At 67.0% G+C, this 221724-nt stretch carries 225 protein-coding genes and 3 pseudogenes (2 of these 228 only partly in view); 103 read left to right on the top strand and 125 right to left on the bottom strand.

All coding sequences use genetic code 11. The features are described from left to right. On the bottom strand, nt 1-530 hold the 5' portion of the coding sequence (locus ACWPV3_RS09580) for a polysaccharide biosynthesis/export family protein (RefSeq protein ID WP_453977728.1). Its footprint begins 172 nt before the window's first position; the window shows 530 of its 702 coding nt (coding positions 1-530); it begins with the start codon at nt 528-530; its stop codon lies off the left edge, out of view. Nucleotides 531-702: 172 nt separating this feature from the next. Here ACWPV3_RS09580 and ACWPV3_RS09575 point away from each other — a divergent pair, with 172 nt between their 5' ends. After that, nucleotides 703-2817: an exopolysaccharide transport family protein gene (locus ACWPV3_RS09575; RefSeq protein ID WP_453977727.1), complete on the top strand. Its 2115-nt coding sequence runs from the start codon at nt 703-705 to the stop codon at nt 2815-2817. A gap of 51 nt (nt 2818-2868) precedes the next feature. Here ACWPV3_RS09575 and rodA read toward each other — a convergent pair whose 3' ends face one another. The 7 genes from rodA to ACWPV3_RS09540 form a co-directional block, all read right to left on the bottom strand. Beyond that, complete coding sequence (gene rodA / locus ACWPV3_RS09570) at nt 2869-4023, bottom strand: rod shape-determining protein RodA (RefSeq protein ID WP_453977726.1); 1155 nt, start codon at nt 4021-4023, stop codon at nt 2869-2871. Further along, nucleotides 4020-6050: a penicillin-binding protein 2 gene (gene mrdA / locus ACWPV3_RS09565; RefSeq protein ID WP_453977725.1), complete on the bottom strand. Its 2031-nt coding sequence runs from the start codon at nt 6048-6050 to the stop codon at nt 4020-4022. The genes rodA and mrdA overlap by 4 nt, the downstream gene beginning before the upstream one ends. Next, the gene (locus ACWPV3_RS09560) at nt 6047-6565 is read right to left on the bottom strand and encodes a hypothetical protein (protein ID WP_453977724.1); all 519 of its coding nucleotides are present in this window, start codon (nt 6563-6565) and stop codon (nt 6047-6049) included. Before ACWPV3_RS09560 ends, mrdA begins: the two co-directional genes overlap by 4 nt. Further along, complete coding sequence (gene mreC, locus ACWPV3_RS09555; protein ID WP_453977723.1) at nt 6562-7770, bottom strand: rod shape-determining protein MreC; 1209 nt, start codon at nt 7768-7770, stop codon at nt 6562-6564. Before mreC ends, ACWPV3_RS09560 begins: the two co-directional genes overlap by 4 nt. A 146-nt stretch (nt 7771-7916) precedes the next feature. Continuing rightward, on the bottom strand, nt 7917-8957 hold the full coding sequence (locus ACWPV3_RS09550) for a rod shape-determining protein (RefSeq protein ID WP_054765854.1): 1041 nt from the start codon (nt 8955-8957) through the stop codon (nt 7917-7919). Between the two features lie 272 nt (nt 8958-9229). Beyond that, complete coding sequence (locus tag ACWPV3_RS09545) at nt 9230-9847, bottom strand: glutathione S-transferase family protein (protein ID WP_312734433.1); 618 nt, start codon at nt 9845-9847, stop codon at nt 9230-9232. A gap of 1 nt (nt 9848) precedes the next feature. Beyond that, nucleotides 9849-10562: a TVP38/TMEM64 family protein gene (locus ACWPV3_RS09540; protein ID WP_292085922.1), complete on the bottom strand. Its 714-nt coding sequence runs from the start codon at nt 10560-10562 to the stop codon at nt 9849-9851. A 122-nt stretch (nt 10563-10684) separates the two neighbouring features. On the opposite strand from ACWPV3_RS09540, the gene ACWPV3_RS09535 reads away from it, so the two are divergent. Beyond that, nucleotides 10685-11890, top strand: coding sequence for a pyridoxal phosphate-dependent aminotransferase (locus ACWPV3_RS09535; RefSeq protein WP_453978520.1), 1206 nt, complete (start codon nt 10685-10687; stop codon nt 11888-11890). A 75-nt stretch (nt 11891-11965) separates the two neighbouring features. Here ACWPV3_RS09535 and secF read toward each other — a convergent pair whose 3' ends face one another. The 7 genes from secF to serS form a co-directional block, all read right to left on the bottom strand. After that, entirely contained in the window at nt 11966-12958 is a 993-nt protein-coding gene (gene secF, locus ACWPV3_RS09530) for a protein translocase subunit SecF (RefSeq protein WP_292085924.1), read from the bottom strand. Next, nucleotides 12958-14550, bottom strand: a complete 1593-nt coding sequence (gene secD / locus ACWPV3_RS09525) for a protein translocase subunit SecD (RefSeq protein ID WP_312734439.1) — start codon at nt 14548-14550, stop codon at nt 12958-12960. The genes secF and secD overlap by 1 nt, the downstream gene beginning before the upstream one ends. A 31-nt stretch (nt 14551-14581) precedes the next feature. After that, on the bottom strand, nt 14582-14899 hold the full coding sequence (gene yajC, locus ACWPV3_RS09520) for a preprotein translocase subunit YajC (RefSeq protein WP_292085926.1): 318 nt from the start codon (nt 14897-14899) through the stop codon (nt 14582-14584). Nucleotides 14900-15069: 170 nt separating this feature from the next. After that, the gene (locus ACWPV3_RS09515; RefSeq protein WP_453977722.1) at nt 15070-15747 is read right to left on the bottom strand and encodes a murein hydrolase activator EnvC family protein; all 678 of its coding nucleotides are present in this window, start codon (nt 15745-15747) and stop codon (nt 15070-15072) included. A 562-nt stretch (nt 15748-16309) separates the two neighbouring features. Then, the gene (locus ACWPV3_RS09510) at nt 16310-16954 is read right to left on the bottom strand and encodes a protein-L-isoaspartate(D-aspartate) O-methyltransferase (protein ID WP_453977721.1); all 645 of its coding nucleotides are present in this window, start codon (nt 16952-16954) and stop codon (nt 16310-16312) included. Next, on the bottom strand, nt 16951-17745 hold the full coding sequence (gene surE, locus ACWPV3_RS09505; RefSeq protein ID WP_453977720.1) for a 5'/3'-nucleotidase SurE: 795 nt from the start codon (nt 17743-17745) through the stop codon (nt 16951-16953). The genes ACWPV3_RS09510 and surE overlap by 4 nt, the downstream gene beginning before the upstream one ends. Further along, on the bottom strand, nt 17746-19173 hold the full coding sequence (serS, locus tag ACWPV3_RS09500; RefSeq protein WP_453977719.1) for a serine--tRNA ligase: 1428 nt from the start codon (nt 19171-19173) through the stop codon (nt 17746-17748). 132 nt (nt 19174-19305) lie between these two features. Between serS and ACWPV3_RS09495 the strand changes: the two genes are divergently transcribed. Then, nucleotides 19306-21081: a patatin-like phospholipase family protein gene (locus ACWPV3_RS09495; RefSeq protein WP_453977718.1), complete on the top strand. Its 1776-nt coding sequence runs from the start codon at nt 19306-19308 to the stop codon at nt 21079-21081. On the opposite strand, the gene ACWPV3_RS09490 is transcribed toward ACWPV3_RS09495, so the two are convergent. The 4 genes from ACWPV3_RS09490 to ACWPV3_RS09475 are packed head-to-tail and all read right to left on the bottom strand — an operon-like array spanning nt 21029 to nt 24804. Continuing rightward, a complete protein-coding gene (locus ACWPV3_RS09490) occupies nt 21029-21721 on the bottom strand; it encodes an LrgB family protein (RefSeq protein WP_453977717.1) in 693 nt (230 codons plus the stop codon). The genes ACWPV3_RS09495 and ACWPV3_RS09490 overlap by 53 nt on opposite strands. Then, nucleotides 21718-22107: a CidA/LrgA family protein gene (locus tag ACWPV3_RS09485; RefSeq protein ID WP_292085932.1), complete on the bottom strand. Its 390-nt coding sequence runs from the start codon at nt 22105-22107 to the stop codon at nt 21718-21720. Before ACWPV3_RS09485 ends, ACWPV3_RS09490 begins: the two co-directional genes overlap by 4 nt. A gap of 15 nt (nt 22108-22122) precedes the next feature. Beyond that, nucleotides 22123-23928: an aminopeptidase P family protein gene (locus tag ACWPV3_RS09480; RefSeq protein ID WP_453977716.1), complete on the bottom strand. Its 1806-nt coding sequence runs from the start codon at nt 23926-23928 to the stop codon at nt 22123-22125. A 9-nt stretch (nt 23929-23937) separates the two neighbouring features. Further along, nucleotides 23938-24804: a 50S ribosomal protein L11 methyltransferase gene (locus ACWPV3_RS09475; RefSeq protein ID WP_453977715.1), complete on the bottom strand. Its 867-nt coding sequence runs from the start codon at nt 24802-24804 to the stop codon at nt 23938-23940. Between the two features lie 251 nt (nt 24805-25055). Here ACWPV3_RS09475 and ACWPV3_RS09470 point away from each other — a divergent pair, with 251 nt between their 5' ends. Continuing rightward, a complete protein-coding gene (locus tag ACWPV3_RS09470; RefSeq protein ID WP_453977714.1) occupies nt 25056-25550 on the top strand; it encodes a hypothetical protein in 495 nt (164 codons plus the stop codon). 69 nt (nt 25551-25619) lie between these two features. On the opposite strand, the gene ACWPV3_RS09465 is transcribed toward ACWPV3_RS09470, so the two are convergent. After that, complete coding sequence (locus tag ACWPV3_RS09465) at nt 25620-26528, bottom strand: LysR family transcriptional regulator (RefSeq protein WP_453977713.1); 909 nt, start codon at nt 26526-26528, stop codon at nt 25620-25622. Nucleotides 26529-26617: 89 nt separating this feature from the next. Here ACWPV3_RS09465 and ACWPV3_RS09460 point away from each other — a divergent pair, with 89 nt between their 5' ends. The 5 genes from ACWPV3_RS09460 (at nt 26618) to ACWPV3_RS09440 (ending at nt 32502) form a co-directional block, all read left to right on the top strand. Beyond that, nucleotides 26618-27652, top strand: a complete 1035-nt coding sequence (locus ACWPV3_RS09460; RefSeq protein ID WP_313454432.1) for an aldo/keto reductase — start codon at nt 26618-26620, stop codon at nt 27650-27652. A gap of 16 nt (nt 27653-27668) precedes the next feature. Beyond that, entirely contained in the window at nt 27669-28838 is a 1170-nt protein-coding gene (locus ACWPV3_RS09455) for an MFS transporter (protein WP_313454431.1), read from the top strand. 198 nt (nt 28839-29036) lie between these two features. Next, the gene (locus tag ACWPV3_RS09450) at nt 29037-30575 is read left to right on the top strand and encodes a DEAD/DEAH box helicase (RefSeq protein WP_453977712.1); all 1539 of its coding nucleotides are present in this window, start codon (nt 29037-29039) and stop codon (nt 30573-30575) included. An 83-nt stretch (nt 30576-30658) separates the two neighbouring features. Then, a complete protein-coding gene (locus ACWPV3_RS09445) occupies nt 30659-31708 on the top strand; it encodes a GGDEF domain-containing protein (protein ID WP_312734469.1) in 1050 nt (349 codons plus the stop codon). 41 nt (nt 31709-31749) lie between these two features. Further along, nucleotides 31750-32502, top strand: coding sequence for a lysophospholipid acyltransferase family protein (locus tag ACWPV3_RS09440; RefSeq protein WP_453977711.1), 753 nt, complete (start codon nt 31750-31752; stop codon nt 32500-32502). 3 nt (nt 32503-32505) lie between these two features. Here ACWPV3_RS09440 and ACWPV3_RS09435 read toward each other — a convergent pair whose 3' ends face one another. The 9 genes from ACWPV3_RS09435 to ACWPV3_RS09395 form a co-directional block, all read right to left on the bottom strand. Then, nucleotides 32506-35715, bottom strand: coding sequence for a discoidin domain-containing protein (locus tag ACWPV3_RS09435; protein ID WP_453977710.1), 3210 nt, complete (start codon nt 35713-35715; stop codon nt 32506-32508). 45 nt (nt 35716-35760) lie between these two features. Next, nucleotides 35761-36576 (bottom strand): carbohydrate ABC transporter permease, encoded by an 816-nt coding sequence (locus tag ACWPV3_RS09430; RefSeq protein ID WP_453977709.1) that lies wholly within the window; start codon nt 36574-36576, stop codon nt 35761-35763. Beyond that, a complete protein-coding gene (locus ACWPV3_RS09425; protein ID WP_453977708.1) occupies nt 36573-37517 on the bottom strand; it encodes a carbohydrate ABC transporter permease in 945 nt (314 codons plus the stop codon). The genes ACWPV3_RS09430 and ACWPV3_RS09425 overlap by 4 nt, the downstream gene beginning before the upstream one ends. Continuing rightward, nucleotides 37514-38782: a sugar ABC transporter substrate-binding protein gene (locus ACWPV3_RS09420; protein WP_453977707.1), complete on the bottom strand. Its 1269-nt coding sequence runs from the start codon at nt 38780-38782 to the stop codon at nt 37514-37516. Before ACWPV3_RS09420 ends, ACWPV3_RS09425 begins: the two co-directional genes overlap by 4 nt. After that, nucleotides 38779-40233: a glucoamylase family protein gene (locus ACWPV3_RS09415; RefSeq protein WP_453977706.1), complete on the bottom strand. Its 1455-nt coding sequence runs from the start codon at nt 40231-40233 to the stop codon at nt 38779-38781. Before ACWPV3_RS09415 ends, ACWPV3_RS09420 begins: the two co-directional genes overlap by 4 nt. Before the next feature lie 87 nt (nt 40234-40320). Next, a complete protein-coding gene (locus ACWPV3_RS09410) occupies nt 40321-43383 on the bottom strand; it encodes a TonB-dependent receptor (protein WP_453977705.1) in 3063 nt (1020 codons plus the stop codon). Nucleotides 43384-43433: 50 nt separating this feature from the next. Next, nucleotides 43434-44501, bottom strand: coding sequence for a LacI family DNA-binding transcriptional regulator (locus ACWPV3_RS09405; protein WP_453977704.1), 1068 nt, complete (start codon nt 44499-44501; stop codon nt 43434-43436). Between the two features lie 277 nt (nt 44502-44778). Beyond that, complete coding sequence (locus tag ACWPV3_RS09400) at nt 44779-45468, bottom strand: response regulator (RefSeq protein WP_453977703.1); 690 nt, start codon at nt 45466-45468, stop codon at nt 44779-44781. A 163-nt stretch (nt 45469-45631) separates the two neighbouring features. Further along, the gene (locus ACWPV3_RS09395) at nt 45632-47989 is read right to left on the bottom strand and encodes a TonB-dependent receptor (protein WP_313453854.1); all 2358 of its coding nucleotides are present in this window, start codon (nt 47987-47989) and stop codon (nt 45632-45634) included. 306 nt (nt 47990-48295) lie between these two features. On the opposite strand from ACWPV3_RS09395, the gene ACWPV3_RS09390 reads away from it, so the two are divergent. After that, on the top strand, nt 48296-48922 hold the full coding sequence (locus ACWPV3_RS09390; RefSeq protein WP_292176789.1) for a TetR/AcrR family transcriptional regulator: 627 nt from the start codon (nt 48296-48298) through the stop codon (nt 48920-48922). On the opposite strand, the gene ACWPV3_RS09385 is transcribed toward ACWPV3_RS09390, so the two are convergent. The 3 genes from ACWPV3_RS09385 to ACWPV3_RS09375 are packed head-to-tail and all read right to left on the bottom strand — an operon-like array spanning nt 48919 to nt 51851. Further along, a complete protein-coding gene (locus ACWPV3_RS09385) occupies nt 48919-49683 on the bottom strand; it encodes a prepilin peptidase (RefSeq protein WP_313453856.1) in 765 nt (254 codons plus the stop codon). The genes ACWPV3_RS09390 and ACWPV3_RS09385 overlap by 4 nt on opposite strands. A 33-nt stretch (nt 49684-49716) precedes the next feature. Beyond that, nucleotides 49717-51585 (bottom strand): ferrous iron transporter B, encoded by a 1869-nt coding sequence (feoB, locus tag ACWPV3_RS09380; protein WP_453977702.1) that lies wholly within the window; start codon nt 51583-51585, stop codon nt 49717-49719. Then, the gene (locus ACWPV3_RS09375; RefSeq protein WP_453977701.1) at nt 51585-51851 is read right to left on the bottom strand and encodes a FeoA family protein; all 267 of its coding nucleotides are present in this window, start codon (nt 51849-51851) and stop codon (nt 51585-51587) included. Before ACWPV3_RS09375 ends, feoB begins: the two co-directional genes overlap by 1 nt. A 152-nt stretch (nt 51852-52003) precedes the next feature. Here ACWPV3_RS09375 and ACWPV3_RS09370 point away from each other — a divergent pair, with 152 nt between their 5' ends. Continuing rightward, nucleotides 52004-52504: a c-type cytochrome gene (locus ACWPV3_RS09370; RefSeq protein WP_453977700.1), complete on the top strand. Its 501-nt coding sequence runs from the start codon at nt 52004-52006 to the stop codon at nt 52502-52504. A 7-nt stretch (nt 52505-52511) separates the two neighbouring features. Here the strand turns inward: ACWPV3_RS09370 and ACWPV3_RS09365 are convergent, their stop codons facing one another. The 4 genes from ACWPV3_RS09365 to ACWPV3_RS09350 form a co-directional block, all read right to left on the bottom strand. Next, nucleotides 52512-55718 (bottom strand): efflux RND transporter permease subunit, encoded by a 3207-nt coding sequence (locus tag ACWPV3_RS09365; RefSeq protein WP_453978519.1) that lies wholly within the window; start codon nt 55716-55718, stop codon nt 52512-52514. Then, entirely contained in the window at nt 55718-56830 is a 1113-nt protein-coding gene (locus tag ACWPV3_RS09360; RefSeq protein WP_453977699.1) for an efflux RND transporter periplasmic adaptor subunit, read from the bottom strand. Before ACWPV3_RS09360 ends, ACWPV3_RS09365 begins: the two co-directional genes overlap by 1 nt. Nucleotides 56831-56940: 110 nt before the next feature. Continuing rightward, a complete protein-coding gene (locus ACWPV3_RS09355; protein ID WP_453977698.1) occupies nt 56941-57687 on the bottom strand; it encodes a hypothetical protein in 747 nt (248 codons plus the stop codon). 23 nt (nt 57688-57710) lie between these two features. Beyond that, nucleotides 57711-58475, bottom strand: a complete 765-nt coding sequence (locus tag ACWPV3_RS09350; protein WP_292085964.1) for a class II aldolase/adducin family protein — start codon at nt 58473-58475, stop codon at nt 57711-57713. Nucleotides 58476-58654: 179 nt separating this feature from the next. Between ACWPV3_RS09350 and ACWPV3_RS09345 the strand changes: the two genes are divergently transcribed. The 3 genes from ACWPV3_RS09345 (at nt 58655) to ACWPV3_RS09335 (ending at nt 61135) form a co-directional block, all read left to right on the top strand. Further along, complete coding sequence (locus tag ACWPV3_RS09345; protein ID WP_312734503.1) at nt 58655-59785, top strand: DUF2336 domain-containing protein; 1131 nt, start codon at nt 58655-58657, stop codon at nt 59783-59785. A 31-nt stretch (nt 59786-59816) separates the two neighbouring features. Then, entirely contained in the window at nt 59817-60596 is a 780-nt protein-coding gene (locus ACWPV3_RS09340; protein ID WP_292085966.1) for an NAD kinase, read from the top strand. Nucleotides 60597-60658: 62 nt separating this feature from the next. Continuing rightward, a complete protein-coding gene (locus ACWPV3_RS09335; RefSeq protein ID WP_292085967.1) occupies nt 60659-61135 on the top strand; it encodes an Hpt domain-containing protein in 477 nt (158 codons plus the stop codon). A 52-nt stretch (nt 61136-61187) separates the two neighbouring features. On the opposite strand, the gene ACWPV3_RS09330 is transcribed toward ACWPV3_RS09335, so the two are convergent. Further along, the gene (locus ACWPV3_RS09330; RefSeq protein WP_453977697.1) at nt 61188-62324 is read right to left on the bottom strand and encodes a DUF2336 domain-containing protein; all 1137 of its coding nucleotides are present in this window, start codon (nt 62322-62324) and stop codon (nt 61188-61190) included. An 85-nt stretch (nt 62325-62409) separates the two neighbouring features. Beyond that, the gene (locus ACWPV3_RS09325; RefSeq protein ID WP_292085969.1) at nt 62410-63207 is read right to left on the bottom strand and encodes a transglycosylase SLT domain-containing protein; all 798 of its coding nucleotides are present in this window, start codon (nt 63205-63207) and stop codon (nt 62410-62412) included. 169 nt (nt 63208-63376) lie between these two features. On the opposite strand from ACWPV3_RS09325, the gene ACWPV3_RS09320 reads away from it, so the two are divergent. Continuing rightward, entirely contained in the window at nt 63377-64111 is a 735-nt protein-coding gene (locus tag ACWPV3_RS09320; RefSeq protein WP_453977696.1) for a TonB family protein, read from the top strand. Here ACWPV3_RS09320 and ACWPV3_RS09315 read toward each other — a convergent pair. Both ACWPV3_RS09315 and ACWPV3_RS09310 read right to left on the bottom strand, forming a co-directional pair. Further along, on the bottom strand, nt 64108-65121 hold the full coding sequence (locus ACWPV3_RS09315; protein WP_453977695.1) for an NAD(P)/FAD-dependent oxidoreductase: 1014 nt from the start codon (nt 65119-65121) through the stop codon (nt 64108-64110). The two genes, ACWPV3_RS09320 and ACWPV3_RS09315, sit on opposite strands and share 4 nt — an antisense overlap. A 60-nt stretch (nt 65122-65181) precedes the next feature. Further along, entirely contained in the window at nt 65182-67029 is a 1848-nt protein-coding gene (locus ACWPV3_RS09310) for a phosphoenolpyruvate carboxykinase (GTP) (RefSeq protein WP_453977694.1), read from the bottom strand. Nucleotides 67030-67226: 197 nt separating this feature from the next. On the opposite strand from ACWPV3_RS09310, the gene ACWPV3_RS09305 reads away from it, so the two are divergent. Continuing rightward, complete coding sequence (locus ACWPV3_RS09305; protein ID WP_453977693.1) at nt 67227-67865, top strand: DUF938 domain-containing protein; 639 nt, start codon at nt 67227-67229, stop codon at nt 67863-67865. Nucleotides 67866-67908: 43 nt separating this feature from the next. Next, entirely contained in the window at nt 67909-68676 is a 768-nt protein-coding gene (locus tag ACWPV3_RS09300; RefSeq protein WP_453977692.1) for a pseudouridine synthase, read from the top strand. On the opposite strand, the gene ACWPV3_RS09295 is transcribed toward ACWPV3_RS09300, so the two are convergent. From ACWPV3_RS09295 to ACWPV3_RS09255, 9 genes are all read right to left on the bottom strand, one after another. Further along, nucleotides 68660-69412: an ATP12 family chaperone protein gene (locus tag ACWPV3_RS09295; protein ID WP_453977691.1), complete on the bottom strand. Its 753-nt coding sequence runs from the start codon at nt 69410-69412 to the stop codon at nt 68660-68662. The two genes, ACWPV3_RS09300 and ACWPV3_RS09295, sit on opposite strands and share 17 nt — an antisense overlap. 18 nt (nt 69413-69430) lie before the next feature. Next, nucleotides 69431-70909: a putative 2OG-Fe(II) oxygenase gene (locus ACWPV3_RS09290; protein ID WP_453977690.1), complete on the bottom strand. Its 1479-nt coding sequence runs from the start codon at nt 70907-70909 to the stop codon at nt 69431-69433. Beyond that, a complete protein-coding gene (locus ACWPV3_RS09285; protein ID WP_453977689.1) occupies nt 70906-71931 on the bottom strand; it encodes an RluA family pseudouridine synthase in 1026 nt (341 codons plus the stop codon). The genes ACWPV3_RS09290 and ACWPV3_RS09285 overlap by 4 nt, the downstream gene beginning before the upstream one ends. Further along, nucleotides 71928-72323 (bottom strand): fluoride efflux transporter CrcB, encoded by a 396-nt coding sequence (gene crcB / locus ACWPV3_RS09280; RefSeq protein WP_453977688.1) that lies wholly within the window; start codon nt 72321-72323, stop codon nt 71928-71930. Before crcB ends, ACWPV3_RS09285 begins: the two co-directional genes overlap by 4 nt. 40 nt (nt 72324-72363) lie before the next feature. Continuing rightward, complete coding sequence (locus tag ACWPV3_RS09275; protein WP_453977687.1) at nt 72364-72852, bottom strand: CC0125/CC1285 family lipoprotein; 489 nt, start codon at nt 72850-72852, stop codon at nt 72364-72366. A 49-nt stretch (nt 72853-72901) separates the two neighbouring features. Further along, nucleotides 72902-73255 (bottom strand): DUF1304 domain-containing protein, encoded by a 354-nt coding sequence (locus ACWPV3_RS09270; protein ID WP_453977686.1) that lies wholly within the window; start codon nt 73253-73255, stop codon nt 72902-72904. A gap of 27 nt (nt 73256-73282) precedes the next feature. Further along, nucleotides 73283-74005 (bottom strand): RluA family pseudouridine synthase, encoded by a 723-nt coding sequence (locus ACWPV3_RS09265; protein ID WP_453977685.1) that lies wholly within the window; start codon nt 74003-74005, stop codon nt 73283-73285. 39 nt (nt 74006-74044) lie between these two features. After that, a complete protein-coding gene (locus tag ACWPV3_RS09260; protein WP_453977684.1) occupies nt 74045-74488 on the bottom strand; it encodes a hypothetical protein in 444 nt (147 codons plus the stop codon). A 71-nt stretch (nt 74489-74559) separates the two neighbouring features. Next, nucleotides 74560-75876, bottom strand: coding sequence for a replication-associated recombination protein A (locus ACWPV3_RS09255; protein WP_453977683.1), 1317 nt, complete (start codon nt 75874-75876; stop codon nt 74560-74562). 75 nt (nt 75877-75951) lie between these two features. Between ACWPV3_RS09255 and ACWPV3_RS09250 the strand changes: the two genes are divergently transcribed. After that, nucleotides 75952-76374 carry a VOC family protein gene (locus ACWPV3_RS09250; RefSeq protein ID WP_453977682.1) on the top strand — a complete coding sequence of 141 codons (423 nt, stop codon included), beginning with the start codon at nt 75952-75954 and terminating at the stop codon, nt 76372-76374. A gap of 10 nt (nt 76375-76384) precedes the next feature. On the opposite strand, the gene ACWPV3_RS09245 is transcribed toward ACWPV3_RS09250, so the two are convergent. From ACWPV3_RS09245 to ACWPV3_RS09235, 3 genes are all read right to left on the bottom strand, one after another. Beyond that, nucleotides 76385-77785 (bottom strand): Do family serine endopeptidase, encoded by a 1401-nt coding sequence (locus ACWPV3_RS09245; protein WP_453977681.1) that lies wholly within the window; start codon nt 77783-77785, stop codon nt 76385-76387. Nucleotides 77786-77844: 59 nt separating this feature from the next. Then, a complete protein-coding gene (locus tag ACWPV3_RS09240; protein ID WP_453977680.1) occupies nt 77845-79155 on the bottom strand; it encodes a TCR/Tet family MFS transporter in 1311 nt (436 codons plus the stop codon). A gap of 66 nt (nt 79156-79221) precedes the next feature. After that, the gene (locus ACWPV3_RS09235) at nt 79222-80004 is read right to left on the bottom strand and encodes a thiazole synthase (RefSeq protein WP_453977679.1); all 783 of its coding nucleotides are present in this window, start codon (nt 80002-80004) and stop codon (nt 79222-79224) included. 115 nt (nt 80005-80119) lie between these two features. Here ACWPV3_RS09235 and ACWPV3_RS09230 point away from each other — a divergent pair, with 115 nt between their 5' ends. Both ACWPV3_RS09230 and ACWPV3_RS09225 read left to right on the top strand, forming a co-directional pair. Then, a complete protein-coding gene (locus ACWPV3_RS09230) occupies nt 80120-80365 on the top strand; it encodes a type II toxin-antitoxin system Phd/YefM family antitoxin (RefSeq protein WP_453977678.1) in 246 nt (81 codons plus the stop codon). Further along, a complete protein-coding gene (locus ACWPV3_RS09225; RefSeq protein ID WP_453977677.1) occupies nt 80362-80748 on the top strand; it encodes a type II toxin-antitoxin system VapC family toxin in 387 nt (128 codons plus the stop codon). The genes ACWPV3_RS09230 and ACWPV3_RS09225 overlap by 4 nt, the downstream gene beginning before the upstream one ends. Here ACWPV3_RS09225 and thiS read toward each other — a convergent pair whose 3' ends face one another. After that, nucleotides 80749-80949 (bottom strand): sulfur carrier protein ThiS, encoded by a 201-nt coding sequence (thiS, locus tag ACWPV3_RS09220; protein WP_292085990.1) that lies wholly within the window; start codon nt 80947-80949, stop codon nt 80749-80751. 340 nt (nt 80950-81289) lie between these two features. On the opposite strand from thiS, the gene aroQ reads away from it, so the two are divergent. The 5 genes from aroQ to lepB all read left to right on the top strand — a co-directional run bounded on the left by aroQ (nt 81290) and on the right by lepB (nt 85161). Beyond that, the gene (gene aroQ, locus ACWPV3_RS09215; protein WP_453977676.1) at nt 81290-81736 is read left to right on the top strand and encodes a type II 3-dehydroquinate dehydratase; all 447 of its coding nucleotides are present in this window, start codon (nt 81290-81292) and stop codon (nt 81734-81736) included. Nucleotides 81737-81781: 45 nt separating this feature from the next. Continuing rightward, nucleotides 81782-82270 (top strand): acetyl-CoA carboxylase biotin carboxyl carrier protein, encoded by a 489-nt coding sequence (accB, locus tag ACWPV3_RS09210; protein ID WP_453977675.1) that lies wholly within the window; start codon nt 81782-81784, stop codon nt 82268-82270. A 9-nt stretch (nt 82271-82279) separates the two neighbouring features. After that, nucleotides 82280-83632, top strand: coding sequence for an acetyl-CoA carboxylase biotin carboxylase subunit (gene accC, locus ACWPV3_RS09205; RefSeq protein WP_292085993.1), 1353 nt, complete (start codon nt 82280-82282; stop codon nt 83630-83632). Continuing rightward, nucleotides 83629-84315 carry a leucyl/phenylalanyl-tRNA--protein transferase gene (gene aat, locus ACWPV3_RS09200; RefSeq protein ID WP_453978518.1) on the top strand — a complete coding sequence of 229 codons (687 nt, stop codon included), beginning with the start codon at nt 83629-83631 and terminating at the stop codon, nt 84313-84315. Before accC ends, aat begins: the two co-directional genes overlap by 4 nt. 81 nt (nt 84316-84396) lie before the next feature. Next, entirely contained in the window at nt 84397-85161 is a 765-nt protein-coding gene (gene lepB, locus ACWPV3_RS09195; protein ID WP_453977674.1) for a signal peptidase I, read from the top strand. Here lepB and ACWPV3_RS09190 read toward each other — a convergent pair. From ACWPV3_RS09190 to ACWPV3_RS09180, 3 genes are read right to left on the bottom strand one after another with little or no spacing between them, the layout of a single operon-like run. Further along, nucleotides 85158-85499, bottom strand: coding sequence for a hypothetical protein (locus ACWPV3_RS09190; protein ID WP_453977673.1), 342 nt, complete (start codon nt 85497-85499; stop codon nt 85158-85160). The two genes, lepB and ACWPV3_RS09190, sit on opposite strands and share 4 nt — an antisense overlap. A 24-nt stretch (nt 85500-85523) precedes the next feature. After that, on the bottom strand, nt 85524-86198 hold the full coding sequence (locus ACWPV3_RS09185) for a DUF2155 domain-containing protein (protein ID WP_292085997.1): 675 nt from the start codon (nt 86196-86198) through the stop codon (nt 85524-85526). Continuing rightward, nucleotides 86195-86587, bottom strand: coding sequence for an NADH:ubiquinone oxidoreductase subunit NDUFA12 (locus ACWPV3_RS09180; protein ID WP_292085998.1), 393 nt, complete (start codon nt 86585-86587; stop codon nt 86195-86197). The genes ACWPV3_RS09185 and ACWPV3_RS09180 overlap by 4 nt, the downstream gene beginning before the upstream one ends. A gap of 203 nt (nt 86588-86790) precedes the next feature. Between ACWPV3_RS09180 and ACWPV3_RS09175 the strand changes: the two genes are divergently transcribed. The 3 genes from ACWPV3_RS09175 (at nt 86791) to ACWPV3_RS09165 (ending at nt 90938) form a co-directional block, all read left to right on the top strand. Beyond that, nucleotides 86791-89403 (top strand): TSCPD domain-containing protein, encoded by a 2613-nt coding sequence (locus tag ACWPV3_RS09175; protein WP_453977672.1) that lies wholly within the window; start codon nt 86791-86793, stop codon nt 89401-89403. Nucleotides 89404-89459: 56 nt separating this feature from the next. Then, a complete protein-coding gene (locus tag ACWPV3_RS09170) occupies nt 89460-89954 on the top strand; it encodes a pentapeptide repeat-containing protein (protein ID WP_292176822.1) in 495 nt (164 codons plus the stop codon). Between the two features lie 81 nt (nt 89955-90035). After that, entirely contained in the window at nt 90036-90938 is a 903-nt protein-coding gene (locus ACWPV3_RS09165; RefSeq protein ID WP_453977671.1) for a pentapeptide repeat-containing protein, read from the top strand. Between the two features lie 58 nt (nt 90939-90996). On the opposite strand, the gene aspS is transcribed toward ACWPV3_RS09165, so the two are convergent. Continuing rightward, nucleotides 90997-92829 (bottom strand): aspartate--tRNA ligase, encoded by a 1833-nt coding sequence (gene aspS / locus ACWPV3_RS09160; protein WP_453977670.1) that lies wholly within the window; start codon nt 92827-92829, stop codon nt 90997-90999. A gap of 148 nt (nt 92830-92977) precedes the next feature. On the opposite strand from aspS, the gene ACWPV3_RS09155 reads away from it, so the two are divergent. The 5 genes from ACWPV3_RS09155 to ACWPV3_RS09135 all read left to right on the top strand — a co-directional run bounded on the left by ACWPV3_RS09155 (nt 92978) and on the right by ACWPV3_RS09135 (nt 98454). Beyond that, the gene (locus ACWPV3_RS09155; protein WP_312734563.1) at nt 92978-93265 is read left to right on the top strand and encodes a YciI family protein; all 288 of its coding nucleotides are present in this window, start codon (nt 92978-92980) and stop codon (nt 93263-93265) included. A gap of 86 nt (nt 93266-93351) precedes the next feature. Further along, nucleotides 93352-94044 carry a P-loop NTPase family protein gene (locus tag ACWPV3_RS09150; protein WP_292086004.1) on the top strand — a complete coding sequence of 231 codons (693 nt, stop codon included), beginning with the start codon at nt 93352-93354 and terminating at the stop codon, nt 94042-94044. Nucleotides 94045-94111: 67 nt separating this feature from the next. Further along, nucleotides 94112-94627, top strand: a complete 516-nt coding sequence (locus ACWPV3_RS09145) for a DUF3617 domain-containing protein (protein WP_453977669.1) — start codon at nt 94112-94114, stop codon at nt 94625-94627. A gap of 123 nt (nt 94628-94750) precedes the next feature. Next, on the top strand, nt 94751-96967 hold the full coding sequence (locus ACWPV3_RS09140) for an RNA degradosome polyphosphate kinase (RefSeq protein WP_453977668.1): 2217 nt from the start codon (nt 94751-94753) through the stop codon (nt 96965-96967). Then, nucleotides 96967-98454: a Ppx/GppA phosphatase family protein gene (locus tag ACWPV3_RS09135; protein ID WP_453977667.1), complete on the top strand. Its 1488-nt coding sequence runs from the start codon at nt 96967-96969 to the stop codon at nt 98452-98454. Before ACWPV3_RS09140 ends, ACWPV3_RS09135 begins: the two co-directional genes overlap by 1 nt. Here the strand turns inward: ACWPV3_RS09135 and rnd are convergent. Next, complete coding sequence (gene rnd / locus ACWPV3_RS09130; protein ID WP_453977666.1) at nt 98451-99602, bottom strand: ribonuclease D; 1152 nt, start codon at nt 99600-99602, stop codon at nt 98451-98453. The two genes, ACWPV3_RS09135 and rnd, sit on opposite strands and share 4 nt — an antisense overlap. A 79-nt stretch (nt 99603-99681) precedes the next feature. Here rnd and purM point away from each other — a divergent pair, with 79 nt between their 5' ends. Then, a complete protein-coding gene (purM, locus tag ACWPV3_RS09125; protein ID WP_313453670.1) occupies nt 99682-100719 on the top strand; it encodes a phosphoribosylformylglycinamidine cyclo-ligase in 1038 nt (345 codons plus the stop codon). 21 nt (nt 100720-100740) lie between these two features. Here purM and ACWPV3_RS09120 read toward each other — a convergent pair whose 3' ends face one another. Continuing rightward, complete coding sequence (locus ACWPV3_RS09120; protein ID WP_453977665.1) at nt 100741-102351, bottom strand: S10 family peptidase; 1611 nt, start codon at nt 102349-102351, stop codon at nt 100741-100743. 141 nt (nt 102352-102492) lie between these two features. Here ACWPV3_RS09120 and purN point away from each other — a divergent pair, with 141 nt between their 5' ends. Next, nucleotides 102493-103095 carry a phosphoribosylglycinamide formyltransferase gene (gene purN / locus ACWPV3_RS09115; RefSeq protein ID WP_453977664.1) on the top strand — a complete coding sequence of 201 codons (603 nt, stop codon included), beginning with the start codon at nt 102493-102495 and terminating at the stop codon, nt 103093-103095. Between the two features lie 87 nt (nt 103096-103182). Continuing rightward, nucleotides 103183-105234: a M13 family metallopeptidase gene (locus tag ACWPV3_RS09110; protein WP_453977663.1), complete on the top strand. Its 2052-nt coding sequence runs from the start codon at nt 103183-103185 to the stop codon at nt 105232-105234. 74 nt (nt 105235-105308) lie between these two features. Here the strand turns inward: ACWPV3_RS09110 and ACWPV3_RS09105 are convergent, their stop codons facing one another. Together ACWPV3_RS09105 and ndk are read right to left on the bottom strand one after the other, a co-directional pair. Further along, nucleotides 105309-105509: a glycine zipper 2TM domain-containing protein gene (locus ACWPV3_RS09105; protein WP_292086013.1), complete on the bottom strand. Its 201-nt coding sequence runs from the start codon at nt 105507-105509 to the stop codon at nt 105309-105311. 129 nt (nt 105510-105638) lie between these two features. After that, the gene (ndk, locus tag ACWPV3_RS09100) at nt 105639-106058 is read right to left on the bottom strand and encodes a nucleoside-diphosphate kinase (protein ID WP_313454183.1); all 420 of its coding nucleotides are present in this window, start codon (nt 106056-106058) and stop codon (nt 105639-105641) included. Nucleotides 106059-106204: 146 nt separating this feature from the next. Between ndk and ACWPV3_RS09095 the strand changes: the two genes are divergently transcribed. Together ACWPV3_RS09095 and ACWPV3_RS09090 are read left to right on the top strand one after the other, a co-directional pair. Then, nucleotides 106205-108118, top strand: a complete 1914-nt coding sequence (locus ACWPV3_RS09095) for an ABC-F family ATP-binding cassette domain-containing protein (protein WP_453977662.1) — start codon at nt 106205-106207, stop codon at nt 108116-108118. Continuing rightward, nucleotides 108115-108363: a DUF2164 domain-containing protein gene (locus ACWPV3_RS09090; RefSeq protein WP_292086016.1), complete on the top strand. Its 249-nt coding sequence runs from the start codon at nt 108115-108117 to the stop codon at nt 108361-108363. Before ACWPV3_RS09095 ends, ACWPV3_RS09090 begins: the two co-directional genes overlap by 4 nt. A gap of 60 nt (nt 108364-108423) precedes the next feature. On the opposite strand, the gene ACWPV3_RS09085 is transcribed toward ACWPV3_RS09090, so the two are convergent. Then, on the bottom strand, nt 108424-108645 hold the full coding sequence (locus tag ACWPV3_RS09085) for a DUF3126 family protein (RefSeq protein WP_039243756.1): 222 nt from the start codon (nt 108643-108645) through the stop codon (nt 108424-108426). Between the two features lie 133 nt (nt 108646-108778). On the opposite strand from ACWPV3_RS09085, the gene ACWPV3_RS09080 reads away from it, so the two are divergent. Next, nucleotides 108779-109339: a hypothetical protein gene (locus ACWPV3_RS09080; protein ID WP_453977661.1), complete on the top strand. Its 561-nt coding sequence runs from the start codon at nt 108779-108781 to the stop codon at nt 109337-109339. A gap of 4 nt (nt 109340-109343) precedes the next feature. On the opposite strand, the gene cysE is transcribed toward ACWPV3_RS09080, so the two are convergent. Together cysE and ACWPV3_RS09070 are read right to left on the bottom strand one after the other, a co-directional pair. Further along, entirely contained in the window at nt 109344-110171 is an 828-nt protein-coding gene (gene cysE, locus ACWPV3_RS09075; RefSeq protein WP_453977660.1) for a serine O-acetyltransferase, read from the bottom strand. Between the two features lie 20 nt (nt 110172-110191). Then, nucleotides 110192-110821, bottom strand: a complete 630-nt coding sequence (locus ACWPV3_RS09070; protein WP_453977659.1) for an NUDIX domain-containing protein — start codon at nt 110819-110821, stop codon at nt 110192-110194. A gap of 45 nt (nt 110822-110866) precedes the next feature. Between ACWPV3_RS09070 and ACWPV3_RS09065 the strand changes: the two genes are divergently transcribed. Both ACWPV3_RS09065 and ACWPV3_RS09060 read left to right on the top strand, forming a co-directional pair. Then, the gene (locus tag ACWPV3_RS09065; RefSeq protein ID WP_453977658.1) at nt 110867-111460 is read left to right on the top strand and encodes a nitroreductase family protein; all 594 of its coding nucleotides are present in this window, start codon (nt 110867-110869) and stop codon (nt 111458-111460) included. 72 nt (nt 111461-111532) lie between these two features. Next, nucleotides 111533-112195, top strand: a complete 663-nt coding sequence (locus tag ACWPV3_RS09060) for a DedA family protein (RefSeq protein WP_453977657.1) — start codon at nt 111533-111535, stop codon at nt 112193-112195. Here ACWPV3_RS09060 and ACWPV3_RS09055 read toward each other — a convergent pair. Further along, nucleotides 112167-112996 (bottom strand): annotated as a pseudogene (locus ACWPV3_RS09055) (DUF817 domain-containing protein). The gene ACWPV3_RS09060 and the pseudogene ACWPV3_RS09055 sit on opposite strands and share 29 nt — an antisense overlap. Before the next feature lie 79 nt (nt 112997-113075). Here ACWPV3_RS09055 and ACWPV3_RS09050 point away from each other — a divergent pair. Continuing rightward, nucleotides 113076-113591: a type II toxin-antitoxin system PemK/MazF family toxin gene (locus ACWPV3_RS09050; protein ID WP_453977656.1), complete on the top strand. Its 516-nt coding sequence runs from the start codon at nt 113076-113078 to the stop codon at nt 113589-113591. Nucleotides 113592-113731: 140 nt separating this feature from the next. On the opposite strand, the gene queF is transcribed toward ACWPV3_RS09050, so the two are convergent. Further along, the gene (gene queF / locus ACWPV3_RS09045) at nt 113732-114193 is read right to left on the bottom strand and encodes a preQ(1) synthase (RefSeq protein ID WP_312734603.1); all 462 of its coding nucleotides are present in this window, start codon (nt 114191-114193) and stop codon (nt 113732-113734) included. A gap of 317 nt (nt 114194-114510) precedes the next feature. On the opposite strand from queF, the gene ACWPV3_RS09040 reads away from it, so the two are divergent. Then, complete coding sequence (locus ACWPV3_RS09040) at nt 114511-115437, top strand: NAD(P)H-dependent flavin oxidoreductase (RefSeq protein WP_292086026.1); 927 nt, start codon at nt 114511-114513, stop codon at nt 115435-115437. A gap of 28 nt (nt 115438-115465) precedes the next feature. Continuing rightward, nucleotides 115466-116149, top strand: coding sequence for a porin (locus ACWPV3_RS09035; RefSeq protein ID WP_453977655.1), 684 nt, complete (start codon nt 115466-115468; stop codon nt 116147-116149). Nucleotides 116150-116161: 12 nt separating this feature from the next. Here ACWPV3_RS09035 and ACWPV3_RS09030 read toward each other — a convergent pair whose 3' ends face one another. Together ACWPV3_RS09030 and ACWPV3_RS09025 are read right to left on the bottom strand one after the other, a co-directional pair. Beyond that, on the bottom strand, nt 116162-117325 hold the full coding sequence (locus tag ACWPV3_RS09030; protein ID WP_453977654.1) for a cystathionine gamma-synthase: 1164 nt from the start codon (nt 117323-117325) through the stop codon (nt 116162-116164). A 4-nt stretch (nt 117326-117329) separates the two neighbouring features. Then, complete coding sequence (locus tag ACWPV3_RS09025) at nt 117330-118730, bottom strand: pyridoxal-phosphate dependent enzyme (RefSeq protein WP_453977653.1); 1401 nt, start codon at nt 118728-118730, stop codon at nt 117330-117332. A gap of 105 nt (nt 118731-118835) precedes the next feature. Between ACWPV3_RS09025 and rnr the strand changes: the two genes are divergently transcribed. The 4 genes and pseudogenes from rnr to ACWPV3_RS09005 all read left to right on the top strand — a co-directional run bounded on the left by rnr (nt 118836) and on the right by ACWPV3_RS09005 (nt 123300). Continuing rightward, the gene (gene rnr, locus ACWPV3_RS09020) at nt 118836-121151 is read left to right on the top strand and encodes a ribonuclease R (protein WP_453977652.1); all 2316 of its coding nucleotides are present in this window, start codon (nt 118836-118838) and stop codon (nt 121149-121151) included. Continuing rightward, on the top strand, nt 121148-121888 hold the full coding sequence (locus ACWPV3_RS09015; RefSeq protein ID WP_453977651.1) for an NUDIX hydrolase: 741 nt from the start codon (nt 121148-121150) through the stop codon (nt 121886-121888). Before rnr ends, ACWPV3_RS09015 begins: the two co-directional genes overlap by 4 nt. A gap of 4 nt (nt 121889-121892) precedes the next feature. After that, complete coding sequence (locus ACWPV3_RS09010; RefSeq protein ID WP_453977650.1) at nt 121893-122306, top strand: DUF5990 family protein; 414 nt, start codon at nt 121893-121895, stop codon at nt 122304-122306. Nucleotides 122307-122543: 237 nt separating this feature from the next. Then, nucleotides 122544-123300, top strand: a pseudogene (locus ACWPV3_RS09005) (IS5 family transposase). On the opposite strand, the gene ACWPV3_RS09000 reads toward ACWPV3_RS09005, so the two are convergent. The 3 genes from ACWPV3_RS09000 to ACWPV3_RS08990 form a co-directional block, all read right to left on the bottom strand. Next, nucleotides 123188-123496 (bottom strand): Arm DNA-binding domain-containing protein, encoded by a 309-nt coding sequence (locus tag ACWPV3_RS09000; protein WP_453977649.1) that lies wholly within the window; start codon nt 123494-123496, stop codon nt 123188-123190. The pseudogene ACWPV3_RS09005 and the gene ACWPV3_RS09000 sit on opposite strands and share 113 nt — an antisense overlap. Nucleotides 123497-124237: 741 nt before the next feature. Next, nucleotides 124238-124708, bottom strand: a complete 471-nt coding sequence (locus ACWPV3_RS08995; protein ID WP_453977648.1) for a DUF305 domain-containing protein — start codon at nt 124706-124708, stop codon at nt 124238-124240. A 58-nt stretch (nt 124709-124766) separates the two neighbouring features. Continuing rightward, the gene (locus ACWPV3_RS08990) at nt 124767-125042 is read right to left on the bottom strand and encodes a metal-sensitive transcriptional regulator (protein WP_453977647.1); all 276 of its coding nucleotides are present in this window, start codon (nt 125040-125042) and stop codon (nt 124767-124769) included. Between the two features lie 102 nt (nt 125043-125144). Here ACWPV3_RS08990 and ACWPV3_RS08985 point away from each other — a divergent pair, with 102 nt between their 5' ends. The 6 genes from ACWPV3_RS08985 to ACWPV3_RS08960 all read left to right on the top strand — a co-directional run bounded on the left by ACWPV3_RS08985 (nt 125145) and on the right by ACWPV3_RS08960 (nt 130130). Further along, nucleotides 125145-127499 carry a heavy metal translocating P-type ATPase gene (locus ACWPV3_RS08985; RefSeq protein ID WP_453977646.1) on the top strand — a complete coding sequence of 785 codons (2355 nt, stop codon included), beginning with the start codon at nt 125145-125147 and terminating at the stop codon, nt 127497-127499. 147 nt (nt 127500-127646) lie between these two features. Next, the gene (locus ACWPV3_RS08980; protein WP_244093364.1) at nt 127647-128141 is read left to right on the top strand and encodes a DUF305 domain-containing protein; all 495 of its coding nucleotides are present in this window, start codon (nt 127647-127649) and stop codon (nt 128139-128141) included. Nucleotides 128142-128258: 117 nt separating this feature from the next. Further along, nucleotides 128259-128621, top strand: a complete 363-nt coding sequence (gene copC / locus ACWPV3_RS08975) for a copper homeostasis periplasmic binding protein CopC (protein ID WP_066628235.1) — start codon at nt 128259-128261, stop codon at nt 128619-128621. Nucleotides 128622-128625: 4 nt separating this feature from the next. Beyond that, the gene (copD, locus tag ACWPV3_RS08970) at nt 128626-129540 is read left to right on the top strand and encodes a copper homeostasis membrane protein CopD (protein ID WP_453977645.1); all 915 of its coding nucleotides are present in this window, start codon (nt 128626-128628) and stop codon (nt 129538-129540) included. Between the two features lie 62 nt (nt 129541-129602). Beyond that, a complete protein-coding gene (locus tag ACWPV3_RS08965) occupies nt 129603-129935 on the top strand; it encodes a hypothetical protein (protein WP_453977644.1) in 333 nt (110 codons plus the stop codon). 48 nt (nt 129936-129983) lie between these two features. Then, the gene (locus tag ACWPV3_RS08960) at nt 129984-130130 is read left to right on the top strand and encodes a hypothetical protein (protein ID WP_313633041.1); all 147 of its coding nucleotides are present in this window, start codon (nt 129984-129986) and stop codon (nt 130128-130130) included. A gap of 98 nt (nt 130131-130228) precedes the next feature. Here ACWPV3_RS08960 and ACWPV3_RS08955 read toward each other — a convergent pair whose 3' ends face one another. Genes ACWPV3_RS08955 through ACWPV3_RS08945 form a run of 3 tightly spaced genes read right to left on the bottom strand, consistent with a single transcriptional unit; the run spans nt 130229 to nt 132397 of the window. After that, a complete protein-coding gene (locus ACWPV3_RS08955; protein WP_313633042.1) occupies nt 130229-130720 on the bottom strand; it encodes a nuclear transport factor 2 family protein in 492 nt (163 codons plus the stop codon). A 49-nt stretch (nt 130721-130769) separates the two neighbouring features. Continuing rightward, on the bottom strand, nt 130770-131246 hold the full coding sequence (locus tag ACWPV3_RS08950) for a DUF411 domain-containing protein (protein ID WP_312571641.1): 477 nt from the start codon (nt 131244-131246) through the stop codon (nt 130770-130772). After that, nucleotides 131243-132397, bottom strand: coding sequence for an acyltransferase family protein (locus ACWPV3_RS08945; protein ID WP_453977643.1), 1155 nt, complete (start codon nt 132395-132397; stop codon nt 131243-131245). Before ACWPV3_RS08945 ends, ACWPV3_RS08950 begins: the two co-directional genes overlap by 4 nt. A 140-nt stretch (nt 132398-132537) precedes the next feature. Between ACWPV3_RS08945 and ACWPV3_RS08940 the strand changes: the two genes are divergently transcribed. From ACWPV3_RS08940 to ACWPV3_RS08910, 7 genes are all read left to right on the top strand, one after another. After that, nucleotides 132538-132804, top strand: coding sequence for a hypothetical protein (locus tag ACWPV3_RS08940; RefSeq protein ID WP_453977642.1), 267 nt, complete (start codon nt 132538-132540; stop codon nt 132802-132804). Continuing rightward, nucleotides 132801-133241, top strand: coding sequence for a Spy/CpxP family protein refolding chaperone (locus ACWPV3_RS08935; protein ID WP_312571638.1), 441 nt, complete (start codon nt 132801-132803; stop codon nt 133239-133241). Before ACWPV3_RS08940 ends, ACWPV3_RS08935 begins: the two co-directional genes overlap by 4 nt. Nucleotides 133242-133250: 9 nt before the next feature. Next, complete coding sequence (locus ACWPV3_RS08930; RefSeq protein WP_008260971.1) at nt 133251-133820, top strand: RNA polymerase sigma factor; 570 nt, start codon at nt 133251-133253, stop codon at nt 133818-133820. 128 nt (nt 133821-133948) lie between these two features. Then, nucleotides 133949-135760, top strand: coding sequence for a copper resistance system multicopper oxidase (locus ACWPV3_RS08925; RefSeq protein WP_453977641.1), 1812 nt, complete (start codon nt 133949-133951; stop codon nt 135758-135760). After that, complete coding sequence (locus tag ACWPV3_RS08920; RefSeq protein WP_453977640.1) at nt 135757-136908, top strand: copper resistance protein B; 1152 nt, start codon at nt 135757-135759, stop codon at nt 136906-136908. The genes ACWPV3_RS08925 and ACWPV3_RS08920 overlap by 4 nt, the downstream gene beginning before the upstream one ends. Before the next feature lie 20 nt (nt 136909-136928). Beyond that, nucleotides 136929-137312: a copper resistance protein CopC gene (locus ACWPV3_RS08915; protein WP_183204883.1), complete on the top strand. Its 384-nt coding sequence runs from the start codon at nt 136929-136931 to the stop codon at nt 137310-137312. A gap of 10 nt (nt 137313-137322) precedes the next feature. Next, nucleotides 137323-137547 (top strand): ammonium transporter family protein, encoded by a 225-nt coding sequence (locus ACWPV3_RS08910; RefSeq protein WP_426017577.1) that lies wholly within the window; start codon nt 137323-137325, stop codon nt 137545-137547. Between the two features lie 201 nt (nt 137548-137748). On the opposite strand, the gene ACWPV3_RS08905 is transcribed toward ACWPV3_RS08910, so the two are convergent. From ACWPV3_RS08905 to ACWPV3_RS08885, 5 genes are all read right to left on the bottom strand, one after another. Beyond that, the gene (locus ACWPV3_RS08905; protein WP_453977639.1) at nt 137749-138066 is read right to left on the bottom strand and encodes a hypothetical protein; all 318 of its coding nucleotides are present in this window, start codon (nt 138064-138066) and stop codon (nt 137749-137751) included. Then, a complete protein-coding gene (locus ACWPV3_RS08900; protein WP_453977638.1) occupies nt 137994-138833 on the bottom strand; it encodes an acyltransferase family protein in 840 nt (279 codons plus the stop codon). The genes ACWPV3_RS08905 and ACWPV3_RS08900 overlap by 73 nt, the downstream gene beginning before the upstream one ends. Next, complete coding sequence (locus ACWPV3_RS08895; protein WP_453977637.1) at nt 138834-139121, bottom strand: hypothetical protein; 288 nt, start codon at nt 139119-139121, stop codon at nt 138834-138836. Between the two features lie 327 nt (nt 139122-139448). Further along, complete coding sequence (locus tag ACWPV3_RS08890; protein ID WP_453977636.1) at nt 139449-139847, bottom strand: nuclear transport factor 2 family protein; 399 nt, start codon at nt 139845-139847, stop codon at nt 139449-139451. Nucleotides 139848-139926: 79 nt separating this feature from the next. Further along, nucleotides 139927-140148: a helix-turn-helix transcriptional regulator gene (locus tag ACWPV3_RS08885; protein WP_135195822.1), complete on the bottom strand. Its 222-nt coding sequence runs from the start codon at nt 140146-140148 to the stop codon at nt 139927-139929. 538 nt (nt 140149-140686) lie between these two features. Between ACWPV3_RS08885 and ACWPV3_RS08880 the strand changes: the two genes are divergently transcribed. From ACWPV3_RS08880 to ACWPV3_RS08850, 7 genes are all read left to right on the top strand, one after another. Continuing rightward, entirely contained in the window at nt 140687-141169 is a 483-nt protein-coding gene (locus tag ACWPV3_RS08880) for an RNA polymerase sigma factor (RefSeq protein WP_453978517.1), read from the top strand. A 10-nt stretch (nt 141170-141179) separates the two neighbouring features. Further along, nucleotides 141180-142175 (top strand): FecR family protein, encoded by a 996-nt coding sequence (locus ACWPV3_RS08875; RefSeq protein WP_453977635.1) that lies wholly within the window; start codon nt 141180-141182, stop codon nt 142173-142175. 110 nt (nt 142176-142285) lie between these two features. Next, nucleotides 142286-145201: a TonB-dependent receptor gene (locus ACWPV3_RS08870; protein ID WP_453977634.1), complete on the top strand. Its 2916-nt coding sequence runs from the start codon at nt 142286-142288 to the stop codon at nt 145199-145201. A gap of 444 nt (nt 145202-145645) precedes the next feature. Continuing rightward, nucleotides 145646-145999 (top strand): ATPase, T2SS/T4P/T4SS family, encoded by a 354-nt coding sequence (locus tag ACWPV3_RS08865; RefSeq protein WP_453977633.1) that lies wholly within the window; start codon nt 145646-145648, stop codon nt 145997-145999. Beyond that, nucleotides 145965-147821, top strand: coding sequence for a type IV secretory system conjugative DNA transfer family protein (locus ACWPV3_RS08860; RefSeq protein ID WP_453977632.1), 1857 nt, complete (start codon nt 145965-145967; stop codon nt 147819-147821). Before ACWPV3_RS08865 ends, ACWPV3_RS08860 begins: the two co-directional genes overlap by 35 nt. Beyond that, nucleotides 147818-148438, top strand: a complete 621-nt coding sequence (locus ACWPV3_RS08855) for an LPD7 domain-containing protein (protein WP_316628701.1) — start codon at nt 147818-147820, stop codon at nt 148436-148438. Before ACWPV3_RS08860 ends, ACWPV3_RS08855 begins: the two co-directional genes overlap by 4 nt. Before the next feature lie 233 nt (nt 148439-148671). Continuing rightward, nucleotides 148672-149835 (top strand): hypothetical protein, encoded by a 1164-nt coding sequence (locus ACWPV3_RS08850; RefSeq protein WP_453977631.1) that lies wholly within the window; start codon nt 148672-148674, stop codon nt 149833-149835. On the opposite strand, the gene ACWPV3_RS08845 is transcribed toward ACWPV3_RS08850, so the two are convergent. From ACWPV3_RS08845 to ACWPV3_RS08825, 5 genes are all read right to left on the bottom strand, one after another. Continuing rightward, the gene (locus ACWPV3_RS08845; protein ID WP_453977630.1) at nt 149825-150280 is read right to left on the bottom strand and encodes an ASCH domain-containing protein; all 456 of its coding nucleotides are present in this window, start codon (nt 150278-150280) and stop codon (nt 149825-149827) included. The genes ACWPV3_RS08850 and ACWPV3_RS08845 overlap by 11 nt on opposite strands. Further along, a complete protein-coding gene (locus tag ACWPV3_RS08840; protein ID WP_453977629.1) occupies nt 150258-151277 on the bottom strand; it encodes a GNAT family N-acetyltransferase in 1020 nt (339 codons plus the stop codon). The genes ACWPV3_RS08845 and ACWPV3_RS08840 overlap by 23 nt, the downstream gene beginning before the upstream one ends. Before the next feature lie 239 nt (nt 151278-151516). Next, nucleotides 151517-152242: a hypothetical protein gene (locus tag ACWPV3_RS08835; protein WP_453977628.1), complete on the bottom strand. Its 726-nt coding sequence runs from the start codon at nt 152240-152242 to the stop codon at nt 151517-151519. After that, the gene (locus tag ACWPV3_RS08830; RefSeq protein ID WP_453977627.1) at nt 152239-154785 is read right to left on the bottom strand and encodes an HsdM family class I SAM-dependent methyltransferase; all 2547 of its coding nucleotides are present in this window, start codon (nt 154783-154785) and stop codon (nt 152239-152241) included. The genes ACWPV3_RS08835 and ACWPV3_RS08830 overlap by 4 nt, the downstream gene beginning before the upstream one ends. Nucleotides 154786-154904: 119 nt before the next feature. Then, nucleotides 154905-155555, bottom strand: coding sequence for a cation transporter (locus ACWPV3_RS08825; protein ID WP_453977626.1), 651 nt, complete (start codon nt 155553-155555; stop codon nt 154905-154907). Between the two features lie 180 nt (nt 155556-155735). Between ACWPV3_RS08825 and ACWPV3_RS08820 the strand changes: the two genes are divergently transcribed. From ACWPV3_RS08820 to ACWPV3_RS08810, 3 genes are all read left to right on the top strand, one after another. Then, nucleotides 155736-156170, top strand: coding sequence for a MerR family transcriptional regulator (locus ACWPV3_RS08820; RefSeq protein WP_453977625.1), 435 nt, complete (start codon nt 155736-155738; stop codon nt 156168-156170). A 56-nt stretch (nt 156171-156226) separates the two neighbouring features. Then, entirely contained in the window at nt 156227-158158 is a 1932-nt protein-coding gene (locus tag ACWPV3_RS08815) for an FTR1 family protein (RefSeq protein ID WP_453977624.1), read from the top strand. A 241-nt stretch (nt 158159-158399) separates the two neighbouring features. Further along, nucleotides 158400-159509: a Fic family protein gene (locus tag ACWPV3_RS08810; RefSeq protein WP_453977623.1), complete on the top strand. Its 1110-nt coding sequence runs from the start codon at nt 158400-158402 to the stop codon at nt 159507-159509. 187 nt (nt 159510-159696) lie between these two features. On the opposite strand, the gene arsH is transcribed toward ACWPV3_RS08810, so the two are convergent. Genes arsH through ACWPV3_RS08765 form a run of 9 tightly spaced genes read right to left on the bottom strand, consistent with a single transcriptional unit; the run spans nt 159697 to nt 164821 of the window. Further along, nucleotides 159697-160452 carry an arsenical resistance protein ArsH gene (gene arsH / locus ACWPV3_RS08805; protein ID WP_453977622.1) on the bottom strand — a complete coding sequence of 252 codons (756 nt, stop codon included), beginning with the start codon at nt 160450-160452 and terminating at the stop codon, nt 159697-159699. After that, entirely contained in the window at nt 160449-160868 is a 420-nt protein-coding gene (gene arsN2 / locus ACWPV3_RS08800) for an arsenic resistance N-acetyltransferase ArsN2 (RefSeq protein WP_453977621.1), read from the bottom strand. The genes arsH and arsN2 overlap by 4 nt, the downstream gene beginning before the upstream one ends. Next, a complete protein-coding gene (arsB, locus tag ACWPV3_RS08795) occupies nt 160868-161956 on the bottom strand; it encodes an ACR3 family arsenite efflux transporter (protein WP_453977620.1) in 1089 nt (362 codons plus the stop codon). The genes arsN2 and arsB overlap by 1 nt, the downstream gene beginning before the upstream one ends. After that, nucleotides 161953-162378, bottom strand: a complete 426-nt coding sequence (arsC, locus tag ACWPV3_RS08790) for an arsenate reductase (glutaredoxin) (RefSeq protein WP_453977619.1) — start codon at nt 162376-162378, stop codon at nt 161953-161955. The genes arsB and arsC overlap by 4 nt, the downstream gene beginning before the upstream one ends. A 7-nt stretch (nt 162379-162385) precedes the next feature. Beyond that, on the bottom strand, nt 162386-162721 hold the full coding sequence (locus tag ACWPV3_RS08785) for an ArsR/SmtB family transcription factor (RefSeq protein ID WP_453977618.1): 336 nt from the start codon (nt 162719-162721) through the stop codon (nt 162386-162388). Between the two features lie 53 nt (nt 162722-162774). After that, nucleotides 162775-163743 carry an arsenic resistance protein gene (locus tag ACWPV3_RS08780; protein WP_453977617.1) on the bottom strand — a complete coding sequence of 323 codons (969 nt, stop codon included), beginning with the start codon at nt 163741-163743 and terminating at the stop codon, nt 162775-162777. Between the two features lie 54 nt (nt 163744-163797). Continuing rightward, entirely contained in the window at nt 163798-164082 is a 285-nt protein-coding gene (locus ACWPV3_RS08775; RefSeq protein WP_453977616.1) for a hypothetical protein, read from the bottom strand. Beyond that, nucleotides 164079-164471, bottom strand: a complete 393-nt coding sequence (locus ACWPV3_RS08770) for a hypothetical protein (RefSeq protein ID WP_453977615.1) — start codon at nt 164469-164471, stop codon at nt 164079-164081. Before ACWPV3_RS08770 ends, ACWPV3_RS08775 begins: the two co-directional genes overlap by 4 nt. Before the next feature lie 2 nt (nt 164472-164473). After that, nucleotides 164474-164821: a hypothetical protein gene (locus ACWPV3_RS08765; RefSeq protein ID WP_453977614.1), complete on the bottom strand. Its 348-nt coding sequence runs from the start codon at nt 164819-164821 to the stop codon at nt 164474-164476. A 97-nt stretch (nt 164822-164918) separates the two neighbouring features. Between ACWPV3_RS08765 and ACWPV3_RS08760 the strand changes: the two genes are divergently transcribed. Next, entirely contained in the window at nt 164919-165365 is a 447-nt protein-coding gene (locus tag ACWPV3_RS08760) for a MerR family transcriptional regulator (protein WP_453977613.1), read from the top strand. A gap of 110 nt (nt 165366-165475) precedes the next feature. Beyond that, entirely contained in the window at nt 165476-165766 is a 291-nt protein-coding gene (locus ACWPV3_RS08755) for a helix-turn-helix transcriptional regulator (RefSeq protein ID WP_066550954.1), read from the top strand. On the opposite strand, the gene ACWPV3_RS08750 is transcribed toward ACWPV3_RS08755, so the two are convergent. From ACWPV3_RS08750 to guaB, 6 genes are all read right to left on the bottom strand, one after another. Continuing rightward, nucleotides 165723-166976: a tyrosine-type recombinase/integrase gene (locus tag ACWPV3_RS08750; protein ID WP_453977612.1), complete on the bottom strand. Its 1254-nt coding sequence runs from the start codon at nt 166974-166976 to the stop codon at nt 165723-165725. The two genes, ACWPV3_RS08755 and ACWPV3_RS08750, sit on opposite strands and share 44 nt — an antisense overlap. 289 nt (nt 166977-167265) lie before the next feature. Then, the gene (gene guaA, locus ACWPV3_RS08745; protein ID WP_453977611.1) at nt 167266-168822 is read right to left on the bottom strand and encodes a glutamine-hydrolyzing GMP synthase; all 1557 of its coding nucleotides are present in this window, start codon (nt 168820-168822) and stop codon (nt 167266-167268) included. Continuing rightward, complete coding sequence (locus tag ACWPV3_RS08740; RefSeq protein WP_453977610.1) at nt 168819-169523, bottom strand: 5'-methylthioadenosine/S-adenosylhomocysteine nucleosidase; 705 nt, start codon at nt 169521-169523, stop codon at nt 168819-168821. Before ACWPV3_RS08740 ends, guaA begins: the two co-directional genes overlap by 4 nt. Beyond that, entirely contained in the window at nt 169520-170830 is a 1311-nt protein-coding gene (locus ACWPV3_RS08735; RefSeq protein WP_453977609.1) for an RsmB/NOP family class I SAM-dependent RNA methyltransferase, read from the bottom strand. The genes ACWPV3_RS08740 and ACWPV3_RS08735 overlap by 4 nt, the downstream gene beginning before the upstream one ends. A gap of 9 nt (nt 170831-170839) precedes the next feature. After that, nucleotides 170840-171235, bottom strand: a complete 396-nt coding sequence (locus ACWPV3_RS08730) for an MAPEG family protein (protein WP_292089401.1) — start codon at nt 171233-171235, stop codon at nt 170840-170842. 4 nt (nt 171236-171239) lie between these two features. Then, nucleotides 171240-172697 (bottom strand): IMP dehydrogenase, encoded by a 1458-nt coding sequence (gene guaB, locus ACWPV3_RS08725; protein WP_292089399.1) that lies wholly within the window; start codon nt 172695-172697, stop codon nt 171240-171242. A 248-nt stretch (nt 172698-172945) separates the two neighbouring features. Here guaB and ACWPV3_RS08720 point away from each other — a divergent pair, with 248 nt between their 5' ends. Together ACWPV3_RS08720 and ACWPV3_RS08715 are read left to right on the top strand one after the other, a co-directional pair. Continuing rightward, on the top strand, nt 172946-173197 hold the full coding sequence (locus tag ACWPV3_RS08720; protein WP_453977608.1) for a hypothetical protein: 252 nt from the start codon (nt 172946-172948) through the stop codon (nt 173195-173197). A gap of 76 nt (nt 173198-173273) precedes the next feature. Beyond that, nucleotides 173274-173813: a DUF2061 domain-containing protein gene (locus ACWPV3_RS08715; protein WP_453977607.1), complete on the top strand. Its 540-nt coding sequence runs from the start codon at nt 173274-173276 to the stop codon at nt 173811-173813. Here the strand turns inward: ACWPV3_RS08715 and ACWPV3_RS08710 are convergent. Together ACWPV3_RS08710 and ACWPV3_RS08705 are read right to left on the bottom strand one after the other, a co-directional pair. After that, a pseudogene (locus ACWPV3_RS08710) lies at nt 173810-174865 on the bottom strand (DUF2332 domain-containing protein). The gene ACWPV3_RS08715 and the pseudogene ACWPV3_RS08710 overlap by 4 nt on opposite strands. Next, complete coding sequence (locus ACWPV3_RS08705) at nt 174862-175572, bottom strand: RlmE family RNA methyltransferase (RefSeq protein WP_292089397.1); 711 nt, start codon at nt 175570-175572, stop codon at nt 174862-174864. The pseudogene ACWPV3_RS08710 and the gene ACWPV3_RS08705 overlap by 4 nt, the downstream one beginning before the upstream one ends. Before the next feature lie 73 nt (nt 175573-175645). Here ACWPV3_RS08705 and ACWPV3_RS08700 point away from each other — a divergent pair, with 73 nt between their 5' ends. The 3 genes from ACWPV3_RS08700 (at nt 175646) to ACWPV3_RS08690 (ending at nt 177737) form a co-directional block, all read left to right on the top strand. After that, nucleotides 175646-176107, top strand: coding sequence for a peptidylprolyl isomerase (locus ACWPV3_RS08700; protein WP_409411725.1), 462 nt, complete (start codon nt 175646-175648; stop codon nt 176105-176107). Between the two features lie 254 nt (nt 176108-176361). After that, nucleotides 176362-177087 carry a CoA transferase subunit A gene (locus ACWPV3_RS08695; RefSeq protein WP_292178105.1) on the top strand — a complete coding sequence of 242 codons (726 nt, stop codon included), beginning with the start codon at nt 176362-176364 and terminating at the stop codon, nt 177085-177087. A gap of 2 nt (nt 177088-177089) precedes the next feature. Next, nucleotides 177090-177737 (top strand): 3-oxoacid CoA-transferase subunit B, encoded by a 648-nt coding sequence (locus tag ACWPV3_RS08690; protein WP_292089392.1) that lies wholly within the window; start codon nt 177090-177092, stop codon nt 177735-177737. 33 nt (nt 177738-177770) lie between these two features. Here ACWPV3_RS08690 and ACWPV3_RS08685 read toward each other — a convergent pair whose 3' ends face one another. The 7 genes from ACWPV3_RS08685 to flgK form a co-directional block, all read right to left on the bottom strand. Continuing rightward, the gene (locus tag ACWPV3_RS08685; RefSeq protein WP_453977606.1) at nt 177771-178250 is read right to left on the bottom strand and encodes a hypothetical protein; all 480 of its coding nucleotides are present in this window, start codon (nt 178248-178250) and stop codon (nt 177771-177773) included. 23 nt (nt 178251-178273) lie between these two features. Next, on the bottom strand, nt 178274-178924 hold the full coding sequence (locus ACWPV3_RS08680; protein ID WP_292089388.1) for an ABC-type transport auxiliary lipoprotein family protein: 651 nt from the start codon (nt 178922-178924) through the stop codon (nt 178274-178276). Further along, complete coding sequence (locus tag ACWPV3_RS08675) at nt 178921-179859, bottom strand: MlaD family protein (protein ID WP_292178121.1); 939 nt, start codon at nt 179857-179859, stop codon at nt 178921-178923. The genes ACWPV3_RS08680 and ACWPV3_RS08675 overlap by 4 nt, the downstream gene beginning before the upstream one ends. A gap of 12 nt (nt 179860-179871) precedes the next feature. Then, on the bottom strand, nt 179872-180654 hold the full coding sequence (locus ACWPV3_RS08670) for an ABC transporter ATP-binding protein (RefSeq protein ID WP_453978516.1): 783 nt from the start codon (nt 180652-180654) through the stop codon (nt 179872-179874). Nucleotides 180655-180689: 35 nt separating this feature from the next. Continuing rightward, the gene (locus ACWPV3_RS08665; protein ID WP_312735226.1) at nt 180690-181808 is read right to left on the bottom strand and encodes an MlaE family ABC transporter permease; all 1119 of its coding nucleotides are present in this window, start codon (nt 181806-181808) and stop codon (nt 180690-180692) included. A gap of 261 nt (nt 181809-182069) precedes the next feature. After that, nucleotides 182070-183035 carry a flagellin gene (locus ACWPV3_RS08660; RefSeq protein ID WP_453977605.1) on the bottom strand — a complete coding sequence of 322 codons (966 nt, stop codon included), beginning with the start codon at nt 183033-183035 and terminating at the stop codon, nt 182070-182072. Beyond that, nucleotides 183032-185131 carry a flagellar hook-associated protein FlgK gene (gene flgK, locus ACWPV3_RS08655; protein ID WP_453977604.1) on the bottom strand — a complete coding sequence of 700 codons (2100 nt, stop codon included), beginning with the start codon at nt 185129-185131 and terminating at the stop codon, nt 183032-183034. Before flgK ends, ACWPV3_RS08660 begins: the two co-directional genes overlap by 4 nt. Before the next feature lie 390 nt (nt 185132-185521). Between flgK and ACWPV3_RS08650 the strand changes: the two genes are divergently transcribed. The 5 genes from ACWPV3_RS08650 (at nt 185522) to mnmA (ending at nt 191512) form a co-directional block, all read left to right on the top strand. Further along, complete coding sequence (locus tag ACWPV3_RS08650) at nt 185522-187213, top strand: flagellar hook-length control protein FliK (RefSeq protein WP_453977603.1); 1692 nt, start codon at nt 185522-185524, stop codon at nt 187211-187213. A 4-nt stretch (nt 187214-187217) separates the two neighbouring features. Beyond that, complete coding sequence (locus tag ACWPV3_RS08645) at nt 187218-187946, top strand: flagellar hook assembly protein FlgD (protein WP_312735220.1); 729 nt, start codon at nt 187218-187220, stop codon at nt 187944-187946. A 50-nt stretch (nt 187947-187996) separates the two neighbouring features. After that, complete coding sequence (gene flgE, locus ACWPV3_RS08640; protein ID WP_292178137.1) at nt 187997-189751, top strand: flagellar hook protein FlgE; 1755 nt, start codon at nt 187997-187999, stop codon at nt 189749-189751. A gap of 172 nt (nt 189752-189923) precedes the next feature. Next, entirely contained in the window at nt 189924-190208 is a 285-nt protein-coding gene (gene sciP, locus ACWPV3_RS08635; RefSeq protein ID WP_026108337.1) for a CtrA inhibitor SciP, read from the top strand. Between the two features lie 92 nt (nt 190209-190300). Next, complete coding sequence (gene mnmA, locus ACWPV3_RS08630; RefSeq protein WP_453977602.1) at nt 190301-191512, top strand: tRNA 2-thiouridine(34) synthase MnmA; 1212 nt, start codon at nt 190301-190303, stop codon at nt 191510-191512. Nucleotides 191513-191516: 4 nt separating this feature from the next. On the opposite strand, the gene ACWPV3_RS08625 is transcribed toward mnmA, so the two are convergent. The 3 genes from ACWPV3_RS08625 to ACWPV3_RS08615 all read right to left on the bottom strand — a co-directional run bounded on the left by ACWPV3_RS08625 (nt 191517) and on the right by ACWPV3_RS08615 (nt 193451). Continuing rightward, on the bottom strand, nt 191517-191867 hold the full coding sequence (locus ACWPV3_RS08625; RefSeq protein WP_292089372.1) for a VOC family protein: 351 nt from the start codon (nt 191865-191867) through the stop codon (nt 191517-191519). Between the two features lie 58 nt (nt 191868-191925). Further along, nucleotides 191926-192627 carry a helix-turn-helix transcriptional regulator gene (locus ACWPV3_RS08620; RefSeq protein ID WP_453977601.1) on the bottom strand — a complete coding sequence of 234 codons (702 nt, stop codon included), beginning with the start codon at nt 192625-192627 and terminating at the stop codon, nt 191926-191928. A 335-nt stretch (nt 192628-192962) separates the two neighbouring features. Then, nucleotides 192963-193451: a winged helix-turn-helix transcriptional regulator gene (locus tag ACWPV3_RS08615; RefSeq protein WP_292089370.1), complete on the bottom strand. Its 489-nt coding sequence runs from the start codon at nt 193449-193451 to the stop codon at nt 192963-192965. 188 nt (nt 193452-193639) lie between these two features. Between ACWPV3_RS08615 and ACWPV3_RS08610 the strand changes: the two genes are divergently transcribed. From ACWPV3_RS08610 to ACWPV3_RS08600, 3 genes are all read left to right on the top strand, one after another. After that, complete coding sequence (locus tag ACWPV3_RS08610) at nt 193640-194488, top strand: thioesterase family protein (protein ID WP_453977600.1); 849 nt, start codon at nt 193640-193642, stop codon at nt 194486-194488. Nucleotides 194489-194554: 66 nt separating this feature from the next. Further along, nucleotides 194555-194833, top strand: coding sequence for a hypothetical protein (locus ACWPV3_RS08605; protein ID WP_292089367.1), 279 nt, complete (start codon nt 194555-194557; stop codon nt 194831-194833). A 1-nt stretch (nt 194834) separates the two neighbouring features. Further along, the gene (locus ACWPV3_RS08600) at nt 194835-195527 is read left to right on the top strand and encodes an alpha/beta fold hydrolase (protein ID WP_453977599.1); all 693 of its coding nucleotides are present in this window, start codon (nt 194835-194837) and stop codon (nt 195525-195527) included. On the opposite strand, the gene ACWPV3_RS08595 is transcribed toward ACWPV3_RS08600, so the two are convergent. The 3 genes from ACWPV3_RS08595 to queC are packed head-to-tail and all read right to left on the bottom strand — an operon-like array spanning nt 195524 to nt 197243. Then, nucleotides 195524-195892: a 6-pyruvoyl trahydropterin synthase family protein gene (locus ACWPV3_RS08595; RefSeq protein ID WP_453977598.1), complete on the bottom strand. Its 369-nt coding sequence runs from the start codon at nt 195890-195892 to the stop codon at nt 195524-195526. The two genes, ACWPV3_RS08600 and ACWPV3_RS08595, sit on opposite strands and share 4 nt — an antisense overlap. After that, nucleotides 195892-196527: a 7-carboxy-7-deazaguanine synthase gene (queE, locus tag ACWPV3_RS08590; RefSeq protein ID WP_453977597.1), complete on the bottom strand. Its 636-nt coding sequence runs from the start codon at nt 196525-196527 to the stop codon at nt 195892-195894. Before queE ends, ACWPV3_RS08595 begins: the two co-directional genes overlap by 1 nt. Further along, entirely contained in the window at nt 196524-197243 is a 720-nt protein-coding gene (gene queC, locus ACWPV3_RS08585) for a 7-cyano-7-deazaguanine synthase QueC (RefSeq protein WP_453977596.1), read from the bottom strand. Before queC ends, queE begins: the two co-directional genes overlap by 4 nt. A gap of 198 nt (nt 197244-197441) precedes the next feature. Between queC and ACWPV3_RS08580 the strand changes: the two genes are divergently transcribed. Continuing rightward, the gene (locus ACWPV3_RS08580) at nt 197442-199085 is read left to right on the top strand and encodes a response regulator (protein WP_453977595.1); all 1644 of its coding nucleotides are present in this window, start codon (nt 197442-197444) and stop codon (nt 199083-199085) included. A gap of 3 nt (nt 199086-199088) precedes the next feature. Here ACWPV3_RS08580 and ACWPV3_RS08575 read toward each other — a convergent pair whose 3' ends face one another. After that, complete coding sequence (locus ACWPV3_RS08575) at nt 199089-200120, bottom strand: ligase-associated DNA damage response exonuclease (RefSeq protein ID WP_453977594.1); 1032 nt, start codon at nt 200118-200120, stop codon at nt 199089-199091. 78 nt (nt 200121-200198) lie between these two features. Here ACWPV3_RS08575 and ACWPV3_RS08570 point away from each other — a divergent pair, with 78 nt between their 5' ends. The 5 genes from ACWPV3_RS08570 to ACWPV3_RS08550 all read left to right on the top strand — a co-directional run bounded on the left by ACWPV3_RS08570 (nt 200199) and on the right by ACWPV3_RS08550 (nt 202789). Next, a complete protein-coding gene (locus tag ACWPV3_RS08570) occupies nt 200199-200660 on the top strand; it encodes a PaaI family thioesterase (RefSeq protein WP_312735193.1) in 462 nt (153 codons plus the stop codon). Then, nucleotides 200657-201049, top strand: a complete 393-nt coding sequence (locus ACWPV3_RS08565; protein ID WP_453977593.1) for a PaaI family thioesterase — start codon at nt 200657-200659, stop codon at nt 201047-201049. The genes ACWPV3_RS08570 and ACWPV3_RS08565 overlap by 4 nt, the downstream gene beginning before the upstream one ends. A 165-nt stretch (nt 201050-201214) precedes the next feature. After that, entirely contained in the window at nt 201215-201574 is a 360-nt protein-coding gene (locus ACWPV3_RS08560; RefSeq protein ID WP_453977592.1) for a hypothetical protein, read from the top strand. 100 nt (nt 201575-201674) lie between these two features. Continuing rightward, on the top strand, nt 201675-202097 hold the full coding sequence (locus ACWPV3_RS08555) for a hypothetical protein (RefSeq protein WP_312735187.1): 423 nt from the start codon (nt 201675-201677) through the stop codon (nt 202095-202097). Between the two features lie 56 nt (nt 202098-202153). Continuing rightward, nucleotides 202154-202789, top strand: a complete 636-nt coding sequence (locus ACWPV3_RS08550) for a S24 family peptidase (RefSeq protein WP_292178183.1) — start codon at nt 202154-202156, stop codon at nt 202787-202789. Nucleotides 202790-202934: 145 nt separating this feature from the next. On the opposite strand, the gene ACWPV3_RS08545 is transcribed toward ACWPV3_RS08550, so the two are convergent. From ACWPV3_RS08545 to ACWPV3_RS08530, 4 genes are all read right to left on the bottom strand, one after another. Further along, a complete protein-coding gene (locus tag ACWPV3_RS08545; RefSeq protein ID WP_313454355.1) occupies nt 202935-203414 on the bottom strand; it encodes an SH3 domain-containing protein in 480 nt (159 codons plus the stop codon). Nucleotides 203415-203529: 115 nt separating this feature from the next. Further along, nucleotides 203530-205209 (bottom strand): lysine--tRNA ligase, encoded by a 1680-nt coding sequence (locus tag ACWPV3_RS08540; protein WP_453977591.1) that lies wholly within the window; start codon nt 205207-205209, stop codon nt 203530-203532. Between the two features lie 42 nt (nt 205210-205251). Further along, nucleotides 205252-205596, bottom strand: coding sequence for a RidA family protein (locus ACWPV3_RS08535; protein WP_292087181.1), 345 nt, complete (start codon nt 205594-205596; stop codon nt 205252-205254). A gap of 103 nt (nt 205597-205699) precedes the next feature. Next, on the bottom strand, nt 205700-206146 hold the full coding sequence (locus ACWPV3_RS08530; protein ID WP_292087182.1) for an Lrp/AsnC family transcriptional regulator: 447 nt from the start codon (nt 206144-206146) through the stop codon (nt 205700-205702). 122 nt (nt 206147-206268) lie between these two features. Here ACWPV3_RS08530 and ACWPV3_RS08525 point away from each other — a divergent pair, with 122 nt between their 5' ends. Together ACWPV3_RS08525 and queA are read left to right on the top strand one after the other, a co-directional pair. Further along, nucleotides 206269-207567, top strand: coding sequence for a D-amino acid dehydrogenase (locus ACWPV3_RS08525; protein ID WP_453977590.1), 1299 nt, complete (start codon nt 206269-206271; stop codon nt 207565-207567). 273 nt (nt 207568-207840) lie between these two features. After that, nucleotides 207841-208926 carry a tRNA preQ1(34) S-adenosylmethionine ribosyltransferase-isomerase QueA gene (queA, locus tag ACWPV3_RS08520; RefSeq protein WP_292087183.1) on the top strand — a complete coding sequence of 362 codons (1086 nt, stop codon included), beginning with the start codon at nt 207841-207843 and terminating at the stop codon, nt 208924-208926. 181 nt (nt 208927-209107) lie between these two features. Here queA and pdxH read toward each other — a convergent pair whose 3' ends face one another. After that, nucleotides 209108-209782, bottom strand: coding sequence for a pyridoxamine 5'-phosphate oxidase (pdxH, locus tag ACWPV3_RS08515; RefSeq protein ID WP_292087184.1), 675 nt, complete (start codon nt 209780-209782; stop codon nt 209108-209110). Between the two features lie 148 nt (nt 209783-209930). Between pdxH and ACWPV3_RS08510 the strand changes: the two genes are divergently transcribed. Then, the gene (locus tag ACWPV3_RS08510) at nt 209931-210665 is read left to right on the top strand and encodes a DnaJ C-terminal domain-containing protein (protein WP_453977589.1); all 735 of its coding nucleotides are present in this window, start codon (nt 209931-209933) and stop codon (nt 210663-210665) included. A gap of 73 nt (nt 210666-210738) precedes the next feature. Further along, entirely contained in the window at nt 210739-211824 is a 1086-nt protein-coding gene (gene aroC, locus ACWPV3_RS08505) for a chorismate synthase (RefSeq protein WP_453977588.1), read from the top strand. Here aroC and ACWPV3_RS08500 read toward each other — a convergent pair whose 3' ends face one another. Then, nucleotides 211825-211953, bottom strand: coding sequence for a hypothetical protein (locus ACWPV3_RS08500; protein ID WP_453977587.1), 129 nt, complete (start codon nt 211951-211953; stop codon nt 211825-211827). It lies immediately after the preceding gene. A gap of 99 nt (nt 211954-212052) precedes the next feature. Here ACWPV3_RS08500 and ACWPV3_RS08495 point away from each other — a divergent pair, with 99 nt between their 5' ends. Beyond that, nucleotides 212053-212394, top strand: coding sequence for a VOC family protein (locus ACWPV3_RS08495; RefSeq protein ID WP_453977586.1), 342 nt, complete (start codon nt 212053-212055; stop codon nt 212392-212394). A gap of 7 nt (nt 212395-212401) precedes the next feature. On the opposite strand, the gene ACWPV3_RS08490 is transcribed toward ACWPV3_RS08495, so the two are convergent. The 3 genes from ACWPV3_RS08490 to thiE form a co-directional block, all read right to left on the bottom strand. Further along, nucleotides 212402-213196, bottom strand: a complete 795-nt coding sequence (locus tag ACWPV3_RS08490; protein ID WP_453977585.1) for a hypothetical protein — start codon at nt 213194-213196, stop codon at nt 212402-212404. Between the two features lie 59 nt (nt 213197-213255). Then, nucleotides 213256-214938: an ATP-binding protein gene (locus tag ACWPV3_RS08485; protein ID WP_453977584.1), complete on the bottom strand. Its 1683-nt coding sequence runs from the start codon at nt 214936-214938 to the stop codon at nt 213256-213258. Nucleotides 214939-215001: 63 nt separating this feature from the next. Next, on the bottom strand, nt 215002-215667 hold the full coding sequence (gene thiE, locus ACWPV3_RS08480; RefSeq protein ID WP_453977583.1) for a thiamine phosphate synthase: 666 nt from the start codon (nt 215665-215667) through the stop codon (nt 215002-215004). 130 nt (nt 215668-215797) lie between these two features. Between thiE and ACWPV3_RS08475 the strand changes: the two genes are divergently transcribed. From ACWPV3_RS08475 to ACWPV3_RS08450, 6 genes are all read left to right on the top strand, one after another. Next, a complete protein-coding gene (locus tag ACWPV3_RS08475; RefSeq protein ID WP_292087385.1) occupies nt 215798-215983 on the top strand; it encodes a (2Fe-2S)-binding protein in 186 nt (61 codons plus the stop codon). A gap of 141 nt (nt 215984-216124) precedes the next feature. Further along, complete coding sequence (gene bfr, locus ACWPV3_RS08470; RefSeq protein WP_292087387.1) at nt 216125-216625, top strand: bacterioferritin; 501 nt, start codon at nt 216125-216127, stop codon at nt 216623-216625. 58 nt (nt 216626-216683) lie between these two features. Then, nucleotides 216684-217244 carry a tryptophan-rich sensory protein gene (locus tag ACWPV3_RS08465; protein WP_312735162.1) on the top strand — a complete coding sequence of 187 codons (561 nt, stop codon included), beginning with the start codon at nt 216684-216686 and terminating at the stop codon, nt 217242-217244. A gap of 100 nt (nt 217245-217344) precedes the next feature. Further along, nucleotides 217345-217911: an elongation factor P gene (gene efp / locus ACWPV3_RS08460; protein ID WP_292087193.1), complete on the top strand. Its 567-nt coding sequence runs from the start codon at nt 217345-217347 to the stop codon at nt 217909-217911. A 104-nt stretch (nt 217912-218015) separates the two neighbouring features. Continuing rightward, nucleotides 218016-218822 carry an inositol monophosphatase family protein gene (locus tag ACWPV3_RS08455; RefSeq protein WP_453977582.1) on the top strand — a complete coding sequence of 269 codons (807 nt, stop codon included), beginning with the start codon at nt 218016-218018 and terminating at the stop codon, nt 218820-218822. Between the two features lie 40 nt (nt 218823-218862). Continuing rightward, nucleotides 218863-219894 carry a glycerophosphodiester phosphodiesterase family protein gene (locus tag ACWPV3_RS08450; RefSeq protein WP_453977581.1) on the top strand — a complete coding sequence of 344 codons (1032 nt, stop codon included), beginning with the start codon at nt 218863-218865 and terminating at the stop codon, nt 219892-219894. Nucleotides 219895-219915: 21 nt separating this feature from the next. Here the strand turns inward: ACWPV3_RS08450 and ACWPV3_RS08445 are convergent, their stop codons facing one another. Then, nucleotides 219916-221724, bottom strand: the 3' portion of a protein-coding gene (locus ACWPV3_RS08445) for an ABC transporter transmembrane domain-containing protein (protein WP_313452726.1). 51 nt of this gene lie beyond the right edge of the window; only the last 1809 of its 1860 coding nucleotides appear in the window; the start codon falls outside the window, past its right edge — the gene reads right to left on this strand; it ends in the stop codon at nt 219916-219918.

Genomic DNA, 221724 nt, shown 5'->3' with positions numbered 1-221724 from the left:
GCATCCACCGTCTTGGCGGCTAGGCGTCCGTCGACGGCCCGGCGCAGGACGATCACCTTGCCGGTGCCCGCCGTCTCCGCCAACCCGCCCGCCGCCAGTATGGCCTGGGCGGTGTTCATCTCGCCCCGGATCTGCACCACGCCGGGCGTCTTGACCTCGCCCCCGACATAGATCTGCGAGGCGCCATAGGTGGTGACGGTGATCTGGACCTGCGGATTGCGCAGCACCCGTGCATAGGCCTCGGTCAGGCGCTGGCTGGCGTCACGCACCGTCAGGCCGCCGACCGGAACCGGGCCGATAGTGGGAAAGGCGCCCTGACCGTCAGGGCCCAGGACCACGTCCGCGTCCAGGTCCGTCTCGACCACGAAGCCCAGCCGCAATGCGTCGCCTGCGCTCAGCCGGTATTGATAGTCGTCCTGGCCCCAGGGCGCGAAATCATAGGGTTGCGCAGGCTGGACCGGCCCACCGCCCGAGGCGCAGGCGGCGGTCAGCAGGACCAGGGCGATCAAGCATCGGCGCCAGGCGGACATCGGCTCTCCAAGTCGCGCGCCGACTCGGTTCGGCCGCATGCCGCATCTTTCTGACTTTCCGGCGCAAAGCCAAGGGCGGACTGGCGTTTCGGACGCGACTCAGGGCTTTATGAAGGCTGCTGGGACGCCAGCCGCCCTCCTTGGCGGGATCGCCCTGTTCAGAGCCCGCGTATTGACCGATCGACCGCTGACAGATTTGGACGAACGCCCGCCGCCCCGCCCCGGCCTGGCGGTCACGATCCGCGAACTGGCGACGCCGGTCTTCTACCATTGGCGCAAGGCGTTGATCGCCTTTCTGATCCCGGTCGTTCTTGCATTGGCGGCCGCGTCCCTGGCCAAGCCGATCTACACCGCCCAATCGCGTCTGCTGATCCTGTTGGGCGACGAATATGTGTTCCGCCGCGCCGTCGGCGACGACACGACCGGCAATCCTCAGACCTTCGACCGCGCCCAGATCGTCCATGCCGAAATGGAGATTCTGGGCTCACGCGAACTGCGTGAGAAGACGCTGAACGAAATCGGCCTGGCGCGCGTCTATCCGAAGACGCGCGGCGGCGACGCGGGCATGAGCATGGCGCTGGAGCAGTTGGGCCGCGATCTGAAGATCGAGAACGTGCCCCAGTCCAACACCATCGAGGTTCAGCTGCGGCATCGCGATCCAAAGGTCGCGGCCGACTTCGTCAATCTGCTGGTGCGCAACTACATCGCCACACGCCGCGACATCTTCCAGCGGTCCGACAGCGCCGCCGTCTCGGACCAGCAGCGCGAATTGTCGGACCAGCTGGCCGCGACCGAAGCACAGATCGCTGACCTGTCGAACCGCTACGCCATCGGCGACTTCGACCAGGAGGTCCAGGCGGTCCAGCAGCAGCAGACCACTCTGACCGCCCAACTTGCGGCCCAGGACCAGGCGATCGCCAACGCCGCCGCCCGCGCAGACCGTCTGGCGTCCCAGCTTCGCGCCTCGCCGTCGGTCATTCCGCTGAACACCGACCAGGCCCGGTCCCAACAGGTGTCCACTCTGACCCAGAATTTGATGTTGCTGCGCGAGCGCCAGCGCATCGCCGCCGCGCGCTATACGGACGACTATCCGCTGGTGGTCGAACTGAATCGCCAGATCGCCGACCTCGAAGCCCAGATCGCCGCCGCGCCGCAATCCCAGACCGACCTGATCCGCAGCGGTCCCAATCCGGTCAGTCAGCAGATCGAGACCCAACTGGCCACGACGCGCGGCGAACTGGCGGGCCTGCGTTCCGGCCGAACCGAGGTCGGACAGGCCCTGCAGGCTGCGCGCCGACGACTGGCGCAACTGGTCGAGATCGGTCCCCGGTATCGCGAACTCACCCGCCAGCGCGCCCTGACGGAAACCGCCTATCGCAGCGTCGCCGAGAACGCCGAGGACACGCGCCTGCAGAACACCATCGCCGGCGCGAACGCCAACGTCCGCGTCATCGAAACCGCCCGCCCCCCGACCAAGGCCCGTACCGGACGACTGCTGATCCTGGCGGCCGGGCTGCTGGTCGGCGTCTTGGCTGCTCTGGCTGTCATCATCGTTTCGGCTGCGACGACCCCAGTGATGCTGACCCCGCGCGACGTCGAGACCAGATTGCGTGTCCCGGTCCTGGCCGCCGTTCCGCTGGCCGATCACGACGACCGTCCCATCATTCCCCGCTGGCGTCCCCTGCCCGAACGGCTGACGGCGGACGAGGCGGCCTTGATCCTGCGGCGGCTTCAGGACGCGAACGGCCGATCCGGCGCCTTGGTCGTCATCGGCCCCGAGAACGAGGTCGGCGTCACCAGCATGGCCCTGGACCTGGCCATAGCGGCGGCCTTCCGTTCCGGGGTCCCGACCTTGCTGATCGACGCCGAGCCGGCCGACGCGGGCGGCCTGTTCATGGCGTTACGATCCGCCGGCGCACGCATGGGCGAAACTTCGGACAACCCCTATGTCCAGCGCATTGAGGACAGCAACCTCTATGTCACCACGCCCATGGCCCGCGCCGGCTCCACCATTTCCGAAGCACGCTGGAAGACCTTCATCGACGGAGTGAGGGCCCTGTTCCCGGTCGTCGTCATCGACGCGCCGTCGCTGCAACGCTCATCGGCGGCCCTGTTGCTGGCTCCGCTGGCGGACCTGTCCGTCATCGTGATCGAGGCCGAAGAAACACGCACCGCCGTCGCCGCCAATCTGATCGAGCGCGTCGCGGCCTCGGGGGGCAAGATCGCTGGCGTGATCCTGAACATGCGGCGCTTCCACATTCCGCGCTTCATCTATTCCCGCATCTAGCGGACGACCGGCGCAGGACCTCCGCACCGACGGATGCAAGCGTTTCCCGGCCTAGATCAGGCCATGCCCCTTAGGCAGTTCGGCGTAGCGGTGGACGCGGGTCGCCATGACCAGGCCGAAGCCGATCATCACCGTCAGCATGACCGTGCCGCCGTTCGACAACAGCGGCATGGGCACGCCCACGACCGGCGCCAGACCCATCACCATCGCCCCGTTGATAAGAACATACAGGGCGAAGGTCGCTGTCACGCCAAGTGTGCCCAACCGGCCGAAATGGCTGTGCGACAGGGACGCAATTCTGAGCGAGATCAGGATGATGGCGGCATAGCAGGCCAAAAGGGTGAAGGTTCCGACAAAGCCGAATTCCTCGGCGAAGGCGGCGAAGATGAAGTCGGTCTGGCGTTCGGGCAGGAACTCCAACTGGCTCTGACTGCCCAGTCCGAAGCCGCGCCCCAGAAGGCCGCCCGACCCCATGGCGATCTTGGACTGGACGATCTGATAGCCCTTGTCGGCCATGTCGGCCTCGGGATTCAGGAAGGTCAGCACCCGGTGCCGCTGATAGTCGTGCATGCCGAACATGACATAGGGGGGAACCAGCACCGCCGCCGCGATCACCAGCGGCAGGATGATGCGCCAGCTCAGCCCGGCGGCGAACATCACCGCCGCCCCCGTCAGGCCGATCAGCATGGCCGAACCCAGGTCCGGCTGGTGCGCGACCAACAGGAACGGCAGACCGATGATCGCCACCGGGACGATCAGCTTCCAGTGGAAGCTGGCCTCCTTGGCCGTGACGCCGTGATACCAGCGGGCCAGCGCCAGCACGACGCCGATCTTCATGATCTCGGACGGCTGGATGCGGGTGAAGCCCAGGTCCAGCCAGCGCGTGGCGCCCAGGGCGTGATAGCCCAACGGCGTCTCCACCAGCGCCAGCAGCACCAGAGCCACCCCATAGATCGGATAGGCCAAGGCGAACCAGTAGCGGATGTTGATCATCGACAAGGTCAGCATCAGCGCCAGACAGACGCCGAACCGGATCATGTGTTTGGCCGCCCATGGCGACCACGACCCGCCCGCGACCGAGTAAAGCATCAGGCCGCCTGTACCGGCGACGATGCACAGGAGCGCAGTCAGTCGCCAATCGATCTGGCCCAGCTTGGTCGAGAAACGCTCGCGCTCGCCCGGACGCGACAGAGCGGAGGCCGTCATACGCGCGGCTCGGACAGATAGGGTTGCGGCCCATCGGCGGCCGGCGCGGCAGGACTGGGGGCCGCCGTCGAGGGCGCGACGGCGTCCGGCTCAGGCGCTGCGCCGACCAGGCCCTCGTCGATCTGGGGGCCGGTCGCCTCAGGCGGCGGCGGCCGTTCGATGCGGGCGCGCATGTCCGGGTCTTTCAGCAGAACGGTGCGCATCACCTCGCGTGCACGCGGCGCGCCTGCGGTGGCGCCGCCCTTGCCGCCGTGCTCGATAATCACCGCCACAGCGTAGCGTGGCGCATCGATAGGGGCGAAGGCGACGAACAGGTTGTGATCCTTCAAGGCCCAGACGTTGCTCTTGCGCGAGCCGGATCCATAGTTCCGGACCTGGGCCGTGCCGGTCTTGCCGGCCATCTGGATATCGCCCAGCCCCAGCTGGCTCTGGCGATAGGCGGTGCCGGATCGGTCGTTGGCCACGGCGATCATGCCCTGGCGCACATATTCGATATGGGCCGGATCGAACGGCAGATCCGGCGCCTCGTCGCCGCGGGGCTGCTCGACACCGCCGATCGACTTGATCAGGCGCGGCATCAAAGCCTTCTTGCCGTTCGCCAGGCGCGAGGTCATGACCGCCAGCTGCAGGGCGTTGACCGTGATGGCGCCCTGCCCGATCGCCACCGAGGTCGTCTCGCCCGGATGCCAGACGGGATCACGCGGGAAGGTTCGGGCCTTCCATTCGGTGGACGGCAAAAGACCCTTCTTCTGATTGTCCACGCCGATGTCGAAGATGTGCTCGAACCCCAGCGCAAGGCCGGCCTTGCGGATATTGTCCACGCCGGCGCGGTTGCACATGCTGTAGAAATAGACGTCGCAGGAGTTCTTGATGGCGTCGTGCATGTTCTGCACGCCGTGCCGGCCCCAGCAGCGCTGAATGCGATTGCCGTTGCGGAACGCCCCGGTGCAGACGACCGTCTGGTTCGGATCGACCCCCGCCTCCAGCAAGGCCAGGGCCGTGGTCGGCTTGAACGTCGAACCCGGCGCGAAGGTGCCGTTGATCGTCTTGTCCAGCAGCGGCTTGCGCTCATAATCCGCCAGGGCGCGATAGACCTTGGACGGCACCCCGCCGACGAACAGGTTGGGATCGAAGGACGGGGCCGACATCATGCACAGGATGTCGCCGTTGCGGACGTCCATGACCACGCAGGCGCCGGATTCGTCGCCGAACACCTCCAGCGCCCGGTTCTGCACGTCGGCGTCCAGGGTCAGGACGACTTCCTTGCCCGGCACCGCCGGTCGCGATCCGCCGATGTCCTCGGCCACCACCCGGCCGCGGGCGTCCACCTCGACCCGGTTGCCGCCCGGCACGCCACGCAGCGACGTATCCAGAGCCTTTTCCACGCCCTGGCGGCCGATGCGGAAGCTGGGGTTGAACAGAAGCGGCGGCGGCTGCTCGCCCTTGGCGCGGATCGCCTGGACGTCGCGGTCGTTGACCTTGGCCACATAGCCGATGACGTGGGCGAACGCCCCTCCGAACGGGTAGTAGCGGGCCTCGTTCATATCGACCATCACGCCGGGCAGTTCGTTGGCGTATTGATTGACCTTGGCGAACTCTTCCCAGGTCAGGTCGCTCTTGACCGGCACCGGGTTGAACTTGGGCGAGGCGTTCACGTCGCGGATGATCGCCCGACGGCGCTCCAGGGTGTCGGGCAAGAGCTGGCCCAGCAAGTCCAGCGTCTCGTCCAGATCCTTGGTCTCGTCCCGGACCACCAGCACGCGGAAGCTGGGGCGGTTGCCGGCGATGACGACGCCGTTCCGATCTTTGATCAGGCCGCGCGGCGGGGGCACCAGGCGAAAGTTGAACTGGTTCTGCGACGACAGTGTCGCATATTCCTGGGCTTGGACGACCTGCAGCTGGCCCAGCCGCCCGATCAGAGCCGCGACGCCCAGGGCCGTGGCCCCGCCCAGCACGAACGTTCGCCGCAGGAACGACCCCTGCCGCTCGTTGACGTCCGAGAAGAAGATGGAGGGTTCACCGCTCATCGGAACCGAATATCTCCGTCGTCGAACCGTTCGATCATCCAGTTGGCCAGCGGATACAGCAGCAATGTGGGCGCAATCTGACCAAACACCGCAAACAGGGACGGCGCATTGCCGGCCCGAACCGTGACGATGACATAGGCCAAGCCGAACGCCCCCAGAGTGCAGGCCACATACCACCCCAGCCGGATCAGCCCCTCATGGCCGGCCAGCAGGTTTCTTGACAGCAGCAGCACGCCATAGACCGCCATCAGACACAGTGGCCAAAGTCCCAGCGGCGTGTTCCAAAACAGGTCCAGGAAAAGACCCAGGGCGAACAGTACGACCGCCGCGACCATCGACGGACGGATCAGCGGCCAGGAAAAGGCCAGCACCATCGGAACGACCGGCTCGGGCAATCTCAGACCGAACAGTTGGATCGGCGTGCCCAGGATCACGGTCGCGGCGACGGCGGCCAGAGATGGATAGACGACCCATTGCAGTGGCCCGACGACGCGGACCGCGACCGGGCGTCTCACCGCTGACCCTCCGTCGTCGGCGCGGGCGTCGTGGCCTGGGGAGCGGCCGCCTGTGGCGGCGGGATCTGGCCCGACGGCGCAGCCTGGGCCGACGAAGGTCGCGGCGAAGCGGGCCGCGCCGTCGTCGGTCGCTGGGTTGCGGCGGGCGTAGCGCCCCCCGCAGCCGGGCTGGATGTCGGATTGGGCGCAGCGGTCGCCGCGGCAGCGGCAGCAGCGGCGCGCGCGCGCTCGGCCTGCGCCTGGGCTTGAGCCTGGCGACGCGCGGCGGCGTCGCCGATGGCGGCGGCCTGTTGCGCCGTCGGTTCCGGCGCTGTGTTCAGCCCAGCAAGAGGTGGCGCGTTCAGCGCGTTGGGATCGACCAGTTGGGCGAAGTTCTGGAACAGCAGCACCCGGACATAGTCGACGGCGCCCCGGTCGCTGAACAGCTTGACCCGCCAGGCTCCGTCCATACCCTTGGCCACCACGCCCACCGGCAGGCCGCGCGGCAGGCCGCCGCCGTCGCCCGAGCTCAACACCCGATCACCGGCTTTCAGCGCCCCGACGCCGCGGATGAAGTCCAGACGCGGACTGTTGCTGCCGTCGCCGGTCAACACCGCCCGCGCGTCGGTCCGTTCGATCAACACCGGAGTGCGCGACGCCACGTCCGTCAGCAGCACCATACGGCTGACCCCGCCGGTCACGCCCGTGACACGCCCGACCAGACCGTTCTCGTCCACGACGGGATTGCCGACATGCACCCCCCTGGCCGCACCGACGTCCAGCAGCTTGGATCGGCTGAAGGGGCCGCGCGATTCCAGCACGGCGCGCGCGGCGACGGTCGGCACCGGCGGATCCAGCCGCAGCCCCAACAGGGCCTCGTAGCGCGCATTGACGTTCTTCAGCGCAACGGCCTCGGCCTTCCACGCCCTGAGCTCGGCGACCTCCGCCTTCAACTTGCGATTCTCGGACACGGCGAAGAAATAGCCGCCGATCGCGTCACCGACCGATCCGGCCCAGCGCACGGGCGCAGACAGGACGCCGCCGACCGGACCGGCGACCGCTTCCACACCGCCGCGCACGGCCTGAACGCTGGAGCCGCCTTCGGGCGTCGTACGGTCGGTCGCCAGCAGCACCCCGGCCCCGACCACGCCCACGACGGCGACCACCGCGGCGGTCCACGCCAGCGGCACCTTCAGGTTTTCAAAGGGGCCGTCGCGAAACGCCACGGGCGACCTTCCAGCAAAAGGGTTGGGAATCGGCGGGACGCCGCCCGCCGTTCTGCCTGCCTATCGCAAAATCGGGCGGCGAAAGAAACCCGATCACGACAGACTGATCGTGGTGGCGGCCTGGACGAACACCGGCCGCCGGCGGATCAGAGCGCGGAGTCGAGCACGCCCTTCATCCAGCGCGGATGTTCCAGCACGCGGCCGCAACCGATCGCCACGCACGACAGCGGATCGTCCGCCACCGAGACCGGCAGGCCGGTGTGGTCGCGGATCTCGACGTCCAGGCCACGCAACAGGGCGCCGCCGCCCGTCAGCATGATGCCCTTGTCGGCGATGTCGGCCGCCAGTTCCGGCGGCGTGGCTTCCAGCGCGACCTTCACGGCCTCGATGATCTGCGTCACCGGCTCGGCCAGGGCTTCCGCCGCCTGACGTTCCGAGATGCGGACCTCGCGCGGCACGCCCTGCATCAGGTCGCGGCCCTTGACCTCGATGGACAGGCCTTCGCCGTCGGCCGGGATGCGGGCGGTGCCGATATCCTTCTTGATGCGCTCGGCGGTCGTTTCGCCGATCAGCAGATTATGGTTGCGGCGCATGTAGCTGATGATGCTGTCGTCCATCTTGTCGCCGCCGACGCGGACCGAACGCGAATAGACGATGCCGGACAGCGACAGGACGGCGACTTCCGTCGTGCCGCCGCCGATGTCGACGACCATGGAGCCGGTTGGCTCATGAATCGGCAGGCCGGCGCCGATCGCGGCGGCCATCGGCTCGTCGATCAGGCCCACGCGGCGGGCCGAGGCGTTCAGGCAGCTGTCGTTGATCGCGCGGCGCTCGACCGCCGTTGCGCCGGACGGCACGCAGACGATGATCTTGGGATTCACGAAACCCTTGCGGTTGTGCACCTTGCGGATGAAGTGCTTGATCATCTCCTCGGCGACTTCGAAGTCGGCGATGACGCCGTCGCGCATGGGGCGGATGGCTTCCATGTGACCGGGGGTGCGGCCCAGCATCTGCTTGGCCTCGATCCCGACGGCGTGGACGATCTTGCGCCCGCCGACGTTACGCAGCGCCACCACGGAAGGCTCGTTCAGAACGATGCCCTTTCCCTTCATGTAGATCAGGGTGTTGGCGGTGCCCAGGTCCATCGCGATGTCGTTCGAGATCGCGCCGAAAAGGGAAAAACTCATGGGAATGGATACCGTTGCTTGCTGGCCAAGGGCGTCTTCTGTTCGCAGTCGACCTGGCGACGCCCCGCTGCCCGACATCCCCACGCCGGACAGGTCCTGATCGTCTTCGCCATGCCTACCAGCGGCGGGTTTGCCTGTATGGAAACGGGATTACAAGCCCCGATGACGGTCTCGTCATGTGAGAGGCGCGTCCGCGGGCGTGGGACTGGCGAATGTAGGCTTGCGGACGCTTCGCCGGCCGCCTTGCGACGGCCGGAAACCGCGCCGGACGATCAGACGGCGGACAGACCTTCCGCCGCCAGGACCCTTTGAACCGCCGGCCGCGCCTGGACGCGATCCAGGTGATCGTTCAGCTTCGGAAACCGCGCCGTGTCCAGGAAACCGGCCTGCCGCCCCCAGCGCGTGAAGACGCTCAGATAGCCGTCCGCGACCGTATAGGCCTCGCCCATTGCCCACGGCCCCTTGAACAGATGGTCCTCGACCAGCCGATATTTGGCCAGCGCCGTCTCCAGCGCCGCGTCCTTGGCGTCGCCCTCCAGCGGCGGCTTGGCGAACAGGGCCCGCCCGACCGCCGGGTGCAGCGAGGCGCCCAGGAAGCTGTTGAACGCCAGCAGCCGGGCGACGTCGAAGGCCGAGGCCGCATCGGCCAGCTTCGCCTGCGGATGCGTCTGGGCGACATAGCTCATGATCGCCAGGTTCTCGGTCAGGACGCCCTGGTCCGTGACCAGGGCCGGCGTCACGCCCGCCGGGTTGATCGCCAGATAGTCGGGCGTCTTCTGCTCGCCGGCCCTCAGGTCGATCTTCACGACCTCGTAGTCCGCGCCCGCCTCCTCCAGCGCGATGTGCGAGGCCATGGCGCAAGCGCCGGGCGAATAATACAGTTTCAGCATCTTAATCTCCTCGCGCGGCCTCGCGCCGCTTGACCAATTCGCGCACCAAAAGCATCAGCGCCAGCCACGCCAGCGCCACTCCGGCCAGGATGGCCGACGTCCAGATTCCGTCGCCGCTGACCGCCGTCATGAACGATCCGCCGAAGAAGGCGACCAGGGCGGTCTTGGGCAACACCCCCAGGGCGCAGCCGGCCAGAAAGCCCGGAAACGACGCCCGCGCCGCGCCGAACGCCATGTTGACCACGATGAAGGGCGCGGAGGGCACGTTGCGGATCATGAAACTGGCGTAGAAGGCGTTTTTGCCCACGAACCGCGTCAGCCGCCCGACCGTCTTGCCGCCGTGCCGCTCCAGCAGCCGCGCCGTCGGCCCGCGCCCCAGCCAATAGGTGACGCCCGCCGACACCACGGTCGCGATCCAGCTGTAGAGGAATCCAAACCACGGCCCGAACGCCACGACGCAGGCGGCGATCAGGATGAACTGCGGCGCGCCGAAGAAGGCCGAGAGGGTGAAGACCACGATAGCGGCGACCAGCCCCCACGGTCCATGCCGGAACCCGGCCAGCCACGCTTCGAGCTGATCCTCGGCCTCCAGCCCCAACTGGCTCTTGCCCACCGCGAACAGGGCCGCCATCGCGCCCAGCAGCAAGGCCGTCGCCAGCACCGCCCGCCAGCGACGCGCCTCCATGTTCGACAGAAAATCGACGATCCAGCGCATCAGAGCCGCCGCTTATCACCCGTCGTCGGCATTAGCGAGCGTCAGCGCATTGTCCCGGGCGGCGACGGCGCGTAAACAACCCCGCCTCCCCGGCATGAATCTTTCAAATCGACGGGAATATGATGTCCAGCCTGCAATCTTCCGCCCTCGCCCGCGTCAAGCCTTCGGCCACCATCGCCGTGACCGCCCAGGCCCGGAAGCTGAAAGCGGAAGGTCGCGACGTGATCGGCCTGGGCGCGGGCGAACCGGACTTCGACACCCCAGACAATGTCAAACAGGCAGCCATCGACGCGATCAATCGCGGCGAGACCAAATACACCGACGCCGACGGCATGCCCGAGCTGAAGGCCGCCATCGTCGCCAAGTTCAAGCGCGAGAACGGCCTGGACTATACGACGGCCAACATCCACGTCGCGCCGGGCGGCAAGCCGGTCATTTTCAACGCCCTGATCGCCACCCTGAACCCCGGCGACGAGGTCATCGTGCCCGCCCCTTATTGGGTCAGCTATCCCGACATGGTGCTGCTGGCTGGCGGCGAGCCCGTCACCGTGGTCGGCGAGGAGAAGGACGGCTTCAAGCTGCTGCCCGCCGTGCTTGAGGCGGCGATCACGCCCAAGACCCGCTGGCTGATCCTGAACAGCCCGTCCAACCCCACCGGCGCCGCCTACACCCGCGCCGAACTGGAGGCCCTGGCCGAAGTGCTGCGTCGCCACCCGCACGTCTGGGTGCTGACCGACGACATGTACGAGCATCTGGTTTATGGCGACTTCGAATACACCACCATCGCCCAGGTCGCGCCGGACCTGATCGATCGCACTCTGACAGTCAACGGCGTGTCCAAGGCCTACGCCATGACCGGCTGGCGCATCGGCTACGCCGGCGGCCCCAAGCCGCTGATCGACCTGATGCGCAAGGTCGCCAGCCAAACCACCTCCAACCCCGCCAGCATCAGCCAATGGGCGGCGGTCGAGGCGTTGAACGGCCCGCAGGACTTCATGGCCGAGCGCAAGGCGGCCTTCGAGAAGCGTCGCGATCTGGTCGTGTCGATGCTGAACCAGGCCTCGGGCGTGACCTGCGCCACCCCGGAGGGCGCCTTCTACGTCTATCCGTCCATCGCCGGCCTGATCGGCAAGACGACGGAGGGCGGCGTGGTCATCGACGGCGACTCCACCTTCGCCACGGAACTGCTGAATGCCGAGGGCGTGGCCGTGGTCCAGGGCGAGGCCTTCGGCCTCAGCCCCTATTTCCGCATCAGCTACGCCACCTCGGACGCGGTGCTGGAAGAGGCCTGCACCCGCATCCAGCGTTTCACCGCCTCGCTGCGCTGATCGCTACCGTCACCACGAACAAAAAACGGCGGCTCGTTCGAGCCGCCGTTTTCTTTTTAGCCTTCAGACCAAGCGTCAGGGTCGACTGGCCATGCCCAGCTTGACCGGCTTGGCGTCGTCCGACGCCCCGCCGCCACGCTTCACGCCCCACAGCAGGATGATCGGCGCGCCGACATAGATCGACGAATAGGTGCCGATGATGATGCCGAACATCAGTGCGACCGAGAAGCCGAACAGGGCCTCGCCGCCGAAGATGGCCAGGGCCGCCAGCACCATGACGGCGGTGACGCCGGTGATGATGGTCCGCGACAGGGTCTCGTTCAGCGAAAGGTCGATCACGTCGCGCAGCGGCATGGTCTTGTATTTCCGCAGGTTCTCGCGAAGGCGGTCGAACACGACGACGGTGTCGTTCATCGAATAGCCGATCACGGTCAGTACGGCGGCGACCATGTTCAGGCTGAACTCCAGCTTGAACAGCACGATCAGGCCGAAGGTCAGGATCACGTCGTGCAGCAGGCCGACCACGGCGCCGAAGCCGAACTGCGGCTCGAACCGGAACCAGATGTAGAGGAACATCAGGCCGATCGCGACACCCAGCGCCAGCAGGCCCGAGGTGAACAGTTCGCCCGACACCTTGGAGCCGACGACGCTGACGCCCGAATAGTTGACCTGACCTACGGCCTTGCTGATCGCGCCCTCGACCTGCTGGACCACCTGGGTCTGGTCGCGGCCTTCCGGCACCTGGAAGCGCAGGATGGCGGTCGATCCGTCATCGACGTTGGTGTCGCGCCGGGCGATGCCCTGCACCTGCACGTCGCCCAGGTTCAGGCCGTTCACCGTCTCGCGCACGCGGTCCAGCTGGATTTCCTGGCCGGCGGGCTTGGACACTTCCATCGAGGCGCCGCCCCGGAAGTCGATGCCCATGTTCAGACCCGGCACGAAACAGGCCACGATCGAGGCCACGCACAGGATTACGGACAGGATGCCGGCGCCACGCGAATATTTGACGAAATGAAAGTTCGTCTTCTGCGGCAGCAGCTTGATAAGGGGCCATCCACGCATCGCCATCACTCCGCGATCGGCAGTTTTTTGGGCTTGGCCGTCTTGAGCCAGTAGCCGAGCAGGACCTGGGCGACCAGGACCGAGGAGAAGACCGAGGTGAAGACGCCGATGGTCAGGGTCCAGGCGAAGCCGCGCACCGGCCCCTCCCCGAACACGAACATGATGCCGGCGGCGACCAGGGTGGTCAGGTTGGCGTCGATGATGGTGCCCATGGCCTTGTTGAAGCCGGCGTCCATCGAGGCGATCACGCTGCGGCCCGACCGGGCCTCGTCGCGCATCCGCTCATAGATCAGCACATTGGCGTCCACGGCCACGGCGAAGGTCAGGATCAGACCCGCGATGCCCGGCAGCGTCAGCGTCGCCTGCGTCAGCGACATGGCCGCCACGATCAGCACGCCGTTCAGCACCAGTCCGACCACGGACACGCCGCCGAACAGGAAGCCATAGGCCAGGATCATGAACACCACGATGATGGCGAAACCGACCGCCGTGGACAGGGCGCCGGCGGCGACCGCGTCCGCGCCCAGTTCGGCGGTCACGGTGCGGCGCTCCTCCACGTTCAGCGGCGCCGGCAGGGCGCCCCCGTTCAGCAGGTTCACCAGGGTCGAGGCTTCCTGGATCGAGAAGTTGCCGGTGATCTGGCCCGAACCCGTTGTGATCGCGCTCTGGATCGTCGGGGCCGAGATGACCTTGCCGTCCAGGATGATGGCGAAGGGCTTCTGCAGGTTGGCGGCGGTCGCCTCGCCGAAGCGGCGCGCGCCGGCGCCGTCGAAGCGGAAGTCGATGGCCGGACGGCCGTTCTGGTCGGAGCCGACGCCCGCGCGGGTCAGGTTCTCGCCCGACACCAAGACGCGCTTCTTGACCAGATAGGGGGTGCCGTCCTCGCCTTGCAGCAGTTCGGAATCGGGCGGCACGCGGCCGGCCAGTGCGTCGTTCACCGAGTTCTCGACATCCACCATCTGGAAGGTCAGCTGGGCCGTCTGGCCGATGACCTCCTCCAGCTTGGACGGATCGCTTTCGCCCGGCGCCTGGACCACGATCCGGTCGGCGCCCTGACGGGTGATGGAGGGTTCGCGCGTGCCCAGGCTGTCGATCCGGCGGCGCACCACCTCGATCGACTGATCCACCGCCGTCGCGCCCATGCTGTTCAGCGCGGCGTCTGTATAGGCGAAACGGATACGGTTATCGCCCAGCCGGGTCGCGGTCCGCTCGACCTGCGCGCCCGGACCGGCCGCGCCGCCCAGTTGCTGAAGCGCCTTGAACGCCGCGTCGCTCTGGGCCGGGTTGGCCAGGGTCACGACCACGCCGCCGGCCTCGCGCTGGAAGCCGTTGGTGGCGATGCCCGCCCCGTTCAGCGTGACCCGCACGTCCTCGATCAGGTTGGTGACGCGCTTTTCGCGCATCTTCGGCACGTCGACTTCCAGCAGCAGATACGATCCGCCCTGCAGGTCCAGCCCCAGGTTCAGCGCGTTCTTCGGCAACCAGCCGGGCAGCGCCGCCCGTTGAGCCGGGCTCAGCAGGTTGGGATAGGCCAACAGGCAGCCGATGATCGCCGAAGCGACGACGAGAATGACTTTCCAGCGCGACAGCTGAATCATTTGGGCGGTCCCCGGTCAGCGATACGCGGTGTCAGGCCTTGGAATCGTTGGCGGCGATGGCGGCGCGGTTGCGCACCTCGGCGATCATCGCCTTGACCACGCGCACGTTCACGCTGGGCGCGATCTCGACGTTCACTTCGGCCTCTTCCACGCGCGTGACCTTGCCGATCATGCCGCTGCCCAGCACGACGGTGTCGCCGCGCTTGACCGCATTGATGGCCGCCGCGTGATCCTTGGCGCGCTTCTGCTGCGGACGGATCAGCAAAAAGTAGAACAGGATGAAGATGGCGACGATCGGCAGGAACTGCATGATCACGGCCATCATGCCGCCGTCAGCTGGGGCGCCCATGGGAAGTCTCCGAAACACGAGGGGGACAGCCCTCGTCGGCGTCCCATTAAAACCAGGCGCGGAACCTAGGGCCACGCCTCGCGGATTGCAACGCGGCTGAAGCCTGATCGGATCGGACGAAACCGCGCAGCGGTGCGGCCGATATGTGAATCAGGCTGCGAGACCGGCCGTCAGCGCGGCAATACGCTCAAGGGATCGACCGCGACCGGGTCGTCGCCGCGCATCTGACGGGTTTCGAAATGGATCGAGGGGCGCCCGTCGCCGGCGGTCATGCCGACCGTCCCGATCTGCTGCCCGGCGCGCACGTCGTCGCCGTCGCGCACCGTCGCCGAACCCAGATGGCCATAGACCGTGCGCCAGCCCCCGGCATGGACAACCAGGACCGTCAGCCCCTGCCCCACCAGATCGTCGCCGACATAGGCCACGCGGCCGGCGGCCGAGGCCGTGACGGCGGTTCCGGCCGGCGCGCCGATGTTGATCCCGTTGTTCCGCTCGCCCATTCCGACCGGGCCGAACCGGCGCAGGATGTCGCCGCGCACGGGCCAGGCCAGGCCTGCCGAGGCGCTGGATGCGGCGGGCGCGGCAGCGACAGGAGCCGCTGCGGTCGGTCGGCTCTGAGCCGGCAGGGCCGCATTGCCCGAAGGCGGCGGCGGCGGCGGCGGCGGCACGGCGCCCGTGTTCGGGACATAGACTCCCGTCGGCGACGGGCCGGTCGCATAGGGATCACGCCCGGTGTCAACCGCCGATTCCGGCAGGATGATTCGCTGGCCCGTCGTGATCGCGCCGCGGGGCCCCAGGCCGTTCAGGTCGATCAGAACCTGAACCGGCGTCTGGAACCGACGCCCCACGCCCGAAATCGTGTCGCCCGCCTGAATCACATAGGCGGCGCCCGGCGCCGTCGATCCCGAGCGGGGCGGCGTTGCGTCGTGGCGCTGGGAGGGGGCGTATAGGCGGGCGGGTTGGACGTATAGGGCGCGGCGGTAGCGGCGGCGGCAGGGCGCCGCCGTCGATCTGACCCACGGGCGCGGTCGCCATCGGCGACGGGGGCGAATAGGGCTGGGTTTGCGCCGGAGCGGGATAGCCGCCCTGCATCTGACCTTGGCCCTGCGGCGCGGGATAGGCCCCGCCCATCTGGCCCGGCGCGGGCGTGGCCCGCGTGGAATAGCGCGGCTCGGACGGATAGCTCATGCAGGCCGCCGTGGTCAGCGTCGCCCCCGCGATCAGCACCGCTCTCATCCAGCCCGACATTCTCGCCACCGGCCGCTCCTCCCAAGGTTAATTCTAGCGCGTCCGGTTTGCCCGCTCGCGCCCGTAAATCCAACCCCGCAATCATCGCGGAATTGGGGCGCGAAGGTTAACGGCCCAGACAGCGAGCGCCTGTGTCACGAACGGCTGCCCGCAAATGAGGGGCTATCCCTCCTTCGCCGTCCCCTCGACCAGGGGCACGAAACGAACTTCGGTCAGGCTTTCGCGGCGGAAGGCGCCGTCGGCCTGGCCGACGTAGCGATGCAGCATCTGCACCGAGGTGCGCCCCACCGGCGCGACCAGCACCCCGTTCGGCTTCAGCTGTTTCAGCAGTTCGGTCGGCTCGGTGGGGGAAGCCGCCGTGACCATGATCCGGTCGAACGGCGCCTGTTCGGGCCAGCCCAGGCCGCCGTCGCCGTGCCGGGTGATGACATTGTCCACGCCCAGCAGCTTCAGCCGGCCCTCCGCCTCGGCCAGCAGGCTGCGATAGCGTTCCACCGAATAGACATAGCGCGCCAGCTTCGACAGGACCGCGCACTGGTATCCGCTGCCCGTCCCGATCTCCAGCACCCTGTGGCGCGGCTGCACTTCCAGGGCCTGCGTCATCAGGCCGACGATATAGGGCTGGCTGATCGTCTGGGCGCAGTCGATGGGCAGGGCCTGATCTTCCCAGGCCTGGTCCAGGAATTTCTCGTGCACGAAGACAGAGCGGTCCACGCTCTCCATGGCTCCCAGAACGCGCGCGTCGGTCACGCCCTGCCGCCTCAGCGACAGGATCAAACGGCCGGCGCGGTCGTCGTGCAGGTTCAAGCGGCGCGGTCCGTCTTCTTCGGCGGCGCCCCGCCCAGCACCTTCTTCAGGTCGTGGACGCTGGACATATGGGTCAGGTCTATGTGCAGCGGCGTGACCGAGATACGGCCCTCATCGATGGCCCTCAGGTCCGTGCCCTCGGCGTGCTCCTGCTTCTCGCCCCGGAAGCTCATCCAGTAATAGTCGCGCCCGCGCAGGTCGGTGCGGCGCACGGCGTGCATTTCGCCCACGTCGCGGAACCCTTGCGTCGTCACCTCGACCTGCTCGACCTGTTCGGGGCGTCGGTTGGGGAAGTTCAGGTTCATCACCACGCGCGGCGCCCATTTCTGCTCCAGAAGTCGAGCGATGATGGCGGGGGCGAAGGCCTCGGCCGTCTCCCAATGGGCGACCACCTCGTCGTGGAACCGCTCCAGGCTCTGGCTCAGGGCGATGGAGCGGATGCCGAACGCCATCCCCTGCAACGCGCCCGCCACCGTGCCGGAATAGCTGACGTCCTCGCCGATGTTGTGCCCGCGATTGACGCCCGACAGCACCAGGTCCGGTCGTTCAGGCATCAGGTCGTTGACCGCCAGCACGACGCAGTCGGTCGGTGTCCCCGTCACCGCAAACCGCTTTTCGCCCAGGTTCAGCACGCGCAGAGGCTCGGTCAGGGTGATCCCCCGCCCCTTGCCCGACTGCTCGACGGCGGGCGCACACACCCACACGTCGTCGCTGATCGTCCGCGCGATCCGCTCCAGACAGGCCAGCCCCTCGGCCTCGATCCCGTCGTCGTTGGTCAGAAGAATCCGCATTTAAGCCGCACCCACGAATTCCAGCCCGCCCATATAGGGTCGCAGCACGGCGGGCACGGCGATGCGGCCGTCCTCCTGCTGATAGTTCTCCATGATCGCCACCAGCGTCCGGCCGACCGCCAGGCCCGAGCCGTTCAGGGTGTGGACGAACTCGGTCTTCTTCTCGCCGGCGCGCTTGAACCGGGCGTCCATGCGCCGCGCCTGGAAGTCGCCGCAGTTCGAGCAGCTGCTGATCTCGCGATAGGTCCCCTGGCTGGGCAGCCAGACCTCCAGGTCGAAGGTCTTCTGCGCTGAAAAGCCCATGTCGCCCTTGCACAGCAGCATCCGCCGGAACGGCAGCTCCAGCGCCTTCAGCACCGCCTCTGCACAGCCCGTCATCCGCTCATGCTCGGCGTCTGAGTCCTCCGGCCGCGCGATGGACACCATCTCGACCTTCGAGAACTGGTGCTGGCGGATCAGCCCGCGCGTATCGCGCCCCGCCGACCCCGCCTCGGCCCGGAAGCACGGCGTCAACGCCGTCATCCGCATCGGCGTCGCCAGCTCGTCCTCGGACAGGATGCTCTCGCGCACGAGGTTGGTCAGGGAGACTTCGGCGGTGGGGATAAGGTAGCGAAGCCGTTCGATAAAATTGCCAGATCCGGAGCCAATAGAAAGGCCGCTCCCAGTGTCCTTGATGGACATCCCCGGGACTCCCCGCTGAAGGAATCCTGCTCCGGCCGTATCCTCGGAACTCAGGTCCATCGATAAAAATCGCGTGGCAACAAACAGATCATTTTCAAACTTCGGCAACTGCCCCGTGCCGAACATCGCCTCGTCGCGCACCAGATAGGGCGGATTGACCTCCAGATACCCGTGCCGGTCCGTCTGCATGTCCAGCATGAACTGGCCCACGGCCCGCTCCAGCCGCGCGAGCTGCCCCTTCAGCACCGCGAACCGCGCGCCCGACATCTTCGCCGCCGCCTCGAAGTCCAGCAGGCCCAGGGCCTCGCCCAGGTCGGCGTGGTCCTTGGCCGGACCGGTGCGACGCGGCTCGCCCCAGGTCGAGACCTCGACATTGCCCGCCTCGTCCTCGCCGTCCGGCACGTTCTCGGCCGCCAGGTTCTTCTGCGCCGCCAAGAGGTCGCGCAGCTCCTTGCCGACACGCGCCTCGACCTCGGCCGCCGCCGCGATGTCGCCCTTCAGCGCCTCGACCTCGGCCTTGAGGCGATCCGCCTCGGCCATGTCCTTGCGCCCCATGGCGGCGCCGATCAGCTTGGAGGCCGCATTGCGCTTGGCCAAGGCGTCCTGCCCCGTCGTCTGGGCGTGGCGCAGTTCGGCGTCCAGCTCCAGGATGCGCGCGACCAGACCGTCGGCCTCCTCGACCCCGCGCGACGACCAGCCCGCCACATAGACCTGCGGGTTCTCGCGAATGGCTCTGATGTCGTGCATGGCTCTGGAAACTTCGGTGGGCGGGAGAAGCGAACGCTTTATCCGCAGGAACGGAGTCGGGCAACGCGCGAAGGCCGAACGCCTGTGGTGAAGCCAATTCACCGGCCCGAAAATCTCGCCTACAACCGGGTCATGGCGACGTCTCGACCCGACACCCTGGCCACCGCGTTGGCGCGAATCTTTGAAGGGCGGATGATTGACCGCGCCAGCTGGTTCGCCCTGACCGGCGGCGAGCAACTGTTCGCCGCCGGCGATCCCGCCGACACCCTCTATCTGGTGCGCTCGGGCCGTCTGGGCGTCTTCCGCATCGAGGAGAATCAGCCGGCCCAGTTGCTGGGCGTGATCCGCCCCGGCGAGCCCGTCGGCGAAATGGCCATGCTGGCCGGCACGCCCCACACCGCCGCCGTCGTGGCCCTGCGCGATACCGAAATCCTGGCCCTGCCGCGCGAAGCCTTCTTCGAGGCCGCCCGGACCGAGCCGGACCTGATGGTCGAACTGTCGCGCCTGATGATCCACCGCGCCCGCGAACGCGCCGGCGGGGCGGCGGAACCCAGCGTGTTTGGCTTCGTCTCGGCCCGACCGCGCCCGATCCGCGCCTTCGTCGAACGCATCGCCGCCGCCGTCCAGGCGATGGGCTTCACCTGCCAGGTCATCGACCAGTCCGCTCTCAGTTCCGCCGCCGAATGGTTCAGCCGGGTCGAGGACACTCACGACTACGTCCTCTATGTCGCCGAACAGGACCAGCCCGCCTGGGCCAATCTGTGCGCGCGCCAGGTGGACCGGTTGTTTATCGTCGGCAGCGGCGTCATGGCGCCGCCGTCGAACCTGCCCCGCCGCGCGGGCTTCGGCGACGGCCGCCGGCTGACCGATCTGATCCTGCTTCGCGACCCGCGCATGCGCCATCCGGCCAACACCCGCGTCTGGCTGAACGCCCTTGCCCCCGACCGCTGGTTCCACTGTGTCGAAGGCGTCGCCGCCGACGCGGAACGCATGGCCCGGGTCATCACCGGCACGGCCATTGGCCTGGTGTTGTCGGGCGGCGGCGCGCGCGCCTATTGCCACATCGGCGCGATCAAGGCGTTGGAACAGGCCAAGGTGCCGCTGGACTTCCTGGGCGGCTCGTCCATGGGCGCCGTGATCGCCGCCGGCCCGGCCCTGGGCTGGTCATTCGAGCGGCTGGATTTCGAGATTCGGCGCGCCTTCGTCGAATCCGATCCTTTGTCGGACCTGGCCTTTCCGCTGATCGCCATGTCGCGGGGGCGCAAGGTCGCCGGCCTGATGCAGCGCGCCTATGGCGAAATCGACCTGGCCGACCTGGCCCTGCCCTTCTTCGCCGTCTCGGCCAATCTGACGTCCGGCGACATCGAGGTGCATCGCGCCGGCCTGATGCGACGGGCGCTGCGGGCCTCCATCGCCATTCCCGGCGTCCTGCCGCCCGCCGTCATCGACGGCCAGGTCCTGGTCGATGGGGCGGTGCTGAAGAACTTCCCCACCAGTGTGATGCGTCAGTTGAACGGCGGGCCCATCATCGGCGTCGACATGTCCCAGACGCGCGGCGTCGATCCCGCTTCTCTGGAAAATCCACCATCCTGGTGGCGCTGGATCGCCAGCGGCGCCTGGAAAAACGGCCCGCCCATCGTCTCCATCCTGATGCGCTCGGCGACCATCACCACCGACGCCGAAATGGATCAGTCCCGCGCCGAAGCGGATGTGCTGGTCCTGCCTCGGACCGACCGCACCGACATCCGCGACTGGAAAGCCTACGACGAACCCGTAGCTTCTGGCTATGCGGCCATGACCGAGGCGCTGGAGGCCTTGCCCTGCCCGGTGCAGCACATCCGCCGATGCCCGCCCGCTACAGAAGAAGCGCCAGAACCGACAGCAGCGTCGCCGTCGCCACGGCGTTGAGCGCCATTCCCAGGCTGGCGAAGGCCCCGGCGGTCGAATCGACCTGGAACGCCCGCGCCGCCCCGAACCCGTGCGCCGAGACGCCGACCGCCAGGCCCCGCGCCCGATAGTCGGTCATCTTCATGGCGTTGAACAACGGCGTCGCCGTCATCGCCCCGATCACCCCGGCGATCAGCACGATCACCGCCGCTAGGGCGGGCACCCCGCCCAGCTGCTGGGCCACGGCCATAGCCACCGGCGTCGTCGTAGCCCTCGGCGCGATGGAGGCCAGGATTTCGTGCGGCGCGCCGAACAGGGCCAGCACCCCGACCGCGCTGACCACGGCCGTGACCGCGCCCGCCATCAAAGCCAGGCCGATCGGCAAGGCCAGCCGCCGTATCAGATCGCGCTGCGCCCAGACCGGAACCGCCAGCCCTACCACCGCCGGTCCCAACAGGAAGCTCAGCGCCTGCGTCCCCGACCAATAGGTCGCATAGCTCGTGCGGGTCAGCAGCAGCAGACCGATCAGCACCGGCGTCGCCAGCAGGACCGGGTGGCACAGCGGATGGCGCCCGCTACGGCGCGACATCAGGTCGGCGCCCTCGAACACCACCAGCGTCAGGGCCAGCCAGAACAGCGGCGTGGTCAGCAAATCCTTCACGACGCCGCCTCCTCGACCGCGTCCGGCTGCGGCTCGGGCGGCCCGAACCGCTTGACCGCCCAGCGGAACACCAGGGCCGTCACCACCATGGTCAGCAGCGTTGAAATGGCCGTCGCCGCCAGAATGCCGACGCCGTATCGCGACAGCGGCCCACCCTCGTCGATCAGCCCCACCGCCGCCGGCACGAACATGATCGACAGATGCGCCGTCAGCCAGGCCGTCACCGCCTTCAGCGTCGGCCGCTCCTTCGGAACCAGCGCCAGCCAGGCCAAGAGCAGCATCAGCCCGATCACCGCGCCCGGCAGCGGCAGGCCCGTCAGCCGGTGAATGACCTCCCCGGCCAGCTGGCAGAACAGCAGCAGGGCGATGGCCCCGATCATCGTCATCGCATCAGCCCCGGATCACAGCGGCGCGCAGACCGTCTCCAGCCAGTCCCGCGCCTCTCCGTCCAGCAGAGGACCGACCTTGGCCAGGGTCTCGGCGTGATAGGCGTCGACATAGGCCCGCTCGTCCGGCGTCAGCAGATCGACGGCGATCAGCCTGCGGTCCAGCGGTGCGAAGGTCAGCTGCTCGAACCCGTGCATCGGCCGCTCGCCGCCCTCCGGGACCACCGCCGGCGTCACCACCTGCAGCGTCTCGATGCGGATGCCCCAATGGCCTTCGCGGTAATAGCCCGGCTCGTTGGACAGGATCATGCCTTCCAGCAAGGGCTGGCTGGTGCCCCATTTCGCGATCCGCTGCGGCCCTTCGTGGACGCCCAGATAACTGCCGACGCCGTGTCCCGTGCCGTGATCGTAATCCAGTCCCGCCGCCCACATCGGCGCCCGGGCGATGGCGTCCAGCGCCATGCCGCTGGTCCCGGCGGGGAAGCGGATGGTCGCCATGGCGACGTGCGATTTCAGGACAAGGGTGAACTTGCGCTTCTGGTCCTCGGTCGGCTCGCCGATGGCCATGGTGCGGGTCACGTCGGTCGTGCCGTCCAGATATTGGCCGCCGCCGTCCACCAGCAGCAGCGAGCCCTTCTCGACCTTGCGGATCGTGGCGCCGACCGGCTTGTAATGCGGCAGGGCGCCGTTCGGCCCGGCCCCGGCGATGGTGTCGAAGCTCAGGTCCTTCAGCGCGCCGGTCTCCTCGCGGAACCGCTCCAGCGTCTCGACCACTTCGCGCTCGTCCGGCAGCGTCTCCTGCGCCACCGTGTCGACCCAGTGCAGGAACCGCGTCAGGGCCGCGCCGTCGCGGATATGAGCCTGGCGGCTGCCTTCGATCTCGACTGCGTTCTTGGTCGCGCGCGGCACGGCGCAGGGGTCAGCCCCGCGCACCACTGTCGCCCCGGCCTGTTCCAGACGGTCGAAATACCAGGCCGAAGACAGGGCCGGATCAACCAGAACCTTCTGACCGCTCAGACCATCCAGCGCCTCGGCCAGACGCTCGGTCGCCAATAACTGGACCGCATCGCCCAGCCATTCAGGCAGTTCATTCGTCACCTTGGCCGGATCGAGGAACAGGCGCGCCGTCCCGTCCGTCGCCAGCAAGGCCTGACCGATGGGCAGAGGCGAACGGATCACGTCCCCGCCGCGCACATTGAACAGCCAGGCGATCGAGGACGGCGCCGTCAACAGGACCATATCCGCGCCTGCATCCGCCACAGCCGCGCCGATCCTCGCCCGCTTGGACGCATGGGCCTCGCCGGAATAGACATCCTCATGCGGCACGACAGGCGCAGCGGGCTGGGCCGGACGATCCCCGCCCCAGGCCAGGTCCAGCGGATTGGCGTCCACGGGCTTCAGCGTCGCCCCCGCCTTCTCGGCCGCCGTCTTTAAGCCGATCAGGGCGTCGGGGCTGTGCAGACGCGGATCGTAACCGATCACCGCCCCCTTGGCCGCCGTCTCCAGATAGGCGGCGACATCGTTCAGGTCGCGCCGTTCGAACAGGGCCGGATCAGTCTGGGCCTTCACCTGCACGGTGTAGCGGCCGTCGGTGAACATGCTGGCCCGGTCCTGGCACACCACCGCCGCCCCGGCCGAGCCGGTGAAGCCGGTCGCCCAGGCCAGCCGCTCGTTGGCGTCCGGCAGATACTCGTTCTGATGCTCGTCCTCGTGCGGGATCAGAAAGCCGTCCAGCCCCTGTTTCGCCATTTCGGCGCGCAGCAGCGGCAGATGCTTGGCCCCGAAGGACGGATCGGTGGTTTCGTCGAAGGTCTGGCGCATCGTCTTTCCTCAGGCCTTGCGCAGTTGCAGGGCGCTCCAGGCGTCGTGATGGATGGTCTGTTCGACCGCGAAGCCCAGCGGCAGGTAGGCTTCAAGCACCCGCTCCTCCTGCGTCCGCAGCAGGCCCGACAGGATGGCGACCCCGCCCGACTTCAGCGCCGCGCCGATCTCGGGCGCCAGATGCACCAGCGGCGCGGCCAGGATGTTGGCGAACACCAGATCATAGGGCAGATGCTGCGCGATGCGCGGATCGCTGAGGCCGTCGGCGAAATAGAAGTCGCATTTGGCGTCGTTGATCTCGGCGTTCTCGTTGGCGATCCGGGCCGACGGCTCGTCGATGTCGGTGCCGACGGCGATGGGCGATCCGGTCTTGGCCGCCGCGATGGCCAGGACGCCCGTGCCGCAGCCGACGTCCAGCACCTTCTCGAACGTCTCGGTCTCCAGCAGCCTGTCGAACGCCTCCAGGCATCCGACCGTCGTGCCGTGGTGGCCGGTGCCGAAGGCGGCGCCCGCGTCGATCTTCAGATTCACACGCCCTTCGGGCACCTTGCCCTGATCGTGCGCGCCATAGACGAAGAACCGCCCGGCCTCGACTGGCGGCAGGCCCGACAGCGACATGGCCAGCCAGTCGGCGTCGGCCAGCTTCTCGACCACGACCTCAAGCCCGTCGCGCGCTCGAAGGGTCGCGGCTATGCCCTCGGCTTCTTCATCGGTGGTGGGAAAGGCGTCGATGCGCCACACGCCCTTGTCCTCGTCCTCCTCCAGGATGGAGTAGGTCGCGCCTTCCAGCATCGGATCCGCATCTATGGCGGCGGCGGCGGCCTCGGCCGGGACGCGCAGGCCGCGTGCGATTATCTGAACAGCAGACTCGGACATTTCTCAAACACCGCTAATATGACGAATCGGAGCGATCCGGCGCACCCATTGCCCGTCGCCGCCGCGTTTTTTGATCAAACCGAGGGGTCGGGGAATACATGGCCAAGTCACCAACTACGTCTAAACCTGCGTCGCCGAAGGCGGCGCCTGCCGCTTCCAAGCCTAAAGCCGCGCCGAAGTCGAGCGCCGCGAAGGCCGCGACGGCGAAAACCGTCGAACCCAAAACCGCCAAGGCCGCCGCGCCCAAGACGGTGAAGGCCGCATCCCCGGCCAAGGCTGCACCGGCCAAGACCGCCGCTGCGAAGCCCGCAGCCCCCAAGGCGGCCGCGACCAAGGCTCCCGCCAAGAAGGCCGCGCCTGCCGCCAAGCCGGCGGCTGTGAAGACGCCGGCCGCCAAACCCGCCGGAACCAAGGCGCCGGCCAAGCCGGTCGCGAAGACCGCTGCGCCAAAGACGCCCAAGGCTGCGCCTGCCGCGAAGCCCGCCGCGCCCAAGGCAGCGGCCAAGCCAAAGGCCGCGCCAGTCGCCGCCGCTCCGGTCGAAGCGCCCAAGCCTGCGCCCGCCAAACCGGTCGAGGCGCCGAAGCCCGCCCTGACGACGACGGCGGCTCCGGCTGTTGCGCCCGCGCCTGCCCCCAAGCCCGCCGAGGCGGCCAAGCCGGCGCCAGCAGCGGCCGCCGCGCCCAAGGCCGAGGAAAACAAGGGCTTCTTCGCCAAGCTGGGCGACCTGATCTTCGGCAAGCGCTGATCCGCGCTTCAATCTGAAAACGGAGAGATCGCCGGACGACTTGCGTCCGGCGATTTCTTTTGTGTGCCTTCAGCGCAGACGTTCAGCCAGAAAATCGACGAACACCCGCACCCGCGCCGGCAGATTCGTCCCACCGACGAACACGGCGTGGATCGGCTCGCGATCGCCGGGATTGAACTCTTCAAGCAGCGGAACCAGCCGTCCCTCCACTATGGCGTCCTGGACGCTGAAGCGCCCGACCCGCGTCACTCCAACACCGGCCAGAGCCAGTTGCGTCAGGGTCTCGCCGTTGTTCGCCTCGACCGGCCCCCTCACCATCAGGGAATAGTCTCGCCCATCCTTGCGAAAGGGCCAGACCGGCTCGACGCGGCGGAAATTGAAGTTCAGACAGTCGTGATCGTACAGGTCTTCCGGCGACCGGGGCACGCCCCGACGCGCCAGATAGTCGGGTGAAGCGACGATGGTCCGCCCCGTCTCACCCAGCCGGCGCGCCGTCAGCGGGCTGTCGGTCAGGGGCCCGAACCGGATCGCCACATCCGCCTGCCCCGCCGCCACATCCACCACGGCATCGGTCAGACTTATGTCGATCAGGATATGCGGATACAGGCGCACGAACTCGCCCAGCAGAGGCACCACCTGTTGCCGCCCATGCGCCAGGGACGCGCTGACCCGCAGATGGCCGCGCGGCGCCCCCTGGTCGGCGATCCCCTGCTCGGCCTCGTCCAGATCGGCCAGTATCCGCCGCGCCGCCGACAGATAGGCATGCCCCTCGGCGGTCAGGGTCAGCACGCGCGTCGTCCGCAGCATCAGCCGCACGCCCAGCCGCGCCTCGATCCGGTCCAACGTTCGACTGACCGCCGAGGGCGTCAGGCCCAGCAACCGCCCGGCGGCTGAAAAACTGCCCTCGTCCGCCACCGCCGCGAAGACTTCCATCTCGCGGGCGCGATCCAGACCAGCGACTCGCACCTTTGCGTTCATTTCAAAAATCCTTGGCCTGAATGCGCTCTACCGACAGCAGATACGCCCGTCCATTTGTGCGTTCGTTCGCAGGATCGAAAGGCCAAGTCATGGAATATCGTCAGTTGGGAGACTCCGGCCTCCGGGTTTCCGTTCTCAGCTTCGGCGCCGGAACCTTCGGCGGGTCGGGACCGCTGTTCGGCGCCTGGGGCAACAGCGACGTAGAGGAAGCTCGCCGTCTGGTGGACATCTGCCTGGAGGCCGGCGTCAACCTGTTCGACACGGCCGATGTCTATTCGGACGGGGCCTCGGAAAGGGTTCTCGGTCAGGCGATCAAGGGGCGCCGCGACCAGGTGCTGATTTCGACCAAGACCGGCCTGCCGACCGGCGACGGTCCGGGCGACTGGGGCGTGTCGCGCAGCCGCCTGATCCGCTCGGTCGAGGAGGCGCTGCGCCGCCTCGACACGGACCACATCGACCTTCTGCAACTGCACGCCTACGACGCCACGACCCCGGTCGAGGAGCTTCTGGCCACGCTCGACATGCTCGTGACCTCGGGCAAGGTTCGCTACACGGGCGTCTCCAACTATCCCGGCTGGGCCCTGATGAAGGCGCAAGGCCTGGCTGATCGCGCCTCCCTCCCCCCTTTCGTCGCTCATCAGGTTTATTACTCCCTGATCGGCCGCGCCTATGAGGCCGACCTCATGCCCCTGGCCGCCGACCAGGGCGTCGGCGCGCTTGTCTGGAGCCCGCTGGGCTGGGGCCGGCTGACCGGCAAGATTCGCCGCAACGCGCCTATCCCCGAAGGCAGCCGCCTGCATGAGACGGCCCAGTTCGCCCCTCCGGTCGAAGACGAGCACCTCTATCGCGTCATCGACGCCCTGGACGCCGTCGCGGCCGAGACCGGCAGGACCGTGCCCCAGATCGCCCTGAACTGGCTGTTGCAGCGCCCGACCGTGGCCTCGGTCATCGTCGGGGCCCGCAACGAAGAGCAGTTGCGCCAGAACCTGGGCGCCGTCGGCTGGCGTCTGACGCCGGACCAGATCGCCGCCCTCGATGCGGCCAGCGATGTCATGCCACCCTATCCCCACACTCCCTACCGCCAGCAGGAAGGGTTCGCGCGTCTGAACCCGCCGCTGGTCTGAGCCCAAGTCGTCTCTCATGAAACTCAATCCTCCCCTTCTCGCCCTCGCCGCCGGCGCCTTCGGCATCGGCGTGACCGAGTTCGCCCCCATGGGTCTGCTGCCCGTCATCGCCACCGATCTGGGCGTCACCATTCCCACGGCCGGACTGCTGATCAGCGCCTACGCCCTGGGCGTCATGCTGGGCGCGCCGCTGATGACGCTGACCACGGGGCGCGTCCCGCGACGGGCCTTGCTGATCGGTCTCGTCGCTATTTTCACCATCGGCAATCTGCTGTCGGCCGTGGCGGACAGCTATGGCCTGCTGCTGGCGGCCCGCGTCGTCACCTCGCTGAACCACGGAGCCTTCTTCGGCGTCGGCTCGATTGTCGCCGCAGGCCTTGTGCCGCCGAACCGTCAGGCGGGCGCCGTGGCCGCCATGTTCATGGGCCTGACCATCGCCAATGTCGTCGGCGTGCCCCTGGCCACCTGGGCCGGAGACGTGCTGGGCTGGCGCGCCAGCTTCTGGGGCATAGCCGCCATCGGGGTTCTGGTCATGGCGGCGCTGCGGTTGACCCTGCCGCAACTGCCCGCCCCGGCCGGTGGCGACATGGCCGCCGAACTGCGCGTCCTGGGTCGCGGTCCAGTGCTGGCGGCCCTGGCCCTGACGGTGATCGGCTCCAGCGCCATGTTCACCGTCTTCACCTATATCGCCCCGATTCTGCGGGAACAGACCCACGCCTCCCTGGGCTTCGTCACCGCAATGCTGGTGACATACGGATTGGGGCTGACCGTCGGCAACTGGTTGGGCGGCAAGTTCGCCGACAAGTCCGTGGACCGCACCTTGATCGTCACCCTGGCCGCGCTTTCGGCCCTGCTGATCGCCTTCGCCGTCGCCATGCCGTTCGCCGTTCCGACCTCGATCCTGGTCTTCCTGTGGGGGATCGCCAGCTTCGCCTTGGTGCCGCCGCTGCAGGTCAGGGTGATGACTGCGGCCTCGGACGCGCCCAACCTCGCCTCATCGATGAACATCGGCGCCTTCAACCTGGGTAACGCCATCGGCGCCGCAGTGGGCGGAATGGTCATCGCCGGGGGGCTGGGCTATCCGGCCGTCTCCCTGGCGGGGGCCGTCGCCGCAGGGCTTGGCCTCGTGCTGGTCCTGATCCTGACGCGCCGCGATGCGCCCAGGAGCGCGCCCGCCGCCTGTTGACCGCAAGATCGGGCTTCGGAGACCTTGTTCCGAAGCCCGGTATTCAGGGTCCGAAAACCGGGAATACTTGACTTTGGCGCGGGGGCTTCTATATCGCCCCCAGCCTCGGGACAGGTCTGCGATCCGCGCCGCCCGCTCGCCCAAGAGGGGCGGTTCCGTCGCTTAGACGTACGCAGACGCATTCTTTCCCTAGGATTCATGACCGAATTTTCCCAACTGGGCCTGTCGCCCACGCTTCTTCAGGCCGTCGCCGAGACGGGCTACACCACCGCCACGCCGATCCAGGCCCAGGCCATTCCCGTCGCCCTCGTGGGCCGTGACGTCTTGGGAATCGCCCAGACCGGCACCGGCAAGACCGCCGCCTTCACCCTGCCTCTGATCGAGCGGCTGTCGACCGGCCGCGCCCGCGCCCGGATGCCGCGCGCCATCGTCTTGGCGCCGACCCGCGAACTGGCCGACCAGGTCGCCGAAAGCTTCGCCAAATACGCCAAGGGCGCCAAGCTGAGCTGGGTGCTTCTGATCGGCGGCGTCTCCATGGGCGATCAGGTCGCGGCCCTGAACAAGGGCGTGGACGTGCTGATCGCCACACCCGGCCGCCTGCTGGACCTGTTCGAACGCGGCAAGATGCTGCTGACGGGCGTGGAAATCATGGTCGTGGACGAAGCCGACCGGATGCTGGACATGGGCTTCATCCCCGACATCGAGCGTATCTTCAAACTGACGCCGCCGCGCCGCCAGACCCTGTTCTTCTCGGCCACCATGCCGCCGGAAATCACGCGCCTCACGACCCAGTTCCTAAAGGATCCGACCCGGATCGAGGTCTCGCGTCCGGCCCAGACCGCAGACACCATCACCCAATATCTGGTGCGCATCCCGACCAGCGATCCCAAGGCCAAGCGCACCGCCCTGCGTGCCCTGATCGAACGCGCGGACGTCAAAAACGGCATCGTCTTCTGCAATCGCAAGTCCGAGGTCGATATCGTCGCCAAGTCGCTGCAGAAGCACGGCATCGACGCCGCCGCCATCCACGGCGACCTGGACCAGTCGCACCGGATGAAGACCCTAGCCGACTTCCGCGCCGGCAATCTGAAGATCCTGGTCGCCTCGGACGTCGCCGCCCGCGGCCTGGACATTCCGGACGTCAGCCACGTCTTCAACTACGACGTCTCGCACCACGCCGACGACTATGTGCACCGCATCGGCCGCACGGGTCGCGCCGGTAAACTGGGCCAGGCCTTCATGATCGTGACCCCGGCCGACGACAAGTCGCTGGATAAGGTGCTGAAGCTGATCAAGAAGGACCCGGAAGAACTGGTTCTGGACATCGACTTCGCCGCCATCAAGGACGCGCCGCGTCGCGACGACAAGCGTGGCGGTCGTGATCGCGACCGTTCCGGCGGCCGCGGCCGTTCGCGCGCCGCCGAGGCGGCTGAGCCTGCAGCTCCCGTCGCCGCGACCGAAGCTGAAACCACGGCCGCAGAAGCGCCCGCCCGGTCGCGCAGCCGTCGCAAGGCCAGGCCGGAAGCCGCCGTGGACGCCCCGCTGGAAACGCCGCCGATGGTTGCGGCCGAACCCGCCGAGGCGGCTCGTCCGCCACGCGCCGAACGCGAGCCTCAACCGCGCCAGTCCGAGCGTCGCGGCGAGCGCCGGCCGGAAGAGCGCGAACGGTCGGGCGTGAAGGGTTTTGGCGACGACATCCCCGCCTTCCTGCGTCGGCCGGTCGTCATTCCCGCCTGATCGTTCGGGCGTTTACCGGACATTACGGATCACCCCCTAGTCTCCCCCGCGAGCTTCAGAATCGAAGCTGCGGGGAGATTCGTATGACGGTTAAGGTCGAGGTGGCTGTTCGGGGACCCGAAGCCTATTCCCTTGCGCGCAACGTCATCACCGAGATGGAATCGGTCGGCGTCTGGCCGACTCCGCTCAATTTCGAACTCTGGCTCCACTATCTGGGCGACCCCGATGGGCCGCTGGGGCGCGAGATTCGCCGCCTGCTGAACGACAACGTCGTCATATCGGACGAGACTTCGGAAATGCTGGCGGCGGAATTCCTGCCGCGCGGCCGTCTATCCGAAGAGATCCGCGACGCCGGCGCCGTGCTGGACCGCGAACTGACCAGCATCGCCACCGCCATCGCCAAGGCGCACAAGACCCAGGCGGACTATGGCGTCACCCTGGCCGACGCTTCCGAAACGATGGACGGCGCCCAGGACCCCTCCTCCCTGAAGGACCTCGTGGGCGGCCTGTCCCACGCCACGAGACGCGTTCGCCGCGAGACCGCCATCCTCGAAAAGCGCCTTGAAAGCTCCAACAAGGAAATCGCCCGCCTGCAGACGCACCTGGAACAGGTGCGGCGCGAGGCCATGACCGACGCCCTGACCAACCTGGCCAACCGCAAGGCCTTCGACGAGCGCCTGGAGGAACTGTGCGCCGCCGAGGACGCGTCGCCTCTGACCCTGGCCATCCTCGACATCGACCATTTCAAGCGATTCAACGATACCTGGGGTCATCAGACGGGCGACCAGGTCCTGCGCTACGTCGCCACGGTCATGTCTCGCGTTTGCCCAGGCGACCGGTTCGCCACCCGTTTCGGAGGCGAGGAGTTCGCCATCATCTTCCCCGGCGAAAAGGCCGGGTCGGTGACGGCGGTGTTGGAAACCATCCGACACGAAGTCGCGTCGCGCTCGCTGCGTCGCCGCTCCACCAATGACGACCTCGGCACGGTGACGATTTCCGCCGGCTTCGCCCAGCGCCTGCCGGGCGAAGCCGCCGCCGCTCTTCTGGAACGCGCCGACGCCGCCCTCTATGCCTCCAAGCGCGCGGGCCGAAATCGCGTCACCGGCGCCTCCACGCTCGAAAAGGCGGCCTGACCGGGCCTGACACGGCGACGCTTTCCACCCATAGTCGGCCGATGCGCAGCTTCGCCTTCAACATCGCCTATTGGATACTGTCGGTCGGCTATGGACTGACCGCCGCCTTCGCCGCCCTGGCGCCCGGTCGGGGCCCGGCCAGTTGGGTCATCCGCCGCTATGTGAAGCGGATGGTGCAGGCCATGGCGGTCTTCGCGGGCATCCGGCTTCAGGTGCGCGGCAAGGAACGCCTGCCCGAAGGCGCCTTCATCATCGCCTCCAAGCACCAGAGCTGGGGCGACGGCTTCGTCACCTACGACCAGTTCGACGACCTGGCCTTCGTCACCGGCGACCATCTGGAGAAGTTTCCCCTGTTGGGCGGGGTGCTGAAGAAGCTGGGCGCCATCGTCGTCAACTCCTGCGGCGGGCACGAGGCGCGAAAGGCCCTGGCCATGCGCGCCGCCGAAGCCCGCGCCGAAAATCGCAAGATCCTGATCTATCCGGAAGGCCATCTGGCGCCGGTCGGAAGCAAATACCGTTACCGCACAGGCGTCTGGCATATGTATCGGGACTTCCAGATGCCGGTCGTTCCCCTGGCCACCAACCTGGGCCTGTTCTGGCCCGAGGAGAAGTACGAGAAGCATCCCGGCACGGCGACGCTGGAGTTCCTGGACCCGATCCCGCTAGGCTTGGACAAGGACGCCTTCATGACGCGGCTGGAGGCGGTGATCGAGGCGCGCACGGCCGAATTGATCGCCGAAGCCACGGGCGCGCCCGTCACCCCCGCGATCCTGATCGACACCCCGGCCAAATAGGCCCTAGCGCAGCACCACACGCCGCGCGCCGACGGGAATCTTCAGATCGTCGCCCGTCCAGACGGCGGCGCGACCATCGATCGTCACGCTGCGCGGCCGTCCGTCGCCCGCCGGCCATTGCAGGACGAAACCTCCGGGCGGCGTGGCGCCCGGCTGGATTGTCAGCACATGCTCCCGTCCCTGTTTGCGATAAGCATAGGTCAACGGCCCATACGCCGTCCGCAGGTTTCGCACCCCCACGCCCTGCGGCGTGTCCAGCCACGCCTCGGGCACGCCCGCCGCCAGAACGAGGGCATGATCCCGGTCCCGCTCATAGGCGAACAGGTCCAAGGCCGAACGGATGTAATCCGAGCTGATCCAGGCGTGGGGCATGTCGCCGATGAAACGCGGCTCGCGCTTCTCGCGCCCCACCACCTCGGCCCAACCGTTCCAGGCCTCGGGCCGCCGGTCGGCCATCAGGAAGTCCAGCACCGCCAGCGCACGGTCCTTTTGCCCCAACCGAACGTAGGCCCCGACCAGACGCCATTCATAGGGAGTATAGTCCTTCCACGCCGTGCGATTGGTCAGACGGTTCTGGAAGTTTTCCCAATACCGGTCGAAGGTTCGCGCCAGCAGTTCCGGCGGCAGATCATCCTTTTCGCCCGCCGGCGACAGGGCGATGGTGGTCGAGGTGGCATCGAAATCGCCCCGGTCCGCCGCCCCCGCGATCCAGTCGATGCCGTGATAGGCCGCCGTCGCCGTGATCGAGGCGCGGATGTCGGCGGCGAACTGGTCGCGCGCCGCTGCATAACGGACGGCGGCCTCCGCATCGCCCAGCGTCTCGGCGATGAAGACCGCGTCCTTATATCCCAGCAGCCCCCAGAAATCGTCCCAATAGGAATAGGCCGCCTTGTCCGAATAGCCCTCGTGACTGATCGTCGGCGGCAACAGGCCGAACAGATGCTGTTGATCCGGCGTCTGGAACGCCGCCGTCCGGGTCGAGGCGCGCAGGTCGTCCATATAGGCGACGGCCTTCTGCACTTGGGGCCAGACCTGACGGAGCCGGGCCTCGTCCCGGGTGTAGCGATAGGTTTCGGCGGCCAGGAAGACGAACTCGCCGTGGCTGTCGTTCTCGGGCACCGGATCGGCGCCGCGCGCGTCGACGCAGCACGGAACCTTGCCGTTGTCGAACACATAGGGGGCGTACCAGCGCAGATAGTCGGCCGAATGCTCGGCCATGCCCAGCCGGTTCAGCCCCTCGGCCATCATGGCCCCGTCGCGAATCCAGGAGCGATTGTAGCTGCGGGTGCCGGGCTGCAAGATCGGCCCCTGACGCGACATCAGCATATGGGCCAGAGACGATTTCAGCGCGTCCTCGATCCGCTGGGCGGCGGGCGGCAGGGTCAGATCCACCCGATCCAGTTTCGCGCGCCATTCAGCCGCCAACCGGGCCTCGGCCTTATCCAGAATCGCGGCCGCCTGCCCCACCGGCTCGGGCGCCAGCGCGTCGCCGGATAGCTGTGAGACCCAGCCGACCGTGCGCGTCTCGCCCGGTTGCAGCGTCATCTCGTAGGTCAGGGCGCCGGCGGCCAGACCTGTGGCGTCGGTCGTCGTCATGACCTCGGCGGCCGGTCGCCGGGCAGACGGCAGGATCAGAGACTGCGGATCGCTGCCCGCGTCGAAGGTCGCGAGCCCAACCTGGTCCGGTGCCGCCAGCGGCTGCACCCGCACCTTGTCGTTAAGAGCCAGCCCCGCGCCGTCCCAGGCGAACTTTTCGACCGGACTGACCCCGCCGGGAATGGCCAAGAACTGACGCGGCGCATTCACCTGCATCGGCCGCGCGGCCATGGCCAGGGTCAGGGTGCGCGGCCGGCTGGAGGTGTTGGTCAGGTCGTAACGCCCCCACAGCTGCGCCTGATCGGGCGGGCCGTCGGCGAAGGCGGTGATCTTCAACGTCCAGTCATCGGCGGTCCACGTCACCGACGGGATCGGCAGGTCGCCGTCCTTCAGCCCCTGTTTGATATTGACGTCGGCCCAGGTGATCAGCCGCCCGTTGTCGACCACGAAGGGTTCGATGCTCGGCCCCGCGCGACGCAATTCGATGGCGCCGTCCTCGCCGATCAGGCCGCTCTCCCCGCCCCCGTCGACCCCGACCAGGGTCCAGTAGGATTGCTCGGCCGAGAAGCCGCGCGGATACAGGCCCCGCCGGTTCTCCCTGGCCACCGCCTCGACGAAGGCCGTGGCGTCGGCGCCGAAGGCCAGGGGTTCGACCTCGATCTCGTTTAGCGCATAGGTCGTCGCCTGGGCCGCGCCCAGCCGCTGTCCCGCGCCGGACGAGCCGACCACGTCGGACGCCGCCAGCGGCTTCAAAGGTTCGAGCCGCAACCACCGCGCGGTCGCCTCGGGCGTCCTCAGCCAGTCGACCCCGCCGTTCCCGCCCGTCACCGTCGCCAGCGGCCTCCAGTCGCGTCCGTCCAGCGAGGCCGAGACGCGATAGTCGCTCGCCGCGCCGCGTTCGCCCCAGCGCAGGATCAGGCCGCCGAACTCCCGCTCATACCCCAGGTCCAGCGTCAGGACCGGCGCGCCATCGACCGGCGGGGCCCAGGCGGTCTTGATGTCGCGATCCACGGCGCGCGCGGCGGTGGAAGGCGACCGTCCGTCGCTGGCGATCGGCTGGGGCGGCACGGCCGGATCGACGGGCAGTTCGCGGATCGACAACTGGTCGATGTCGATGAAGCCGCGCCCGCCCTCGGCCGCCACCACCACGAACTCGACCCGCTCGGCGCGACGCAGTTCGGTCTCGGCACTGGGCCCCCAGGCCTTGGACACCTGACGCCGCTTGATGACGAACCGGGTCCAGCCGTCGGGGAAGTCGTAGCGGGTCGTCTGCTTCCACCAAACGTTCTCGGCCGAGACGTCGGTGAACTTGACCTCGAAGGTGTTGGTCGGCCCCTCGCCCCGCACCCAGAAGCTGATCTCGTAATTGTCGGGCAGGTCGAACGGCAGGGCGCGCGCCGCGAAGGCGTAACCCGCCTTGCCGTTGAAATCATAGGTCAGACGCACCGCCCGCCCGTCATGCCCCGCGACCGACGACACGGTCGAGGAAACGTCGGTGGAGGCGTCGGCCTTCCACGCGGCGGCGTCCTCCATCGGGTCCAGCACCCGCGTCGTCTGGGCGAAGGCGGGGTTCGAGATCGCCACGGCGAGGGCGAACAGAGAGGCGGCAAGGCGCATAAGAGGCCTGTTCCTTGTCGTCGTCCCAAAGGGACAGGGAAAAGCTCAGCCCTTCACGCTGCCCGCGAGCATCCCGCGGATGTAGTAGCGTTGCAGGGCCAGGAAGAGGATCAGCACCGGCGCGACCGTGACCACCGCCCCGGCCATCATCAACTCGACGTCCTGCACATGCTCACGCGACAGGGACGCCAGCGCCACTGGCAGGGTGTAGTTCGACTGATCCGTCAGGATGATCAGCGGCCACAGGAAGTCGTTCCAGCTGCCCAGGAAGACGAACAGGCCCAGGGTGACGATGATCGGCTGCAGCGTCGGCAGGACCACGCGGCGGAAGATCTGACCCTCGCTGGCGCCGTCGATCCGGGCGGCCTCCAGCATCTCGTCGGGAATGCTCAGCGCATATTGGCGCACCAGGAACAGGCCGAAGATCGAGGCCAGCCACGGCACCAGCGCCCCGGCATAGGTGTTCACCAGCCCCATCCCCTTCAGCATCAGAAACAGAGGCAGGGTGCCGATCTGGGCCGGCACCACCAAGGCGGCGACCAGGAACTGGAACAGCCGCTCGCGCCCGGCGAACTTCAGCTTGGCGAAGGCGTAACCGGCCGGGACAGTGAATCCCAGCGCCAGTATCGTCGCCAGGGTCGCCAGGGCGAAGCTGTTCCACAGATACCGCTCCATACCCTGGTTCAGGAACAGGTCGCGATAATGCTCCAGCGTCCAGTGCGACGGCAGCAACGGCGGCGGGAAGACGGCGGCCTCGCCGGTCGCCATGAAGCTGACCGACACCATCCAGACCAGCGGGAACAGCACGATCAGGGCGATGAGCCCGACGGCCAGATTGAGCAGGAGCGCGCGAATTTTCATTGATACGCCCCCACCCGCTTGGCGACCGCCAGCTGGACCAGGGTGATGGCCAGGATGCACAGGAACAGGACGAAGGCCACGGCGCTGGCGGACCCCAGATTCCACCATTTGAATCCTTCCTCGTACATGAAATACAGCACCGTGACCGTGCTTTGCGCCGGCCCGCCTTGCGTCATCACATAGGGTTCGGCGAACAGCTGGAAGAAGCTGGCCACCGAGATGATCGAGACCAGCAACATCGTCGGGGCGATGGCCGGCAGGGTGACATGGCGGAACTGCTTCCACGGCCCGGCTCCGTCGATGCGCGCGGCCTCGTACAGGTCGTCCGGCACGGTCTGAAGCACCGCCAGGAAGATCAGCATATTGTAGCCGAAGATCTTCCAGACCACGAACATCAGGATCGCCGGAATGGAGGTCGACGGATCGCCCAGCCAATCCACGACCGGCAGGCCGAGGCTCTCCAGCCCCCAGTTGATGACGCCATATCGGGTGTGCAGCAGATAGCGCCACACCACCGCCGTCGCGACCAGGGTCGTGACATAGGGGGCGAAGAACATCACTCGCCAGATCGGCCGCCACTTCACGACCCGCGCGTTCAGGATCACCGCCGCCGCCAGGGACGCGGCGATGGACAGGGGCACGCCGAGGACGGCGAAGGTCAGGGTGTTCTTCATCGCCCCCCAGAACAGGGGATTGGTCAGCAGCCGCTCGTAGTTCTGCAGGCCGACGAAACGCAGATTGTCCAGGTTCGCCAAGGCGTAGATGTCGAAGTCGGTCAGGCTGAGCAGCAGGGCCGCGATCATCGGAATAGCGAAGAACAGGCCGATGGCGATCAGGGCCGGGGCGACGAAGGCCCATGCGGCCCGTTCACGGGCGCCGCGTCCGCGCGACGGCTTAACGCTGGCCCCTGCCTTGGACAATGTCGGATCGGCGACGGTCATACGGCCCTGCCCTGTTCCATCATCCAGCGGCGCTTCTCCAGCAGCCGGTCGGCGCGGCGGTCGATCTCGGCGGAGGCGGTCTCAGGCGTGTATTCGCCGCGCACCATCCGCTCGGCGACGATCTGCATCTCCGTGACGATCCGTTCCCATTCCGGCACCTTGGGCACAGCCTTGGCGCGCGCCAGTTGGCCACGGAACGGCGCCAGCATCGGGTCGCGCTCCACGCCCGCGATGTCCCAGGCGCTTTGACGCGCGGGCAGGTCGCCGACGATGGTGTTGAACCGGGCCTGCACCGCCGGCTCGGACAGATAGCGGACCAGGGCCCAGGCCGCGGCCTGATGCGGAGAGGATTTGAAGACCGCCAGGCTGGACCCGCCCGGCGCCGAGGCGCCCAGACCGTTCGGCCCCGGCACGCCCGCCGTGGCCCAGTTCGGCTGGAACGACGCAGGCAGTTTGCTGCGGAAGTCGCCGACGCTCCACGGGCCGGAGAAGTAGAAGCTGAAATAGCCGTTGGCGAACTCGGTCCAGACGTTGGAGATCTGCGTTGACGAGGCCAGCGGCGCCAACTGCTCGTCGAACAGGCTGCGATAGAAGGCCAGGGCCGCGACGAAGCCGGGGTTGGAGAAGTTTCCGCGCGTATCCCGATCCCTCAGCAGCGGCTCGTCGATCTGAAGCCCGAAGGTCAAAAGCTGCTCGAACTCGTTCAACGGCAGCAGGATGGCGTAGTTGCCGTCGCCCGCCACGCGCTTGATCGCGTGCATGGCCCGCTTCCATTCGGCCCAGCTCTCGGGCGGCGCGTCGAACCCGGCCCGCGCCAGCAGGTCCTTGCGATAGAACAGCAGGCGGGTGTCGACATACCAGGGCGTGGTCATGGCGCGGCCAGCGATCTCGTTGGTCTCCAAGACCGCCGGGAACTGATCGGTCAGCAGGTTCGCGGCCGCGGGCGGCGTCGGCGACAGGGCGCCGATGGCCGTCAGCTCCGCCACCCAGGTATTGCCGATCTGGCTGACGTCCGGCAGCGAGGCCCCGGCGTAGGCGGTCAGCAGCTTTTCGTGCGCCGCCGTCCACGGCAGGGGCTGGACCGAGACGCGGACGCCCGGGTTGCGGCGCTCGAACTCGGGCATCAACTGCCCGACAGTCCCGCCCTCGTTGCCCATGGCCCAGAAGCGCAGCACGGTCTCGCCCGACCGGCGCGGGGTGCAGGCCGCAGCCGCCCCTCCCGCCATCAGGGCCAATGCGCCGCGTCTGTGGGCCGTCAGACTCATCCTTTCATCCAGCCGCCAGTGAAGCCCGCGATATCGAGCGCCCGGCGGATATTGGGCTCACTGCGCATATACCGCCAGACGAACTCGGACCTGTGGTTCTCGGTCATGATAACGATCGGCCCCTGGTCGATGCCCAGATAGTCGCCGTCCACCCAGCCGACGCCGTCCACGATCTTGCCGTGCTGCAATGGCCCGTCCCGCACCGTCAGGGTCGGGTTGAAGCTGTCGAGGAAGCCCCACTCGGTATAGACGCCCGCGCCGTATTTCTGCTTCATCGCCTTGACGCAGGGCACGACGATCTCGGGTGCGAAGGCGATGGAGCTGGCCGCCGCCGTCGGGGCGATGGTGCCGTCGTCGCGCTCGCCCGGCCCGCGCGCGGAATAGCTGAAGAATTCGCGTTCCTTGCCGGCGATCACCTGTTTGAAGTCGCCCGGCCCGTCGCAGGCCGTCAGCCCCCAGACCTCGGACGAATAGCCGGCCCAGCCGCCCGGATTGTCATGGGCGTATTTCTGCTGGGCGTAGACGGCGCGGCGGCTGTTCTCGAAATAATCCAGCCGCTCGCCCAGCTGGGCCGACTGCCCCCGCATCCAGGCGTCCTGAATGCCGCGAAAATCGATGAACATATGGCTGTACTGGTGCCCGAAGATGGGCGCGAAATTCAGGTGCCAGCTGCCCCACCGGTCGGTCCAGCTCTCGTCATAGCTGGCCGCCCATTCGTGCCAGACATTGACCGACACCGGATGGGTCGGACTGCCGATGGCCAGCAGCAGCACCAGCATCCCCTCGTTATAGACGTGCCAGTCCGACGGGATGAATCCGCTCTCGGGATGCCAGCCCATGGTGATGCGGTTGTCGCGGATCACGGCCCAAGGCCATTCGATCCGTTCATAGATGGCCTGGGCCTTCTGACGGATTTCCACCTCGTCCGGGTGGCGTCCATCGAAGTAGCGCGCGGCGAACAGCATGCCGCCGATCAGCAGGGCAGTATCGACCGTCGACAGTTCGTTGGTTCGATAACGAAGGCCCGTTTCCATATCCAGGAAGTGATAGAAGAACCCCTTGTGACCCGCCGTCTCCGTGGGGTCCGGTCCCTGCGGCAGATCGGAGAAGAAGCGGATGGTGGTCAGCGTCCGCTCGCGCGCCTCCGCCCGGCTCATCCAGCCCCGCTCGACGCCCACGGGCCAGCAGGTCAGGGCGAACCCGACCGCCGCCACCGAACAGAAGGACGGCGTGGGCCAGCGATCCGGCGTCAGACCCGTGCGCCGATCCGTGACCTTCTCGAACCAGCGGAACGTCCGCTCCTGAAGCTCCTCGATCTCAGGGTCCAGCCGCAAGGGCCGCCGCTGCGTCCCATTGACTGCCCCTGTCACCGCCTGTTGCGCCAATGCCGACCCCGCCCAGGACATGGCGCCAAGCAGCGTCGAACCCAACAGAAATCGGCGGCGATGCATGGCGGCTCTTCTCACGCAAAATGAACTGAAGACAAAAAGAAGGCCGCTTCGACGACGAGGCGTCGAAGCGGCCACAGGCTCAGAAGATCACCACTTGTAGCGCAGACCGACCTGGAAGCTGCGCGTCGGCAGGAACTGGGCCGTGGGCTGACCGAAGGTCGGGTTCAACGGCGCCAATCCAGTGTTCGACGTGCGATACGTCTGGTTGAAGCTGGAGTAGTTCTTGAAGTTGAACACGTTGATGGCGTCGGCCGTCAGTTCCACTTGTTGACCGCCAAAGACCTGGAACGCCTTGGTCAGACGCAGGTCGACCTGGCGATAAGCCCATTCCCAGGCCGGGATGATGAAAGCGTGCTTTTCGGGATAGGCCGAGAACCAATCCGGCTTAGCGCCTTCGCCGACATTGTTGCGTGTGAACGGGCGTCCCGAACCCAAGGTGATGATCGACGACAGGCGGAAGTCCCATGGCAGGGCTACGGTGCCCGACGCAACGATGCGGTGACGTTCTGTTCCCGGCGACTTGAACCAAGGCGAGTTGGCGATCGACGAATAGTCGAAGTCGAAGTTTGACAGGCCCTGATCGCGGCTGCCGTTCTGCTTTGCGTCGGCGAAGGTGTAGGCGACATTGAACCCGTAGCGGTCCTGCATGTTGAACGGCTTGTCCAACGTGAAGTAGATCGCATTGTAGCGGCGTTCGCGGTTGTGATCGGAATAGAAGGCGTTCCGATATGGAAATTGTTGGTTGGTCTGCGGATCGATCAGAGCCGCATTGGGCAGACCAATGACGACAGAGTTCGCGTCGTTCACGTTGAGGCGATACCAGCCGAACTCGTTCTTCGTCTTGGCGTAGGAGAAGGTCAGAGCAGCCTGAACGCCGCCGAACTTCTGACGAAGGCCGAGGTTGAACTGATCCGTATGCGGCATTTCTGCGTCGTTCTTTATCAAGAAGACTTCGCCAGTGCCGACGGTTCCTGCCAACAGCGTATCGAGCCCTGCCTGCGTGTTATAGATCGGATTCCAGGCCACCGTCTGCTGGCCGCCGTAGGTCCCGCCATTTTGCGAGAAGTAAACCGTCTTCGTCCGGTTGACGGGTCCGTAACGCTCAGAGAAGGCGAAGTTGAACCCGATCCGGTCGTAGTAACGTCCAGCGCCACCGAACAAGACCGTGCGTTCGTTACCGAAGAAGTCGTAGGAGAAGCCGATGCGTGGTTGGATCGCGCCCTTGAACGCATCGCGATTCCCGTCCGAGATGTACTGAGACAAATCAACGCCTGAGACATAGGCCGGATTTGACGACAGAGCCGTAATGAAGCGACGGATTTCGTCAGGCGTCCGATAATCGTTGTTGACGGCGTTATCCTCGTAATCCCAACGAATCCCCAGGTTCAGTTCCAGCTTATCCGTGACTTGCCAATCGTCCTGGAGATAGATGCCGAAAACATTGTTATCTACCGAAGTCGGCTGAACTGGCAGGGCAAGGCTTACCTGCGTCGGAATTGTGGACGAACCTATGACTTCCGATCGAGCTTGGATGTCATAGGTATAGAATGGATTCCGGTTGAACTCCTTGGTTACATCATATGACTGCATGGAATACTTCACGCCCATTTTGAAGGTATGGAGCCCAGCCAGCTGAACATCGGGAATCGTCAGATCATTTCGGAGCGTGATGCTTTCCTGTTGTATATCTTGGTTGTTAGCACCACCACCCAATGTGAAGATGGTGCTGTCGATATTGGTATAGGAGAATTGGAATCCAGCAGAGGCCGGGTTCGTCGCGACGTCCGGAACATTATCGCGGTAGATCACATAACGCGCGCCGGTCTTGTCGAAATTGAGCGCGCCTGGATTATAGCTCGACTTGAAGTAATCGAGCGAAAATTCGTTCAGGAACCGGTCGCCTTGATACTGGTGCTTCAGCACTACCGAACGTGTGTCGCCGTTGACCGCTACTGCACGATCATAAGCTGTAGGTCCGTTCCCAAAATCGCGAATGTCCTGCTCAGTCCGGTACGTCGCGCTGAGATCGACCCTTTGCCTATCATTCACCTGCCAAGACAGCTTGCCGAACAGCATGTCTTCTTCGAACGGCGCAGTGAAGGTTCCGAGATATTGGTCGAACTGGGAGGCGAACTCGGTCCGATTCAGATAAACCGGACGCTCCCGCGTCTCATCCTTGCGCTCATACGCCAGGAAGTAGTGGAGACGGTCTTCGATGATAGGGCCGCCGATCGAACCCCCGTATTGCAGACGGTCCAGCTTGGGCTTCGCTTCACCACGCGCCTTGGAGAAGACATTCTGCGCCGTCCAGCGGCCATCCTGCCAACTGACGAAGAGGTCGCCACTGAGTTCGTTGGTGCCCGAGCGCGTGACCGAGGTGATGATTGCCGAAGACGCCTGTTCATACTCGGCCTTGAAGTTCTGGGTCAGGACGCGGAACTCCTGCACGGCGGCCTGCGGGAACGGATTACCGCGGCTGTCGTCCTGGCCGGCGACACCGCCGTCGATAATGGTGGCCTTCTGGTTCTGACCGTCGATGAAGACGTTGATGGCCAGAGAGGGCTGGCCGCCCGCCGAAATCGTGCGCTCCGCGTCGTCTTCCTGGACGACTACGCCGGGTGCCAGGGCGGCGAAGTTCAGGAAGTTGCGGCTGATCTGCGGCAGGTCGTTGATCTGCTGCTGGCTGACGTTGGTCGCGACTTCAGATGTGCGCACTTCGAAGATGCGACGGCCGGTGACGACGATGTCGCCTAGGTCGGTCGCGCCTGCGGTCGAGGCCGTCGTCGTCGGAGAGGCGACGTCCAGATTCAACGTGCCGACCTGACCCAGAGCCAGGGTGACGGTGTCCTCGGTCGTCTGGCCGTCGCTAGTCGTGACCTGGATGCGATAAGAGCCGGGGCGCAGGCCCGGAATGACGTATTGGCCGTTGGCCCCGACGCGGCCTCGCGTGACATAGCCCGTCGCCGTCTCGGTCGCCGTCACCGTGCCGCCGGTCTCGGCAGTCGCACCGTCATAGACAACGCCCCTGAGGGTGGAAGTCGCGGTCTGCGCCGACGCGGCGCCGGCGAAGCTCATGCCGATGGCCAGGGCCGAGGCGGCGGCCAAGGCAACCTGGCGTGTCGTGGCCTTGCGTGTGTTGAACGGTTTCATCTTGGTGTTTCCCCTCCTGATGGGATCGGTCTTCCGCGGCATGCGGCGCGTCACCCGTTGTTGAACCTGGCGGACGAAGCCGCCGCGGTGGATTGGCGTTCGACCAGAACCGGCCGAACGGTTTCGCAGGCGGCGTCCGACGGCTCTCCGGCCGCGTCGGCTCTGACCAGGCCGATCAGGCGCTCGACGCCCCGACGGCCGATCTCCGCAATGTTGACGCGCATGGTCGTCAGCGCCGGGCGCATCAGACTGGCGATGGGCACGTCGTCGAAACCGACGACGGCGATATCCTCGGGGCAGCGGACGCCCGCCTCCTGAAAGGCCAGAAGAGCGCCGACCGCCATCATGTCGTTGGCGGCGAAGACGGCGTCGGGGCGCTGCCCCATGGCCAGGAGGGCCGTCGCGGCCCGGTGGCCCGAGGCCTGGGAAAACTCGCCCTCGACCACGATCGGCGCCTGACCGTCCAGGGCCGAGGCGTAGCCGGCGGCCCGTTGATCCGCTTCGATATTGCCTTCGGGGCCGCGAATATGAGCGATGCGGCGCCGGCCGGTCGCGATCAGATGCTGGACCGCCGTCCCCGCCCCGCCCTGGTTGTCGATGACGATGGAGGGACGGCCCGCCTCCTCCATGCCGCCGTTCATCAGCAGGACCGGCATCCGACCCGCGACGTCCGCCGCCAGATTGGCCGCGCGGACATGTGGCGACAGCACGATCATGCCGTCCACCCGGCCGCGCATGGACCGCACCGCTGTCAGCGTGTCCTCGGCGTCGTCGTGCGAACTGGAGACGATCAGATGTTTGCCATGGGCGCGGGCCGCCAGGTCCATGCCCCGGATCAGTTCCGAAAAGAACTCTCCGAACAGGTCCGGCAGGATCACGCCGATGGTGTCGGTGCGGCTGGTCGACAGGCTGCGGGCGCCGACGTGGGGGACGTAGCGAAGCTGGGCGACGGCGTCGAGCACCCGCTGGCGCGTCGATTCGGTGATGGCGTCCGAGCCGTTCAGCACCCGAGATACGGAGGCCACAGAGACCCGCGCATGCTCGGCCACGTCTCGAATCGTCGCGGCCTTCGCGGCGCGCGATCGGTCATTGGCGGCGGACGACGACGCGATGTCCAACGGCTTCCTCTCCTGCAGAGCGTCGTGCCAGCCCTCTTCAGCAAGGGTCCGTCGACGGCTCATGTAATCGGTTACATGACACATCATCAGAAGGGCCCGCAAGCCCCGCCAGGCGGGAATGTCAGAACTGTGTTTGGATTGCGACGCTGGCGCCGATCGCCGTCAAATGATGGGCAAGTCCGCCAAGTGGCTGTTTGCGCGCGATATTATCGCACAAATAGAGACGCCTTATCCGCCTCGACCACGCCGATCGGCGAGACCATTTGGCGCGTTCTGCTTAGAAGGCCGGGTCCAGGCGGTAGCCGACGCCGCGCACGTTGACGACCACCTCCATCGCCCCTGATTCCACCAGCTTGCGGCGCAGGTGGCTGACGTGACTGTCCAGCGTGCGCGTATCCGAGGCGCGGCTCGGCCGACACCCCTCGGACAGTTCGGCGCGGGAGAAGACACGCGAGGGCGCTTGCGCAAGCTGGGCCAGGATGCGGAATTCCGTGAGGGTCAGAGCCAGTTTCCGACGCCCCTCGGGCGTCACCACGGCGGCCTGATATCCAGCCGGATCGACCTCCAGCGCACCGACCTTGAGCAGACCTGCGCCCGACGCGCCTGCCAGGCGCCGCAGGATGGCGTGCACGCGGGTCGCGGCCTCAAGGGCGTCGACGGGACGGGCCAGATAGTCGTCGGCGCCGATCCGCAGAGCCTGCACGCGGCTGACGCCGTCGTCGACTTCGGCGGTCATGACGACGGGGGTCGGGCCGCGACGACGGATTTCGCCCAGCACGTCCCAACCGTCGCGCCCCGGCAGACCCGCGTCGAGCAGAATCAGATCCGGCCGCACCCGGCCATGCAGATCCAGGGCCGCCTGCCCGTCCATGGCGCCGACCGTACGAAACCCCTCTCGGCGCAAATGAACATCGAGCCTTTCGCCGGCCTCGGCGTCGCCGTCCGCGATCAGGATCAACTGGCTCATGTCCGCGCCAATTCCTGCCTCGCACGGCTTAATCCAGCGGAATCCGCCGCCACCGACGAAAATTCACACAAGCTGCACAAGTCCGCCACAAAACCCGGCCGAAACGGCGAACGCCCCTGCCGCCAGAGGCGGAAGGGGCGTCACACGCGACCTCAGGGGGCGGTCAGTAGTTGGCGCGCAATTCGATGCCGAAGGTGCGCGGGGCGTTGAAGTTGCCGTAGTCGCCCAGGGAGTTCCGGTTCGACGGATCACGACGATAGACATAGGCTTCATCGAACAGGTTGCGCGACCACAGAGCCAGTTCCAGTTCAGGACCGCCGGGGGTGGTCTGGATATCGGCGACCGAAAGGCGGGCGTTCACGATGAAGGAGGAGTCGTTCTTCAGCTCGAACTGGTCGAACGCCTGGGTGGCGTCGGCGTAGTTGGCGTCGACGTGCGCCTTGAAGGTCGCGCCCATGAAGGGCGAGTTCCAGTCGGCGGCGACGCTGGCGGCGTTCGGCGGCGTGAAGGCGATGAACACCTTCTGCACCTGGTTGTTGAACGGGTTCACCGTGTCCGGGATCTTGGCGTCCGTATAGGCATAGGAGGCCGACAGGCGCAGGTTCTCGTTGACCTGGAACTGACCTTCCAGCTCAAGGCCGCGGATTTTCGTCGTGCCGGGGGCGTTGATCGTCTCCAGCGTGTTGCGGGTCGACGCGCCCGTGACCGTGACCAGGCTGAAGTCGATCTGGCTGTCGGTGCGATCCATGGCGTAGATCGCGGCGTTCAGGCGGACGCGGTTGTCGAACAGGTCGCTCTTCAGACCCAACTCATAGGCCTTGACCTCTTCCGGCGCGAACGACCGATACGTCAGCGAGCGCGACGAGGCGCCGCCGGCGCGATAGCCGGTCGAATATTTGGCGTAGACATTGACCTTGTCGGTCAGGTCGTAGGCCAGCGTCACCAGCGGGTCGAATCGTTTGACCGAGCTCTTGAACGTGAAGTTCGTCGGCTGATTGTTGACCGTGTAGAGGACGCCGTCCTTGTCGTCCCAGGTGTAGCGGCCGCCCAGCGTCAGGTGCAGGGCGTCCATCGTCGCCGGCGTCCAGGTGCCCTGGCCATAGATGGCCTTCGATTCCGCATGGGCGGTCGAGGCGCGGTCGATCGAACGGAAGCCGCGGATGGTCGGCGTCGGGTCCAGGATGGTGTAGCCCGTGCCGTCGCTGTTCCACTGGTTTGTCGAAGGCGTGGCCGCATCGTCCGACACGGTCTCCTTGAAGTAGAACAGGCCGCCGACGTAGTCGATGCTATCGCCCAGCGAACCCACCGCCTGAACTTCCTGGCTGAACTGATGCTGCCAGAAGCCGGCCAGGGAGTAGCGCGAGAACTTGCCGTTCGGACCCGTGACCGGCGGACGGTGGGCGCCGGCGATGTTGTCGTACTGTTCCACAGCCAGGTCGCGGTAGGCCGTGATCGAACGCAGTTCCAGGCTGTCGGTCGGACGATACGACAGGTGCAGATCGACGCCGCGGGTGTCGTCCACGCTCCACTGTTGCGGCACGCCGATGTCGGCCTGGGTCATCCGGCGCGAGCCCTCGACCTGAACCAGCGGCGACAGCGCGCGGATCGAACCGCTGGGCACCGTGGCCGATGTCCACGGCACGACCGCCAGGCCGTTCGGGTTGAAGTTCAGCAGTTGGCTGTAGAAGGGGGTGTTCTTGTCCTTGCCGACGTCAGCGGCCAGGTCGGCGGTGAAGTTGTCGGTCGGGGTCCAGCGGGTCTGGAAGCGCAGCCCGCGACGGTCATAGGCGCCGAAGCCCTCTTCGCCGGGCAGGATGTTCTGCGTCACCGGCCCCTGAACGGCGATCACGCCGTCGACCTTGAAGGCGAAGTCGCCCAGGGCCGGGAAGTTGACGTGCAGTTCGGAGTTGTAGGAGTCCAGATTGCCGATACCGGCGACGGCGCGCATGCCGAACTCGCCCGTGGGCTTCTTGGTCACAAGCGACAGGGCTCCACCTTCGGTATTGCGGCCGAACAGGGTGCCTTGCGGGCCCTTCAGGACTTCGATGCGTTCGATGTCCAGCAGGGCGGCGGCCAGACCGTGCTGGCGGGCCAGATAGACGCCGTCGACATACACGCCCACGCCCTGCTCACGGGCGGGTTGGTTGGCGTCGTTGGGCACGATGCCGCGGATGCCGATGGTCAGGGCCGACTGGCGGGCTTCGAAGGTCGCGACGCGCAGGGAGGGCACGGCGCCGTCGGCCAGATCCATCAGCGACTGAACGTGGCGGTCTTCCAGGGCCTGGGCGTTCACGACCGAGATCGAGATCGGCGTGTCCTGCAGATTGGTCTCGCGCTTGGTGGCGGTGACGACGATGTCGGCCAGGCCGGTGGGCTGCTGGTCCGCGGTTTCGGCGGCGGGCTGGGCCGCCGGCGCGCCGGCGGAGACGTCCGCGACGGGCTGGGCCATGGCCGACAGCGGCGCAGCGACCAGTGCGGTGCCGAGCAGAAGCTGAAGACGAAGTTTGGTGCGAGAGCGCATTATTATCCCCTGGTTTGAGGTTCCGGGGGATACGGCAGTTATGCGTCCGGCAATTCACAGTCCGACGACGGACAGGTGCAATATTGATGTCGGAGGTCGATGAAAACCTACAGCTGACATACAGGTAAAATCCAAGAAATCTCCACACACCGTCACGAATTGGATAAACACGAGACGAAACGCTCAAGCTTCCCAAGCCGCCGCCGTTTCGCTAGGATTTCCGCCGAGCGATCCGGGCGACCGATCGGTCTGAATGGCGCCGGACATCTGCGTTCACGCCGTCCCGCCAGACGGCGAACGAGGGTCATGGTCGAAAGCACCAACAAGCTGGGACACCGCATCGGCGCACGCGGCGGCCGCACGCGCCAGGCCATCCTGGACGCGACGCGCAATCTGCTGAACGCGCGCCACTATGGCGACATCCGCGTGTCCGACCTGGCGTCGGCGGCCGGCGTCTCGCCCTCGAACTTCTACACCTATTTCAAGACGGTGGAGGAGCCTGTCCTGGCCCTGTGCGAAAGCGCCGCCGAGGATTTCCAGCCCCTGGCCGCCCATTTTCAGGCTGACTGGCCCGGCGACCGGGCCTTTAGCGTCGCGCGCGCCTTCATCCTGGACGTCATGTCCATCTGGCGCGACCACGGGCAGGTCCTGCGGGTCGAGCACATGCTGGCCGACAATGGCGAATCCGCCTTCGTCGAAAGCCGCGTTCGCCGTCTGCGCCGCCTGCACCTGGCCATCGAGCGCCGCGTAGCTCAGGCCCACGCCAGCGGCCTGCACCCCAAGGACTACAATCCGCGCCTGGCCTCCTACCAGATCGCCTCGATCGCCGAATCGACGGCCGCCAGCTTCGAGCTTCTGCGGCGGGCCGACACGCCGGAGGCCATTCTGGATACCGCCGCCCTGATCATCGTGAAGCTGACGACCGGACGCTAGAAGCCCAGCGGGCCGTAAAGCCAGGTCAGCCAGACACCGACGGCCAGAAAGACCCCGAACGGCAGGCTGGTCGTCGCCTGGATCGACCGGCGCGCCACCAGCAGACCGAACACCAATCCAAGCGCCGCCGCACAGGCCCAAAGCATCACGCTGGGCAGGCCGGGCCAGCCGACCCAGGCCCCTGCCCCAGCGAACAGGATCGGATCGCCGCCGCCTAGACCCCGACGCTTGCGCACCGCCTGATAGAGCCGGCCGACCAGCCAAAGCCCGACGAAACCGACCACGGCCCCGATCAGGTTCGATGCGGCGACATGCCAACCCTGGGCGACCGCGACCGCCAGGCCCGTACCGATCAGCGGCAGGGTGAGACGGTCGGGCAGCCAGTAGTTTTCACCGTCGACAAGGGCGATGAGCAACAGTTGCCAGCCCAACAGCGCCGTCGCCGCCGTCACGAACACCGACGCGCCGCTCCAGCCCGCCCACAGCGCCGCCCAGACGCCCAGTGCGGCCGCCCCCAGTTCGATCAACGGATAGCGCGGCGATATCCGACAGCCGCAGCGGACGCATCGCGCCTTCAGCACCAGCCAGCTGACGACTGGGACCCGTTCCCAAGGTCGCAGGCGTTGTCCGCATCCCCGACAATGCGAGGGGGCCGCCACGACGTCCTCTTCCAACGGCAGGCGCACGCTGACCATCGCCAGGAAACTGCCGACGATCAGACCCAGCCCGCCAAGAACGACCGAAGCGATCAGAGAATTCATAAGACGTCCAGCCCGACGGCGAAGACGTCTGGCTTAGCCTCCGCCCATCGCCACGGCTACATGATAGGTCACGAAGGACGCCAGATAGGCCAGGCCGAACATGTAGCCGATCATGGTCCAGGTCCATTTCAGCGAGTTCGTTTCACGCCGCACCACGCCCAGGGTCGCCACGCACTGGGGCGCGAAAATGTACCAGGCTAGGAAGGAGAGAGCCGTCGCCAGCGACCAGTGCTGCGCCAGGGTCGAGGCCAGCAGACCTGTCGCATTCTCCGCATCCGCGATGGCGTAGGTGGTGCCCAGCGCCGCCACCGCGACCTCGCGCGCCGCCATGCCGGGGATCAGGGCGATGACCATCTGCCAGTTGAAGCCGATAGGCGCGAAGATCGGCTCCAGCACGCGGCCGATCATGCCGGCGAACGAATAGTCGATGGCCGGCAGGGTCGCGTTCTCGGGCGGATAGGGGAAGGTCGCCAGAACCCACAGGATGACCACGGCGGGCAAGATGATCCGACCCGCCCGGTTCAGGAAGATCTTGGCCCGGAGCCACAGGTTGAAGCCGACGCTCTTGGGATCGGGAACCTTGTAGGTCGGCAGCTCCATCATGAAGGGCTCGACCGCGCCGCGCCAGAACACCTTGCGGATCACCAGCGACACCAGAAGCGCGCTGAGAATACCGGCGGCGTAGAGGCCGAACATGACCACGCCCTGCAGATTGGCGAAGCCCCACACCTTCTCGTTAGGAATGAAGGCGGCGATGATCAGCGTATAGACCGGGATGCGCGCCGAACAGGTCATCAGCGGCGCGACCAGAATGGTGGTCAGGCGGTCGCGCTTGGAATCGATCACCCGCGCCGCCATCACGCCCGGAATGGCGCAGGCGAAGCTGGACAACAGTGGAATGAAGGCGCGGCCATGCAGCCCGGCACCGCCCATGATCCTGTCCATCAGGAAGGCCGCGCGGGCCATATAGCCGAAGTCCTCCAGCGCAATGATGAACAGGAACAGGATCAGGATCTGCGGCAGGAAGACCAGCACGCTGCCGACGCCGGAGATGACGCCATCGACGATAAGACTTCGCAGCAGACCGTCGGGCAGAACCATGGCGACGAAGGCCCCGAGCCAGGCGATGCTCGCCTCGATACCGTCCATCAGGGGCTTGGCCCAGGTGAAGACGGCCTGGAACATCACGAAAAGCAGGGCGAACAGGATCAGCAAACCGCCGACGGGATGCAGCAGGACGGAATCGATCTTGCCGGTCAGGGTGTCGGGCCGTTCGGGCGGCCGCACACAGGCCTTCATGATGCGCTCGGCCTCGCGCGCGGCGGCGCGCAGTTCGGCGGCGTCGGGCGAACGCCAGCGGTTATCGCCCACCGCAGCGGCGTCGGCCTGGGTCTCGACGGCGGCGATCAGTTCGTCGATCCCGCGCTTGCGCGTCGCGACCGTGGTGATGATCGGCACGCCCAGTTCGGCGCGCAGCTTCTCCAGATCAATCCGCAGGCCCTGACGCTGGGCGATGTCGAACATGTTGAGCGCCAGGACCATCGGCCGGCCCACGGCCTTCAGCTCCAGGATCAGCCGCAGCACCAAGCGCAGGTTGGTGGCGTCCGCGACGCACACCACCACGTCCGGCGGCGTCTCGCCCGCCAGACGCCCCAGCACGGCGTCGCGCGTGACCTCCTCATCCGGGCTGCGCGCACGCAGGGAATAGGTGCCGGGCAGGTCCAGCACCGACATCGTTCGGCCGGACGTCGCCCGAATCAGCCCCTCTTTCCGCTCGACCGTGACCCCGGCGTAGTTGGCGACCTTCTGGTGCGCGCCGGTCAGGGCGTTGAACAGGGCGGTCTTGCCGCTGTTGGGATTGCCGACCAGGGCGACGCGGGCGGCCTTCAGCGCGATGTCCATCAGGCGGCGTCCCGGCGGAAGACCAGGCTTTCGGCCTCGTGCCGACGCAGGGCCACGCGCATGTCGTCCACCTTCAGGGCGATGGGGTCGTGTCCGAACAGGCCTTCGTGCAGCAGTTCGACGCGGGCGCCTTCGACAAAGCCCAGCTCCAGCAGCCGACGCTCCAGTTCGACCGCCTCGGCCTGATGGTGGCAGTGAGCGCCGACCTGGACGATGACTCCGCGATCGCCGCGTCGGGCCTGGCTCAATTTCACGGTGTCGGTCAATTCCACGCTCGCATAGGCGGGACGCCCGCTCCCCGGCGGCCCGCGTTTCTTTGACAGTGATTATCAGGTGCGAGGCCGCTTCGTCCAGCAGGACAGGATGACCAATTGCCGCGATACGCGATTGCGCTATCACGGTCGAAAGAGGATCCGCCATGACCCGCATCGCCCTGCTCGCCGTCGCCGCGCCGCTTGTCCTATTGAGCGCCTGTGGTCCGGAGGGATCGAGCGCGCCGGCCGCCCCGGCCAAGCCGGTCCATGTCCTGACAGATGCGGAAAAGGCCACCCTGCTGGCCGCCCTGCCCCCACCTTACGATCAGGGCGACTTGGAAAATGGTCGTCGCGCCTTCGCCCGCTGCCGCTCGTGCCACACCATCGGCGAGGGCGGGGCCGACATGACCGGTCCGAACCTGCACGGGGTATTCGGCCGCAAGGCAGGCTCGCGGCCGCGCTACGCCTATTCCAACGCCCTGCGCTCCGCCGACTTCACATGGGACGCCGAGCGGCTGGATCACTGGCTCCAGAATCCGCGCACCTTCCTGCCCGGCAACAAGATGACCTTCCCCGGCCTACCGGACGCCAAAGACCGCCGCGACGTCATCGCCTTCCTGAAGGTGGAGACGGGCTATCAGCCGCCGGCGACGCCCGCCTCCTGATCCTCATTCAGCCTTCGGGGATCGGCTTTTCGCCGCCGTCGCGGATTTCCTGGGCTTCCCATTCCTCGATCTTGCGGGCGGTCCATTCCGGCGACTTGGTGAAGCGCGCCAGGACGCCATAGATCACCGGCACGACGAACAGCGTCAGCACCGTGGCGAAGATGGCGCCGGTGAAGATGACTACGCCGATGGTCTGACGGCTGCCCGCCCCCGCCCCATGCCACAGCACCAGCGGCAGGGCGCCGAACGCCGTGGCGATGGAGGTCATGATGATCGGCCGCAGACGCAGCGAAGACGATTCGATGATCGCCTCGCGGATCGAACGGCCCTGGTCGCGCAGCTGGTTGGCGAACTCCACGATCAGAATGCCGTTCTTCGCCGCCACCCCGATCAGGATGATCAGACCGATCTGGCTGTAGATGTTCAGGCTGGACCCCGCCATCAACAGGCCGAACAGACCGCCCGCCGCCGCCAGGGGCACCGTCAACATGATGACCGCCGGCGTGATCCAGCTTTCGAACTGGGCCGCCAGCACCAGGAAGACCAGCAGCAGCGCCAGGCCGAAGGCCGCGAACACCGCCCCGCCCGCCTCCTGCTGATCGCGCGCGGCGCCGCCCCACTGGACGATCACCCCGCCTTGCGGCTGTTTGGCGGCCTCGGCGCGCAGGAACTGCACCGCGTCGTCGATGGTCATGCCGGGGTTCAGGTCGGCCTGCAGCGAGATGGCGCGCTGACGATCCAGACGTCGCCGGTCGGGCGTATCGCCGCTGGTCTTGGTCGTGACGACCGCCGACAGAGGCACCAGCTGGCCCGAGCCGGTGGCGACGTACAACGCCTCCAGATCGGCAACCTCGCGCCGGTTCTGACGATCCGTCTGCAGGATGACATCGTACTCCTGTCCGCCCTTGATATAGGTCGTGGCGCGGCGAGAGCCGAACATGGTCTCCAGCGTGCGGCCGATGGACTGTGACGACACGCCCAGCGCCGCCGCCTTCTGCGGATCGACATCGACCAGCAGGCGCGGCGAGTTCGGTTCATAGTTCAGACGCGGCCGCGAAAAACCCGGATTGGACTGGGCCGCCGCCAGCAAGGGCTGAAGCCAGTTGTAAATCTGCTGATAATCCGTGCCGGTGGCGATCAGCTCGACCGAGTTGGAGTTGCCGCCGCCGCGCTGGAAGGCGCCGGGGGTCGAGGCGTTCACCTGGGCGCCGGTCTGACCGCGCAGCTTGCGGTTCACCTCCTGGGCGATGTCCGCGGCCGAACGCTCTCGCTTGGACCAGTCGGCCAGCACCAGCACCGCGTTTCCGGAATTGTAGCTGCCGCCCCCGAAACCGGGCGACGACACCAGATAGCTGTCGGCCTCGCCGTTCGCCTTGTATTCGGCCAACAGGGGCTCCAGCCCCATCATGATCTTGCGGGTATAGTCGAAGCCCGCGCCCTCGGGCCCCGCGACACGGATCTGGACCCGGCCACGGTCTTCGTCCGGCACCAGTTCGTTGGGCAGGAACAGAAAGATGCCGCCCGCCCCCGCCGCCACCAGGGCGATCAGGGCGCCGACGCCGATCACGGCGATGCGCCGCCCCAGCAGCATGTCCAACGACCGAGCGTAGGAGGTCTTCAACCGGTCCATGGCCCAGTCAACCCGGCGGGCCACCCAGCCGCCGCCCTCGGCCCGGCGCAGGATCTTGGAGGCCAGCATGGGCGACAAGCTCAGCGCCAGAAAGGCCGAGAAGGCCACGGCCGCCGCGATGGCGGCCGCCAGTTCCACGAACAGCCGCCCGACATAGCCGGGCAGGAACAACAGGGGCGCGAACACCGACAACAGAACGATGGTCGTGGCCACGACCGCGAAGAAGACCTGACGCGCACCGCGCTCGGCCGCGACCAGAGGCGGCTCGCCGTGGTCCAGCCGGCGCTGAATGTTCTCGACCACCACGATGGCGTCGTCCACGACCAGACCGATGGCCAGCACCAGGGCCAGCAGGGTCAGAAGGTTCAGCGAGAAGCCCAGCGGGGCCAGGACGATGAAGGTCGCCAGGATGCAGATCGGCGCGACGATCGACGGGATCAGCGCCGCCCGCAGACTGCCCAGGAAGATGAAGTTGACCAGGGCCACCAGCGCCATCGAGATGCCGATGGTGATCCAGACCTCGTCGATGGCGTGGGAGGTGAAGACCGAATTGTCCGATCCGACCTCCAGCGTCACGCCAGGCGGCAGGCTTGGCCGGATTTCCTCGATCATCTTCCGCACGCCGTCGGAGATGGCCAGGTCGTTGGACTGCGCCTGACGCGTCACCGCCAGACCGATCTGGTCCAGCCCATTGCCGCGGAACAGACGGCGCGCCTCCGCCGGCGCCTCTTCCACCCGCGCGATGTCGCCCAGGCGCGTGACGTAGGTCGGCTGCCCCTGGATGATGGCCGACGAACCGCTGCCCGTGCCCGTCGCCACCGTGTTCGATGTCGAGGCCGCGCCGCGTGTGCCGATGGGCAGCTGACGGAAATCCTCGGGCCGCGAATAGGTGCGGGCCACGCGGACGGTGTAGTCCTTGTCGGTCGATTCCAGCGATCCGGCGGGCAATTCGACGTTCTGGTTGGTCAGGGCCGTTTCGACGTCGTTGACGGTCAGGCCCCGCGCGGCCATCGCCGCCGCATCCAGCCAAATCCGCATCGCATATCGTTGCTCGCCGAAAATGTTGACCTGGGCGACGCCGGGAACCGTCGCCAGGCGGTCCACCAGATAACGGTCGGCATAGTCCGTCAGCTGCAACCGGTTCATGGTCGTCGAGCGCAGGAAGACGATCATGATCGGCTGGCTGTCGGAATCGGCCTTGGCCACTTCGGGCGGATCGGCCTGATCCGGCAGACGGCCGACCACGCGGCTGACCCGGTCGCGCACGTCGTTTGCGGCGTCGTCGATGTTCCGATCCAGCGAGAACTCGATGTTCACGTTCGATCGGCCGTCCCGGCTGGTGGAGTTGATCCGTTCGACGCCCTGGATGCCGGCGATCTGCTGCTCGATCGGTTCGGTGATCCGGCTTTCGATCACCTCGGCCGAGGCCCCGGCATAGGAGGTGTTGACCGAGACGATGGGCGGATCAACGTCGGGCAGTTCGCGCACCGGCAAGAAAAAGAAGGCCGCCGCGCCGATCACGCACAGCACGATGGCCGCGACCGCCGCGAAGACCGGCCGCCGGACCGAGACGTCTGACAACATCATTGGGCGGGGCCTGCACGGCCCTGGCGACCGCCCTTGGCGCCCGCCACCGTCACCGGCGCACCCGGCTGGATGCGGTTCAGACCCGAGCCGACGATGTGTTCGCCCACATCAATCCCCGACAGAATCTCGACGAAGCCGTTCTCCACCGCGCCGGTTTCGACCTCGACTCGCTGAGCCGTCGTGCCGTTCTGACCCGGGGCGATACGATAAACGAAGGCGCCGGAGCCTTCATACTGCACCGCGGCCTCGGGCACGGCCGCCGCCTGGCGCTGCCCCTGCTGAACCGCGACACGCAACAGCATGCCGGGACGGATGCGGCCGCCGGGGTTGGGGAATTCGGCGCGGGCTGTGGCCGCGCGCGTCGTCTCGTTCACGCGGGTGTCGATCCGGGCGATCCGCCCCTGGAACGGCTCCTCGCCATAGGCGTCTGCCGTGGCCGTGATGGACGCGCCCGGACGCAGTACGTTGAGATATCGCTCGGGCAACGGGAAATCGACACGCACTGAAGACACGTCGTCCAGCGTCGCGATCACCGCACCCGGGTTGATCAGCGTGCCGGGCGTAATCGTGGTCAGGCCCAGGGTTCCGGTGAAGGGCGCGCGGATCACCCGGTCGCCGCGTCGCGCCTGGGCCGCCAGCAGACCCGCCCGAGCCGTCTCCAGGCTGGTCTCGGCCTGTTCCAGCAGCACGCGCGGCGCCACGCCCCGGTCCGCCAGAGCCTTGTACCGATCATACTCCCGCTGCGCCTGGGCGACGCTGGCGCGCGCCTGGATGATGTCGGCTTCTTCCTCGCGCGCCTGCAGTTCCACCAGGGGCGTGCCCGCCGTCACCGTCTGACCGTCGGAGAACATGACCCGCGTGACCAGCTGGGTCGTCGGCGATGTCAGATTCACCGACTTCAGCCCGCGCGCCACGCCCAGCACTCTGATCTGGTCCGAGAACTGCCGCTGGCCCACCACGACCTGGGACACCTCCTGTCCGCCGCGTCGGCCGCCGCCGGGCGGACCGGCCGTCTTTTCGTCCTTGAACGTGATCTTCAGAACAGCGGCTATCACCATCAGCGCCAGGAGCACGGCCGCAGCGATGATGAAGAAGTGGCGTTTGATCACGCGGAGTCTCTCGTTCAGGGGGACGCCGCACGCATAGCGACTAACGCCGCGCGCGCAACCTTATCTCTTTGTAACGCGTCGGATCGGCGGCTCCGTCGCTCAAGGCGACGCTAAAAACGACGCCAGAGGGCGAAAACCGGTCCCCGCGCGATGGGCGTCTCGCGGCCCGCCACCGTATGTCGCCACCCCACCTGCAAGCTCCAGCGGTCCAGATCGCGCACGACCGACCCTTCCAGCGACAACCATCTCGCCCCGCCGTCCGCCGCTCCGCCGAAGGCCTGGCCCAGAACCAGCCAATCGCGCCCCAACCGCCCGCCGACCGTGGCGTCCAGGCGCGTCTCGTCCGGAAGCCCGTCCCGGAACCGCCGTGCGGCCTGGATTTCGACGAAGAGTTGATCCACGCCCAGACGCGAGCCCGCCCCTCCCAGCGAACGGCCGGCGGACAGGCGCGCCTCCCAATCGTGCTTGCCGACACCGGGCGGGGCGTAGCCGGCGTTTCGCCCCTCCCCGCCGTTCGCATAGCCGCCGTACAGGCTGACGGCGTTACGGTCGTCGCGCCAGACTTGCCAGGTCGCGCCGATCTCGATCGGGCCGCGTCCCTCATAGTCGACGAAGGCGTCCTCTCCATCCTGCCAGTCGGCCCTCAACTGCAGCGTCAGCCCGTCGGTCACGCCGTATTCGGCGAACAGGCCCAGCGCCGAGTCCCGTCGTTCGGCTGGAAGGGGCTGGGTGTCGCCCTGCGGATCGAACCCCTCTTCCGCGACCATATGTTCGTATTTCAGGATCGCCTGTGTCCGCCCCTTGGGCTGGGTCCAGGCTCCGGCCGTCGCGTCCCCGCCTGGAACAGCCGCCGCCATGGCGGCGGCCGCTCCGATTATCGTCAGGCGTCGTAGCCGGGCGACTTGCGATCCAGTTGCCTGAGCGCGCCAGGCCAGGCCAGGGCCGAGATGAAGCCGATGCCGCGTCCCTGCTCCTTGGTCTCGGCCTGGGCTGCGTCCGGCGCGGTCAGGACGTTCTCCAAACCGCCCGACAGGGCCGCCACCTGCTGGGCGCAGGCCCGCTCCAGGAAGAATATCCCGATCCATGCCTGCGCCGCCGTCTCCCCTACCGCCAGCGTGCCGTGATTTCTCAGCAGCATGAGCGGCTTGTCCCCCAGGTCGGCGACCAGACGTTCGCGCTCGTCATGGTTCAAGGCCAACCCCTCGTACCCATGATACGCAACCTGATACTGTAGTAAACACGCGTTCTGGCTGATCGGCAGCAGGCCTTCCCTCTGGGCCGCCACGCCTACGCCGTTCACCGTGTGCAGGTGGATGACGAATTTGGCGTCCTCACGCGCCGCATGGACCGCCGAATGGATGGTGAAGCCCGCCGGATTGATGAAATTCGTCGTCTCCTGGACGATGTTTCCTTCCAGATCGACCTTCACCAGCGAAGACGCTGTGATCTCGTCGAAGTAGAAGCCGTAGGGATTGATCAGGAAGTGATGTTCCGGCCCTGGAACGCGGGCCGAAATGTGGGTGAAGATCATGTCGTCCCACCCGTGCAGCGCCACCAGCCGATAGAGCGCGGCCAGTTCCACACGCACAGCCCATTCGGCTTCCGAGACCCGAGACTTCAGTGACGGGCTTGTTCCATCGGCCATGATTTCCTCCTGCCTCTGACGGGCTTGAGCAGGAACGTCTCCCCTGGCCGAAGCCTCGTCAAGACAGATGATTCGAACCTGACGCTACGTCAATCGCGACGCGGACCGGACTTGGTTAACCGCGCCTTCACCTCCATGGAGCAATATCCAGACGTTGGATCGCCCATCGAGGAGCCGCCGTGTCCGCTGTCGTTCAGATGAGGTCGCCCGCCGCTCCTCGTGACGATTTCGACGCGTCCGCCCTTCTGAATCTCGCCCGCAGCCGCTCGCCCGACGATCGTCAGCGGTTGCTGCTCGGCGTCGCCGCCCTGTGCGAATCGACGCCGACCGCTCGGGCGGCGCCGGTTCTGGGCGACATCTTCCTGGCTCTCACGGCCCAGGCCGAGCGCGAGATCAGGCTGGTTCTGGCCGAACGCCTGGCCGACGCCGACTGGGCGCCGCCCGCCCTGATCAACATGCTGGCGCTGGACGAGATCGAAATCGCCCGCCCCGTCATCACCTCCAGCCCGTTGTTGAAGGACGCAGACCTGATCCGGCTTCTGGTCGAAGCGACCCTGGAACACCAGATCGCCGTCGCCCGGCGTCCGGGCCTGTCGCGCAGCGTCACGGACGTCATCGTCGAACGCGGGGAGGCCGTGACCATGACGGCCCTGGCGTCGAACCGCACAGCCGACATCAGCGAGGCGGCCCTGCATCGCCTGGTCGAAGAATCGCGCCGCCTCGCCGGGCTGCGCGCGCCCCTCAGCCGCCATCCGCGCCTTAACGAGGCGTTGGCCCAGGAACTCTACCAATGGGTCGGACAGGCCCTGCGCCAATCGATCGGCGAGCGTTTCCGCATCGACGACCGACTGTTGAACGGCGCCGTTCAGGACGCCAGCGCCGCCCTGGCCCGCAATGGCGGCTGGCGCGCCGTGCCGATCTCCGGTCGAAAGGAGGACGGCGGCGACCGACACGAGATGGAGCGAAGGCTGGTCGACAAGCTCCAGGCCGCCGGTCAGCTGCGTCCCGGCCTGCTTGTACGCGCCCTGCGCGAACACCGGCTCGTCCTCTTCGAACAGACCCTGGCGGCGCTTGGCGGATTCACCTCTCCCCAGGTTCACGCCGCCATTCGCGCGCCGACGGCCGAACCGCTTTATCTGGCCTGTATTGCGGTCGGCGTCGACCGGGCGGTGTTCCCGTCCCTGCTGGTCGAGGTCCGCAAGCTGACCGGCGGATTTCCCGCCGACGGCGGCTGGACGGCGACCGCCCTGAACGCCGCCTCCGCCTCGCGCGCCTTCCTTCAGATGGTGGAAAAGCCGGGCTCGGTTTGACTTCGGTGCGAACCTCGTTTCACGTCGATCCGTGACCCAGCCAAGCGCGCCCCTTTCCCTGGCCTTCGTCGCCAGCGACCGTCCGGAAGCCCAGGCCGCCCGCCGGGCGCTGATCCAGCGATACGGCGCCGTTTCCGAAGCGGACGCCGATGTCATCGTCGCCTTGGGCGGCGACGGACAGATGCTGGAGACCCTGCACGCCAATCTGCGGCGCCGCACGCCGGTTTACGGCATGAACCGCGGCTCCGTCGGCTTCCTGATGAACGACTATGACGAGGACGACCTGATCGAACGCATCGCGGCAGCCGAGCGCACCATCATCCACCCGCTGCAGATGGACGCCTGGACCGAGAGCGGCGAGGTCCACACCGGTCTGGCCATCAACGAAGTCTCCCTGCTGCGCCAGACGCGACAGAGCGCCAAGCTGCGGATCACGGTCGACGGCCGCGTGCGGCTGGACGAACTGTCCTGCGACGGCTGCCTGTTGGCGACGCCGGCGGGTTCGACCGCCTACAATCTGTCGGCCCATGGCCCGATCATCCCCCTGGACGCCCACATCCTGGCGTTGACGCCGATCAGCGCCTTCCGTCCTCGCCGTTGGCGCGGGGCCTTGCTGTCGCACGAAGCCAAGGTGCGTTTCGACGTGCTGGAAGCGGACAAGCGCCCGGTCTCCGCCACCGCCGACAACTTCGAGGTCCGTCGCGTGGCCTCGGTCGAAGTGCGCGAGCGCCGCGACGTCCATCTGACCATGCTGTTCGACGCCGGCCGCTCGTTCGGGGAACGCGTCATGGCGGAACAATTCGCCAACTGAGCGAGTCACCGCTTCTTAACAGCGACCGGCTACCTTGGCGCCGAATTCCAGTGGAGCCCGCGATGAGCGATCCGGCGCAAGTCTTTCGTCCCCCCAACACCCTTCGCAGCAAGGTCGGCGGCGGATTCGGCATCAACGCCGACGCGATCGCCAAGGCGGAAGAGGCCCTGAAGGCCATGTCGGCCCAGTTCGGCCAGTGGTTGGCCGAGGAGATCGTCAAGCTGGACAAGGCCCAGACTGACATCCGCCAGCAGGGTTACACCCCCGCCACGGCCGAAGCCCTCTATTTCCGCGCGCACGACCTCAAGGGTCTGGGCACCACCTACGAATATCCGCTGGTGACGCGGATCGCCGGCTCCCTGTGCCGAATGCTGGACGACCCCGCCACACGCATGAATGCGCCGGCGGTGATACTGGACGCCCATATCGACGCCATCCGCGCCGTCGTGCGCGACCAGATCAAGACGGACGAACATCCGACCGGCCGCGCCCTGGCCGAAACGTTGGAAGCCCGGGTCTCGGAACACCGGAAGGCCTGACCGCCAGGTTGAGGCGAATGAGGAGGCCCGCCGACGGCGGGCCTTTGCCGTTTCAGGCCGCGTTGACGGCGACCGCAGGCAGCGTCGGCTGATCCAGCCGCTCCATCAGATAGGCCAGGTCGTCGCGCTGCACGTTCGGCCGCTGGGTCAGGAAGCGTTCCAGCATCCGCTGGCGAAATTCCTCGGTCGAAACAGCGCCGCCCTCGGCCGTCAGCGCGCGCCAGGTGTCCACGCCGACCCGGAAGGCTTGGAACAGACGGGGCGGCAAACCCGCGCGATCGTAGATGGCCTTCAGCCCCAGCGGCCCCGCATCGTGCACCATCAGCCAGGCGCGCTGATGCGGCGTCTGGGCCAGTTCCGCCAGTCCATGCTCGAACATCGCCATATGTCCTCGCGCCAGACCGCGCAGCAGCAACGAGGCGTTCAACGCCTTGCGGCTGTTCAACTGGGCCATGAAGACCGACAGGTCGGCGCTGGCGGCGGCCTGGTCGACCAGATCCACCGTGGCGCGCTCGCGTGCATACTGGGCCAGGCGGATCGCCGTTTCCGGCGCGACGGCGTGGCGGCTGACCAGGTGCTCGCGCACCGTCTCGCTGGCCAGGGCGATCAGGCGCTCCGTGACGTGCAACGGCAGGACCTGGCGATAGGCCACCGCCGTCAGCACCTCCTGGGACTGCGCGAAACGATCGACGACGACGCTCAGGGCGGCTTCGGAGATGTCGGCGTTGTCGTTGGCGGCCAGGGCGCGGACGGACTGCTCGCACCCCTCCTCGGCCAGGACGGCGGCGACATCTCTGGGAACCCGCGGACGGGTGGCGACGGCGACCTGACGCACGGCCGATCCCGCGCGCACGATCTCGATCAGGTCTTCGTCGCTGAAGGCGGGCGAGGACGTGATGATCGGCAGGGCGATGCTGTCCAGGTCGGCGGCCAGCTTGCGCGCGATATCGTTGGGGATCAGAGTCGAGGCCTTCAGCGTGACGGCCATGGCGCGGCGAACCAGTTCGGCTGAATCATCGGCCAGCATGCGCAGGATTTTCTGAGCCGCGTCCCGCTCGATGTCGTCCAGTACGATCCGGTCCATGTTGCGGCACAGCTTGTGCGTGGCCTCGGCGCGCTCGTCCTCGTCCGTCGCCTTGACCAGGCGTCGGATATCCATCTCGGTAAGGCGTGCGCGATAGGCGGTCATGGACGGCTCGTCAGGGAATCGGTCGTGCCCCTGACGATGAGCCTGCCATGCTTAATGTCCGGTTTACCATCGACGCAGATGCGTCTCAGGCCGATTCTTTTCCGGCCGGAGAGAAGGCGCCGCCGAAACCGCCGCCGGACGAACCGTCCTGCCCCAGCAGAAGGGCCAGCAGACCCTGGTCCTGCTTCAACCGATCCATCCGCGCCGCCAGCATCTGATCGCGTTCGCTCAGCGACGGCGGCGCCAGACGGTTGTCGATCACGCCGGAAGCGGGCGCGCCCTCGCCCGCCGTGCGCTGCAGATTGGCGTGCACCTCGGCCACCGTGGCGGCGCGTCCGTCGCGATAGAAGATGCTGCGGTTCGCGCGCGCCGCGTCCGGAAACAGGGACGCCGCGCTGGCGCCGGGATAACGATCCATCGCCTCCATCAGGCTGGCCGCGCCCGCAGGCCCCAGGAAATGCGCGGCGTACAGGTCGCCGGCGCCCGGCTCCTTGCCCGTTCGGCCCCGCAGATAGGCCGCGTTCGACGCCGTCAGTTCCGCCGCCATGGTGGAGGCCGCCTGGGGATCGAAACGCAGATCCAGAACCACGTTGCGCGCCGAACCGTCCACGCGCCAGCGCCCGTCAGAGCCACGACGGATCAGGTCGGCGTACTGGCCATAGCCATGCTGGGCGCCATGTTTCTTGACGGTTCCCAGCCAGGTTTGCTCGATGAACTGGAACAGGCCGGCCGCCGAAGAGGTGGGCGCCTTGGCCGAGGGATTCAGCGCGCTTTCACGGCGCGCGGTCTTCATCAGGAAGTCGAAATCGACGCCCACGGCGTTGGAGGCGCGCCGAATGGCCGCCTCAACCCCGCCGGACGATGGAATCGCACCCACGCTCATGACGACTCGAGGGTCGCTGAACGTGGTTAATCAATCCCTAATTCTTAACGCCGCCATTAACGGCTTGCTGTGGAGAATCGCGCAAGCGCTGCCGTAAAGCCGCCACAACCTGCGCGCTCACTTCCCTTACGGGCGCTGCCGGGGGGCGGTGAACGAGGGAAGTGCAGACATGATGATCCGTGCCGCCGGCGGCCCAGGCGCCGTCAATCCCATCGATTTCGGGGAACGCAGGAAGCCGATCCCCCGTTGGCTGTGGGCCGCCATCGGCGTCTCGGCCTTGGCCCATGTGGCGGCGGGCGTGGTGCTCTATAATCAGCGGTTCGAACTGAATGCGCCTGACGCGACGCAGCCGGACACCCCGCCGGTCGATGTGACGATGTTCAAGCTGCCTGAGCCCAAACCGCTTCCGTCGACCGTAACGCCGGCGCCGCCCACGCCCATTCACAAGCCCCTTCTGACCGTGCCGACCACGCTGCCGCCCGTGCCGCTCGCGCCGCCGGACGAGGGCGTCATCACCGCCCCGCCCGGCCAGATCGTGGTCAGCACCGCGCCCGTCGGCGTCGAGGGCGGCAAGGCGACGACAGAGGCTCCGCCCCGCCCCGTCTCGGTCATCAACAACCCGACCTGGGCCAGTCGGCCCTCGGCGGCGCAGATGGCCCGCGCCTATCCGACGCGGGCCGCCGAAAACGGCGTATCGGGTTCGGCCAGCCTGTCGTGCATCGTGCGGGTCGATGGCGGCCTGACCGGCTGCCGCGTCACCGGCGAGACGCCGAACGGCCAGGGCTTCGGCCGCGCGGCGCAAGGTCTGTCGCGCGACTTCCGCATGAACCCGCGCACGGTCGACGGCCGCCCCGTGGACGGGGCGACGGTGAACTTCACCGTCCGCTTCGCGATGGAGAACTAGAAACGTCGCGGATCGAGGGCGCGGGCGTCCGGCGACGGCGCCCGCCCCTCGATCCAGTCGGCCACGGCCGATCCCGCCAGCGGCCCCAGCAGCCAGCCGTTGCGACGCGGCGCCAGGGCCATAAACAGACTTTCGCCGTCCGGCGCCGGGCCCGCCAGGGGCAGGCCGTCGGCCGTCGCGCCCCGCACGCCCGCCCGCCATTGGATATCGAGCGACTGCGGCGATCGCCCCAGGACGCGCCAGGCCGCCTCCAGCATGCGCCGGCCGGTTTGCTCATCCGGCGTCGTATCGCGGCGTCCCGGCTCCATCGTCGCCCCGACCACGACCCTGTCGCCCATGGGCGCCACATAGGCGCCGGGACCGCGCGTCACCCGATCGGTCGCCAGCGCGCGCGTCACCCCGATCTGTCCCCGGATCGGCTGGATGACGTCGATCAAGGCGCACGTCGCCGCCGGCAGCCCCGTCAGCGCAGGGGCCGCGCCCGTCGCCACCACCAGACCAGACGCCACAATCCAGCGTCCGTCCGCCGCGATACGCCAGCCACCGGCCGTCGCATGGACTTCGGCGGCTTCACCCGTGACCACCGCCTCGCCCAGGGCTGCCTTCAAGGCGGCCATCGCCTGATCAGGCTGGACCTGCCAGTCGTCGGTCGTGATCACGCGGTCGCCATCCCGCGCCGCATCGAAACCCAGAGCCGCTAGTCGCGCCGCGATCCGATCAGCCTGGCCCCCGCGCCATTCCGCCGGCCTCTGCGTCAAGACGATCCCCGCCGACTGGGCGAACGCCGGCCACAGATCGCGCCCGGCCTTCAACAGCCGCGCCTGGTCCGGCGACAGGTCGTCGATGGCGGATTCCATCGCCGGGGCGATCATGCCGGCCGCGACAGCTGAGGCGTTCGGTCCGCCGGGATCGACCACCCGCACCGCATGGCCTCGCTGTTTCAGCGCAAAAGCCGTGCAAAGGCCCAGCACGCCGGCGCCGACGATCACGATAGGAGGAGAAGACGTCACGGGCTGTCTGATCGACCCGTGACGCCGGGAATGCAAGGCGTTGAAACGCCCGAAACGGACCTATTCGGCGGCGATGGCCTCGGCCCTACGGCGGTCCAGACGTTCGCTCAGGGCCGCGTGCTGGTCCCACAGCGCCTGGGGCAGACGTTCTCCGAAACGGGCGTAGAACTCGGGGATCAGCGCGGCCTCCTCGCGCCAGACCGCATCGTCCACGTCCAGCAGGATCGATAGTTGCGCCTCGGTCAGGTCCAGGCCCGACAAATCCAGCGCCTCGGGCGACGGCACCCGACCGACCGGCGTATCCACCGCTTCAGCCACGGCGTCGATCCGCTCGGAAATCCATTTCAGCACGCGCGAATTGTCGCCGAACCCGGGCCAGACGAACTTGCCGTCCTGATCCTTCCTGAACCAGTTGACGAAGAAGATGCGCGGCAGTTTCGAGGCGTCACGCCCCTGCCCCATCTTCAGCCAGTGGCTGAAATAGTCCCCCATGTTGTAGCCGCAGAAGGGCAGCATGGCGAACGGGTCGCGGCGCAGCTCCCCGACCTTGTTCTCGGCCGCCGCCGTGCCTTCCGACGCCACGGTCGAGCCCATGAAGACGCCGTGCTCCCAGTCGAACGCCTCGGTCACCAGCGGCACCGCGCTGGCCCGGCGCCCGCCGAACAGGATGGCGTCAATGGGCACGCCTTTCGGGTCTTCCCACTCCGGCGCGATGGCCGGGCACTGGCTGGCGGGCGAGGCGAAGCGCGCGTTCGGATGGGCCGCCGGTTCGCCCGACGCCGGGTCGTGCGGCTGCCCCTTCCAGTTGGTCAGGCTCTCTGGCGCGGTCCTGGTCATCCCCTCCCACCACACATCGCCGTCGGCGGTCAGGGCGGTGTTGGTGAAGATGGTGTTGGTCGCCAGCGTCTCCAGCGCATTGTGATTGGTGTCGCGTCCCGTGCCGGGCGCCACGCCGAAGAAACCCGCCTCCGGGTTCACGGCGTACAGCCGGCCGTCGTCCCCGAACCGCATCCAGGCGATGTCGTCGCCGATGGTTTCCGCCTTCCAACCCGGCAGACTGGGTTGCAGCATGGCCAGATTGGTCTTGCCGCAGGCCGAGGGGAAGGCGGCGGCGACATATTTCGACCGTCCCTTGGGATCGGTCAGCTTCAGGATCAGCATATGTTCGGCCAGCCAGCCCTCGTCGCGGGCCATGACCGAGGCGATCCGCAGCGCATAGCATTTCTTGCCCAACAGGGCGTTGCCGCCATAGCCGGAGCCATAGGACCAGATTTCCCGCGTCTCGGGGAAATGCACGATCCATTTGTCGTCGTTGCAGGGCCAGGCCACGTCCGCCTGCCCCTCGGCCAGCGGCGCGCCCAGCGTGTGGACGGCGGGCACGAACACACCCTTGTCGCCCAGCTGATCCAGCGCCGGCTTGCCCATCCGCGTCATCACCCCCATCGACAGGGCGACATAGCCGCTGTCGGTGATCTCGACGCCCAAGGCGCTGATCTCCGATCCCAGCGGCCCCATGCAGAAGGGCACGACATACATCGTCCGCCCGGCCATGCAGCCGTCGAAAAGGCCCGCCAGACGGTCGCGCATCTCGATCGGATCGGCCCAGTTGTTGGTCGGCCCGGCGTCGGCCTCGTCCTCGGAACAGATGAAGGTCCGGCTTTCGACCCGCGCCACGTCGCGCGGATCGGACGCGGCGTAGTAGCAGCCCGGCCGCTTGTCCTGATCCAGCGCCTTCAGCGTTCCCTTGGCCAGCAGGTCGGCGACGATGGCCTGTTTCTCGGCCTCCGATCCGTCGCACCAATGGACGCGGGCCGGCCGGGTCAGGGCGGCGATCTGCTCGACCCAGGCGATCAGCCCGGCATGGGCGGTGGGCGCCGGACGCAATCCGGGCGTGGTGGAAATGGACAAGGACGTCTCCTGAGCAACCAAGGCCCGACGATCTGACGCCGTCGTGGCCCGAAAAAAGCGATCACGCACTGTTACGACGGGTCATGCGCCTGTCGTCCACCGGCGTCAAACCGTGCATGACGGCGCCGCACGGACAGGCCAGGACGGCAAAAGATTGCGGGTGCCTGCGTCCCGCTCGCCCGCTAGAAACACAGTCCATGCAGACTCTGGATTCCATCGCCCCCTTGCCCGAAGGCGCCCTGTCGTCCCCTGCGGCCGCGCGCAACAGCGCGGCCATACTGGAGGTGCTGCGCGTCCATCTGCCGGCGCGCGGCGCGGTGCTGGAGATCGCCGCCGGATCAGGCCAGCACGCCGTCGCCTTCGCATCCGCCCTGCCCGACATCCGCTGGACGCCCACCGACCCCAGCGCCGAGGCGCGCGCCAGCATCGCCGCCTGGGCCCGACGCCTCGGATCGCCCAATCTCCGGCCGCCGTCGGCGCTGGACGCGACGGACGAGACGACCTGGCCCGACGCCAGCGTCGACGCCGTCTTCTGCGCCAACATGATCCACATCAGTCCCTGGGCGGCGACCGAAGGCCTGATGCGTCTGGCGGGCAGCACCTTGCGCCGGCCCGGCGGCCTTCTGGCGCTCTACGGCCCATTCATCGAGCCTGACCAGCCTCTGGCGCCGTCCAACGCCGCCTTCGACACCAGCTTGAAGAGCCGCGATCCCGCCTGGGGTCTGCGCGACCGCGACATGGTCTCGACCCTGGCTCGCACCTGCGGACTGGCCCTGACGCGTCGCGTGGCAATGCCCGCCAACAATCTGATGCTGCTGTTCCGCCGCGACGTCTGAGCCCGCCTTGCTCCAGGCCCCACCGGCCCCTAGACAGCCGCCCATGGCCTTTACACGCACCTACGACGGCGACGCGCCCGTGCGCATTAACAAATGGCTGGGGCAGGCCGGTGTCTGCTCGCGCCGTGAGGCGGAAAGCCTGATCGCCGACGGCCTGGTTTCCATCGACGGCGAGGTCGTGCGGGACGCGGGCCGCAAGATTGAGCCGGGCCAGACCCTGACCCTGAACGACACGGCCCAGGCCGCCCTGGCGTCGGGCATGACCATCGTTCTTCACAAGCCGGTCGGCTACGTCTCGGGCCAACCTGAACCAGGCAAGGTCCCCGCCGTCCGCCTGCTGAAACCCGCCAACAAGGTCGGACAGGGCGAGACGCCGGCCCGCGACGCCTCCCTGCCCCCGATCGGTCGCCTGGACGAAGATTCGCGCGGTCTTTTGCTGCTGTCCTCGGACGGCGTGGTGGCCAAGGCCGTGATCGGTCCCCAGTCCGACCTGGACAAGGAATATGTCGTCGAGGTCGCCGGCACGGTGACGGAGGCCAGGCTCAGCCGCCTACGTTACGGCCTGGAACTGGACGGCCGCCAGCTGAAGCCCGCCCGCGTCACCCAAATTGCCCCGCAGCAACTTCGCTTCATCCTGAAAGAAGGCCGCAATCGCCAGATTCGCCGCATGTGCGAACTGGTCGGGCTGGAGGTTGTGGACCTGCACCGCATCCGCATCGGGCCGCTGAGTCTGGGCGACCTGCCCGAGGGCCGCTGGCGTCACCTCACGCCCTCCGAGCGCGAAGCCCTGATCGTCAGCGCAAGGCCCTGAACCAGCGGTCCAGCAGGTTCGCCTCCGACCGGCGGGCGGCTGTGCGCTCTTCGGCCTCGGCGTCCACGCCCCACTGACCTTCCTGGAAGTCTTCCTCGATGCGCGACAGGTCGAACGCCGCCTCCCCCGTCAACGCCCCGCGCTCCAGGGCCAGGCCCAGCACCGCCGAGCCCAGCAAGGGCGTCGCCGTCGCCAGCCCGGTCAGGCGGAAATCGTCCAGTTGCAGCGCCAGGGCCTTCACACGCCCGATGGCTTCCGGCGACTGGGCGCGATGGACGACGCCCTCGACCGGCTCCAGCCTCACGCCCAGCTCCCGCGCGGCCCAATCGCGCCACGGCGTCCATTCGCGCTGTTGCCGTTCGACCAGCGGCGTCGGATGTTCGGCCAAATAGCAGATCGCGTCGGACCCGGCGTAGGCGGCGATCTCCTCGGCGACCGGTTCTCGCGCCTGACTGACGCGATCTATGGCGGTGGAGGCCAGGCGGGTCGCCGGCATGGAATGCGGGTCCAGAAACTCGCCCTGTGCGGCCCATTCATCGGCGACCAACCGCGCCGCCGCCTCCGTCGGCAGCACCAGCGGCGCCTTGGCCGGCGTCTTCGGCGTGCGGCCGTCCAACGTCACAGCCCAACCGCCCCCGTCCGCAGGGGACACGCCGACGTCCTTCCAGAAGCGGGTGACGCGGTCCGGAGACAGTTCGACAAAACGTGGACGGCGGGGAGCGGAAGGGTCGGTCATCAGCGGTCCTTTGGCGTGTCAGGCGGGCACGATGTCGAAGGCCAGCGTCAGACGCGTCGCCTCGCCGCCGAACGGTTCCGTGCCGTGCCACATATAGGAGGGGAACAACACCAGGGTCCCCGCCTGGGGCTGAACATAGTATTCCGGCGGCAGGTCCGCCCGTCCTGGCGGCGCGCCGAACCGCAACCAACCCTCGCGTCCCTGCCCCGCCACCGCAGGCGGCAGTTCGATATGGCAGGCCGAGGACAGCCAGCCGCGCGAGTGAATATGGTCGGCGTGAAAACCGTGCGGCTGCAACCGCACGGACCAGCTGCCCATCACGCGATAGCGGCCGGTGTTGCGCGATCTCAGCGGGTCATCCCCATGCCCGACCGCCGCCATATAGGCCCGGATCGGCGCATCGACGGCGCGGAAAAAAGCCCGGATCGCGGGGTGATCGCTTTCGCTGAGCGGTGCAGGCGTCTGTGATCCGCCGCGCAGCGACTGGCCGACCGGATGGGTCTTCAACTGGTGCAGATCGTTCAGCGCGCGCGCCAGATCCCCCAGATAGGCGTCCAGCGTCTCCCAGCCTTCGGGCGTTTCCAGTCGATAGGGGCGCACGAAGGCGTCATAGTCATAGAGGGTGCGATAGCGGGCGTCGCCCGTCATGCGCCAGGCGGTCGCCTGGAAGGCCAGAACGTGCTGGTCCAACGGTTCGGCGCGCCGCAGCGGCTCGATCAGCGCCAGCGCCGCCTCGGCCTCCCCCAGCGCCAGCCGGCACTCGGCCTGCGTCACCATGATGGCGGGGATCGGTCGTCCCGCCAGAACGGCCGCCCGGTCCGCGTGCTCCAGGGCGCGGCGCGGGTCCAGCGGCAGCACGGCCTGCGCCGCCGCCAGTTCCCCAGGCGCGTCCAGCGGTCCGGAGATCAGGGCCTCGTATCCCTCGCGCGGCTGGCCCGCATAGGCCAGCAGACGCGCCTTGATCCGCCGAGGCGACGGATCGTCGGGCGTCGCGGCGATGACGGCGTCCAGCGGCGCGCAGGCCGCCTCCGCGTCGGCGGTCCGCATCCAGATCAGCTGGCTCAGGTCGTCCAGCGCGTCGCCATAACCCGGTCGGCGCGCCAAGGTCTGGCGATAGGCGTCCTCGGCCGCATCGAACCGTCCCTGCGCTTGCAACGCGCGGGCCAGGACCAGCCAGGTCTCGGGGGCGTCGCCGCCTATGGCCATGGCTTCGCGACAGACACGTTCCGCCTCCACCGCCCGTCCCAGGTCGCCCAGGGTCGAGGCCAGATTGTGCCGCGCGGGTACGCTCTGGGGACGCACGGCGACCAGCCGGCGCGAGGTTTCAATACTGTCTTCCAGCCGCCCGGCACGCTTCAACAGGTCCGCCTGGACCGACAGCGCCTGCCAGGGCGCGTCCTCCTGGGCGGCCAGCGGGCTCAACAGCGCCAACGCTTCGTCCAGCCGCCCTGCGGCGGCCAGAGCCTTGGCCTCCTCGACCTGGACGCCGACCGTCACCGGACCCTCTTCACACCCAGGAAGGGATCGTCCTCGGCCTCGTCCTCGGTGAAGCCGAAGTGGGCGAAGCCGGCCTTCAGTTCGGGGCTGAGAGGAGCCGTGACCTTCAGGACGCCGCCGCGCGGGTGGTCCAGTTCGATGCTGCGGGCGTGCAGTTGCAGCTTCAGCGGTCCCGACAGTTCGCGCGATTTCTTGTCGCCGTATTTCGGATCGCCCAGGATCGGGTGGCCGATCCCGGCCATATGGGCGCGCAGCTGGTGCGTCCGGCCGGTGAAGGGCCGCAACGCCATCCACGCCGCCCGGTGCGAGGCGCGACTGATGGTCGAGAACGCCGTCTCGGCCGGTTCCGCGCGCGGGTCCTTGCGCTCGGCCGGTCGCATCATCTCGAAGTCGTTGATGCCGGTCTTCTTCAGCGGCATGTCGATCTGGCCCGAATAGGGTTTCGGATTGCCGATCACGATGGCCCAATAGGTCTTCTTGGCCTGACGCCGCGCGAAGGCGCCCGCCAGCCGCTTGGCCGCCTCCGGCCCCTTGCCCAGCAGCAGGACGCCGGAGGTGTCGCGGTCCAGACGGTGGACCAGGCGCGGCCGCTCCAGCCCTTCGCCCCAGGCCGACAGCAGACGGTCCACGTGGCGGCTGGTCTTGGTGCCGCCCTGCACCGCCAGTCCGTGCGGCTTGTTCAGGGCGATGACCATGTCGTCCTCGTACAGGACCAGCGACTTGGCGAAGGCGATGTCCCTTTCGGACAGGGTGTGGGCGTCCCCGGCCTGGCGCGAGGTGTCGTCGGGGATCGGCGGCACGCGCACGGCGGCCCCGGCGGTCAGCCGGCCTTCGGGCTTGATGCGGGCGCCGTCGACGCGGATCTGGCCGCTGCGGGCCATCTTCTGCACCTGGATGTTGGACAGGTGCGGCCAGCGTCGGCGGAACCAGCGGTCCAGGCGAATGCCGTCCTCATCCTCGGCGACATAGATCGTCAGGACTTCGCGCTTGGGGGCGTCGGCTGCGGGCGGCTGGTCGGTCAAACGGAAACTCCAAGGGCGCGGCGGGCGATCATCAGGCCGACGAACAGGGCGCCGATGGCGAGGACCACCGAGCTGATCACATAGGCGGCGGCCAGGCCGATCTGGCGGCGCTCGATCATCTGCACCGCCTCCAGCGAATAGGACGAAAAGGTCGTGAACCCGCCCAGCACCCCGACGGCGGCGAACAGCCTGACCGCCTCCTGCTGCGCGCCGCCCCGGAAAGCCAGCCAGCCGACCAGAAGGCCCATCAGCAGGCCGCCTATGACATTTGCCGCAAAGGTGCCGACCGGCCATCCGGCGTTCGGCGCCCACCGACCGGCCGCGACGCCCAGCCCATAGCGCGCCACCGAGCCGATGGCGCCGCCGATCGCGACGAGAAGAAAACGTGTCATCGTGCGGCTTTCTATACGCGGACCGCAACGAAAGCGATGGTCAGGGCGGGATGGGGCCCTGCACGGAGCGCGCATCATAAGCGTTGGGGGTGTTGGGCTTGGCGCCCGGGCCCATGCCGACCCCCGGGGGGGTCGGGGTCGGCTGCGGCCGGGTGAGGTCCGGCCCCACGCCCGCGCGGACACCGGATGCGGAGTAGCGGCCGTACCGGCTGCTGCCGCCGCCGATGGACACGCTGGGGCGGACCCCGCCCGCCCCACCCGGACGACCGTCGGTCCAGCTTTGCGTCACCTCGAACCAGTCATATCCCTGTTCGGTGGTCAGGTCCGCCGCCCGCACCAGCGCCCAATCGGCGACGCGACCGGCCGCGCCCACGCCGTTATAGGTCACCCGGTATCGGTTGCTCTCGACCCGCTGCTCGGAATACCCCTGCCCGCCGCTCCCCCGCTGCTGGCCATAGGGTGCCAGGCTAGCGCAGGCGGTCAGGGCCAGGACGGACAGGCCGGTCAGGGCGATGGCGAGACGCTTCATCGGATAAATCCTTTCGACGACATAGCGTCGCAATCAGACGGCCGTTCCCTCACAGATGCAAGGTCAGGGCGATCAGGGCCAGACCGGCCGGAACCGCCTGGACCAGCAGGATCTTCCGGCTGACCGTCGCCGCGCCGTAAAGCCCCGCGACCACCACGCAAGCCAGGAAGAAGACCTTGATCTGAAACCCGCCCGCGCCCAGCCACAGCCCCCACGCCAGGCCCGCGACCAGAAAGCCGTTATAGAGGCCCTGATTGGCGGCCAGCACCTTGGTCGTTTCGGCCATTTCGACGCTCATGCCGAAGGCCTTTCGCCCGCGCGGCGTGGTCCACAGCGCCATCTCCAGCACCACGATATAGGCGTGGATCAGGGCCACGATGACGATCAGAACGGTCGCGATCACAGGCGGCTCCTCGGTGTTCGGACGTCTTTATAAACCCAGCGCGCGCCTCAGCGTCTGGAAATCTTCCGGCGGCGGGGCCTCGACCGTCGTGGTCCCGCCTTCGGGATGCGGAAAGCTCAGTTTCGCCGCGTGCAGCATCAGGCGCGGCGCGGCCCCGACCGGCGTGGTCAGGGCGCCGCCATAGCGCACGTCCCCGATCAGCGGCCGCCCCAGATGCGCCATATGCACCCGCAACTGATGCATCCGCCCGGTCAGCGGCTCCAGTTCCACCACCGCCCCGTGATCGCTGGCGGCCAGGGTGCGGTATCGGCTCTGCGACCCTTGCGCCCCCGGCGCGTCGAAGGCCACGACCCGCATATAGGATTCGCGCCCGATCTCCTCGCGACGCAGGGGCGCGTCGACCGTGCCGGATCGCGGGTCCGGCGCCGCCGACAGCAGGGCCAGATAGGATTTCCTGAACCGCCGCATCTGCAGCGCCTTGCCCAGAAAGCCCGCCGCCGGCTTGGTCTTGGCCGCCAGGATCACGCCCGAGGTGTCACGGTCCAGCCGATGCACCAGCTCCGGCCGCTTGCCGTTCGACCGCGCGAACGCCCACAGCAGATCGTCCAGCGTATGCGCCTTGATCCGCCCGCCCTGGCTGGACAGGCCCGCTGGCTTGGAGAAGGCGATGATGTGCGCATCCTCGTGGATCACCCACGACCGGACGGCGGCGATTTCGTCGGATGAAAGATCGACAGGACTACGGGTCACGGCGCGTCCATACGCGACGGCGCGCCCTGCGTCAGCCCATCAGAGCAGCACGCCGCGTTTGCGCATATTGAACGCATACACAAACAGCAGAACCGCAATCAGCAGGATGATGATCGGCATCCAGCTCATGGCCGCCATTTGGGGCGGCGCCGACGGCGGAGGGTCAATCAGCTTGCCATAGATCAGACTGACCAGCGCACCAAGCAGCGACAAGCCAAAAGCGTGGACAGCCCAGCGGCGGCGCAACAACAGGAGAACCGACCCGATCACCGCTCCCCAGACGCCCAGGATCCAGGGGACGTACATCCAGTTCGGCATGGCCTCGTAGTAGGCGACCATGGCGTCGTCGAAGCCCGACGCCCGCATATAGGCCTCGCCCCGCGTCGTCGTCTGGACGAAGTCGAACGCGCCGAATCCATTCCACAACAACGACAACACGCCCACCAGCCACAGATGCCAGGGCGTTTTTACAGTCTCGATCATCGTCCCCTCCCAAGGATGTCGGACCGGAAAACTAGCCACGTTCTCGACCGGCAACAATGAACGGCGTTCAGTCAGTCGCCGGACCCGTCCGCCGCCATCCGCGCCCGCATCTCGGCCCAGCGCTCCAGCCGCGCCTTGACCTTCTCCTCGTGCCCCTCGCCCTTGGGCTTGTAGAAGGTGCGACGGTCCATCTCGTCGGGGAAGAAGTTGGCGCCCGAGAATCCTTCGGGCGTCGAGGGGTCGTATTGATAGCCCTTGCCGTAGCCCAGCGACTTCATCAGCTTGGTCGGGGCGTTGCGGATATGGGCGGGCGGCATCAGCGAGCCGGTTTCATAGGCCGCCTTCTTCGCCGCCTTGAACGCCTCATAGACCCCGACCGACTTGGGCGCGGTGGCCAGATGCACCACCGCCTGGGCCAGCGCCAGCTCGCCCTCGGGGCTGCCCAAAAAGTCGTAGGTGTCCTTCGCCGCATTGGCGACCAGGATCGACAGGGGGTCCGCCTCGCCGATGTCCTCCACCGCCATCCGCACGATCCGCCGCGCCAGATACAGCGGGTCCTCGCCCCCGTTCAGCATCCGCGCCAGCCAGTACAGCGCCGCGTCCGGGTCCGACCCCCGCACCGATTTATGCAAGGCGGATATGAGGTTATAGTGTTCTTCTCTACTCTTGTCGTAAGCGGGCGCCCGGCGCTGCAGCACGCCCGCCAGCCCCTGCACGTCCAGCCGCTCGTCCTCGGGCAGGTCGAACAGCACCTCCGACATGGTCAGCAGATAGCGCCCGTCCCCGTCCGCCAGCGCCAGCATCGCCTGTCGCGCCTCGGCCGTCAGCGGCAGGGCCCGCTCCATATGCGCCTCGGCCCGGCCCAGCAGCTGATCCAGCGCCGCGTCGTCCAGCCGTTTCAGCACATAGACCTGGCTGCGCGACAGCAGGGCGCCGTTCAGCTCGAAACTGGGGTTTTCGGTCGTGGCCCCGACCAGGGTGACGACGCCCGCCTCCACGAAGGGCAGGAAGCCGTCCTGCTGGGCGCGGTTGAAGCGGTGGATTTCGTCCACGAACAGCAGGGTCGACTGCCCCGCCGCCCGCCGCATCCGCGCCGCCTCGAACGCCTTCTTCAGGTCGGCGACGCCGGAAAAGACCGCGCTGATCGCCTGATATTCATAACCCGCCGCCTGGGCCAGCAGCCGGGCGATGGTGGTCTTGCCGGTGCCGGGCGGTCCCCACAGGATCATGGAGCTCAGCCGACCGGCCTCGATCATGCGCCGGATCGGCCCGCCGGTCCCCAGCAGGTGATCCTGCCCCACCACCTCGTCCAGCGTGCGCGGGCGCAGGCGGTCGGCCAGGGGGGCGTCGGGAGGCAGAATGCCGGAGGCTTCGAACAGATCGCTCATGGGTGCGACCTATGTAAGCGTTCGCACTCGGCTTTTCACGCGCTAGTATCGCACCCCGATACGGAGACCGCCTTCATGACCGACGCCCGCCCCGACCAAGGCCCGACTTCGGGCGTGACGCCCCATCTGACGATCCCGTCGCGCGGCGCCTCGGCGGCGGTGGACTTCTACATCATCGCCTTCGGGGCCGAGGTTCTGGATCGCCGCCTTGCCGATGACGGCGAGCGCCTGATGCACGCCCATCTGCGGATCAATGGCGCCAGCGTCATGCTGAATGACGAGTTTCCCGAATACAGCGGCGTGCAGGACGTGCGCCCCGCCGGCGTGACCCTGCATCTTCAGGTCGCCGACCCGGACGCCTGGTGGACCCGCGCCCTGGTCGTCGGCGGCGCCGAACCGGTCCTGGACATGGCCGACCAGTTCTGGGGAGACCGCTACGGCGTCCTGCGCGACCCCTTCGGCCACACCTGGTCCATCGGTGGGCCGAAGCCCGCCTGACGTCCGGTTTCTAGCGCAGGACGCCGGTGATCTGGCGGCCGCCGCGGTTGATCGTCACCTGCCATGGGCCGCGACTGGCGCTGGCGGCTTCCAACTCTCGGACGCTGTTGATGCGTTGGCCATTGACGGCCAGGACCAGATCGTTCTGGCGGAAGACGCTGGCGGCGTAGCCGCGTCCGGACACGCCCAGCACCACGACGCCCGTGGCGAAGGGATCTCCGCCCAATCGGTCCGCAAGCGCAGGGCTCAGCGCCGCGACGCTCGCGCCCTGAAACGGCCCCTGCTGGATCACCGTTCCCTGTTTCGGATCGGCCTCGCCCGGCAGGGTCTGGGCCCGCGCCGTCAGGGTCTGAGGCCGCCCGTCGCGCAGGATGGCGATCTGCACCTGATCGTTCGGATTGCGAGAGCCGACGCGATAGTTCAGCCCGCCCTGGTCGTTGATCTCCTGGCCGTCGACCGCCGTGATCACATCGCCCTGGCGAAGACCGGCGCGGGCGGCGGGACCGTTGGCGTAAACATCCGTCACGACCAGCCCCTGCGGCCGGCTCAGGCCCAGGCTGCCGGCGATGTCGCTGGTGACGGTGTCGCCCTTCACGCCCAGCCACGGGCGCACCACGGCGCGGGCGCCGCCCAGGGCCGAATCCACCACCCGCTTGACCATGGCCGCCGGCACCGCGAACCCGACCCCGGCCGAGGAACCGGATCGCGAGAAGATGGCGGTGTTGATGCCGATCAGATCGCCGTCCATGTCCACCAGCGCCCCGCCCGAATTGCCCGGATTGATGGCCGCGTCGGTCTGGATGAAGGAGCCTGAGTCGGAAATCCCCGTCTCGGTCCTGTTCAGGGCCGAGATGATGCCGTTCGTCACCGTCTGGCCCACGCCGAACGGATTGCCGATGGCCAGGACCAGATCGCCGACCTGCTGCTGCTCCTGATCGTCGATGGCCAGAACCGGCAGACGGTCGTTCACGTTCTCCAGCCGCAGCACGGCGATGTCGCTGCGCTCGTCGGCCAGGATGACGGTCGCGGGAAACTCGCGCCGGTCGTTCAGCACGACCTTGATCTGCTGGGCGCCGTCGATGACGTGATTGTTCGTCACGACGATCCCGTCAGAGCGCACGATGACGCCTGATCCGACCGACTCGGCGACCCGCGCCTGTGGGATGCCGCCGCCAAAGAACTGGAAGAAGGGATCGGCCTGCACCCGCTGCACGCTGCGCGCCGAGATATTGACCACGGCGGGGGCTGCGGCGCGCACCACGGGGGCGAAACTGGACTTCATTCCGGCCGCATCGGAGGGCGGACTGCGCGTGGGCTGGGCGAACTCGCCCTCCTGCGCCTTGGAGCTTTGCGGATTGCCGCAGGCCGACAGGGCCAGGGCGGCGGCGAGCACGATCGATCGGGTCTTCATGGTCATCCGAGGAGAACAGGCTTCAAGCCTCGCCATACCGCACCCGGTTTCGGGCCGGATCAAGGCGTGGGCGCGTCATCAACGGCCAGGGTTTCGGCGCGTTCCGCCCGCCGGGCCGTGATCCAGCCGATGACGCCCGCCAACAACAGCACCAGGGCCGAGATGTAGAAGCTGAGACCCGGTGAATGGACGACCGCATCGATCAGACCCAGGCCCTGCCGATCCAGCCAGCCGGTCAGCGGCTCGAACCCGCCGCCCACCGACAGGGAATAGACCCAGCCGAAGAACAGGGGCGAGGCTACCCCGGCGATGGAGGCCACGCTCATGGTCGCGCCCTGCAGCTGGCCCTGCTCGCTCTCGGACACCTGGCGCGTCATCAGGGATTGCAGCGTCGGCATGGCCAAGCCCCACAGGGCGTTCGGCAGCATGGCGGCGACGAACATCCACCCCGTCGGCGCCCAGCCCATCAGGGCGATGCCGATGGTGCCGCCGACCAGTCCCAGCAGCATGGTCTTGCGGTCGCCCAGCGCCTTCGTGACGGGCCCGACCACCAGTCCCTGCATCCCCATGTCCAGAAGGCCGACCATGGCCAGCAGCATCCCGACCTCGCGCGGGCCCCAGCCGTAGCGATACTGGGCGTACAGCACGAAGACCGCCGAAAAGACATGGTGGGCGAAATGCAGCAGGAAGGTCACGCCCGCCAGGCCCGTCAGTTCGGGATGGCGGCCCAGCAGCACCATGGCCCCGACCGGATTGGCGCGCCGCCAGCTGAACCGCATCCGCTTCTCCACCGCCAGACTCTCGGGCAGGATGATCAAACCATACAGGAAGGCCAGACCCGACATGGCGGCGGCGGCCCAGAACGGCGCGCGCGGCCCGATCTCTCCCAGGAACCCGCCGATCACCGGCCCCAGGACGAACCCGCCCGAGAAGGCCGCTCCGATCAGCCCATAGGCCTTGGCCCGCCCCTCCGGCGGCGTCACATCGGCCATATAGGCGTAGATGGTGGTGAAGCTGGACGAGGTGACGCCGGCCACGATCCGCCCCAGCGCCAGCCACCACAGGTTGGGCGCCAAGGCCATCAGCACATAGTCGATGGCCAGGCCCGCGCAGCTCAGCAGTATGACCGGGCGTCGCCCGTACTGGTCCGACAGCGACCCGATGATCGGCGAGGCGACGAACTGCATCCCGGCCCACAGGGCCACGAACACGCCGTTGATGATCCCCGCGCGGGCGTTGGAGCCGACGAAGTCCTCGATCAACTGCGGCAGGACGGGAATGATGATCCCCATCGCCACGATGTCGAGCACGGCCGTCACGAAGATGAAGCCGATGGCCGCCTTCAGCCGCTTTTCCGGAATGATCGACATGGCCGCCCTGACGCGAAGGAAACCGCGCCTTCTAGCGACGGAACGCTCCGCCGGACAGGCCCAACGTCAGATCAGGCCAGCCAGGGGCGAGGACGGGTCGGCGTACATCCGTTTCGGCATGCGTCCGGCCAGATAGGCGTCGCGGCCGGCGATGACGGCGTGTTTCATGGCGCGGGCCATGCGGATCGGGTCTTTCGCCCCGGCGATGGCGGTGTTCATCAGGACGGCGTCGCAGCCCAGCTCCATCGCCAGGGTCGCGTCCGAGGCCGTGCCGACGCCGGCGTCCACCAGAACCGGCACCTTGGCCTGTTCCACGATCAGGCGGACGTTGATCGGGTTCTGCAAACCCAGGCCAGAACCGATGGGGGCGGCGGCGGGCATGATGGCGGCGGCGCCGGCGTCCTCAAGCCGCTTGGCCATCACGACGTCGTCGGTGCAATAGACCATGACGTCGAAGCCGTCCTCGATCAGCAGATCCAGCGCTCGCAGCGTCTCGATCATGTCGGGATACAGGTGGGCGGTGTTGGACAGCACCTCCAGCTTGACCAGGTTCCAGCCCCCCGCCTCGCGCGCCAGGCGCAGGGTTCGCACCGCGTCCTCCCCGGTGAAACAGCCAGCGGTGTTGGGCAGGAAGGTGAAGCGATCCGGTTTCACATAGTCCACCAGCATCGGCTGGCTCGGGTCAGACAGGTTCACGCGACGCACGGCCACGGTCACGATCTCGGCCCCCGCAGCCTCGGCGGCGGCGGCGTTCTGGGCGTAGTCGGCGTATTTGCCGGTGCCCACGATCAGGCGCGAGTTGAAAGTGCGGCCGGCGACGGACCAGGTTTCGTTGGCTGTATCGGTCATGAGTGCTGACCTACGCGCCCCGGCCGCCGAGCGAAAGGTCGCAAGGATCACACCGCGTTGCGAGAGACCATCAGATAGACTAAACTAAGTGGACTAAGTTCAATGGAGACACGTCATGGAGACGGTCAATATTCATCAGGCCAAGACGCATTTGTCCCGCCTGATCGAAAAGGCAGCGAAGGGCGAACCCTTCATAATCGCCAAGGCCGGCAAGCCGATGGTGAAGGTGACGGCTATTGAGGACACGCCGAAGAAGACGGTTCAGCGCATTGGCTTCATGAAGGGCGAAGGCGTGGTTCCCAATGACATCAAGACGCCGTTCAAGGACGACATCGAAGAGATGTTCTACGGCAAATCGTGAACCTGCTTTTGGACACTCACCTGTTGATCTGGTCTGCCTTCGACACAGGGAGACTGAGCGACAAGGCCCGTGAACTGATCAACGATGGGGACAACGTTCTTCATTTCAGCGCGATGAGCTTGTGGGAAATCGCCATAAAAACAGCACGGAATTCCGAGGACTTCTCGGTCGATCCCAAGCGGCTTCAGTATCTGCTCGCCGTGAACGGTTTCGTGGAGGTCGTCATGACCAGCAAGCACGCGATCGTCGCGGGCCAACTGCCGTTGCTTCACCGCGACCCCTTTGACCGCGCCCTGATCGCTCAGGCGCGTTGCGAAGGCTTGATCCTGATGACAGCGGATAGCGCAATCAACCTTTATGAAGGCCCCATCCTCAAGGTCTGATCACCCGCCCCCGACGAACTGCACCAGTTCGATCCGGTCGCCTTCCGCCACAGGTGTCGCGCCATGCAGCGACTTGGGCACGATTTCCAGATTGCGCTCCACCGCCACCTTGCGAGGATCGAGCGACACCTCCTCGACCAAGGCCAGGATGGTCTGCGCCTGGACTTGGCGCGGTTCGCCGTTCAACTGGATCTGAGGCATGAAAGAGCTCCCGGACGCGTGCGCCGCCGGGACATAGAGGCTGCGACGCCTGCGCGCCAGCCGTCAGCCGATCTCCAGCACGAAGGCGCCGACCGCGACCGCCAGGGCGGCGCAGGCGGCCATCGCCGCGCGAAGAAACATTTTGCCGTTCTGGAGCATTGCGCCCTCCTTGGCCCCGTCCCCGCGAGGGACGGATGCGGCGCGCATTGCGAAATCCGGGCCAACCGCCTTGGCCGACCATGCCCTTGGGGAAACTTCACTCACCTGGACCGTTTGACCCGCGCCGCGCGTCGGCTAAAAGGCCCCTCTTGTGCTGCAAACGCCGCCGATTCCGGAGCCCATGGCCGAAACGCCTGTCATCCACGTGCTGAACGGCCCCAATCTGAACCTGCTCGGGGTTCGGGAGCCGCACATCTATGGCCGCGAGACGCTGGCGGACATCGAGCAGCGGTGCGTCAAGGCGGCCGGCGGGGCCGAGATCGTGTTCCGCCAGACCAACCACGAGGGCATGCTGATCGACTGGATCCAGGAGGCGCGTGAAAGCGCGGACGCCCTGATCCTGAATCCCGCCGCCTATGGGCATACGTCGGTGGCGCTGCACGATGCGCTGAAGACGCTGTCGATCCCGGTGATCGAGCTGCATCTGTCCAACCCGGCGGCGCGCGAGGCGTTTCGCCATCACTCCTATGTGTCGTCCGCGGCGACCGGCGTCATCGCCGGCTTCGGCGCGCACGGCTATGAATTGGCCGTCCGGGCGGCCCTCAACCTGATCCGGGAACGGCCCTGAAGGCCGCCCGTTCGCTTACACACACGAAAGACAAGGCGCATTCCAATGGCCGATGACAAGAAACACGCCGAGATCGACGCCGCCCTGGTCCGCCAGCTGGCCGAAATCCTGAACGAGACCGATCTGACCGAAGTCGAGGTCGAGCGCGGCGAACTGCGAATCCGCGTCGCCCGCGAAGTCACCGTCAACGCCGCCCCGGTGCAGTACGCCGCCGCTCCCGCTCCGGTCGCCGCGACCGCTGCCGCCGCCGCCCCGGTTTCGATGCCGTCCGATCCCGCCACCATCGTCGCCCGCGCCGGCGAAGAGGTGAAGTCGCCGATGGTCGGCACCGCCTATCTGCAGCCCTCGCCGGAAGCCGCGCCGTTCGTCCAGCCGGGCGACAAGGTCAAGAAGGGCCAGACCCTGCTGATCGTCGAGGCGATGAAGACCATGAACCCGATCCAGGCGCCGCGCGACGGCGTGGTGGCGGACATTCTGGTCGGCGACGGCCAGCCGGTCGAATTCGGCGAACCGCTCGTCCTGCTGGAAGCCTAAGGCGCCCTGATGTTCACCAAGGTCCTGATCGCCAACCGGGGCGAGATCGCGCTGCGCATCCACCGCGCGTGCAAGGAGATGGGCATCTCCACCGTCGCCGTTCACTCCGAGGCCGACCGCGGCGCCATGTGGGTGCGGCTGGCGGACGAGAGCGTCTGCATCGGCCCGGCCTCGGCCGCCAAGTCGTATCTGAACATCCCCTCGATCATCGCGGCGGCCGAGATCACCGGCGCCCAGGCGATCCACCCCGGCTACGGCTTCCTGTCCGAGAACGCGCGCTTCGCCGAGATCGTCGAAGCCCACGGCATGACCTTCATCGGTCCCAAGCCCGAACATATCCGGGTCATGGGCGACAAGATCAGCGCCAAACAGACGGTCAAGGATGCGGGCATCCCCGTCGTTCCAGGCTCGGACGGCGAGGTCGAGACGGTCGAGGCCGCCATCGAGGCGTCCAGGTCCATCGGCTTCCCCCTGATCGTCAAGGCGGCGGCCGGCGGCGGCGGGCGCGGCATGAAGGTGGCGATGACGCCTGACGACCTGGTCGAAGCGGTCCAGACCGCCCAGTCCGAGGCCAAGGCCGCCTTCGGCAACGGCGCCGTCTATATGGAGCGCTATCTCCAGAAGCCGCGCCACATCGAGATTCAGGTCATCGCCGACAGCCACGGCAATGTCGTCCACCTGGGCGAACGCGACTGTTCGCTGCAACGCCGTCACCAGAAGGTGCTGGAAGAGGCCCCCTCGCCCGCCCTCTCGGCCGAGGGTCGCAAGAAGATCGGCGAGACGGTCAACAAGGCCATCGCCGCCATCGGCTATCTGGGCGTCGGCACCATCGAGTTCCTGTGGGAGGACGGCGAGTTCTTCTTCATCGAGATGAACACCCGCCTGCAGGTCGAACACCCCGTCACCGAAGCCATCACCGGCGTCGACCTGGTGCGCGAACAGGTGCGGATCGCCGCGGGCCTGCCGCTGTCCTTCACCCAGGACGACATCCATTTCGACGGCCATGCCATCGAGGTGCGTGTGAACGCCGAAAACCCCGAGACCTTCACCCCGTCGCCGGGCAAGATCACCGACTTCCACGCGCCGGGCGGCCTGGGCGTGCGTCTGGATAGCGCCATCTACGCCGGCTATTCGATCCCGCCCTATTACGACAGCCTGATCGGCAAGCTGATCGTCCACGGCCGCGACCGCGAAGAGGCCATCGCGCGCCTGAAGCGGTCGCTGAACGAGATGGTCATCGGCGGCGTCGACACCACCATCCCCCTGTTCCAGAAGCTGTTGGCCGAGCCGGACATCCTGTCGGGCGACTACGACATCCACTGGCTGGAGAAGTGGGCGGCCCGTCAGAAGGGCGAAAGCTGACCGACCCCGATTTCAGCGCCAGCGGGCCTTTCGGCGGTTTCGGCCCCGAGGACCTGCTGGCCTGTTACGCCCGGGGCGTGTTTCCGATGGCCGAGACGCGCGACGATCCGCGCGTCTTCATCGTCGAGCCGGACCAGCGGGGCGTCATACCGCTGGACGCCTTCCACATCCCCAGCCGCCTGCGCCGGACCGTGCGGGCCGAACCCTTCGACATCCGCATCGACACGGCGTTCGAGGCGGTCTTGGACGGCTGCGCGGCGGCTCAAGGGAAGGATCGCCAGGACACCTGGATCAACGGCCCGATCCGGCGACTGTACTCGGCCCTGTTCGCCATGGGCCATGTCCACTCCATCGAATGCTGGCGGGACGAGCGGCTGGTCGGCGGCCTGTACGGCGTGTCGCTGGGCGGCGCCTTCTTCGGCGAGAGCATGTTCAGCCGCGAACGCGACGCCTCCAAGGTCGCGCTGGTGCATCTGGTCGCGCGCCTCAGAACCGGCGGCTGGACCCTGCTGGACGCCCAGTTCCTGACCGAGCATCTCAGCCAGTTCGGCGCCCTGGAAACGCCTCAGGCGGCCTATCTCCGCCGCTTGAAGCCCGCCCTGACGGTCAGGCCCGACCTCTCCGCCCTTACCGCCTCCCTGACCGGCGTCGAAGCCGTCACCCGGGCTCTGGCCGCCGCCTGACGACCTGTCCGGACACGATCGGAGGCCTGTCCGGACAGGGTTTCGCTGGCGGGCCGCCAGCCGGGGATCGCATCAGGGGGCATGACCCAAGCCAAAGTCCAAGCCTCGCCCCACCCGTCCCTGTGGCGTGAAATCCAGGAGATCGCCGCCACCCTGGCTATCGCCCTGATCGTGGCCGTCCTGCGGAGGATCGTCCTGTTCCAGCCCTTCACCATCCCCTCCTCCTCGATGGAACCGGGCCTGGTCACTGGCGACTACATCGTGGTGTCGCAGTTTTCCTATGGCTGGAGTGCGGCCTCCCTTCCACTGAACTCTCATATGTCGAAAGGTCGGCTGTTCGGCCATGGCCCGGCGCGCGGCGACGTCGTGGTTTTCCGCCGCCCGCACGATCCCAGGCAGGTCTGGATCAAACGCGTCATCGGCCTGCCGGGCGATGCGGTTCAGGTCCGCCAGGGCGTGGTCCATGTCAACGGACGGCCCATCCCCCGCACGCCCCTGCGCCTGACCTATGACAAGGACGCGCCTCAACGGCGGGTGCTGGAGGCGCGCGAAACCCTGTCCGACGGCCGCACCTACCTTACCTATGACGGCGGAGCCGGCCTGCCCGGAGACGACACTCCCGTCTATCGTGTTCCGCAGGGCCAATATTTCATGATGGGCGACAACCGCGACAATTCGCTGGACAGCCGCTGGCCGGCGGACCTGGGCGTCGGCTTTCTGCCGGCCGGGAACATCATCGGTCGCGCCGAATGGATTCTGATGTCGTGGAATGCCGACGCCAGCCTGTTCAAGCCCTGGACCTGGCTGAACCTGCGGCCCGACCGCTTCCTGATCCGTATCCGCTAACGCGCCAGATATTCGTCGCGGCTCAGAACGCCGTCGTGATTACGGTCCAGCCGCTCGAACCGTTCGGCTCCGCCCGCGTTCGACTGGGCCAGCGACGGGGCCGCCACCGCTCCCAGCGCCAGTCCGGCCACGGCGGCGACGACAAGGGCCCGCCAGCCGCTGAGGGTCTTCGCCCGAGGGCGAGCGCCGCCGGCCAGCTCGGCCTCGATGAATTGACGGATGGCGTCGCTGGCCGTGCGCCCTTCGGCGCGACATCGGTCCATGAAGGCGGTCTTGACCGGATGCGACAGTCGGATCTCGACCGTTTCGCTCTTCTTCGGCGGTCTTTGACGGCTCATCACGGCGTCCTTTCGGCGCGGCGGTCAGTTCTTACAACCGACCACCCAGGCGTCGTAGTTGGGATTCTGCAGGCCGCTGACGGCCGGGGAAGAGGCGAACATCCATCCGCGGAAGATCTGGCGCGGATCGGCCGGGCCGTTCACCCGCGACGACTGCAGGGTGACGTCCACATAGGCGATGGAGTCTTCCGTCAACTCGTCGGGCGTCGACACCTCGCAAGCCCGCACGGCGAAGATCAGATTGCGGTTGAAGCGCACCGGCCGCCCGCCCACCTCGACCTCGAACTTCATCGTCTCGGCGGTCGTCTTGTCGATGGCCTGGATGATCGCGAACTTGCGGCGTTGGCGACGGGCGGGCGTCGCGGGCTGGTCGATGGCCTTTTCGACCACGGGGGTCTCCGCCTTCACCTCCGCGGCGGCCTTTTCCTCGACCGCCTCGTCCTCGGCGATCACCACGGTGGCCGGCGGCGTCACGGCGACAGGGCTTTTGGGCGCAGGCGCGCCGGCAGGCGGCGATTCCGTCGGCACATTGGCGCCGGACGCCTTCTTGGTGCGCAGGATGTCGCCGATGGGATCCGGACTGGACTGGACCGGACGGGCGTCTCGCGGGGCGTCCTGCAACACGCTGGCGGTCACGGCCCCGGCGCTGAGCACGCCCAGCGCCGCCGCCACGCCCGTCAGCAGGCGCGCGCGCCTCACTCGGGCGTCCAGGCCTGATAGTCGCCGGTCGCGGCGGGGCGTTTGGCCTCGGCGGCCAGAGAGCCCTGCGGCCGCCACGCCATCGGCGTGCCGGTGAAGTTCGGCAGATGGTCCTTTTCCCATGCGCGGCGCGGCAACGGCGCCTCAGTCGGCGGCAGGTCGAAGGTGTAGCGCAGCCAGCCGTGCCAATCCGGCGGCACCTTGGAGGCGTCTGCGTAGCCCTCGTAGATCACCCAGCGGCGGCGGCGACCGTCGTAGCTCGTGTTGTCCCGGGCCTCGTAATATTTGTTGCCGATCTCGTCGGTCCCGACGTAGCGGCCACGCTTGGCGATCGTGAAGAGGGTGCCGATCGTGGCCCCGTTCCACCAAGCGAAAATCTTGTTCAGCACGTCTTCACCCACACGAAATCCGCCGCGAGGGGAGGCTCGTCGGCTGCGCGCGATCATAGAAACCCGCATCGTCTTCGTCCAGCGCGGAGGCGCGCGCGCGTAAATCGATATCTTGTGGGAAACCCTGCGCCAGCCCACCATATCTATTGGATCGCTCGCATCCTGGCCCTAGGTTGGTCCCGAACCTTCGGGAGACGCCGCCCATGCGCTTTCAATCCGGCTTCGCCGCCCTTGCGGATCGAGTCGCGATGGAGACGCGCGCTGTCGAACGCGCGGGGACGGTTCAGGAAATCCTGGCGCCCGCCGGCTGGTCCGACGCCCAGATCGAGGCCTGGCTGGATTGGTTGGAAGCCGAGGACGCCGACCCGACCGGCGACTGGCTGAACGGCGGCCCCGACGCCTGGTGCGCGGCCCTGGCGGCGCGCGGCCTGACCCTGGGCGTCTTTCCCGACCCGACGCAGGCGGACCTGTTCCGCGACGAACTGGTCGCCACGCTCAAACTCGGACTGGCGACGCCGGCGACGCCCGCCAGCGCGCCCCTCGACATCATCGACCTGTCCGACCCGACCGCGTCCGCCCGTCTTCAAGCCCGGCATGGCGAACAGATCGCGGCGCGTCTGGGCGCCCAGGCGGGCCAGGCCCTGGCCGAGGCCCTGTCGGCGGTCGCCGATGCGGTGGATCGGTGCGAGGGGCCGCGCGGCGACTGCGGCGACCCGGCGCGCAACCCGGCCCTGGCCCGCGTGGCGGCGACCGCCCGACGCTGCGGCGCTTCGGACGCCGACATCCTGCGCGCCATCGACGGCGAGCGGCCCATATTGGCGCCCCAGCCCCGGGTCAACATCCCGCCCCTGGTCGCCCTGGCTGACCGCACCCAGATCGCTGCAGGCGCGCCCGAAACCCTGACAGCGGCCGAGGCGGCGCTGGACGGCGGCCTGGTCCTGGCCTTCAGCCCGCGCGACGCCGAGGCGGCGGCCGCCCCTTCGCCCGCCCGCGTCGTTCTGAATCTGGCCGCCGCCCTGGCGCTGGGCGCAGACGCCCTGCCCGCCCTGGCCCGGCTGTGGACCGTCGCTCTGGACCTGACTTCGGACCAGGCCGCCCCCATCGCCCTGGGATTGGAGGGGATCATGCAGGCCGTCGTCCCGGCCGGCGGGGACCTGACCGCGCGCGCGCAAGCCCTGGCCGCCATCGTCGCGGCCTCGGCGGCCCAGGCGTCCGTCGAACTGGCGGGCCTGCGTGGCCCCTGCCCCGACTGGGACGACCTCAAGGGCGCGGAGGCCGACACGGCGCGGTCGCGTCAGGCGCGGTTGAAAGCCAATCCGGACCCGCTGTCCGACGCCGCCGCCAACTGGCTGCCCAAACCCGGCGCCCCCCGCCGTCATGCCACCATCGGCCTGTTCGTGGACGACGCCGAGGCGCGCCTGCGCCTGGGTCTGGGCGAACCTGCGGCCATCGATGTTTTCCAGACGGCTGACGGCGCCATCGGTCGCCGCCTGAACCCGGCCTTGGCCGCGGCCCTGAAATCGGCCGGCGGCGACGTTCAGGGGGCCGAACGCCATCTGTTCGGGCGCCGCACCCTGGTCGAAGCGCCGGGTCTGGACCACGCCGCCCTTCGCGCCCTGGGCTTCACCGACATCGAACTGACCGCCGTCGAAGCCGCCTTGGCCGATGCCGACAGCTTCGACGCCGTCTTCACCGCCCCGGTTCTGGACCCCGGCTTCATCCGCGACGTCCTTGGCGTCGAGGATGGCGACGGCCCGCTGCTGACCCTGCTGGGCGTCCCTGAGGAAGCCGAGACCGAGGCCGCGCGCTGGGTCTTCGGCGCCGGCGACCTGTCGGACTGGGCGGACGCGCCCCCGGCCGTAGCCGCGCTTCTGGCCCATCCGGCGCAGACGGCGGCCAGCCTGCGCGCCGCCGTCGAACCGTTCAGCGACGCCCCGGACCTGGCGGTTCAGATCATGGACTGGCGCGCGGGGCCGACCCAGGCGGCGCGTCTGCTCAGCCAGGCGGCCCTGGACGGACGTCGCGCCATCCGTCTGGCGCGCGCCGCGCCGCCGGCGACGCCGCTTCTGGACTTGCCGTCCGCCGAGGCTCAGCCCCGCGCCGAGGTCGCGCGCCCCGCCCCCATCTCGCGGCCGGAGCGGGTGGTCGAACGCGCCGTGGAACGCCCCCCCGCCCGCCGCAAACTGCCCGATCGCCGCAAGGGCTATATCCAGAAGGCCGCCGTCGGCGGCCACAAGGTCTATATCCACACCGGCGAGTACGAAGACGGCGAACTGGGCGAGATCTTCATCGACATGCACAAGGAAGGCGCCGCCTTCCGAAGTCTGATGAACAACTTCGCCATCGCCATCTCCATCGGCCTGCAATACGGCGTGCCGCTGGATGAATTCGTGGACGCCTTCGTCTTCACCCGGTTCGAGCCGGCGGGCCGCGTCACCGGCAACGACTCCATCCGCTCGGCCACCTCGATCCTGGACTACATCTTCCGCGAGCTGGGCGTCTCCTATCTGGACCGGCACGAACTGGCCAACGCCGCCCCTGACAATGGCGCCGACGGCCTGGACGAAAAGCCGGAAGGCGAGGCCGTGCCCGCCGCCCGCTTCATCTCCAAGGGCTTTGCTCGCGGCTCGGCCCCCGACAATCTGGTCGTCCTGCCCTTCGGCAAGAAGGCCGAGCCCGAGGCCCGCTCCGTCGACGCCACCGAGGCCGTCGCCTGTCCCGCGTGCGGCGATTTCAGCCTTCAGCGGCGGGGCGGAACCTGGGTTTGCGACACCTGCGGCGCCGCACCGGCGATGCAGGGCGGCGATCAGGCTTAAGTTAAGGGATATGGCCTAAGGCTTGCTGGAGACGACCAAACGTCGGAGCCCGGCCCATGAAACACACAATCCGCCTCGGTCTGGCCGCAGCCGCTGTCCTGGCCTTCGCCGCCCCCGCCTTCGCCCAGAACGCGGGCCAGATCGCCAGCGTCCGTCGCGGCGCCTCCTGCAGCGGTTGCAACCTGTTCCAGGGCGATTTCTCGGGCCTGGAGGCGCGCGGCCTGAACCTGTCGCGCTCGCGCCTGCGTCAGGCGGACCTCAGCCTCAGCGTCATGAACCGCACCCGCTTCAACGGCGCCGATCTGCGCGACGTGGAAGGTTACGGCGGCGTCTTCTCGAGCTCCAGCTTCGCCGGCGCCAACCTGACCAACGCCAGTTTCGTCGGCGCCTATCTGGAAGGGGCGAACTTCTCGGGCGCGACCCTGTCGGGGACCAACCTGTCCGGCGCCCAGCTGGCCCGCGCCACGGGCCTGACACAGAGCCAGCTGAATCAGGCCTGCGGCGACGCCTCCACCGTTCTGCCCGGTTCCCTGCGCATTCGCGCCTGCTGAGGAACACGGGGGTTGCCGCGATTTAACGAAGTTACCTCGATTTAAGTAGGTCTCACGGGCCTTTCGAGGCATTCAGATCGTGTGAAACAGATCGCTGCACATATCCGCCGTCCCTTCCCCGCCCTGATGGCGTTGGGCCTGGGGTTGGGCTTGACGCTGGGCGCCGCACCCGCCTTCGCGGGCGTGGAACTGAGTCTCCAGGATCGCGATGTCGCCCGTTCGGTCTCGCTGGGCGGATCCTGCAATCGTTGCGAACTGTCCGGACGCAATCTGTCCGGCGCCACCTTCACCGGCGCCAGCTTCGCCAACGCCACCCTGGTCGGCGCCAATCTGCGCGGCGCAGAGATGGTCGGCTCCAACTTCACCGGCAGCGACTTCTCCCGCGCCAATCTGACCGGGGTTCAGATCGTCGGCGCCAACTTCACTTCCACCAACTTTACCGGCGCCTCGATGAGCGGCGTCGAGGCCCAGGGCGCCGTCTTCGTCCGCAGCAATATGAACGGCGCGGACCTGTCGGGCGGCGAACTGCACGGCGCCAACTTCAACGGGGCGGTTCTGACCCGCACCAATCTGTCGGGCGGCGAACTGTTCGGGGCGACCCTGGCCAATGTGCGCGCCAGCGGCGCCAACTTCGCCGGTTCGGAGCTTAACGCGGCCAATCTGTCGAATGGCGACTTCACCGGCGCCATCTTCGTCGGCGCCAGCCTGGACGGCGCACGGCTGAGCGGGGGAAATTTCGCCCGCGCAGACTTCATGGAGGCTTCCCTGCGTCGCGCGGACATTCGCGGGGCGGACCTGTCGGGCGCCCGCAACCTGACCCAGGACCAGATTCAGGAGGCCTGCGGCGACGGCTCGACCCGCCTGCCCGGCCGCCTGACCGCCCAGGCCTGCCGCAGCACTCGCATCATCCGGGTCTCGCCCACGCCGCCGGTTCCGCCTGTGCCGCCCAACGTGCGGAACTTCGTCATCACGTCCAATCGCTGATACGAAAAAGGGGACGCTGCAGCGTCCCCTTCATCGTTTCCGGCCCTGCGGACGCCGATCAGACCTTGATCGGCGGGGCGGTGCGGATGTGCAGTTCCTTCAACTGCCTGTCCTGCACCGGCGACGGCGCGCTCATCAACAGGTCCTCGCCCTGCTGGTTCAGCGGGAAGGCGATCACTTCGCGGATGGCCTGCTGGCCGGCCAGCAGCATGACGATCCGGTCGATGCCGGGGGCCAGGCCGCCGTGCGGCGGCGCGCCGTAGCGGAAGGCGTTCAGCATGCCGCCGAACTGCTCCTCGACCACCGAGGCGTCATAGCCGGCGATGTCGAAGGCCTTCAGCATGATCTCGGCCTTGTGGTTCCGGATCGCGCCCGAGCACAGCTCATAGCCGTTGCAGACGATGTCGTACTGATAGGCGCGGATGGTCAGCGGGTCCTGGGTCTCCAGCGCTTCCAGCCCGCCCTGCGGCATGGAGAAGGGGTTGTGGCTGAAGTCGACCTTCTTTTCTTCCTCCGACCATTCGAACATGGGGAAGTCGACGATCCAGCAGAATTTGAACTGGTCCTCGTCGACCAGCTTCAGCTCCGTGCCGACGCGGGTGCGGGCCAGGCCGGCGAACTTGGCGAAGGCCGCCGGGTCGCCGGCGACGAAGAAGGCCGCATCGCCCTGCCCCAGGCCCAACGACGACATCAGGGCCTCGGTCGGCTCCTGACCCAGGTTCTTGGCGATGGGACCGCCCCATGCGCCCTGATCCTCGGACCAGAAGATATAGCCCAAGCCCGGCTGGCCCTCGCCCTGCGCCCAGCTGTTCATGCGGTCGCAGAAGGCGCGGCTGCCGCCGGTCGGCGCCGGAATGGCCCATACGGCGTTCTTCTCGTCGGCGCCCAGGATCTTGGCGAACAGGCCGAAGCCGCCGTCGCGGAAATGATCCGAGACGTCCTGCATCTTGATCGGGTTGCGCAGATCCGGCTTGTCCGAACCATACCAGGCCATCGACTGGGCGTAGGTCAGACGCTCGAAACCCTTGTGTTCGAACGTCTCGCCGAAATCGTTGGTGAAGGTGTGGGTCTGGTCGATGGACGAGACGGGCTTGCCCTCGCCGAACTCCTCGAACACGCCGTGCATGACGGGTTCGATGGCGGCGAAGACGTCTTCCTGTGTCACGAAGCTCATCTCGACATCGAGCTGATAGAATTCCAGCGAACGGTCGGCGCGCAGATCCTCGTCGCGGAAGCAGGGCGCGATCTGGAAATAGCGGTCGAAGCCCGAGACCATCAGCAATTGCTTGAACTGCTGCGGCGCCTGCGGCAGGGCGTAGAATTTCTCGGGATGCAGCCGCGACGGCACCAGGAAGTCGCGCGCGCCTTCGGGCGAGGAGGCCGTCAGGATCGGCGTCTGGTATTCCAGGAAGCCCTGCTGAACCATGCGGTTGCGGATCGACTGGATCACGCGCGAGCGCAGCACGATGTTCTTGTGCAGAGTCTCGCGGCGCAGATCCAGGAAGCGGTTCTTCAGGCGGATTTCCTCGGGATATTCCGGCTCGCCGAAGACCGGCAGCGGCAGTTCGGCGGCCTCCGACAGGACTTCGACGCCCCGCACCCGCACTTCGATCTCGCCGGTCGGCAGGTTGGGGTTCACGACCGAGGCGTCGCGGGCGACCACCTCGCCGTCCACCTTGATCACGCTCTCGGCGCGCAGGCGTTCGACGGCGGCGAAGCCGGGCGTCTCGGGGTGCAGCACCAGCTGCGTCAGGCCGTAGTGATCGCGCAGGTCGATGAACAGCAGGCCGCCGTGGTCGCGCTTGCGGTGGACCCAGCCCGACAGCCGGACGTTCGCGCCCGCGTCCGTCGAACGGAGGGCGCCGCAGGTATGGGTGCGATAGGCGTGCATGAGAATCGTCTGGACTGTGCCGCGCGCGCGGCGAAAATCGGAAGCGGCGTAGGGCGCATCATCCCCCTCGAAAGTCAAGGTTTCCGCCGTTGCAAAGCCTGCCTCGGCGCGCGATAGCCAAGGTTCCTTCGCTGAAAAGGCCGCGCCCATGTTCGTCGTCACCATCACCTACACCCAGCCGATAGAGGCGATCGAGGCCCGAACGGCCGAGCACCGCGCCTGGGTGGATCAGCAGGTGGCCGACGGCCTGATCATCGCCGCCGGGCCGATGGTCCCGCGCACGGGCGGCATACTGATCGTCCGCAGCGGGGTGGCGAAGGCGGAACTGGAAGCGCTGCTAAAGGCAGACCCGTTCCAGGTTCACGGCCTGGCCGACTATGTCGTAACCGAGTTCAACGCCGGCAAGCGTAACGCCGCTCTGGAACCCTTCGTCTGATTTCATCCACAGGGCGCGCCTTCGCTCCCCGGAACCAACAGCGCGCGACCGACGCGGTCGACCTCGCCGTCTGCTAGACAGGCCCCATGTCCGCGCCCGAGGTCAGGATCAGGGAGCAGCTCCGACTGCCGTTGGAACGTCCCGTCGCGGACGCCGCCTTCGTCGTGTCCGACAGCAACGCCGAGGCCGTGCGCACCCTGGCCGCCTGGCCCGACGGGGCGGGATCGGTCATGGCGCTCCATGGCCCCGCCGGCGCGGGCAAGAGCCGTTTAGCCGCTCTCTGGGCCGAACGCGTCGGCGCCCTGCCCCTTCAGGGCGCCGAGGCCGCACTGATCGATCCGCTGGAGCTGGAGGGCCGCCCCGTCCTGCTGGACTGCGCCGACGAGGCGGACGACGAGACCCTGTTCCACCTGATCAACCTGGCCCACGCGGGCGGCGCCCTGCTGCTGGCGGCGCGCGCCGCGCCGCGCGATTGGTCCGTGGCCTTGCCCGATCTGCGTTCGCGGCTGAACGCCGTGCGCGCCGTGGCGCTGGAGGCGCCGGACGATGCTGTCCTGTCGGCGATCCTGCGCGCCCGTTTCGCCGAACGCAGCATCACGCCTTCCGACGACCTGATCGACTATCTGGTCCGTCGACTGGACCGGTCGGCCCAGGCGGCGGCCGTCGTGGTCGCGCGGCTGGACGCGCTGCACCGCCCCGTCACCCGGGTCCTGGCCCGCGAGGTGCTGGAGGCGATGGCGGACCCCGTCGATCCGGGCGCAATTTCGGCGAAAATTTGAACGCAACGCTTCGTTCGGTCGTTGGATCGCCAGGAGCGGCTGATCGCTCCGGATAGGGAAACGTCCAATGCGCGCTCAACTCGCCATGATTTCCGCCGTCGCCATGCTGGCGGCCTGTTCGAACGCCGACAACAAGACCGCCGCCGAAAAGGACGGTGCGGCCGCCCCTGCTCCAGCGGCTGAAAACGCGTCCATGCCTGCGCCCAAGCCGGGCCTGTGGCAACAGACCGTCTCCGGCGGCATGATGCCCGCCCCCACCACGGTCAAGATGTGCGTAGGCCCGACCGTCGCCGGCGAAAACCCCTTCAGCGCGCCGCAACAAGGCGTCACCTGCAGCGAGAACAGCGTGAAGTCCGCCCCAGGCGGGGCCGAATTCCATTCGGTCTGCGCCAGCCAGGGCATGACCGTCACCTCGGACGGCAAGGTCTCGGGGAATATGGACAGCGCCTACAAGGTCGAAATCACGACCAAGACCACCGGCGCCAACGTCCCGCCGCAGATGGCCGAAATGATGATGACCGTCGACGCGACGCGCCTGGGCGACTGCCCCGCCGGCGCCGCTCCGGGCTCTGTGGTGCAATAAGCAACCGGTCGGGACGGTCGAAAGGCCGTCCCGGCGCTATCGGTTGGGCGACAATCGTCCGTCGCCCCACGAAAATCGAGCCGGCGACTTGCGGCTGTCATGGTCGCGCGCGAGAACCGGTTCATGACCGACGCCGCGATCCATGACACCACCCGAGGCGAGGAAGTTCCCGCCTCGCGCGCCCCGCAACTGGCGCTGGACGAAGACCTGATCACCTCCCCGACCCGCTTCTTCAACCGCGAGACCTCGTGGCTGGCCTTCAACGAGCGGGTGCTGGAAGAGGCGGCCAACCCCAACCACCCACTGCTGGAGCGGCTGCGCTTCCTGTCCATCTCGGCCAATAATCTGGACGAGTTCTTCATGACCCGCGTCGCCGGCCTGAAGGGCCAGTTGCGCGAACGGGTGCGGGTTCTGTCGGCCGACGGTCTGACGCCGGCCGAACAGCTGGAGCGGATAAACATCGCCGCCGGCGAGTTGATGGCCGAGCAGCAGTTGCGCTGGCGCCAGCTTCAGAAGGAATTGACGACCGCTGGCATCGAGGTCGTGGATCGGCCCAAGATCACCAAGACCGAGCGTGAAAGGCTGGAACCCGAGTTCCTGAACCAGTTGTTCGCCGTCTTGACGCCCCTGGCCATCGACCCGGCCCACCCCTTCCCCTTCCTGCCGAACCTGGGCTTCTCCCTGGCGCTGAAACTGAAGAGAAAGGGCGAGGCCAAGACCTTCTACGCCCTGGTGCCGGTGCCGACCCAGGTGCGTCGCTTCTGGGAACTGCCGACCGACGGCCGCTCCACGCCGGGACGCAAGCGGTTCATCACGCTGGAAAACCTGCTGCTGCTGTTCATCGACCACCTGTTCCCCGGCTGCGAGGTCCAGGAGAAGGGCGTGCTGCGCCTGATCCGCGACTCGGACATCGAAATCGAGGAGGAGGCCGAGGACCTGGTTCTGGAGTTCGAGGAGGCGTTGAAGCAGCGTCGCCTGGGCTCGGTCGTGCGGGTCAAGATCGAGGCCTCCATGCCCGCCGACCTGCGCGACTTCATCGTGGGCGAACTGGAAGCCGCGCCTCAGGACGTGGTCCTGGTCGACGGCATGCTGGGCCTGGCGCAACTGTCGGACCTGATCCCTGGCGGCCATCCCGACCTGAAGTTCCGCGCCTACGAACCCCGCTATCCTGAGCGGGTGCGCGACTTCGGCGGCGACATCTTCGCGGCCGTGCGCGAAAAGGACATGCTGATCCATCACCCGTTCGAGAGCTTCGACGTGGTGGTGCAGTTCCTGCGTCAGGCGGCGCGCGACCCCAATGTCCTGGCGATCAAACAGACGCTCTATCGCACGTCGAAGGACAGCCCCATCGTCGCCGCCCTGATCGAGGCGGCCGAGAACGGCAAGAACGTCACCGCCCTGGTCGAGTTGAAGGCGCGCTTCGACGAGGAGGCCAATCTGCGCTGGGCGCGGGCGATGGAACGGGCCGGCGTCCACGTCGTCTTCGGCTTCGTCGAATACAAGACCCACGCCAAGCTGAGCGTCGTCGTGCGGCGCGAGGGCGAAGGTCTGCGCACCTACTGCCACTTCGGCACCGGCAACTATCACCCGGTCACGGCCAAGATCTACACCGATCTGTCGCTGTTCAGCTGCGACCCTGTGCTGGGTCGCGACGCCAGCCGGGTGTTCAACTACATCACCGGCTATGCGACGCCCGAGGTGTTGGAAGCCCTGGTCGTCTCGCCCCTGAACATGAAGTCGACCCTGATCGAACTGATCGGCAAGGAGATGTCGGCGGCGGCGATGGGCAAGCCCGCCGCCATATGGGTCAAGCTGAACTCTCTGGTCGATCCGGAGATCATCGACGCCCTGTATCGCGCCAGCCAGTGGGGCGTGCGGATCGACCTGGTGGTGCGCGGCATCTGCTGCCTGCGTCCCGGCGTCGTCGGCCTGTCGGAAAACATCCGGGTCAAGTCGATCGTCGGCCGCTTCCTGGAGCACAGCCGCATCGTCTGTTTCGCCAACGGCCGGGACCTGCCCCACGACAAGGCCAAGGTCTTCATCTCCTCGGCCGACTGGATGACCCGCAACCTGGACCGCCGCGTCGAGGTCATGACCCCGATCCGCAACGCCACCGTCCACGACCAGGTGCTGGACCAGATCATGGTCGCCAATCTGAAGGACGACGCCCAGAGCTGGGTGCTGGATTCCGAAGGGCGCTACACCCGCGTCACCCCGGCCGATCCCGAGCGGCCCTTCTCGGCTCACAAATACTTCATGACCAACCCCAGCCTTTCCGGTCGCGGTCGCAAGGTGAAGACCCTGCCCGCCGCCCTGCGCTACGAGCGGCCCGGTCGCTGATGCCCGATACGACGCTTCCGGGCCGCGACGTCGCGGCCATCGACATCGGCTCCAACTCGGTCCGTCTGGTCCTCTATCGGCTGGAAGGCCGCGCCGTCTGGACCGTATTCAACGAAAAGGTGCTGGCGGGCCTGGGCCGCGACCTGCCGACGACCGGCCGTCTGTCGGCCGAGGGCGTGGTCATGGCCATGACGGCCCTGCGCCGCTTCGCCGCCGTGCTGGAGGGCGTGCGGCCCGACGCGACCCTGATCGCCGCCACAGCCGCCGTGCGCGAGGCTCAGGACGGCCCCGAGTTCTGCCAGCGGGTCGCCGCCGAGACCGGGCTGAACATCCGCGTCCTGTCGGGCGAGGAAGAGGCCAAATACGCCGCCATGGGCGTCCTGGCCGGCGCCCCTCTGGCCCACGGCGTTTCGGCCGACATGGGCGGCGCCAGTCTGGAGCTGACGCGTCTGAACGGAGAAGGCGTGGAACACGGTCTGACCCTGCCGCTGGGGCCGTTTGCCCTGGCCGACGGCAAGGGATTCGACGCCGAACGCATCAAGGCCCGCATCGACCGGGTGCTGAAGCCCGTCGCGGATCAGTTCAGGAGCGAGCGCCTCTACGCCGTCGGCGGCGCCTGGCGCACCCTGGCCCAGGTGCAGATGGCGCTGAAAGCCTATCCGCTGAAGGTGGTTCATCAGTATCAGATGTCCGCCGACGACGCCCTGGAGGCCGCCCGCCTGGTCGCCCAGCAGTCGGTCGCCGGCCTGGCCAAACTGCCCGGGGTGTCCAGGAAGCGCGCCGAGACCCTGCCCTACGCCGGCCTGGTGCTGGAGGGTCTGATCAAGCGCCTGGGTCTGAAACAGATCGAGATGTCCGCCTGGGGGGTGCGCGAAGGTCTGTTGTTCGAGACCCTGGACGACGCGACGCGCACGGCCGATCCCCTGCTGGCGGGCTGCACCGCCCTGGGCGGACGCCAGGGCGTGGCCCCCGCCCTGCCCGGCGCGCTGAACGGCTGGATCTCCGACATCGTCGCGGCCCTGCCGACGGCCTTTGGCGAGGAGCGTGACGCGGTCCTGACGTCCGCCGCCTGTCGTCTGGCCGACCTGGGCGCCCGACTGCATCCCGACCACCGGCTTGAGCTGGTGTTCGACCAGGTGCTGCGCGCGCCCGTCGCCGGCATCAGCCATGTGGAGCGCGCCTTCCTGGCCAGCGCGATGAACGCCCGCTACGGCGGCGGCCTCGCCACGCCCCAGCCCGAGGTCGTCGACCGGCTGCTGGACGGCGACGCGGCCCGACGCGCCCGCGCCCTGGGCCTGGCCATCCGTCTGGCCTGCGACCTGTCGGGCCGGTCGCCCCAACTGCTGGCCAATGCGACGGTGAAGGTGAAGGGGGGCGACCTGCGCCTGACCGCCGCCGAAGGCTACGCCGACGTGCTTCTGGGCGAACAGACGAAGAAGCGCGCCAAGGCCCTGGCCGAGGCGATGGATTTGGGGCTGAAGATCTAGCCCTCGATCTCGACGACCTCGACGCGGGCGCCGTTCAGGACCAGGGCGATCTCGCCGCGTTTCAGCTTCAGCGCGTCCTCGCCGAACAGCTGGCGGCGCCAGCCCTTCATGGCCTCCACGTCCGCCTCGTCGCTGATGGCGATCTTCTCCAGGTCGGCCGAGGTGGCGATCAGTTTGGAGGCCACGCCGGCGTTGTCGCTCTTGGCCTTCAGCAGCACCTTCAGCAGTTCGACCACCGACGGCGGCGCGGGCTGGCGATGGGCCGGACGCTCCATCTCGGGCGCATGAGCCTCCGGATCGGCCAGAACGCGCTTCAACTCCTCGGACAGTTCCAGTCCCAGGCGCGAGCCGCCGAACCCTTTGGGCACCGAACGCAGGCGGTTGAAGGCGTCGGGGTCGGTCGGGGTCTGCTGGGCGATCTCGTCCACGCCCTCGTCCTTCAGGATGCGACCGCGTGGCTGGTCCCGCTCCTGCGCCGCCCGCTCACGCCAGACGGCGACGGCCTTGAACGCGGCCAGGTATTTGGCCGAGAACTTCTTGGGCTTCAGTCGCTTCCAGGCGTTTTCTGGATTGGTGTCGTAAAGAGCCGGATCGGTCAGACCCTCCATTTCCGACATCACCCAGTCCAGCCGGCCTTCCTTCTGCAGCCGGTCGCGCAGCTTGGGATACAGGGCCGCCAGATGGGTCACGTCGCCCAGCGCATAGACCAGCTGGTTCTCCGACAACGGCCGGCGCGCCCAGTCGGTGAAGCGGCTGCCCTTGTCCACCTCGATCCGCAGCATCTGTCGCACCAGCGAATCATAGGCGACCTGTTCGCCGAACCCCGCCGCCATGGCCGCCACCTGGGTGTCGAACAAGGGTTTGGGCATGGCGCCCAGCCGCACGAAGATTTCGACGTCCTGGCGACAGGCGTGGAACACCTTGACGATCCTTTCGTCGCGCAACAGGTCCAGGAACGGCTCCAGATCCAGCCCCTCGGCCATCGGGTCGATGATGGCGGCGTGGTCGGCCGAGGCCGCCTGGATCAGGCACAGCCGGGGCCAATAGGTCGTTTCCCGCATGAACTCGGTATCGACCGTGATGAAGGGAGCGTTGGCTACGCGGGCGCAGAACTCGGCCAGCGCCTCATTGGTGGTGATCGGCGTCATTCCGGTGCTATAGCCCCCCGCATCCCACCTGTGGCAAGAGCCGCGCTGCATTTCCGCCCCGATTCAGGCCCGAGATATCATGAGCGACACCCAAAAGCCTCTCGAAAACGGCCTGACCTACGCCGATGCCGGCGTGGACATCGACGCCGGCGAAATGCTGGTCGAACACATCAAGCCCCTGGCCAAGTCCACGGCGCGTCCGGGATCGGAGCCGTCGTTGGGCGGTTTCGGCGCCCTGTTCGACCTGAAGGCCGCCGGCTTCGAAGACCCGCTGATCGTCACCACCACCGACGGCGTCGGCACCAAGCTGAAGATCGCCATCGAGACCGGCCGTCATGACGGCGTCGGCGTCGATCTGGTCGCAATGTGCGTCAACGACCTGTTGGCCCAGGGCGCCGAGCCCCTGCTGTTCCTCGACTATTACGCCACCGGCCGGCTCGAGATCGACGCCGCCCGCCGCGTCGTCGCCGGCATCGCCGAGGGCTGTCGTCAGGCCGGCTGCGCCCTTGTGGGCGGCGAAACCGCCGAAATGCCGGGCATGTACACCGAGGGCGACTACGACCTGGCCGGCTTCAGCCTGGGCGCCGTCGAGCGCGGCCACGCCCTGCCCTATCTGGATCGCCAGGCGGCCGGCGACGTCATCATCGGCCTGGCCTCCACCGGCCCGCACTCGAACGGCTATTCGCTGGTCCGCAAGGTGGTCGAGAAGTCCGGCCTGGCCTGGGGCGACGACGCCCCCTTCGCCAAGGACCGCTCGCTGGCCCAGGCGCTGATGGAGCCGACCCGCATCTATGTGAAGCCGGTCTTGCCGATCATGAAGGCGGGCCTGGTCAAGGGCGCGGCCCACATCACCGGCGGCGGCCTGATCGAAAACCCGCCCCGCTGCATCGCCGAGGGGCTGCAAGCCCGCTTCGACTGGGACGCCTGGCCCATGCCCCCCGTCTTCCAGTGGCTGGCCGAAACCGGCGGCATCAGCGACCACGAAATGCGCCGCACCTTCAACTGCGGCGTCGGCTTCATCCTGATCGTCGCGCCCGAGAACGCCGAGCCGGTGCTGGCCGCCCTGCTCAACGCGGGCGAAGTCGCCTTCGTCTGCGGCCAGCTGGAAGCGGCCTGAGCCGCCTCCAGCCTTTCAGGCCTACCGAACCCCGCCGTTCGCCGTCTCGGCGTAGAAGCGGGACAGGTCGGTGTGCAGCTTCACCAGGGCGTCGTGGCTCAGGTACATCATGTGCCCGCCCTCGTAGTAGGTGAACTCCAGGTTCGGCCGGATACTGGGTTCCAGCATCATCTGGGCCAAGTCGAACTCGGTCGAGAAGAAGGGCGTGGCGGCGTCGTAGTAGCCGTTCAGCGACAGGACCTTCAGATACGGGTTGCGCCGCATCGCCGTCGCCAGGTCGATGGCGGTGTTCGGCGTGGTCTGCGGCCCGCCCACGGGCGGACGGTGGTTCCAGTTCCAGTTGAAACCGGGCAGGCCCCGCGCCGACATCCGGTATTCCACGTCGGTCTTGTAGTTCAGCTGATTGGCCACATAGTCGCGGAAGATGCCGAAATAGGCCCCCGTGACCGCCGAACTGGACGGATCATCCTCCGGCTCGCCGCCGACCGCATCCTCGTCCAGGCCCAGATAACGGGTGTCCAGCCGGCCGATGGTCTGGCGCCGGTCGCGCAGCAGCTCCTTGCGGAAGCTGCTCAGGTCCACCCGCATATTGGCGTTGTCAATGAAGGTGGTCGACAGGCCGGTCAGTTCGCTCATCTGGCGCACGATCTGGGCGCGTTCGGCGTCCGAGATCATATGCCCCTTGGCCAGGGCCGAGGCGTAGGGGCCCAGGGCGAAGTCGCGCGCCCGCTGGACCTGGGCCTCCACCGTCGGCGCGGGGTTGGCCAGCTTGTGATGATACCAGGCCGTCGCGGCGTAGGTCGGCAAAAGGGTGACGAAATTCTGCGGATAGCCCGGCTGACGCACGCCATAATTCATGATCGACGACAGCAGCACGACGCCGTTCAGCGACATGCCGCGGTCTTCCAGCTGGAAGGCCACGGCCCCGGTACGGAGCGTGCCGTAGGATTCGCCGATGATGTATTTCGGGCTGGACCAGCGGCTGAACTTGGTCGTGTAGCGCATGATGGCGCGCGCGAAGGCGTCGGCGTCCTGATCCACGCCCCAGAAGGCCGATCCCGGCGTCTCGCCCAGCGGCCGCGAGAAGCCCGCCCCCACCATGTCGATGAAGACCAGATCGGTCTGGTCCAGCAGGGTCTGGTCGTTGGGCCCGAAGGCGAAGGGCGCGGGCCGCACCACGGTCGGCTCGTCGGTCTGGACCCGCATCGGCCCGAACGACCCCATGTGCAGCCACACGGTCGGCGAGCCCGGCCCGCCGTTGTACAGATAGGTCACAGGCCGCGTCCCGACGGGCTGACCGTCCAGCGTATAGGCGGTGTAGAACAGGCTGGCGGTCGGCATTCCCGCATCGTCGCGAATGGTCAGGGTGCCCGCCGTCGCGTGGTAACGCAGCGTCTTGCCGTGGGCGTTGACCGAATGGGCGGTGACGACCTCGGTTTCCTGCACCGGGGCGCGGGCCCAGTCCTTCTCGATGGCCTCGGCGTTGGCGTTGCGGAAACGATCGGTCGCCGAGCGCATGGACGCGCCCCCGCCGTTGTTGCTGCTGCTGTTGGCGCCGCCGTCCTGAGCCGACGCCGCCACGGGCGCCCCCAGCATCGCGGCGATGGCCGCGAGGCAGATCAGTCTATTCATGCGATACTCCCCTGTACGCGCCGACCCGCAACCCCTCGCCGCATGATCGACGTTACACGCTAACGTCCCGGCGCAGCCGACGACAAGGGCCATTCGCGTTTCGCCTTGCCAAGCGTCGCCCGCCCGGCCAATGCGGGCCCCATGTCGCCCCAAGCCGTCACACCCGTCCGCGTCGCCGTCCTGATTTCCGGGGCCGGTTCGAATATGGCGGCGTTGATCGACGCAGCGCAGAAGGCCGGCAGCGGCTTTGAGATCGCACTGGTTCTGTCCAACATCGAGGGCGCGGGGGGGCTGGCCGTTGCGGCGACGAAGGGCGTGGCGACGGCGACGGCGCCGCACAGGCCGTTCGGCAAGGATCGCGAGGCGCATGAGCGGGCCGTGGATGCTGTGTTGCGGGACGCCGGGATCGAGGTCGTGGCCCTGGCCGGATATATGCGCGTGCTGACGCCCTGGCTGGTCGGCGGCTGGCGCGGGCGAATGCTGAACATCCACCCCAGCCTGCTGCCCCTCTATCCGGGTCTGGACACCCACGCCCGCGCCATCGCCGCCGGCGACGCCGAGGCGGGCTGCACCGTGCATCTGGTGACGGAAGGCGTCGACGAAGGCCCGATCCTGGGCCAGGCGCGCGTGCCCATCGTCTCAGGCGATACGCCGGAGACCTTGGCCGAACGGGTCAAGACGGCGGAACATGAACTGTATCCACAGGTGCTCAGCGCGTTCTGCCGGGATTTGGAGCGGGGCTAAGCCGTCCGAACATTACAAAAACGTCATGCGACAGACCGCCGCACCGGCGCGATGGTGCCGCCGACCAAAATCGGGACCAAATCTTTCATGACTCGCATTCGTCTGATGGCCGCCTGCTCGGCCTGCATCGTCGTCGCCCTGACCGGCGGCGCGGCCTCGGCTCAGGACCATTCGCACGGCGCCGCCGCTGCGCATCCTTTCGGAACCTGGGGCTTCGATCTGGCCGGACGCGACATGACGGTGAAGCCGGGCGACGACTTCAACGAATACGCCAACGGCACATACTTGCGCACGACCGAGATCCCGGCGGACAAGGCCCGCTTCGGCCCGTTCGACGTCCTGTACGAAAACGCCCAGGCCCAGCTGAAATCCATCATCGAGGCCAGCGCCGCCAACCCCGTCAACGCCAACGCCCAGAAGGTCGGCGCCCTCTACGCCAGCTTCATGGACGAGGCCCGGATCGAGCAGCTGGGCGCGACGCCGCTGGCCGCCGACCTCGCCGCCGTCAAGGCGGTCAAGGATCACGCCGACATGGCGCGCCTGATGGGCGATAGCCACTCGGGCTTCGGCGCCTCCCTATTCGGCATCGACGTGTTCGAGGACCTGCAGAAGCCGGACATGAACTCGGCCTATCTGGGTCAGGGCGGGCTGGGCCTGCCGGATCGCGACTATTATCTGAAGCCCGACTTCGCCGCCCAGCGCGAGGCCTATCTGGCCTATCTGACCCGCACTCTGACGGCCATCGGCTGGACCGATCCGGCCAAGTCCGCCGCCGACATCCTGGCCTTCGAAACCAAGGTGGCCGAGAAACAATGGACCACGGTCGAACGCCGCCAGATCGACAAGCTGTACAATCCGGCCAAGGCGACGGACCTGCCGACCCTGGCTCCCGGCGTCGACTGGGCCGCCTTCCTGTCCGGCGCCAAGGTGTCGGACGTCGAAACCCTGGTGCTGATGGAGAACACGGCCATCCCCGGCATCGCCCAGGTGTTCGCCGACACCCCGATCGAGACGCTGAAGGCCTGGCAGGCGTTCAATGTGGTCGATCAGGCCAGCCCCTATCTGTCGCAGGCCTTCGTCGACAGCCGCTTCGAGTTCCGGGGCAAGACCCTGCGCGGCCAGCCCGAGAACCGTCCGCGCTGGAACCGGGGCGTGGCCCTGGTCGACGGCCAGCTGGGCGAGGTCCTGGCCCAGGAATACGTCCGCCTGCACTTCCCCGCCTCGTCCAAGGCCCAGATGGAGACCCTAGTCGGCAACATCCGCGACGCCATGACCGAGCGGCTGAAGCACGTCGATTGGATGAGCGAACCGACGCGCGAACAGGCCTTGTACAAGATGTCCAAGTTCGGGGTGAAGATCGGCTATCCTGACAAATGGCGCAGCTATGACGGACTGGAGCTGAAGCCCGACGACCTGTACGGCAACGTCGAACGCTCGGCCGCCTTCGAATGGGACTACAAGCGCGGCAAGATCGGCAAGCCCGTCGATCCGCTGGAATGGGGCATGACGCCCCAGACGGTGAACGCCTATTACAACCCGCCGCGCAACGAGATCGTCTTCCCGGCCGCCATCCTCCAGGCGCCCTTCTTCGATCCGAACGCGGACCCGGCCGTCAACTATGGCGGCATCGGCGCGGTGATCGGTCATGAGATCACCCACGGCTTCGACGACCAGGGGCGCAAGTCCGACGGCGACGGCGTGCTGCGCGACTGGTGGACGCCGGAGGACGCCGCCCGCTTCGAGGAACGCGCCAAGGTGCTGGGCGCCATCTACGACAAGCTGGAGCCGATCCCCGGCATGCACGTGAACGGCGAGCTGACCATGGGCGAGAACATCGCCGACCTGGGCGGCCTGCTGCTGGCGCTGGACGCCTATCACAAGTCCCTGAACGGCCAGCCGGCGCCGGTCATCGACGGCCTGACCGGCGATCAGCGCGTCTTCCTGGGCTGGGCGCAGGTCTGGCGCGAGAAGTCGCGCGAGGCGGCGATGAAGGAACAGCTGACCACCGATCCCCACTCGCCCGGCCCGGTGCGCGCCGCCACCTCGCCGCGCAACATCGACGCCTGGTACGCCGCCTTCGGCGTGTCGCCCGACCAGGAGGAATATATCGCGCCCGACGCCCGCGCCCGCATCTGGTAAGGGGCGCGAGCCGGACGCAGAAAAGGCCCGGAGCGACGCTCCGGGCCTTTTTCCATTTCGGGGAAACGGAGGTCTTAGCGGGGCTTGGTCGCCGCACCGGCCACGGCGCCGATGGCGGCGCCCGCCACGGTCGAGCCCGTGTTGCCGCCGACCGCCTGCCCGACCACGGCCCCGCCGATGGCGCCGGTCGCGGCGCGTTGTTCCATGGTCGTGCCGCAGGCGGCCAACAGGGCCAGCAGGCCGACGACCGGGGTCACTTTCACAAGGGTCTTCATGGCGTTTCTCATCTTCCGTTGAGGAAAGGTCTCCACGCCATAACAAGAAAGCCCCGCGTCCGGTTCCGGACGCGGGGCTTCATGGATATCGCTAGGCTCGGGACGCGGTCCCGAGCGCGGCTTCAGCGCTTAGCCGACGATCTGGTCGTCGGTGAAGAACTGGGCGATCTCGATCTTGGCGTTGTCCAGGCTGTCCGAGCCGTGGACCGAGTTTTCGCCGATCGACAGGGCGAACTGCTTGCGGATGGTGCCTTCGGCGGCCTGTTCTGGGTTGGTGGCGCCCATGACTTCGCGGTACTTGGCCACGGCGTTGTCGCCTTCCAGCACCTGCACCACGACCGGCTCGGCGGTCATCTGCTCGACCAGTTCGCCGTAGAACGGACGCTCGGCGTGGACTTCGTAGAATTTCTTGGCTTGCTCGGTGGTCAGCTTGACGCGGCGTTGGGCCACGATGCGCAGGCCGGCGCCTTCGATCACGGCGTTGATCGCGCCGGTCAGGTTGCGGCGCGTGGCGTCGGGCTTGATGATCGAGAAGGTGCGTTCGGTCATGGAAGGGTGACTTCTTGTTTGGGAGTTTGAGGGTCGCGGGCTTATAGCGACGACCTCCCGAGTTTCCAACTGTCCCTTTTTCATGTCTGACGGCCCGTCGCCCGGCGATAGGCGGCCATCGGACGATCTCAGATTTCGATCCCTTCATGCTCCAGATCAACAACCTGACCCTCAACGCCTGGGGCCGCCAGTTTCTGGACGACGCCTCGGTCAGCCTGCCGCCTGGCGCCAAGGTCGGCCTGGTCGGCCGCAACGGCATCGGCAAGTCGACCCTGTTCAAGGTGATCCTGGGCGAACTGGCCGCCAACGGCGACGAGATCACCCTGCCCAAGACCGCCCGCATCGCCTCGGTCGATCAGGAGCATCCGGCCACCCCCGTCAGCGTCCTGGACACGATTCTGGAGGCCGACCTCGAACGCCACGACCTGATGACCCGGCTTGAAACCGCCGATCCCGAGGAGATGGGCGAGATCTGGGGCCGTCTGATCGAGATCGACGCCGAGAGCGCCCCCGCCCGCGCCTCCGAAATCCTGGTCGGCCTGGGCTTCAGCCAACAGGACCTTCAGCGCCCCATGTCGCACTTCTCGGGCGGCTGGCGGATGCGGGTCGCCCTAGCCGCCGCCCTGTTCGCCGAGCCGGACATGCTGCTGCTGGACGAACCGACCAACTATCTGGACCTGGAAGGCGCCCTGTGGCTGGAGGCGCGGCTGAAGAAATACCCGCACACAGCCCTGATCATCTCCCACGACCGCGATCTGCTGAACGCGGTCTGCACCCACATTCTGCAGCTCTCGAACCGCAAGCTGGAACTCTACACCGGCAACTACGACACCTTCGAGCGCACCCGCGCCGAAAAGCTGCGCCTGCTGGAGGCCACCAAGGCCAAGCAGGACGCCGAGCGCGCCCACCTTCAGAAGTTCGTCGATCGCTTCAAGGCCAAGGCCTCCAAGGCCGCCCAGGCCCAGTCGCGCGTCAAGAAACTGGAGAAGATGGAGCGGATCGAGCTTCCCCCCGAAGAACGGGTCGCCCCCTTCGTCCTGCCTTCGCCCGACCGTCCCCTGCCCCCGCCCCTGATCCGGCTGGAGAAGGCCTCGGTCGGCTACGAGGACGGCAAGCCGATCCTGAAGAACCTGAATCTGCGCATGGACCTGGACGACCGCATCGGCCTCCTGGGCGTCAACGGCGCGGGCAAGTCCACCTTCGCCAAGCTGATCGCCAAGGCCCTGTCGGTCCAGTCGGGCGAGTTCCACCGCGACGGCAAGATGCGGGTCGGCTGGTTCCACCAGCATCAGATCGAGGCGATGGACCCCGAGGACACGCCGCTGCAGATCATCCTGCGCGCCATGCCCGAGGCTTCGGAGAGCAGCCGCCGCAGCCGCCTGGCCCAGTTCGGCCTGCCCTTCCAGAAGCAGGACACCAAGGTCGCGGCTCTGTCGGGCGGAGAACGCGCGCGCCTGCTGCTGAACCTGGTGGCGATGGACGCCCCCCACATCCTGATCCTGGACGAACCGACCAACCACCTGGACATCGACAGCCGCCGCGCCCTGCTGGACGCCCTGAACGAATATACGGGCGCCGTCATCCTGATCACCCACGACCGGTCGCTGATGGAGCTGGTCGCCGACCGGCTGTGGCTGGCCGCCGACGGCACGGTGAAGCCCTTCGAGGGCGACATGGACGACTACGCCAAGTTCGTGCTCGACCGCGCCAAACAGGCGGGCATCAAGCCGTCGCAGGTGAAACACGAACCAGCGAAGACGCCTGAAGCCAACACTGATGCCCCTCAAGCAGCAAGCGCCCGCGGCGCGAGCGATAGGGGCCAGAAAAAGAGCGGCCCCTCCCCGTCGACCCTGCGTCATGCGGTCAAGAAGGCCGAGGAGACCATGGCTCGCCTGACCGCCGATCTGGCCCGGCTGGACGACGATCTGGCCACCGCCGCCGTCAACGACCCCAAGGCGCTGGAGGGCCTGACCCGCGCCCGCGCCAAGGCCCAGGCCGATCTCGACGCCGCCGAAGAAGCCTGGATCGCCGCCGAGGAAGCCTTGGCGGAGGTCGCATGAAGCCGATCGCGTTCACGAAGGAGGAACGGGTCGCCGCGACGGCGAAGCTGCGCGCCTATTTCCGAGAAGAACTGGACCAGGATCTGGGTCAGTTGCCGGCGGACATGCTGCTGGATTTCATCGGCCGGGAGCTTGGCGCGGCCTTCTACAATCGCGGCGTCGCGGACGCCCAACAGCTGGTGCGTCAAAAGGCCGAGGATATCGTCGAGGCCCTGTATGGCCTCGAACGCGCCGGCCCGCGCTGAGGGGCGGCTCCAGGCGCGCCGTTAAGCGGGCCGCGTCGTCGCGGCCCGCCCGTAAAGTCGTCAGGCCGGCAGGTCTTCGGCCAGGATCGCCATTTCGAACATGAACGAGCCTTCCTCGTCCTCGTCCTCGAAGACGATGCCGATGAACTCGTCGCCGACATAGACCTCGGCCGAATCGTTCTGCTTGGGACGGGCCTTCACGATGATGCCGCCGGTGTTGAAGGTGCGCTTGAGGTGGGCCTCGATGCGCTTCAGGTCGGTGTCTTTCACGGGTGGCCTCATGGTCTTGCGTTGGCCGCGGACCCTAGAGACATCACGGCGTCAGGGAAACCGGCATCACGCATTTTCCGCTCAAGCTCAGGGTACGGCAGTGGATCATTGCCGTTACGAGCAAAGTCCGCTCATCCTCGACTCCATGAGACACTTCGCCGGTCTGATCGCGTTCACCGCGCTCCTTGCAGCCTGTCGGGCTCCCGCCCCGGCCGCCCAGCCTGAAACGACCACTTTCGACCTTGCGACATTCGAGAAGACTTACTTTTGGGATTTGGCTTCGGCTGAATGGGCCTCATCCCCCACTCTCGTAATCGCCGAAAAAGACAGCTTCTATCCGAGAGTTCCCTACGTCCAGATCGCTATTGTCTGCCGAAAGGACGGAGCTTTGGATGTGTGGGGAGACGCTTACGGTTTCGCCACGGACGTGGGCGGCCCCGCGTCTCTGATGCCGGTATTTGGGTTACGAAGTCCCGGCGTCTCGATGATGGCCGAACCGATTTGGGAGCATGGAGGATTTAGCAAACACGCCAGCTATGTCCTGCATCCAACTCGAGGGCAGCGGGACCGCCTGCTCCAAGGCGAGTGGTTCGAGGTTGCGGCTGTTTATGCAGACGGGAGCGGAACGGTCAGATATCCGCCGCCACCGTCAGAAATGGCGAAGAATTTTGCCGCCCGATGCGACGCATTGTCTGCGGCTGGCTGACCTGTCAGATCACGAAGTCGTACACGACCTCGGCCAGCGTATGATCCATCGTCCGGGCCGGCTCGGCGCCGGTGGGGCAGTTGACCAGGCGCGCGGGCACGCCCGCCACGGTGCAGCCGGAAGGCACGTCCTTCAGCACCACCGAGCCCGAGGCCACCTTGGCGTAGTCGCCGATGCGGATGTTGCCCAGCACCTTGGCCCCCGCGCCCAGCAGCACGCCCTTGCCGATCTTGGGGTGGCGGTCGCCGCGCTCGGCGCCCGTGCCGCCCAGGGTGACGTTGTGCAGCATGGAGACGTCGTCCCCGACCACCGCCGTCTCCCCGATCACGATGCCGGTGCCATGGTCCAGAAACAGACCCTTGCCCATGCGCGCCGCCGGATGGATGTCCAGCTGGAACAGTTCGGAAATCCGGCTCTGGAAGTGAAAGGCCAGGGTCTCGCGCCCTTGTCCCCACAGCCAGTGCGCCACGCGCCAGCCCTGCAGCGCCTGGAAGCCTTTGAAATACAGAAACGGCTGCAACAGATTGCGGATCGCGGGATCGCGTTCGGCCACGGCCTCCAGGTCCGCCTCGGCCGCCTCGACCATGGCCGGATCGGCGACGAAGGCCGACAGACAGACCTCGCGCACCGACATGGCGCTCATTTCCCCGTCGGCCAGCTTGCGCGCGATCTGGAAGCTGAGGGCGCCCGCCAGGTCGTCATGGGACAGGATCACGGCGTTCATCTGAGAGCCCAGCTGCGGCTCCTCGCGCGCCGCCGCCTCGGCCGAGGCGCGCAAACGGCTCCAGACGGCGTCCGGTTCAGCCTGCGCGACGATTTCCAGCTTGGCCATGCCTGGCTCCTTCGCCCCCATCATAGCCGGCACAGCAAGGCCCGCGCCAGCGCCTCGGGCAGGGCGCCGGTCATCGCCATATGGTAGGCGCGATAGGCCGTCGCCACCGTCAGCATGTCGCGCACCGTCCCGCGCCCGATCTCGTCCAGCAAGTCCTGGAACGGCACGCGCACGACCGTGATGACCTCGCTGGGGTCTGGCGCCGTGGCCGTCTCGCTCAGCCCCCAGGCGATCCAGGTCATGCCGATCTCGTCGGTGATGGAGTTGGACATTTCCACGCTGAGCGCAGGCGCCCAGTGTTCGGCGACCAGTCCGGCCTCCTCGGCCAGTTCGCGCCGAACGCCGTCGAACGGATCTTCCTCCAGCGGCGCGCCCCCTTCGGGCATTTCCCAGGAATAGTTGGCCAGGGCGAACCGCTGCTGGCCCACCAGAGTCACGGTCCCGTCGTCGTGGACCGGAAGAACGCCGGTTCCCACGTTCTTGAACCGCACCACGGCGTAGTCGGCCTTCATCCCCGTCGGCGCCGTCGCCGGGTGCCGCGTCAGCGCCATCCACGGGCTGTCGAACACCGTTTCGGTCCCGTCGCTGCGCCAGGCGGGCGGCTTGGCCAGGCCCTGGGCCCAGCGGGGTTGCTTGTCGGAATTGCTCATGGTCCGGGTATGGCGGATGCGAGGGCGAAAGCCTAGCTAGGCCCCATGACCGACCTGACCGACGCCCTGCCCCTGCCCGTCCCCTCGCCCGCGTTTCTGGACCGGCTGGCGACCCGCCGTTCGGCCCCGGCCCAGGCCCTGATCGCCCCCGGCCCGTCCGAGGCGGAACTGGACCGGATCCTGACGCTGGGCGCCCGCACCCCCGACCATGGCAAGCTGTTTCCCTGGCGGTTCGTCGTGCTGGGCCCGCAAAGCCGCGCCCGGATCGCCGAAAAACTGACCGTCCTGGCCGAGCTGCGCGACAAGCCGGCCAAGGATCAGGCCGTCCTGGCCAAGCTGACCGCCGCCCCCGTCACCGTCCTGGTCGTCTCCGCGCCCGTCCCCGACTCCAAGCCGATCTGGGAGCAGGAATTGTCGGCCGGCGCCGTCTGCATGAACCTGGAGCACGCCGCCGGCGGCTTCGGCTATTCCGCCAGCTGGATCACAGACTGGTACAGCTACGATCCCCAAGGCGCCGCCCTGTTCGGCGTGGGCGAAGACGAACGCATCGCCGGCTTCATCCACATCGGCACCCTGGCCGAACCGCCGCTGGAGCGACCCCGCCCGGAAATGTCGGCCAAGGTCACACGCCTGCCGTAAGACGGCGGCATAAGGTCGCTTCCCGTCGGTTCACCCTCGACCGGCGCCGCCTTTCTCCCCAAGGCCATCCGTATGGAATCCGCGTTGCAAGCTGCTGGCGACTTCATCGCCCGCCATCATATGTGGGCCGGCGTCCTTCTGGGCCTGGTCGTCTTCGTCGAATCCCTGGCGGTCATCGGCGCCTTCGTGCCCGCCACCGGCTTGCTGATCGCGGCCGGCGGCCTGATGGCGGCGGGGGTGCTGGATCCGGTCAACGTCATCGTCGGCTGCATCGTCGGGGCCGTCCTGGGCGACGCCATCAGCTTCTGGGCCGGACGCCGGCTGGGCGTGCGCTTCCTTCAGCGCCCGATGTTCAAGCCGCACCGCCGCCGCATCGCCTGGACCCGGCTGTACTGCCGTCGCTACGGCGTGCTGTCGATCTTCGTCGGCCGCTTCTTCGGCCCCTTGCGCGCCTTCGTGCCCCTGACGCTGGGCATGCTCCGGATGCGCCAGCGCGCCTTCCAGTTCGGCAATGTCGCGTCCGGGATCGTCTGGGTCCTGGCCATGCTGGCGCCCGGCTATCTGGCCGCGCAGGGATTGGCGCGGATGGAGCTGCTGACCGAGGCGCACGGCACGACCCTGCTGCTGGGCGGCGTGGCCCTGGCCATCCTGGTCGTGGCGGTGGTCTATCGGCTGGTGAAGGCGCGGCTGGTCCGTCGCTCAGCCGTCATGCGCGGCGCGCTTCAGGGGCGCTGACCTCCGGCTCGGGACGGTGCACGATCGACACCAGCACCACCGAGATGATCATCAGCAGGAACCAGCTGCCCAGCTTGGCCAGAGACACCATCTCCCAGCCGGCCGCCTGCCCCGGATAGACCCAGGCCCGCCCCAGCGTGCCCAGGTTTTCGGCGAACCAGATGAACAGGGCCACCAGGAAATACCCCAACAGCAGCGGCATCGACCGCCGCGTCCGATCCGCCGTGAAATAGAACCAGCCCCGCCCGAACAGCAGCGCCGTCCCCGCGAACAGCGCGATGCGCACGTCCGGCAGCCAGTGATGGGCGAAGAAGTTGACGTAGATGGCCGCCGCCAGCACCCAGGTCGTCCAAAGCGGCGGATAGTGCCGCACCCGGATGTGGAAGATGCGCTGCACCCGCGCGATATAGCTGCCCACCGCCGCATACATGAAGCCCGAGAACAGCGGCACCGCCCCGATCCGCAGCAGACTGTCCTCGGGATAGACCCACGACCCGTGCGCGGTCTTGAACAGCTCCATGATCGTGCCGGCGACGTGGAACAGGAAGATGACCCGCGCCTCCTCCCAACTCTCCAGCCGGAAGGCCAGCATCGCCGCCTGGATCAGAACCGCCCCGACGACCAGAAAGTCGTAACGCGACACCGCCGCATCGTCGGGCCACACCTGCCATGTCCCCACGATCAGGGCCAGCATCAGCCCCCCGAACAGACACGCCACCCCTGCTTCAGCCCGAACCACAGGAACTCATAGGCCTGGCGCCGCGCCCACGACCCATCCGCCCACGCCTCCGCCCGCGTCATCAGACGACGGCCCCAGGCTTCGAGCGGGAGGCGCTTGTCAGCCATTGTGGCCCACCCAAATATCATCCAGGATTGTTTCATGAACAATCCCAGGAAGGCAGGAACGCTGTCTGCAAGCCAGAGCGTCAAGGATGCTCTTTCGCAACGCACGCCCCCTCCCGCCAAGCCTAAGAGACTGCCCACGACCACTCTCAAAAGCGGCACACGGGTAGGCGAAGTCTACTGGTGCGATTTTTCGCATACGAATCTCATCCCCGAGTTCGATTCGGAACACCTTGTCGTGGTGATCAAATCCGCCAAGCTGAGCGACGCCTCGCTTGTGGTGCCTTTGACGAAGCGTGATCAATCCTCGAGTCCGCACGGGTACAAGCTCAAGCACAATCCCAACGAACAAACGGCTGATGAATCGTGGGCCGTCTGCGACCACATCTACGCCGTTTCTGCAGGTCGCCTTCGCCAACTCCGCAACGCCGCCAATCAGGTCCGCAAGCCGTTCACCCTCGACCCGGAAGATATCGAGCAAATCAGCCGAAGGGTTTTCCAGGTACTGAGTCCCTTCCTTCAAAAGGGCGTATCCGCCTCCCCCCGCTCCTAGCCATAGGGCTTGATCGTCGAAGACCCACGGCCTATATAGGAAGCACGGTTTCGGCCGCGGGGGCCCGCTGCCCCACGCCTCTTCGGAGGCATAATTCCAATAAAGCCGGTTCCTTCGAGAACCGGCTTTATTATTTTCACTCACCCCCGCCCGCGATAGGTGGGCACGCCCTGGTCCGGCAGCCACAGCCCCTCGGGCGGGGCGCCCGTCTGCCAGAAGACGTCGATGGGGATGCCGCCGCGCGGATACCAGTAGCCGCCGATCCGCAGCCATTTCGGGGCCAACAGGTCGGCCAGGCGGCGGCCGATGGCGACGGTGCAGTCCTCGTGGAAGGCGCCGTGGTTGCGGAAACTGGTCAGGTACAGCTTCAGACTCTTGCTTTCGACCAGCCAATCGCCCGGTGCATAGTCGATGACCAGATGGGCGAAGTCGGGCTGGCCCGTCACAGGGCACAGGCTGGTGAACTCGGGCGCCGTGAAGCGCGCCAGATACAGGGTGTCGGCCTGGGGATTGGGCACCCGCTCCAGCACCGCCTCTTCCGGACTGGTCGGGGCGGCGGTCTGGGCGCCGAGTTGGCTGAGGCCTTCGGTATAGTGGGTCATGGGTGCCATTTAGGCCCTTGCGCCCCGCTTGAAAATCCTCCCCCGCCGGGGGCAGATCAGTCAGCACGCCCAAAGCCGCGAAAACTGTCTCGCCTTTTCCAAAGCTTGTCCAAAACGACCGCCCATCTGCGCGCCCCGGTCGCAAACGGCCTTAGAATGCCGCCTCGCGCGTCCCGCCTGTCGGACTGTTCGGACTGGTTGGACTCTTCGGACTGTTCGGACTCTGTTTTTGCCCATCCGGCGCCGCGACGCCGGACCATTTGCCTTCCCCGGCGACATCCCGCTAAGCGTAGCGAAAGAAAACCAAGGAGACGCTCGTGGCCATTCCCGCTTCGCTGCAAAAGGGCCTGACCCTGCCGGTCATTTCGGCGCCGATGTTCCTCGTGTCCGGCCCGGACCTGGTGGTCGAGGCGTGCAACGCCGGCGTCATCGGCACCTTCCCGTCCCTGAACCAGCGCACGACAGAGGGCTATCGGGAATGGATTCATGAGATTCGCAGCCGCCTGAAACCCGAGGCCGCCGCCTTCGGCGTCAATCACATCGTCCACCCGACCAATCCCCGGCTGATGGCAGACCTGACGGTGTCGGTCGAGGAGAAGGTGCCGCTGATCATCACCTCCCTGGGCGCGGTGCGCGACGTGGTGGACGCCGTGCATGGCTATGGCGGTCAGGTCTTTCACGACATCGCCAACATCCGACATGCGCGAAAGGCGGCCGAGGCGGGCGTGGACGGGCTGATCCTGGTCGCCAACGGCGCGGGCGGCCATGCGGGGATCATCAACCCGTTTGCTTTGGTCAATGAGGTGCGCAGCTTCTTCGACGGGACCATCATCCTGTCGGGCGCGATCTCGACCGGTCAGGACGTGGCCGCCGCCCTGATGCTGGGGGCCGACTTCGCCTATATGGGCACCCGCTTCATCAACACGACCGAGGCGATGGCCGTCCCGGCCTACAAGCAGATGATCATGGACAGCGGCGCGACCGACATCGTCCATACGCCGGCCGTGTCGGGCATCCCGGCCAACTTCATGAGCAAGTCGCTGATCGACAACGGCATCGACCCCAAACACCTGCCCGATCACAAGCTGGACATGGGCGACGAGGCCAAGGCCTGGAAGACCGTCTGGTCCGCAGGACAAGGCGCGGGCGCCATCCACGACGTATTGCCGACCGCAGAGCTGGTTCGTCGGCTCTCGGACGAATTTTCAGCCGCCTGTAAGGATTTCGACAGAAAGCGTCCCTAGATGGAGGAAATCATTTTCGAGGTTTCCAATGTTCCGTTCCCTGACGATCGCCGCCATGCTGGTCGCCGCCGCCCCCGCCGCCGCCTTCGCCCAATCGGGCGGTTCCTGGTCGTTCGAGGTCGGCGCCGGAACGGACAACCGCTCCAAGGACGCGTCCAAGTCGGGCAACGACGGCTACGCCTACGGCTCGGCGACCTGGGAGAGCGGCGACGGCCTGTTCTACGTCATGCCCAGCGTCCAGACCATCCAGGGCGGCGGCTCGAACCTCGAGACCATCCTGACCGCCGGCTATCAGCCCGAGGCCTTCGGCTATCAGTTCGACGTCAATCTGGCCTACAAATACCGGATCGACGCCAACCCCGGCTATGACGACGACACCTGGGAAGTGACCGGCAACGTCAGCCGCGCCATCGGCCCGGCCAAGGCGCGCCTTCAGGTCCAGTACTCGCCGGATCAGGTGGGCGCCGCCAGGGCCTTCACCTGGATCGAGGGCCGGCTTGGCTGGACTTTCGATCCGAAGCTCAGGGGTTCGGTCGCCCTCGGCCGGCGCGAGCAGAACAATGCGCCGGACTATACCGGCTGGAACGCCGGCGTGACCTACGCCCTGACCGACGCGCTGGACCTTGATCTGCGCTACTACGACACCGACGCCCATACCTTCGGCGAACAGTATGAAGACGCCCTGGTGGCCAAGGTCAGCTTCGGCTTCTGACCCCTTCGGCGGTCAACCCAGGGCCTGGTCCAGGTCGGCGATCAGGTCCTGAACATCCTCAACGCCGACCGACAGCCGGATCAGGTTATCGGTCACGCCGCCCGCCTCGCGCACCTCTTTCGGGACGCTGGCGTGGGTCATGATGGCCGGGTGGTTGACCAGGCTTTCGACCCCGCCCAGCGATTCCGCCAGGGTGAAGACCTGAACCCGCTCCAGCACGCGCTTGGTGCGCTCCAGATCGCCGTCCAGGATCACCGTCACCATGCCGCCGAACCCGCCGTGCATCTGGCGCGCGGCCAGATCATGCTGCGGGTGGGCGATCAGGCCGGGATAGATGACCTTGGCGATCCCCGCCCGCGTCTCCAGCCAGCGGGCGATGGTCAGAGCGTTTTCGCAGTGCGCCTTCATCCGCAGCGCCAGGGTCTTCAGCCCGCGATTGGCCAGGAAGGCGTCGAACGGCCCCATGACCCCGCCGACCGAGTTCTGCAGGAACTTGATACGCGTCGCCAGATCGGCGTCGCCCGTGACCAGCACCCCGCCGATGATGTCCGAATGACCGTTCAGATATTTGGTCGCCGAGTGCATGACCACGTCCGCGCCCAGGCTCAGCGGCTGCTGGCAGAAGGGGGTGGCGAAGGTGTTGTCGACAATCAGCAAGAGGCCGTGCGCCTTGGCCACCTTCGACAGGGCGGCGATGTCGGCCAGCTTCATCAGCGGATTGGTCGGCGTCTCGACCCACAGCATCTTGGTCTTGGGCGTGATCGCCGCCTCGACCGCTGTGATGTCGCTCAGGTCCACATAGGCGAAGTCCAGCCCCATCGAGCGCCGTCGCACCCGCTCGAACAGCCGCCACGAGCCGCCGTACAGGTCGTCGCCGGTCACGACATGATCGCCCGCGTCCAGCAACTCCAGCGCCGTCGAGGTCGCCGCCATGCCCGAGCCGAAGCCGAAGCCGTGCGTGCCGCCCTCCAGATCGGCGACACAGGCCTCGAACGCCTCGCGCGTCGGATTCTTGCCCCGCGCATACTCATAGCCCTTGTTCACCCCAGGGCTTTCCTGGGCGTAGGTCGAGGTGGCGTAGATCGGCGTCATCACTGCGCCCGTGGTGGGATCAGGACGCTGTCCGGCATGGATGGCGCGGGTCGAGAAACCCTGGCTGTTCTTCTTGTCGCTCATGACCTTACCGGTTCAGGCTCAGGTGGTTGATCAGGTCGGTGCGGGTGATCAGGCCGACGAAGGTTTCGCCGTCCAGCACGATGGCCACGCGGTCGCGGTCGAAGACGGGGATCAGGGCGTCCAGCGGCTCCTTGACCTGAACCGTGTCGAGATCGCGCGTCATGGCCGAGGACACCGGCTTGGCGAACCGTTCCTTGCGCGTGATCTCGTCGGTGTTCATCACCTGGATCAGGTCGCTTTCGTCCAGGATGCCGACCAGGCGGCCGTCCTCGATGATCGGCAGTTGGGACACATCGGCGCCCTTCATCCGCTTGAAGGCCGTGTCCAGCGTGTCGCCGGGGCCGGCGACGATCACGTCGCCCTTCTCGTATTTGCGGTTGATCAGGTCCGACAGGTCGCCGTGGATTTCGCGCTCGCCCAGCCCCTGATCGGCCAGCCAGGCGTCGTTATAGACCTTCGACAGATATTTGGCGCCGGTGTCGCAGACGAAGGTGACGCAGGTCTTGGCCTCCGTCTGTTCGCGGCACCAACGGAGGGCCGTCGCGATCAGCGTGCCGGACGACGAACCCGCCAGTATGCCTTCCTTCAGCAACAGCTCGCGCGCCGTGGCGATGGCCTCGGCGTCGGGGATCGAATAGGCCCTGTCGATCAGGCTCATGTCCGCCGTGTCGGGCACGAAGTTCTGGCCGATGCCCTCGACCGTATAGCCGCCCTCCGGCCCCGGCACGCCGTCGTTGACGATGCCCGCCAGGGTCGAGCCGACCGGATCGGCCAGGATGATTTCGGCCTTCGATCCCACGCTCTTCAGATAGCGGGCGACGCCGGTGATGGTGCCGCCCGAGCCGATGCCGGCGACAAAGGCGTCGATGTCGCCGCCCGTCTGTTCCCAGATTTCCGGCCCCGTCGTCTTCACATGGGCCTCGGCGTTCGACTGGTTGGCGAACTGATTGACGTAATAGGCCCCGGGAATGGCCTGGGCCAGGCGCTCGGCCATGTCGGTGTAATATTCCGGGTGGCCGTGCGGCACGTCCGAACGGGTCAGGCGGACATCGGCGCCCATGGCCCTGAGATGCTGGATTTTTTCCTTGGACATCTTGTCCGGGATGACCAAAAGCACCTTATAATCTCGCGCCCGGCCCACCAGCGTCAGGGCCAGGCCCGTGTTGCCGGCCGTCGCCTCGACGATGGTGCCGCCCTCCTTCAGCCAGCCCTCCCGCTCAGCCGCGTCCAGCATCTCCACCGCGATCCGGTCCTTGATCGAGCCGCCGGGGTTCTGGGACTCCAGCTTGAGCAGCAGGCGGCACGGGCCGGTGTCGATCTTCGTCACCTCCACCATCGGCGTCTTGCCGATCAGATCCAGCGGCGACGAGACAGTCGCGCTCAGGGCGGGGGCGTTGAGGGACATCGAAAACTCCATTCGGGATCGGCGAAAGCTGAAGCCCCACATTCACCCGGTCAAATCACGCAAGATTTGACCCAAACGCGCGGTTCCGCGCTACGTAAAGACCTAATGACCAAATCACCCAAGAGACCGCCCGCCGGTCTCCCCGACAAAGACACCCTCGTCGCCTTCTTGCGCGAAGCCGGATCGGCCGAGAAGACCGATATCGCCCGCCATTTCGGGCTGAAGGGCGGCGACCGCCGGGCCCTTCGCGAAATGATCCGCGAACTGGAGGCCGAGGGCCGACTGGGCAAGCGCGGCCGCAAGGGCTTCACCGAAGCCGGCGCCCTGCCCCCCGTGGGCGTCGCCGATGTCGTCGAACGCGACGTCGACGGCGAATATTATGTGCGTCTGGTCGAGGCCGGCGACGACGCCCCGCGCGCCCTGCTGATGCCCGACCGCGGACGCTCCGGCCCCGCTCCGGGTCTTGGCGACCGCCTGCTGGTGAAATTCTTCCGCACCGACGACGGCTGGGAGGCGCGGCTGATCAAGAAGCTGGACGTGGGGACCAACCGCGTCCTGGGCGTCATCCGCAAATCGGCGCGCGAGACCCGCGTCGAGCCGGTCGACCGTCGCTCCAAGGACGTGCTGCTGGTGCCCCAGGCCCAGTCCGGGACCTTACGCGACGGCGATCTGGTGCTGGCCGCCGTCGAAAAAGGCGACCACCGCTATGGTCCCAAGCGCGGCAAGATTCTGGAGTATATCGGCAAGGAGGACGATCCCCGCGCCGCCTCCCTGATCGCCATTCATGCCCACGGCGTCCCGACCGGCTTCTCCGAGGCGGTGGAGCGTGAGGCCGAGGATCAGGAACTGCCGACGCTGAAGGGCCGAGAGGACCTGCGCGAGGTTCCCTTCATCACCATCGACCCCGCCGATGCGCGCGACCACGACGACGCCGTCTATGCCGCCCGCGACGAAGACCCCAAGAACCCCGGCGGCTGGATCGTCTGGGTCGCCATCGCCGATGTCGCCGCCTATGTCCGGCCCGGCTCGCAGTTGGACCGCGAGGCGCGCGACAAGGGCAATTCGACCTATTTCCCCGACCGCGTCGAGCCGATGCTGCCGGAGGTGCTGTCGAACGGTCTGTGCAGCCTGAAGGAGGGCGAGAACCGCGCCTGCCTGGCCGTGCGGATGGTCTTCGACAAGGAGGGCCGCAAGACCGGCCACAGGTTCGTGCGCGGTTTGATGCGGTCCCACGCCAAGCTCAGCTACGAACAGGCGCAGGCGGCCATAGACGGGGAACCGGACGACGCGACCGGCCCGATCATGGAGGCCATCCTCTATCCGCTGTGGAACGCCTATCACGCCATGCTGAAAGGCCGGCTGAAACGCAGCCCGCTGCAGATCGAATCGGCCGAACGCCGCATCCGCATGGCCCCGGATGGGGGCATCGCCTCCATCGAGAAGCGCGCGTCGCTGGAGGCGCACCGGCTGATCGAAGAGATGATGATCCAGGCCAACGTCTGCGCCGCCGAGACGCTGGAGCAGAAGAAGACGCCGCTGATCTACCGCATCCACGACGCGCCCAGTCAGGAGAAGTTCTTCAACCTGGCCGACTTCCTGTCGACCATCGGCAAGCCGTGGAACAAGGGCGAGCCGGGCACGACCAAACGGTTCAACAAGCTGCTGGACGAGACGCGCGACACCGAACACGCCGACGTCGTCAACGAGGTCGTCCTGCGCACCCAGATGCAGGCCATCTACAGCCCTGAGAACGTCGGCCACTTCGGTCTGAACCTGGACCGCTACGCCCACTTCACCTCGCCGATCCGGCGCTATTCCGACCTGATCGTGCATCGCGGCCTGATCCGTGCGCTGGGCCTTGGCAAGGACGGGCTGACGGATCGGGAGATCGCCGAACTGCCCGCCATCGCCGAACAGGTGACGACGACCGAGCGCCGCTCCATGGCCGCCGAGCGCGACGCCATGGACCGCTACATCGCCGCCTATCTGGAGGAGCATGTCGGCGCGACCTTCAAGGGGCGCATCACCGGCGTCACCCGGTTCGGCCTGTTCATCCGACTGGAGGACACGGGCGCGGACGGCCTGGTGCCCGTCTCGACGCTCGGCAGCGAATATTTCACCCACGACGACCGCGCCCACGCCCTGGTCGGCGAGCGCACCGGCAAACGGTTCACCTTGGGCCGGATGGTCGAGGTCAAGCTGCGCGAGGCCACCCCCGTCACCGGCGGACTGGTGTTCGAAATGCTGAGCGAGCCCGAGCCCCGCGATCCCAACGCCCCGGCGCCCCGGTATGGCATCAGGGGACGGGGCGGCGACGGCCCGCCGATGCTCGGCAAGAACCGCCCCGGCGGCCCCAAGCCCCGCAACGGCGCCAAACCCTCCGGCGGCCTGAAGGGGGTGAGGAAGGGAAAGCGGAAATGACCCGAACATCCGCTCATCCCGGCGGAATGAGCGATCAACCCTTCGACGCCGCTCAGGACCTGCGTGACGCCCCGCGCGCCTCAGGAGCGCGTCAGAGGCCCAAGGACGCCGCGACCCTGATCCTGACGCGGGGCGGCGACCAGCCCGAGGTGCTGATGGGGCGCCGCGCGCCGGGGCATGTGTTCATGGCTTCGAAATGGGTGTTTCCGGGCGGGCGGATCGACCGCAGCGACTTCACCGCCGCCGCAACGGGCGATCTGTCGTCGGACGTCGCCCGGCGGCTGGAGAACGAACTGCCGGCGCGGCGCGCCCGCGCCCTGGCCCTGACGGCGGTGCGCGAAACGTTCGAGGAGACGGGGCTGATCCTGGGCCGGTCCGCGCCAAGCACATCTGTCGCCGGGCCATGGCGCGAGTATCGCCAGGCGGGCGCCCTGCCTGATCTGTCGGTCCTGTCCTACATCGCGCGCGCCATTACCCCGCCGGGACGCACGCGCCGGTTCGACGCCCGGTTCTTCATGGCGCCGGCCGAGGCGCTGCTGACGCCCCAGCCGACGGCCGGATCGGGCGAACTGGACGAGATCGCGTGGCTGCCGCTGGACCAGGCGCGAGCGCTGGACCTGCCGGCCATCACCCGGTTCGTGCTGGGAGAACTGGCCGAGCGGCTGGCCCAGCCGAACCGCCCCCTGCCCTTCGTGCGCATGGTGCATGGGCGGCATCGGGTCGATCACGGGGACTGACATCATGACCGGCGCCGAAATCACCCTGCGTCTGACCATCGCCGATCCGGTCGCGGGCGTCGCCTACAGCCTGCAGGACAGGGCGAACACGCCGGTCGGGCCGCGCATCGCCGGCGACGGTCCGATCCAGTTCGATGTCCCGATCACCCTGTCAGATGACGGGCGTCCGACGGGTCCTTTCGTGCGGCGCGAGGGACCGGTGCGGCGGTTCGTCTATATCGCCATCGGAACCTCGGCTGGCCAGCACGACAGCGCCTGGAGCCGCCGCGCTAAAATCGACATCCACGACATTTCCGCCGACCTTCTGGCCCAGGCGCGTCAGGGTCATGTCCTGGAAGTCGTCCTGCCCGGTCGCGCCAAGGACGACGGCCCGGCCTGCGCCACCGTGCGCCCGCTTCAAACCTGGCGCGCCGTCTGAGGTCTTAAGACCAATCGACATTCGATCTATAGGGGCCGAGCGAAGCGAAGAACTCGGAATCCAGGGCTACGCTCGCCCCGTTGCACGCACCCGACGTGGGATGCGCGCCCTGGGTTCCGAGTTCATCCTTCGGACGCCACGGAATGACGGCTGTAGCTCGAATGTCGATTGAGCCTAGGCTCAGGACCCATTGATCCAAGAGGCTCGATCTGATTCAGGCTCCTGAGGAGTCTGGATATGAGTGACCTGTATTGGCTGACGGACGAGCAGATGGCTCGGCTGGAACCCTTCTTCCCCAAGAGCCACGGCAGGCCCAGGGTGGATGACCGTCGGGTGTTGAGCGGGATCATCTTCGTCAATCGCAACGGCCTGCGCTGGCGGGATGCCCCGGCGGCCTATGGGCCTCACAAGACCCTCTACAATCGCTGGAAGCGATGGAGCGAGGCCGGCGTCTTCGTTCGGATGATGGAGGGTCTGTCCGGCGCTCAGGCCGAGCGTCGTACGGTCATGATCGACGCGACATACCTCAAGGCGCACCGCACGGCTTCGAGCCTGCGGGTGAAAAAGGGGGCCTCGGGCGGCTGATCGGACGCCCCAAGGGCGGCATGAACACCAAGCTTCATGCCGTGACCGATGCCAACGGACGCCCCATCAGCCTGTTCGTGACCGCTGGCCAGGTCAGCGACTACACCGGCGCCGCCGCCCTGCTGGACAGTCTTCCCCCAGCTCAGTGGCTGCTCGGTGATCGGGGCTATGATGCGGACTGGTTCAGGGACGCCTTGCAGGCCAAGGGCGTCACGCCCTGCATCCCTGGCCGCAAATCCCGGACCGACCCCATCCGTTCGACAAGCGCCGCTACAAGCGGCGAAACCGGATCGAAATCATGTTCGGCAGGCTGAAGGACTGGCGGCGCGTCGCCACGCGCTATGATCGCTGCCCGACCGTCTTCCTCTCCGCCATAGCCCTCGCCGCAACCATCCTGTTCTGGCTATGAGTCCTGACCCTAGGCTCAACCCGCCGCGTCCGTAACGCCCAAGCGTGAGCGTCTCGCGTCGGCCGTTGAAGCGATAGTCGTACCGGAAGGAGATCGCGCCACCGGGCGAAACATAGGCGTACAAGCCGTCCCTGTCGGTACTCTTGTAAGCTTTTGATTTCGGTCTAAAATTCTTGAGTGCAGCATCGGTAAGCACGGTAAAATCCCCTCACGCTGGAGCGAGCTGAAATTGGGCGCTTTCGAGCCGGTATTTCCCTTATATTTCCGCATCTTGGTTGGAAAAATACCGTCAGCAGGTCGCCACGAACCTGACGGTATGGGCCCTGGGCCGGGCGGGCAACGGCGAGCGATACCGTCAGAAGGGTCGGCATCACAAAAGCGAGACCCTCCGAAAGGCTTCGAAGGGTCTCGTCAGAATTCACATTTTAGTCAGTGGCTTATCCGCGATTTCGGAAGCGATATCGAAAGCTCCCGAAAGGCCTGAATTATTCCCACTCGATTAGACAAAGTACCCCAAGCCGCTGATCGGCTTGGGGTTTTTTCTCGCTTATCGGCCGCCGGACCGACTGAACAACCGACAGACGGGAAGTATTCTGAAAACATTCAGGAAATTCTAAGCAATAACATTTGCGTGAATTCGTCATCTTTTGCGGTCTATCGGACTTCCGGAGCACTGAGATGCAATGCAACGAGTTCGATTCGCCCTGCCACCTTGCACCATCACTTAGACGTACACTGTATCTGCCCGCACGTTCGTCGTCGAGCCTATCGGCTCGATCGTATCGCGAGAGCGACAAGTGTCGTCGGTGCCTTTCATGCCGCGCTCGAACACCGGAATGCCAACGCCGCACTTGCGTTGTGGCCCACGGCGTCCTGATTTTCGACGACGGCGGGACTGGCCGATCGGTCTTTCGCCACGAGGACGACAGATGGCGGATTACGCACATCCGTTGGTCCTCGGACGCGGTTCGCTGATCTCGCGATCAGGCGGGGGAGTCGCCGACGCTCCCTTCTGAGCGAGCCAAGCGTCGATCAGGGTGATTTCGCGCTCCTGCGCCGTGATCACTTCCTGGGCCAGGTTCCGCGCTTGGGCGTCCTTGCCTTGCGCGAGCTCCACACGAGCCATCGATACGGCTGCGACGTGGTGACCTCGCATCTGCTTCATGAAGTCGATGTCCGCGTCCCCGGTGAAGGCGGGCATCGCCTCCATCATCGTGTTCATCGAGGCCTTGTAGCCCTGGGTGGCGACGGAGTCGCCGGGCGCAGGCGCAGCCATGCCGCCCTCCATTCCGCCATGGGCGGGCGCCGCTGCGGCGGCCTCAGGCGCGGCTACGGCGGGCTCTTCGGCTTGCGGGGAACAGGCCGTAGCCAAGGCGCAGGCGGCGAGGACGAGGCTGATGCGTTTCATGACGGCTCCTTGGGATCCCGACGTTAGCGACCAGGAGGGCCCATTCGTTCCGCCAACTCTACCGTCCGGCCCGCGCCAAGAGCTCGATCAGCTCGCCGGCCTTGGCCTTGCGATCCTCGGGATCGTCGCCCGTCATGGCGCCCATGACGCAGTGGTCGAGGTGATCCCGTAGCACTTTGGTCTCCACGCGATGGAGCGCGGCTCGAACGGCCTGAAGTTGGGTCAGCAAGTCGACGCAATACCGGTCATCTTCAACCATGCGGGAGATTCCCCGCACCTGGCCTTCGATCCGGCTGAGCCTGTTGAGGACTTTGGGTTTCGTGTCGGTTTGCATGCGGCCTGTCCTCCTGAGCACCCTCATATACCCCAGACGGGTATCTTGCGATATACCCCCCATGGGTATATGTGAGTCCTTCGGTCAGCCGGAGAGAGCGACATGTCCACGCATCCTCACAATCATGCCTCGGGTCACGCCTGCTGCGGGGCGAAGGCCTCGGATAGCGCGGCTACGGTCAAGGATCCCGTCTGCGGCATGTCGGTCGATCCGACGACTACCGCTCACCGAGCCAGTCATGGCGGTCAGGACTATTTCTTCTGCTCGGCGGGTTGCCGGACCAAATTCATCGGCGATCCGATGCGTTACCTGAACCCTCGCGTGGAGGCCGAGCCGGCCGTTCCCGGCGCCATCTACACCTGCCCGATGCACCCCGAGATCCGGCAGGAAGGCCCAGGCTCCTGCCCGATCTGCGGCATGGCGCTTGAGCCGGAGACGGTCACGGCGGAAGCCCCGCCCAACCACGAGCTGATCGACTTCACCAGACGCTTTTGGGTCGGTCTGGTCCTGACCCTGCCGGTTTTCGCCCTGGAAATGGGCGGACACCTGGCCAATCTCCACATGCTCATCCCGGGCCAGATGTCGAACTGGATCCAGTTCGCTTTGGCGACCCCCGTGGTTCTCTGGTGCGGCTGGCCCTTCTTCGAGCGCGGCTGGACATCGCTGCGCACCCGTCGGCTGAATATGTTCACCCTGATCGCCATGGGGGTCGGCGTGGCATGGCTTTACAGCGTCGTGGCCGTCGTCGCGCCAACCCTGTTCCCGCCCGCCTTCCTGAAGGCCGACGGCAGCGCGCCGGTGTATTTCGAGGCGGCGGCGGTCATCACCGTGCTGGTCCTCGTCGGGCAAATCCTGGAACTGCGCGCCCGCGAACAGACGTCGGGCGCGATCCGCGCCCTACTGGACCTCACACCAAAGACCGCCCGCCGAATCCGGGCAGACGGCGTCGATGAAGACGTCTCGCTTGACCAGGTCTTCGTCGGCGACCGCCTGCGGGTCCGGCCCGGAGAGAAGATCCCGGTCGATGGCGAACTCCTGGAGGGTCGGGTCGCTGTCGATGAATCCATGGTGACCGGCGAGTCCATGCCGGTGACCAAGGACGTCGGCGACCGCGTCGTGGCCGGCGCGCTCAACAAGACCGGATCCTTCATCATGCGCGCCGACAAGGTGGGCGCTGACACCCTGCTGGCGCAGATCGTCCAGATGGTGGCCCAGGCCCAGCGCAGTCGCGCCCCGATCCAGCGGCTGGCCGATACGGTCTCCGGATTGTTCGTTCCCACCGTGATCGCGATCGCCCTGCTCGCCGCCGTCGTCTGGGGCCTGGTCGGTCCCGAACCCCGCCTGTCCTACGCCCTGGTCGCCGCCGTTTCGGTGCTCATCATCGCCTGTCCCTGTGCGTTGGGTCTGGCCACGCCGATCTCGATCATGGTCGGGGTGGGACGTGGCGCCCACGCCGGCGTCCTGATCAAGAACGCCGAGGCGCTCGAACGCTTCGAGAAAGTCGACACCCTCGTTCTGGACAAGACCGGCACCCTGACGGAGGGCCGTCCGTCGGTGACGGCAATCCTGCCCGCCCAAGGCTTTGTCGAAGCCGACATCCTGCGTCTTTCGGCCAGCCTCGAGCGAGGCAGCGAACATCCGTTGGCCGACGCGATTGTCCGGGCAGCCAAGGACCGGGACATCCCCCTTACCGAGGCCGTGGACTTCGACAGCCCGGTCGGTCGCGGCGTCCGCGGGACGATTGAGGGCCGCCAGGTCGCCTTGGGCAACACCCGTTTTCTCGGCGAGCTTTCGATCGACGTCTCCGCGCTGGAGCCGAAGGTGGAGGCCCTTCGCCACGACGGCGCCACCGCCATATTCGTGGCGATCGACGGAAAGGCGGCCGGGGTCATCGGCATCGCCGATCCCATCAAGGCCACCACGCCGGCTGCGATCCTCGCGCTGAAAGCGGCCGGTCTGCGGCTGGTGATGATGACCGGGGACAACCGGACGACGGCCGAAGCGGTCGCGCGGCGCCTCGGCATCGACGAAGTCCAGGCGGAGGTTCTGCCGCAGGAAAAGGCGTCTGTGGTTCAACAGCTTCGTTCGCAGGGTCGGATCGTCGCCATGGCGGGGGATGGCGTCAACGATGCCCCTGCCCTCGCCGCAGCCGATGTCGGCGTCGCCATGGGGGCGGGTTCGGACGTCGCCATCGAGAGCGCCGGCGTCACGCTGCTGGGCGGTGATCTGCAAGGCATCGTGCGGGCACGGCATCTGTCCCGCGCGGTGATGGGCAACATCCGCCAGAACCTCGTTTTCGCCTTCGGCTACAACGCCCTTGGCATCCCCGTGGCGGCCGGCCTGCTTTATCCCGTCTTCGGCTGGCTTCTCTCGCCTGCCCTTGCGGCGCTCGCAATGGCGCTCTCCTCGGTCAGCGTCATCGGCAATGCGCTGAGACTGCGGGCGGTGAAGCTTTAGCCAGGATAGCCAATCAACAGTCCGCCCACCCACCGAAGGGAGGAACCGGCTGTGACGGGCCGGATTGAGTTAGACGCTGACCGCAGTCTCCAAGCATTCGCAGCGGCAGGCGATGACGAACTGAAATTTCTGAAGAGGATACGGACGATGTCTCATCAACAGATGGACCACGGCGGGCAAGGCAACGCTCGTGGACTCGGCCCTTATCGGAGCCTGTACCTCGAGTTGGCGCTCGACTTCGTCATCATGTACCTGGTCATGTACACGATGATCGCCACGCTCGGTCACTTCTATCTCAACCTGAACAACGTCTACATGACCCTGATGATGGTCGCGCCGATGGCGGTCCTCATGCTCGTCTTCATGCGGTCCATGTACCCGTCGCGCAAAACGAACCTGGCCATTGGCGCGGTCGCGGCCGTAATCTTCGTCGGCAGCTTCATCGGCATGCGCACCCAGGCGTTCGTTGGCGACGACGAATTCCTGCGATCAATGATCCCGCACCATTCCGGGGCCGTGTTGATGTGCGAGCAAGCCTCCCTGACCGATCCGGAGATCATCGCCCTGTGCGACGGCATCGTGCGTGGTCAACAGGAGGAGATCGCCCAGATGCAGGCGCTCCTCGAGAAGCGTCGCCGCTGACCCCGGCGTGCGGGGGAAGGCCTCAGCCGCCGCCCGCTTCTTCTTCATGAGGGACGCGGTCGTGTGGCGCGTAGAGAAGCAGAAGGCCGGGACCGGCCAAACGTCTGGAGACTGAGTATGCGTTACTTCCACCCCGCGCCCTTCATCGCCGTCGCGGCGGTCGTGGCCTTCGCCGCCGGACCGGCGGCGGCCCACGCTCGCCTGGTCAGCGCCACCCCGGCGCCCGACTCGACCGTGGCCGCGACCCGGACGCTGACCCTGACCTTCAGCGAACGCAGCGTTCCCGCGTTTTCCGGCTTCGACGTCGTCAATGCGGCGGGGGAGAAGATCGCGATCCGCACCTCGGTCGCCGAGGACGGCAGAACCCTCACGGGCGCGCTGGCTCGCCCGCTGGCCGCCGGCGCCTACCGTGTCGACTGGCGTATCGCCTCGAGCGACGGCCACCGCATGACGGGATCCTACACCTTCACAGTGCGCTGACGCCGTGCTGGAAGTCGCGGTCATCGCGCTTCGTTGGCTTCAATACGGCGGCGGCGTCGTCCTTCTCGGCGCGCCGCTGTTCCTTCTCTACAGCTTCAGAAACGCGGACGCGCCGAACCTGGAATGGTCGCGACCGACATTGCGCCTCGCCGCGATCATCGTCGCGCTCGGCTCGCTCGCCGCCCTGGTGGCCCAGACTGCCGTCATGGCGGGGTCGCTGAGCGAAGCCGTCAAACCCGCGTCCCTGTCCTTCATGGTCACCGGCACGGCCCTGGGGATGGCGATGGTCGTGCGGGCCGCCGCCGCCTTGCTTGGGCTTGTCGCCTTGGTCGCCTTGAAACCCGGTCGCGCGCTCTGGAGCGTGACGGCCGCCTTGGGTCTGATCGTGGCCGCCAGCTTCGCATGGACGGGTCACGGCGCGGCCACCGAGGGCCCTGGCGGGCCCATCCATCTTGTCGCCAACATCGTTCACGCGGTGGCAGCGGCCTTGTGGCTGGGCGCCCTGGCGGCGTTGACGGCCCTGCTTCTGCGCCGAGCCGGTCCGGACGACCTTGCAATCCATCGCGCCCTGCATGGCTTCGCCGGCCTTGGAACGCTCGCGGTCCTGTTGCTGGTGCTGACCGGTCTCGTGAACAGCTGGTTCCTGATCGGTCCCGAGCGCGTGGCGTCGATCGCGGGCAACCTCTACGGCCAGCTTCTGGTCGCCAAGCTCGTCCTCTTCGGTTTGATGCTTGCGCTGGCGGCGAGCAACCGGTTCCGGCTGACGCCGGCACTGGGCTCTGCGGTGGAGACGGGCCAACCCTCCGTCGCCGCCATGAGCGCGCTCCGGCGCAGCCTGTTGGTCGAAACGGGTCTGGGACTCGCCCTGATCGGCGTCGTGGCGGTCATGGGAACCTTGCCGCCCCCGGCGTCTCTGTAGGCTCGATTGCGATGATCAAAATGAGATCGTCGCTCCGCCGACCGTTGAAGTATGATCAGACAATGCCGTTCCTGCATCATGACCTCGTCCGACTGACGACCGCGCTGCTAGCGGCGTTTGCCGTGCTGTTCGTGTCCACCGCTTCGATCGCCTGCGAAGCTCCGGTCGACCAGGATATGGCGTCCATGTCGATGAGCGGCGACGGCGTGCCGTGCGAGCCGAAGACCGTCAGGATCTCGTGCCATAAGGCGTGTCTGGCCATCTGCCAGGGCCTTGTCCCCCAGGGCGGTGAACCCACCCCCGCACGGGTCTATGCATCTGTCCTCTATCCCTCCCTTGATGCGCGGCATGCCGATTTCACTGCGGAGGCGGACGACCCGCCCCCACGACGCTGATCCTGTTGAAGAAGACCGAACTCATTCAATCAAACAGAGATCAAAACCATGAAACGCACTCTCACCATCGCAGCCCTGGTGCTGCTGGCTTCCGGTTCCGCCGCCTTCGCGGCCGCGCCGGACGCCGTGGCGCAGGCCCTATGCGCTTGCTGTGACGCTATCGCAGCCTGCGCGGAAGCCTGCACCTGCTGCTGATCGTTTGATCGGGGACGCCCGCCCGCGAGGGCGGGCGTCTTCTCGAGGTTCCCCACCGCAGTCGCAGGGCCGGCGACCCGCTGGTGCGGGCCTGAGCGTCAGCCGGGCGCGCGTGACGACCAGTGAATGTGGTGGATGCGCCAGCCGTCGGCATGGCGTTTGAGGACCATGGTTTCGGTCGTCAGGCGGTCTACGGCGCGGCCGTTGAATTGGCCCGTGGTGCGGCCTTCGCTGGTGATCCAGGCGATGTCCCCATCGGCCCATCCCGATCTGCGCGTCACCGTCGCTTCAGAGGCGGCGGCGAAGGCGGCGTCCGAGCCCAGGTGATGGGACTCATACTCGTGGCGCGATCGCTCCGCGCCACCCTCCTCGAAGATCATCACATCCGGCGCCATCAGGGTCAGGGCGACGGCCGTGTCGCCGGCCTTCAGGGCGACGTGAAAGGCGTCGACGGCCGCCGCCGCGTCCGCAGCTTCCGCGGCGACCGAGCCGGCGGCCTGGGCATGCCCGTGGGCGTGGTCCTGGGCGGAGACGGGGGTCGCCGAAAGCACGGCGAGCGACAGGACGAGTGCGAGAGAGGTGCGGGACATGGCGAACTCCGGATTGTGGGTGATCTGAACGGGCTGAGCGCGATCTGCGTCAGGCCGGCGGGTTGTGGCGGGCGAACACGCGGGTCGCGCCCGAGCGAAGCACCAGCAGGGTGTCGTAGGGCTCCTTGTGCCCCTGCGGCGTCTCCATGCCGGGCGAACCGAGCGGCATGCCCGGGACCGCGACGCCCACCGCTGCCGGTCTCTCGGTCAGCAGTCGAATGACGTCCGGGGCCGGCACATGACCCTCGACCAGATAACCATCGATCAGACCGGTATGACAGGAGGCGAGCGCGTCCGGCATGCCGCGGCTGCTCCGGACCGATTGAAGGCTCGGAAGGACGGTGATGGTGGTGGTGAATCCCGCCTCGCGCATGTGCGCGATCCAGGCGTCGCAACAGGCGCAGGTCGGCGTCTTGAAGACCGTGAGGTTTCTGGACGGACGGGTCTGGGCGCAGGCGGACCCGCCCATGCCGATGAAGACGGCCGCGCCCATGAGCAGACGACGGTTCAGATTGGCGGGATTCAAAAGGGTTCTCCCTGATCGCTGTGGACGGATCGCTGCGCCTCGACAGGGTCTGCGCGCTGCGGCGCCAGCCGCGCCCGCAGCCACCGTCGGCTGGGCTGCTCGACGAAGACATGGATGGCGGCCGCGGCGGCGAGCGTCAACACAAGCATGGCGGCCAGTTCAGCCAGGCCCATTCGATAGTCGGCGCCCCAGCCGCCGAACGCCTGCGCCGCGTTACGCCACACCATCAGGATGGGGATGTGGACGAGATAGAGGGCGAACGAAGCCTCGCCGGCGAACAGAAGCACGGGGTGAGACAGGAAGGTCCGGACCGGAGCCTTGGCCAACAGGGCGAGCGACAGGATGAAGGGACCGGCCGCCGCCACGATGACCCGGTCGTCGGCGCCGATCTGCATGAGCGTCAGCAGCAGGGTCGTGGCGACCAGGGCGCCCATGAGGGACATTCGCGGCGAAGGCGTCCAGCGCTGACCGAGATAGTAGAGGCCAATCCCGTAAAGGAATTCGGGAACGATCCGCAGGATCCCGAGGCTGTCCTCGGCCCGAGGCAGCATTCGGCCGAACCAGGCGCGGTAGACGGCGTCGAGGGCGACGAACAACAGCATGGCGAGGGCTATCAAGACCCACGGCCTGGCCCGCAGCCGGAGCGCGAGGGCGGCATAGGCGGGAAAGGCCAGATAGGCGAACCACTCCGCCGATAGCGACCAGGCCGGTCCGTTCCAGAGCGCCATGCTCTGGCGCGGGAACCACGCCTGGATCAGTAGCAGGGTTCCCGCGAAGTCGACGGCATTGAACCGGCCAGGCTCGAGCCCGACGCCGAACACAGGCGCGATCAGCACCAGCCCAAGCATGGCCAGGAGGATGAACAGGTGAGCCGGATAGATCCGGGCGAGGCGCGCCGCCAGGAATCGACCGTAGTTCGGGGCCCGGTCTCCCTGCAGGTAGACGTGGGTCAGGATGAAGCCCGACAGGATGAAGAAGACATCCACGCCCAGGCGCGCGCGGTTCAGCAAGCCCGCGCTCTCCGCCGGGAGCGTCCAGTAGAGCTGGAAGTGGAACAGCACGACGCCGAGGGCGAGAAAGAACCTCACGCCCGTGAGCGGATCGAGCACGTCGGGGAATGGAACCCGCGTGGGCCCTGCTCTGTCGCTCACGTCTTTTCCCCGGACGACAGGGCGCGTCCCGGTCGTTCTCTGGTATCTACGCGGGCGACGGCTCGTCCCCTCGTGAGGGGACCGGAAGGCCGGCGCGTATGGCAGATGGGGCGTGACGCAGGTGCGCAATGACTGACGATATGAATGAATTGATCGCAGCGGTGGGGCCGGGCGACGCCGGCCGGCTGGTCGGCATGGAAGACGCGGTCTGGGTGCGGATCGGCGAACGCAGGGAGCGCGCCCGCATTGGTCAGGTCCGGGTCGCCGCCGTTGCACTCGCGCTGGTGATCGGCGTTGCGAACGGATGGCTGATGCTCATGGCTCCGCGGCCGGAGCCGTCCGAGATGCGGATTTTCTCCGTCTCAGCGGGCTTGTCGCCTCTCTCCGGCCTGGACGTTCGGGGATGACGGCCGCCTGGAAGTCGATCGTTATCACGGCCATCCTGGCCGCGCTGGCCAGCGGCGCGGCGACCTGGGCGAGCGCGACCTGGGTCATGCGGGAGCGGCAGCCGCCAAGCCTGCACAGCGTCGTCCATGAGAAACTCGACCTGAGCCCTGAGCAGGATCGACGGCTCGACGTGGTCGAAGCCCGGTTCGCCGCTCTGCGGCCGGCGCTCGAAGCGGAAGTGCGCGCGGCCAATCGCGAACTGGCGGCCGCCATCGCCGCCAGTGACGGCGACACGCCCCAGGTCCAGGCCGCGGTCGATCATTTCCACGCCGCCATGGGCGATCTGCAGAAGGCGACAATCACCCATGTGTTCGAGATGCGATCCGTCCTGACCCCGGCGCAGGCCGAGGTGTTCGACGCCGCGGTCGTCGAGGCCCTGCACGACGACGCCGGCTAAGCGGCGCGCGTGTGTGCCGAGCAGAGCATCGAGGCCCGTGCGGCGACCGGAGACCGGGCCGCCTTCACCGCCTTGATGGCCGCCACAAAGGCCGATCTCTACCGGTTCGTGCGCCGCTATGTCGGCGACGAGTCCGAAGCGCATGACGTGCTTCAGGAAAGCTATGCGTCCGCCTGGCTCGCCCTGCGGCGGTATGATCCGGCGCGGCCGTTCGACGTCTGGCTTCGCTCCATCGCCCTCAACAAATGTCGAGACTGGGGCCGGCGGCGCGCGGTCCGCCGGGTCGTGCGCGGCGTCATGGGCCTGGAGGCGCCCGAGGCGGCGGCGGTGGGCGACGATGCGCCGTCACCCGAGACACGGCTGGACGATCAGCGCAGGGCCGAAGCTCTGCAACGCGCCTTGCGGGACCTTCCCGACGCCCTGAAGGGGCCGCTTCTGCTCGCCACGCTCGAGGGACGGTCTCACGCCGAGATCGCCTCGATCCTCGGTATTACGCCCAAGGCGGTCGAGACCCGCGTCGCCCGCGCCCGCAAGACCTTGACGGCGGCTTTGGCCCAAGCTTCCGGCGGAAACGCTTGACCTTGCCCTGATGGGAAGATGCACAAGCTGCAATCCCGACGTCTGCGGCATCCTGACGCGAGGGATACGCCGCCCGGCCGCGTATCTGAACGAACGGCTGAATAGCCCGACCAAGGAATTTCTCGCCTATGTCCACGCCCCGCCTCGATCGCCGAACGCTTCTCCGTGGCGCAGCCGCCGGCGGCGGGCTGCTGGGCCTGCAGGGTCTGCTCCCCGCCTGGGCGCAAACCGGATCGGCGGGACTGCGGGCGGATCTTCCGACGCTGACGGGACCGAACATCGACCTGACCGTCGGACACACGCCCTTCACCGTGGGCGGCCGCACCGGCCATGCGGTGACCATCAACGGCGTTCTGCCGGCGCCGCTGCTACGCCTTAGAGAAGGCCAGAACGTCCGGCTAGCGGTGACCAATACGCTGGACGAGGACACCTCAATCCACTGGCACGGCCTGCTCGTCCCGTTCCAGATGGATGGTGTTCCTGGCATCAGCTTCCCCGGCATCAAGGCCCGTGAGACCTTCGTCTACGAGTTCCCGATCAAGCAGTCGGGCACCTTCTGGTATCACAGTCACTCTGGCCTACAGGAGGCGATGGGTCACTACGGCCCAATCGTGATCGACCCGGCGGGCGCCGATCCGGTCGCCTACGACCGCGAGCATGTGCTGGTCCTGTCGGACTGGAGTTTCATGCATCCGCACGAAATCCTGGCCAAGCTGAAGAAGAGCCCGGGTTACTTCAACCAGCAGCGCACCACGCTGGCGGGGCTCATGGACGGCAGCGACCGCATGAGCCTGGAGGAACGGCGCATGTGGGGCCAGATGCGGATGGACCCGCGCGACATCCTCGACGTCAGCGGGTCGACCTACACCTATCTGATCAACGGCCATGGACCGCAGGAGAACTGGACCGGCCTGTTCCGGCCCGGCGAGCGGGTGCGGCTGCGCATCATCAACGCGTCGGCCATGTCCATCTTCAACGTTCGCATCCCGGGCTTGCCGATGACCGTGGTGCAGGCCGACGGCGAGAACGTGCGCCCGGTCGAGACGGACGAGTTCCAGATTTCGGTCGCCGAGACCTACGACGTCATCGTCCAGCCGACCGAGGACCGCGCCTACACCATCGTCTCCGAAGCCATCGACCGGTCCGGCATGGGCCGGGCGACCCTGGCGCCGCGCCTGGGCATGACCGCCGAGGTCCCTCCCCTGCGAGAGGTCCCGAACCTCACCATGCGCGACATGGGCATGGGCGGAATGGATCACGGCGCGATGGGCGACATGTCCGGTATGGATCATGGCGCGATGGCCGGCATGGACCACGCGGCTCCGGCCCAGAACGCGCCCGCGGCCGGCGAAATGGCCGGGATGTCCATGTCGGGCATGAACATGCGCGATCCCGAGAACGCTCCGCCCGACATGGCGGTGGGCGTCGGCGTCGATGCGATCGCCATGGATCCCGCCAACCGTCTGGGTGAGCGTCCGATCGGTCTCACTACCGTCGATCATCGCGTCCTCGTCTACACCGACCTGGTGTCGCTCCAGCCGAACAAGGACCCGCGCCCCCCGTCTCGGACGATGGAGATCCACCTGACAGGCAACATGGAGCGGTTCATGTGGGGCTTCGACGGCCGAAAGTTCAGCGAACTGGTCGAACCGATCCGCTTCGAGCGCAACGAGCGGGTGCGGGTGACCCTGGTCAACGACACCATGATGGCCCACCCGATCCATCTGCATGGTCATTTCTTTGAACTGGTGACCGGCGGACCCACCGGTCACCAGCCCCTCAAGCATACGGTCAACGTCGCGCCCGGCGGCAAGGTGACCTTCGATCTGACCGCCGACGCGCCCGGCGACTGGGCCTTCCACTGCCACATGCTGATGCACATGCACGCCGGCATGTTCAATGTTGTGACGGTGCGGCCCATGGACGGAGCCGCGTCATGAGCCGCCTCGCCGTCGCCCTCGCCCCGCTGGTGCTCGCCGTCAGCGCCTTCAGCGCCCAGGCCCAGGACACTCACACGGGCCACACTATGCCGGCGACCGCGGCGCCGGCCCGACCGGCGCAGGATCCGCACGCCGGTCACGTCATGCCGCCCGCGCAGACGCCGCCCGCCGCGGATCCGCATGCAGGCCACCGGATGCCGGCGCAGCCCGCGCCCGTAGACCCGCAGGCGGGACACCAGATGCCGGCGGCGACGCCCGGCCAGGCTGATCCACACGCGGGCCACGACATGTCGGCCATGTCACCCGCGCAGACCGACCCTCACGCCGGGCATGACATGTCGACCATGAGCATGGGGCCGCCCAATGTGGCGACCAGCGCCGACAACCCCGGCCGTCCTCCGGAGGACCCGCTCCCGCCCGCCGCCCTGGCCGGCCCTGTCCACGCTGCCGATCTCGTCTTCGGCGCCGAGGCCATGGCCGCCTCTCGCCGGACCCTGATTCACGAAAACGGCGACGTCCGCACCACGGCCGTCATTCTCGATCGCCTCGAAGCCGGCTTCGGCGACGGCGGCGAGACCTACCTCTGGGACGTCCAGGGCTGGACGGGCGGCGACATCAACCGCTTCTGGTGGAAATCCGAGGGCGAAGGCGATTTCAACGGCGCGCTCGAGGACGCCGAAGTCCAGGCTCTCTACAGCCGCGCCGTGACGCCCTTCTGGGACCTCCAGGCCGGCGTGCGACAGGACTTCCGGCCCGACGGCGAAGATACGACGCATCTGGTCCTCGGCCTGCAGGGCCTGGCGCCCCATTGGTGGGAAGTCGACGCCGCCGCCTTCCTGTCGACCGACGGCGACCTGACCGCCCGCGTCGAGGCCGAATACGACCTGCGCATCACCCAGCGCCTGATCCTTCAGCCCCGCCTCGAAATCGACGCTTCGGCCAGCGACATTCCGGAACTGGAGATCGGTTCGGGCCTGTCCTCGATCGAGGCCGGCCTGCGACTGCGCTACGAATTCCGCAAGGAGTTCGCCCCCTATGTCGGCATCGAGTGGAGCCGCGCGTTCGGCGATACCGCCGACTACATCGAGGCCCGAGGCGGCGAGACCGACGACACCCGCTTCGTCGTCGGCCTCAAGGCCTGGTTCTAACCGAAGGAGACCACCCCATCATGATCCGCACTCTCGTTGTCACCGCCGCCCTCGCGTTCGCTGGCGCCGCCGCCGCCCAGGACCCGCATGCGGGTCACGCTATGCCGGCCCAGGCCGCTGCGCCCCAATCTGGCATCACGACCGTCCCTGCGAATGGCGCGATGACCCAGGGGTCGCCCGAGCGGTTCAGCGTCACCTTCCCCCACGCCATGGTCCTCAAGACCGTCGCCCTCTCCGCCGAGGGGCAGGCTCCGGTCGACGTCACTGTCCCCGCCGCACCGGCCGCCGCCACCGTCGGCGTGGCTCTTCCGCGCCTCGCGCCGGGCACCTACACTGCCGCCTGGACCGCCGAAGGCCCGGACGGTCACAAGATGTCCGGTTCCGTCAGCTTCATGGTTCACTAGGAGAACGACGATGAAGGTTTCCAACCTGCTGGCCGCCGCCGGCGCGATCCTGACCCTGAGCGCGGGCGCCGCCTTGGCGGTTGAAGGCTGCGATTGTTGCAAGGACATGGCCGCGGACGCCCCCATGACGTGCTGCGACGAGATGAAGACCGAGCCCGCCCCGGCCGAACCCGCGCCGCCCGCGCCGGCGCCGTCGGACACGCCGGCGCCCCAGAGGCACGCCTACCACAACTGATCGACCCGGTCCGATCGTATCTGCAGCCCCTTCGGGGCCGGAACGATCGGACATCAGCTTGTTCCGCTCCGATCCTCGGCGTGCTCCGCGTCGGATAATGACCAGGAATGCCCGCTGGTCACCGGGGATGGAGGCGGCTGGATGAGAGCCCTACACCACGGTGCTGATCCTCAATGACGACTCAACGCGGGTGTTCGGACGTCACAACGGAGCCTGACGATCGAGTCTCCCGGGGGGATTTAGCCAGGTCTGGACCGGACGGTCGAAGCCGTAGCGACACACGGCGGCGGCCACGAAGGCGCCTATGAAGCCGACGCCCCAGAGGCCCCAGCGTACGCCGGACGACCAAACCTCTTGTCCCATGGCGTCGAGCAGGCCGAACCAGACGATGCGGCTCACCTCATTGGTGAGGAACATCGAGAACGACATCAGGGCCAGATGCTTGATCAGCCGCGAGGAGTTGCGCACCGGCACATCGCCGAGCGACAGCAGGCTGAAGTCGCCGAAGGCCTGAAGCACGATGAGAGCGACGGTGGCTCCAACGCCGACCGCCCCGGCCCGGCCCGGCCCGGCGCGACATAAACTCGCGCGCCGTATAAGGCCGCCGCGACGACCAACAGGAAGAGCGGCATGGCGCGGAGAATGCCGTGGCGCATCGGCAGGCGGTAGATCGGATCCCCGAGCCAGAGCGAGGCCGCGACATCGGCGACGACGACGAGGAGGGCCGCGCCGATCACGACAGCGAACGGCGGCCAGCGCCACAGGCCGCGGCAGATCCAGGGCAACAGGAGGTAGCAGCCGATCAGGGCCGAGAGGGTCCAGGTCGGCGCGTTCCACCCTTGCCCGCCCGGCACGCCATAGGCCTGGACCAGCAGCACCTGCGCGGGCAGCTGCGACCAGTCGAACCAGCGCGGATTGCTGGGCGCGATCCCCGCCAGGGCGGTGCCGCCGACGAGCGCGATGAGGATGAGGCTGACGACCAGGTGGGCCGGGACGACCCGCAGCAACCGCTGGCGCGAATAGGCGCGCAGCGAGGCCTGCCCGGCGGCGAACCGGTCGCCGTAGATGCGGGCCAGGACATAGCCGGAGTCGATGATGAAGAAGTCGGTGAGCAGATAGCCGCGCTCGAACACCGGATGCAGCTGTGGCAGCGGGACGGGCGAGGCCTCGCGGAAATGGTAGAGGATGATCAGCGCCCCGACGATAAAACGCAGCGCGTCCAGCCAGCCGCCGCGCGCGATCCGGACGGGGCGAGGCGACGGCTCGGTCAGGGCGGCTTTGGGCATTCAGTCAGTCTTCCGTGGCGCATACCCGGCGACGGCGCTGTGGTGCTCATGTGGATGCAGGACGATCTGGTCTCGCGAAAGATAAAAACCGGTCGTTCCCAAAACCCAAACGACGACCAGGCCACCGACGATCATCAGTCCCGCCCGATCGCGGGGGCCGAACACGAACGAGCAGGCGATCACGCCGCCCAGAATGGCGCCGTAACCAAAATGCAGCGGCACCTTGTGGGCGCCGAGCAGCAGAAGCGCCATGCAGAAGACGAGGCCGCCCGCGGTCTGAGCCAGCATAGGTTTGGGCCGGATGTTCCGCAGACCTCCCGACTGCTGAGTCCCCTTACTTCGTCGGCGAACAGCTCGGGAAACTGGAGCGTGAAGGCGCACGCTCCAAATAAACGCTCGCGCGTTCTTCCGCTGACGGGCTCCGGCCAACCTTAGTCCCACGATCGAGCGCTAAGCATCAGGGTTTGGCTTGGCTCAAACTCCAGTTAGGATGCCAGTCGGCGGGCCTCGACCGGATAGCCTTTGATCTTGAGCCAGGGGACGTTCTGCGTCGGCGGCGATCACGGGTGAAGACGTCGAGCTTCACACAGAAGTTCCCGGCCCGCCCCCTCCCCTTCACCAACGATCAGCACTGAGTCGCCGCCACCGGTCCTTCTCGGACAGCGGCACCTCCGCCAAATCCGCATGGTCGCGCCAGTGCGTAATGACGCCCTGCTCGACCTCAAAGACGCTGATGGCGCGCACGTCCAGCAATCCTCCGCGGCGTGCCGCCAGGAGGTAGGCGCTCTCCGCGATCACGAGATCATCTTCGGCGACGCATTTGAGGATGTGCAGTTCGAAGAGCGAATAGGTTTGGAAGAGCCGGCGCCAGAACCCGAGCAGCGCCGTTCTGCCGATAAGGTCGCCCGCGATGTCGAACCGTGCCGCGACATGCTCGGCAAGATAGGTTTCAAGCCGCCGTACGTCGCGAAATGCGATCTCCTTGGCGAAAGCTTGGACAACAGATCCGGGCATCGACGATATGATCACAGTTCAGATAAGCGAACATGATCCGATTCTTGATCAAAAATCGCGCGCTGCGTGTGGCGCCCCATTAATCCGGTTCAATCACGCCGGCCCGCACTGCGACTGCGACCGCCTCGATTCTTGTCCGGACCCGGAGTTTCGAACAGACTTTTTCCAAATAGCTGTCGACCGTGCGGGGCGACAGTCCAAGGATGCCGCCTATATCCCCGGAACTCTTTCCTCGCGTGACCCAGATGAGGCATTCGAGCTCCCTCGGGCTCAACGCGAAGCGCTGCGATCCGACATCCATTCGATCGTCTGGGGGCATGATTTACCTCGCCTTTGACCGTCGTATCGTGACCCGCCCTCTCCGACCCGACAACGCAAGCCCTTTGCGGCGACTCCGCAAAAATCTTGCGGAAACGCATCAGCCAAACCCGGTCGTTCCGGTCGCGTATCGTGCGTCACGGATGACTTGTCCTGGCGGGTGACGGCGCCTAAACGGGTTGGTGTCGGGCGCCGTCATATAGGGGCGGGACTTGAGCCGGGGCCTGCCTTTGGCGGAGGCGGCGTTTCACCCTGAAGTAGCGGGCCTCTTCGCAGAGGATTCCTCGCCCGACCCCCTCCGCCTTGCACACGGACTCGGTTTGATTCATGCTCAGCCGTCGGCGTTTGCGTCGATAGGGGCCGGGAATCCCCTGTGCGAAGCTCAACCCTTACGACCGCGCCCTGACGCGCGGCGTCCGTCCGCCATCGACCGCGGCGCACCCCTGAGTGCGTCCGGCCCGCGCGAACGCGCTCTCGGATTCCCGCCGTCTGACAGCCGGCTGGAGGTCGCGTTGAGCGATGTGAAGGAGTTGAATCCGGGCGCAGCAGCGAGCCTCAACGGGCTCTACCGCCGCTATTCGGGATGGCTGGAAAAGCGGCTTCGCGGGCGTGTCGGCGTCGACGAGGCGGACGACGTGGTGCAGGAGACCTATCTGCGTCTCACCCCCTATCTCCTTGAGGACATCCGGCACCCAAAGGCGCTGCTCCTTCGGGTTGCGCTAAACCTTGTCCGCGACGAGCATCGCCGTCTGGTCCGGCGTGACAGCGCGTTGCAAGGTGCGGCTCCGATCCTGAGCACGGGGGCTGACGCGCCTGTTGATCGCCTCTATCTCAAGCAAATCCTGCAGACGATGCCGCCTCTCTACAGGGACGTCTTCGTCTTGAGCCGGTTTGACGGTATGACATACCCGGAGATTGCTCTGGCTCACGGGATCAGCTTGGCTACAGTCGAACGACGTATGGCCAAGGCTGTCGAGCACTGCATGGCGCAACTGGACGTCTAAGGCACGAACGATGACTGCCGACAAAGACCTGGACGCAAGACGCCGCGAAGCCGCGTCATGGTTCGCGACCCTCAACCAGAAGCGGGTCGCGGCTTCGGACATCACAGCCTTCAGCCAATGGCGCCGCAAACCGGAGAACGCCGAAGCCTATTCGCGCATCGAGACCATGTGGGAGGCGGCGGGAAGCCTCAAGGGGGACGCCGATATCGCCGCCTTGACGCAGGGTGCGCGCGCTCGAGCCGACGCGTCGCGTCAATCCCAAAGCCGGTTGGCCAAAAGTGTCGTTCCCTTGGGGGCGATCGCCACGATCGCCGCGCTTGCGGTCGGCGTCGCCCTATGGTCCAGCCGCCCTCAGTCTTACGAGACGGATTTAGGGGAGCGCCGGGTGGTGGTCCTGGCTGACGGGTCGCGGGTGACGCTGGACACCGCCTCCAGCATCCGCGTGAAGCTGACCCGCCGGCGACGCGCCGTGGAACTGGCGAGCGGTCAGGCCTTCTTCGAGGTTCGGGGCGATCGTGCGCGCCCGTTCATCGTCAGCGCCGGGGACATCGAAGTGACGGCCGTCGGCACCCGGTTCGACGTGCGTCGATCGGGTGACGGCGCTCAGGTGACCCTCGTCGAGGGCAAGGTCGATGTAAGCGCTCGTTCGGCGGTCTCTCAGGGGTGGTCCCTCACGCCGGGCCAGCAGATCATCACGACCTCGCCGCGTCCCGCCGTCCGAACCGTGGACGTCGCCTCGGAAACGAGTTGGACGGCGGGCCGACTGATCTTCGCTGGCGACACCGTCGAAACCGCCGTCGCCGAGGTCAATCGCTACAGCCGCACCAAGGTCGTTCTTCAGGCGCCTGCCATCTCCCGCATCGCCGTCAGCGGCGCTTTCAACACGGGCGACGTCGAGGGGTTCGTCTCCGCGCTCGTCGAGCTTTATCCCGTCGTCGCCGAGCGTACTCCAACCGGTGAGATCGTCATTCGTGACGCCCCTGCGAAAAATGCGGCGGTGCGCTGAGGGGTTTTGCCGCGCCCCTTCGTCTCTTCCCCGACCCGCGTCTGTGCGGGTATCCATTTCGGGGGAGTGTTATGCGTATCGGTCCTTGTTCCACTGCGCTTGGCGTATTGATGCTCGCTTCGGCGACGCCTGTCATCGCCCAGACGCAAACGGCTGCCGTGCAGTTCCGCGTTCCCGCCGGCCCGCTGCAAACTGCACTGCCCCTGTTCGCGGCTCAAAGCGGCGAGCAAATTCTCTACTCCACCGACCTCGTCGCAGGCCGCCAGTCCCCCGGCGTCAATGGCGCGCTTGGGACGGACCAAGCCCTCACCGCCCTGCTGCAGGGCACCGGACTACGGGCCCGGCGAACGAGCTCCAACACGCTCGTCGTCTTCGATCCCACCGCCCGCGCAGAGGCGACGGATGACGCGATCGAGATCGCGGAAGTGATCGTCACTGGCAGTTTGATCCGCGGCGTCGCCGACGGCCCGTCGCCGGTCATCACCGTTACCCGGGACGATATCGACCGACAGGGGCATGGAACAGTTGCCCAAGCGCTTGCCGCCCTGCCCCAGAACTTTGGCGGCACCGGTAACGATGCCGCAATGAGCAACGGCGGCGACCGGACGGGTACGAACAGCTTTTACGCCTCTGGCGTCAATCTGCGCGGCTTGGGCAGCGATGCGACTCTCGTTCTGGTCAACGGCCGACGAATGGCGGGCACAGGAAACAAGGGCGACTTCGCCGATGTCTCCACAATACCGACCAGCGCCGTGGCCCGCATCGACGTGCTGCTCGATGGTGCGTCAGCGCTTTACGGAGCGGATGCCGTGGGCGGCGTGGTCAACATCATCCTGCGTGAGGACTATGACGGCGCCGAGACGCGGGTCCGGTACGGCGTCACCTCGGATGGGGCGAGCGATGAGCTCCAGATTGCCCACACCGTCGGGAGCCGGTGGTCGTCAGGCTCGATCCTGGGCACCTATGAATACAATGACCGAAGCCGCCTGGCGGCATCCGAGCGGGACCGGGCCGACGACGCGGACTTGCGGCGGTTCGGAGGCTCCGACCGGCGTCGCATCTTCAGCAACCCCGGCAACATCGTCGTCTTCGACGCCGCAGCCGGCGGCTATGTCCCCACCTACGCCATCCCCAGTGGGCAGAATGGCGAAGGCCTGAGCCCGAGTGACTTCATCGTCGGTCAGGGCAATCTCTACAATCACCGCGACGGCCTGAACGTCCTGCCGGAGCAAACCCGACACGGCGCCTATCTGGTCCTCAATCAGGACCTCGGCGACCGCGTCTCGGTCAACGCCGATGTTCGCTATGGCCTGCGCGAGTTCGAGGCGGTGTCTCAAGGGTTTCCAACGACCTTCACCGTGACCGCAGCTAACCCCTATTTTGTGTCTCCGACAGGCGCGACATCACACATCATCGCCTATAATTTCGGCCGCGATCTCGGCAATCCGAGGATCGAAGGCCGCGCCGAAAGCCTGGGCGGTTCGATCGGGGCCAAGATTGATCTGGCAGGAAGCTGGCGGCTGGACGCTTACGCCGCCTACGCGCGCGAATACGGTGAAAACTCGAGCAGCAATCAGCTGAACTCCACCTTCCTTCGCGAGGCGCTCGGCGCGATCGCCGATAATCCGGCGACCAACTACAGCGCACCGCGCGATGGATACTTCAATCCCTTCGCCGACGGCTCGAACAGCTCGCCGGCAGCCTTGGCCTTCATCGGCTCCGGCTGGGCGCGCGGGGTCGGGGAGACGACTGTTTCGTCCGTCAACGCCTTGGCGGACGGGTCCCTGTTCACCCTTCCCGCCGGGGACGCCAAATTGGCCGCGGGCGTCGCCTTCCGCCGCGAGACCTTCGAACGTCAGGACACAAGCTTCACATCAGGCGTAGCGCCGTCGGTCGGCGTCCCCGTCGCCTTCGACCGGGAGGTGGCGTCCGCCTTCGCGGAAGTCCGCATCCCCCTCTTCAGTGCCGCATACCGCCGCGCTGGATTCGAGAGGCTTGAGCTATCGATTGCCGGACGGTTCGAGAACTATTCCGACGCCGGTCAAACGACCAGCCCCAAGGTCGGGGTTCTGTGGCAGCCCTATTCCGAACTGGTGCTGCGCGCCAACTACGGCGAGTCCTTTCGCGCGCCGGCGCTGCGCGAGTTGAACGAGACGGCGGACCAGAGCCCGACGTTCCTCCCGCGCGGATCGCAGCAGGTGCTGGCCGAAATTCTCTACGGCGGCAATCCGGACCTTGAGCCCGAGCAGGCCAAGAGCTGGACGCTTGGCGGAGACTATCGGCCAGCGGCCCTTCCCGGCCTTCGCGTGGGCCTAAATTTGTTCAGGATCGATTTCGACAACCAGATCGGTCAGCCCGCCTTCACGGCCCTCACCACCGCCCTCACCAATCCCGCCCTGTCGGCCTTCGTTCGCATCATCGATCCGATCAACAACGCGCAGGACCGCGCCGACATGCAGGCGTTGCTGGACCTGCCGACGACAGCGCTTGCCGATCTGTTCCCCGCCGAGGCCTATGGCGCCATCGTCGATGCCCGGTTTGTGAACACGTCCAGCGTGCTTCTCGAAGGGATCGACGCCAATCTCGGCTACGCCTTCGACATCGGCGACCACGCGTTCGATCTCGACGCCAACCTGACCTATTTGGACCGGTTCGATACGCAGGCGACCCCGACCGCGCCTGTTCAGTCCGGCATCAATAGTCCCAACCTGCCGGTGGACCTGCGGGCGCGCGCGTCTGCGAGCTGGACCCGTCGCGACTGGGGCGCCTCGGCGGCGGTCAACTACGTCGGGGGCTACCCGGACGTCACGGGTCGCCCCATCGGCTCATGGACGACAGCGGACGTCCAGATACGCTACGCGCCGATGCGCGGACCGCTCGAGGGGACGACGTTGACGGTGAACGTGCAGAACCTTCTCAACACCGATCCGCCCTTCTACGACGCCCCCGAGGGCGTCGCCTACGACGCCGCAAACACCAATGTTCTTGGCCGATTCATCTCCATCCAGTTGACGCGGGCCTGGTGATGAACCCGTTCCTTGGCCTTGCGGCCGCGGCGACCCTTCTGGTCGCCGCGAGCCCGTCCCTTTGTCAGACCTCGGCGCAATCTGGTGACGCTCAGCCTTTCACGCTTGAGGACCTCGTTGGACAAGAAGGCATCGGCAATGTTCGCATCTCCGCGGACAGTCGTTGGATAGTTCTGGAGCGGCAAGCGCCGTGGAACACGGCGAGCACCTACAAGTACGACTTCTACACCGAGACGCTTTTGAGCCGGCTGCAGGTCTTCTCCGCGACAGACGGCGTCCTTCGTCAAAGCCTTGAGGACCCGGGCCATTCGGAGGGCTTCGTTTCGGGGCCCTTCTCGCCAAGCGGCGCGCAGATGGTGGTCTATCGGCTCTCTGAGACCGCCTGGAGCCTGGGGGTGATGACGCTGGCCACCGGCGCGGTGCGGTGGCTCGATCTGTCAGGGTTTGGCGCAGGTCACCGCCAAATCCCTGCTCGAAAGCGCGCTCCGGATGCGGCCCGACCGGATCCTGCTGCAGGAACTGCGGGACGGCACGGCCTTCTTCTATCTTCGCAACGTCAACTCCGGCCACCCCGGCTCGATCACGACGGTCCACGCCGACAGCGCCTCTCTGGCCTTCGAACAGCTGACCCTTCTGGTTCGCGAGTCCGAGGGCGGCCGTGATCTGCCGCGGGAAGACATTCGGGCCCTGCTGCACCTGCTCGTCGACATCGTCGTCCAGATGCGCAAGACCGATGGTCGGTTCCGGGTGACGGAGGTCTGGCATGACCCGCTTCGAAAACGCCAGCCCGGCCGCTAGGACGACACTCGTCGTCGTCGGTGTCCTGCTCCTGCTGCTTGTGGCCGGAACCTCGACCGCGATGATCGCGCTCGCCGGCGTGGGCCGCCTGTCGCCGGACATCGACCCTGTCCGTGTGCCAGCCTGGCTCTGGCATTACCGCGCCGACCCCGACCTTCAGCGCTGGCTTAGGATCGGCGGCCTGACCAACATTCTCCTCGCCGTCGTCCTCGTCGCGGCGGTTGCGTTGGGCATTCGCCGTCCGCTTCATGGCGCGGCGCGCTGGGCCTCCACGCGCGATCTCAAGGCGGCCGGGCTGGCGGCGCGCGAAGGCATCCTGCTCGGTCGGCGCGGTCGCTCATGGCTGATCGCCGGCGGCTCCGAGCATGTGATGCTTTACGCTCCGACACGCACCGGCAAGGGCGTCGGGGTCGTCATTCCCAATCTCCTGACCTGGCCGGGCTCGGTCGTGGTCCTCGACATCAAGCGCGAAAACCACGCCGCGACAGCGGGGTTTCGGGCCGCCGCCGGTCAGACGGTGCTGCTGTTCGATCCCCTCGCCCCCGACGGCCGAACCGCACGCTTCAACCCTCTGGCGCACATCGAGCGCTTCTCGACCTCCGCCGTCCTCGACGAGTTGCAACGGATGGCGGTCATGCTCTTCCCGGGCCACGATCACGCCGACCCCTTCTGGTCGGAAGCCGCCCGGACCGGCTTCATCGGGGTCGGGGCCTATGTTGCGGAAACGCCGGACCTGCCCTTCTCACTCGGCGAGATCTTCCGGCAGCTGACCGAGGGCGATGCGCGGGAGCGGTTCCCCGGATTGATCAAGGCGCGAAACGTGGCGGGCGCGCCGCTGTCCAACGGTTGCGCCTCGGCCCTGACGGATTTCTGCAGCTCGAGCGAAAACACCTTCGCATCCATCCGCCAGACAATCACCAGCCGCATGGGACTGTGGCTCAACCCCGCCGTCGATGCGGCGACCTCTGCCAGCGACTTTGACCTGCGCGACCTGCGCGAAGGCCGCCTGTCGCTCTATCTGGGCGCCTCGCCCGACAACATGCTGCGTGTCGCCCCGCTCTACAGCCTGCTCTTCCAGCAACTCGTCGACCTGAACAGCCGCCGGCTGCCCCGCCCTGACGATCGCCCGGTGCTGGTCCTGCTGGACGAGTTCGCCCGGCTCGGCCGCGCCCCCGTTCTCGCCGCCGCCTTCTCCTACCTCGCCGGCTACGGCATTCGCCTTCTGCCGGTGATCCAGAGCCCGTCGCAGCTCCGGGCCCTCTACGGCCCCGACGTGACCGAGGACATCCTGACCAACTGCGGGATCGAGGTCGTCTTCGCCCCGAAGGAGCTGAAGGTGGCCCAGGAACTGAGCGAACGGCTCGGCTACTACACCTATCAAGCCCGCAGCCGCAGCCGTCCGATGGGCCTTGGTTCCGGCCGGCGCAGCACGACGACATCCGATCAACGCCGGGCGTTGATGATGCCTCAGGAGCTAATGCAGCTTCCTGACCGGACCCTGATCGTCCTCAAGGCCGGGATGCCGCCGGCGCGCGGCGCGAAGATCCGGTTCTTCCGCGAACAGGTCTTCACTCGCCGGCAACGGTTGGCGCCGATCCCGCCGGGACGGCCGGTGGCGGCCGAGCTCGCCTCCGCCACCCCCGTCCCACCGCCCCCTGCGCTAGAGGATACTGATATGAGCTATGAGTCCGTGGTTCAGGCCTTCACCGAACAGGGGTGCCCGCCGCCCGAGATCGGCGCCACCGAGACCGAAGTCGCCGACTGGCTGGACCAGATCATCGACGCCATCGTGCCCGCTCCCGATCGGGATGATAACCGATGAGCCCACGCCCTGCCAAAGCGCTAGAACGGTCCGCTGATAACGCGGTCTCGCCGACACCGGCAAACGGGGGCGGCGCCCGATCCCGTACCCGGGGCGACGCGCCTCAAGCCATCCTGGATCGGTATCTGATCGAACGCGACCGCCTGGGACGCGCCGCGCGCTTCTACCGGGATCACCGCGCCACCGAACCGATGTTTCGGGACGAGGGCCGCAAACTGACGACGACGCAGTCCTATCCTGACGCCGTCGCCGACATGCTGAAGATCGCGCAGCACCGGGGCTGGACCGAAGTGCGGGTGTCCGGCGACGAAGGGTTTCGTCGCGAGGCCTGGATCCAGGCGCGATCTCTCGGGGTCGAAGTGAAGGGCTACATGCCGCGCGATCGGGATCGTCAGGCGGCCGGCGAGCCGTCCCTCGCCCGATCTCCGTCGAGCCGACATCTCGACGAGCGAGCCCAGGAGGACCGACTTCGCGCAGCCTCGGTCGTGGTCAAACGGTTGATCGAAGACCCAGCGGCCCGGACGCGGCTGATGGAGCGCGCTGTCCAGCGTCTGCACAACCAGCTTGACCCCGGGCGCATGCGAGATCGCGATGGTTCACGCGACCGACGTTCATGAAGACACTTCGCCCCGCCGACCTCACGTGAATTTCTCTGCGGTCGTGCTGCCAACTGAAGTCTGAAAAGCGCCAGGAGCTGACCTTGGCTTCCCTCCAGGAAGCAGACCTAAAGGCGTAAGTGCGCCTGGTGGCGGGCGAGGCCGGCTGTTCCAATTTGGCCGGCTTCTCTATTCCGGTTAAGCTGAGGTTCCAGGCCGCGACATCGCCGCCAACGAAGTTGACGAGGCGGTGTATGGACGGAACGATTGCACTTTGGTTTGAGCCCAATGACAAGGCTCAGCCTGCGCCTAAGCTGAGCCTGCACATCAATGTGTGGAAGGACGTCTCAAAGACCTACAACTTTCTGGACATAGGCTTTCGGCTAAGCGAAGCGGAGAACCTCAAGCGTTTCTTCCTGTTCTTTCCAGCCGACCTGCGCAGCGGGGCAATCAGCGATCTCAGTCGAGTCTTGAAATTTGGAAAGGTGCTGCACGCCGTCTTCAATGACGTGGTCGAGGTAACAGACAGCGAAGAGGCCAGCTTCCGCACTGAGATCGATGGCGCACCTTTTCTGATGGTTCATCACCTAGACCTCGACACAGATATCTCGATTCAGCCCGTTCTCATGGCAAGCAATCGAACCGGCTCGACCGTCATGTTCACCGACGACCTCTGCGCTCGGATCCGCGCACGCGGAGACATCGACCATTACGTCCGCATTCGCTTGAAGTTGACGGAGCACTTGGACGAGCTGTTCAGTTCTGAGATGAGATCCGGTGACTGGCGATTCGCCAGCGCGGCGAACGACCTCGAACTCACCGAAATCCGGCTCAACGAACGGCGGAGCTTTCCGCCTGAAATCACACGGGCGTCGAGAGATCGCTTCTTCAAGATCAAGAGCATCCACTACTTTCTTGTGCGCCACGTCGAGAAGCAGCTTGTGCTGCAGTATCCTGAGGCGCGGAAGGTTCGGCGATTAGAGCCCGCGCTATGGGGCCCCTACCTCAGCGACCAGCCCGCCATCGAACCCAAACGTTTGAACCACGTGATCGGTAAGCTGATGATCTACCACTGGCGCAGTCTTGCTCCGCCTCCACCCTCTCAAGAAAAAACCAAGTTGTTTGAAAAAAGGCGACATGTAGAGGAGACCGGCATCAAAGACTTCATCGTCTTCGCCAGCTTCCGGAGGGCGCAGCCAAACCATTTTATCTACGCGGTGGCAATTGTTATCCTCGGGGCGATGGGCAGCGCCCTGTGCGAGGTTCTGAAGGCTGCGCCCGGAGAAGGCACCCGCACGCCCGTTGCCATATTGGGCTTCCTGTTCGCGTTACTATTACTACTCTACGCAGCCACCGTTCAGCCCCTGAGAAATTTACTTTCTAAAATCCAGCGCTGGGCGGAATCGCTCACGCAGTGACGCGGTCGCCCCAGTCAAATAGTGGCATGAGCTTGGGAACCGGGTTGTCTCGGCTAACGCGGCCGAGGTGATCATTGACGTACATGTACGATTGAGGCGGCGTGAAATCATCGATCACGCGTCGCGGCTCGATCGGCGCCTCAAACCGATGCACGGCACCAACCTTAAGGGCGTAGGCGACCTGGCGTTCGTAAAAATAATCGAAAAAGAACTCTTCGCTGATCCCGGCACCGTGCTTTGTCTCCTCCCAGAGCGCGTCCGGCGTCGCGCTCAGGACGTCGAGGATCTCGAACTCCCCGATGATCATGCCGATCGGCTTGCTGGCATAGACCGCCGCGACTGAAACACCACGCTGCTGATGAACAGCTTTCCGAAACTCGTACGTCTTTTCTCCCGAAAATATCCGCAAAGCGAATTCGGGCTTAATTGACAACAAGAGCTTCATTTACCAGACCCAATTCAATTATCTTATTAAACTGCTTGCGCGTCAGTGGGCGCAAATCCCATCGCGGATGCTCGCTAATTCCAACGACATCCATCAAACGCTGGCGGATAATGCGCCTAGGGAGTGCGATGTTGTAAGTCATCTTGACCGCGTAGAGCTGATTGGCCGTGTTGTACTTCAATTCGAGGTCCTCGCGCGAAAACACGCTATGTGGCTCGGCGTAGTCCGCGAACGCCTTAGCGTTTGCAAAGTCCTTCCGAGAGAAGGCTTCCTCGACCACGCAGATAGAGGTCGCGACCGACCGGTGCTTAGCTCGCCCGTTTATATCGGTCGTGCGGTACATCACCACGATATCGCCGCGCTTCATCCGTGTGAGAGACAAACCGGCCACATAGACCTTGTGGATCGTGTTGCTGTGCGAGACGTCTTTGACGATCTCGGGGTCCTCGGTCTTTAGAATTGAATCCGCGAACAGGTCAGTGTGCCACGGCGGCTTAATGGCGAGCAGATAGATGTTACGCCCCTTCGCGTGAACATAAGGATAGTCCTTGATGAGGTCGCCGGTCAGGGAAGTTAGGGAGCGGACGAGCACAAGCTCGGTACCGTTCGGCGTCTCCTTGACGCCCTTCTGCTCGAATCCATACCTTTTGAAGAGATCGATTAGTTTCTGGTGAGTATCGAATACCGTGACGTAGATTTCATCTACGCCTTCCTCGAAGGCCCGGTCGAAGATGCGCTTGATGATCCGTTCGCCCAGCTTGGTGCCCTTAGCTACCACCTTGAGCGTCCCGACCTTTAGCCGCGGCGCAGCCGGCAGAGGTGGCGTGACGTCGTCAATCTCGCCGTCCTCGCGCTTGAGGTAGACGAAGCCGCGCAGCGCGCCTGACGCTTCATCGTCCACCACATACACCGGCTCGTCCGCCTTGGCCTTTTTGGCGAACCACTTGGGGAACTCGGCATATTGAGCCTTCAGGCTGTCGAAAAAGCCATCGGCCAAGTCTACATCCTTGAAGGTAGTCAGGCGAAGGCTTCCTGGCATCCCATCTTCCCCTCAATGGCGACGGCGCGCCTACGGCGCCAGTAACATCGGCCTCGGCATCTCCATTCTCGGCTACCATGAATCGGCAGCACTGGGCCAACTAGGAATCAGTTAAGCTGGCTCAAGCTGCCGTCCCTAAAGCGGATTATCGTAGACGCCTTTAGCCCGGGGTTGGCTAGACCGAGCGGCGAACACGTTTACGAGGCGATGGAATGACCGGCTCCAAGCCAAAGGTGCCACAGCGAAATAGCGCCAGGTTCCGTCCCTGCCGCGGCTTGATAATGAAAGCTGCGGAAGTGATCCGATGAGATCGCCGACGAACCGACGCCGTTAAAGGCCTCTGGGAGCCGCAGGGTCTGCCAGGGGTCCGCGGGCTTGCCCGCGTCGGTCGCCAAGAATGGCGACAGATGCTGCTCAACGGTCGAGCCATCGCGGATGTAGGCGATCATGACCGCTTCCCGGTTGGCCCAAGCGTACTGTCCCGACACAAACCGGGCCACGCCATTCCTGCAGTACAAGTCCACCCCCTTGCCCGCAGCGTGGTCGATCAACTTGCACTCGACGACGACAGGATAGGACGGGTGCTTCCCGGTGAGGTAGATCGATAGATCAGGCCGTTTTTCCAAGTGCGAGCCATCGAAGCTCAGCGATTCTTTGCCTCGGGCGACGGCTGTCACGAGCTGAGACCAGAGCGGATCTGTTTTCCAGAGCGCGTTCAAGCGCGCTTCCATCATCGCATTGATCTCTGCCTCGCTGCCTTCAGCCACGGCTTGGATTTGCTCGCGCCTCAGTTCGCTCCAGACCCGCGCGACCGTTTCAAAGATCACTTCCAGATGGGCTCGGGCGATTGGGTCGAGCGGCAGGCGTTGGCCGCGCGTCAGTTCAGCAACTTGATCATCGCGCGGACGCAGGGATCTGCTCATTCGGCGTGCTCGCCCTTCAGGAAATCTACGTGCTCCCAGATGATCCTACGAGCGGCCAAGCGGGCTTGGCTTGGTGTCCAGTAGCGCGCCTGATTTAAGCGCCCCAGGACAAGTTGGTGAACTTGCTCATCGACATAGATGACCTCGGTGGCTGAGAGCTTGTCCGCAAGCTCGACGACGCGCATCCAGTCGGCACCGACATCATTTGAACCCGTGGCATCGCCTCGGATCAGCACGAACTGCCAAGGTGACAGGGGCGGCATGGGGACCGTGCGCACCTCAACAGGACGGCTGAACCTCTCGCCCCAGGGCCTGAGCTCTGCGCTAAGGCGTGTATTGAAAGCCGCGCGCTGTTCGCTTGTGACGGGAGCTTGGCTGGCCCTCAAGTTGGTGGAAAAAGGAAGCCGATATCGAAGCGTATCCGCGATGGTTTCAACATCGTCCGGCGTAAGGCCAAACAGCCCCCCGACCCATTGGTCGACTTGATCCCAGCCGGCCTCGTCGCCCTGCCGCGCCAACACTTCGAAGAGTTCGGAGGATCTTCGGCGATCATCCGGGGACAAATCCTCGAAGATGGGCACGGGTATTTCGTCGATGATGAACTTCTCGACCACTTCCCGCTCAAAACCAAACCGCCCGCTGGTGATCAGCGCATGCCACAAGGCGATTTGACTGCCCACGACCAAGGCCAGATAGCGGACAAGTTCTGCCCCATTCTCGCGGGCGCTGGCCGTGTAGCCATGATAGCTTTGGTTGAACACAACGTCCGTCGTCGATACCGACGTCATGATGCGTCCATGGCTCACCGGAGGCGCTTCGCGGATCAAAAGAAGCGGCCCTTTGTAGAGCTCTCTGGGCCGACCGCGATGGACGCGATCAAGCTCGAATAACGGGAACCGGGAGGTGTCGAGCGACATCCCTAGGAACGGCGTGTTCGGCGCTTCCGGAAGGCCGTGCAGATAGGCCGCAGATTCGCCGGGAAGTCCATCTCCGGACTTATTGGCTCGGCTGCTTGGTCGTAGCCGCTGGTAGCCGTTGCCAGTGAACCGCGGGCGGCCGCGATAGGTCCCGAAGCGATTACCCCAATAGGCCTCCAACGACGGAAATTGCTTTTCAGCAATTCGGTCGTAGAGCTCAAGATCAAGGCGCGTGCCTCTGAACAACACCTTGAGCAGTTCGGGGCGTCGGCGAACATCTTCGCTTGTCACGATTTCCGCGTTGGCGGCGTCGATTCGCCAGGCTCCGCTCTGGTTCAAGGGCCCTTCAAGGTGCGGGCTCGTAAAGCGGAAACCAGCGCCGACCGGCGGCGCAGCGTTCCGGGCGAACAGCAGGCAGAACGGCGCGGTAATTTCCGGCCACACCCGCGTTCGACGCAGCTCCGTGCCGTTCACGATCCCTGTCACATCAAGCGCGCCGAATAGCGCGTTCCGCGCCTCCGGCATGGTCTCACCGCGCTGAAAGAGCAGCCTGGCATGCAGCGCGAGGGCGATCTGTCCGTTCGGACGGGCCCATTCCATCGCACGCCAGATAAATGGAAGATCCAGGACCTCATTGGGAATCGGTGCGCGCAGCTGGGCCTCGCCAGTCCGCGCGCGCGCCAACTGCGTGACCCGCTCTTCCAGGGAGGCCCAATTTGAGAGCTTGGTGGCTGTTGCCCAGGGCGGATTGCCGATTACGAGGTCGTAGGCGGCCCGGTGTTCCTCCCCGACCTCATCGCCAAGGCTGCCCAGGTGCTTGGATTGAGTGCTGTTGGAAGCGTCGCCGAACTTACGCAGGACATCTGGCCGAAGGTTCTTGAACCTAAGCTTTTTCAAGGGCTCTGGATTGGGGTCCAGTTCGATCGAAATCAAATAAAGTCCAAGCGCGGCGAAGCGGAGCGCCGCTTCGTTAATGTCGAAGCCTGTAATCTGGTCGTAGAGGATCTGGCGCAGGATTTCGGTGTCCGGGCGTTTTCCGTCATGGCGCCAACGCTCTCCGACGAGCTGGCGGAACGCAGTCAGCAAAAAAACCCCGGCACCGGCCGCCGGATCAAGGACGCGGACCTCGTGTGTGCTGCCTTCGCGGCCCAGGGCGACGAAGGCAGCGCGGACCATCAGATCGGCAATATGCCGTGGTGTGTAGTAGCCGCCTTCAGTCCGCTGCTTGTCCGGTTCGTGGTGGCTGAGATACCGCTCGTAAGCTTGACTGAGAACGCCGACAGGAATGTGGGCGAAGTCCAGCATCGCCCACTTTTCCTGCCACCCGAGCTGCAGCTGCCCAACCGGCGCGCGGCGCAGTATGTGACCGAGAACGGCAAAGGCCGATGATGGCAGTGCTTGAATCGTAGCCGCAGTCAACGGCAGAAAATCACCGTTGAACGTTTCGTCTAGCCATTCTGACGTGGCGACCGCTGGCGATGCGGCGTCAAAAAGTCCGGCCGCGCCCTCCGCGGCGATGGCCGCAACTGACTTTGGAAGAATATCGCGATCGGCCAAGAATCGAACGAAAAGGGCTCGGCCGACGAGCGAGATGGCGTCGCCGTCGGCAACGCCCAGCCTGGCCAACTCGTCGAGCGCGGCGGTCAGGAGCCTAAGGATGACTGCCGTCCCATAACACGGTGCGCCGCGACATCAATCGCCTCATCGTCGCAGCCCCTCGTGGCTGGCGGACCGGCGCGGGGCGTTCATGCCGCCGCCCTCAGTTCCTGCCTCGACTGGCGGATGATCGACCAGGCCGACTGCAGGAAAACCAGCGCCAGCACCGCGCCTGCGATCAGGTCGGGCCATCGGGAGGCGGTCAGCCAGACGGCCACGCCCGTGGCCGCGACCACCAGGCTCTGGATCAGGTCGTTGCGCGTGCACAGCCAGACCGAGCGGACATTGGCGTCCCCTTCCCGATGGCGGACGAGCAAGAGCGCGGCCAGACCGTTGGCCAAGAAGCCCAGGGCGCCCAGTCCGGTGATGACAAAACCTTCCGGGGGCGCTCCGGACGTCGCCCGCCAGATCGCATAGCCGAGGATGAACAGCGCCAGCGCCGCGAGGCTGGCGCCCTTGATCATGGCCGCCCCTGAACGGACGGCGACCGAGCGTCCGATCACGGCCAGGCTGATGCCGTAGGTGGCGGCGTCGGCCAGGAAGTCGAGGGCGTTGGCGCCCAAGGAGGCCGACCCCTGAAGGGCCGCGCCCCCGGCGATGGCCACGAAGGCGGCGCCGTTGATCGCGATGACCGTCATCAGGATGCGCCGATACGCCGGCGTGGCGCCGTCGAACTTCACGGTCGCGCCGCATCCGCAGCCGGAAGCCGTCGGTTCAGAGGATAAGGGACGTTCGGTCATGGATCTCCACCTGTCACCGTAAGGATGCATCCTCCAGTCGCTCGAGGATCAAGCGGAAAATGCCGAGGCTCTCCGAAGGTCGGCGGATTGGAAGGGAGGCCTTGACCCTCTAGTGGCTAGAGGTTGCACAAGGACGGCAAGATCCTTCTCACCCTCCGCCGTCCGACCCCAGGTGACGCGATGCCCCTGCCCTCTCCCGTTTCCTCCGGACTGCGCCCCATCGGCAAGCTGGCCGCCGCCACGGGCGTCAAGGTGCCGACGATCCGCTTCTATGAAGAGATCGGCCTGCTTGCGGCCCCGCCCCGCACCGCCAGCGACCGGCGCATGTATGACGACGCTGCCGAGCGCCGGCTGTCATTCATCCGGCATGCCCGCCAGCTGGGCTTCGATCTGGACTCGATCCGCTCCCTGCTGGATCTGTCCGACCACCCCGAGCGCCCCTGCGCGGAGGCCAACACCATCGCCGAACGCCATCTGGCCGAAATGACGCAGAAGATTGCCCAGCTCCGGGCCCTGCAACGCGAGCTTTCGCGGATGACGGCGGAATGCGCCGGGGGCCGGGTCTCCGCCTGCAAGGTGATCGAGGCCCTGCACGATCACTCGGCCGCGCTTTGATCGCGACAGTCTCCCGACGCGCCTGCTAATGCGAGCCGCTCACAACCAGGTTTTCCATGCGCCCTCTGCTCCGCCTGTTCGCCCTGATGCTTGCAATGGGGCTGTCCGCCCCCGCCCTCGCCCAGGCGCCGTCCGCCTCCGAGGCCCAGGTCGCCTGGCGGCTGCTCGACTATGTGGCGGTCGACTACGCCGGCGCGGTGGCCAACGGTCAGGTGACCAATCCGGCCGAATACGGCGAGATGATCGAGTTCGGCGGCCAGATCCGGACCCGCCTGGACGCCCTGCCTCCGAACCCGGCCAAGGCCGGTCTGGTCCGTGACGCGGAGGTCCTGCAGGCGGCCATCCGGGACAAGGCCGACCCGCGCGTCGTCGGCGATCAGGCCAAGGCGCTCGCCGGCGCGGTGCTGACGGCCTATCCGAGCCCGCTGGCGCCTTCGTTCCCGCCTGATCTGGCCCGCGGCGCGACCCTCTATGCGGAGCAATGCTCGGTCTGCCATGGGGTAACCGGACACGCCGACGGCCCGGGCGCCGAGGGGCTCGACCCGCCGGCGATCGCCTTCGCGGATGTGGAGCGCGCCCGTCAGCGCAGCGTGTTCGGCCTCTACCAGGTGATCGATCAGGGGCTGGAGGGCACGGCCATGGCCAGCTTCGCCCATCTGCCGGCCGAAGACCGCTGGGCCCTGGCCTTCTACGTGGGCCGGTTCGCCTTCACCGATGCCGAAGCCGCCGAAGGTCGACGCCTCTGGGAGAGCGACCCGGCAATCCGCGCCGCCTTCCCCGATCTGGCCGCCCTCACCCAGGCGACGCCGGCCGAGCTTGCGACAAGGATCGGCGAGACGAAGGCGCGGGCGGTCACCGCTTACCTGCGTCGCCATCCCGAGGCGACGGTCCGCGCCGAGGGATCGACCCTGACCCTGGCCCGGACGCGACTGGCCGAAAGCGAGGCGGCCTATCGCCGGGGCGACCGCAAGGCCGCGACCGACCTCGCCCTGTCGGCCTATCTCGACGGCGTCGAACCGGTGGAGCCGGCGCTCGGCGCCCGTGACGGCGCCTTGCTTCGGCGGGTCGAGACGGCCATGACCGACCTGCGCATCTCGATCAGCAGGGGCGCGCCGGCCCAGGAGGTCGCGGACCGCGTCGCCCGCGCGAACGCCCTGCTGGACACGGCCGAACGCGCCCTCGCGCCCCAGGAGGCGGACAATCTCGCCAGCTTCCTCGGCGCCTTCACCATCCTGCTGCGCGAAGGGCTGGAAGCCATCCTCATTGTGGTGGCGATGATCGCCTTCCTGAGAAAGGCCGAACGGCCCGAGGTGCTGCGCTACGTCCACGGCGGCTGGGTGGCCGCGCTGGTCGCCGGCGGCGCCACCTGGGCGGCCGCGACCTTCTTCATCTCCATCAGCGGCGCCAGCCGGGAGCTGACCGAAGGGTTCGGCTCGCTTCTGGCGGCCGTGGTGCTCGTCTCGGTCGGCATCTGGATGCACGGCAAGTCGCATGCGGACGCCTGGCAGACCTATATCCGCGACAAGCTCTCCCACGCGCTGTCGAAGCGGTCCGCCTGGTTCCTGTTCCTGCTGGCCTTCGTCGTCGTCTACCGCGAGGTGTTCGAGACCATCCTGTTCTATGCGGCGATCTGGAGCCAGGGCGGCCATCTCGGCATGCTGGCCGGCGCCCTCACGGCGGTGGCCCTCCTGGCCGTGGTGGCCTGGGCCTTGCTGGCCTACAGCAAGCGCCTCCCGATCGGCCGGTTCTTCTCGCTGAGCTCGATCCTCATGGCCATCCTGTCGGTCGTCCTCGTCGGCAAGGGGGCGGCGGCGCTGCAGGAGGCGGGCTGGCTCGATGTCCATCCGCTGGCTTGGATCCCCCGCGTTGAGATCCTCGGCCTCTATCCGACGGTTGAAGGCGTCGCCGTTCAGCTGCTGACGATCGCTATCCTCGTGGTCGGCTTCTCCCGGCATGCGGCGCCGAAGGGCGCGGGCCCAGCCTCTTGAGCGGACGTCTCCGTCTGAGGCCACTGGGGCCCGTCGGCCGGGGTTTCGGAGCCGCTTGGGCACGACGGCGCCGATAGCCGCGCAGTCCGAGGATACCGAAGGTGCGGGGCCGCAGCCGGTGGCGTGCGAGAAGACCACCCCTGGTGCGGAGATTAAGCGCCCTATTCTCCGCACTACGCGCGGAGAATAGCCTTGCTCTTGCGGCGAATAACGCCCATATTCTCCGCAGGGAGTGCGGGGAATGGCGCAATACATCCATGAGATCGAAGGCTGGCCGCGTCTGGACTGGCGCGCTGACGCGCTTGCCGATCGCCTCGCAGCCGTCCGTCATCGCCAGGGCCTTCTGCTTGGCCGGATGCACACGCTCGGCTTCGACCTCCGCGCTGAAGCCGTCCTCGAGACCCTTACCGAAGATGTCCTGAAATCCAGCGAAATCGAAGGCGAGCTGCTCGACAAGGATCAGGTGCGATCCTCCATCGCCCGCCGCCTCGGCATGGATATCGGAGCCCTCGCCCCCGCGGACCGCAACGTCGACGGCGTGGTCGAAATGATGCTCGACGCGACCCAGAACTTTGCGTCTCCGCTCACCGAGGAGCGCCTGTTCGGCTGGCACGCCGCCCTGTTTCCGACCGGGCGCAGCGGCATGACGAAGATCGTCGTCGGCGCCTGGCGCAACGAGAGCTCCGGCCCGATGCAGGTCGTCTCGGGCCCCTTCGGACGGGAGCGCGTGCACTATGAAGCGCCCCTTGCCGACCGTCTGCAGGACGAGATGCGGGCGTTCCTCGACTGGTTCAATGACGAGCCGCGGACGGATCCGGTCCTCAAGGCCGCGATCGCCCACCTGTGGTTCGTGACCATTCACCCGTTTGACGACGGGAACGGCCGGATCGCGCGGGCGATCGCCGACATGGCGCTCGCCCGCTCCGAGAAAAGCGCCCAGCGCTTCTACAGCATGTCCGCCCAGATCCGGCTGGAGCGCAAGGACTACTACGCCACCCTGGAGACGACCCAGAAAGGCGCGCTCGACGTGACCCTCTGGCTGGATTGGTTCCTCGGCTGCCTCGACCGCGCGTTCGATGGCGCGGAAACCACCCTGACCCATGTGATGCGCAAGGCGCGCTTCTGGGAGGCGCTCGCAGGTCAGACGTTGAGCGAGCGCCAGAGCACGGTCATCAACCGGCTGCTCGACGGCTTCGAAGGCAAGCTCACCTCGACCAAATGGGCGGCGCTGACGAAGTCCTCGCCCGACACGGCCCTGCGCGACATCAACGATCTGGTGGACCGGGGCATCCTCGTGAAGGATGAAGGCGGCGGGCGCAGCACAAGTTATTCGCTGGTCGATCGAGGATAGGCGGCTCCGCCCGACGTCGGCAGGGCTCTATACCGGGCGGGTCCGCTCGAGACCCGAGCCTCAACAGGAAGGATCGCAATTCGCCACTTCTGGCGAGTTACCGCCAAAAACCGGCCTGTTTCGCCAGAAGTGGCGAATTACCACCATTGCCAGGAGGGCGACGCCCCAAGGCGGCGCCGACACGGCCTCAGGCCTCACGCGCGATGGCGATGGCCGAGAGGTCGGAGGCGGCGTCTACCGGAATTCCGGCCGCCTTGCGCTCGGAATAGCGGTCCACGAGCCGCGCCGCGTGAGGCCGGGTGAGGATGGTGAAGCGCACCAGTTCCTCCATCACATCGACGATGCGCTCATAGTAGGCCGAGGGCTTCATCCGGCCGGCCTCGTCGAACTCCTGGAAGGCCTTGGCCACGCTCGACTGGTTGGGGATGGTGATCATCCGCATCCAGCGGCCCAGCAGGCGCAGGGTGTTGACGGCGTTGAAGCTCTGGGAACCGCCCGACACCTGCATCACCGCGAGCGTGCGGCCCTGGGTCGGGCGCATGCCGCCCAGGCTCAACGGCAGATGATCGATCTGCAGTTTCATCAGGCCGGAGACCTGGCCGTGGCGTTCCGGACTGCACCAGACCATGCCCTCCGACCAGAAGGCGTGCTCGCGCAACTCGCGCACCGCCGGGTGGTCGTCGTCGCCGGGCGAGCCCGGCAGAGGCAGGTCGGAGGGATCGAAGATGCGGGTCTCGCACCCCATTCGCTGCAGCAGGCGGGCGGCCTCCTCGACGCAGAGCCGCGAATAGGAGCGCTCGCGCAGCGACCCGTACAGGAGAAGGATGCGTGGCGGGTGGTCGTGCGGACCCAGGCCGCCGGCCGGTTCGTTCGACAGATAGGCCGCCTCCAGGGCCGGCAGATGATCGGGATCCGGCAGCGGCCGCAGGCGAGCGAAGATCATCCGAGATCCTTGGTCAGATAGGCGGCCGAGGCCGGGCAGATGTCCGCGAACTCGCGGGTTCGTCGGATCGCGGCGGGCGCGGCCGCCCGATCTGCGGCGGCGAAGCCGCGCCGGGCGAAGAAGGGTTCGGCTGTCGTGGTGAGCAGGTGGAGCCGTTCTCCGCCCATTTCGTTCGCCAAGGCTTCGGCGGCGGTCAGGATGCGGCTTCCGAGCCCCTGCGCCTTCCGGTCGGCGGATACGACCAGGGAGCGCAGCAGCAGGTCCCGCCCCTCCCCTTCCAGGCCGACGTATCCGGCCAGGGCGCTGTCGTCGTCGGCGCGGAAGTAGCGGCCGGCGCCGGGCTCCGGCAGGCCCTCGCCCTGCAGGACCGCGATCAAGCCGGCGTCATCGGCGTCCAGGAGATGCAGCACGACCATCAGGCGGCGTCCGCCGGCGGGGCCGTATCCGGAAACCAGCGCCGGCCCATCCACAGCGCGACCGACACCAGCAGGATCAGCACCGGCACCTCGACCAGCGGGCCGATGACCGCCGCGAAGGCGACCGGCGAGGTCAGCCCGAAGGCCGCGATCGCCACAGCGATGGCCAGTTCGAAATTGTTCGACGCCGCGGTGAAGGCCAGGGCGGTCGTGCGCGGATAGTCGGCCTCGATCAGCTTGCCCATGAGGAAGCTGACCACGAACATGACGAGGAAGTAGATCGTCAGCGGTATGGCGATGCGCAGGGCGTCCAGCGGCAGGGCCACCACCTCCCCGCCCTTGAGGCTGAACATGACCACAATGGTGAACAGCAGGGCGATCAGGGTGAGCGGTCCGATGCGCGGCAGGAAGCGCCGCTCGTACCAGTCGGCCCCGCGGCGGGCGATCAGACTGCGCCGGGTCAGGAAGCCGGCCAGGAAGGGAAGACCGAGGTAGACGAGAACGGCGCCGGCGATGGTCCAGACGCTGACGTCCACCACGCTGCCCTGCAGGCCGAACAGGGGTGGCAGGACGGTGAGGAAGACCCAGGCGTAGAGGCTGAAGAACAGGATCTGGAAGATCGAGTTGAACGCGACGAGACCGGCGACATACTGGTCGTCGCCCCGCGCCAGCTGGTTCCAGACCAGCACCATGGCGATGCAGCGCGCCAGCCCGATCAGGATCACGCCGGTCATGTATTCCGGCTGGTCGCGCAGGAAGATGACCGCAAGGGCGAACATCAGCACGGGGCCCAGCACCCAGTTCTGGAACAGGGACAGGGCCAGCACCCGCTTGTCGGCGAAGACGCGCGGCAGTTCCTCGTACCGGACCCTGGCCAGCGGAGGATACATCATCAGGATCAGGCCGATGGCGATCGGGATGTTGGTGGTCCCGACCGAGAGGCCGTCGACCCAGACGGGCAGGCCGGGAACCAGAGTCCCCAGTGCGACGCCCAAAGCCATGGCGGCGAAGATCCATCCCGTCAGCCAGCGGTCGAGAAAGGACAGCCGGCGCGGCGGGGCGGCGTCCGTGACCGGCGTATCGATCATCGCGCCACCCGAAGGCCAGCCGCGTCGATGACGACCTCGCCGTCCTCCTTGGTGAACGGCTTGAGATCATCGGCGGGCAGGAGGTCCAGAACGGCCTCGGACGGTCGGCACAGGCCGACGCCGAGAGGACTGACGACGATCGGGCGATTGAGCAGGATCGGATGGGCCTCGATCGCATCGAGCAACTGATCGTCTGTCAGGCCCGGGTCCCCGAGGCCAAGGTCGGCGAAGGGCGTGCCCTTGTCGCGCAACAGGTCGCGCAGCGGCTTGCCGGTTCGTTCCGCCAGCCAGGCGATCATGACGCGCGACGGCGGCGACTTCAGGTACTCGATGACGTGCGGCTCGATGCCGACATGGCGAATGAGCTCCAGAGCGTTGCGCGACGTCCCGCAGGCCGGGTTGTGATAGATGATGACGTCCACGGGATCCTCAGGCGCAGCAGGGGGTCAGTTCGGCCAGCAGAGGCTCGCATAGCTCCGCCCGGCCGCCGCAGCAGTCCTTGAGCAGGAACAGGACCAGGTCGCGCAGCCGGTCCAGATCGGCCCGGTAGATGATCGACCGGCTGCGACGCTCCGATTTGATAAGTCCCGCGCGGGACAGCACCCCTAGATGCGACGACAGGGTATTGGCCGGGATCGCCAGATGGTTGGAGATATCACCGGCCGGCAGCCCGGCCGGTTCGTGGCGCACGAGAAGGCGGAACGCCTCCAGCCGCGTCGACTGCGCCAGGGCGGCGAGAGCAAGAATCGAGGCTTCGGTTTCCATAGTTCCGAATTAGTCGAACCATGGAAATATTCAAGACCCTCGCCTCACCGTGGTCAGGTCGCTCGACGCCCCAACCTCGGAATGATGCGGATGTAGGCCAGTTCGGCCAGCAGCTCGATCAGCGTCTGGGTGACGATGATCGCCGGGACCAGGGGAATGGCGCCGGGCACGACGAGGGCCAGCGGCAGGACCACGAGCGAGTTGCGGGTCCCGGCGCTGAAGGCGACCGCGCGACCGGCCTCGGGCGTCAGACCCGCGAGCCGCGCGACGGCCCACCCGACGAGCGGCGCCAGCACGGCGAAGGCGACATAGACCGGCACGACGCTCAGGGTCCGGCCCAGCGTCTGTCCGAGTTGCGGCACGACGGCCGCCACGACGATGAACAGCACCAGGGCCGTCGCGGGCACCGGCGCTAGGCCAAGCCCGGACGAGACCCGGTCGCCCGCTTTGCTACGGACGGCCCAGGTCTGGACGAGCGCAGCCAGAACGAACGGGATGGCGATCAGCCAGACAAAGGCGTGGATGAACGGGCCCGGCTGCACATAGGCCGCCGCCTCAGCGCCGAGGAACAGCCGCAGATAGATCGGCAACAGCGCCATCTGGGCGATCAGCAGCACCGGGGTCGAGGCCAGCAGCAACCGGGCGTCCGCCTGCCCCAGATGAGCGAAAGTCACGACGTAGTCGATGCACGGGCAGAGCAGCACGATCAGCACGCCTAGACGGATCAGGGGATCGGCCGGCAGGAACTGGACCAGGCCCAGCACCAGCAAGGGCACGGCTATGAAGTTGACCGCCAGCAAGGCGCCCATGAACCGCAGTTCGCGCAGCGCCCGCCCGAGCGCCGCGACCGGCACATGCAGGAAGGTGACGAAGAGCATCAGGGCCAGCGCTGGGTTGATCGCACCTTCCAGGACCGCCGCGCCCGGGATCAGAGTCCCGACGACGGCCGCGACGAGCACGGCGGCGAAATAGATCCAGACCTGCCGGGCTTCGAGGGCGTCGCGAAGTTCAGACGTGTTCATCCCGGATCCCGCCCCTGCGGCGCTCCATCCTCGGTCGCCGGCAGGCCCGACCTGTCAGGCCTTTTCCTTGCAGCCGCAAGCGCCGTCCACCCTGCACGACGGCGCCGGGCGCTTCGGCCGCATCAGCACAAAGGCGGCGCCCAGAACGATCAGCATAAGCGCGCTGCAGGCGATCACATCCCATCTCTGGCTGAGAGCCCCGCCTGCGGCGGCCAGGGTCGCCCCGCCCATCACGAGCGCCGCGATCGGCACGGCGCAGCAGGCCGCGCAGGCGCCGGCCAGGCCGAGGACGACCCAAAGCGGTCTGATCTTCTTCCCGGGCGGTTGTTCGACGGTCATCGCAGCATCGCCATCAGAGCGGGTTCGATCCGGGGCCAGATCAAGGCCAGGGCGAGCATGAGGGTCGAGACGGTCATCATGATCACGGTCGAGCGCGCCAGCGGATGACCGCGGCGGAAGGTCCGCCACCCGAGCCATGCCCAGGCGGCCAGGACGATCGCCAGGGCGAGACCGGTGATCCACATATGGGCGCCCGCGAACCAGGCCAGGACCGCGCCGGACGCCCCCAGGGCCAGCACCGGGAAGGCCAGCGGCACAACGCAGCAGGCGGCGCAGCCGAGAACGGCGCCCGTGGTCGCGACGATGGAGCCGACGCCGACCGCCTTCTGGTTCGGGTCGCTCTTGGCGGGCTCGGTGATCAGCGGCGCGCCGGGATTGAGAGACGTCATGATCAGCAGCATCCACAGGGTTGGGCCCGGGTCGACGGACCCGAGGCGATAAAGTCTTCGAACAGGGTGTCGGCGGCGAGACGGGCGTCTTCCGGCGCCGTGACCACGAGACGGACCGACCCGGGCCGCGGCTCGATCTGGAAGGTCAGAAAGGCGCAGCAGGCGGTTTCCTGACGGACCAGTTCCTCGACGTCCGCGAGCGCGCCGGCCTCATAGTCGATGTGCAGCGTCAGATCGTCCCGGCGGTGGCCCTGAAGGCTGCGCTGGTTGAGATCCGCGATCCACCGCATCCGGGCCTGATAGTCGCCCGCGCCGAGGGTGCAAGCGATCGGAACGTCCTTCGACAGCATGTCTCACTCTCCTGAACGGCCCGACCCGCCGTTCCATTGGACGCCTTGTAGGACTTCAAGTAACTTTAGCTTCAAGCCCTATTTTCCGGATGACGACATGGACCACGCGCTTTCCATCGGAGCCCTCGCCAAGCGCAGCGGGACCAATCCCCCCACGATCCGCTACTACGAGGAGATCGGTCTGGTGCGCCGCGCCGCGCGTCGCGACGGCGGTCACCGCACCTATGGCGACGCCGACCTGAAACGCCTGACCTTCATCCGCCGGTGCCGCGAGCTGGGCTTTCCCATCGATCAGGTGCGCAGCCTGGTCGATCTGCTCGAGAACGGCGACCGCTCGTGCCTGGACGCCCGCGATCTGGCCCGACGAAACCTTGAGGACGTCCAGACAAAGCTCTCCGAACTGAAGGCGCTGGAGGCCGATCTGGCCAAGCTTGTGAACGACTGCGACGCGGCCTGTGCCGGCGGCCCAGGCCCGGACTGCGTGATCCTGGAAGACCTCACCCAGACCCGCGCCCGCTCGTGCTGTGGGCCGAAGGCGGCCTGAACGCGCAAGAGGGTCGGCCCCCACCGTAGACGACCGGGCGTAGATCTGCGGCTTCACCTGTCGCCTGCTTTCGGGTTCGATTCTCCCCGGGGCAGACACGGGAGTTCGACATGGCCCAGGCCGACCCGCCGCTCAGGCGCACGATCAAGAAACCGCAGTTGCGCCAGATGGTGCCGCTGGCCGACAGCACGATCTGGGAGATGGAGCAGCGCGGCCAGTTTCCACGGCGCTTCCTGCTGACGCCCCGCTGCGTCGTCTGGGACCTGGCCGAGGTGGAAGCCTGGCTGGCGCTTCGGCGGGCCAAGCCGATCCGCCGGGCGCCGCCGCCCGATGTCCGCAAGCGGATCACCCGACCGGTCAGAACCGCGGATCGAAGCGAGGGCCGGCCGTTTCCGGGATAGTCAGATCCGGCGTGAACCCGCGCCCCGCCTCCCAGGCGTCCACCGCATCCGACCACTGCTGGGCCATGTGGCGCCGCTGGGCCTCGAACTCGGCCTTGTTGTAGACGCCGCGCGACGATCGCTCTTCGTGGGCGAGGCATTTCTCGATCCAGTCCGAGTTAAAGCTCATCTCGTGCAAGAGCGTGGAGGCCGTGCGCCGCAGATCGTGGACCGTGAAGGGCTCCAGGGGCAGATTGCGATTGCGCGCCAGCTCGGCGATGGCGCTGGTCACCCGGTTGAAGGTCGCCCGCGACATCGGCGCGTCGGCGTCATAGCGGGACGGCAAGATGTAGCGGGAGTTCCCGGCGCAGGTCTTCAGCGCGATCAGGATGTCGAGCATCTGGGTCGACAGATAGACGTTGTGCGGCCGCGACCGCTTCATCCGCTCTTTCGGGATCGACCAGACTGCGTTCTCGAAGTTGACCTCATCCCAGGTCCCGTCCTGCAGCTCGCTCTTCCGCACCATGCTCAGCAGGATGAATTTCAGCCCGAGGCGGATGGTCGGCAGGGTGGCCACCTCCCCCAGCAGGTTCAGCGCGATCCGGATCTCGCTCGGCGACAGGGACCGGTCCCGCGGCCGGAAGGTGGCGATCGAGGCCGGCCCAACCCCGTCCGCGGGATTGTCGATCTTCTCGCCGTGCAGGATCGCGTAAGCATAGATCTGTTTGACGATGTCCCGGACGTGGATGGCCGTCGCCGGGGCGCCGCGATCCACGATGGTCATGCAGTGCGCTCTCAGGTCGTTCGGCGTGATCTCGTTCAGAAGCCGGTTTCGCCATTCGGGCAAAACTTCCCGGTTGAAGATCGACCGTCGCATCTGACGCGTGCTGTCGGCCATCGGAGCGTGCTCCATCCATCGGGTCGCCACCTGTTCAAACCTCTGGGCCTCTCTCAGCCGACGCTTCACGCGTTGCTTGTCCAGCGCGGGCGAAACGCCGTCGGCGATCAGGCGCTTCGCTTCACGCAGCTTTTCCCGCGCCTCCCCCAAGGAGAGGCCGGTCGGACCGTAGGAACCGAAGGTCACCGTCTCGCGCCGCCCGTTGAAGCGATAGTCGTATCGGAAAGCGATGCCGCCTGTCGGTGTTACGAGGACGTACAAACCGTCCCTGTCGGTCTTTTTGTACGCTTTTGATTTCCCTCGCGTATTTCGCAATTCTGCGTCGGTAAGCATCCAATTTTCACTCCAAAAGACCGTCAGGCTTTTTCGGGGTCTTTCGGGACGTTTTTCTCAGCCCAATCCGTAGCTTGGGCCAAAAAAAAGACCGTCAGGACCCCTTCAGCCCTATGACGCTATGGAGCGGGGTCTCCGCGAGCAATGGCCGCGAGACCGTCAGAGAGACCGACACAAACGAAAGCAGCCCCTCGAAAGGTATCGAGAGGCTGCGTAATCATTTATCTTGTAAGTCAGTGATTTAGATCGGTATTTCAAAGCGTGATCGAAAGACTCCGAAAGCTCTGAATCATTCCCACTCGATGGTGCCCGGCGGCTTTGAGGTCACGTCGTAGACGACGCGGTTGACGCCGCGGACTTCGTTGATGATGCGGGTGGCGGTCTTGGCCAGGATGTCCCAGGGGAACTGATAGAAGTCGGCGGTCATGCCGTCGGTGGAGGTGACGGCGCGCAGGGCCAGGACTTTTTCGTAGGTGCGGGCGTCGCCCATGACGCCGACGGTCTTGACCGGCAGCAGGACGGCGAAGGCCTGCCAGATGTCGTCATAGAGGCCCGCCTTGCGGATTTCGTCCAGATAGATGGCGTCGGCGTCCTGGAGCGTGGCCACGGCGTCGGGGGTGAGCTCGCCGGGGATGCGGATGGCCAGGCCCGGTCCGGGGAACGGGTGGCGGCCCACGAAGGCGTCGGTCAGGCCCAGTTCGCGGCCCAGGGCGCGGACCTCGTCCTTGAACAGCTCGCGCAAGGGTTCGACCAGTTTCAGCTTCATATAGTCGGGCAGGCCGCCGACATTGTGGTGGCTCTTGATGACGTGGGCCTTGCCGCTGGACGAGGACACGCTCTCGATCACGTCGGGATAGAGTGTGCCCTGGGCTAGGAATTCGGCGCCTTCGATCTTGGCGGACTCGCGGTCGAAAATCTCGATGAAGACGCGACCGATGATCTTGCGCTTGGTCTCGGGGTCGGAAATCCCGGCCAGCTCGCCGAGGAATTCCTTCGACGCATCAACGTGGACCAGCGGGATGTTATAGTGTTCGCGGAACAGGGTCGTGACCTGGGTCGCCTCGTCCTTGCGCAACAGGCCGGTGTCGACGAAGACGCAGGTCAGTTGATCGCCGATGGCCTCATGGATCAGGACGGCGGCGACCGATGAGTCCACGCCGCCGGACAGGCCGCAGATCACCTTGGCGTCGCCGACCTGTTCGCGGATCTGGGCGATCTTCTCGTCGCGGTAGGCAGCCATGGTCCAGTCGCCCTTCAAGCCCGCGATCCCGTGGGTGAAGTTCTTCAGCATCTGATGGCCGCGCGGGGTGTGCATCACCTCCGGGTGGAACTGAACGCCATAGAAGCGGCGGGCTTCGTCGGCGATCACCGCATAGGGCGACCCGTCGGACGAGGCGACCACGTCGAAGCCTTGCGGAATGGCGACGATCTTGTCGCCGTGGCTCATCCAGACCTCTTCGTTCTCGCCGACGGGGGCCAGGTCGGCCAGCAGGGGCGAGGCCTTCTGAACCGTGATCTCGGCGCGGCCGAACTCGCGGGTGTGGCCGCCCTCGACCTTGCCGCCCAACTGTTCGCACATCGTCATCTCGCCGTAGCAGATGCCCAACACCGGCACGCCCGCCTCGAACACGCCCTGCGGCGCGCGGGGGCTGCCTTCCTCGTGGACGCTCTCAGGACCGCCCGACAGGATGATGGCCGCCGGCTTCATGGCGGCCAGGGCAGCCTCGGCCTTGTGGAACGGATGGATCTCGCAATAGACGCTGGCCTCGCGCAGGCGGCGCGCGATCAGCTGCGTCACCTGACTGCCGAAATCGACGATGAGAACCTTTTGGTGCGGCGTGGTCATGACGTGATCGAATCCGGGGAGAGTTGCGCGGGGTCTTGGCCCTGTAGGGCCGGGATTTCAAGGGCGGCGAGGCCGTCGGCCTCCAGCACGGCGACCAGCCGATCCAGCGCGACGGCCAGATTGCGATCGACGTGATGCAGGGTGGCGGTCCAGTCCTCCAGCGCCTTCAGCTCGGCCCGGCCGTCCGACACGCCGCGAAGCGCAATCAGCGGCAGGCCGAAGGTCTGGGCGGCGCGGACCAGGGCCCAGGTCTCCATGTCCACCATCTCGGCGTCGATGGCGTCATAGGCGGCGCCGGACACGACGTTCGCGCCGGTCGACAGGCGCGCGACCGGCACGCCGGGGATGGGGCATGGCAGGGGCAGGACCGCCGGCTGGTCCAGCAGCGGCGTCACCCCTTTCGGGAAGCCCAGCGGGCTGGCGTCCATGTCGCGATAGGCGACCGAGGCGGCCTGATAGACGGCGGCGTGTTCCAGAACGCGCGACCCGCACGACCCCAGCGACACGATCAGGTCCGGAAGGTCGCCCGCCGCCTCCAGCCGCGCCAGGGCGGCGCTCAGGCTCACGGCGGCCTCGACCGGACCGACGCCGGTCATCAGCGGCTGGATGCGGGCACGCAGGTGATCGCCATATTCGGCCGGGGCCGCCATGACATAGAGGACCGAGACCTCGCCATGCCGCTCCAGCCGCCCCGCCGTCACGCCGTGCGCTCGTACAGGGCGATGAAGAAGCCGTCGGTGTCGGCCGATGCGGGCGACAGACGCAGACGCGCGCCGGACGCGAGTTCGGCGAACTTCGCCCCGGCGGCCTTGGTCAAGAATCCTCTCGCCTCTCCCGCATCGCCGGAGAGGATCGGCAACGGTCGGAATTCGGGATGGGCGGCCTCGAAGGCGTCGGCGCTGGCCTCGTTCTCGCGCGCCAGCATCGAACAGGTGACATAGGCCAGACGTCCGCCCGGCTTCACCAGCTTGGCCGCCTGACCCAGGATGCGGACCTGCAGGCCGTGCAGCTTCTCGACCTCGTCCGCCGTCAGACGCCAGGCGTCCTCGGGGCGGCGACGCCAGGTGCCGGAGCCGGAACAGGGCGCATCGACCAGCACCAGATCAGCCTGTCCGTTCAAATCCTCCAGACCGCCGCCGTTCTGGCCGATCAGCACCAGATCCGCCTCCACGCCCGCGCGTTGCAGGCGGGGGCGGATGTTCTCCAGCCGCTTGTTCACGACATCGGACGCGATCACTTTCCCCTGCCCGCCCATGGCCTGCGCCAGACCCAGGGTCTTGCCGCCGCCGCCGGCGCAGTAGTCGACCACCGTCGAACCGGGTTCCGCGCCCGCCAGCCAGCAGACGACCTGGCTGCCTTCGTCCTGAATCTCGAACCGGCCGGCCTTGAAACCGTCCAGCGCCTGGATGTTGGGCGGCGGTTCGCTGGGCAGGCGCAGGCCCCATTCGGACCAGGGCGTGCGCGACGGCTCCAGACCCGCGTCGCGCAGTTCGGCCTCGACCTCTTCAACCGTGGCGACGGCGCCGTTGACGCGCAGGTCGATGGGCGCGCGCGGCGCCATCAGGGCGTGGGCTTCCTCGACCCAGCGGTCGCCGAAGACAGCCTTGAAATCCTCGACCACGAACTCGGGCAGGCCCGCCGCGACCCAGCCGGGCAGTTCGCCCTGCCCCGCCGTGATGCGGCTGCGTTCCTGTTTCGACAGCGGACGCGGGCCATAGCCGTCGCCCGAATGCAGGGCCTCGATCTCTTCCAGCGACAGGCCGTCGATGGCGTGCAGCGAGCCGATGACCAGCGCCCGCCCGTCCTCGCGCCCGCCCATAATCCATGACAGGCGCCCGCGCGCGCGCAGCACCTTATAGACGCGGTCGGCGATGGCGCGGCGGTCCTTGGACCCGGCGTAGCGATTGGCCCCGCCCCAGGCTTTCAGGACGGCTTCGGCCGGTTGGCGGCCCTGGGCGATGGCGTCCAGGACGGAGGCGGCGGCGGCGAGACGGGCGGCTGGGGTCAAGACAGGCTTTCAGACAAGAAACAGGGACGCCAGCACCATGACCAGCCCCGCAAGCGAGACCACCCAGACCAGCGACCGGACATAGGGAACGCCAAAGGCGTAGAGCGGCACATAGACGACGCGCGCCCAGAAATAGAGCGCCGTCCCCCACAGGGTCAGGGGGCCGGCGGCGCCGATCACATGGGCGATCAGCACCGCGCCGATGAACAGCGGCAGGGTCTCGAACAGATTGGCCTGGGCCCGTTCCAGACGGCCGGTCAGCGGGCGGGTCGACGTCGGCGTGACGTCGCGCGCGCCCGCATTCCATTTCGAACCGAACTCGACCGTCCGCGCCCCTGCGGGCAGGAAGACCTGGACCAGCGCCAGGATCAGCGTCAGGGCCAGATAGGTCAGTTCGGTCGTCATGGTCTTATCCCTGTCTGTAGTTCGGCGCCTCGCGCGTGATCATCACGTCGTGGACATGGCTTTCCCGCAGGCCCGCCCCGGTGATCCGCACGAAGCGGGCGCGTTCCTGGAAGTCGGGGATCGTCGCACCGCCGACATAACCCATCGAGGCGCGAAGCCCGCCGACCAGCTGGTGCAGCACCGGCGCGATCGGCCCCTTGTAGGCGGTCTGGCCTTCGATGCCCTCGGGCACCAGCTTCTCGGACGAGACTTCCTTCTGGAAATACCGATCCGCCGATCCGCGCGCCATCGCCCCGACCGAACCCATGCCGCGATAGGATTTGTAGCTGCGGCCCTGGTACAGGAAGACCTCGCCGGGGCTTTCGTCGGTGCCGGCGAACATCGAGCCCATCATGGCCACGTTCGCCCCGGCCGCGATGGCCTTGGCCAGGTCGCCCGAATATTTGATGCCGCCGTCGGCGATGACCGAGGCGCCCGTGCCCCTGGCGGCGCGCGCGGAGTCCATCACGGCCGTCAGCTGCGGCACGCCCACGCCCGCGACGATGCGGGTGGTGCAGATGCTGCCCGGACCGATGCCGACCTTGACCGCATCGGCGCCCGCGTCGATCAGGGCGCGCGTGGCGTCATAGGTGGCGACGTTGCCGGCGATGATCTGCAGCCGGTTGTTCTCGCGCTTGATGCGCTCGACCACCTGGGCCACCGAGGCGGAGTGTCCGTGGGCGGTGTCGATCACCACCACGTCGCAACCCGCGTCGGCCAGGGCCATGGCGCGCTCGAACCCGGCGTCGCCGACGGTGGAGGCCGCGCCGACCAGCAGGCGGCCCTGCTCGTCCTTGGCGGCGTTGGGGAAGGCCTGGGCCTTCTCGATGTCCTTCATTGTGATCAGGCCGACGGCCCGATAATCCTCGTCCACCACGATGACCCGCTCGATCTTGCGGGTGCGCAGCAGTTCGCGGGCCTCATCGCGGCTGGCGCCCTCGCGCACCGTGATCAGATCGCCCGTGGTCATCAGCGAGGCGGCGGTGACGTTCGGATCGCTCTCGAACCGCATGTCGCGGTGGGTCAGCATCCCGACCAGCTTGCCGGTGTCGGGATCGACGACGGGGAAGCCGGTGATCTTCCTGGCCTCGACGATCTGGCGCACCTCGCCCAGAGTGGTCTGGGGGCCGACCGTGACCGGATTGACCACCATCCCGCTTTCATAGCGTTTGACGGCGCGGACCTGTTCGGCCTGCTCCTCGATGGTCATGTTCCGATGCAGCACGCCCAGGCCGCCGGACTGGGCCATGGCGATCGCCAGGCGGCTTTCCGTCACCGTGTCCATCGCGGACGACAGCAGCGGGATGTTCAGTTTGATGTCGCGCGTCAGCTGGGTCGAGACATCGACCATCGCCGGCATGAACTCGGACGGGCCGGGTTCCAGCAAAACATCGTCGAAGGTCAGTCCTTCGCGTATCTCCATGGGGAGTCTCCGTTTTGCGGGCCGCGTATAACGGGATGCGGGGGTCGGGGGCAAGGGCTACGCCGGCTGATTTTCCGTGTTGTCAGGACCGCACCGCACAACAAGCCGCCCACGACTTCATCGTCCACACATCCCAGGATGAGGCCATCGAGAGAAAGGCGCTGACCGCGTTGCGGCGGCGGAAGACATGAGACCGTGAAGCACGGTGCATTCTTCTGTCCACCACGTCGTGACAGTTCGATTGCCGCTTGAACAACGAGGTCGTCATGACTGCGGTGCGAAAATCGAAGGCGGTTAGAGCGGCCCAAGAAGCTGCCATTCTGGCTGAACTGAAGGCCAGAAAAGATGTGGCCGATGCGACCGGAGCCGAAGCACGCAAGCGTAGCCGCTTAGCTGAAATTGAAACAAAGATCGCTTGGCCTATCGTGGTCAAAGACTTCTTTTTCAGGATGGGCTTTGCTGCGTTTCTAGCAAACGTCTTATCTTCCTTCAAAAGGTGACGCGCGTTATGGCCGCGATAGATTTTATTGCTTTGCAACCGTCGCGGCGGCTCACCATTCTGATCGCATGGTCGGCATGATCCTCAGCACCGCGCGAAAACTGGCGATGAAGATCGCCAGCTACGGGCTGATGCATCTGGTGGTGGCCATACTGACGGCCTTCGTCATCACCCGCGACTGGCGCGTCGCCCTGGCGGTCGGGGTGGTGGAGCCGATCTTCCAGACGCTGGCCTATTCCATCCACGACCGCGTGTGGCACCGCATCGAACGCCGTCGCATGGCGTCAGGGCTGGAAGAGGCGACCGAGGCCGTCGCCGCCCGCCTGGACGTCATGTCTCCGCAGGAACAGGCCCGCGTCCACGATCACGGCGACCAGAGTCACGGCCACAGCCACGCCCTGCCCCGCTCGTTCAAGCAGATCGCATTGAAGACCCTGACCTATGGCGTCATGCACTTCACCGTGGCAGTCGCCGTCGCGTACGCCCTGACGCACGACATCCGCACGGCCCTGGCCATCGGCATGATAGAGCCGCTGGTGCAGACGGTCTTCTTCACCGTGCACGACCGCATCTGGTCCAGGATCGAGGCCCGCCGGGCCCTGGTCGCCACGGCCTAAATCTTCCAGTCGATCTCGGCGCCATGCGGCTGACAGATCGCCAGGCGTTGCGTCTCGCTGCCGGGCCAGACAGTCAGATCGAGCGCCGGACGCCGGTCCACAGTGTCCGACATGGCCTCGAAACTCAGCCAGGCCAGAGGCGCGTCTTCGGTCGCCCCAGCGCCTGCGGCGGCGAGGCGCGCGCGAATGCGGGCCTGCCCCTCGGGCGGAAAATACTGATAGGCGATGGTGTGCATCACGACGCGACAGACGCCCGCCTCGGGCGCCGTCGACAAATTCGCCTCCAGCCAGTCGGCGGCGTCGGCCTGATCGATAGGCGGCGGATCGGCGGCCGCCAGATCCAGCGCCGCCTCCAGCCGCGCCAGCCGCTCGCGCTGATCCGCCCAGACCTAGGCGGCCAGTCGCGCGCGCGTCGCCGGGTCGCGCACGTCCAGCGGATTGCGATCCACTCCGGCTCTCCGCGCGATCTCGACATCGCCCCTTGGCGGCGAGGCGCCGGTCCAGGTCGGCGTCAGCCGCACGGGCGACCCGACCATCCCCGCCTCGATCTCTCCCAGACGGTAGGCATAGCGATCCAGCACGGTGTTTAGCCCGGCGCTGGCGCCCAGCTCATACAGCGCGAACGGCAGGCCGAACCGCTCGGCCAGCACAAGCAGGCCCGCCATCAGGGCGGCCGACCGGCCCACCTCATTGGTCTGCGGCGGACCGTCCAGCCAGGGCGACAGGCTGTCGGCGTGGTCGTCCAGCACCCGCGCCACGACGGCCCACGTCGCCACGTCATCCGGCGCCGGATGCGGCGGATAGATGGCCGCCAGCGCCTCGTCACGCCCTGACCGGGCCAGGGCGTGCAGCCCGCCCATCAGCCTCAGAGGCAGGGCGTCGCCCTGGTGCGAGGGGATGCCGGTCCACCCCAGCACCCGCCGTCCGATCGCGCCGTCCGCCGTCAGCCGCTCCCCGACCAATCGGCACAGCCGCCCGGTGAAGGGAGCCCCCGCCGCCGTGCAGATCACCGCCTGATCCGCGAACGCCCGTCGAACGGCGGCCTCGGTCATCGCTTGTTCAGCGCCACCAGAAAGACCTCGGCGCTGTCTTTCCGGCTGGAGGACGGCTTGACGTATTTCACCGTCTCGAACTCTTCGCGCAGACGGGTCAGAACCCCGCCCGCGTCCCCGCCCTGGAAGTTCTTGGACACGAAACTGCCGCCCGGCCGAAGGGTGCGAATGGCGAAGTCGGCGGCGATCTCGATCAATGCGATGATCTTCAGGTGGTCGGTCTGGCGATGGCCGATGGTGTTGTGCGCCATGTCCGACAGGACCAGGTCGGGCGGCCCGCCGATGGCGTCGATCAACTGCTGGTCCACGCCCGGCTCGGTGAAGTCGGCCTGGATCAGGGTTGCGCCGGGGATCGGCTCGATCATCAACAGATCCACGCCCGCCACCGCCGCCGCGCCGCGGTCCAGCGCCACCTGCACCCAGCCGCCCGGCGCGGCGCCCAGGTCGATGACCCGCGACCCGCGCTTGATCAGGCGAAACTTGTCGTCGATCTCGATCAGCTTGAAGGCCGCGCGCGAACGCCAGCCTTCCGCCCGCGCGCGCTCGGACCATTTGTCCGACAGCTGGCGCTTGATCCACTGCTGGCTCGACATCGACTTGGTGTCGGCCGTCTTCATCTTGGCGCCCATGCCGCGTCCGGCGGCGGTCCCGCCGGTGGGGGGACGCACCATGCGGCGGCGTTCGGGGGGCTTTTCGTCTTCGCTCATCGTTCCCACATAGCCGTCAGACGCGTTGCGGGCTATGTCCCGCCTCAAATCAACCCTCAAGAGGACGACCGAAATGGCCGACACCCTGACCTTCACCCTGGACACCGGCGACGGCGAAGCCCGCGACGTGGTCATCAAGCTGCGCCCCGACCTGGCCCCCGGCCATGTCGAACGCATCACCGAACTGGCCAAGGAAGGCTTCTACGACGGCGTGGTCTTCCACCGCGTGATCCCGGGCTTCATGGCCCAGGGCGGCGACCCCACCGGCACCGGCACCTCGGGTTCGACCAAGCCGAACCTGAAGCAGGAATTCTCGGCCGAGCCGCATGTGCGCGGCGTCTGCTCGATGGCCCGCACGTCCGACCCGAACAGCGCCAATTCGCAGTTCTTCATCTGCTTCGACGACGCCACCTTCCTGGACCGCCAGTACACGGTCTGGGGCCAGGTCGAGTCCGGCATGGAGCACATCGACGCCCTGCCGAAGGGCGAGCCGCCCCGCGCGCCCGGCAAGATCGTCAAGGCGACGGTCAACTAAGACAGGACAGGCCCGGACATCGCGTCCGGGCCTTTTTCGTTCGCGACGCCCTTGCCGGCGACCGACGGGGCCCCGATGTCCTCTTCGGAGGTTGGGCGATTTCGGACTATTCAGACTCCTCGGACTCTCTGGACTCCGTTTTTTCGGCGGTCGTCTGAAACGTCGCGTGATCGGCGGCTTGCTCCTTCGCCTTCGCCGGGTTAGGCGTGGCCCAACGCGCCGATATTCATCAGGCAGTGAAAAGAGGGAGACCGATGGGAAAGATCTACGCTGACGTGAAGTCCGCGCTGGAGGGCCTGACCTTCGACGGCATGACCGTCATGTCCGGCGGCTTCGGCCTTTGCGGCATCCCCGAGAACCTGATCGCCGGCCTGCGCGACACGGGCGTCAAAGGCATCACCGTCATCTCCAACAATGCGGGCGTGGACGGCTTCGGCCTGGGCCAACTGTTGGAGACGCGGCAGATCGCCAAGATGATCTCGTCCTACGTCGGCGAGAACAAGGAGTTCGAACGTCAGTATCTGGCCGGCGAACTGGAACTGGAGTTCAACCCTCAGGGCACGCTGGCCGAGCGCATCCGCGCGGGCGGCGCCGGCATCCCCGCCTTCTTCACCGCCACCGGCGTCGGCACCCTGGTCGCCGAAGGCAAGGAGGTCAGGAACTTCAACGGCCGCGACTACGTCATGGAGACCGGCCTCATCGCCGACCTGTCCATCGTCAAGGCCTGGAAGGCGGACGAGCGCGGCAATCTGGTCTTCCGCAAGACCGCCCGCAACTTCAACCCGATGATGGCCACGGCCGGCAAGGTCACGGTCGTCGAGGTCGAAGAGATCGTCCCCGTCGGTTCGCTCGATCCCGATCACATCCACACGCCGGGCGTCTATGTCGACCGCCTGATCCAGACCGTGTCCGAAAAGCGCATCGAACAGCGCACCGTCCGTCAACGTGCTGCCGGCGCCGCCGCCGGATCGGAGGTCTGATCATGCCCCGCACCCGCGAACAACTGGCCGAACGCGCCGCCCAGGAGCTTCAGGACGGCTTCTACGTCAACCTGGGCATCGGCATCCCGACCCTGGTGGCCAACTACATCCCCGACGGCATGACCGTGACCCTGCAGTCCGAGAACGGCATGCTGGGCATGGGCCCCTTCCCCTATGAGGGCGATGAGGACCCCGACCTGATCAATGCCGGCAAGCAGACGATCACCGAGATCCCGGAGTCGTCCTATTTCAGCAGCGCCGACAGCTTCGCCATGATCCGGGGGGGACACATCAACCTGTCGATCCTGGGCGCGATGGAAGTGGCCCAGAACGGCGACATCGCCAACTGGATGATCCCCGGCAAGCTGGTGAAGGGCATGGGCGGCGCCATGGACCTGGTCGCGGGCGTCAAGCGCGTGGTCGTGGTCATGGAGCACGCCAACAAGCACGGCCAGTCCAAGGTCTTGAAGGCCTGCACCCTGCCCCTGACCGGCACGGGCGTCGTCAGCCGCATCATCACCGACCTGGCCACCTTCGACGTCAAGCCGGACGGCAGCGGTCTGGAACTGATCGAACTGGCCGACGGCGTCACCCTGGACGAGGTCGCCGCCAAGACCGAGGCCGCCTATTCGGTAGCCGCCGGTCTCTGACGCCCCACCGGGTTTGATCGGGCTATCGAGGGATCAATCCAGCCGCGTCTGCACGCGACGCAGATACGGCTGGCCCTCGATCTCGCTCAGTATGGTCACGGACCGGCCTTCGCGCGGCGCGACGACGGTGCAGGTGAAGCCTTGAAACGGGCGGCCGTTTCGCCACAGCACCAGCAGGCCGGATGACGGAATCTCGGCGCGATAGGTGTCCCCGTCGGCACGATCCAGTTCATCCATACGGGCGTTGATCGCCGCCACGTCCGGATAGTCGCGCGTGGAAGCGAAATACATCATCTCGCCATTCGGACGGAACCGCATGTAGTCCTGAGGCGCGATGGCGGCCAGGTTCTCCACGCCCGGCTCGTCCGAACGCAGCACCTGGCTCTTCCACAGTCCCACCACATCGGCATAGGCGCATGGCCGCCCTTCAGACAGGGGCTTGGTCGCCACCTGCGCCTGGGCCGTCGTCGCCGCCAGGGCCATAACGGCCGATAGTCCGACGAGCTTCAGCATCCACCCGCCTCCCCTCTTGCAGATCAGTTGGCCGACTGGATCGTCCAGTCGGCGATTTGCGTATTGATGTCCCGCGTCGCCGTGTCGAAGGCGGCGACGATGGCCGAGACCCGGTTCTCGCCGGCCGGTTGGGTGACGGTGAAGACCCGCTCGACCGAGCGGCCCTGCTCGGGCCGGATGGCGCCGCCGCCCGCCTGCCGCTCGGGCGTCGAGCGCAATTGGGCGCGCGCCGTGACCACGACCTCAGGCGTAGCACCCGGCGCCGCATAACGGGCCTCGAAGGTCGTGACCGTCACCTGCAGCACCAGCGGCGGCGTACCCGGCTCGCGGCGGCCCAGAACGCGGATGCGGTCGGCGCGATTGGCGAAGGCGGCCTTCAGGCTGTCGTCGAACAGGGTGGAAGCCGGCGAAACCCAGCGCGCACCGGCGATATAGGCGGTCTCAAGCCCGGTCACGCCCAGGATGCGGTCGTCGCCTGCCGCCTGCGGAAACTCGATGCGGCGGATGGACACCGTCAGCGGGGCGGGCGTGTCGCCGACCGTCGACGGGGCGGCCATCGGCAGTCCGAAACGATAGTTCTGCACCGGATCGGGCGTGGACAGCAGCGCACATCCGCTAAGCGCGGCCGCGATCGCCAGACCGGCCGACAGATGAAGGGCGGGACGAAGGATCACGGCTGCACCTCGAGTTCTTTGGATTGGGGACGCCCGATGAAGTCGCGCGGGCTGGCGCGCACGTCGTCGATCAGCGATTGGAGGGAGCGGGTGGCGTCCTGCAACTCCTCGATCGTGCCCGTCAATTGCGGCAGGCTGGTCGTCGCGAAGTCGCCCAGAGGCCGCTCCAGCCCGGTGATCGAACGGTTGGCCGAGGCGATGGCCGTGCGGGCCTCGACCGTCGCGCGGTTGATGTTGGCGATAGCCTCGCGGCCATCGGTGTTGATGATCTGGCGCGTGTCGACGGCCAGGCCCTGGTATTCCTTGACCGCCGCATTGGCGTTGGTCACGGCCTCTTCCAACTGCTGGAAGATGGCCTTGCGGGCTTCCAGTTCGGTGGTCAGGGCCTCGACGTTCTTCACGCTGGTCGAGAAGCTGCGAATGTTGTCGTCCGACATGACGCGGTTGATGCGGTTCAGGGCGTCCACCGTCTGGGCCAGCACCGTGCCCGACCCGCTGAGCAGTTCGGCGATGGGCGACGGCTGGCTTTGCAGCACCGGCACGACGTTGTCGGGGTATTGATCCTTCAACAGGGCGCTGTTCGGCGAACCGGCGGTGATCTGGATGTAGTTGAGGCCCGTGATGCCCTGCGGCTCCAACTGGGCGCGCGACGTCACGCGGACCGGAGTGGTGGCGTCCACCCGCACCCGCGCGATGACCTGGTCTCCACGCTTGGTGTCGATGTGCAGGTCCGTCACCTCGCCGACGCGGATGCCGTTGAAATGCACCTCGCCACCCTCCGACAGGCCGTTGACCGGCCCGTAGAAGACGATGTCGTAAAGGTCGTAGTCGCTGTTGAACTGCAACCGGGCCAACCAGATGGTGAACACGGCCAGGGCCGCCAGCAGGGCGACGGTGGCGATGCCGACCGCGGCGTAATGTGCGTCTCTTTCCATGCTCGGCTCTCCTCAGGCCTTGATCCGGGCGGCCGCGCGACCGCGCGGTCCCAGGAAGTATTCCTTGATCCACGGATGATCGGAACGCTCCAGTTCCTGAACCGTGGCCTTGGCCACCATCCGTTTGTCCGCCAGCACCGCCACCTTGTCGCAGATGGCGTACAGCGTATCGAGGTCGTGGGTGATCATGAACACCGTCAGGCCCAGGTCGTCCGCCAGCTTGCGGATCAGATCGTCGAAGGCGGCGGCGCCGATAGGGTCCAGGCCCGCCGTCGGCTCGTCCAGGAAGATCAGTTCGGGATCCAGCGCCAGGGCGCGCGCCAGGCCGACCCGCTTCTTCATCCCGCCCGATAGTTCGGCGGGCTTCAGATAATGGTGCTCGGGCTTCAGCCCCACCATGGCGATCTTCAGTTCGGCCAGCTCGTAGATGGTCGATTTCGGCAGCCTGGTGTGTTCGACCAGGGGCGAGGCTACGTTCTCCAGCACGCTGAGGGCGGAGAACAGGGCCCCCTGCTGGAACAGGACGCCTGTCCGCCGCTCGATATCGGCGGCCTCGGCGTCGGTCAGATTGGCGCGGTCGTAGCCCAGCACCTTCACCGTGCCGCCCTCGGGTTGTTTCAGGCCGATGATGGTGTTCAGCAGCACGGTCTTGCCCGCGCCCGATCCCCCGACGACGCCCAGCACCTCGCCACGCAACAGGTCCAGATCGAGGTTCTCGTGGATGACCCGGTCGCCGAACTGACTGCGCAGGCCGCGCACCTCGACCATGATGTCTCGGCCGTCTTTTTCCTGCATCTTGCCGTCTCCGACCGGCGCGGTCTGGGCGTCGGTCATATGTTCAGCTCCAGGAAGATCAGGGCGAACACGGCGTCCAGCAGGATGATGGCGAAGATCGCCTGAACCACCGCCGCGGTCACTCGACGGCCCAGGCTCTCGACATCGCCGGCCACCGCCATGCCCTGACGGCAGCCGATGGCGGCGATGACCAGGGCGAAGACCGGCGCCTTAACCAGGCCGACCATCATGTGCTGGGCCATGCTGCCGTCCTCGAGCAGCCGCTGGAAGAAGAAGGCCGGTCCCAGGTTTAGGGACGACCAGCAGACGATCAGGCCGCCCAGCAGGCCGCCGATCATCCCCAGGAAGGTCAGCAGGGGCAGCATCAGCACCAGGGCGGCCAGGCGCGGCACGACCAGGGCCTGAAACGGGTTGACCCCCATCACCTCCATGGCGTCGACCTCCTGGTTCATCCGCATCGACCCGATCTCGGCGGCGAAGGCGGAAGCGGACCGGCCCGCCAGCAGCACGGCGGCGATGACCACGGCGAATTCGCGGAACATGGCCACGCCGATCAGTTGAACCGCGAACACCTGGGCGCCGAAGTCCGTCAGCAGGTCCACGCCGATGAAGGCCACGACCGCTCCGATGAAGAAGTTGGTCATCATGACGATGGGAATGGCGTCCAGACCCGCGCGCTCGGCCTGGCTGAACCACGCGGGCCAGCGGATCGCGCCGGGGTGTTTGGCGGCCTCGACCACCGCCGTCATCAGCCGTCCCAGGAAGGCCAGGGACAACACCGCCTCGGCCCAAAAATCATAGACCCCTCGCCCCACCTTGGCGAACGTGCGGGTGAAGGCGTCCGGCCGCTTGGGCGCCGGCGCGCTCTTGCGTTCCAGCACCTCGATCATCTGGTAGATTCGGCCGGCTTCGGGCCTTTCCTTCCACGCCCCCCTTGGCAGCCGCCCGTTCGACGCCTGCACCAGCGCCAAGGCGCCGGCGGTGTCGAAACGGCCCAGGTCGGTGGTGTCGATTCCGACGATATCGCGGCCGTCGAGGTCGCGACCCAGCTCGCGCGGCAGTCGTCCAAGCGCCGTCGTCGTCCAGTCGCCCGTCAGCCGCAGCTTCGCCGTTCCATCGGCGGCGTCCACGATCTCGTATTGCGCCGGGCTCATCAGGCCTCGGACGTCGAATTTGAATTCTGGACGGACATCGTCGCCCCCAACAGACCGTGAGACGGATCGGGCCGCGGCCCGTTCAGCCTCATGCGCACGCGGGCAGGCTTAGTCAACGCACGATGACATTGCGGCTGCGCTTTCAAGCGCAACTGTGTCGCGACTATGCGCTTCATGGGCCCTCCACCGCCACGCTGGCGTCGAACACCAACGCGGCCGAGGACGTTTTGTTCTGTCGAAGCCGAACCTTGGCCGGTCGCCTTATCGCAGAAGGTCCAGCAGCGAGGTGCTCTTCAACGAATTGACGATCTGCGCCGACGCCTGGATGGCGACCTGGGCCAGTTGCAGGTCGGTGATCGCCTTGGCAGGATCGTAGCCGCTCTTGTCCTTCATCATCTTCTGCAGCGCCGTCTTCTGCCCTTCGTGGGCGTCCAGCGCGGTCTCGACGTGGTTCTGGAGCAGGCCGTTCTTGGCCGTCTGATTGGTCAGCTCGGCGTTGACCTTGTCGAACTGATCCATCTGCGCCTTCAGGAAGGCCGTAACGTTCGCGTCCGGCTGGCCCGTCAGCGTGCCCGACCCCGCCGGCGTGTAGGTGACGCCGTTCACCGTCACCGGCGAACCGTTCTGGAAGGCCTGCAAGTTCCGGAACACCTCTGTCAGCGGGCCGCCCACTTCGTTGGCCAGGAATCCGGTCTCAAGCGTGGTGTTCTCGTCGATGCGCGACTTCTGTTTCAAGCTGTCGTTGGCGAAGGTCGATGCGGTCGATGGCGCAGCCGCCAGATCCGCCAGGGTCCTGGCCGTCGCAGGCGCCGTGTCGCCCCGCCCGCCGCCGAACAGATAGGCGCCCTGATGCTCGGCGTTCAGTCCGCCCACCACCGTCTGGTACTGCAGGCCCAGCTCGGTCATCAGATTGTCGATCCGTCCGGCCGCCAGCGAATTGGCGATCGCCTCGCGTGCGCCGGTTCCACCTTCGTAGATGCGGGTCAGGGCCATATCCTGCGCGCTCAGCCGCGCGGCGGCCGTCTCGCCGGTGGAGATGAAGCCTTCCAGCCGCGCCTGGGTGGACGTCAGGCTGGTCAGGGATTCGGCGCCCCGGCCATAGCCGGCCATGTCGGTGGCGATCTTCTCGCTGGCGATACGCTCCTGCGCCTGTTCCGCGCGGCTCTGGGCGCTCATCAGATCCAGCAGGGCGGACTGGTAGTTTCCGAAGGTGGCGACGCGCGTCATTTCAGCATTCCGATCAGAACGTCGTACATGTCCTTGCTGGCCTGGATCAGGCGGGCCGAGGCGTTGTAGGCCTGCTGGAAGGTGGTCATGTTGACCAGTTCCTCGTCCATGTTCACCCCTTCCGCCGATGTACGGCGGCTGTCCGCCTCGCGCGCCAGGGCGGTGGCGGTCTCGCTGCGGCTCTTGGCGGCCGCGGCCTTGCCGCCGATGTCGCCCGCGAAGTCGGCCGCATAGGCGGATAGCGTCTTGGTCCCGCCCGCGTTGCCGCCGGCCGCGCCGAAGGTGACGTTGCGCTTGCCCACATCGCCCAGCAGCAATCCGCCGCGTCCGTCGTTCTTGCTGAGCGCCGGCGTCCCCGCCGTCGCAGAAAGGTTCAACTGGGCCAGCGCCAGCTTGCCGGGGTCCTGCTGAATATCGCCGCGCACCGTATAGGCGCCCGCGCGCGTCGCACCGGTCGCCCCCAGGCCGAACAACTCCGACATCGACAGGCCCGACGGGTTCTGGGTCGTGCCGTCCTTGATCACGCTCATCGTCTGGGCCGAGGCGTCATAGGCCTTGAAGCTCAGCTTGCCCGCAGCATCCAGGCTGAAGGCGCCGTAGCGGCCGACGCCGCTGACCGGATCGTTCAAGGCCGTCAGCAGTTCGCCCATCGTTCCCGTCCCGGCTGGAACGGCGACGGTGACGTCGCGCATGCGCGAACCGGATTCGCCCGAGAAGCGGAACGTCAGGCTTTCCCCCGGATCGAAACCGTGCTGCGAGGCCAGCGTCAGTCCCGTTTCGTAGAAGGTCGGCGTCGTGGTCGTGACCAGGTCGTTCAACCCGAACCAATGGGAGAAGCCGCGCCCGCCCTTGGCGCTGGGCGTCGTCGCGTCGTCGGCGATGGCGACCCCGTTCCCGCCATTCCCGTCCAATCTCAGAACCCCGTCGGCGAAACTGGCCGTCGCCGCACCGCCCAGTTGGGCGTTCAGCACACTCAGAAAAGTCGTCGGGTCCGCCGCCACGCCGTTGACCGTCATGGTCGCGCCGGAAAAGACGATCTCGGCAGAAGCCTGGACCACGCCCGCGCCGTCGACGGCCGTGATGGTGGTCTTTCCGGTGAATCCCGCTAGGGCGGTCTCCAGCGCCTGGCCGGTGTTGCGGCCGTTCAGAACCGTCGGCGCGGGCACGCTGCTGTTGGCGTTATGGGCGCGGTTCAGTTCGTCGGCGAGGCGGGCGGTCAGTTCGCCCAACCTCGCGGCCGCCGCCGGCGCCTCGACGTCGCGCAGTTCGATCAGCCCCTTGATCTGTCCCGAAGACACCCCGTCCAGCAGCGGCCAGCGCGTCCCGCTGGGCTCGGTGATCATGATGTCCGAAAAGGCGGTCGTCGCATCCACCGTCCCGGCCGCCTGATAGGACAGCGTCGCGTGCCCCTCGCCCACCAGGGTCGTGCCCGTGCCGGTGCGCAAGGTGACGCCGCCGTTCGAGCGTGCTTCGACCTTCACATCCATATATTGCGACAACTGGCTGATAAGGCCCAGTTGTGCGTTCTGAGCGCCGGTCACGTCCTGGTTCGTGACCGATCCCGCCGCGATCGTCTTGTTCAGCTTGTCGATCTGCTCCAGCAGCGGATTGATCGTCTCGATGGCGTTCTGTAAGCGACCGTCCGCTTCCTGGCGCACCGACTGGATCTGGCTGGCGATGCCCGCCGCCTGATTGAACAGGGCCTGGGTCTTGTAGATGGTGTCCTGCCGCGCCGCCGACGAGGTGGGACTTTCGGCCATGGCCGCATAGCTGGCGAACAGTTTATCCACCTGGGCGAAGAAGCCGCTGTCGCCGCTGGGATCGCCGAACTGGCTCTGGATCTGGTTGTAGAGTTCGTAGCGGACGCCCTGGCGCGCGGCGTCGGCGCCTGCGCTCAGGCTCGCGGCCTGGAGGAAACGGTCGGTGGCCAGCCGCACGCGCGACACCTCGACCCCGGCGCCGAAGCCGGTCGTCACCGCCGCCGTCTGGTCGGTGATCTTGCGCACATAGCCGGCGGTGTTGACGTTGGCGATATTGTCGGAGGTGACGCGCAACTGCGCCTGGGCCGTCTGCAGGCCCGAGGTCGCGATGTTCATGATCGAATTCAGCGACACGGACGATCCTCCCCCTGCCCGCCCGGCAAGTCCTGCCCTGCCGCGCGCACTTCTTGCCCGGCCACGCGCTCGCGCCGTTCGTTCAGAACGTTGAAAACAAACAAGATTGCTGAACGGATCGCCGTCATGACCAACACGGGCCGCAAAGACTGCGCCAACTGACGAGACCTGACGAACCCCTCCGCGCCAGCCGGGCAAAAAAGGGCGATTGCGCGGCAAGAAACGCCCTTACGCTACCGACCGTCCCACAGGGAACGGTTGTTACTTGTTGTTTTTCCGTCGTTTTCATCATGGCCCAAGCCTTGCGAGGCGCGTCGCGAAAAACCGGGCGCAGCAAGCGCCGCCACGTCTTCGGAAGACAGCCCGCAGCCCATGCCCTCCACCGCCTTCCTGTTCGCGCCTGTCGCGCCGGCTTCCGCCGGAACGATGACGGCTGCGTTCGGAGCAGGGGATGCGGACACGAGCCTTTTCTCCCGCAAGATCGGCGAACTGCTGAAAGCCGGCTCGACTCCAGACGCACGCCCGGGCGCCAAAGGCCTGCCGCCCGTCGCCGCCGTCGCCACGTTCGAACAGGCGGAAGGCGATATGGCGCCGTCTGTCGTCGATGACGCTATCGCCGCTCCGGTCGAAGAGAATGCATCGGATCGCGGCGAGACCGACCAGCCCCTCGCCGCGGCGCCTGGCGATACGCCCGTCGCCGACCTCGTCTTCCCCGTCGCGCCAGCGATCCTCGCATCCGCCGTCGTTCCGCCGCCCGCGCCCGTCGAAACCCCACCTTCGGCTGTCGCTGGGGAAGCGCTTTCCCAGGCGGCGTCGGCTCCGCAGGGCGTCCTGACCTCGACCGACGCCGACGCGCCTTCCGACACGCCCATCGCACACGGAACGGGTCTGGCTGTTCCTGCGGACATCCTGGCCGCTTCGACCACCGACGCCGCCGTTCCGCCATTGCCAGAGCCGATCCTCGAGGCCGCCAAGGACAAGGCGACGCCCGCAGCCGACGAACTGCGAGCTCAATCCACAACGACGTCGGGCGCCCCGGCCTCGCCCTCTTCCGCTTTCGCGGCGACCGCAGCGAAAGCCCAGGCTGCCGTCGCCGCAAGGATTCCAGGCGAGCTCGCATCGCAGGCGATCCAGATCATCGTCTCCCAGACCGCGACATCCGACCAAACATCGTCGCCTCAAGCTCAGTCCGCCATCCTACAAGCGGCCCAGATCACAAAGGTCGAACAGGCGGACAAGATCGAGTCGAAAGGTCTCTCGGCGGCTTCGACAGAAACGCCGACGAAAACAACGCCTGCGGATTCTGAAGCCGTCATCAAGGACGCCCAGACGTCGGGAGCGCCCGCCAAGTCGTTGCATCATGGCGACCATGCGTCCGTTTCGCCTGTCGCGGTCGAGACGACTGACAAGCCGGCCGTGACGGAGGCGTCGAACGTCCGGAAACCGACGGGGACCGAAGCGTCGCCCGCGCCTGCCCCCGCCACGGCTTCGCCCGACGCCGCCGGCTCGCCCGCCTCGGCGCCCGTCGCCGCATCCGAGGTCGCGCAGGCCGTCGCGCCGCAGGACATGCCGACGCAACAGGCGGCGCCGTCCACGGACCGAAGCCCGCTCGCATCGCATCTGTCGCGCGCCACCATCGAGACCACCGCCCATCTGGCCGCCCAGATCGCGCGCAAGCTGGACGGACGCTCCACACGCTTCGACATGGTCCTGACCCCCGAAGACCTCGGACGTGTCGACGTCAGCCTGGAGATCGGTTCCGACGGCCAGCTGGCCGCCAGACTGGCCTTCGACAATCCCGCCGCCGCCGCCGAACTGCGCGGGCGCGCCGACGAACTGCGCCGCCAGCTTCAGGACGCGGGCTTCCAGGTGGCTGGCGACGCCCTGGATTTCAGTCAGCGCGATCCTTCCACGGGCGGCGGCGCCTTCGAGCGTCAGCAGCAACGCAACGCCCTGTTCAGCGGCGGCTCCCGTCTCGCCCGGGAAGCCGACGCCCCCCTCCCGGCGCCCGGCGCCTGGACCACCCTTTCCCAGACGCCTGACCGCGTCGATCTGAAGGTCTGACCCCATGGTCGCCGCCGTAACCTCCGACAACGCCTCGACCCGCATCAACAGCGGCAGCACGATGCTGGCCTCGAACTTCGAGACCTTCCTGACCCTGCTGACCACGCAGATGAAGAACCAGGACCCCCTGTCGCCGCTCGACTCCAACGAGTTCACGGCCCAGCTGACCCAGATGGCGGGCGTGGAGCAGCAGTTGCTGACCAACGACCTTCTGACCAGTCTGCTGAAGGCCCAGTCGGCGGGTGGTCTGGACAATGCAGCGAACTACATCGGCAAGAACGTCACCGCCGCCTGGACCGCGACCCAGCTGGAGGGCGGCAAGGCGACCTGGTCCTACGAACTGGCGTCGAACGCCGAGAACGTCACCCTGCAGGTGCTCGACAGCAAGGGCGCGGTTGTCTGGGAAGGCCCTGCGCCGGACAAGACCTCGGGCCTGCATTCCTTCACCTGGAACGGCCAGCTGAAGGGCGGCGGCGACATCGCCGACGACGGCGGGGTCTATACGCTGAAGGTCGCGGCCACCGATGCGGCCGGCGCCAAGGTCGGCGCCCAGACCCTGATCCAGGGCCGCGTCACCGGCGTCGAAATGTACAACGGCGAGCCGTATCTGGTGATCGGCGACTCCATACTTCCGCTTTCGACCGTGATCTCGCTGAACGAGATCACCACGAAGGCAAGCAACTCAGACGATACGGAGAATCCGAACGTCCCGACCGAGGAGGCGGCCGCATGATGCGCTCCGCCGCCTTCCCGATGACCGTCTTCGCTTAAGGAGCGACTTTCATGAGCCTCAACAGCGCCATGCTGGCCGGCGTGTCCGGCCTCGCCGCCAACTCCGCCGCCCTGGCGGCGATCTCGCAGAACATCGCCAATGTGAACACCGTCGGCTACAAGCGCACGGCCGCCGAATTCCAGACCCTGGTCAACAGCCAGACCTCGTCCGGCGGCAGCTATTCCGCCGGCGGCGTCACCACCAACAACCGGTCCTACATCAGCCAGGAAGGTCAGCTTCAGCGCACGACCTCCAGCACGGACCTGGCCATCGCCGGCCAGGGATTCTTCGTCGTGACGGACAAGGCCGAGGGCGTGGCCTCCACCGACACGCGCCTGTTCACCCGCGCCGGCGCCTTCACCGTGGACAAGCAGGGCTATCTGAAGAACAGCGCGGGCCTCTATCTGCAAGGCTGGCCCGTCGATTCCAACGGCGACATCTCCATCGACCCGTCTGACCTGTCGCGCCTGCGCTCGGTGAACATCGGTTCGGTCGGCGGCACGGCCGAGCCGACCACCCGCGTCCAGATCAACGCCAACCTGCGTTCGACCCAGGAAGCCAGCTCGGCCGCCAGCGCCCAGGCCTATAAGGGCGTATCGGACACCGCAGCGGCGTCTCACGACGTCACCGTGCGCTACACCCGCACCGGCGCCGACGCCTATGATGTGGTCATCAAGTCGGGCTCGCAGAAAATCAACGCCAGCGCGACCTTCGACCCGACGACCGGCGCCCTGACCGGCCTGACCGTCACTGGACAGAACTCCGGCACGGCAGCCGCTGTGGGCGGCCCGCCGCCCACCCAGATGCTGTTCACCCCGGCCAGCGGCACGCCCTACACCCTGAACCTGGCCGATATCGGCCTGGGGACCAGCGTCACGGCCAAGTCCAAGTACGACCCGACGGTCAACTCGATGGCCATGTACAACGCCGACGCCGACAACCCGGTCGGCGTGAAGCCCGACTTCAAGATGAACATCCCGGTCTCGGACTCCAAGGGCGGCCAGCGCAATCTGGAAATCCGCTTCCTCAAGAGCGACGAGCCGAACATCTGGAACGCCGAAATCGTCTCCGTGCCCGCCGACGACGTCGTCGCCGGCACGCCCTATACGAACGGGCAGATCAAGACCGGCAAGATCGCCTTCACCCCGTCGGGCCGCCTCGACGTGGAGACCATGCGCAACTGGCCGGCGGGCACGGGCCTGTTCGACGACCCGACCCAGGCCACTCTGGAGTTCGGCAAGTCCGACCCGAACAATCTGACGATGGCGCCCGGCCAGGTCGCCTGGGCCGAAGGTCTGGGCATCGCCGCCCAGTCGGTGACGCTGGACCTGAACACCTCGGCAGGCGGCCTCAGCCAGCTGAACACCGCCTCGGTCGTGCAGTCGACGGTCACGAACGGCACGGCCTTCGGCAATCTGAGCGAAATCACCATCGACGAGAGCGGCTTCGTCACCGCCATCTTCGACAACGGCGTCATGCGCCGCATCGCCCAGGTCGCGGTCGCCACCTTCCCCAGCCCCGACAGCCTGCGCGAAGTGTCCGGCAACGCCTACGCCGTCAGCCTGCAGTCCGGAACCTTCAACCTGAAGGCGGCGGGCACCGGCGGCGCCGGCTCCATCGCGGCGCAGCAGCTGGAGAACTCCACGGTCGACCTGTCGGCCGAATTCACCGGCCTTATCACGACGCAGCGCGCCTATTCCGCCTCGTCCAAGATCATCACCACGGCCGATGAAATGCTGGCCGAACTGATCAACATCAAACGCTGATCGGTGATTAGGCAGTCGTTAGCTTCAATGAATCGTCGCGCAAGCAAGGTTTACAGAGTCATTCGGGAAGGGACGGATTTTATCCGTTCCTTCACCACGACGCTTAAACGGCCCTTAGCCGGGCTCGCCTACATTCGCCTCAGTACGGTGTTGGTGAGAGAGGTCTAAGCCCATGTTGCAAGAGCGGCGCCTGAACAGCAAAGGCGAACAATACGTGGTCGGACCGACGGGCACGCCCCTGACCCTGAACGATCTCCCGCCGTCCAACACGGACCGCTGGGTGATCCGCCGCAAGGCCGAGGTTGTCGCCGCCGTTCGTGGCGGTCTGCTCAGCCTGGACGACGCCCTGGCCAAGTATCGGCTGACCGCGGAAGAATTCCTCGCCTGGCAGAAGGCGATCGACAAATGGGGCATGCAGGGGCTGCGCACGACGCGGATCCAGAGCTACCGTTCCTGAACGGTTTCCTCGAAGACCTTGAGGGCCGCATCCGGCGACGGGTGCGGCCCTTTTCGTTTGCGGGCCTCGAAATCGCGCCGGTTCGAGCCTAAATGGCGGCGATGACCCTGGTCGAAGACATCTGCCCCGTTCCCGACATTCGCCGCACCGACATGGATGCGGCGATCGAGAGCGCGCGGACGGCCGTCGGCCTGCCGGTCGGCGCGCGCGTGGTCGCGGCCATGTCCGGCGGCGTGGACTCCACAGTCGTCGCGGCCCTGCTGCACAAGGCCGGCTACGACGTCGTCGGTGTGACCCTTCAACTCTACGACCACGGGGCGGCGCTGAAGAAGAAGGGCGCCTGCTGCGCGGGCCAGGACATCCACGACGCGCGGCTGGCCGCCGACATGATCGGCATCCCCCATTATGTTCTGGATTATGAAAGCCGGTTCAAGGACGCGGTGATCGACCAGTTCGCCGACTCCTATCTGAAGGGCCAGACGCCGGTCCCCTGCATCCGCTGCAATCAGACGGTCAAGTTCCGCGACCTGCTGGACGTCGCCCGCGACCTGGGCGCCGAGGCCATGGCGACGGGCCACTATGTCCGGCGCGCCGCGCTCGGCAACCGCTCGCAGATGCGCAAGGCCGTCGATCATTCGCGCGACCAGTCCTACTTCCTGTTCGCCACGACGCAGGATCAGCTCGACTATCTGCGCTTCCCGCTAGCCGATCTGGAGAAGCCCCAGGTGCGCGGCGTCGCGGCCGATCTGGGCCTGAAGATCGCCGCCAAGCCGGACAGCCAGGACATCTGTTTCGTGCCGTCCGGCGACTATCGCACCCTGATCGACCGGCTGCGCCCCCAGGGCCGCGAGGCGGGCGAGATCGTCCACATGGACGGCCGGGTGCTGGGCGCCCACGCCGGCATCACCGACTACACCATCGGCCAACGCCGTGGCCTGAAGGTGGCGGTGGGCGAGCCCCTGTTCGTCGTCAAGCTGGAGCCAGAGACCCGCCGCGTCCTTGTCGGCCCGCGCGAGGCTCTGCTGACCAGGCGCCTGACGCTGGAAGAAACCAATTGGTTGGGCGACCAGGCCAGCATGGAAGAGGCCGCCCGCGACGGCGCGCCGGTCCTGGCGCGCGTGCGTTCGACTCGCCAGCCGTCGCCCGCCCGTCTGGCGATCGTCGACGACATCGTCTCGGTCGTTTTCGACCAGGGCGAGGAAGGCGTCGCGCCCGGTCAGGCCTGCGTCCTCTACGACCCGGTCGATCCCGACCGCGTGCTGGGCGGCGGCTTCATCGCAGACACCACCGCCGTCGCCGTTTAGCGCGTCACGCCGCCGCGAAGACGCAAAGGCGATGCCCGTCCGGGTCGCTGGCCACGAAGCCCCGCCCGTGCGGCAGATCGCACGGCGGCGTCAGGATGCGCGCCCCGCCGTCCCACCAGTCGACATGAAGGTCGTCGACGTCCGAGGCGCGGTCCACGGCAAACCCCACGGCCCTGGCGGGCTCCGTGGCTTCCGCGCTCCGCCGCCACAGGTTCAGCCGACGCCCTGACGCCAGGACCAGCGTGGCCCGATCCGGCCCGACCAGCACAGCGCGCCCCTGCAACAGCCGACCGTAAAAGCGCGCGCTGACCTCCGGGTCCGCCACGTCCAACAGAATGTCCTGACCTTGATCCATCGCGCCCTCCTGTCCTTGCGACAGGAACAAAGCTAGACCGCGCTGCTGCCAACTTCCGTCAGCAGGATTCCGATCCGCGCCTCAGCGCCTCCTGCTCCCGCCAAGCCTTCATCAGCGCTTGCCGCCGGCGCGGATACCGGCCCTGGCCCAGTTCGGCGGCCGAGATGCGGTCTGTGCGGAAACTGCGGAAATCCTGGCGCAGTTCGCACCAGGCCAGCACCAGCCGCACCCGGTCGAAAAAGGCCAGGGCGAAGGGCCAGACCACACGCTGCGACGCCACGCCCGCCTCGTCGCTGTAGAACAGGATCAGCCGCGTCTCCGTGCGGATCGCCTTCCTCAACAGGGCGGGATCGACGGTGTCCAGCGGCGCGGAGGCGCCCGGAACCACGAAGAGGGCCGAACTGTCCATCTCGTCGCGCAAATCCGGCGGCAGCACCGCGCCGATACGCGCCAGGGCGCTCAGCGCCGCGTCCCGCAATCGTACGTCCGCCCGCTCGACCACCCAGCGCGATCCCAGGACCAGAGCCTCGATCTCCTCGGGCGGAAACATCAAGGGCGGCAACAGGAACCCCGGCCGCAGCACATAGCCGATACCCGGCTCGCCCTCGATGGTCGCGCCCTGCGCCTGCAGGCTGGCGATGTCGCGATAGAGGGTGCGCAGACTAATGCCCATCTCTTGGGCCAGCACCTTGCCGCTGACCGGCCGACGATGCCGCCGCAGGACGTTCAAAAGATCGAAAAGGCGCTCGGATCGGGACACGCCCGGATCCCTATCAGACCTGCTGCCAGAAAGCGGCAGCACAAGGCACTATCGGCCTGCGGGTTGCGTGTCTTGCCCTTCTTGGTAGATGCGGTCTGCCTTCGCGCAGTAGGGATACGTGAGGTCATAGAGAGGGCCGTCGAGGCGGCACGAATAACAGACTCCGGCGCTGGTCCTGCGCACCTCGACGTCGCTTTGAGGGGCGAGAGAAGCCAACAAGCGTCTGCACTGGTCCTCACGCTTGTACGCCCACGCTCCAGAAAGGGCCGCCACGGCGACGACTGTTCCAATCAGCGATTTGGCGAACAGTTTGCTCACGCCGCCTCGGTCATTGGCTAAGCCGCTTCCTTTGGCATCACATCCCCGACGGTCGGTCGATTTTCGGAGCGGACCAGCAGGATGTCGCGCGGCTTCACGATCTCGCCGCAGCAGCCGCAGGCGATGCGCGGCGTCAGGGTCTGTCCGCAGGTCTTGTGGACCATGTCGATGCCGCTGTCGGCGTCGCCATAGACGTGTTTGGCGCCCCAGCCGTGCAGCGTCACCAGGACGCCGTACAGATCCTTGCCCTTGGCCGTCAGCACATATTCGTTGCGCGGTGGTCGTTCGGAATAGGGACGCGGCTCCAGCACTCCGTGCTGCACCAGGCTTTTCAGGCGGGCGGCCAGCACGTTGCGGGCCACGCCCAGATTGTCCTGCCACTGTTCGAACCGCGTCACCCCGTTGAAGGCGTCACGGATGACCAGAAGCGTCCACGGGTCGCCGATCACCTCCAGCGTGGCGGCGATGGAGCAGCTTTGGCGGCTGTAGTCGGCGGTGCGTCCCATAAATGGAAAGTGACCCCGCGTCAGCCTGTTGGCAAGAGGGTTGCCAATCGGAACGCAGTCAGTCAGTCTCGTTTGGCAACGGACAAGCCGCTCTCCCCGGCGCGTCGTCCTTGTTCCTTGACTGGCGGAAGGCCGATTCCTGGAATCGGGCCTTCCGTCCCCTTGTCGCCTGACGCAGGATCGCGCTCATGACTCCGCTGGTTCCCCTGGACGACGTTCTGGCCTTTGGCGCGACGGAGGACGGCGCGCTGTCGACCGTGGTTCCGGGATGTTTCTCGAACGGTCCCGCCGGACTGCCCCCGGAAAAGGGCTTTCCCTTCGGCGGCCTGCTGGCGGCGCTGTGTGCGCGCTCCATGCGGCGCGGGCTGGGGCTGGAGACGCCGTTAAGAACCTTGTCGGTGCAGTATCTGGCCGCCGCCGCCTTTGACGCGCCCTTGGCCTTTCGCCCGCGGCTGCTGCGCGGGGGCCGCAATGTCCTCTATGCGGCCGTCGAGGCCGATCAGGACGGTCGCCTGACTCATCACGCCACGGGCACCTATGGGCGCGACGGCCAGACCTCGTCGCTGTCGCCGCTGCGTCGGCCGCCGCCCCCGCTGAACAGCCTTGACCCAGCCGCCACCATCGGCGGGCCTATGGCCCCGCACTTCGCGCGACACGTCGAATATCGCTTCGACGGCGGCCCCAATATCCTGGGCGGCAATGCAGGCAAGCCCGCCATGGAACGCACCTGGATGCGGATGCGGGACAGCGGCCCTTTGGACGAAACCAGGCTGTGCTACCTGCTGGACGCCCTCTACCCGCCCGCCTGGACGCTTAGCCCGACGCCCGTCGCCATGACCACCGTGGACTTTCGCATCGACATTCTGGCCGATCCGACGCCCCAGAACGCGCCCGACGGCTGGGCCTTCTTCGAGTTCAGCATGCTGGACCTGGGCCTGGGCTGGACGGTGGACGAGGCGACGGCCTGGGGCGTCGGCGGCACGCCGCTGGCCGTGGCGCGGCAACGTCGACGACTGCTGCCCCAACGCGGGGGCTGACGACGCGGCGCGGTTCGGTCTAACCTTGGGCGCGGGCCGTTCTCCGCGGTCTTCGGAGTGGTCCAGATGCGTCGTCGAAATCGTCTTTTCGCGGTCTCTCAAAGCGTCGTCGTTCTGGGCGGCTGTCTGATGCTTCAGGGCTGTGTCGTCGGCGCGGTTGTGGGCGGGACCGCTGCTGTCGTGGGCGGCGCGGCCAAGGCCACGGGCGCGGTCGTCGGCGCGGGCGTGGACGCCGTCACCACCTCGGACGAGGAGACCCGCGCCCGCCGCGAGCGGGAACAGCGGCAGTACGAACGTGAACAACGCCGCTGCGAACAACGCCAGCGTCAGGGCAAGAGTTGCTGAGGTGACGCCGGTCGTCCTCGTTCCCGGTCTGGCCTGCACGGCCGAGATGTTCGCGCCCCAGGTCGCGGCGCTCAGCCCCCACAGGCCCGTCAGCATCGCCTCGACAGCCGAAGGCGACAGCATGGCCCGGATGGCCGCCGCCATCCTGCGCGACGCCCCGCCCCGCTTTGCCTTGGGCGGGATTTCGATGGGCGGCTACATCGCCTTCGAGATCATGCGTCAGGCCCCGGAGCGGGTTGAGCGGCTGGCGCTGCTGGACACCACCGCCCGCCCCGATGCGCCCGAACAGACCGCCCAACGCCAGACCCTGATCGCGCGCGCCGAAGACGGTCAGCTTGAGACCATCATGCGCGAGATCGCGCCACGCCTGCTGCACCCGCTGCATAAGGGGGATCAGACCTTAATCGACGTACAGGTTCGCATGGGTCTGGAGGTCGGCGCCGCCGGTTTCGTGCGCCAGCAAAGGGCGATCATCGGCCGGGCGGATTCACGCCCCGACCTGCCCGGCCTCCACGTTCCGACGCTGGTTCTGGTCGGCGACCGCGATCCCCTGACCCCGCCGATCCGAGCGCGCGAAATGGCCGACGCCCTGCCCGACGCCCAACTGGTCATCGTCCCCGACTGCGGCCATGCCTCGACACTGGAACAGCCGGCCGTCGTCAATGCGGCCCTGCTGGACTGGCTGAACGCCTAAAGGCTCAGCACGCACCGCTCGTTGATCGTCGGGCGGGCCACCTGAATGCGGCACAGGCCCGGCCATTCGGGCTTCAGCGTCCGGGCGAACCATAGGCACAGGTTCTCCAGGCTGGGCAGCTCCAGCCCCGGATGTTCGTTCAGCATCCCGTGGTCCAGCGTCTCCGCCGCCGCCTTCAGCGCCCGGTCCAGTGCGCCCAGATCCGCGACCCAGCCATGTTCGTCGTCCAGCACCTCTGACCGCACCGTCGCCTCGACCGTGAAGGAATGGCCGTGGACGCGGCGATAGATGCTGCCCTCGGGCTCGTTGGGGAAGTGGTGGGCGGCGTCGAACGTCGCCTGTTTGGTGATCTCGAAGACGGGCATTAGCGGACGCCGATGTATTTGTGGGTCTGGACGCTCAGGCGCCATTGGGGGTGGGTCAGGCAGTATTCGATGGCGGCGGCGGTGTTGGCGGCCTGATCCGGCCCGTCCATCGGCTGAAGCCAGAAGCGTTCGAAATCAAGATGTTCGAACCGATCCGGCATGGCCTTGGCCTGGGGAAAGACCAGTTTCAGCTCGGCCCCGCGCGTCTGCACCACCGGCGCATCGGCCTTGGGGCTGATGCAGATCCAGTCGATCCCGTCGGGCGCAGCCAGCGTGCCGTTCGACTCGATGGCGATTTCAAAGCCCCGCGCGTGCAGGGATGCGATCAGAGGCGCGTCCAGTTGCAGCAGCGGCTCGCCCCCGGTGCAGACCACCAGTTTCGGATCGCCCGCCCGCCCCCGCCACATCGCCGCGACATGATCGGCCAGCAGATCTGGCGTCGCGAACTTGCCGCCCCCGCCGCCGTCCACGCCGACGAAATCAGTGTCGCAGAAGGTGCAGACGGCGCTGGCCCGATCCTGCTCGCGACCGCTCCACAGATTGCAGCCGGCGAAGCGCAGGAAGACCGCCGGACGGCCCGCCTGCCCGCCCTCGCCCTGCACCGTCAGAAAGACTTCCTTGGCCGAATACGTCATTGGCCCGACGCCCATTCGTCATAGCCCGCAGCGCGCAGTTCGCACGCCGGACATTCGCCGCAGCCATAGCCCCAGGCGTGGCGATGCGTCCGGTCGCCCCGATAACAGGTATGGCTGTCCTCGACGATCATCTGGACCAGCGCCTCTCCGCCGATCTGACGGGCCAGTTCCCACGTCCGGGCCTTCGTCAGCCACATCAGCGGCGTCTCGATCACCACCGGCTTGTCCAGCCCCAGAGACAGCGCCCGCGCCATCGCCTCCATCGTGTCGTGACGACAGTCGGGATAGCCCGAGAAGTCGGTCTCGCACATGCCGCCGACCAGCACCTCCAGCCCGCGCCGGTCCGCCAGCGCCGCCGCCGCGACCAGGAAGATCAGGTTCCGCCCCGGCACGAAGGTCGTCGGCAGGCCGCGCGCATCCATCTCGATCTTGCGGTCGGCGGTCAGGGCGCTTTCGGCGATCCGGCCGTATCCGGTCAGGTCCACCACATGATCGTCGCCCAGCCGGTCGGCGTAGTGTGGCAGGGCCTTCGCCATGCCGTCGCGCACGGTCTGGCGCGCCTGCATCTCGACCGCATGCCGCTGGCCATAGTCGAAACCGACCGTCTCGACCCGCTGGAACCGTTCCAGCGCCCAGGCCAGGCAGGTCGCGCTGTCCTGCCCGCCGGAGAACAGAACCAGGGCCGATGTGGGGGTCTTTTCCAGGATGACGCTCATGACAAACCTGCGGTCGGCCGGTCGGCCGCGCGCATGCACAAAGGGATGAAGACCCAGATGGGTCGGGCGGGCCTCATACACCAGCCCTGGCCGGGGTGCAAAACGCAGCCGCCTTCCCCGCCTTTCCGGTCTTGCGGCGCTTAACGATTCCTCAAGCGAAGTCAGTCAGATTGGGCGATGTAGGGAGTTCCAGGCGGCATGCCGACAGTCGAGAGTCTTTGCGAGCGGGTAAACCCCGTCGGTCCGGCGACGCTGGGCCAGGATGTACTCACGCGTTTCCGCCAGGAGCCGAACACCCTCGTCATTCCGGTCGTCGAGAACGACCGCCCCTTGGGACTGATCGAGCGCACGGCCTTTCTCGAAAAGATCGCCGGTCGCTTCGGTCACGCCCTCTATGACGCCCGGCCCGTCACCTTCGCCATGGACGACGAACCCGCCGTGGTCGAGGGCCACGTCCGCCTGGACGCTCTGTGCGACATCATGCTGCGGGGCGGCCCCGCAGCCCTGCTGCGGGGTTTTATCGTCACCAGGAACGGCCTCTATCAGGGTGTCGGCACCGCCGCGACCCTGCTTCAGGTCGTCCATGATCTGCAGCGCGAACAGAACGCCCTGCTGGCCGACCAGGCCGTCGCTCTGCACGACACTCGCGCCCAGGCCGTCGCCGCCGCGCGCGCCAAGAGCCAATTCCTGGCCGTCATGAGCCACGAGTTGCGCACGCCGATGAACGGCGTGTTGGCCGTCGCCGAACTGCTGCGCCGTCAACCGCTGAACGCGGCCGCCCAGGCTCACGTCCAGACCATCGTCGATTCGTCCGAAACCCTGCTGCGCATCCTCCAGGACGCGGTCGACCTGTCCAAGGCCGAGGCGGGCGAACTGGAACTGACGCCCGCCCCCACGCCGCTGCGCGCCCTTATGGACGAGGTCCAGGCCTTGTGGGAGCCGCGCGCGTCCCAGGACGGCGTCACCCTTCTGGTCGGCTATGAGGGCGACACCGAACTGGCCGCGATGATCGACGGCGCCCGGCTGAAACAGGTCTTCAGCAACCTGATCGGCAATGCGCTGAAATTCGCCCGCAACGGAGTTGTCGAAGTCGGCCTCAAAGCTTGGGTCGAGGGCGATCAGACCCGCATGGAAGCGCGGGTTCGCGACGACGGCCCCGGGGTCGACGAGGATCAGATCGAAGCCCTGTTCGAACCTTTCGGCCAGGCCGCCGGCCTCGACGGCGCGGGCCTGGGCCTTTCCATCTGCCGCCAGGTGATCGACCGGATGGACGGCCGCATCTGGGCCGAGAACAACAAGGGCCGCGGCGCCACCTTCGCCTTCGACGTCAGCGCGCGCCGCGCCCTGATCGAAGCCGAGACGCCGTCGAACGTCTCGACTCTGTCGGAACTGAACCTGAAGTCCGCGCCGCACATCCTTATCGTCGATGACAACGCCACGAACCGGGTGGTGGCCCAGGCCCTGTGCGAAATGTTCGGCTGCAGTTCCGAACTGGCGGAAGACGGACAGGAAGCGGTCGAGGCCGTGCGGGAAAACCGCTACGATCTGATCCTCATGGATATCAAGATGCCGCGCATGGACGGCGTCCAGGCGACCCAGGCCATCCGCACCCTCGAAGGTCCCGCCGGCCGCGTTCCCATCGTGGCCCTGACCGCGAACGCCGATCCGGAAGACGCCAAACACTATCTGTCGATCGGCATGGCGGCCGTCGTGGAAAAGCCGATCAAGCCGGAACGCCTGCGCATGGCGATGAATGCGGCCCTGGCGCCCGCCGAAACGGAGGAGGTCACACAAGACCCGGTCATTGCGGCCGACGATGGCCCGCGCCGGTCGCGCGGCTGAGGATCAGTCCGGACGGACCTCCAGGCTCTCCTCGTCCTCCTCGTCATAGCCGACCAGACGCAGCGCGCGCGCCTTCTGTCCGTTGATCTCGGCCCAACGCAGCAGGCCCTCCTCCCGGCCGTGGGTGATCCAGACCTCGTCGGGCTTCAGTTCCAGAAACGTCTCGGTCAGTTCCGTCCAGTCGGCATGATCCGAAACGACAAGCGGCAGTTCCACGCCCCGTTGGCGCGCGCGCGCGCGGACCCCCATCCAGCCCGAAGCGAAGGCCGTGACCGGATCGGCGAACCGTCTGGCCCAACGATCCTGTATGGCCGACGGCGGGGCGATGGCGACCTCCCCGCCCAACGCGCCCTTGGGCAGATCGCGCGTCGGAGAAAGCGGACCTAAAGGAACGCCCTCGCGTTCATAGAGGGCGTTCAGCCGCTCCAGCGCGCCGTGCACATGAATCGGGCGATCCCAGCCCGCCTCCCGCAACAGACGGATGATCCGCTGCGCCTTGCCCAGGGAATAGGCGCCGACCAGATGCGCGCGATGCGGAAACTGGCCCAGCGACCGCACCAGCCGATCGACCTCTTCCTCGGCCGGCGGATGGCGGAAGACCGGCAGGCCGAAGGTCGCCTCGGAGATGAAGACATGGCAGGGCACGGGTTCGAACGGCGTGCAGGTCGGGTCCCTGCGCCGCTTGTAGTCGCCCGAGACCACCATCGTCAGCCCCCTCCAACGGACCTCGACCTGGGCCGAACCCAGGACATGCCCGGCTGGAAACAGGCGCAGATCGACGCCGTTAAGCGACACAGCCTCGCCATATGCCGCCGCTTGCTGGCGACCGGCGAAATCCGCTCCGTATCGTTCCGCCATGATCGACAGAGTCTGAGGCGTCGCCAGGACCGCACCATGGCCGGCCCGCGCATGATCGGAATGGCCGTGGGTGATCACGGCGCGATCCACCGGCCGCACCGGATCGACATAGAAATCACCGGGCGGACAATAGAGGCCGGCGGGCGTCGGATGCAGCAGGTCTTCGGGTCGGATCATGAACCTTCTAACGCTCTCGACGACGACGGGCGCCGCCGCCATACAGGAATCGATCAAAATCGCCTGTGAAAGCCGCCCATGCACCACGATGAGTTCGCCTCCACCATATTGCCCCAACTGGCGGCCGGCGCGGCCCATACGGGTGCGTTGGGCTTTACGTTTGACGGCCTGCACGATGGCGAGCCGCGCATTCGCGTGCCCTGGCGTGAAGATCTGGTCGGCGATCCAGAGACAGGCGTGTTCGCCGGAGGCTTGGTGACGACGTTGCTGGATCATATCGGCGGTCTGGCCGTGTGGACGGTGATGGACAGCTTCCAACCGATCGCCACCCTGGATCTCCGGGTCGACTACATGCGCGCCGCCCGCCCCCGCCAAGACCTGTTCGCCCAGGCGAAATGCTATCGGATGACGCCCACCATCGCCTTCGTCCGCGCCTGGGCTTTCGAGGAAAGCGCCTCCGATCCCGTCGCCGCCGCCCAATCCGCCTATGTGGTGAACAGGCCGCGCGAACGCGGGTTTCAACCGGGGGCCGCAGCATGACCGACATCCTGGAGCACATGCCCTATGCGCGGTTTCTGAACCTCAGGGCCATGATCAGCGGCGACGAGGCGACGGTGATCATGCCCTTCGCCGAACGATTGATCGGCAATCCGATGTTGCCGGCGCTGCACGGCGGATCCACCGCCGCCCTTCTGGAAATGACGGCCATGACGCAGGTGGCGCTCAGCTTTCCAGGCCCGCGCCTGCCCCGACCGATCAACGTCACCGTGTCCTATCTTCGCACCGGACGGCCGATCGACGTTTTCGCCCGCGCCCGCATCAGCCGGGCGGGCCGCCGGATCGCGCACGTCCAGGCGGACGCCTGGCAGGAGGAACGCGGCGATCCCATCGCCTCACTGACGGCGCATTTCCTCCTGGACAACCCCTGATATTCTCGAAACGCCCGCCTCGGCTTTGATACGGCCGCGCCGCGCCCTCAGCGCCGCCCAAGCGACGGCAACCATGGATTGATCCTACGCTTAATAAACCGCTATCAAACACGGTTAAGACATGATAACCATTCAGGCGTTGTAAACCTTACTGAGGGGTTATTTATGGACCGGACTGAAGTCGTCGCTGGCGTTGCTGGCGATCTCCACGCGACCGAACACGCGATTGACGCCGCGATCACCCAGGCGACAACGCTGGTTCAATCCTTCATCGGCGCCCGCGCCGCCCTCTCCCTGTCGCCTGTCACGGCCACGGCTTCGCAGGCCAAGGCGATGGAGACCATCGCCGCCCTGGCCGCTGCGCGCGAAGCGATCGTGGCCTGCCACGCCGAACTCCAGAAGGATCACCGCCGCATGGGTTACGGAACCTATGCTGCGGGCCCGATCGGCAAGCCCGACGACTGGCTCGACCCCAAGGACGTCAAGGACATCAAAACTTCGGGCCATCTGCGGTCCGTTGCGTGAAATCGCAGTAAGGTTTGGCTGAGCTTATTCCAGCTTGGCCGAAATACGTTCATAGTCGCCCCCGGCACCGTAGCGCCGGGGGCGACTTCATATGGTGAATATGCTTTACGCCATCGTGGGCGCGGTGTTCATGCTGGTCATGGCCGTGTTCGCCTTTACGGTGGGCGGGAAAACCGAAAAGAACGGGGCGGGCGCCTATCTGTTCGCCTGGTTTGCGTCCTTGCTGATGCAGGAAAACGGCCCCTTGGTGGGCAATTCGCCCATCGGTGTTTTCGTCATCGATCTGATCATGTTAGGGGTTTTTGCGGGCTTAGCGTGGCGATCACGCCGTACCTGGCCCATCTGGGCTGCCGCGATTCAGTTGGTCACAGTCATGAGCCATATCCTGATCCTGACCGACACCCAGATGTCGCGAACTTCAATATATACCGTCATGAACCTCAACGGCTATCTGATCATCGCCTGCTTGATGGTCGGCACCTTCTGGGCCTGGCAAGACCGCAAGGCAGCCGGGACAGAATAGGTAGAAATTCCTATCCAGTGGGATAGATTCGTTCCGAATCGGATTTCGGACGTTTCATGACCCTGACACACGCCAGACTATGGGACGCAGTGGACGCCCTGGCCCGACGCGAAGGCCTGTCGCCTTCGGGACTGGCGCGCCGGGCCGGTCTGGACGCCACCAGTTTCAACCCCTCCAAACGCTTCGGCCCCGGCCAGCCGCCGCGTCCACGCTGGCCCTCGACCGAAAGCCTGATGCAGGTGCTGGCGACTGCGGACCTGTCCTTGGGGGCGTTCGCCGACCTGGCCGGCGACGCGTCCGACACGCCGGTGTCGATTCCCCTGCTGGGGCTGGCGCGGGCCGGACAGGACGGTTTCTTCGACGATGCGGGGCTGCCGACCGGCGACGGCTGGGATCAGACCGAACTGCCCCGTGCGAAAGACAGCCTGTTCAGTCTGCAGATCACGGGGGACTCCATGGCGCCCCTGTACCGAGAGGGGGATCGGGTGATCGTGGACCGGGACGTGGCTCAGGTGCGGCGCGGCGACCGTGTCGTCGCCCGACTGACATCGGGAGAAGTCGTGGCCAAGGAGGTCACGCGCCTGACCCCCCGCGCCGTCACCCTGTCGTCCATCAACCCTGACTATCCCCCGCGCATCGTCGTGCGTCGCGACATCGAATGGATGGCGCGAATCCTGTGGGTCAGCCAATAGAAAGCCCCGCCCGGCGAACCGGGCGGGGCCTTGACGGCTCTGACGGCGAAGCCGCAGGCCTTCGGCCGACTGTCAGGCGAGACAGGACGGGGCGATAAGACCCGCCCGATCAGTCGGCCGCCACCCTTGGTTCCTGATTGGAACCTTAGTTGGTCGTGACGTAGTGGGCGTTCACCCAACCGCCGCCGGCGATCTGGATCCATTCACCTTGCGACCCCACGGCCGTGAAGGGCTGGCCCGCCGACAGGGATCCTGCCGAGCGATAGTTGGTTCCGGGGCCCGAGCGGATGCGCAGATTGGACGTGGCCCGATACTGACCGCGCGAGGCGTTGGCGTTGGCCGCAGCACGCGTCCGCTGCTGGTTGCAGCCGATATACGAACCGGCCGCAGCGCCGGCGCCCGCGCCGATCACCGTGCCGGCCGTGCGTTCGTTACGGGCCACGTTGGAACCCACGACGCCGCCGATGACCGCGCCGATCAGGGCGCCGGCCGCCTGACGACCGCCAGGGGCGTCGCAGTTGGTGACGCCGTTGGCCTGAGCTTGAGCCGCCATGGGGGCGGCGGTGACGAGGGCGGCGAGGGCGGCGGCGGTGGCCAGACCCGTGGTCATGATCTTCTTCGACATGGCTGTTCTCCTGTCATCGCGTTGTCGATGGAGAGGACAATGCACAGCCGAAGCTGAAGGCTCCCGGAGCGTGGCCGTTATTTTCCGTTCATCTTCGTTTCAGCCGCCGCAGACCCTATTTCGCCAGTTCGCCGTTCGCGCCCTTTTGGATCAGCGCGATGGTCTGCGGCAGACCATAGATGGCGGCGAAGGAGCCGAAACGCGGCCCCTGGCTCGCGCCCAGCAGCACTTCATACAGGGCCGCGAACCAGGCCCGCAGCGGCTCGAATTCGTGCGCCTTGCCGACCGCATAGACTTCGTTCTGGATCGTCTCGCCGTCGGTCGTGCCCGCAGGCAGCGCCTTCAACCGCTCAGCCAGATCCAGCAGCGCCGCCTTCTCCTGCTCCGTGGGCAGGCGATACGACTTCGTCGGCTTCACGAAGTCCTCGTAATAGTTCAGCGCATGACCCATCAGTCGGTCGAGCGTCGGCTCGGTCTCGGGCGTGGCTTCGGGCAGATATTTGGCGAAGTAGGCCCACAGCTGTTCCTTCGAAGAGGCGTTGGCCACGCCGACGAGGTTCAGCAACAGGCTGAACGAGACCGGGCTGGCGACCTTCGGCGGATCGCCCGCATGGATCGACCAGACAGCGTTGTCGATCCGTTTGGCGGGCTCCTGGGTCTGGAACTGGTCGATGAAGGACAGATAGTCGTCGATCGCCCGCGGAATGACGTTGAAGTGCAGGCTTTTGGCCGACTTGGGCGACTGGAACATGTACCAGCTCAGGCTCTCGGGCGTGCCGTAGCGCAGCCACTCGTCCATCGTCAGGCCGTTGCCCTTGGACTTGGAGATCTTCTTGCCCTCGATGTCGAGGAAGAGCTCATAGTTGAAGCCTTCCGGCGGCGTGCCGCCCAGGGCGCGACAGACCTTTGAGCTTTCGCGCACGCTCTCGATCAGGTCCTTGCCCGACATCTCGTAGTCGACGTCCAGCGCGACCCAGCGCATGGCCCAGTCGGGCTTCCACTGCAGCTTCACATGGCCCCCGGTGACGGGAACCTCGGTGCGATTGCCCGGCTCGTCCGCCGGGTCCTCGAAGGTGATGGTCCCCTTTTCGACGTTGCGCGCCAGGGTCGGCACCTGCAGCACATGGCCGGTGATCGGGCTGATGGGCAGGAAGGGCGAATAGGTCGCGCGGCGCTCCTCGCCCAGGGTCGGCAGCATGATCGCCTGCACCGCGTCGAACCGCTCCAGCAGGGTCAGCAGCGTCGCGTCGAACCGCCCGGACCGGTAGGTCTCGGTCGAGGACATGAACTCATAGTCGAAGCCGAAGCTGTCGAGGAAGGCCCGAAGGCGGGCGTTGTTGTGCGCGCCGAAGCTGTCATGCGTGCCGAAGGGATCGCGCACCTGGGTCAGGGGCTTGTGCAGGTCCTCAGTCAGCATCTGAGGGTTCGGCACGCCCTCGGGCACCTTGCGCAGACCATCCATGTCGTCGCTGAAGGCGATCAGGCGTGTGGGCCAGCGGTCGCCGGTCAGGGCGCGGAAGGCGTTGCGCACCATGGTGGTGCGGGCCACCTCGCCGAAGGTGCCCATGTGCGGCAGGCCCGAGGGACCGTAGCCCGTCTCCAGGATCACCGGCCGTTGCAACGCCGGAAACGTGGCCAGCGCCTCTTCGGTCTTGCCCGCGTCGATCAGCAGTTTGGCCGCGTCGCGCTCGGCGTCGCTCAGGCGCTTCTTCAGAACGTGGTTCAGAAGGTTGCGGGCTTGCTCAAACGGCCAGGACTTGGCCTCGCGGGCGAGGGTTTCGAGGTTCTGCAGCATGGGCGGCGGTTTGCAGGCTGCATACCGCCCGGTCAACCGTGATCAGGCCCTGGCGGCGATTACGATGACCTCGACCTTGTAGTCGGGCGATGCGAGCCGGCTTTCACCCGTCGCACGGGCGGGCGGATTGGCGGTGTCGACCCAGGCGTCCCAGACGCTGTTCATCGCGTCGAAGTCAGCCATGTCGGCCAGCCAGATCTGGGCCATCAGGATCTTGGACTTGTCGCTGCCTGCTTCCGCCAACAGGGCCTCGACCTCGGCCAGGGCGGTCCGGGTCTGGGCGATGACGTCGTCGCCCGGCTCTCCGACCTGGCCCGCCAGATAGACGGTGTCGCCGTGGACGACGGCTTCGCTCATGCGGGCGCCGGGCTGGATGCGGGTGATCATGGCGAAGGTCCTTTGAAAACGGCCCTCACCTATCGCCGCCAGGGCATGGCTGTCGAGCGTTTAGCGCCGGTCGAAGCGAGCCACGATCGGCCTCCACCCAGGTTCAGCCGCGCGCCGCCAGGACGTTGCGGATCGCCAGGCTGGAGTGGATGCGCGACACGCCCGGCAGGCGCGACAGCACGTCCTTGTGGATCACCTCATAGGCGGCGATGTCGGGGGCCACGGCCCGCACGATATAGTCCGCCTCTCCCGCCATCAGATAGCAGTCACGGATTTCGGGGTGGTTCCTGACCGCCGCCTCGAACCGGCGCATGTGGTCGTCGGTCTGCTTCTCCAGCGTGATCTCGACATAGGCGACGACCCCGTCGTCGGCGTCGTTGGCCAGAATGGCGGCGTAACCCCGGATCACGCCCCGCTCCTCCAGGCGGCGGACGCGGCGCAGGCAGGCCGAGGGCGACAGGCCCACCGCAGAAGCCAGGTCTGCGTTGCTGATCCGCCCGTCGGCGCGCAGCCGTTGCAGAAGGCGGTGATCGATAGGGTCGAGCAGCATCGCAATTATCCGTCGTTTTATCGCATATTATTGCGTTTTCAGCCTATCAGTCGCCGTCCATTGCGCAAACAGGCAGGATCGTCGATGCAAAGCGCGTCTATCCTGACGTTTCAAACGGCGAATTGCAGGTCGATATGCGGGTTCTGGTTCTGGGTTCTGGCGTCATCGGCGTCACCACCGCCTGGTATCTGAGCCAGGCCGGCCATGAGGTCGTCGTGGTCGACCGCGAGGCGGGTCCGGCGCTGGAGACCAGCTTCGCCAACGCCGGCCAGGTGTCGCCCGGCTATTCCGCGCCCTGGGCCGCGCCCTCCATTCCGGTCAAGGCGATGAAGTGGCTCTTGATGCGCCACGCCCCCCTGATCATCCGGCCCCGGCTGGACATGGCGATGATCCGCTGGACCGTGGCGATGCTGAGGAACTGCACACACACGCGCTATGCGCTGAACAAGGGACGGATGGTGCGGCTGGCCGAATATAGCCGCGATCAGCTGGACCTGCTGCGCCGCGAGACGGGCATCGCCTACGACGGCCGCCAGCAGGGCACGCTTCAGTTGTTCCGCACCGAGAAACAGTTGGCCGACGTGCACAAGGACGTGGACGTGCTGAAGGCGCAGGGCGTGCCGTGCGAGGTGCTGGATCCTGCCGGCTGCATCGCGGCCGAACCGGGGCTGGCGGCGTCAGACGTCGGCTTCGTCGGGGGGCTGCGTCTGCCCAACGACGAGACGGGCGACTGTTTCCTGTTCACCAACGCCCTGGCCCGGATGGCGGCCGAGCGCGGCGTGGTCTTCCACCAGGGCGTGGACATCCAGGCGCTGGAGACCGCCGACGGCCGCGTCGTTGGCGCGCGGACCAGCCAGGGCGTCCTGACCGCCGACGCGGTGGTGGTGGCCCTGGGGTCCTATTCGCCGCGCATGGTGGCGCCGCTGGGCCTGAAACTGCCGGTCTATCCCGTGAAGGGCTATTCGATCACGGCCCGGATCACCGACGCCGACCGGGCGCCCGTCTCCACCGTCATGGACGAAAGCTACAAGGTGGCGATCACCCGCCTGGGCGACCGCATCCGCGTCGGCGGCATGGCCGAGTTGTCGGGCTACAACAATAGCCTGCCCCATCTGCGCCGCGAGACGCTGGAACAGTCGGTCGGCAGCCTGTTCCCCGGCGGCGGCGACCTGAAGGGCGCCAGCTACTGGTCCGGCCTGCGGCCGATGACGCCGGACGGCACGCCGGTGATCGGGGCGACCCAGGTTCCAGGCCTGTATCTGAACACCGGCCACGGCACCCTGGGCTGGACCATGGCCTGCGGCTCTGCCCGCGTCCTGGCCGACCTGATGGACGGCAAGACGCCCGAGATCGAGGCGCACGACCTGTCCCTGAACCGCTATGGCGCCTGGGCCGGGGCGTTCGCGCCGGGTTACGACTGACATCTGGACTCCGGAAAACGGAGTCCGGACAGTCCGATTGGTCCGGACAGTCCGAAATTGGGACTTTGGAAAAACAGAGTCCGAACAGTCCGATCAGTCCGAAATCACGCTGTCAAAGACCGTGCGTCAGCTTACCACGGCGATGGGGCGTGATCGGAAAACGGCGGGCTGAGTGGAAAATCCGCAGAGAAAACAAGGTGCGAGGCGTCGGCGACAGGCGCGCAGACCGCCGCGACGTGGCGCGCGCCGCCGGACATCCCTATAGAGCGCGCGATGAAGACCACCGATTTCGATTTCGACCTGCCTGAGGACCGCATCGCCCTGCGGCCCGCCGATCCGCGCGATTCCGCCCGGCTGCTGGTGGTCAGCGGCGACGCACTGGAAGACCGGATCGTGCGCGATCTGCCGGACTTTCTGCGGCCCGGCGACGCCCTGGTGTTCAACGACACGCGGGTTATCCCGGCGCGGCTGTCGGGCGTGCGCCAGCGTGTCGGGCCGGAAGGCGAAACCCTGACGGTCGAGGTCGAGGCCACCCTGCACCACCGCGACGCGCCCGACGTCTGGTCCGCCTTCATGAAGCCGGGCAAACGGATCAAGCCGGGCGACCGGATAAGGTTCGGCGCCCATGGCGACGCCGCCTGCGACCTGGGCCGTCTGGACGCCACCGTCACGGCCAAGGGCGACGACGGCCTGATCACCCTGAGGTTCGACCTGTCCGGCCCGGCGCTGGACGACGCCATCCGCGATGTCGGGGTCATGCCCCTGCCGCCCTATATCGCCGCCAAACGGCCCGAGGACGACCGCGACCGCAGCGATTATCAGACCGTCTTCGCCGAACACGACGGATCGGTCGCCGCGCCCACGGCGGGCCTGCATTTCACCCCCGCCCTGCTGGACGCCATCCGCGCGCGCGGCGTCTCGACCCACGCCGTGACCCTGCATGTGGGGGCCGGCACCTTCCTGCCGGTCAAGGTCGATGATCTGGCCGACCACACGATGCATAGCGAATGGGGCGAGGTTTCACCGGAGACCGCCGCCGCCCTGAATGCGGTTCATGCAAAGGGGGGCCGCATCGTCTGCGTCGGCACCACCTCCCTGCGTCTGCTGGAAAGCGCGACGCGCGAGGACGGCGAGATCCGACCCTTCCATGGAGACACGGCCATCTTCATCACACCCGGCTATCGGTTCCGGGCGGTCGATGTGCTGATGACCAACTTCCACCTGCCCAGATCGACGCTATTCATGCTGGTCAGCGCCTTCGCCGGTCAGGCGACGATGAAGGCGGCCTATGCTCATGCGGTGGCCGAGCAGTATCGGTTCTATTCCTACGGCGACGGATCGCTGCTGTTTCGGGCGTAAGACACAGGTGGGCCTCCCACTTCCGTCATTCCGGGGCTGAGCGCAGAGAAGAACCCGGAACCCAGGGCCCCAGGCGCGCTGCTGGAACCATTCAAGGCCGAATGCGAGCCTCCTGGGTTCCGGGTTCGTCCTTCGGACGTCCCGGGATGACGGCCGCAACCGGACGGTCGATTGGCCGTAGTCACGGCCAGAGGCGTTCGCGGGTCCAGGCGTCGCCGTCGCGAGTGAAGCGCAGCCGGTCGTGCAGGCGGAAGGGCCGGTCACGCCAGAACTCCACCGTCGTCGGCGTGACGCGCCAGCCGCTCCAGCGTTCGGGGCGGGGCACGTCCTGGCCTTCGAACCGGGCGGTCTCGCGCGCCACGGCGGTTTCCAGCGCCTGGCGCGAGGCCAGCGGCCGCGACTGATCCGAGGCCCAGGCGCCGATGCGGCTTTCGCGCGCGCGGCTGGCGAAATAGGCGTCCGCCTCCTGGGCCGTGACGGGCTGGACCGTTCCGCGCACGCGGACCTGGCGTCGCAGGGTCTTCCAGTGAAAGGTCAGGGCCGCGACGGGATGGGCGGCCAGTTCCTGCCCCTTGGCGCTTTCGCGGTTGGAATAGAAGGTGAAGCCGCGCGCATCCACGTCCTTCAGCAGCACGATGCGCGCATCGGGCAGGCCCTCGGCGTCCAGGGTGGACAGGGTCATGGCGTTGGGATCGTTGATCTCATGCGCCGCGGCCTCGGCCAGCCACTGGGTGAACAGACCGATGGGTTCGGGCCTGTCGAAGAGGGTCTCGTCGCCATTGGCGGCCAGGGCGGCGGCGTAGTCGCGGGCGTACTCCTCACGCGACGGGCTGGGCGGGATCACGGGTGCGGTCATGAGACGGGTCTAGCGGCTCCGACGCGCGCTGAAAATGATCCGTATCAAACGGGGCGACGCCCAGGGGCTGAAGCCGCGCCGCGCGCGACAGGCCAAACAGGGACACGGTTAACCGTGCGTTGACCCTGATCGGACGAAGGTCGGGGGGATGAACGCTCGTCCCACTTCCACCGACGTCTCCGGAGTTCGCGACGCCCTGGCCGTGCTGGGTCTGAGCGAGGGGGCGGACGCGGCTGCGCTGAAGGCCGCCTTCCGCACGGCGGTCAAGGCGGCGCGGCCCGACCAGATACACGGCGACGCCGGACGGTTCCGACAGGTGATCGCCGCCTATCGCCTGATCCAGGCGCATCAGCCGGCGCGTCCGGCCCTGGCGGCGCCCCCGGTTCCGCCCCCGCCGTCGCCGGTGCTGGCCATCAGCCCGATGCGGGCGGTGATGGGCGCGCGGATCCAGCTGCGACTGGGCGGGAGGACGGTGCGGGTCGCGGTCCCGCCGGGCCTGAGAACCGGGGATCATCTGCGGCTGAAAGGCGGGGCCGCTGACGGGGGCGACCTGTATCTGCCCGTGCTGATCCGGCCCGAGGACGGGCTGTCGGTGATGGGCGACGACCTGTTCATGACCTGGCCTGTCGAGCGGCGGACGATGGCCGACGGGGGGCGGGTCGAGATCGAAACCCACGCCGGGCCGCGATCGGCCTGGATCGTCCCCGACATGACCGCGCCGGTGCGGGTGCGGCTGAAGGGGCTGGGCCTGCCCGCGCGCGGGTCGCGGGGAGCGGGGCATCTGTTCGTCAGCCTGATCCCCACCCACGACACGCCGTCGTCGGCAGAAGACCTGCTGCTGCGCTTCACCCGCGTCTGGACGCCCGAGCGGCTGGCGGCCTGACGCGCACGTTTCTTGCCCCCGCAGACGGCGAACAGCGGTTCCGTCCGAAACGATCATGCTCTAAGCCGACCCCATGTCGCACAACACCTTCGGCCATCTGTTTCGCGTGACCACCTGGGGCGAGAGCCACGGCCCAGCGATCGGCTGCGTCGTCGACGGCTGCCCGCCGCGTATTCCGCTGACCGAAGCCGACCTGCAGCCGTGGCTGGACCAGAGGAAGCCGGGCGGCAGCCGCTTCGTCACCCAGCGCCAGGAAAGCGACACCGCACGCATCCTTTCGGGCGTGTTCGACGACGGCGACGGGCCGGTGACGACGGGGACGCCGATCTCCATCCTGATCCAGAACGAGGACCAGCGGTCCAAGGACTATGGCGAAATCGCCCGCGCCTATCGGCCTGGCCACGCCGACTTCGCCTATCAGACCAAATACGGGGTGCGCGACCACCGGGGCGGCGGCCGTTCCTCGGCGCGCGAGACGGCCTGCCGCGTCGCCGCCGGGGCCGTGGCGCGCAAGGTGCTGGGCGACGGGGTGAAGATCAGGGCCGGCGTGGTCCAGATCGGGCCGCACCGGATCGCGCCCGAGGCCGTGGACTTCGACGCCGTTCACGACAATCCGCTGTTCGCCGCCTCGGCCGCCGTGGTTCCGGACTGGGAAGCCTATCTGGACGGCGTGAGGAAGGCCGGCTCCTCCATCGGGGCGGTGGTGGCGCTGGAGGTGACGGGGGTTCCCGCCGGCTGGGGCGCGCCGCTGTACGGCAAGCTGGATTCCGAACTGGCGGCGGCCTTGATGTCGATCAACGCGGCCAAGGGGGTGGAGATCGGCGCGGGCTTCGCCGCCGCAGAACTGACCGGCGAGGAGAACGCCGACCAGATGCGGCTGGACCTGAACAAGCAGCCGGTCTTTCTGTCGAACCAGGCGGGCGGGGTCCTGGGCGGGATTTCGACGGGCCAGCCGGTGACGGCGCGGGTGGCGTTCAAGCCGACGTCCTCGATCCTGACCCTGCGCCAGACGATCACCCGCGACGGCGAGGAGACGGACCTGCGCACCAAGGGGCGGCACGACCCGTGCGTCGCCCTGCGCGCCGTGCCGGTGGTGGAGGCCATGGCGGCCTGCGCCCTGGCCGACGCCTTTCTGAGGCACCGCGCCCAGGTCGGCTGATCAGTTCGGACGGGGGCGGGCGGGTCGAAGGCCCACGACCGGGATGCGCGTGTTCGGCCGGACGCGGGACTTGGCGTCCTGCTTCATCAGGGCCATCAGGCCCGAAAGCCCCGTCGTCATCACGATCATCGTCGCCCCCATGCGATTGCGAACCGTTTGCAGGTTTGCGCAGGATTCTGACTTGTGCAAGGGGTCGCAGCGGTGGCGTTTCGATCCGGGAGATCAACCGTGCGTGAAGACGGAAAGCTGGACTATCTCGAACTGCCCGCGACAGCGCTGCCGCAGACCAAGGCCTTCTACAGCCAGGCCTTCGGCTGGACCTTCGTCGACTACGGCCCGACCTACGCCGCCTTCGATCAGGGGCTGGACGGCGGGTTCGACGCCGATCCGGCCGACCGGACGCGGACGCCCCTGCCCATCCTCTACGCCCACGACCTGGAGGCCATGCAGGCGAAGGTCGAGGCGGCGGGCGGGCGGATCGTGAAGCCGATCTACGCCTTCCCCGGCGGGCGGCGGTTCCATTTCACCGATCCGGCCGGGACCGAATTGGCCGTCTGGTCCGAGGGCTGACGGCGCCCTAGCGGACGTCGACCGACTGGCCGATGCGTTCGGCCAGATCGCGGTCGGCGCCGCCGGGACTGGCGACCCAGACGTGGATTTCGGTCGGGGCTGTGGCGCGCTGGAACAGATGCTCCATCGCCAGGCGTCGGCCGCCCTCGGTCACGACGACGGACGAGCGGCCGCCCGCGCGAACCATCTGGCCGTCGAAGATCGGAAACTGCGAGGCCGGGCCGGCGTAGATCATCAGCAGGACCCGGTCGCCGCGCCGCACCGAATAGACATTAGCGTCGGATCCGGCCCGCGAGGCCGTGATAACCGCATCGGCCGGCATCTCCAGCCGGAACGGCAAGGCGGCGACTGCGGCCGGCGTCAGGGCGGCCGGGGGCGCGGCAGGCGGCTCGCTGGTCGCCGCCGGGGTCTGGGCCTGGGGTTGAGGCTGGGCGGAGGCGGCCGGCGCCTGCGGACGCGACGCCGGGGCCGTAGCCGTTGCGCCGGGCGCGTTCTGGGCCGAGGGGCGGGGCGAGGTCGCGGCGGGCGGCTGGCTTGCGGGCGGCTGTCGCGCGGGGGTCTGCGTCGCGGGGGTCTGTGTTCTTGGAACTGGCGCGGCCGTCGTGCGGGCGGCTTGCGGCGTCGGCGGCGTCGAAGCCTGCGCGGCGGGCGGCGGCGTCTGGGTCGGCGCAGGGCGCTGCGGCTGGACGGCCGACGGCGGCGCGCTGTTGAGGTCGCGGGTGAGGTCCGAACCGGACCGGGGCGCGGGCGCCGTGGTCTGACCCGACAGAAGGACGGCGGCGGCGAGAACGAGGATCGACATCCCCCGACCTTGGCCCCGCATGGGCCGATCGGCAAGAGCGTCCCGACGCCGTCAGCGGCTCAGGCCGTTGGAATCAGAATCCAGAAGGTGGCGCCTTCCCCCGGCGTCGAGGTCACGCCGATGGAGCCGCCCTGCAATTCGATCAGCCGTTTGGCCAAGGCCAGGCCGACGCCGTGGCCTTCGATGGTCGAGCGCTCCAGCCCCAGGCGGTTGAAGGGTTCGAACAACTGTCCCTGCTTCTGGACCGACAGGCCCGGACCGAAGTCGATCACCTCGACCTTGACGTTGTCGTCCGCACGCGACGCCCGCAGGATCACCCGTCCCCCCGCAGCGCCGTATTTGACCGCGTTGGAGGTCAGATTGTTCAGCACCTGGGCCAGGCGTTGCGAATCCGCCAGGGCGATCAGGCCGTCGCTCTCGCACACGATGTCCATCTGCACCGCCGTCGGACCCGCGCGGAGCAGGCACGCCCGCCGCACGTCCTCCAGAAGGCCCGGCACATCGGTCGGACGCAGCACCACCTTCACGCTGCCGGCCTCGGCGCGCGCGACGTCCAGCAGGTCGTGCGAGAGGGCCTCGACCTGACGGGCCGTCTTGACCAGCATCTCGGCCATCTCGACCTGCTGGGGCGTGGTGGGCCCGAGCCCCCCGCTGGACCAGAGTTCGCCGATGCCGATGATGCCGGCGACCGGGCTCTTGATCTCGTGGGCGACGTTGGCCAGCAGCCGCGACTTGGCCGCAGACGCCTTTTCCGCCCGTTCGCGCCCCAGCCGGGCGCGATCCGCCAGCCGGTCGCGCTCTTCCAGCAACGACGCCATCAGAAGGGTGGGCATATAGCCGACAAGCACCAGCAGCTGAGCCATCAGCACCTGTTCGCTGAGGGTCAGGCCCCGGACATAGGGTCCCTGGCCGGCTATGGCGCTGCCGACCGTCATGATGGTGATGACCAGAAGCGCCACGCCAGTCGCAGCGACGCCCAGCCTGACGGCGACCGTCAGCAGCAAGGGCAGAAGGACGAAACCCATCTTGGTCTGGCCGGAGAAGCCGACGTAGAAGAAGCCGACGATGGCCGTCAGCAGGATCGCGGACTCGATCAGTTTTTGCGGGGTGCACAGGCGCGCCACGGTCGACGGCGTCAACGACAGGCCCAGGGTTCCGATCACGGCGATGCCCAGAGCGTGGCCGAACCACCAGGTCTGGAACCCCTCCACCACATTGTGCGAGCCCATCTGGCTCAGGGCCAGCGCACTGATCAGGGCGGCCGGGATAGGCGCGACCAGGGCGGCGCTGATCAGGAACCGAACGGCGCCGCTGAGGGTGGAGATATTCATCGTCGGCGCGAAACGCCGCGTCAGGGCGACCGCAGTGACGATCTCCAGCATGTTCACCGCCGTGAACATCAGCGAGAGCACGGGCTTGTTGCCGACGACCAACTCGGCGATCAATATGCTGATGCTCAGGACAAGCGCGTACATCGCGTCCTGGCGACGGCCCCGGCTGGTTCGCAGCCACACCGCGACCGCCAGGCCGCTGGCGCCCCACAGGCCCGCAACCGTGCCGGAACTCCGCGTATGCAGCACCGCCACGGCGACCAGAATCGCGACGGCGATCCCCATCAGAACGGGGATCACAGGATGTGCGCCCCCGCCGGGTGCGACCTCGCCGGCGGCGCTCGGCACGAACGGCTGCGCCCGGTTCGTCTGCCTTTCGGCGTCAATGTGAAGCGCGCGGCTCACGATCATGAAGAGTCTCGGACTGATACTGTCCGGCGATCAGAGCACAGGGGTTCCTAATATCCCCTGAAGTCAGAAATTCAACTTTCGATTGAACGCCCTGACCGCCGCGGCGGGACCGTCGGCATGGCGCCAGACCCCGGCGCTGACCGCCACGAAATCCGCCCCCGCGCGCGCCAGTTCGGCGCAGTTGTCGACGGTGATCCCGCCGATGGCGACGCAGGGGACCTCGACCGTCTCCTGCCAGACGGTCAGCAGCTCGGGCGACGGGCGATGAACGGTTTCCTTGGTGTCGGTCGGATAGAAGGCGCCGAAGGCGACATAGTCGGCCCCGCCCTCGGCCGCATCCCAGGCCAGGTCGCGGTCGGCGTGACAGGTGACGCCGATCATGGCGTCCGGCCCCACGACACGCCGCGCCTCGGCCAGGGAGCCGTCCTCCTGGCCGATATGCACGCCGTCGCAACCCGTCGCGCGGGCCAGGTCCGGCCGGTCGTTCAGGATGACCGCGACCTCGTGACGTCGAGCGACCGGCGCCAGCACGGCGACCGCGTGGCGGATCGTCGCCTCGTCCGCCGGCTTCAGCCGAATCTGCAGGGCGGCCACGTCGCCGGCGGCCAGGGCCTGATCGAGCACGGCGGCGAAGGCGTCCAGGTCCGGGATGATCGGCGGCGTGATCAGATACAGCCGGCAGGGCGGGCGGTCGGGGACGGTCGGGGTTCGGGGCGAAGCTTTGGCCATGCGGTTCAGTGCCCTCGCCTGCGGCGATCCGTCAACGGGCGGCGACGGGCGCAATGCCTGAGAACGACTTGCAATCGCCTTAAGACCTGCTATAGCGAACCAGTCGCAATCAGTGAGCGCCTGTCCTCCCGTGTATGTCTGCAACTGCAACGGTCTTCGCCAGCGTGACGTCGCCCAGGCCATCGAGGCCGGGGCCTGTCGTCCTCGCGACATCTTCGCCAGCCATCAATGCCAGGCCCAGTGCGCCAAGTGCGTCTGCGAGATGCGTCAGATGATCCAGGACAGCCGCGAAGCGTTCGCACTCGCAGCGGAATAGTCCGCCGGCTCACGCGGGCGAAAATCACTCGCACCATCAATGTATTGATAAAAACTCGCAAATAAACAACGCGAGTTTTACTGTGGTATGGCCTCCGCGAAGAACGGCGAACACGCCGTGGCGAGAGCAAGGACCATGGCCATGAAGGGCGACCCCGCAATCCTCCGCACGCTGAACGCGGTGCTGACCAACGAACTGACGGCGGTAAACCAGTATTTCCTGCATGCGCGCATGTTCGAAAGCTGGGGCCTGGCCCACCTGGGCAACGTGATCTACGAAGAATCGATCGGCGAGATGAAGCACGCCGACATGCTGATCAAACGCATCCTGTTCCTGGACGGCCTGCCCAATCTGCAGGATCTGCACAAGCTGAAGGTGGGCGAGGAGCCGATCGAATGCCTGGGCGCCGACCTTCAGCTGGAGATCGACAGCCGCGCCACGACCGCCGCCGCCGTGACCCAGTGCGAGGAAGCCCGCGACTATGTCAGCCGCGACCTGCTGATGAAGATTCTGGCCGATACGGAAGAGCACATCGACTTCCTGGAGAACCAGCACAAGCTGATCGAACTGATGGGCGCGCAGAACTATCTGCAGTCGGCTATGAAGGAGATCGTCACCGACGGGGCCGCCACCGGCGGCTGAGGCGGAACCCAGGGTCCGTTCCGGTCATTTGCAGTCCACGGACAAGCGGGAGCGGACCATGACCGACATCGACGACGCCATAGACGACGTGCGCGACGCCGCGACCGACCTGTTGAACAGCGAGGGGCGCAGCGCGGTTCACGTCGTGACCGGCATCGCCCTGACGGTCGGCTTCGCCCTTCTGGCGCACGGCATCGCCTCGGGCGCGCTGAGACCGCGCCGCAGCCTGAAGCAGGTGCGCGACCGCGACCTGCCGATCACCGAAAAGCCCAAGGGCGCCTTCAGCCTGATTCTACCGGCGGTGTTTTCGGCCACCACCCTGTCGGCGGTGCGGGTGTGGAACGCCCCGCCCCAGCCTGAGCGGACCCGCGCCATGGGCCTGTGGCTGGCGGCGCAGACGGTGAACGCCGTGTGGCTGGGCCTGCGCCCGTCCTCGATGGCGCGTCAGGTCTTGGCCGCCATGTCTTCCGCCGGCCTGGCCGCCGCCTTCGCCCACGAGGCGCGCAAACTGGACGAAGGGGCCGGCAAGATGGCCGCCCCGACCGGATCGGGCGTTCGTCTGGGCAACTTCCTGCATCGCAAGGCCGACCAGGCGACGCGCGGGCGCACGCTGCACTAGGCTCCGCCTTGCCCTTTGGCGGGGCTTCCTCTAGGGATCGCGCCCTTCGCCACGCTCCGGACAGGTCGCGCGGGCGCAACCCCAATTCCGATGTGACCCCATGAAGATCAACGGCAACACCATCAAGCCCGGCATGGTCCTGCAACACAACGGCGGCCTGTGGGTCGTCACCAAGGCCAGCCACGTCAAGCCCGGCAAGGGCGGCGCCTTCGCCAACGTCGAGGCCAAGAACCTGGAAACCGGCAACAAGCTGAACGAACGCTTCCGCTCGGAAGACAAGGTCGAGCGCGTCACGCTGGAACAGCGCGACTATTCCTATCTGTTCGACAACGGCGACAGCCTGGTCTTCATGGACGACGAGTCCTACGAACAGATCGAACTGCAGAAGGACTGGGTCGGCGAAGACCGCATCCCCTATCTGCAGGAAGGCATGAAGGTCGTCATCGAGTCGCACGAAGGTCGCCCGATCGGCCTGGAACTGCCCGATCAGGTGGTTCTGGAAGTCGCCGAGACCGAACCGACCGTGAAGGGCCAGACGGCGTCGTCGTCCTACAAGCCCGCCACCGCCTCGAACGGCGTGCGCATCATGATCCCGCCCTATATGTCGGCGGGCGAGAAGATCGTGGTCGACACGGCCACAGGCGAATACGTCCGCCGCGCGGACTGATCGTCGCCTCCCCTCTTGCGGCCCCGTTCGGGGCCGTTTCTTTCTGAACTTCTCCGTCTGTCCGGGCTGCGGCCTTGAAGGGCAGACGGACCAGGAGATTCCCGATGGCCCTCGCTTCCGCCCTGCTTCAGGTCATGATCGACGCGGTTCGCAAGACCGCCCGCCCGATGATGCGCGACTTCGGCGAGGTTTCGCAGCTTCAGGTCTCGCGCAAAGGGCCGGGCGACTTCGTCACCGCCGCCGACCTGAAGGCCGAAGAGACCCTGTTCGAGCTGCTGACCAAGGCGCGGCCGGGCTACGGCTTCCTGGGCGAGGAGCGCGGGCTGGTCGAGGGGACGGACAAGTCCCACACCTGGATCGTCGATCCGATCGACGGCACCACCAACTTCATGCACGCCATGCCCCATTTCGCCATCACGGTGGGGCTGGAGCGCCGCGCGCCGGACGGCTCGTCCGAGATCGTGGCGGGCGTGACCTACAACCCCGTCATGAACGAGCTGTTCTGGGCCGAAAAGGGCAAGGGCTGCTATCTGAACGACCAGCGCATCCGCGTCGCCGGTCGTCGGGACCTGTCCGAAAGCCTGATCGCCACCGGCCTGCCCTTCATCGGCAAGTCGGGCCACGCCCAGGCCATCAAGGACATCCACGCCGTGGGCCAGCGCGTCGCGGGCATCCGCCGCCTGGGTTCGGCCGCCCTGGACTTCGCCTGGGTCGCGGCGGGCCGCTATGACGCCTATTATGAACGCAACCTGAAGCCCTGGGACGTGGCGGCGGGCATCCTGTTCGTCACCGAGGCCGGCGGCCGGGTCACGACCATCGACGAGGACGGCGATCCCAAGACGGGCGTGTCGATCCTGGCGTCCAACACCGAACTGCATCCGCACCTGCGGAAGGTGCTGCAGGGGGCGTAGGCGTCACGGAGCTGTCGCCGGCCTGCCCTATCCAGGCGCGATGATCCGCTGCATTCTGATCGCCATCGTCCTCTTGATGGGAACGCCCGCCTTGGCCCAGCCCCTGATCATCGCGCACCGCGGGGCCTCGGGCGAGCGGCCCGAGCATACGCGCGCGGCCTATGACCTGGCCATCGAACAGGGCGCGGACGTGATCGAGCCGGATCTGGTGCTGAGCCGGGACGGCGTCTTCGTGGATCGGCACGAGAACGAGATCGGCGGCACGACCGATGTGGAACGCCGCACCGAGTTCGCCGCGCGCAAGACCACCAAGGTCATCGACGGCGTCCAGACGACCGGCTGGTTCACCGAGGACTTCACCTTAGCCGAGTTGAAGACGCTGAGGGCCAGAGAGAGGCTGCCCGCCTTTCGCCCGTCCAGCGCGGCCTTCGACGGGCAAGAGCCGATCCTGACCTTCGACGAGGTGGTCGCCATCGCGCGGGAGGCCTCGGCCCGGACGGGGCGCGCCATCGCCGTGGCGCCGGAGCTGAAACACCCGACCTATTTCGCCGGCGTGGGCCTGCCGATGGAGGACGCCTTCGTGGCGGAGTTGGCGCGGCTGGACCTGACCGAAGCCGACGCCCCGATCATCGTCCAGTGTTTCGAGGTCGGCCCGCTGGAGCGGCTGTCGAAACGGGTGGCGACGCCCCTGGCCCAGTTGATCGCAGCGACAGGCGGGCCGGCGGACCGGCCCGGCCTGACCTATGCCGAAATGATCACGCCCGAGGGGTTGAAGGCCATGGCCGCCTACGCCGCCTGGGTCGCACCTGAGGCGACCCTGGTGCTGCCGCGCGACGCCGAGGGCCGCACCACCGCGCCCAGCGCCCTGGTCACAGACGCCCATGCGGCGGGCCTGAAAGTCGTGGTGTGGACTCTGCGGGCGGAAAACGCCTTCCTGCCGGTCGAGCGGCGACGCGGCGAAGGATTCGCGGACCACGGCGACATGGCGGGCTACGCCGCCGCCTTCGGCCAGGCGGGGGTCGATGCGATCTTCAGCGATTTTCCGGCCCTGGCGCGAGCAGGTCTGCACTAACGCGCCCGACAAGCGCGCCGTTCAAGTGCCCCGGAACTGGAGCTCGGCCAGGCGCGCATAGAGGCCGCCCCTGGCGACCAGTTGATCGTGCGTCCCCTCCTCCACCACGCGGCCGTCGTCCATGACGACGATCCTGTCGGCGCGCAGCACGGTGGCCAGACGGTGAGCGATGACCAGGGTGGTGCGCTCCTCCATCGCCTGATCCAGGGCGGCCTGGACCAGGCGTTCGCTTTCGGCGTCGAGCGCGCTGGTGGCCTCGTCCAGCAGCAGGATGGGAGCGTCGCGGACCAGGGCGCGGGCGATGGCCAGACGCTGGCGCTGCCCGCCTGACAGGCTCTTGCCGCGTTCGCCCAAGGGGGTGTCGAAACCTTCCGGCAGGGCGTCGATGAAGCCGAGCGCCTGAGCCTTTTCGGCGACGGCGCGCGCCTCCTCCAGGGTGGCGTCCTCACGGCCGAAACGGATGTTTTCCAGCGCCGAGCCCGAGAACAGCGGCGTCTCCTGCGAAACCCAGGCGAAGCGGTCGCGCACGGCGACGGGATCGGCCTGGCGCACGTCGACGCCGTCCACCGACACCAGGCCCGTCTGGGGATCGTAGAAGCGCAGCAGCAGGCGGAAGACCGTGGACTTGCCCGCGCCGGACGGACCGACCAGGGCGACGGTCTCGCCCGGCCGCACGGTCAGGCTGAAACCCTTCAGCGCGGGCAGGTCGGGGCGGCCCGGATAGGCGAAGCCGACCGCCGACATCGACACCTCGCCGCGCGGCGGCTGCGGCAGGGCGACGGGATGGGCGGGCGGCGCGATGCCGGGAACCGCGCGCATCAGCTCCTCGATCCGCTCCATGGCGCCGGCGGCCTTTTGCACGTCGCCCCAGCTTTCGCCCAGGGCGCCCACGGCCCCGGCGGCGAAGACCGACAGGAGAACGAATTGCAGCAGGGCGCCGGGCGTCATGGCGCCCGCCACCACGTCCTGGGCGCCCAGCCACAGCACCAGGGTCACGCCGCCGAACATGACGACGATGATCAGGGCCGTCATCCAGGCGCGGGCGCGCATCCGGGTCAGGGAGGCGGAGAAGGCGTCCTCCACCGCCGCGCCGAAGCGGGCGATGGTGCTGCCCTCGCGGCCGAAGGCCTGAACCGTCTCGATGGCGTCCACGCTTTCGCCGGCGAAGCCCACGGCGTTGGCGAAGCGATCCTGGGAGGCGACCGTGAGCTTTCGCACCGTGCGGCCGAAGATGAAGATGGGCCCCAGGAGGAAGGGCACGATCAGCAGGACGAAACCCGTCAGCTTGGGACTGACGAAGAACAGCAGGATCACCCCCCCGATCAGGGTCAGGAAGTTGCGCAGCGCATAGGAGACCGAGGTGGTCATCAGCGTTTCGACCAGGGCGATGTCGGTCGTCAGGCGCGACAGAACCTCGCCCGTCCGCATATGGGCGTAGAAGACCGGGTCCAGGGTCAGGATGCGGTCGAACAATCCCTTGCGCAGGTCGGCGATCACGCGCTCGCCCGTGCGGGTGACGTAGAAATAGCGGAACGCCGTCGCCAGGCCCAGGAACAGGGCGTTGGCGCCCAGCAGGATGAACCATAGATTCAGGTGCGCGCCGCCGCCCTCGAACCCGTGGTCGATGGCGCCGCGCGCCAGGGCCGTCAGCCCCAGGGAGGCGGCGGTGGACAGCAGCAGCCAGAACACCGCCATCAGGGCATGGCCCTTGTGACGCAGGGCATAGGGGATCAGGCGGGCCAGGGGGCGGATGTCGCGGCGCTTGGCGCGCTTTTCACCCGCTTCCGACATCTGTTCGGCCAGAAGGGCGCCGGCGCTGGGTCGGCCTCG

The organism is Brevundimonas sp. Marseille-Q4549 (assembly GCF_976940555.1).
The sequence above is the reverse complement of the archived record's forward strand: the minus strand, read 5'-3'. Positions and strand labels throughout refer to the sequence as shown.

Bases quoted from the DNA above. Each gene is read 5' to 3' on its own strand.
- ACWPV3_RS08625 (WP_292089372.1), bottom strand. From the start codon at position 191,867: ATGGATCAAGGTCAGGACATTCTGTTGGACGTGGCGGACCCGGAGGTC.
- ACWPV3_RS08535 (WP_292087181.1), bottom strand. From the start codon at position 205,596: ATGATCACCCGCATCCAGCCCGGCGCCCGCATGAGCGAAGCCGTCGTC.
- ACWPV3_RS08825 (WP_453977626.1), bottom strand. From the start codon at position 155,555: ATGACCGAACGTCCCTTATCCTCTGAACCGACGGCTTCCGGCTGCGGA.
- ACWPV3_RS09025 (WP_453977653.1), bottom strand. From the start codon at position 118,730: ATGTCCCTCAACGCCCCCGCCCTGAGCGCGACTGTCTCGTCGCCGCTG.
- guaA (WP_453977611.1), bottom strand. From the start codon at position 168,822: ATGACCACGCCGCACCAAAAGGTTCTCATCGTCGATTTCGGCAGTCAG.
- ACWPV3_RS09535 (WP_453978520.1), top strand. From the start codon at position 10,685: ATGTCCAGCCTGCAATCTTCCGCCCTCGCCCGCGTCAAGCCTTCGGCC.
- ACWPV3_RS09430 (WP_453977709.1), bottom strand. From the start codon at position 36,576: ATGAAAATTCGCGCGCTCCTGCTCAATCTGGCCGTCGGGCTCATCGCC.
- ACWPV3_RS08785 (WP_453977618.1), bottom strand. From the start codon at position 162,721: ATGGAAACCGAAGCCTCGATTCTTGCTCTCGCCGCCCTGGCGCAGTCG.
- ACWPV3_RS08750 (WP_453977612.1), bottom strand. From the start codon at position 166,976: ATGCTTACCGACGCAGAATTGCGAAATACGCGAGGGAAATCAAAAGCG.
- ACWPV3_RS09425 (WP_453977708.1), bottom strand. From the start codon at position 37,517: ATGACCGTCGCCGATCCGACATTGTCCAAGGCAGGGGCCAGCGTTAAG.
- ACWPV3_RS08815 (WP_453977624.1), top strand. From the start codon at position 156,227: ATGCGCCCTCTGCTCCGCCTGTTCGCCCTGATGCTTGCAATGGGGCTG.
- ACWPV3_RS08670 (WP_453978516.1), bottom strand. From the start codon at position 180,654: ATGCAGGAAAAAGACGGCCGAGACATCATGGTCGAGGTGCGCGGCCTG.
- ACWPV3_RS09060 (WP_453977657.1), top strand. From the start codon at position 111,533: ATGGAATCCGCGTTGCAAGCTGCTGGCGACTTCATCGCCCGCCATCAT.
- purM (WP_313453670.1), top strand. From the start codon at position 99,682: ATGAGCGACACCCAAAAGCCTCTCGAAAACGGCCTGACCTACGCCGAT.
- ACWPV3_RS08920 (WP_453977640.1), top strand. From the start codon at position 135,757: ATGAGCCGCCTCGCCGTCGCCCTCGCCCCGCTGGTGCTCGCCGTCAGC.
- ACWPV3_RS08485 (WP_453977584.1), bottom strand. From the start codon at position 214,938: ATGATCGTGAGCCGCGCGCTTCACATTGACGCCGAAAGGCAGACGAAC.
- ACWPV3_RS09065 (WP_453977658.1), top strand. From the start codon at position 110,867: ATGACCGACCTGACCGACGCCCTGCCCCTGCCCGTCCCCTCGCCCGCG.
- ACWPV3_RS08690 (WP_292089392.1), top strand. From the start codon at position 177,090: ATGCCCCGCACCCGCGAACAACTGGCCGAACGCGCCGCCCAGGAGCTT.
- ACWPV3_RS08730 (WP_292089401.1), bottom strand. From the start codon at position 171,235: ATGACGACCGAACTGACCTATCTGGCCCTGACGCTGATCCTGGCGCTG.
- cysE (WP_453977660.1), bottom strand. From the start codon at position 110,171: ATGGCCAAGCTGGAAATCGTCGCGCAGGCTGAACCGGACGCCGTCTGG.
- ACWPV3_RS09030 (WP_453977654.1), bottom strand. From the start codon at position 117,325: ATGAGCGACAAGAAGAACAGCCAGGGTTTCTCGACCCGCGCCATCCAT.
- ACWPV3_RS08810 (WP_453977623.1), top strand. From the start codon at position 158,400: ATGGCGCAATACATCCATGAGATCGAAGGCTGGCCGCGTCTGGACTGG.
- ACWPV3_RS09135 (WP_453977667.1), top strand. From the start codon at position 96,967: ATGCCCGATACGACGCTTCCGGGCCGCGACGTCGCGGCCATCGACATC.
- ACWPV3_RS08955 (WP_313633042.1), bottom strand. From the start codon at position 130,720: ATGTCCCGCACCTCTCTCGCACTCGTCCTGTCGCTCGCCGTGCTTTCG.
- ACWPV3_RS08705 (WP_292089397.1), bottom strand. From the start codon at position 175,572: ATGAGCGAAGACGAAAAGCCCCCCGAACGCCGCCGCATGGTGCGTCCC.
- ACWPV3_RS09420 (WP_453977707.1), bottom strand. From the start codon at position 38,782: ATGAGTCTGACGGCCCACAGACGCGGCGCATTGGCCCTGATGGCGGGA.
- ACWPV3_RS08580 (WP_453977595.1), top strand. From the start codon at position 197,442: ATGCCGACAGTCGAGAGTCTTTGCGAGCGGGTAAACCCCGTCGGTCCG.
- ACWPV3_RS09545 (WP_312734433.1), bottom strand. From the start codon at position 9,847: ATGCTGAAACTGTATTATTCGCCCGGCGCTTGCGCCATGGCCTCGCAC.
- copC (WP_066628235.1), top strand. From the start codon at position 128,259: ATGCGTTACTTCCACCCCGCGCCCTTCATCGCCGTCGCGGCGGTCGTG.
- ACWPV3_RS09480 (WP_453977716.1), bottom strand. From the start codon at position 23,928: ATGCGCCAGACCTTCGACGAAACCACCGATCCGTCCTTCGGGGCCAAG.
- ACWPV3_RS08715 (WP_453977607.1), top strand. From the start codon at position 173,274: ATGATCCTCAGCACCGCGCGAAAACTGGCGATGAAGATCGCCAGCTAC.
- secD (WP_312734439.1), bottom strand. From the start codon at position 14,550: ATGATTCAGCTGTCGCGCTGGAAAGTCATTCTCGTCGTCGCTTCGGCG.
- lepB (WP_453977674.1), top strand. From the start codon at position 84,397: ATGACCCAAGCCAAAGTCCAAGCCTCGCCCCACCCGTCCCTGTGGCGT.
- ACWPV3_RS08450 (WP_453977581.1), top strand. From the start codon at position 218,863: ATGATCCGCTGCATTCTGATCGCCATCGTCCTCTTGATGGGAACGCCC.
- queE (WP_453977597.1), bottom strand. From the start codon at position 196,527: ATGACGTATTCGGCCAAGGAAGTCTTTCTGACGGTGCAGGGCGAGGGC.
- ACWPV3_RS09390 (WP_292176789.1), top strand. From the start codon at position 48,296: ATGGTCGAAAGCACCAACAAGCTGGGACACCGCATCGGCGCACGCGGC.
- ACWPV3_RS08780 (WP_453977617.1), bottom strand. From the start codon at position 163,743: ATGAACACGTCTGAACTTCGCGACGCCCTCGAAGCCCGGCAGGTCTGG.
- ACWPV3_RS08850 (WP_453977631.1), top strand. From the start codon at position 148,672: ATGGACGGAACGATTGCACTTTGGTTTGAGCCCAATGACAAGGCTCAG.
- ACWPV3_RS08560 (WP_453977592.1), top strand. From the start codon at position 201,215: ATGGACCGGACTGAAGTCGTCGCTGGCGTTGCTGGCGATCTCCACGCG.
- rnd (WP_453977666.1), bottom strand. From the start codon at position 99,602: ATGACGCCGATCACCACCAATGAGGCGCTGGCCGAGTTCTGCGCCCGC.
- ACWPV3_RS08895 (WP_453977637.1), bottom strand. From the start codon at position 139,121: ATGCTGGCTCAGACCGCGGGCGGCCTCGTCTTCTGCATGGCGCTTCTG.
- purN (WP_453977664.1), top strand. From the start codon at position 102,493: ATGTCGCCCCAAGCCGTCACACCCGTCCGCGTCGCCGTCCTGATTTCC.
- ACWPV3_RS09395 (WP_313453854.1), bottom strand. From the start codon at position 47,989: ATGCGCTCTCGCACCAAACTTCGTCTTCAGCTTCTGCTCGGCACCGCA.
- ACWPV3_RS09140 (WP_453977668.1), top strand. From the start codon at position 94,751: ATGACCGACGCCGCGATCCATGACACCACCCGAGGCGAGGAAGTTCCC.
- aspS (WP_453977670.1), bottom strand. From the start codon at position 92,829: ATGCACGCCTATCGCACCCATACCTGCGGCGCCCTCCGTTCGACGGAC.
- ACWPV3_RS08875 (WP_453977635.1), top strand. From the start codon at position 141,180: ATGACTGCCGACAAAGACCTGGACGCAAGACGCCGCGAAGCCGCGTCA.
- ACWPV3_RS09485 (WP_292085932.1), bottom strand. From the start codon at position 22,107: ATGACGATGATCGGGGCCATCGCCCTGCTGCTGTTCTGCCAGCTGGCC.
- ACWPV3_RS08915 (WP_183204883.1), top strand. From the start codon at position 136,929: ATGATCCGCACTCTCGTTGTCACCGCCGCCCTCGCGTTCGCTGGCGCC.
- flgE (WP_292178137.1), top strand. From the start codon at position 187,997: ATGAGCCTCAACAGCGCCATGCTGGCCGGCGTGTCCGGCCTCGCCGCC.
- ACWPV3_RS09230 (WP_453977678.1), top strand. From the start codon at position 80,120: ATGGAGACGGTCAATATTCATCAGGCCAAGACGCATTTGTCCCGCCTG.
- ACWPV3_RS08860 (WP_453977632.1), top strand. From the start codon at position 145,965: ATGACCCGCTTCGAAAACGCCAGCCCGGCCGCTAGGACGACACTCGTC.
- ACWPV3_RS09455 (WP_313454431.1), top strand. From the start codon at position 27,669: ATGAAACTCAATCCTCCCCTTCTCGCCCTCGCCGCCGGCGCCTTCGGC.
- ACWPV3_RS08490 (WP_453977585.1), bottom strand. From the start codon at position 213,196: ATGTCGATCCTCGTTCTCGCCGCCGCCGTCCTTCTGTCGGGTCAGACC.
- ACWPV3_RS09295 (WP_453977691.1), bottom strand. From the start codon at position 69,412: ATGACCGACCCTTCCGCTCCCCGCCGTCCACGTTTTGTCGAACTGTCT.
- ACWPV3_RS09110 (WP_453977663.1), top strand. From the start codon at position 103,183: ATGACTCGCATTCGTCTGATGGCCGCCTGCTCGGCCTGCATCGTCGTC.
- pdxH (WP_292087184.1), bottom strand. From the start codon at position 209,782: ATGACCGCACCCGTGATCCCGCCCAGCCCGTCGCGTGAGGAGTACGCC.
- ACWPV3_RS09305 (WP_453977693.1), top strand. From the start codon at position 67,227: ATGCAGACTCTGGATTCCATCGCCCCCTTGCCCGAAGGCGCCCTGTCG.
- ACWPV3_RS09330 (WP_453977697.1), bottom strand. From the start codon at position 62,324: ATGACCGCCTATCGCGCACGCCTTACCGAGATGGATATCCGACGCCTG.
- ACWPV3_RS08835 (WP_453977628.1), bottom strand. From the start codon at position 152,242: ATGAGCAGATCCCTGCGTCCGCGCGATGATCAAGTTGCTGAACTGACG.
- crcB (WP_453977688.1), bottom strand. From the start codon at position 72,323: ATGACACGTTTTCTTCTCGTCGCGATCGGCGGCGCCATCGGCTCGGTG.
- ACWPV3_RS09090 (WP_292086016.1), top strand. From the start codon at position 108,115: ATGAAGCCGATCGCGTTCACGAAGGAGGAACGGGTCGCCGCGACGGCG.
- ACWPV3_RS09550 (WP_054765854.1), bottom strand. From the start codon at position 8,957: ATGAGTTTTTCCCTTTTCGGCGCGATCTCGAACGACATCGCGATGGAC.
- yajC (WP_292085926.1), bottom strand. From the start codon at position 14,899: ATGGGCGCCCCAGCTGACGGCGGCATGATGGCCGTGATCATGCAGTTC.
- ACWPV3_RS09460 (WP_313454432.1), top strand. From the start codon at position 26,618: ATGGAATATCGTCAGTTGGGAGACTCCGGCCTCCGGGTTTCCGTTCTC.
- ACWPV3_RS09495 (WP_453977718.1), top strand. From the start codon at position 19,306: ATGGCGACGTCTCGACCCGACACCCTGGCCACCGCGTTGGCGCGAATC.
- ACWPV3_RS08760 (WP_453977613.1), top strand. From the start codon at position 164,919: ATGGACCACGCGCTTTCCATCGGAGCCCTCGCCAAGCGCAGCGGGACC.
- ACWPV3_RS09465 (WP_453977713.1), bottom strand. From the start codon at position 26,528: ATGAACGCAAAGGTGCGAGTCGCTGGTCTGGATCGCGCCCGCGAGATG.
- ACWPV3_RS08980 (WP_244093364.1), top strand. From the start codon at position 127,647: ATGTCTCATCAACAGATGGACCACGGCGGGCAAGGCAACGCTCGTGGA.
- ACWPV3_RS08660 (WP_453977605.1), bottom strand. From the start codon at position 183,035: ATGACGCGCGTCGCCACCTTCGGAAACTACCAGTCCGCCCTGCTGGAT.
- ACWPV3_RS08770 (WP_453977615.1), bottom strand. From the start codon at position 164,471: ATGACGTCTCTCAATCCCGGCGCGCCGCTGATCACCGAGCCCGCCAAG.
- ACWPV3_RS08940 (WP_453977642.1), top strand. From the start codon at position 132,538: ATGAATGAATTGATCGCAGCGGTGGGGCCGGGCGACGCCGGCCGGCTG.
- ACWPV3_RS08935 (WP_312571638.1), top strand. From the start codon at position 132,801: ATGACGGCCGCCTGGAAGTCGATCGTTATCACGGCCATCCTGGCCGCG.
- ndk (WP_313454183.1), bottom strand. From the start codon at position 106,058: ATGACCGAACGCACCTTCTCGATCATCAAGCCCGACGCCACGCGCCGC.
- aroQ (WP_453977676.1), top strand. From the start codon at position 81,290: ATGGCCGAAACGCCTGTCATCCACGTGCTGAACGGCCCCAATCTGAAC.
- ACWPV3_RS08550 (WP_292178183.1), top strand. From the start codon at position 202,154: ATGACCCTGACACACGCCAGACTATGGGACGCAGTGGACGCCCTGGCC.
- ACWPV3_RS08675 (WP_292178121.1), bottom strand. From the start codon at position 179,859: ATGGAAAGAGACGCACATTACGCCGCGGTCGGCATCGCCACCGTCGCC.
- ACWPV3_RS08610 (WP_453977600.1), top strand. From the start codon at position 193,640: ATGACTCCGCTGGTTCCCCTGGACGACGTTCTGGCCTTTGGCGCGACG.
- ACWPV3_RS09260 (WP_453977684.1), bottom strand. From the start codon at position 74,488: ATGATCGAGACTGTAAAAACGCCCTGGCATCTGTGGCTGGTGGGCGTG.
- accB (WP_453977675.1), top strand. From the start codon at position 81,782: ATGGCCGATGACAAGAAACACGCCGAGATCGACGCCGCCCTGGTCCGC.
- ACWPV3_RS09235 (WP_453977679.1), bottom strand. From the start codon at position 80,004: ATGACCGATACAGCCAACGAAACCTGGTCCGTCGCCGGCCGCACTTTC.
- ACWPV3_RS09085 (WP_039243756.1), bottom strand. From the start codon at position 108,645: ATGAGGCCACCCGTGAAAGACACCGACCTGAAGCGCATCGAGGCCCAC.
- ACWPV3_RS09080 (WP_453977661.1), top strand. From the start codon at position 108,779: ATGAGACACTTCGCCGGTCTGATCGCGTTCACCGCGCTCCTTGCAGCC.
- ACWPV3_RS09275 (WP_453977687.1), bottom strand. From the start codon at position 72,852: ATGAAGCGTCTCGCCATCGCCCTGACCGGCCTGTCCGTCCTGGCCCTG.
- ACWPV3_RS08990 (WP_453977647.1), bottom strand. From the start codon at position 125,042: ATGCAAACCGACACGAAACCCAAAGTCCTCAACAGGCTCAGCCGGATC.
- efp (WP_292087193.1), top strand. From the start codon at position 217,345: ATGAAGATCAACGGCAACACCATCAAGCCCGGCATGGTCCTGCAACAC.
- ACWPV3_RS09355 (WP_453977698.1), bottom strand. From the start codon at position 57,687: ATGGCGGCGGCTGTTCCAGGCGGGGACGCGACGGCCGGAGCCTGGACC.
- queC (WP_453977596.1), bottom strand. From the start codon at position 197,243: ATGAGCGTCATCCTGGAAAAGACCCCCACATCGGCCCTGGTTCTGTTC.
- ACWPV3_RS09245 (WP_453977681.1), bottom strand. From the start codon at position 77,785: ATGAAGACCCGATCGATCGTGCTCGCCGCCGCCCTGGCCCTGTCGGCC.
- ACWPV3_RS08650 (WP_453977603.1), top strand. From the start codon at position 185,522: ATGCCCTCCACCGCCTTCCTGTTCGCGCCTGTCGCGCCGGCTTCCGCC.
- ACWPV3_RS08885 (WP_135195822.1), bottom strand. From the start codon at position 140,148: ATGGATGTCGGATCGCAGCGCTTCGCGTTGAGCCCGAGGGAGCTCGAA.
- ACWPV3_RS08510 (WP_453977589.1), top strand. From the start codon at position 209,931: ATGAACGCTCGTCCCACTTCCACCGACGTCTCCGGAGTTCGCGACGCC.
- ACWPV3_RS09450 (WP_453977712.1), top strand. From the start codon at position 29,037: ATGACCGAATTTTCCCAACTGGGCCTGTCGCCCACGCTTCTTCAGGCC.
- ACWPV3_RS08985 (WP_453977646.1), top strand. From the start codon at position 125,145: ATGTCCACGCATCCTCACAATCATGCCTCGGGTCACGCCTGCTGCGGG.
- ACWPV3_RS09250 (WP_453977682.1), top strand. From the start codon at position 75,952: ATGACCGACGCCCGCCCCGACCAAGGCCCGACTTCGGGCGTGACGCCC.
- ACWPV3_RS08465 (WP_312735162.1), top strand. From the start codon at position 216,684: ATGACCGACATCGACGACGCCATAGACGACGTGCGCGACGCCGCGACC.
- ACWPV3_RS09095 (WP_453977662.1), top strand. From the start codon at position 106,205: ATGCTCCAGATCAACAACCTGACCCTCAACGCCTGGGGCCGCCAGTTT.
- thiE (WP_453977583.1), bottom strand. From the start codon at position 215,667: ATGGCCAAAGCTTCGCCCCGAACCCCGACCGTCCCCGACCGCCCGCCC.
- ACWPV3_RS08870 (WP_453977634.1), top strand. From the start codon at position 142,286: ATGCTCGCTTCGGCGACGCCTGTCATCGCCCAGACGCAAACGGCTGCC.
- thiS (WP_292085990.1), bottom strand. From the start codon at position 80,949: ATGCCTCAGATCCAGTTGAACGGCGAACCGCGCCAAGTCCAGGCGCAG.
- ACWPV3_RS09190 (WP_453977673.1), bottom strand. From the start codon at position 85,499: ATGAGCCGTCAAAGACCGCCGAAGAAGAGCGAAACGGTCGAGATCCGA.
- ACWPV3_RS09445 (WP_312734469.1), top strand. From the start codon at position 30,659: ATGACGGTTAAGGTCGAGGTGGCTGTTCGGGGACCCGAAGCCTATTCC.
- ACWPV3_RS08545 (WP_313454355.1), bottom strand. From the start codon at position 203,414: ATGTCGAAGAAGATCATGACCACGGGTCTGGCCACCGCCGCCGCCCTC.
- ACWPV3_RS09400 (WP_453977703.1), bottom strand. From the start codon at position 45,468: ATGAGCCAGTTGATCCTGATCGCGGACGGCGACGCCGAGGCCGGCGAA.
- ACWPV3_RS08700 (WP_409411725.1), top strand. From the start codon at position 175,646: ATGGCCGACACCCTGACCTTCACCCTGGACACCGGCGACGGCGAAGCC.
- ACWPV3_RS08665 (WP_312735226.1), bottom strand. From the start codon at position 181,808: ATGAGCCCGGCGCAATACGAGATCGTGGACGCCGCCGATGGAACGGCG.
- ACWPV3_RS08500 (WP_453977587.1), bottom strand. From the start codon at position 211,953: ATGATCGTGATGACGACGGGGCTTTCGGGCCTGATGGCCCTGATGAAG.
- secF (WP_292085924.1), bottom strand. From the start codon at position 12,958: ATGGCGATGCGTGGATGGCCCCTTATCAAGCTGCTGCCGCAGAAGACG.
- ACWPV3_RS08910 (WP_426017577.1), top strand. From the start codon at position 137,323: ATGAAGGTTTCCAACCTGCTGGCCGCCGCCGGCGCGATCCTGACCCTG.
- ACWPV3_RS09155 (WP_312734563.1), top strand. From the start codon at position 92,978: ATGTTCGTCGTCACCATCACCTACACCCAGCCGATAGAGGCGATCGAG.
- ACWPV3_RS09120 (WP_453977665.1), bottom strand. From the start codon at position 102,351: ATGAATAGACTGATCTGCCTCGCGGCCATCGCCGCGATGCTGGGGGCG.
- arsN2 (WP_453977621.1), bottom strand. From the start codon at position 160,868: ATGGTCGTGCTGCATCTCCTGGACGCCGATGACGCCGGCTTGATCGCG.
- ACWPV3_RS09440 (WP_453977711.1), top strand. From the start codon at position 31,750: ATGCGCAGCTTCGCCTTCAACATCGCCTATTGGATACTGTCGGTCGGC.
- ACWPV3_RS09145 (WP_453977669.1), top strand. From the start codon at position 94,112: ATGCGCGCTCAACTCGCCATGATTTCCGCCGTCGCCATGCTGGCGGCC.
- ACWPV3_RS08645 (WP_312735220.1), top strand. From the start codon at position 187,218: ATGGTCGCCGCCGTAACCTCCGACAACGCCTCGACCCGCATCAACAGC.
- ACWPV3_RS08820 (WP_453977625.1), top strand. From the start codon at position 155,736: ATGCCCCTGCCCTCTCCCGTTTCCTCCGGACTGCGCCCCATCGGCAAG.
- ACWPV3_RS08755 (WP_066550954.1), top strand. From the start codon at position 165,476: ATGGCCCAGGCCGACCCGCCGCTCAGGCGCACGATCAAGAAACCGCAG.
- ACWPV3_RS09150 (WP_292086004.1), top strand. From the start codon at position 93,352: ATGTCCGCGCCCGAGGTCAGGATCAGGGAGCAGCTCCGACTGCCGTTG.
- ACWPV3_RS08615 (WP_292089370.1), bottom strand. From the start codon at position 193,451: ATGGGACGCACCGCCGACTACAGCCGCCAAAGCTGCTCCATCGCCGCC.
- ACWPV3_RS08555 (WP_312735187.1), top strand. From the start codon at position 201,675: ATGCTTTACGCCATCGTGGGCGCGGTGTTCATGCTGGTCATGGCCGTG.
- ACWPV3_RS09325 (WP_292085969.1), bottom strand. From the start codon at position 63,207: ATGAGCGTGGGTGCGATTCCATCGTCCGGCGGGGTTGAGGCGGCCATT.
- serS (WP_453977719.1), bottom strand. From the start codon at position 19,173: ATGCACGACATCAGAGCCATTCGCGAGAACCCGCAGGTCTATGTGGCG.
- ACWPV3_RS08925 (WP_453977641.1), top strand. From the start codon at position 133,949: ATGTCCACGCCCCGCCTCGATCGCCGAACGCTTCTCCGTGGCGCAGCC.
- bfr (WP_292087387.1), top strand. From the start codon at position 216,125: ATGAAGGGCGACCCCGCAATCCTCCGCACGCTGAACGCGGTGCTGACC.
- ACWPV3_RS08855 (WP_316628701.1), top strand. From the start codon at position 147,818: ATGAGCCCACGCCCTGCCAAAGCGCTAGAACGGTCCGCTGATAACGCG.
- ACWPV3_RS09255 (WP_453977683.1), bottom strand. From the start codon at position 75,876: ATGAGCGATCTGTTCGAAGCCTCCGGCATTCTGCCTCCCGACGCCCCC.
- ACWPV3_RS09035 (WP_453977655.1), top strand. From the start codon at position 115,466: ATGTTCCGTTCCCTGACGATCGCCGCCATGCTGGTCGCCGCCGCCCCC.
- ACWPV3_RS08960 (WP_313633041.1), top strand. From the start codon at position 129,984: ATGAAACGCACTCTCACCATCGCAGCCCTGGTGCTGCTGGCTTCCGGT.
- ACWPV3_RS09050 (WP_453977656.1), top strand. From the start codon at position 113,076: ATGAACAATCCCAGGAAGGCAGGAACGCTGTCTGCAAGCCAGAGCGTC.
- ACWPV3_RS09410 (WP_453977705.1), bottom strand. From the start codon at position 43,383: ATGAAACCGTTCAACACACGCAAGGCCACGACACGCCAGGTTGCCTTG.
- ACWPV3_RS08845 (WP_453977630.1), bottom strand. From the start codon at position 150,280: ATGAAGCTCTTGTTGTCAATTAAGCCCGAATTCGCTTTGCGGATATTT.
- ACWPV3_RS09010 (WP_453977650.1), top strand. From the start codon at position 121,893: ATGACCGGCGCCGAAATCACCCTGCGTCTGACCATCGCCGATCCGGTC.
- ACWPV3_RS08565 (WP_453977593.1), top strand. From the start codon at position 200,657: ATGACCGACATCCTGGAGCACATGCCCTATGCGCGGTTTCTGAACCTC.
- ACWPV3_RS09415 (WP_453977706.1), bottom strand. From the start codon at position 40,233: ATGCATCGCCGCCGATTTCTGTTGGGTTCGACGCTGCTTGGCGCCATG.
- ACWPV3_RS09070 (WP_453977659.1), bottom strand. From the start codon at position 110,821: ATGAGCAATTCCGACAAGCAACCCCGCTGGGCCCAGGGCCTGGCCAAG.
- ACWPV3_RS09105 (WP_292086013.1), bottom strand. From the start codon at position 105,509: ATGAAGACCCTTGTGAAAGTGACCCCGGTCGTCGGCCTGCTGGCCCTG.
- ACWPV3_RS09240 (WP_453977680.1), bottom strand. From the start codon at position 79,155: ATGTCGATCATTCCGGAAAAGCGGCTGAAGGCGGCCATCGGCTTCATC.
- ACWPV3_RS09175 (WP_453977672.1), top strand. From the start codon at position 86,791: ATGCGCTTTCAATCCGGCTTCGCCGCCCTTGCGGATCGAGTCGCGATG.
- ACWPV3_RS08455 (WP_453977582.1), top strand. From the start codon at position 218,016: ATGGCCCTCGCTTCCGCCCTGCTTCAGGTCATGATCGACGCGGTTCGC.
- sciP (WP_026108337.1), top strand. From the start codon at position 189,924: ATGTTGCAAGAGCGGCGCCTGAACAGCAAAGGCGAACAATACGTGGTC.
- ACWPV3_RS09015 (WP_453977651.1), top strand. From the start codon at position 121,148: ATGACCCGAACATCCGCTCATCCCGGCGGAATGAGCGATCAACCCTTC.
- ACWPV3_RS08530 (WP_292087182.1), bottom strand. From the start codon at position 206,146: ATGCTGCTCGACCCTATCGATCACCGCCTTCTGCAACGGCTGCGCGCC.
- accC (WP_292085993.1), top strand. From the start codon at position 82,280: ATGTTCACCAAGGTCCTGATCGCCAACCGGGGCGAGATCGCGCTGCGC.
- queF (WP_312734603.1), bottom strand. From the start codon at position 114,193: ATGACCCACTATACCGAAGGCCTCAGCCAACTCGGCGCCCAGACCGCC.
- ACWPV3_RS08775 (WP_453977616.1), bottom strand. From the start codon at position 164,082: ATGACCGTCGAACAACCGCCCGGGAAGAAGATCAGACCGCTTTGGGTC.
- ACWPV3_RS08965 (WP_453977644.1), top strand. From the start codon at position 129,603: ATGCCGTTCCTGCATCATGACCTCGTCCGACTGACGACCGCGCTGCTA.
- ACWPV3_RS08995 (WP_453977648.1), bottom strand. From the start codon at position 124,708: ATGAAACGCATCAGCCTCGTCCTCGCCGCCTGCGCCTTGGCTACGGCC.
- rnr (WP_453977652.1), top strand. From the start codon at position 118,836: ATGACCAAATCACCCAAGAGACCGCCCGCCGGTCTCCCCGACAAAGAC.
- ACWPV3_RS08605 (WP_292089367.1), top strand. From the start codon at position 194,555: ATGCGTCGTCGAAATCGTCTTTTCGCGGTCTCTCAAAGCGTCGTCGTT.
- ACWPV3_RS09385 (WP_313453856.1), bottom strand. From the start codon at position 49,683: ATGAATTCTCTGATCGCTTCGGTCGTTCTTGGCGGGCTGGGTCTGATC.
- ACWPV3_RS08595 (WP_453977598.1), bottom strand. From the start codon at position 195,892: ATGCCCGTCTTCGAGATCACCAAACAGGCGACGTTCGACGCCGCCCAC.
- ACWPV3_RS08765 (WP_453977614.1), bottom strand. From the start codon at position 164,821: ATGCTGTCGAAGGACGTTCCGATCGCTTGCACCCTCGGCGCGGGCGAC.
- rodA (WP_453977726.1), bottom strand. From the start codon at position 4,023: ATGACGGCCTCCGCTCTGTCGCGTCCGGGCGAGCGCGAGCGTTTCTCG.
- ACWPV3_RS09475 (WP_453977715.1), bottom strand. From the start codon at position 24,804: ATGTCCGAGTCTGCTGTTCAGATAATCGCACGCGGCCTGCGCGTCCCG.
- ACWPV3_RS09350 (WP_292085964.1), bottom strand. From the start codon at position 58,475: ATGGCCGATGGAACAAGCCCGTCACTGAAGTCTCGGGTCTCGGAAGCC.
- arsH (WP_453977622.1), bottom strand. From the start codon at position 160,452: ATGATCTTCGCTCGCCTGCGGCCGCTGCCGGATCCCGATCATCTGCCG.
- ACWPV3_RS08540 (WP_453977591.1), bottom strand. From the start codon at position 205,209: ATGCTGCAGAACCTCGAAACCCTCGCCCGCGAGGCCAAGTCCTGGCCG.
- ACWPV3_RS09320 (WP_453977696.1), top strand. From the start codon at position 63,377: ATGATGATCCGTGCCGCCGGCGGCCCAGGCGCCGTCAATCCCATCGAT.
- arsB (WP_453977620.1), bottom strand. From the start codon at position 161,956: ATGATCGATACGCCGGTCACGGACGCCGCCCCGCCGCGCCGGCTGTCC.
- mrdA (WP_453977725.1), bottom strand. From the start codon at position 6,050: ATGAGCGGTGAACCCTCCATCTTCTTCTCGGACGTCAACGAGCGGCAG.
- ACWPV3_RS09170 (WP_292176822.1), top strand. From the start codon at position 89,460: ATGAAACACACAATCCGCCTCGGTCTGGCCGCAGCCGCTGTCCTGGCC.
- feoB (WP_453977702.1), bottom strand. From the start codon at position 51,585: ATGGACATCGCGCTGAAGGCCGCCCGCGTCGCCCTGGTCGGCAATCCC.
- ACWPV3_RS09540 (WP_292085922.1), bottom strand. From the start codon at position 10,562: ATGCGCTGGATCGTCGATTTTCTGTCGAACATGGAGGCGCGTCGCTGG.
- ACWPV3_RS09300 (WP_453977692.1), top strand. From the start codon at position 67,909: ATGGCCTTTACACGCACCTACGACGGCGACGCGCCCGTGCGCATTAAC.
- surE (WP_453977720.1), bottom strand. From the start codon at position 17,745: ATGCGGATTCTTCTGACCAACGACGACGGGATCGAGGCCGAGGGGCTG.
- ACWPV3_RS08685 (WP_453977606.1), bottom strand. From the start codon at position 178,250: ATGCTGAAGCTCGTCGGACTATCGGCCGTTATGGCCCTGGCGGCGACG.
- ACWPV3_RS09435 (WP_453977710.1), bottom strand. From the start codon at position 35,715: ATGCGCCTTGCCGCCTCTCTGTTCGCCCTCGCCGTGGCGATCTCGAAC.
- guaB (WP_292089399.1), bottom strand. From the start codon at position 172,697: ATGGAGATACGCGAAGGACTGACCTTCGACGATGTTTTGCTGGAACCC.
- ACWPV3_RS09370 (WP_453977700.1), top strand. From the start codon at position 52,004: ATGACCCGCATCGCCCTGCTCGCCGTCGCCGCGCCGCTTGTCCTATTG.
- mnmA (WP_453977602.1), top strand. From the start codon at position 190,301: ATGGCGGCGATGACCCTGGTCGAAGACATCTGCCCCGTTCCCGACATT.
- ACWPV3_RS08900 (WP_453977638.1), bottom strand. From the start codon at position 138,833: ATGCCCAAAGCCGCCCTGACCGAGCCGTCGCCTCGCCCCGTCCGGATC.
- ACWPV3_RS08575 (WP_453977594.1), bottom strand. From the start codon at position 200,120: ATGATCCGACCCGAAGACCTGCTGCATCCGACGCCCGCCGGCCTCTAT.
- aroC (WP_453977588.1), top strand. From the start codon at position 210,739: ATGTCGCACAACACCTTCGGCCATCTGTTTCGCGTGACCACCTGGGGC.
- ACWPV3_RS09335 (WP_292085967.1), top strand. From the start codon at position 60,659: ATGAGCGATCCGGCGCAAGTCTTTCGTCCCCCCAACACCCTTCGCAGC.
- ACWPV3_RS08570 (WP_312735193.1), top strand. From the start codon at position 200,199: ATGCACCACGATGAGTTCGCCTCCACCATATTGCCCCAACTGGCGGCC.
- ACWPV3_RS08695 (WP_292178105.1), top strand. From the start codon at position 176,362: ATGGGAAAGATCTACGCTGACGTGAAGTCCGCGCTGGAGGGCCTGACC.
- ACWPV3_RS09365 (WP_453978519.1), bottom strand. From the start codon at position 55,718: ATGTTGTCAGACGTCTCGGTCCGGCGGCCGGTCTTCGCGGCGGTCGCG.
- ACWPV3_RS08890 (WP_453977636.1), bottom strand. From the start codon at position 139,847: ATGCCCGGATCTGTTGTCCAAGCTTTCGCCAAGGAGATCGCATTTCGC.
- flgK (WP_453977604.1), bottom strand. From the start codon at position 185,131: ATGAACATCGCGACCTCGGGCCTGCAGACGGCCCAGGCGCAGTTGCGC.
- queA (WP_292087183.1), top strand. From the start codon at position 207,841: ATGAAGACCACCGATTTCGATTTCGACCTGCCTGAGGACCGCATCGCC.